The sequence below is a fragment of the uncultured Thalassospira sp. genome, from assembly GCF_963976115.1.
In the GTDB taxonomy this organism is placed as follows: Bacteria; Pseudomonadota; Alphaproteobacteria; order Rhodospirillales; family Thalassospiraceae; genus Thalassospira.
In genome coordinates this window covers 57,672-288,357 of sequence record NZ_CAXBJJ010000004.1, presented here as the reverse complement: position 1 = coordinate 288,357, position 230,686 = coordinate 57,672, and the positions used below count along the sequence as shown (strand labels likewise).

Annotated in this window: 183 protein-coding genes and 3 tRNA genes (2 of these 186 only partly in view); 101 read left to right on the top strand and 85 right to left on the bottom strand. The window is 54.5% G+C overall.

Features of this window, described 5'->3' with window-relative positions:
• Positions 1-1,397, bottom strand: the 5' portion of a protein-coding gene (locus tag AAC086_RS06540) for an EAL domain-containing protein (protein ID WP_339776751.1). 904 nt of this gene lie to the left of the window's left edge; 1,397 of the gene's 2,301 nt are visible here — the first part of the coding sequence; it begins with the start codon at positions 1,395-1,397; the stop codon falls past the left edge of the window.
• A 516-nt stretch (positions 1,398-1,913) separates the two neighbouring features.
• On the opposite strand from AAC086_RS06540, the gene fdxA reads away from it, so the two are divergent.
• From fdxA to AAC086_RS06525, 3 genes are all read left to right on the top strand, one after another.
• On the top strand, positions 1,914-2,249 hold the full coding sequence (gene fdxA, locus AAC086_RS06535; protein WP_339776748.1) for a ferredoxin FdxA: 336 nt from the start codon (positions 1,914-1,916) through the stop codon (positions 2,247-2,249).
• A gap of 298 nt (positions 2,250-2,547) precedes the next feature.
• Positions 2,548-3,048, top strand: coding sequence for a CarD family transcriptional regulator (locus AAC086_RS06530; RefSeq protein ID WP_339776746.1), 501 nt, complete (start codon positions 2,548-2,550; stop codon positions 3,046-3,048).
• An 89-nt stretch (positions 3,049-3,137) separates the two neighbouring features.
• The gene (locus AAC086_RS06525; protein ID WP_339776743.1) at positions 3,138-3,947 is read left to right on the top strand and encodes a hypothetical protein; all 810 of its coding nucleotides are present in this window, start codon (positions 3,138-3,140) and stop codon (positions 3,945-3,947) included.
• Between the two features lie 268 nt (positions 3,948-4,215).
• Here the strand turns inward: AAC086_RS06525 and AAC086_RS06520 are convergent, their stop codons facing one another.
• Complete coding sequence (locus AAC086_RS06520; protein WP_339776741.1) at positions 4,216-5,700, bottom strand: M48 family metalloprotease; 1,485 nt, start codon at positions 5,698-5,700, stop codon at positions 4,216-4,218.
• A 187-nt stretch (positions 5,701-5,887) separates the two neighbouring features.
• On the opposite strand from AAC086_RS06520, the gene AAC086_RS06515 reads away from it, so the two are divergent.
• The 4 genes from AAC086_RS06515 (at position 5,888) to AAC086_RS06500 (ending at position 8,927) form a co-directional block, all read left to right on the top strand.
• Positions 5,888-7,078: a hypothetical protein gene (locus AAC086_RS06515; RefSeq protein WP_339776739.1), complete on the top strand. Its 1,191-nt coding sequence runs from the start codon at positions 5,888-5,890 to the stop codon at positions 7,076-7,078.
• A gap of 60 nt (positions 7,079-7,138) precedes the next feature.
• Positions 7,139-8,095 carry a prolyl aminopeptidase gene (gene pip / locus AAC086_RS06510; RefSeq protein ID WP_339776735.1) on the top strand — a complete coding sequence of 319 codons (957 nt, stop codon included), beginning with the start codon at positions 7,139-7,141 and terminating at the stop codon, positions 8,093-8,095.
• Between the two features lie 82 nt (positions 8,096-8,177).
• Positions 8,178-8,702, top strand: coding sequence for an acyloxyacyl hydrolase (locus AAC086_RS06505; RefSeq protein WP_339776732.1), 525 nt, complete (start codon positions 8,178-8,180; stop codon positions 8,700-8,702).
• 148 nt (positions 8,703-8,850) lie between these two features.
• Positions 8,851-8,927 (top strand) — tRNA-Arg (locus AAC086_RS06500).
• Positions 8,928-9,235: 308 nt separating this feature from the next.
• On the opposite strand, the gene AAC086_RS06495 is transcribed toward AAC086_RS06500, so the two are convergent.
• The gene (locus tag AAC086_RS06495) at positions 9,236-10,081 is read right to left on the bottom strand and encodes a helix-turn-helix transcriptional regulator (protein WP_339776730.1); all 846 of its coding nucleotides are present in this window, start codon (positions 10,079-10,081) and stop codon (positions 9,236-9,238) included.
• A 115-nt stretch (positions 10,082-10,196) separates the two neighbouring features.
• Here AAC086_RS06495 and AAC086_RS06490 point away from each other — a divergent pair, with 115 nt between their 5' ends.
• Positions 10,197-11,414 (top strand): NAD(P)/FAD-dependent oxidoreductase, encoded by a 1,218-nt coding sequence (locus tag AAC086_RS06490; RefSeq protein WP_339776729.1) that lies wholly within the window; start codon positions 10,197-10,199, stop codon positions 11,412-11,414.
• A gap of 197 nt (positions 11,415-11,611) precedes the next feature.
• Positions 11,612-11,965 (top strand): hypothetical protein, encoded by a 354-nt coding sequence (locus tag AAC086_RS06485; protein ID WP_339776726.1) that lies wholly within the window; start codon positions 11,612-11,614, stop codon positions 11,963-11,965.
• Positions 11,966-12,260: 295 nt separating this feature from the next.
• Here the strand turns inward: AAC086_RS06485 and AAC086_RS06480 are convergent, their stop codons facing one another.
• Together AAC086_RS06480 and AAC086_RS06475 are read right to left on the bottom strand one after the other, a co-directional pair.
• A complete protein-coding gene (locus AAC086_RS06480) occupies positions 12,261-12,656 on the bottom strand; it encodes a VOC family protein (protein ID WP_339776724.1) in 396 nt (131 codons plus the stop codon).
• A gap of 62 nt (positions 12,657-12,718) precedes the next feature.
• Complete coding sequence (locus tag AAC086_RS06475; protein ID WP_339776721.1) at positions 12,719-13,153, bottom strand: hypothetical protein; 435 nt, start codon at positions 13,151-13,153, stop codon at positions 12,719-12,721.
• Between the two features lie 119 nt (positions 13,154-13,272).
• Between AAC086_RS06475 and AAC086_RS06470 the strand changes: the two genes are divergently transcribed.
• From AAC086_RS06470 to AAC086_RS06460, 3 genes are all read left to right on the top strand, one after another.
• Entirely contained in the window at positions 13,273-13,863 is a 591-nt protein-coding gene (locus AAC086_RS06470) for a TetR/AcrR family transcriptional regulator (protein ID WP_339776720.1), read from the top strand.
• Between the two features lie 405 nt (positions 13,864-14,268).
• The gene (locus tag AAC086_RS06465; RefSeq protein WP_339776718.1) at positions 14,269-15,435 is read left to right on the top strand and encodes a hypothetical protein; all 1,167 of its coding nucleotides are present in this window, start codon (positions 14,269-14,271) and stop codon (positions 15,433-15,435) included.
• Positions 15,432-16,865, top strand: coding sequence for a hypothetical protein (locus tag AAC086_RS06460; protein WP_339776716.1), 1,434 nt, complete (start codon positions 15,432-15,434; stop codon positions 16,863-16,865). Before AAC086_RS06465 ends, AAC086_RS06460 begins: the two co-directional genes overlap by 4 nt.
• 58 nt (positions 16,866-16,923) lie before the next feature.
• On the opposite strand, the gene gcvA is transcribed toward AAC086_RS06460, so the two are convergent.
• The gene (gene gcvA, locus AAC086_RS06455) at positions 16,924-17,844 is read right to left on the bottom strand and encodes a transcriptional regulator GcvA (protein WP_339776713.1); all 921 of its coding nucleotides are present in this window, start codon (positions 17,842-17,844) and stop codon (positions 16,924-16,926) included.
• Between the two features lie 200 nt (positions 17,845-18,044).
• On the opposite strand from gcvA, the gene AAC086_RS06450 reads away from it, so the two are divergent.
• Together AAC086_RS06450 and AAC086_RS06445 are read left to right on the top strand one after the other, a co-directional pair.
• Positions 18,045-19,229, top strand: coding sequence for an acyl-CoA dehydrogenase (locus tag AAC086_RS06450; protein ID WP_339776710.1), 1,185 nt, complete (start codon positions 18,045-18,047; stop codon positions 19,227-19,229).
• A gap of 118 nt (positions 19,230-19,347) precedes the next feature.
• Positions 19,348-20,571 (top strand): CaiB/BaiF CoA-transferase family protein, encoded by a 1,224-nt coding sequence (locus AAC086_RS06445; RefSeq protein WP_339776707.1) that lies wholly within the window; start codon positions 19,348-19,350, stop codon positions 20,569-20,571.
• 50 nt (positions 20,572-20,621) lie between these two features.
• Here the strand turns inward: AAC086_RS06445 and AAC086_RS06440 are convergent, their stop codons facing one another.
• Entirely contained in the window at positions 20,622-21,476 is an 855-nt protein-coding gene (locus AAC086_RS06440) for a DMT family transporter (protein WP_339776704.1), read from the bottom strand.
• Positions 21,477-21,790: 314 nt separating this feature from the next.
• Here AAC086_RS06440 and AAC086_RS06435 point away from each other — a divergent pair, with 314 nt between their 5' ends.
• The 3 genes from AAC086_RS06435 (at position 21,791) to AAC086_RS06425 (ending at position 24,098) form a co-directional block, all read left to right on the top strand.
• Positions 21,791-22,087 (top strand): DUF6506 family protein, encoded by a 297-nt coding sequence (locus tag AAC086_RS06435; protein WP_339776701.1) that lies wholly within the window; start codon positions 21,791-21,793, stop codon positions 22,085-22,087.
• Positions 22,088-22,358: 271 nt separating this feature from the next.
• Positions 22,359-23,267 carry a 2-dehydropantoate 2-reductase gene (locus AAC086_RS06430; RefSeq protein ID WP_339776699.1) on the top strand — a complete coding sequence of 303 codons (909 nt, stop codon included), beginning with the start codon at positions 22,359-22,361 and terminating at the stop codon, positions 23,265-23,267.
• Positions 23,268-23,471: 204 nt separating this feature from the next.
• Positions 23,472-24,098 carry a DUF4347 domain-containing protein gene (locus AAC086_RS06425; RefSeq protein ID WP_339776697.1) on the top strand — a complete coding sequence of 209 codons (627 nt, stop codon included), beginning with the start codon at positions 23,472-23,474 and terminating at the stop codon, positions 24,096-24,098.
• 102 nt (positions 24,099-24,200) lie between these two features.
• Here the strand turns inward: AAC086_RS06425 and AAC086_RS06420 are convergent, their stop codons facing one another.
• Positions 24,201-24,431: a hypothetical protein gene (locus AAC086_RS06420; RefSeq protein ID WP_339776694.1), complete on the bottom strand. Its 231-nt coding sequence runs from the start codon at positions 24,429-24,431 to the stop codon at positions 24,201-24,203.
• A gap of 322 nt (positions 24,432-24,753) precedes the next feature.
• Here AAC086_RS06420 and AAC086_RS06415 point away from each other — a divergent pair, with 322 nt between their 5' ends.
• Positions 24,754-25,317 carry a hypothetical protein gene (locus tag AAC086_RS06415; RefSeq protein ID WP_339776692.1) on the top strand — a complete coding sequence of 188 codons (564 nt, stop codon included), beginning with the start codon at positions 24,754-24,756 and terminating at the stop codon, positions 25,315-25,317.
• Between the two features lie 12 nt (positions 25,318-25,329).
• Here AAC086_RS06415 and AAC086_RS06410 read toward each other — a convergent pair whose 3' ends face one another.
• A complete protein-coding gene (locus tag AAC086_RS06410) occupies positions 25,330-26,121 on the bottom strand; it encodes a helix-turn-helix transcriptional regulator (protein WP_339776690.1) in 792 nt (263 codons plus the stop codon).
• A gap of 147 nt (positions 26,122-26,268) precedes the next feature.
• Here AAC086_RS06410 and AAC086_RS06405 point away from each other — a divergent pair, with 147 nt between their 5' ends.
• Entirely contained in the window at positions 26,269-27,612 is a 1,344-nt protein-coding gene (locus tag AAC086_RS06405; RefSeq protein ID WP_339776688.1) for an MFS transporter, read from the top strand.
• A 295-nt stretch (positions 27,613-27,907) separates the two neighbouring features.
• Positions 27,908-29,866, top strand: coding sequence for a bifunctional 2',3'-cyclic-nucleotide 2'-phosphodiesterase/3'-nucleotidase (locus tag AAC086_RS06400; RefSeq protein WP_339776687.1), 1,959 nt, complete (start codon positions 27,908-27,910; stop codon positions 29,864-29,866).
• Positions 29,867-30,118: 252 nt separating this feature from the next.
• On the opposite strand, the gene AAC086_RS06395 is transcribed toward AAC086_RS06400, so the two are convergent.
• Positions 30,119-30,544, bottom strand: coding sequence for a GcrA family cell cycle regulator (locus tag AAC086_RS06395; RefSeq protein WP_339776685.1), 426 nt, complete (start codon positions 30,542-30,544; stop codon positions 30,119-30,121).
• Positions 30,545-30,736: 192 nt separating this feature from the next.
• Between AAC086_RS06395 and AAC086_RS06390 the strand changes: the two genes are divergently transcribed.
• The 3 genes from AAC086_RS06390 to AAC086_RS06380 all read left to right on the top strand — a co-directional run bounded on the left by AAC086_RS06390 (position 30,737) and on the right by AAC086_RS06380 (position 32,783).
• Entirely contained in the window at positions 30,737-31,390 is a 654-nt protein-coding gene (locus AAC086_RS06390) for an NnrU family protein (protein WP_339776682.1), read from the top strand.
• A 149-nt stretch (positions 31,391-31,539) separates the two neighbouring features.
• On the top strand, positions 31,540-32,013 hold the full coding sequence (locus tag AAC086_RS06385) for a methylmalonyl-CoA mutase (RefSeq protein WP_339776680.1): 474 nt from the start codon (positions 31,540-31,542) through the stop codon (positions 32,011-32,013).
• Positions 32,014-32,180: 167 nt separating this feature from the next.
• The gene (locus AAC086_RS06380; RefSeq protein WP_339776678.1) at positions 32,181-32,783 is read left to right on the top strand and encodes a hypothetical protein; all 603 of its coding nucleotides are present in this window, start codon (positions 32,181-32,183) and stop codon (positions 32,781-32,783) included.
• A gap of 49 nt (positions 32,784-32,832) precedes the next feature.
• Here AAC086_RS06380 and AAC086_RS06375 read toward each other — a convergent pair whose 3' ends face one another.
• Both AAC086_RS06375 and AAC086_RS06370 read right to left on the bottom strand, forming a co-directional pair.
• Positions 32,833-33,702, bottom strand: coding sequence for a DUF4743 domain-containing protein (locus AAC086_RS06375; protein WP_339776676.1), 870 nt, complete (start codon positions 33,700-33,702; stop codon positions 32,833-32,835).
• A 238-nt stretch (positions 33,703-33,940) separates the two neighbouring features.
• On the bottom strand, positions 33,941-34,267 hold the full coding sequence (locus AAC086_RS06370; protein ID WP_339776673.1) for a hypothetical protein: 327 nt from the start codon (positions 34,265-34,267) through the stop codon (positions 33,941-33,943).
• A 90-nt stretch (positions 34,268-34,357) separates the two neighbouring features.
• On the opposite strand from AAC086_RS06370, the gene AAC086_RS06365 reads away from it, so the two are divergent.
• On the top strand, positions 34,358-34,948 hold the full coding sequence (locus AAC086_RS06365) for a hypothetical protein (RefSeq protein WP_339776670.1): 591 nt from the start codon (positions 34,358-34,360) through the stop codon (positions 34,946-34,948).
• A 27-nt stretch (positions 34,949-34,975) separates the two neighbouring features.
• Here AAC086_RS06365 and AAC086_RS06360 read toward each other — a convergent pair whose 3' ends face one another.
• A complete protein-coding gene (locus AAC086_RS06360; protein ID WP_339776668.1) occupies positions 34,976-36,004 on the bottom strand; it encodes a M23 family metallopeptidase in 1,029 nt (342 codons plus the stop codon).
• A gap of 203 nt (positions 36,005-36,207) precedes the next feature.
• Between AAC086_RS06360 and AAC086_RS06355 the strand changes: the two genes are divergently transcribed.
• Positions 36,208-37,038: a sterol desaturase family protein gene (locus AAC086_RS06355; protein ID WP_339776666.1), complete on the top strand. Its 831-nt coding sequence runs from the start codon at positions 36,208-36,210 to the stop codon at positions 37,036-37,038.
• Positions 37,039-37,085: 47 nt separating this feature from the next.
• Here the strand turns inward: AAC086_RS06355 and AAC086_RS06350 are convergent, their stop codons facing one another.
• Positions 37,086-37,874, bottom strand: coding sequence for a methyltransferase domain-containing protein (locus AAC086_RS06350; RefSeq protein ID WP_339776664.1), 789 nt, complete (start codon positions 37,872-37,874; stop codon positions 37,086-37,088).
• A 337-nt stretch (positions 37,875-38,211) separates the two neighbouring features.
• Here AAC086_RS06350 and AAC086_RS06345 point away from each other — a divergent pair, with 337 nt between their 5' ends.
• The 7 genes from AAC086_RS06345 to AAC086_RS06315 all read left to right on the top strand — a co-directional run bounded on the left by AAC086_RS06345 (position 38,212) and on the right by AAC086_RS06315 (position 47,286).
• Positions 38,212-38,676, top strand: coding sequence for a MaoC family dehydratase (locus tag AAC086_RS06345; RefSeq protein WP_339776661.1), 465 nt, complete (start codon positions 38,212-38,214; stop codon positions 38,674-38,676).
• Positions 38,677-38,887: 211 nt separating this feature from the next.
• Positions 38,888-39,907: a bifunctional riboflavin kinase/FAD synthetase gene (locus AAC086_RS06340; RefSeq protein WP_339776659.1), complete on the top strand. Its 1,020-nt coding sequence runs from the start codon at positions 38,888-38,890 to the stop codon at positions 39,905-39,907.
• Positions 39,908-40,008: 101 nt separating this feature from the next.
• Entirely contained in the window at positions 40,009-42,846 is a 2,838-nt protein-coding gene (gene ileS / locus AAC086_RS06335) for an isoleucine--tRNA ligase (protein ID WP_339776657.1), read from the top strand.
• Positions 42,847-42,962: 116 nt separating this feature from the next.
• Entirely contained in the window at positions 42,963-43,436 is a 474-nt protein-coding gene (gene lspA / locus AAC086_RS06330; protein WP_339776656.1) for a signal peptidase II, read from the top strand.
• 49 nt (positions 43,437-43,485) lie between these two features.
• Positions 43,486-44,058 (top strand): DUF3035 domain-containing protein, encoded by a 573-nt coding sequence (locus AAC086_RS06325; RefSeq protein WP_339776655.1) that lies wholly within the window; start codon positions 43,486-43,488, stop codon positions 44,056-44,058.
• Positions 44,059-44,518: 460 nt separating this feature from the next.
• Positions 44,519-45,934 carry a pitrilysin family protein gene (locus AAC086_RS06320; protein ID WP_339776653.1) on the top strand — a complete coding sequence of 472 codons (1,416 nt, stop codon included), beginning with the start codon at positions 44,519-44,521 and terminating at the stop codon, positions 45,932-45,934.
• 2 nt (positions 45,935-45,936) lie between these two features.
• Positions 45,937-47,286, top strand: a complete 1,350-nt coding sequence (locus AAC086_RS06315) for a pitrilysin family protein (RefSeq protein ID WP_339776650.1) — start codon at positions 45,937-45,939, stop codon at positions 47,284-47,286.
• Positions 47,287-47,377: 91 nt separating this feature from the next.
• On the opposite strand, the gene AAC086_RS06310 is transcribed toward AAC086_RS06315, so the two are convergent.
• Positions 47,378-47,959, bottom strand: coding sequence for a hypothetical protein (locus tag AAC086_RS06310; protein WP_339776648.1), 582 nt, complete (start codon positions 47,957-47,959; stop codon positions 47,378-47,380).
• Between the two features lie 109 nt (positions 47,960-48,068).
• On the opposite strand from AAC086_RS06310, the gene AAC086_RS06305 reads away from it, so the two are divergent.
• Positions 48,069-48,983: a LysR family transcriptional regulator gene (locus tag AAC086_RS06305; RefSeq protein WP_339776645.1), complete on the top strand. Its 915-nt coding sequence runs from the start codon at positions 48,069-48,071 to the stop codon at positions 48,981-48,983.
• Positions 48,984-49,034: 51 nt separating this feature from the next.
• On the opposite strand, the gene AAC086_RS06300 is transcribed toward AAC086_RS06305, so the two are convergent.
• Positions 49,035-49,664 (bottom strand): GntR family transcriptional regulator, encoded by a 630-nt coding sequence (locus AAC086_RS06300; protein ID WP_339776643.1) that lies wholly within the window; start codon positions 49,662-49,664, stop codon positions 49,035-49,037.
• A gap of 255 nt (positions 49,665-49,919) precedes the next feature.
• Here AAC086_RS06300 and AAC086_RS06295 point away from each other — a divergent pair, with 255 nt between their 5' ends.
• From AAC086_RS06295 to mutL, 6 genes are all read left to right on the top strand, one after another.
• Positions 49,920-51,323, top strand: coding sequence for a M20 family metallopeptidase (locus AAC086_RS06295; protein WP_339776919.1), 1,404 nt, complete (start codon positions 49,920-49,922; stop codon positions 51,321-51,323).
• A 73-nt stretch (positions 51,324-51,396) separates the two neighbouring features.
• Entirely contained in the window at positions 51,397-52,119 is a 723-nt protein-coding gene (locus AAC086_RS06290) for an ABC transporter permease subunit (RefSeq protein ID WP_339776641.1), read from the top strand.
• The gene (locus AAC086_RS06285; RefSeq protein ID WP_339776639.1) at positions 52,116-52,841 is read left to right on the top strand and encodes an ABC transporter permease; all 726 of its coding nucleotides are present in this window, start codon (positions 52,116-52,118) and stop codon (positions 52,839-52,841) included. The genes AAC086_RS06290 and AAC086_RS06285 overlap by 4 nt, the downstream gene beginning before the upstream one ends.
• A 1-nt stretch (position 52,842) precedes the next feature.
• Entirely contained in the window at positions 52,843-53,697 is an 855-nt protein-coding gene (locus AAC086_RS06280) for an ATP-binding cassette domain-containing protein (protein ID WP_339776637.1), read from the top strand.
• Positions 53,698-53,743: 46 nt separating this feature from the next.
• Positions 53,744-54,586, top strand: coding sequence for a transporter substrate-binding domain-containing protein (locus AAC086_RS06275; RefSeq protein ID WP_339776634.1), 843 nt, complete (start codon positions 53,744-53,746; stop codon positions 54,584-54,586).
• 138 nt (positions 54,587-54,724) lie between these two features.
• Entirely contained in the window at positions 54,725-56,689 is a 1,965-nt protein-coding gene (mutL, locus tag AAC086_RS06270; RefSeq protein WP_339776631.1) for a DNA mismatch repair endonuclease MutL, read from the top strand.
• An 11-nt stretch (positions 56,690-56,700) separates the two neighbouring features.
• On the opposite strand, the gene AAC086_RS06265 is transcribed toward mutL, so the two are convergent.
• From AAC086_RS06265 to AAC086_RS06250, 4 genes are all read right to left on the bottom strand, one after another.
• A complete protein-coding gene (locus AAC086_RS06265) occupies positions 56,701-58,152 on the bottom strand; it encodes a pentapeptide repeat-containing protein (RefSeq protein WP_339776628.1) in 1,452 nt (483 codons plus the stop codon).
• Between the two features lie 205 nt (positions 58,153-58,357).
• On the bottom strand, positions 58,358-59,293 hold the full coding sequence (locus AAC086_RS06260) for an OmpA family protein (RefSeq protein ID WP_339776626.1): 936 nt from the start codon (positions 59,291-59,293) through the stop codon (positions 58,358-58,360).
• A gap of 56 nt (positions 59,294-59,349) precedes the next feature.
• Positions 59,350-60,123: a MotA/TolQ/ExbB proton channel family protein gene (locus AAC086_RS06255; RefSeq protein WP_339776624.1), complete on the bottom strand. Its 774-nt coding sequence runs from the start codon at positions 60,121-60,123 to the stop codon at positions 59,350-59,352.
• Positions 60,124-60,352: 229 nt separating this feature from the next.
• Positions 60,353-61,219 (bottom strand): GNAT family N-acetyltransferase, encoded by an 867-nt coding sequence (locus AAC086_RS06250; protein WP_339776621.1) that lies wholly within the window; start codon positions 61,217-61,219, stop codon positions 60,353-60,355.
• Positions 61,220-61,387: 168 nt separating this feature from the next.
• On the opposite strand from AAC086_RS06250, the gene AAC086_RS06245 reads away from it, so the two are divergent.
• Entirely contained in the window at positions 61,388-62,572 is a 1,185-nt protein-coding gene (locus tag AAC086_RS06245; protein ID WP_339776619.1) for a siderophore-interacting protein, read from the top strand.
• A 101-nt stretch (positions 62,573-62,673) separates the two neighbouring features.
• The gene (gene mntR, locus AAC086_RS06240; RefSeq protein ID WP_339776616.1) at positions 62,674-63,117 is read left to right on the top strand and encodes a manganese-binding transcriptional regulator MntR; all 444 of its coding nucleotides are present in this window, start codon (positions 62,674-62,676) and stop codon (positions 63,115-63,117) included.
• A 116-nt stretch (positions 63,118-63,233) separates the two neighbouring features.
• On the opposite strand, the gene AAC086_RS06235 is transcribed toward mntR, so the two are convergent.
• Genes AAC086_RS06235 through AAC086_RS06225 form a run of 3 tightly spaced genes read right to left on the bottom strand, consistent with a single transcriptional unit; the run spans position 63,234 to position 65,340 of the window.
• A complete protein-coding gene (locus tag AAC086_RS06235; RefSeq protein ID WP_339776613.1) occupies positions 63,234-63,953 on the bottom strand; it encodes a tail fiber protein in 720 nt (239 codons plus the stop codon).
• Positions 63,954-64,011: 58 nt separating this feature from the next.
• Positions 64,012-64,686, bottom strand: a complete 675-nt coding sequence (locus AAC086_RS06230) for a tail fiber protein (protein WP_339776610.1) — start codon at positions 64,684-64,686, stop codon at positions 64,012-64,014.
• Positions 64,687-64,737: 51 nt separating this feature from the next.
• Complete coding sequence (locus AAC086_RS06225; RefSeq protein ID WP_339776608.1) at positions 64,738-65,340, bottom strand: tail fiber protein; 603 nt, start codon at positions 65,338-65,340, stop codon at positions 64,738-64,740.
• 522 nt (positions 65,341-65,862) lie between these two features.
• Between AAC086_RS06225 and AAC086_RS06220 the strand changes: the two genes are divergently transcribed.
• The gene (locus AAC086_RS06220) at positions 65,863-66,009 is read left to right on the top strand and encodes a hypothetical protein (protein ID WP_339776605.1); all 147 of its coding nucleotides are present in this window, start codon (positions 65,863-65,865) and stop codon (positions 66,007-66,009) included.
• Between the two features lie 163 nt (positions 66,010-66,172).
• Here the strand turns inward: AAC086_RS06220 and AAC086_RS06215 are convergent, their stop codons facing one another.
• Genes AAC086_RS06215 through AAC086_RS06205 form a run of 3 tightly spaced genes read right to left on the bottom strand, consistent with a single transcriptional unit; the run spans position 66,173 to position 68,587 of the window.
• Positions 66,173-66,895 (bottom strand): tail fiber protein, encoded by a 723-nt coding sequence (locus tag AAC086_RS06215; RefSeq protein ID WP_339776603.1) that lies wholly within the window; start codon positions 66,893-66,895, stop codon positions 66,173-66,175.
• A gap of 54 nt (positions 66,896-66,949) precedes the next feature.
• Positions 66,950-67,627, bottom strand: a complete 678-nt coding sequence (locus tag AAC086_RS06210; RefSeq protein WP_339776601.1) for a tail fiber protein — start codon at positions 67,625-67,627, stop codon at positions 66,950-66,952.
• Positions 67,628-67,675: 48 nt separating this feature from the next.
• Entirely contained in the window at positions 67,676-68,587 is a 912-nt protein-coding gene (locus tag AAC086_RS06205; RefSeq protein WP_339776599.1) for a hypothetical protein, read from the bottom strand.
• Positions 68,588-68,748: 161 nt separating this feature from the next.
• Between AAC086_RS06205 and AAC086_RS06200 the strand changes: the two genes are divergently transcribed.
• The 7 genes from AAC086_RS06200 (at position 68,749) to AAC086_RS06170 (ending at position 86,732) form a co-directional block, all read left to right on the top strand.
• Positions 68,749-68,961, top strand: coding sequence for a hypothetical protein (locus AAC086_RS06200; RefSeq protein WP_339776597.1), 213 nt, complete (start codon positions 68,749-68,751; stop codon positions 68,959-68,961).
• 311 nt (positions 68,962-69,272) lie between these two features.
• Entirely contained in the window at positions 69,273-70,151 is an 879-nt protein-coding gene (locus AAC086_RS06195) for a sulfotransferase (RefSeq protein ID WP_339776596.1), read from the top strand.
• Between the two features lie 199 nt (positions 70,152-70,350).
• Positions 70,351-80,379 (top strand): DUF4347 domain-containing protein, encoded by a 10,029-nt coding sequence (locus tag AAC086_RS06190; protein WP_339776593.1) that lies wholly within the window; start codon positions 70,351-70,353, stop codon positions 80,377-80,379.
• A gap of 87 nt (positions 80,380-80,466) precedes the next feature.
• Positions 80,467-82,083: a TolC family protein gene (locus AAC086_RS06185; protein WP_339776591.1), complete on the top strand. Its 1,617-nt coding sequence runs from the start codon at positions 80,467-80,469 to the stop codon at positions 82,081-82,083.
• Positions 82,080-83,021, top strand: a complete 942-nt coding sequence (locus AAC086_RS06180) for an efflux RND transporter periplasmic adaptor subunit (protein WP_339776590.1) — start codon at positions 82,080-82,082, stop codon at positions 83,019-83,021. Before AAC086_RS06185 ends, AAC086_RS06180 begins: the two co-directional genes overlap by 4 nt.
• A 154-nt stretch (positions 83,022-83,175) precedes the next feature.
• Positions 83,176-84,525: an HlyD family efflux transporter periplasmic adaptor subunit gene (locus AAC086_RS06175; protein WP_339776589.1), complete on the top strand. Its 1,350-nt coding sequence runs from the start codon at positions 83,176-83,178 to the stop codon at positions 84,523-84,525.
• 5 nt (positions 84,526-84,530) lie between these two features.
• Positions 84,531-86,732: a site-2 protease family protein gene (locus AAC086_RS06170; RefSeq protein WP_339776587.1), complete on the top strand. Its 2,202-nt coding sequence runs from the start codon at positions 84,531-84,533 to the stop codon at positions 86,730-86,732.
• 12 nt (positions 86,733-86,744) lie between these two features.
• On the opposite strand, the gene AAC086_RS06165 is transcribed toward AAC086_RS06170, so the two are convergent.
• The 3 genes from AAC086_RS06165 to AAC086_RS06155 are packed head-to-tail and all read right to left on the bottom strand — an operon-like array spanning position 86,745 to position 89,204.
• Positions 86,745-87,803: a 4-oxalomesaconate tautomerase gene (locus AAC086_RS06165; RefSeq protein ID WP_339776584.1), complete on the bottom strand. Its 1,059-nt coding sequence runs from the start codon at positions 87,801-87,803 to the stop codon at positions 86,745-86,747.
• Positions 87,796-88,467, bottom strand: coding sequence for a 4-carboxy-4-hydroxy-2-oxoadipate aldolase/oxaloacetate decarboxylase (locus AAC086_RS06160; RefSeq protein ID WP_339776583.1), 672 nt, complete (start codon positions 88,465-88,467; stop codon positions 87,796-87,798). The genes AAC086_RS06165 and AAC086_RS06160 overlap by 8 nt, the downstream gene beginning before the upstream one ends.
• The gene (locus AAC086_RS06155) at positions 88,467-89,204 is read right to left on the bottom strand and encodes a PIG-L deacetylase family protein (RefSeq protein WP_339776580.1); all 738 of its coding nucleotides are present in this window, start codon (positions 89,202-89,204) and stop codon (positions 88,467-88,469) included. Before AAC086_RS06155 ends, AAC086_RS06160 begins: the two co-directional genes overlap by 1 nt.
• Positions 89,205-89,347: 143 nt before the next feature.
• On the opposite strand from AAC086_RS06155, the gene AAC086_RS06150 reads away from it, so the two are divergent.
• Positions 89,348-90,568 (top strand): LysR family transcriptional regulator, encoded by a 1,221-nt coding sequence (locus tag AAC086_RS06150; RefSeq protein ID WP_339776578.1) that lies wholly within the window; start codon positions 89,348-89,350, stop codon positions 90,566-90,568.
• Positions 90,569-90,650: 82 nt separating this feature from the next.
• Here AAC086_RS06150 and AAC086_RS06145 read toward each other — a convergent pair whose 3' ends face one another.
• The 6 genes from AAC086_RS06145 to AAC086_RS06120 all read right to left on the bottom strand — a co-directional run bounded on the left by AAC086_RS06145 (position 90,651) and on the right by AAC086_RS06120 (position 98,302).
• Complete coding sequence (locus AAC086_RS06145) at positions 90,651-91,541, bottom strand: DUF1932 domain-containing protein (RefSeq protein ID WP_339776577.1); 891 nt, start codon at positions 91,539-91,541, stop codon at positions 90,651-90,653.
• A 101-nt stretch (positions 91,542-91,642) separates the two neighbouring features.
• Positions 91,643-92,071, bottom strand: coding sequence for a tripartite tricarboxylate transporter TctB family protein (locus tag AAC086_RS06140; RefSeq protein ID WP_339776575.1), 429 nt, complete (start codon positions 92,069-92,071; stop codon positions 91,643-91,645).
• 57 nt (positions 92,072-92,128) lie between these two features.
• The gene (locus tag AAC086_RS06135) at positions 92,129-93,091 is read right to left on the bottom strand and encodes a tripartite tricarboxylate transporter substrate binding protein (protein WP_339776573.1); all 963 of its coding nucleotides are present in this window, start codon (positions 93,089-93,091) and stop codon (positions 92,129-92,131) included.
• A gap of 50 nt (positions 93,092-93,141) precedes the next feature.
• A complete protein-coding gene (locus tag AAC086_RS06130; RefSeq protein WP_339776571.1) occupies positions 93,142-94,617 on the bottom strand; it encodes a tripartite tricarboxylate transporter permease in 1,476 nt (491 codons plus the stop codon).
• 898 nt (positions 94,618-95,515) lie between these two features.
• Positions 95,516-96,463 carry a D-2-hydroxyacid dehydrogenase family protein gene (locus AAC086_RS06125; RefSeq protein ID WP_339776569.1) on the bottom strand — a complete coding sequence of 316 codons (948 nt, stop codon included), beginning with the start codon at positions 96,461-96,463 and terminating at the stop codon, positions 95,516-95,518.
• 135 nt (positions 96,464-96,598) lie between these two features.
• Positions 96,599-98,302 (bottom strand): dihydroxyacetone kinase family protein, encoded by a 1,704-nt coding sequence (locus tag AAC086_RS06120; RefSeq protein ID WP_339776566.1) that lies wholly within the window; start codon positions 98,300-98,302, stop codon positions 96,599-96,601.
• Positions 98,303-98,541: 239 nt separating this feature from the next.
• Here AAC086_RS06120 and AAC086_RS06115 point away from each other — a divergent pair, with 239 nt between their 5' ends.
• The gene (locus AAC086_RS06115; RefSeq protein ID WP_339776563.1) at positions 98,542-99,048 is read left to right on the top strand and encodes a ClbS/DfsB family four-helix bundle protein; all 507 of its coding nucleotides are present in this window, start codon (positions 98,542-98,544) and stop codon (positions 99,046-99,048) included.
• 273 nt (positions 99,049-99,321) lie between these two features.
• A complete protein-coding gene (locus AAC086_RS06110; protein WP_339776561.1) occupies positions 99,322-99,567 on the top strand; it encodes a hypothetical protein in 246 nt (81 codons plus the stop codon).
• A gap of 367 nt (positions 99,568-99,934) precedes the next feature.
• Here the strand turns inward: AAC086_RS06110 and AAC086_RS06105 are convergent.
• Positions 99,935-100,024, bottom strand: a tRNA-Ser gene (locus AAC086_RS06105).
• Positions 100,025-100,569: 545 nt separating this feature from the next.
• Here AAC086_RS06105 and rplU point away from each other — a divergent pair.
• The 4 genes from rplU to proB all read left to right on the top strand — a co-directional run bounded on the left by rplU (position 100,570) and on the right by proB (position 103,485).
• Positions 100,570-100,881, top strand: coding sequence for a 50S ribosomal protein L21 (gene rplU / locus AAC086_RS06100; RefSeq protein WP_339776918.1), 312 nt, complete (start codon positions 100,570-100,572; stop codon positions 100,879-100,881).
• A 33-nt stretch (positions 100,882-100,914) separates the two neighbouring features.
• Positions 100,915-101,175, top strand: a complete 261-nt coding sequence (gene rpmA, locus AAC086_RS06095) for a 50S ribosomal protein L27 (RefSeq protein ID WP_085588136.1) — start codon at positions 100,915-100,917, stop codon at positions 101,173-101,175.
• 160 nt (positions 101,176-101,335) lie between these two features.
• Complete coding sequence (gene obgE, locus AAC086_RS06090; protein WP_339776558.1) at positions 101,336-102,373, top strand: GTPase ObgE; 1,038 nt, start codon at positions 101,336-101,338, stop codon at positions 102,371-102,373.
• A complete protein-coding gene (gene proB / locus AAC086_RS06085) occupies positions 102,370-103,485 on the top strand; it encodes a glutamate 5-kinase (protein ID WP_339776555.1) in 1,116 nt (371 codons plus the stop codon). Before obgE ends, proB begins: the two co-directional genes overlap by 4 nt.
• Before the next feature lie 64 nt (positions 103,486-103,549).
• Here proB and AAC086_RS06080 read toward each other — a convergent pair whose 3' ends face one another.
• Positions 103,550-104,182: a cysteine hydrolase family protein gene (locus tag AAC086_RS06080; RefSeq protein WP_339776552.1), complete on the bottom strand. Its 633-nt coding sequence runs from the start codon at positions 104,180-104,182 to the stop codon at positions 103,550-103,552.
• A gap of 113 nt (positions 104,183-104,295) precedes the next feature.
• Between AAC086_RS06080 and AAC086_RS06075 the strand changes: the two genes are divergently transcribed.
• Positions 104,296-105,153 carry a LysR family transcriptional regulator gene (locus AAC086_RS06075; protein ID WP_339776550.1) on the top strand — a complete coding sequence of 286 codons (858 nt, stop codon included), beginning with the start codon at positions 104,296-104,298 and terminating at the stop codon, positions 105,151-105,153.
• Between the two features lie 21 nt (positions 105,154-105,174).
• Here AAC086_RS06075 and AAC086_RS06070 read toward each other — a convergent pair whose 3' ends face one another.
• The 4 genes from AAC086_RS06070 to AAC086_RS06055 all read right to left on the bottom strand — a co-directional run bounded on the left by AAC086_RS06070 (position 105,175) and on the right by AAC086_RS06055 (position 108,911).
• Positions 105,175-105,828: a nucleoside triphosphate hydrolase gene (locus tag AAC086_RS06070; RefSeq protein WP_339776549.1), complete on the bottom strand. Its 654-nt coding sequence runs from the start codon at positions 105,826-105,828 to the stop codon at positions 105,175-105,177.
• A gap of 22 nt (positions 105,829-105,850) precedes the next feature.
• Positions 105,851-106,648, bottom strand: coding sequence for an ATP-binding cassette domain-containing protein (locus tag AAC086_RS06065; protein ID WP_339776547.1), 798 nt, complete (start codon positions 106,646-106,648; stop codon positions 105,851-105,853).
• On the bottom strand, positions 106,645-107,727 hold the full coding sequence (locus AAC086_RS06060; RefSeq protein WP_339776544.1) for an ABC transporter permease: 1,083 nt from the start codon (positions 107,725-107,727) through the stop codon (positions 106,645-106,647). Before AAC086_RS06060 ends, AAC086_RS06065 begins: the two co-directional genes overlap by 4 nt.
• Positions 107,728-107,879: 152 nt before the next feature.
• Positions 107,880-108,911 (bottom strand): sugar ABC transporter substrate-binding protein, encoded by a 1,032-nt coding sequence (locus AAC086_RS06055; RefSeq protein WP_339776541.1) that lies wholly within the window; start codon positions 108,909-108,911, stop codon positions 107,880-107,882.
• Positions 108,912-109,142: 231 nt separating this feature from the next.
• Between AAC086_RS06055 and AAC086_RS06050 the strand changes: the two genes are divergently transcribed.
• Positions 109,143-110,390 carry an ROK family transcriptional regulator gene (locus AAC086_RS06050; RefSeq protein WP_339776539.1) on the top strand — a complete coding sequence of 416 codons (1,248 nt, stop codon included), beginning with the start codon at positions 109,143-109,145 and terminating at the stop codon, positions 110,388-110,390.
• A 15-nt stretch (positions 110,391-110,405) separates the two neighbouring features.
• Here the strand turns inward: AAC086_RS06050 and gloB are convergent, their stop codons facing one another.
• Positions 110,406-111,176: a hydroxyacylglutathione hydrolase gene (gene gloB, locus AAC086_RS06045; protein ID WP_339776537.1), complete on the bottom strand. Its 771-nt coding sequence runs from the start codon at positions 111,174-111,176 to the stop codon at positions 110,406-110,408.
• A gap of 126 nt (positions 111,177-111,302) precedes the next feature.
• Here gloB and AAC086_RS06040 point away from each other — a divergent pair, with 126 nt between their 5' ends.
• Positions 111,303-112,151 carry a class I SAM-dependent methyltransferase gene (locus AAC086_RS06040; RefSeq protein ID WP_339776534.1) on the top strand — a complete coding sequence of 283 codons (849 nt, stop codon included), beginning with the start codon at positions 111,303-111,305 and terminating at the stop codon, positions 112,149-112,151.
• A 133-nt stretch (positions 112,152-112,284) separates the two neighbouring features.
• Entirely contained in the window at positions 112,285-113,112 is an 828-nt protein-coding gene (locus tag AAC086_RS06035) for a transporter substrate-binding domain-containing protein (protein ID WP_339776533.1), read from the top strand.
• A gap of 43 nt (positions 113,113-113,155) precedes the next feature.
• Here AAC086_RS06035 and AAC086_RS06030 read toward each other — a convergent pair whose 3' ends face one another.
• The 4 genes from AAC086_RS06030 to petA all read right to left on the bottom strand — a co-directional run bounded on the left by AAC086_RS06030 (position 113,156) and on the right by petA (position 116,565).
• The gene (locus AAC086_RS06030) at positions 113,156-113,782 is read right to left on the bottom strand and encodes a LysE family translocator (RefSeq protein ID WP_339776532.1); all 627 of its coding nucleotides are present in this window, start codon (positions 113,780-113,782) and stop codon (positions 113,156-113,158) included.
• A 191-nt stretch (positions 113,783-113,973) separates the two neighbouring features.
• Entirely contained in the window at positions 113,974-114,744 is a 771-nt protein-coding gene (locus AAC086_RS06025) for a cytochrome c1 (RefSeq protein ID WP_339776531.1), read from the bottom strand.
• The gene (locus AAC086_RS06020) at positions 114,737-116,005 is read right to left on the bottom strand and encodes a cytochrome b N-terminal domain-containing protein (RefSeq protein ID WP_339776529.1); all 1,269 of its coding nucleotides are present in this window, start codon (positions 116,003-116,005) and stop codon (positions 114,737-114,739) included. The genes AAC086_RS06025 and AAC086_RS06020 overlap by 8 nt, the downstream gene beginning before the upstream one ends.
• A gap of 11 nt (positions 116,006-116,016) precedes the next feature.
• Positions 116,017-116,565: a ubiquinol-cytochrome c reductase iron-sulfur subunit gene (gene petA, locus AAC086_RS06015; protein ID WP_339776526.1), complete on the bottom strand. Its 549-nt coding sequence runs from the start codon at positions 116,563-116,565 to the stop codon at positions 116,017-116,019.
• A gap of 395 nt (positions 116,566-116,960) precedes the next feature.
• Between petA and AAC086_RS06010 the strand changes: the two genes are divergently transcribed.
• On the top strand, positions 116,961-117,434 hold the full coding sequence (locus AAC086_RS06010) for a tRNA (cytidine(34)-2'-O)-methyltransferase (protein ID WP_339776523.1): 474 nt from the start codon (positions 116,961-116,963) through the stop codon (positions 117,432-117,434).
• Positions 117,431-118,294 (top strand): oxygen-dependent coproporphyrinogen oxidase, encoded by an 864-nt coding sequence (hemF, locus tag AAC086_RS06005; protein WP_339776522.1) that lies wholly within the window; start codon positions 117,431-117,433, stop codon positions 118,292-118,294. The genes AAC086_RS06010 and hemF overlap by 4 nt, the downstream gene beginning before the upstream one ends.
• An 85-nt stretch (positions 118,295-118,379) precedes the next feature.
• Here the strand turns inward: hemF and AAC086_RS06000 are convergent, their stop codons facing one another.
• Entirely contained in the window at positions 118,380-119,888 is a 1,509-nt protein-coding gene (locus AAC086_RS06000) for a CoA transferase (RefSeq protein ID WP_339776520.1), read from the bottom strand.
• Between the two features lie 104 nt (positions 119,889-119,992).
• On the opposite strand from AAC086_RS06000, the gene AAC086_RS05995 reads away from it, so the two are divergent.
• Positions 119,993-121,198 (top strand): citrate synthase family protein, encoded by a 1,206-nt coding sequence (locus AAC086_RS05995; RefSeq protein ID WP_339776518.1) that lies wholly within the window; start codon positions 119,993-119,995, stop codon positions 121,196-121,198.
• Positions 121,199-121,441: 243 nt separating this feature from the next.
• Here the strand turns inward: AAC086_RS05995 and AAC086_RS05990 are convergent, their stop codons facing one another.
• Positions 121,442-122,338, bottom strand: a complete 897-nt coding sequence (locus AAC086_RS05990) for a branched-chain amino acid aminotransferase (RefSeq protein ID WP_339776515.1) — start codon at positions 122,336-122,338, stop codon at positions 121,442-121,444.
• A gap of 113 nt (positions 122,339-122,451) precedes the next feature.
• On the opposite strand from AAC086_RS05990, the gene AAC086_RS05985 reads away from it, so the two are divergent.
• The 3 genes from AAC086_RS05985 (at position 122,452) to AAC086_RS05975 (ending at position 125,254) form a co-directional block, all read left to right on the top strand.
• Positions 122,452-122,970: a MarR family transcriptional regulator gene (locus tag AAC086_RS05985; RefSeq protein ID WP_339776513.1), complete on the top strand. Its 519-nt coding sequence runs from the start codon at positions 122,452-122,454 to the stop codon at positions 122,968-122,970.
• Positions 122,971-123,125: 155 nt separating this feature from the next.
• Entirely contained in the window at positions 123,126-123,851 is a 726-nt protein-coding gene (locus tag AAC086_RS05980; protein WP_339776511.1) for a response regulator, read from the top strand.
• 59 nt (positions 123,852-123,910) lie between these two features.
• Positions 123,911-125,254, top strand: coding sequence for an ATP-binding protein (locus AAC086_RS05975; RefSeq protein WP_339776509.1), 1,344 nt, complete (start codon positions 123,911-123,913; stop codon positions 125,252-125,254).
• Between the two features lie 39 nt (positions 125,255-125,293).
• On the opposite strand, the gene AAC086_RS05970 is transcribed toward AAC086_RS05975, so the two are convergent.
• Complete coding sequence (locus AAC086_RS05970; RefSeq protein WP_339776507.1) at positions 125,294-125,485, bottom strand: hypothetical protein; 192 nt, start codon at positions 125,483-125,485, stop codon at positions 125,294-125,296.
• Positions 125,486-125,795: 310 nt separating this feature from the next.
• On the opposite strand from AAC086_RS05970, the gene AAC086_RS05965 reads away from it, so the two are divergent.
• Both AAC086_RS05965 and AAC086_RS05960 read left to right on the top strand, forming a co-directional pair.
• The gene (locus tag AAC086_RS05965) at positions 125,796-126,572 is read left to right on the top strand and encodes a ferredoxin--NADP reductase (protein ID WP_339776504.1); all 777 of its coding nucleotides are present in this window, start codon (positions 125,796-125,798) and stop codon (positions 126,570-126,572) included.
• Between the two features lie 276 nt (positions 126,573-126,848).
• Positions 126,849-128,339 carry a PAS domain-containing methyl-accepting chemotaxis protein gene (locus AAC086_RS05960; RefSeq protein ID WP_339776501.1) on the top strand — a complete coding sequence of 497 codons (1,491 nt, stop codon included), beginning with the start codon at positions 126,849-126,851 and terminating at the stop codon, positions 128,337-128,339.
• Positions 128,340-128,411: 72 nt separating this feature from the next.
• On the opposite strand, the gene AAC086_RS05955 is transcribed toward AAC086_RS05960, so the two are convergent.
• From AAC086_RS05955 to AAC086_RS05930, 6 genes are all read right to left on the bottom strand, one after another.
• Complete coding sequence (locus AAC086_RS05955) at positions 128,412-128,756, bottom strand: tRNA-binding protein (RefSeq protein WP_339776499.1); 345 nt, start codon at positions 128,754-128,756, stop codon at positions 128,412-128,414.
• Positions 128,757-129,121: 365 nt separating this feature from the next.
• Complete coding sequence (phaP, locus tag AAC086_RS05950) at positions 129,122-129,577, bottom strand: TIGR01841 family phasin (RefSeq protein ID WP_339776497.1); 456 nt, start codon at positions 129,575-129,577, stop codon at positions 129,122-129,124.
• Positions 129,578-129,796: 219 nt separating this feature from the next.
• Positions 129,797-130,528 carry a TetR/AcrR family transcriptional regulator gene (locus tag AAC086_RS05945; RefSeq protein ID WP_339776494.1) on the bottom strand — a complete coding sequence of 244 codons (732 nt, stop codon included), beginning with the start codon at positions 130,526-130,528 and terminating at the stop codon, positions 129,797-129,799.
• Between the two features lie 271 nt (positions 130,529-130,799).
• Positions 130,800-131,615 carry a pyrroline-5-carboxylate reductase gene (gene proC, locus AAC086_RS05940; RefSeq protein ID WP_339776492.1) on the bottom strand — a complete coding sequence of 272 codons (816 nt, stop codon included), beginning with the start codon at positions 131,613-131,615 and terminating at the stop codon, positions 130,800-130,802.
• 425 nt (positions 131,616-132,040) lie between these two features.
• Complete coding sequence (locus AAC086_RS05935) at positions 132,041-132,547, bottom strand: YbjN domain-containing protein (RefSeq protein WP_339776490.1); 507 nt, start codon at positions 132,545-132,547, stop codon at positions 132,041-132,043.
• A 240-nt stretch (positions 132,548-132,787) separates the two neighbouring features.
• Positions 132,788-133,117 (bottom strand): accessory factor UbiK family protein, encoded by a 330-nt coding sequence (locus tag AAC086_RS05930; RefSeq protein ID WP_339776488.1) that lies wholly within the window; start codon positions 133,115-133,117, stop codon positions 132,788-132,790.
• Between the two features lie 215 nt (positions 133,118-133,332).
• Here AAC086_RS05930 and rfaD point away from each other — a divergent pair, with 215 nt between their 5' ends.
• The 11 genes from rfaD to AAC086_RS05875 all read left to right on the top strand — a co-directional run bounded on the left by rfaD (position 133,333) and on the right by AAC086_RS05875 (position 144,006).
• A complete protein-coding gene (gene rfaD / locus AAC086_RS05925) occupies positions 133,333-134,319 on the top strand; it encodes an ADP-glyceromanno-heptose 6-epimerase (RefSeq protein ID WP_339776487.1) in 987 nt (328 codons plus the stop codon).
• A 146-nt stretch (positions 134,320-134,465) separates the two neighbouring features.
• Positions 134,466-135,311, top strand: coding sequence for a prolipoprotein diacylglyceryl transferase (lgt, locus tag AAC086_RS05920; RefSeq protein ID WP_339776485.1), 846 nt, complete (start codon positions 134,466-134,468; stop codon positions 135,309-135,311).
• A gap of 4 nt (positions 135,312-135,315) precedes the next feature.
• A complete protein-coding gene (locus AAC086_RS05915) occupies positions 135,316-136,449 on the top strand; it encodes an SAM-dependent methyltransferase (RefSeq protein ID WP_339776484.1) in 1,134 nt (377 codons plus the stop codon).
• A 68-nt stretch (positions 136,450-136,517) separates the two neighbouring features.
• The gene (gene pgeF, locus AAC086_RS05910; protein ID WP_339776482.1) at positions 136,518-137,330 is read left to right on the top strand and encodes a peptidoglycan editing factor PgeF; all 813 of its coding nucleotides are present in this window, start codon (positions 136,518-136,520) and stop codon (positions 137,328-137,330) included.
• Between the two features lie 117 nt (positions 137,331-137,447).
• Positions 137,448-138,443 (top strand): hypothetical protein, encoded by a 996-nt coding sequence (locus AAC086_RS05905; RefSeq protein WP_339776481.1) that lies wholly within the window; start codon positions 137,448-137,450, stop codon positions 138,441-138,443.
• Between the two features lie 177 nt (positions 138,444-138,620).
• Positions 138,621-139,553 carry a ribose-phosphate pyrophosphokinase gene (locus AAC086_RS05900; protein WP_339776479.1) on the top strand — a complete coding sequence of 311 codons (933 nt, stop codon included), beginning with the start codon at positions 138,621-138,623 and terminating at the stop codon, positions 139,551-139,553.
• Positions 139,554-139,676: 123 nt separating this feature from the next.
• Complete coding sequence (locus AAC086_RS05895; RefSeq protein WP_339776477.1) at positions 139,677-140,291, top strand: 50S ribosomal protein L25/general stress protein Ctc; 615 nt, start codon at positions 139,677-139,679, stop codon at positions 140,289-140,291.
• Positions 140,292-140,306: 15 nt separating this feature from the next.
• Positions 140,307-141,122, top strand: coding sequence for an aminoacyl-tRNA hydrolase (pth, locus tag AAC086_RS05890; protein WP_339776475.1), 816 nt, complete (start codon positions 140,307-140,309; stop codon positions 141,120-141,122).
• A 93-nt stretch (positions 141,123-141,215) separates the two neighbouring features.
• Positions 141,216-142,319 (top strand): redox-regulated ATPase YchF, encoded by a 1,104-nt coding sequence (gene ychF, locus AAC086_RS05885; protein ID WP_339776473.1) that lies wholly within the window; start codon positions 141,216-141,218, stop codon positions 142,317-142,319.
• A gap of 301 nt (positions 142,320-142,620) precedes the next feature.
• Complete coding sequence (locus tag AAC086_RS05880; protein WP_339776471.1) at positions 142,621-143,361, top strand: GMP synthase; 741 nt, start codon at positions 142,621-142,623, stop codon at positions 143,359-143,361.
• 96 nt (positions 143,362-143,457) lie between these two features.
• Positions 143,458-144,006: an invasion associated locus B family protein gene (locus AAC086_RS05875; RefSeq protein ID WP_339776468.1), complete on the top strand. Its 549-nt coding sequence runs from the start codon at positions 143,458-143,460 to the stop codon at positions 144,004-144,006.
• A 119-nt stretch (positions 144,007-144,125) separates the two neighbouring features.
• Here AAC086_RS05875 and AAC086_RS05870 read toward each other — a convergent pair whose 3' ends face one another.
• The 3 genes from AAC086_RS05870 to AAC086_RS05860 all read right to left on the bottom strand — a co-directional run bounded on the left by AAC086_RS05870 (position 144,126) and on the right by AAC086_RS05860 (position 147,528).
• The gene (locus AAC086_RS05870) at positions 144,126-145,166 is read right to left on the bottom strand and encodes a zinc-dependent alcohol dehydrogenase family protein (RefSeq protein ID WP_339776466.1); all 1,041 of its coding nucleotides are present in this window, start codon (positions 145,164-145,166) and stop codon (positions 144,126-144,128) included.
• A gap of 175 nt (positions 145,167-145,341) precedes the next feature.
• The gene (locus AAC086_RS05865; RefSeq protein WP_339776464.1) at positions 145,342-146,481 is read right to left on the bottom strand and encodes a rhomboid family intramembrane serine protease; all 1,140 of its coding nucleotides are present in this window, start codon (positions 146,479-146,481) and stop codon (positions 145,342-145,344) included.
• 123 nt (positions 146,482-146,604) lie between these two features.
• Positions 146,605-147,528: a LysR substrate-binding domain-containing protein gene (locus AAC086_RS05860; protein WP_339776462.1), complete on the bottom strand. Its 924-nt coding sequence runs from the start codon at positions 147,526-147,528 to the stop codon at positions 146,605-146,607.
• Between the two features lie 164 nt (positions 147,529-147,692).
• On the opposite strand from AAC086_RS05860, the gene AAC086_RS05855 reads away from it, so the two are divergent.
• On the top strand, positions 147,693-148,220 hold the full coding sequence (locus AAC086_RS05855) for a peroxiredoxin (protein ID WP_339776460.1): 528 nt from the start codon (positions 147,693-147,695) through the stop codon (positions 148,218-148,220).
• A 192-nt stretch (positions 148,221-148,412) separates the two neighbouring features.
• Positions 148,413-148,946 (top strand): carboxymuconolactone decarboxylase family protein, encoded by a 534-nt coding sequence (locus tag AAC086_RS05850; RefSeq protein WP_339776458.1) that lies wholly within the window; start codon positions 148,413-148,415, stop codon positions 148,944-148,946.
• A gap of 143 nt (positions 148,947-149,089) precedes the next feature.
• Here the strand turns inward: AAC086_RS05850 and AAC086_RS05845 are convergent, their stop codons facing one another.
• The 3 genes from AAC086_RS05845 to AAC086_RS05835 form a co-directional block, all read right to left on the bottom strand.
• Positions 149,090-149,935, bottom strand: a complete 846-nt coding sequence (locus AAC086_RS05845; protein ID WP_339776456.1) for an alpha/beta hydrolase — start codon at positions 149,933-149,935, stop codon at positions 149,090-149,092.
• Positions 149,936-150,050: 115 nt separating this feature from the next.
• Positions 150,051-151,253, bottom strand: a complete 1,203-nt coding sequence (locus tag AAC086_RS05840; protein ID WP_339776454.1) for an aspartate transaminase — start codon at positions 151,251-151,253, stop codon at positions 150,051-150,053.
• Between the two features lie 322 nt (positions 151,254-151,575).
• Positions 151,576-152,517: a LysR substrate-binding domain-containing protein gene (locus AAC086_RS05835; protein ID WP_339776452.1), complete on the bottom strand. Its 942-nt coding sequence runs from the start codon at positions 152,515-152,517 to the stop codon at positions 151,576-151,578.
• A gap of 125 nt (positions 152,518-152,642) precedes the next feature.
• Here AAC086_RS05835 and AAC086_RS05830 point away from each other — a divergent pair, with 125 nt between their 5' ends.
• The 7 genes from AAC086_RS05830 to uvrB all read left to right on the top strand — a co-directional run bounded on the left by AAC086_RS05830 (position 152,643) and on the right by uvrB (position 160,982).
• Complete coding sequence (locus tag AAC086_RS05830) at positions 152,643-154,457, top strand: CocE/NonD family hydrolase (RefSeq protein ID WP_339776451.1); 1,815 nt, start codon at positions 152,643-152,645, stop codon at positions 154,455-154,457.
• A complete protein-coding gene (locus AAC086_RS05825; RefSeq protein ID WP_339776448.1) occupies positions 154,454-154,900 on the top strand; it encodes a GAF domain-containing protein in 447 nt (148 codons plus the stop codon). The genes AAC086_RS05830 and AAC086_RS05825 overlap by 4 nt, the downstream gene beginning before the upstream one ends.
• Positions 154,900-155,700, top strand: coding sequence for an ABC transporter permease (locus AAC086_RS05820; RefSeq protein ID WP_339776446.1), 801 nt, complete (start codon positions 154,900-154,902; stop codon positions 155,698-155,700). The genes AAC086_RS05825 and AAC086_RS05820 overlap by 1 nt, the downstream gene beginning before the upstream one ends.
• A gap of 17 nt (positions 155,701-155,717) precedes the next feature.
• A complete protein-coding gene (locus AAC086_RS05815) occupies positions 155,718-156,761 on the top strand; it encodes an ABC transporter ATP-binding protein (RefSeq protein ID WP_339776445.1) in 1,044 nt (347 codons plus the stop codon).
• 46 nt (positions 156,762-156,807) lie between these two features.
• A complete protein-coding gene (locus tag AAC086_RS05810) occupies positions 156,808-157,845 on the top strand; it encodes an extracellular solute-binding protein (RefSeq protein WP_339776443.1) in 1,038 nt (345 codons plus the stop codon).
• A gap of 4 nt (positions 157,846-157,849) precedes the next feature.
• Complete coding sequence (locus AAC086_RS05805) at positions 157,850-158,680, top strand: ABC transporter permease (protein ID WP_339776441.1); 831 nt, start codon at positions 157,850-157,852, stop codon at positions 158,678-158,680.
• A gap of 154 nt (positions 158,681-158,834) precedes the next feature.
• A complete protein-coding gene (gene uvrB, locus AAC086_RS05800) occupies positions 158,835-160,982 on the top strand; it encodes an excinuclease ABC subunit UvrB (protein ID WP_339776438.1) in 2,148 nt (715 codons plus the stop codon).
• Positions 160,983-161,108: 126 nt separating this feature from the next.
• On the opposite strand, the gene AAC086_RS05795 is transcribed toward uvrB, so the two are convergent.
• Positions 161,109-161,468 (bottom strand): cupin domain-containing protein, encoded by a 360-nt coding sequence (locus AAC086_RS05795; protein ID WP_339776435.1) that lies wholly within the window; start codon positions 161,466-161,468, stop codon positions 161,109-161,111.
• A gap of 113 nt (positions 161,469-161,581) precedes the next feature.
• Positions 161,582-162,553: a protein-methionine-sulfoxide reductase catalytic subunit MsrP gene (gene msrP, locus AAC086_RS05790; protein ID WP_339776432.1), complete on the bottom strand. Its 972-nt coding sequence runs from the start codon at positions 162,551-162,553 to the stop codon at positions 161,582-161,584.
• Between the two features lie 234 nt (positions 162,554-162,787).
• Here msrP and AAC086_RS05785 point away from each other — a divergent pair, with 234 nt between their 5' ends.
• The 7 genes from AAC086_RS05785 (at position 162,788) to AAC086_RS05755 (ending at position 169,732) form a co-directional block, all read left to right on the top strand.
• The gene (locus AAC086_RS05785; protein WP_339776429.1) at positions 162,788-163,681 is read left to right on the top strand and encodes a LysR family transcriptional regulator; all 894 of its coding nucleotides are present in this window, start codon (positions 162,788-162,790) and stop codon (positions 163,679-163,681) included.
• 146 nt (positions 163,682-163,827) lie between these two features.
• Positions 163,828-164,622, top strand: coding sequence for a putative hydro-lyase (locus AAC086_RS05780; protein WP_339776427.1), 795 nt, complete (start codon positions 163,828-163,830; stop codon positions 164,620-164,622).
• A 39-nt stretch (positions 164,623-164,661) separates the two neighbouring features.
• A complete protein-coding gene (locus AAC086_RS05775) occupies positions 164,662-165,714 on the top strand; it encodes a TRAP transporter substrate-binding protein (protein ID WP_339776424.1) in 1,053 nt (350 codons plus the stop codon).
• Positions 165,715-165,742: 28 nt separating this feature from the next.
• Complete coding sequence (locus tag AAC086_RS05770) at positions 165,743-166,312, top strand: TRAP transporter small permease (RefSeq protein ID WP_339776422.1); 570 nt, start codon at positions 165,743-165,745, stop codon at positions 166,310-166,312.
• Positions 166,309-167,589, top strand: coding sequence for a TRAP transporter large permease (locus AAC086_RS05765; RefSeq protein ID WP_339776421.1), 1,281 nt, complete (start codon positions 166,309-166,311; stop codon positions 167,587-167,589). The genes AAC086_RS05770 and AAC086_RS05765 overlap by 4 nt, the downstream gene beginning before the upstream one ends.
• A 137-nt stretch (positions 167,590-167,726) precedes the next feature.
• The gene (locus AAC086_RS05760) at positions 167,727-168,410 is read left to right on the top strand and encodes a DUF2848 domain-containing protein (RefSeq protein ID WP_339776418.1); all 684 of its coding nucleotides are present in this window, start codon (positions 167,727-167,729) and stop codon (positions 168,408-168,410) included.
• 41 nt (positions 168,411-168,451) lie between these two features.
• Positions 168,452-169,732, top strand: a complete 1,281-nt coding sequence (locus AAC086_RS05755; protein WP_339776415.1) for an amidase family protein — start codon at positions 168,452-168,454, stop codon at positions 169,730-169,732.
• An 85-nt stretch (positions 169,733-169,817) separates the two neighbouring features.
• Here AAC086_RS05755 and AAC086_RS05750 read toward each other — a convergent pair whose 3' ends face one another.
• From AAC086_RS05750 to trxB, 7 genes are all read right to left on the bottom strand, one after another.
• Positions 169,818-170,288: a Dps family protein gene (locus tag AAC086_RS05750; RefSeq protein WP_339776412.1), complete on the bottom strand. Its 471-nt coding sequence runs from the start codon at positions 170,286-170,288 to the stop codon at positions 169,818-169,820.
• 199 nt (positions 170,289-170,487) lie between these two features.
• The gene (locus tag AAC086_RS05745; protein WP_339776409.1) at positions 170,488-172,581 is read right to left on the bottom strand and encodes an elongation factor G; all 2,094 of its coding nucleotides are present in this window, start codon (positions 172,579-172,581) and stop codon (positions 170,488-170,490) included.
• A gap of 1,326 nt (positions 172,582-173,907) precedes the next feature.
• Positions 173,908-174,231 carry a hypothetical protein gene (locus AAC086_RS05740; protein WP_339776406.1) on the bottom strand — a complete coding sequence of 108 codons (324 nt, stop codon included), beginning with the start codon at positions 174,229-174,231 and terminating at the stop codon, positions 173,908-173,910.
• A gap of 195 nt (positions 174,232-174,426) precedes the next feature.
• Positions 174,427-175,875 (bottom strand): adenylate/guanylate cyclase domain-containing protein, encoded by a 1,449-nt coding sequence (locus AAC086_RS05735; RefSeq protein ID WP_339776403.1) that lies wholly within the window; start codon positions 175,873-175,875, stop codon positions 174,427-174,429.
• A gap of 196 nt (positions 175,876-176,071) precedes the next feature.
• Positions 176,072-177,451: an adenylate/guanylate cyclase domain-containing protein gene (locus AAC086_RS05730; protein ID WP_339776401.1), complete on the bottom strand. Its 1,380-nt coding sequence runs from the start codon at positions 177,449-177,451 to the stop codon at positions 176,072-176,074.
• A 1,286-nt stretch (positions 177,452-178,737) separates the two neighbouring features.
• Positions 178,738-179,646 carry a LysR family transcriptional regulator gene (locus AAC086_RS05725; protein WP_339776399.1) on the bottom strand — a complete coding sequence of 303 codons (909 nt, stop codon included), beginning with the start codon at positions 179,644-179,646 and terminating at the stop codon, positions 178,738-178,740.
• Between the two features lie 389 nt (positions 179,647-180,035).
• Entirely contained in the window at positions 180,036-180,986 is a 951-nt protein-coding gene (trxB, locus tag AAC086_RS05720) for a thioredoxin-disulfide reductase (protein ID WP_339776397.1), read from the bottom strand.
• 334 nt (positions 180,987-181,320) lie between these two features.
• Here trxB and AAC086_RS05715 point away from each other — a divergent pair, with 334 nt between their 5' ends.
• Complete coding sequence (locus AAC086_RS05715) at positions 181,321-181,809, top strand: Lrp/AsnC family transcriptional regulator (protein WP_339776394.1); 489 nt, start codon at positions 181,321-181,323, stop codon at positions 181,807-181,809.
• An 80-nt stretch (positions 181,810-181,889) separates the two neighbouring features.
• On the opposite strand, the gene AAC086_RS05710 is transcribed toward AAC086_RS05715, so the two are convergent.
• From AAC086_RS05710 to carA, 5 genes are all read right to left on the bottom strand, one after another.
• The gene (locus AAC086_RS05710; RefSeq protein ID WP_339776391.1) at positions 181,890-182,402 is read right to left on the bottom strand and encodes a GNAT family N-acetyltransferase; all 513 of its coding nucleotides are present in this window, start codon (positions 182,400-182,402) and stop codon (positions 181,890-181,892) included.
• A gap of 215 nt (positions 182,403-182,617) precedes the next feature.
• Positions 182,618-183,439, bottom strand: a complete 822-nt coding sequence (locus tag AAC086_RS05705) for an FkbM family methyltransferase (RefSeq protein ID WP_085587998.1) — start codon at positions 183,437-183,439, stop codon at positions 182,618-182,620.
• Positions 183,440-183,545: 106 nt separating this feature from the next.
• Positions 183,546-184,019 carry a transcription elongation factor GreA gene (greA, locus tag AAC086_RS05700; protein WP_339776388.1) on the bottom strand — a complete coding sequence of 158 codons (474 nt, stop codon included), beginning with the start codon at positions 184,017-184,019 and terminating at the stop codon, positions 183,546-183,548.
• Between the two features lie 104 nt (positions 184,020-184,123).
• Complete coding sequence (gene carB / locus AAC086_RS05695) at positions 184,124-187,366, bottom strand: carbamoyl-phosphate synthase large subunit (RefSeq protein WP_339776386.1); 3,243 nt, start codon at positions 187,364-187,366, stop codon at positions 184,124-184,126.
• A gap of 79 nt (positions 187,367-187,445) precedes the next feature.
• Positions 187,446-188,612, bottom strand: a complete 1,167-nt coding sequence (gene carA, locus AAC086_RS05690) for a glutamine-hydrolyzing carbamoyl-phosphate synthase small subunit (RefSeq protein ID WP_339776384.1) — start codon at positions 188,610-188,612, stop codon at positions 187,446-187,448.
• A gap of 366 nt (positions 188,613-188,978) precedes the next feature.
• Between carA and AAC086_RS05685 the strand changes: the two genes are divergently transcribed.
• From AAC086_RS05685 to AAC086_RS05670, 4 genes are all read left to right on the top strand, one after another.
• Positions 188,979-189,434: a GatB/YqeY domain-containing protein gene (locus tag AAC086_RS05685; protein WP_339776382.1), complete on the top strand. Its 456-nt coding sequence runs from the start codon at positions 188,979-188,981 to the stop codon at positions 189,432-189,434.
• 125 nt (positions 189,435-189,559) lie between these two features.
• Positions 189,560-191,455 (top strand): DNA primase, encoded by a 1,896-nt coding sequence (dnaG, locus tag AAC086_RS05680; RefSeq protein ID WP_339776380.1) that lies wholly within the window; start codon positions 189,560-189,562, stop codon positions 191,453-191,455.
• A 111-nt stretch (positions 191,456-191,566) separates the two neighbouring features.
• Positions 191,567-193,690 carry an RNA polymerase sigma factor RpoD gene (gene rpoD, locus AAC086_RS05675; RefSeq protein WP_339776378.1) on the top strand — a complete coding sequence of 708 codons (2,124 nt, stop codon included), beginning with the start codon at positions 191,567-191,569 and terminating at the stop codon, positions 193,688-193,690.
• A gap of 106 nt (positions 193,691-193,796) precedes the next feature.
• Positions 193,797-193,873, top strand: a tRNA-Ile gene (locus AAC086_RS05670).
• A gap of 439 nt (positions 193,874-194,312) precedes the next feature.
• Here the strand turns inward: AAC086_RS05670 and AAC086_RS05665 are convergent.
• From AAC086_RS05665 to AAC086_RS05640, 6 genes are all read right to left on the bottom strand, one after another.
• Positions 194,313-194,990 carry a hypothetical protein gene (locus tag AAC086_RS05665; RefSeq protein WP_339776376.1) on the bottom strand — a complete coding sequence of 226 codons (678 nt, stop codon included), beginning with the start codon at positions 194,988-194,990 and terminating at the stop codon, positions 194,313-194,315.
• Positions 194,991-195,401: 411 nt separating this feature from the next.
• Positions 195,402-195,872, bottom strand: a complete 471-nt coding sequence (locus AAC086_RS05660) for a nuclear transport factor 2 family protein (RefSeq protein ID WP_339776374.1) — start codon at positions 195,870-195,872, stop codon at positions 195,402-195,404.
• Between the two features lie 109 nt (positions 195,873-195,981).
• Complete coding sequence (locus tag AAC086_RS05655) at positions 195,982-196,308, bottom strand: nuclear transport factor 2 family protein (protein ID WP_339776372.1); 327 nt, start codon at positions 196,306-196,308, stop codon at positions 195,982-195,984.
• 10 nt (positions 196,309-196,318) lie between these two features.
• A complete protein-coding gene (locus tag AAC086_RS05650) occupies positions 196,319-197,302 on the bottom strand; it encodes a saccharopine dehydrogenase NADP-binding domain-containing protein (protein WP_339776370.1) in 984 nt (327 codons plus the stop codon).
• 1 nt (position 197,303) lies between these two features.
• A complete protein-coding gene (locus tag AAC086_RS05645) occupies positions 197,304-197,699 on the bottom strand; it encodes a VOC family protein (protein WP_339776369.1) in 396 nt (131 codons plus the stop codon).
• Between the two features lie 15 nt (positions 197,700-197,714).
• Positions 197,715-198,458 (bottom strand): SDR family oxidoreductase, encoded by a 744-nt coding sequence (locus AAC086_RS05640; RefSeq protein ID WP_339776367.1) that lies wholly within the window; start codon positions 198,456-198,458, stop codon positions 197,715-197,717.
• Between the two features lie 137 nt (positions 198,459-198,595).
• Between AAC086_RS05640 and AAC086_RS05635 the strand changes: the two genes are divergently transcribed.
• Positions 198,596-199,477, top strand: coding sequence for an AraC family transcriptional regulator (locus AAC086_RS05635; RefSeq protein ID WP_339776365.1), 882 nt, complete (start codon positions 198,596-198,598; stop codon positions 199,475-199,477).
• Between the two features lie 165 nt (positions 199,478-199,642).
• Here AAC086_RS05635 and AAC086_RS05630 read toward each other — a convergent pair whose 3' ends face one another.
• From AAC086_RS05630 to AAC086_RS05615, 4 genes are all read right to left on the bottom strand, one after another.
• Entirely contained in the window at positions 199,643-208,087 is an 8,445-nt protein-coding gene (locus AAC086_RS05630; protein WP_339776362.1) for an amino acid adenylation domain-containing protein, read from the bottom strand.
• Entirely contained in the window at positions 208,084-217,989 is a 9,906-nt protein-coding gene (locus AAC086_RS05625) for an amino acid adenylation domain-containing protein (protein WP_339776359.1), read from the bottom strand. The genes AAC086_RS05630 and AAC086_RS05625 overlap by 4 nt, the downstream gene beginning before the upstream one ends.
• A gap of 90 nt (positions 217,990-218,079) precedes the next feature.
• Positions 218,080-222,708, bottom strand: a complete 4,629-nt coding sequence (locus AAC086_RS05620) for an SDR family NAD(P)-dependent oxidoreductase (protein ID WP_339776356.1) — start codon at positions 222,706-222,708, stop codon at positions 218,080-218,082.
• Positions 222,705-230,686, bottom strand: partial view of an amino acid adenylation domain-containing protein gene (locus tag AAC086_RS05615; RefSeq protein ID WP_339776355.1) — the 3' portion only. It continues 4,069 nt past the right edge of the window; the window shows 7,982 of its 12,051 coding nt (coding positions 4,070-12,051); its start codon lies off the right edge, out of view — the gene reads right to left on this strand; its stop codon occupies positions 222,705-222,707. Before AAC086_RS05615 ends, AAC086_RS05620 begins: the two co-directional genes overlap by 4 nt.

The window sequence follows — 230,686 nt, the reverse complement described above, 5'->3', positions numbered from 1 at the left end:
AAGGCAATGCCGATCGACGGCGAGACAAATAATTGCCGTCCCCGGATTTCAAAGGCAGGCGAAAAGGCGTTCAGCACCGTCTGGCCGAGATCGGCGGCTTCCTGGGTTTCGTTCAGGTGTGGAATAATGATCAGGAATTCGTCGCCGCCCAGCCGCCCCAGCGTGTCGCTGCGACGAATGATGCCGCGCAGGCGGTTCGCCACTTCTTTTAGCAACAGGTCGCCAAAATCGTGGCCAAGGCTGTCATTGACCAGCTTGAAACGATCCAGATCTATAAACAGCAGGGCGGTTGCCGTGAGGCGGGCAACGTCTTCGGGGGCGGTGATGATCTCACCTTGCTTGTCAAAATCGGTCAGGGCATCGCGCAGGTTCAGTTCCAGCATCGACCGGTTGGGAAGGTCGGTCAGCGAGTCGTGATTGGCCATATAGACCAGGCGTTCTTCATATCGCCGCTGGGCCGTTACATCGTGAAAGACCACGGTATAAAGCAGGCTGTCTTCATATTGCATCGGGCGGAAAACCGCCGCGACCCTGATTTTGTTGCCATCGGCGCACCGCAGAACCAGTTCGATGGACCGGTCCAGAACCGGGCGGAATGTATCGTCGTCTACGACGGTTTGTTTTAGGACCTGCGAGAGGTTGAGGCGGGATGCATCGACGATATAGTCATACAGGTTTCGTCCGACCAGTTCGGTGTTTTCGGGCAGACGCAGCAATTGCAGGCAGGCCGGATTGCATTGCAAGATACAACAGTCTTTATCCACGCTTAAAATGCCGTCGGCCACATTTTGCATGATACTGCGCAGGCGGCTTTCGCGTTCACGCAGTCCCTGTTCTGCTTCGCGCAGGCGCCACAGATTTTCATCTATTTCCATCAGCAGGCCGTTGGCCGACTGGGCCAGCAAACCCAGTTCATCGGCGGCATGATTGTCGGGAACATCGATTTTGGTGGTTGCCGGGCTGGCCGGGTCCACCTGCCGCATTGAATGTACCAGTCGCAAGAGCGGTTTGGTCAGGGCGATATAGAAAAATACCGTAAGGGCAATACCAAGCAGGAAATTGCGAACCAGCCCTGATGCCAGGATCAAGGCGGAACGGTTGATGAAACCCGCCGCGATCAGGCCGGTATCAACATCAATTTCCAGATATCCAACCAGATCGGCAGAGTCCCCGATCGTCAGGGGAATTTCATAATGCTGATTGTCGCCAAACATCCAGGTGGTCAGCCAGCGCAGGTTGGAGCTTGATTGCTGGCGATGCTGTCTGGCAAGGATATTGCCAAAATCGTCGCGCAGGCGGGCCCGATATATCGGTTCGTATTCAAACAGGCCTGATACCACCCGTTCGGCCAGGGTTTCGTCAAGACCATAGGCCGCCTGGGTCGCAGATTCCCGCACTGTCGCGAGAACCTGATTTACGGTCCGATCAATCTGGTGGCGTTCTCCGTGCAGGTCCCAGAGAATCTGGAGTGCACTGAAACCAACGCCAATCAGCAAAGTTATGATAACAGCGGCTCGCGCCTGTTTGAAAGACAGGCGATTCTGCCACCGAAGCCCCGCGTTTATCAGGCCAGCCTCCGCTATCCACGCCCTAAAAGATGGTTCTGCGGCCATTCAATGATGCAAACAGTATGTTAAGGGCAGCAGAATTGCAATTGTTGCAAGGCTCTATCGCCACCGGTTCGGGAAATATATTTTATAAGGGCGTGTTGGATTTTGACAATAATTACAAAATGATGTCGGAAATTGATTGATATTTGGTGCGTTGCAACACCGTCAAATACTACTGCAAAAAGTAGTGTTTTAATGCAGTTGCACACAGCACCCCTGCGTGATAACCAATGGCCGAGAGAGAAAGTAGGCCGACGGTGGGCGCAGCCGCCACAGGCCCCGCAACCTGTACGGAGTTACACCATGACCTATGTGGTGACAGAAAACTGCATCAAGTGTAAGTATCAGGACTGCGTCGAGGTTTGCCCCGTCGATTGCTTCTATGAAGGTGAAAACTTTTTGGTTATTCATCCTGATGAATGCATTGATTGCGGTGTCTGCGAACCCGAATGTCCTGCTGAAGCGATTATTCCAGATACTGAACCGAATTTGGATAACTGGCTGGAAATTAACCGCAAGTTTGCTGAAGTCTGGCCGAATATTACCCGTAAGGGTGATGCACCGGCAGATGCCGCCGAATGGGATGGCAAACCTGGCAAGGCCGATCTGTTGTCCGAGGCCCCTGGCTCCGGTGATTGATTGATATTGTTGACCTTCGCGGTGCGACAAACCTTTAAAACAGCGCAGAAATTATTTCTGCGCATGGCAGCATTGAACCGGCCGCACAGAAAAGTTCTGTGATCGGCCGGTCAGTTGTGTTATGGTTGGTCTTCGCGTTGAGGGCTCGGCAGGCTCTATTCCGCACTGTCGGATTTCCGTTTTATTACCTGTCTGTTACCGCGACTACGCCAAAAGCATGGTCGTACGGTGCCCTTCGCGTCGTTGGGACCAAGGTGTTTTAAATGACCAGGCTCTTGTGGGCCGGAAGGAAGCTTTGATGTCGGATAAGTTGCCCTTTACTGTTGGCGATTTTGTTGTCTACCCTGCGCATGGTGTTGGCTGTGTTGATGGCCTTGAAACCCAGGCAATTGCAGGTCAGGAACTGCGCCTTTATGTGATTTCTTTTGACTCCAGCCGTATGACACTTCGCGTGCCGGTCAACAAGGTGGGTAACTCTGGTCTGCGCAAGCTGTCCTCTAAAAAGCAGATGGATTCAGCCCTGATCACGCTTAAGGGCCGCGCGCGCGTTAAACGCACCATGTGGTCGCGTCGCGCCCAGGAATACGAAGCAAAAATCAATTCGGGTGACCCTGTTTCAATTGCCGAAGTCGTGCGCGATTTGCACCGTTCTGCGACCCAGCCCGAACAATCTTTTTCCGAACGCCAGATTTACGAAGCCGCCTTCGAGCGCCTGGTAGATGAACTGGCCGCGATCGAAAAAATCGACAAGGACAAGGCATCGGGGCGGCTGGAAAAGCTGTTGCAAAAAGCTGCCTGATCCGCAATTGCGGTTATATCATCAGATACACTTTCTTAAAGCCGGTCCGGGTATTATTCTTGGGCCGGTTTTTTCATCAGGAGCATGTCATGGCGCAAGCAGCAGCCGTTCTGGCGTCGTTAAAGCCTGCCGATCATATTTGGGTCGTCGGGGCCATTAATGGCGATATCGGGGCATTGCAGGCAGTGCACGCCAAGCTGGCACGCAAAATTCGTGCGGGTGACCGGCTGGTTTATACCGGCAATTACTGGGGCGATGGCCCGGGTGAAAATGTGGTTGCCGCCGTTAATGAAGTTTTGCTGTTCCGCCGGTTTTTCATCGCCCAGGATGGCGTTGATCTGGCCGATATCGTTTTTCTGCGCGGTGCCGCCGAAGAAATGCTGACCAAATTGCAGCAATTGCAGTTTGCCCCCAATCCTGGCGAAGTTTTTGAATGGATGTTGTCACGCGGGGCGGCGGGCATTGTCCGGGCTTATGGCTTTAACCCGGCCACGGTGCAGGCAACCATGCGCCAGGGCGCACATTTGATTGCGCAATGGACCGGGCATCTTAGCGATGCTTTACGCCGTCATGACGGCCACGGGGCATTGATGGCGGACCTTAAACATGCCGCTTACGTCAATGACGGCTCGCTGATTTTTGTTCATGCCGGGCTGGATTCCTCGCGCGCCTTAACCGCGCAAACCGATACTTTCTGGTGGGGGGCGTCGATGTTCGAGGCGATTACCGAACGTTATTATGACTGCACCCGCATTATTCGCGGCGCATCGAACAATAAGCCGGGCATTTCCGAACGCGAATATACCTTGTCCCTTGATGGGGGTGCGGGGCGCGGCGGCAAGCTGGTGGCGGCCGCCATTGGCAGCAATGGCCAGATTGTTGATCGTATTGAAAGTTAAGCCAGCACGGCTTGTTTGAGGGCGGGCTGGGGTCATAACCGGGCCTGTCATTTTTCGATATCAAAATGAAAACCCCGTCAGTTCACTATAAGCTGACGGGGTTTCGTTTGTTTGGGGCGATGTATTGTTGCCGGTTTGGTTGACCAAAAGCGATTTACACAGCGTTTGCCCAACGGTTATAGATCGGAACCGGTCAAGGAGCCCCTCAATCGGCGGGCGGGCTCAACGAAGCCCTTGCCAATCGCTTCTGTGGTCGCGCGACGGAATATTATTCGTCGATCACTTTCACCAGCGACCCTTCCGGGGGAAGCTGACCGTTTTCAATACCGTTTAGCACATCAAATGTTTCTTCGGGGCGGCGGTCAACCGCCATTGATTTTACAAAGGTATCAACGGTATAGCCGGGATTAACCGCGCGAACCCGGATGGAAAGGGCGTGATATTGCTTTTTCTCGGCCTTGGTTAAGGACCGGAAGCTGTATGTGGTGCGGCGCAGGTCGAGATTATAGCTGTCTGCCCGGTCGAGCGGGGACAGGAACAGAAACTGGAAGGCCGATGTGCCATGGACGATGGCGACCACGCGTAAGCGGGCCTTTGTCCCGGATTTAAGCGATATATCGGCCGAGCCTGTTGCGGCCTTTTGGCCGTTGACATCAATCGCCTGAATATCGCGCAGTTGCACCGATTTGGAAAATCCGCGTTGCAGATACGCACGGGGGCCGCTTTGGACCACAGCCGCAGGCGCGCCTTCAAAAATGATGGTTGCGCCCTGATTATCCTTGGCAACCACTGCATCGGGCTGATTGATCATGGAAAAACCGTCGGGGACTTCAAAATAGAAATCCAGCGGCACATGCACAAATTTGCGTCCCCGGACAAAGCCGTTTTCCGGGCCGTCGCCATACATGATGCCGTCAATTTCGGTCATGTATTTCACCGTTTCCAGGCGCGGGGTGCCAGATACCGGCGTATTGGCGGCCGCCCGAGCCTGTTCGATACGGTCCACCGTGCGCGGGTGGGTTGCCATAATGTCGAACTGGTCAACATCATCGGGCGAGCGTCCGGCAAGTTCGGCCTGCAATCGCGAATGGGCGCGCAGTTTTTTAAGGAAGCTGGCCATTGCCGCCGGGTCATATCCGGCGCGCGAGAGGTAGCGCACACCGAGCTTGTCAGCCTCAAATTCATGTTCGCGCGAAAAGGACTGCATATAGGCATTCGCCCCCATGCCAATCACCTCGCCCGCCCCGTTGCCAATGGCTGCCGATAGCCCACCGGCCAAAACCTGGGTTAACACCCCCCGGCTGTATCGCTGGGCCGAATGGCGGGCGACAACATGGCCGATTTCATGGGCCAGCACCCCGGCCAGTTCAGCTTCGTTTGATGCCAGTGCCAACAGGCCGCGGGTGACATAAACATACCCGCCGGGCAGGGCAAAGGCATTGACGATGGGCGAATCGAGAACCGTGAAGGTAAATTTCTGATCGGGGGTTTCGGTTACAGCCCCCAGTTTGTTGCCAATTTCGGAAACATAGGTCGGCAGGTCTTTAGCATCGTAACTGCCGCCAAATTCCTTGAGGATTTTCGGATGTTCTTTTGCGCCAACCTCGGCTTCCTGTGCCGGGGGCATAAAGGCGGTAAAGGTATCGTGGCCAGTGGCGGGGTTTGTTGAACAGCCCGCCAGTCCGCTCATCAATCCAAGGGCAATCCATAGGGATGCTGTTCGTGCTTTGCGCTTGTTTTGCCAACCTGTCACTATCTTAGCCTCCGCTTTTTGCCCGCTATTGGTGCTGCTGTCTTCAACAGGGAAAAGATAGGGGCCCTGTTGTGGTTTTTGTTGTGCATCATTTTGCCTGCATGCTTGTGCCATGTGCAGGCAATCTTTAGTTTCCTAGCGCGTGTCGCGACGGGGATCAATCTTCCAAAAGGAGAGACTGCATTATATGGCCCGTGCTGGCAAAAATGCTGGAAATTTATCGCAATTGTCGATGCGACGCTGTTGCGCCCTTGTTTTGATTGTGGGCATCGGATGGGCGATGCGGGCCAATGCCAAGACGGATTTTGGCAAAAGTTCAGTTATGCCTGGCATATCGATAAAAAACAGTTCGTTGCAGCGGGGCGATGGGGCAAACGATGCGACGGGGTATCAATGCGGTGTTGCGACAAACCTGCAGGCAACCAGCCTTTCCCCTTATCAATCTGTGAGACTTTTACAGCCAGGTCATATTGACGATATTTTTGCCACCGGCCTGGTCGATTTGCGGCAAAGTGGCCCGTTGCGGTTGGCTGATATTGCGATTGTTCCAACGATGCGCGATGCTGTATTGGCTTATATGCAACAAAATTACCGCGATGTTGTTGCTGTCGTGCCCCTTGATGGACGCGAAGAACTGGCACCAGACCGGGTGCCGCCCGCCGGGAAGGACCCAAGGCGCCCCGTGTATTTTGCCACATCTGATGGGGCTTTGTGGCAGGAAAAACTGGTGTTGGCCGGGTTGGCAATGGTTTTGCCCCGCCAAACCGACAATAAAAATGCCGAAATATCGTGGCTTATGCCGTTGCCTTCATCTTCGCCTTCGCCTTCGCCTTCGTCATTAGGGACAGGATCGGAGCAGGATGAGCGGCGTGGGGTCATAGCGGGCAATGCCAGTGCTGCCATGCCGGTAAAAACGGTGAAAATGCAGCGGGGAGAATTCCTTTCGCGGCTGACCGGTCTGGAGGAAGCAGCGCGCCACGCCAAACGCGGGATGTGGGGACAGACAAGCCAGAGTGGCCGCGAAAAAGGACCGCTTTATTCTTTTGCGGCAAACCAGGAGGCTGAAACGGCCTGGGCCATGCCGTTTGTCGAGGCCGGTATTGGCCAGTTTGCGGTGGTGCAGGGGCGGTTGGCGTCGGTTGAGGTGCAGCAATATCGCAGTTATCTGAATTTTGGTTTGGACTGGCGGCGTGATTTTACCATTGCCCTGGACAGCAAACAGGTTGCAGTCTTGGCCGGGGCGGGCATTGCGCTGGAAGACTGGATCGGTCGTTCTGTTTTGGTCCGGGGAATGATTGAAAATCGCGGCGGGCCTTATATTGCCCTCACCGATTTATCGTCGTTGTGTATCGGCTTGGCCCGATCTGATAGGAACTGACGCGGTGCCTGTTTGTGCCGTGCCAGCTTTGTAATGTTTGAATGAATTTAGGGGTAAGCCTTGTTGTATCCAGAAATAGACCCGCGAGATTCCGGCTGGCTGACGCGCCCTGATGGGCATGAAATTTACTGGGAAGAAACCGGGAATCCGGACGGAATTTCAGTTATTTTCCTGCATGGTGGCCCCGGTGCCGGAATTTCACCGAGCCATCGACGTTATTTCAATCCCGAGAAATACCGGGTGATTTTGTTTGATCAACGGGGGGCGGGTAAATCGCGGCCATTTGGGTCGCTTGAAAACAATACGACCCAGGGCCTGATTGGCGACATTGAAGCCCTGCGCGCCGCGCGCAATGTTGAAAAATGGCTGGTTTTTGGCGGCTCGTGGGGGTCGACGCTGGCGCTGGCCTATGGGCAGGCCTATCCGGAAAGGGCGTTGGGTTTTGTGTTGCGCGGGATCTTTTTATGTCGGCCATCGGAAATTGACTGGTTCATGACGGGCATGGGCAATTTTCTGCCTGATGCGCAACAGCAGTTTCTTGCCGCGGTGGGGGAAACCAAAAACCCCGGCGCGCAGGCCTTGCTGGATTTGTATGGGGCGTATTTTGCGGGCAAACACGGGCAAGACGCCGCAAATCAGGCGGCACGCGCCTGGAGCGGATATGAAGCAAGATGTTGCACCCTGTTGCCCGATGAAGGCCTGGTTGACAGTTTTGAAGGCGATGAAATTGCCCTGGCGCTGGCGCGGCTGGAACATCATTATTTTGTTAATCTGGGGTTCTTTTCGGAAAATCAGTTGCTGGCGAATGTTGATCGGATACGCCATTTGCCCGCTACCATCATTCAGGGGCGCTATGACCTGGTGTGTCCGCCGATAAATGCGTTTGATCTGGCCGCAGCCTGGCCGGAAGCCAACATGGTGATTGTTGACGATGCCGGACATGCCGCCAGCGAGCCGGGTACGATCCGCGAACTTGTCCGGGCGACAGATTTGTTTGCCGCCAAATATCCGAAATAGCGGCCGGTCTTCGCATTTGAAATATTGCCTTGGTGGCTTGCTTTGATAAGATTAAGTTAGATAGATGTGCGGGGAACACTAAATGCGCGTAAATTTTTGGGGTGTACTGGCAGGATTGGCAGCTTTTTGTGTGGCTGATGCATGTCAGGCGCAGGAATTTTCAAGCAGCAGCAACGATGTTGCGCAAATTGGGTTTTCTACCGGGATATTTAACGTTGGTGACGGCGATAATGCTGCCGAGATGCGGCTTGATTATCGCGATGATCACGCCTTTTTCGGTGTTTTAAGGCCGATTGGTGGTGTGATGGTGACGTCAGATCATGCGGTTCATGGATATGGTGGTCTGATGGCCGATGTTTTATGGGGCGAACATTTTGCCACATCGTTTTACAGTTCCGTCGGGGCCTATCACGAGGGCGATGGCGAGGACCTTGGATATTGGATCGAGTTTCGATCCGGTATTGAAGTGGCCTATCGTTTTGATAACAAAGCGCGCGTCGGGCTGGGGTTCGCTCATATTTCCAATGCTGATATTGGCGATATCAATCCTGGTGCCGAAGTGATTTCGTTGACATATACGGTGCCGGTTTCGGCAATTTTTAACTGACACATGCGGTTTTGCTACATGATTGGCGTATCGGCCCTGCCGAATGCACTTTCATGGGTTTGTGTTTTGAAAAGTTGGTTGGCACGGTATCGAATAATTGATCCGTGGGGATGAACCTGCTAAGTCAGATCACCCTTTATCGGAGTATGCGCCCGTAGCTCAGCAGGATAGAGCACCAGATTCCTAATCTGGGGGCCACAGGTTCGAATCCTGTCGGGCGCACCATTTTCCGCCGATTCTCCTCTTTGGCAGGCGATCCCTGCCGAAACGATACTGACGTGATATAGCGGCGCGCGATTTTTTGCACAGTTTGGCAACATATTCTGCATAACGGCACTTCGCAAAATTGTTGCTCTTTTTCGACTGGCAGTCCCTCGCCAAGAGGGCTGTACTGTCCTTAGCCCAACCCAGCAAAGGACAGAAATATGACCGCTTCATACAAAGCCGCAATCGCCGCCAACATCAGCGCAATTGAATAAGGCAGCTTTTTTAGCCCTGCGGGCTGCCCTTCCTCCGTTCGACATTGCACGTGGTCACCGCACATTACCGAGCCGAGTCGCTAGCGGCCGATGAGGCGTGCGGCCGAAATAACGCGCGGGCGAGGCACCAAAAGCTTTCTTGAACATCGCAATGAAATTGCTAGGCGACGCATAGCCCAATTCGTCGGACACCTCTGCCACAGAGATTCCTCGCGCGAGCATATCCAGACCATGTGTCAGCTGGGCCTGTTGACGCCATTGCCTAAAGTTCAGGCTTGTTTCTGCCACGATCAGGCGGCGCAAGGTCCGGGGCGACATCGCTGCGAACGAAGCCCAGTCTTCAAGCGTGCGGGTGCTGCCGGGGGTTTCGAGAAGCGCGTGCGCAATCTTTTTCAGGCGCGCGTCCGATGGCATCGGCAGGTACAGCGCCTCATGTCGCGCCTGGCGGATTTCATCGCGGATCACTGCGGCAATGCGCTCTTGTTCCGGGGCGAGTAAGACATCCTTGTTCCATTCAACGGCCCTGGACGCGAGGACACGAAGCACTTCGCTGATGCCGATGACGCAGGGCTGTTTCTTAAAATCGTTGCACACCTGCGGCGCGAGAAAAAGCGTCCAGCCACTTAAGGCTCCGCTGACGCGAACTTTGTGCGGCACACCGGGCGGAATCCATCCAGCGCGATGCGGCGGAAGCAGCCATGTGCCGTTCATCGTCGTCACATGAATCAGGCCCGCTTCGACACAGAAGACCTGACCGCGCAGATGATGATGCCAATCATACTCGCGTGTCCCGAGACGATACTCATTTCCCGGAAGGTCGTCTCCCCGGATCGCGATGAGCGAGGGTCCCTCGCTCCAATCGCTATACCCATCCGAAGGGCTTTTCACCGTCGCATTCATTTTGGCCTAAAATCACTATTTTCTGTCCATATACCATTATCATCCCGGTCCATTTTCGTGCAACTCTGATGAAGAGATCGGCAAAGCCGAGAAATAACGACGACAGGAGAGCAGCATGAGTGAGTTTCGCGTTGCCATTATCGGTGCAGGGCTTGGGGGGCTGGTCTTGGCGCAAGGCCTCAACCGCGCGGGGATAGCCTTCGATGTCTACGAGCGTGACCCTGCACCCGACAGCCGCATACAGGGGTACCGGATCAGGATCGATGCCGATGGGCAGCACGCTTTGGCGGCGGTGTTGCCCTCCGACCTTTACGCGCTGTTCCGGCAGACGGCTTCGACCGCCGCCACGGAGGGTCGCTTCATCACGCCCCAGATGGAAGAAGCGACGGGACGAGTGCCTGAAAGCTGGCGCACCGGATCATCGGGGCATGGCCCAAACGAAAGCCCCGACCTGAGCGTCAACCGTCAGACGTTGCGTGAAATCCTGATGTGCGGGATCAAGGAGAACATTCATTTTGGGCACGACTTCGAAAATTTCCGCATATTGGAGGATGGCCGGGTCGAACTTGTTTTCGATGCTGCCGATCCGGTCGTATCCAGTCTGGCGGTCGGTGCCGACGGCGTGAATTCCCGAGTCAGGACGCAACTGGTGCCCCATGCCACACCGAGCGATACGGGCGCCGTTTGCATTTACGGTAAATCCGCGCTGAACCGGCTGGGCGAGACGACGGATGCCTATGCCGGAACGAGCGTTGTATTTGCAGATGGTTACAGCGCCATCATCGACGAGATGCGCTTTGAGGACGATTTGTCAGCCATCGCCCGGTCGATTGCTCCTGGCTGCAAGCTTACGGATGTCGACGACTACCGCTATTGGGCTGTTATCGGCTCCCGCGACCGTCTCGGACTAGCCATGACGGATGCTCCCGCCGCCGGGTCGGCTCTCGGTGACATCCTTTCGTCATTGACCAAAGACTGGCATCCCGCGCTTCAGCAAATCATGGACCGAACCGATCTTTCGGCGGTGGCGATGCTACCGGTGAGAAGCGGCCGACCCGAGGTCGAATGGCGATCGGGTCCCGTGACCTTGCTCGGCGATGCCGTTCACGCGATGAGCCCCGCAGGTGGTGTTGGAGCCAATACAGCTCTGAGAGATGCCCTGGCGCTTGCCGACGCCTTGAGCAACGCTGAAATGCCGCAACACAATCTCGTCCAGATTGTTGCCGGGTACGAGCGCGTCATGCGCGATTGGGCATCGAAGGCTGTGACCATATCCAACCGGGGAGCCGCGAAGCTCTTCGGAGTTTCCGGTACAGCGCCTGAAATAAGTTAGCTGCCCGGATCATTATCATCTTGGAAAGCTATTGATTGAAGCAGCTGAATTGGCCGCGGGGAGTCGTTGATGTCAGATTGCGATAGAAACTTTGAATTGCACAACATAGCGCAGTTTCCGATCGTCCAAGCCAGTGATCTGGAAAAAATGCCGGGAACGGCTGACCAGTGGCAGTGGGAAATGGAGACGCTAAATGTTTGGTCCCGGCATTTTTAATCGCCCGCGGCGAGGCTTTCGTTATCATTTTCCCGTCGGATTTCAACGAGGGCGACGCCCCGCAGACTGGCGAACCGAGAAGACGAGCCCAGGAAGGGAGAAGACTTCGGGCGCGATGGCTGAAAGAAAATCGCCGAGCCTTGGCAGCGGTTTGCAAAGGGCTGATTAGCATCGAAGAAAGTAGCCTCAAGCGCGCATTTCAGGTGACCAAATCCGCCATGCTCGAAAAGGCTTTCGGTGTTCCGGTCAAGATGGCTGGCTCCATGCCGGAGGCCGAACAACTCGGTCGCGCGCTCGTCGCCTCACCTCATCGCGACGTGGCGTTGGCCCCGTGATCATCCCCCGTGGTGACGGCTTGCTAAGAGAATTGAGGAGATGGGGGCCGGATTCCAGATCGAGCTAAAGGAGGGCTATAGCGTAGACATAGTTCTCATCTTCACTCGGCGCGGTGCACCAAATTTCATGATTTTTTCGCGATGGCCGATAGCTCCGGGGATTTCGGCATCATGCCATGCGTAATAGGGAACTGCAGATTTCGCGCTATTGCCATATATGCAGCCGGTGGTCTCGTTCCATTTTCAAAGTTCGAAGAAGGGGTTCACGGTGCCTGAGCTGTTGACGGCAGAGTACCTAAACAATGCAGTCCAGCATCCACTGGACTCCGAATTTGTCGGTCAGCTTGCCGTAATAACTTCCCCAGGGCTGCATCGCCAGAGGTGTGGTCACACGTCCTCCTTTTGCCAGCCTGTCAAACAAGTTTAGCGTCTTGCTGCGGTCTTTCATAAGGAGGATGTGGGAGGAGCCGCGCATTGGCTCTGCATCATGGTTGTCGGACGCAAAAAACAGGATACCTGGCCCCTCGAAGCGGGCGTGCATCACTTTGCCTGCCATCGCAGCGTCCTCAACCGGGATATCCAGATCGCCATGGCGCAGCAGGACGCTCACCTGTCCCAGCCCGCAAGCGGTGTAAAAGGAAAGAGCTTCTTCGCATTGGGTTGTGAAAAACAAATAATTGGCAAGCTGCATAATGTCCTCTTCCTGTTCAATCCGGGCCAGACTTTTCAGGTCCGGCCCGGGGTGGATCTCGTTCAGGCGTTATTTATCTCAGCGGATCTGGCGATGGCGTCGCCCAGATCGGCATTCGCATAGCTCCGCCCCGCAATACCCCACGCTCCTTCGGGTGCGTACACAATGTTCGACCAGATATGCTCGCGTTTGATCTTGCCGTTGGCCGCTTTTTCCACCACATCTGTTGCTCTTTCGATGAAAGCGCGTTTTGCTTCCGGTGTCGCCACGGCGATTTCAGGCAGTTTCAATTCGATGAATGCGGCATTAACCGGCTTGCCACCGGCAAGGATACGGCCTGCCGACAGTGTATGGATCGAGCCCACGATATTGGCCATCATGAAGGCATTTCCACTGAGATCGCAAACCTCCAGGAGCACGTCGGTCAATTTGGCAAAGGTTTCGGTCTGAACGGCAGGCGACAAGAGCCCTTCCGGGATCGTGAGTGTTATGGGCATGGTCTTCTCCTTGTTTGAAAAGGTGCTGTAAGGCATATATATCGAACACTCTCTATTAATAAACACCATTCACTCTCTATGTAAATAATAAAGAGTGAATGCTCTTAAAGGAGGTTGATATGCGCTATAGCGCCGAGCACAAGAAGCAAACGCGGGCGAAGGTCGTCATTGCTGCCGGACAGGTATTTCGTAAAGAAGGCTATGGTGGTGCAGGTATCGATGCGCTGACGAAGGCGGCGGGCGTTACCAATGGGGCGTTCTATGGTCATTTCAAGACCAAGAGTGAGGCCTTTCGCACCTCCATTCTGGCAGGTATGGAAGAACTGCGCCAAGGAATCGCAGCGTTGAAAACCGAACAGGCTGGGGGGTGGCTGAAGGTCTTTGTTAGTTTCTATCTCGGCTATAAGCGAACCTGCGACCTTGGAGATAGCTGCACCTTGCCGACACTCTCTGCCGACGTCATGCGGTCAGATGAGGATACCCGGCTTGCATATACCAGGGAGCTGGAACGTCTGGTCAGCGAAATTGCCGCTGGCTTGCCGGAAGATGCGCCGCGCTATGCAAAGGGCACTTCGCCAGAAGACCGGGCACTTTTGTTGCTTGCCTTGCTCACGGGAGGCGTCACGCTTGCGCGCGCCGTGAATGATCCCGGGTTGTCCGAGCGAATTGCGCAGCTGGTGGTGTCTGAAGCAGTGCGTAACGTCGAGTGAAGTCTGTCTATCGGGGTGCGCACCAGTTTTTAAAAAGACCCGGATATGTTGCATCCGGGTCTTTTTTTGTTTGATCGCTATCACCACGTAAAGGAAAATAAAAACACCTGTGGTTGATAATTGCTGTGTTCGGCTTCGAGATTTTAACTAACTTTTCGGCTCGAAAAATCAGCTTTGCGTTGGGGGGTCTTCAGAATTGAGGCGTTATTTGCAAAAACATGACATTTATGATGTCAAATTTGCAAAATATGACGGCGACCATAGGTTTTCCGCGGCAATGGGGTTGTCGGGACGGGTTCTTTTATGAAATATGGTCTCCGGGATAGAGTGTAATCTTCTTGAGAAGGATGGATTATACTTGTGGGTGGGGTTTCCCGTTTAAAGAAAGGCTGATCGATAGGCAGGATGACCAGACAACAACATCTGCAACAGGGTCCACAGGGCCGGGATGGCAGTCTTTCGGGGAAGCCAAATCCGCTGTCTGCGTTACCCAAAACGTTTGAGGGGCGTGGGGTCAGAACACCGTTTACAACGCGCCCGTTGCGGTTTGCCCGCGTTGTTCGTGATCCCTATAACAAGCTGGTGATCAATCTGCCGGGTCTTTCAGGGGGCTTGGGGACCTATGAAATGCCGTTGGAGACCATGCGCCAGATTTTTGATCTGTCAGTGCATGATCGTATGCTGTTTGAAGAACTGGCCGTGGTTTCGAAGCCCAATCCTGCAATTTTACGCCGTATTTCTCGCAAGATTGCCCGCACCGGCGTTGGTGGTATTCGCCTGGCCCGCGAGGCCGACTTGCTTGACCAACAGGAAAAAGTCCATCGCGATACCGGCCAGTTGACCCTGGTTTACCAGGCCTTGCGCAAGCTTGGCGGCGACGGCGTGCAGGATATGAAAATAACCGATCTGGCAACGCTTGAGGGACAAAAGCGTGCCCGCACGGCGCTGGACCGGTTTGCCCGCGATGCCGGTGCGGCCAATCAGTCCGTGATCGACAGTCTTGAGCAGTGGAGCATTCTGACCAGCCCGGTCGGGCTGGCAACCGATGGGTGTTCTGGCCCGTTGCGTGATCTGGTCAATGGGCTTCGCCGGTTGTCGAGCGAGCTTGAGGAATGGTCAATGTCGGAAATGTCCAATATCCGGTTCATGGCGACCCATGTAATAAACGGTGCCGGGGCCACCTATGACCATGCGGTACGCTGGCTGCGTATTATTGATCGCTGGAGCAACGATATGGGGGCCGTTTTGGTCGACTGGCCCAAGGCGCAGCGTGAAATTGACCGCAGCATTGACCGGCTATGGTGGTTGTTAGACGGCTGGGAAGAACTGATTGGGCGGTGGCGGATGGCCATGCAGCTTAACCGGACAGAACAGCGCGATGCCCTTGAGGAACTGGCCAGTTTTTTGCCGGTGATCCCGATTGCCGAACTGGAACCCGAAGAATATCAATTCTGGACCGATATTCGGGTTAATCAGATGATGTGGGCGGCGGAATTGCGCAAACTGGGATCTGACGAAGTGGATGCCGATATGGTCACGCGGCTGGATCGTTTTCGGGAGGCATCTGTATGAAGGCAACCGGGGGCGCAGGCCCATCCATTTCGCAGCTTGAGCAATTGTTTGACTCGTTAAGTACTGCTGAAATTACCAAATTTACCCGTGCGATCGAAAGCGACCGCAATGCGCCGCGTTTGCCACTGCCCCACGATCAGATTTTACAAATTTTGCGTCCCCGGCTGGCATCGCTAAAGCCGGAGCGTTATCCCACCCCGATGCGGCAGTTTTGTACCCCGTTCGAGGATCTGTTGACGTCGGGGCTGCCCGGGGAAACCAGCATACGTATCGGTCGCCCGTCATTGGTGCCGATCTGGAATGTGGTCTGCGAAAGTGCATCTGCCGAATTTCACAAGGCATGCAAGGACCTGGAAGAAGCGGCGGAAGCCAATGACAAGTCCCGCATCCATAGTTCAGAAAGGCGGCTGTGGAAGGAGGCTGCAATCTGCATTGAACAGCAGGTTGCGATATCCGAACAGGGGGTCAAGCATGAACGTGCCCTGGCAACGCGACTGGGCGCGCGGGTGCATTTAAAGCCCTTTGCCGCCATTGCCCGGATGTTACGGGTTGCCGAACCGATTGTTGATATGCGCAACCGGTTTCCATCGGCCCCGATCCGCAGTTTAAGCAATTCCGATCTGGTGTGGTTGCGCGAAAAATTCATCGAGGTATCGCAGGAAAAAACCGGGTACGAAACCCAGTTTATGTCGTCCATTCTGATGCGGTTGTTGCGCCCCAGTGAGTTGTTCAAGGTGATCCGGGTGCTGTCGACCAAGGCCGACGACCGGTCGCTGGGCAGTACCAACCTTGCCAGTGCGGGCGACATGGTTATTGATATGCTGACGGAAATCGTTGTTGAGATCGAACAGGGGGTTGGATCTGGCAAGAACGAACATCAGATTTTACAGCTTGCGCGCTGGTATGCGTCTGAGTTTGTGCGCATTACCCGCGAACTTGGCATTCGCAAGGATGGCCCGTGGGGCGAACGGCTGTTGGGAACGCGCCGACGCGTGAGTCAGGCCATTGCCAACACCCTGTTTGGTGCCAGCCCCGAGCGTGTGACCGAAGCCCTGCCGCAGTCCCCCCGGGGCCCGCTGCCGCGCGGGGGCGTGGTGACACCGTTATTTGCCCTGCCGTTTGATGCTGAAAAACTGCTGGCAGCCGAACTTTCGGCCGAGGCAATTGCCGAAACGGCCCGAATTTCGCATATTCTGGCAGCGCAAAGTTCCGCCACCAAGGCGGTGGTCGAGATAAAAAAGAGGCTGAACCTTGCAGGCCGGGCCGGGGTTGATGGTATATCACGCCTGACAATGGCGGATCACGCGACGGCTCAGCGTCATTTGATGGCGGTTGTGCGGTTGCTGGAAATTATTGACGGGCCCGAAGATGCTGATTTGTTGCGTCGCCGGGGTATGTCGGCCCTGCGCGCCCTTGAAGAGCGCGGGTAAGGCCGCCATGCGGTGGTTTGTTTTTCTGTGTCCTGTGCTTCTGGCTTAAGGTGTTCTTTTATTCCGTTTTAAAACTGGTTTTGCGACCTTGGGTTTGTTCGCGTTCGGCCAGCCATTTCATGAAGGCGCGTATTTTGGGTGTACGCACCCGGCTTTGCGGGCAGGTGGCAAAATAATGCAGCGGGCTGGCACGTGGCGGGCCAAAGGGCGCAATGATTTTGCCGTTTGCCATTTCATCGCCAATGGCAAAGGTGGGCAGCAACGCCACCCCCAGCCCGGCAATTGCGGCCTGCATCGCCATGGTGAAATGCTCGAATTTCGGGCCGTTTTCGCCGTCAATACCGGTTAAATGGGCCGCTGTCAGCCAGTCACGCCATCCATGCGGGCGGGTGGCAATGTGCAGCAGGGAAAACTGGCGTAAATCATCGGGTTGTGGGGGGTGATCCATATTGGCGATCAGGCCGGGGCTGCAAATGGGCACCATGTCTTCGCCTTCCAGGCGCCGGGCTTCCAGCCCGTTCCAGTCGCCATTACCAAAGACAACGGCGATATCAATTTGTTCGCGGTCAAAATCGGGCATGCCGATGCGCGAAATAAAATTGATCACGATATCGGGGTGGCGGGCGCGAAAATCGGGCAAAAACGGGATCAGGCGGCGGCTGCCAAAGGTGGGCGGGGCGGCAATGGTCAGAACCCCGCCGTCACTGCCGCCTGATAACAGTTTTAAGGTGGCGGTTTCAAGCTGGTCCAGGGCAGGGCGAATGGCCTGTAAATAGTCCTCGCCCTGGGATGTCAGGATCAACCGTTGCTTTTTTCGCATAAACAATTTGCAGCCCAGCCAGCTTTCAAGCCCTTGTAACTGGCGGCTAACCGCACTTTGGGTCAGGTATAGTTCCTCTGCCGCGCGTGAGACACTGCTATGTCTGGCGATTTGTTCAAAGCAGGACAGGGCCTTTAACCCCGGAATACGCCGTGCCATGTGATCTGCCTTTGTTGCCAAAGTTTATGATTTTTTTGCATGAAGTTGAACAGATTTATCATTTGCGAAATCATCTGCCAATGCCTAGCTTGATATCAGAAACCGACCTTCAAACTTTCGGAAATGCCGCCGTCTCGCCCACGGGGCCTTGTGGCCCGTAGCGGCCTTTCCGATTTTGCATTTATCAAGGGATGAAACACATGGCTGGCCGCGCACATTTTCACTGGGAAGATCCGCTGGGGCTTGATGCCCAGCTAAGCGAAGAAGAACGCATGATCCGTGATGCGGCGCATGATTATTGCCAGGAACGCCTGATGCCGCGTGTGTTGGAAGCCAACCGTCACGAGATTTTCCACCGCGAAATCATGAGCGAAATGGGCGAACTTGGCCTGCTTGGCCCGACCATTCCCGAGGAATATGGCGGACCGGGTGTGAACCATGTGGCCTATGGCCTGGTGGCGCGGGAAGTGGAGCGGGTCGATAGTGGCTATCGTTCGGCGATGTCGGTGCAAAGCTCGCTGGTGATGCACCCGATTTTTGCCTATGGCAGCGAAGATCAGCGTAAAAAATACCTGCCGAAACTGGCAACTGGCGAATGGGTTGGCTGTTTTGGGTTGACCGAACCCGATCACGGGTCCGACCCCGGCAGCATGATCACCCGTGCCCGCAAGGTCGATGGCGGCTTTAGCCTGACCGGGGCCAAAATGTGGATCACCAACAGCCCGATTGCCGATGTGTTTATCGTTTGGGGTAAGGATGACGACGGTGTTATTCGCGGTTTCATCCTTGAAAAAGGCATGAAAGGCCTGAGCGCGCCCAAGATTGAAGGCAAGTTTTCGCTGCGTGCGTCGATCACCGGTGAAATTGTGATGGATAACGTGTTTGTGCCGGCCGAAAACATGCTGCCCGATGCCAAAGGTTTGGGCGGGCCGTTTGGTTGCCTGAACAAGGCACGGTATGGCATTGCCTGGGGGTCGATCGGGGCGGCTGAATTTTGCTGGCATGCCGCACGCCAATATACGTTAGATCGCAAGCAGTTTGGGCGTCCGCTGGCGGCAAACCAGTTGATCCAGTTAAAGCTGGCCAATATGCAAACCGAAATTGCCCTTGGTTTGCAAGGGGCTTTGCAATTGGGCCGGATGCTTGACGCGGGCACCGCGGCACCGGAATCAATTTCGCTGATGAAACGCAATAACTGCGGCAAGTCGCTGGATATTGCCCGCGTCTCGCGCGACATGCATGGCGGCAACGGCATTGCCGATGAATATCATGTCATTCGCCATGTGATGAACCTTGAAGCGGTCAATACCTATGAAGGGACGCATGATGTGCATGCCCTTATTCTGGGCCGCGCGCAAACCGGTATTCAGGCTTTTACGGCCTGATTTAACTGTATTGCAAAACGGGTTGCCTTGCCGGTGAGGCGGGCGGCCCGTTTTCATAAAGGCCGGGTTTTTTCGTTTCTTTTCGCCTTAAAATTCTCCGTCAAAGGATAATATCAGCATGACCGGCGCCCTGAGTGGTATTCGTGTTCTGGATCTTTCGCGTGTTCTGGCCGGGCCATGGGCCAGCCAGACCCTGGCCGACCTTGGGGCCGAAGTGATCAAGATCGAACGCCCCGGTAACGGCGATGATACGCGGGGCTGGGGCCCGCCCTATGCCAAAAATGCCCAGGGCGAGGATAGCAGCGAGGCGGCTTATTTTCTGTCGGCCAATCGCGGTAAAAAATCGCTGACGGTGGATATGACAACCGCTGAGGGGCAGCAGATTATTCGGGATCTGGCGGCAAAATCCGACGTGGTGATTGAAAATTTCAAGGTCGGCGGGCTTGCCAAATACGGGTTGGACTATGCGTCGTTAAGGGCGGTCAATGACCGGCTGGTTTATTGTTCGATTACCGGTTTCGGGCAGGATGGCCCTTATGCCAGGCGGGCCGGATATGATTTTATGATACAGGCGATGGGCGGGCTGATGAGCCTGACCGGCGCGCCCGACCATGAACCGGGCGGTCAGCCGATAAAGGTCGGTGTGGCCGTGGCCGATATTTTTACCGGCCTTTATGCCTCCATTGGCATTTTGGCCGCCTTGCGCCATCGAGATCAAAGCGGCGTCGGGCAATATATTGATCTGGCGTTGTTGGATGTGCAAACCGCCATCCTTGCCAATCAGGCGATGAATTATCTCACAACCGGCACCGCACCGGGCCGTTTGGGCAATGCGCACCCCAATATTGTACCTTACGAAGCCTTCCCTACGGCGGATGGCTATATCATTCTTGCGGTTGGCAATGACAGCCAGTTTGCCAGTTTTTGCACGGTTGCCGGGTTGGCTGGCGTGGCAGACGATGCGCGCTTTACCACCAACCGGGCCCGGGTTGCCAACCGAACCGACCTGGTGCCGCTGGTGCGACGGGCCATGGTGATGAAAACCACCGATGAATGGATTGATATTTTAGAGACGGCGAATGTGCCGTGCGGGCCGATTAACACACTGGACCGGGTGTTTGAGAACCCGCAGGTTAAGCATCGCGGGATGGTGAAATATCTGGATCATCCATTGGTCGGAAAGGTGCCCACGGTTCGCAATCCGCTAAAAATGTCGCAAACACCGATTGTCGATGAAACTGCACCGCCAACATTGGGTCAGCATAGCGAAGAATTGCTGCGCAGCATTGGCGGCTTAAGTGATGACCAGATTGCGCGGTTGCGTGCGGCAGGTGTTATTTAACCTGTGTCTTTTCCGATATCGGGCAAGGTGCGGACAAGCGCGTTTCGCTGCTATGTTGGCCGGGCCAACCTGCGCCGGATTTGCCATTGGCGACCGTAGGAGCCAAAAACGGCAATCATGATCAGCACCCCGCCGATGAGGGTGTGGGCGGTTGGGCGTTCGCTAAAAAACAGGATGCCCCAAATCACGGCCAAGGGGGTTTCAAGCGCACTGATCAGGGCCGTTTCGGCCGGGGGTAACTGTTTGGCCCCGGCCGATAGCAAAATGAAGGCAATGGCAAAGCTGATGCCAAAGCCGATCAGGATTAAAAATTCCGATAATGCAATTGTACCGGGCGTGCCAAAACCGGCCACAATCGGGCTTAACAAAATAGCCGATGCCGCGCCGGGCAGGGTGGTTGGTGTTTCGGGCCAGCGCCGGTAAATAAGGGTGATGCCAGCCATGACCACGGTCATCCACCCCGCCAGGATATTGCCCAGTAAATCCCCCTGTGTTGATGTGCCGCCAAAAATAAGCATCACACCGGCCAGGGCGGCAAGGCTGCCGGAAAATATTGTGATGGATGGACGCTCGCGCAGAAATATCCAGCCCAGCAAGGCCGCCAAAAACGGGGCTGCGGCATAAATCAGCGCGACATTGGCCATGGTTGTCAGTTTGAAGGCAGGGACAAAGGCCGCTGTGCCACTGGCCATTAACAAAGTTGCCCAAATGGCCGGTCCGCGAAATTGACGGATTTCGCGCGCCAGTTCTCCGCGGAGCAGCAATAAAACCAGGGCAAACAGGGCGGCAACCAAGCCGCGCCAGAAAATGATGCTCCAGGCATCAACGGCAACGCCCTTGGTGAAAACACCCGCCGTGCTAAACAGCACGGCCGAGAAACAGACCAACTGGAAGCCGCTTGTCATATGGTGATTGCTTGGCCGTTTTGGTGATAAAGGCATTGTTTCCCCGGTTTTTAATGAAACCAGACTTTACGCCATGCGTGGTGACAGCTGTGTGTCAGCAGTGTTTGCGGCGAGGCAGTGCGCAGTTTGCAGGGTTTTATGATCGCCAGATGAAATTTTGTTTGGCGGAATCTTGATCGTTCACGGAGTGTTTTTCGTTTAATTTCAAATATTTAATTAAAATAACCGATGGAAAATGGTGTTCGGGGTTGTGCGTTGCAGCGTCGCCTGTCAGTGTGGGAAATACGACAGGCCCGATCAAGAAAGGACCCCGTATGGTATTGCGAAAATACGCATTTCTGATCAAGGCAAAGGGGTATCCGCCCGGCGGTTTGCGAACAACACTTCCGGGCGATGGTTTTAGCAGCACAATTTTTGCCAGTGGCGATATTGATGCACTGGTGGCCGAAGCCTTGGCGCTGGTGGCTGAAGGCATACAATTGATCGAACTGGGGGGCGGATTTTCCGACGAAGATTTCGCCCGCCTGCAAGATGCCGTTGCCGGGGCCGTGCCTGTGGGGCGTGTCGGGTTTGATGACAAAAATGCGGCCTTGTTAAAACGGTTTCGTTAGGAAAATATCCTGTATTTTATCGTAAAGGCCGGGGGTAATCCGGCCTTTATTGTGTCTGGGGGGTGGTTTTATGTCGGGTGGGCCGTGGCGTTTGTTGCGTTAGTGGACTGTTGGTGCATCTGGGGGAGCAAACCTTAGGGTGCCGTCCTTTTGGCGATGCCAGATATGGTTTCCCAGGCAACGGGTTTAAGGACTTCTGATCTGCTTTGCACAATGGCCTCTGCGCGCTATGGTCTGATCCATAGAGTTGCAGATAAGACAGGAGTTCAAGATGAAAATTGCGGTGATGGGGGCCGGTGCGGTTGGCTGTTATTATGGGGCCAAACTGGCACAGCATGGCCATGACGTTGTTTTGATCGGGCGGCCACAGCATGTGCGCGCCATCAACAAAAACGGTCTTCATTTTGAAAGTGGGGGTCTTGGCACCATGGTCGCCCTGGCTGCCAGCATTGATCCCTCTGCCGTGGCAGGGGCCGATATTGTGCTGTTTTGTGTGAAATCAACCGATACCGCCAGTGCCGGTGCGGCGATTGCCCCGCATCTGGGGGAAAATACCGTGGTAATGAGTTTGCAAAACGGGGTGGATAACGCCGAACGGCTGAGCGCGATTATTGAACGGCCTGTGGTGCCCACGGTGGTTTATGTGGGGGCGGGCATGGCGGGCGACGGGCATGTTGCCCATTTTGGCCGCGGCGATCTGGTTATTGGCCCCGACGATGCCAGCGACATGATCGCCCAAACCATGCGCCCGGCTGGCATCCCGGTGGATGTGTCGGAAAATGTGCAAGGGGCCCTGTGGGCTAAAATGATTTTAAACTGCGCCTATAACGCGTTGTCGGCTGTTTCGCGCCTGCCTTACGGCACGCTGGCAAAGGGCGATGGTGTGATGACGGTGATTGAAAATGTGGTGGCCGAATGCCTGTCCATCGCAGGCGCGCAGGGCGTTGCGGTGCCCGGCAATGTTGGCGAGGCCGTTGCGGGTATTATTAAAACCATGCCAGCACAATATTCCTCTACCGCGCAGGATTTGATGCGCGGCAAGCCCAGTGAAATTGATTATCTGAATGGCTATATCGTGCGCAAAGGCGGTGAGCTGGGGCTGCCAACGCCAGCCAACCAGGTTTTATATACCATGGTAAAATTGCTCGAAATGCGGGCAAACCAGCAAATCGACGCGTGATTTTGCGGCTGTGCCAAATCGTTCACAAAGTCACTTCCGGGTTGAAAAGCAGGGGGCATTTTCGCCCTAACTTATTAGAACTGGACGAGTCGTATAGTTTGCGGTACAGATACACGTATAGGTAAAATAACAGTCGCCTAATGAAATGTGCGACGACATGGGACATTATTCACAACGCAGGATGACCGCAGGTAGGGGGCATCTATGAATAACGGGAATTATTCCCTTAATCAGCTGGCGTCTTTCCCGCTCGGGAAATTGTCAGAAACGGTTCGCAAAGCGGGTTTCGGGGCACGTCAGGGGCGGGCAGGTTGCCTTGTTTTCATTGATCAGTCTCTGGGGGATATCGAAACCATTGTCTGGCGCTATGCCGGGATTGCTGAAATTTTCCTGATCGGTGCTGGCCAGGATGGCCTTTTGGTGATCGGAAATGTGTTATCGCAACGTCAGAATGTTCAAACGGTGCATGTCTTTGGCCGTGCCTGTAACGATGGCCTGATGCTGGGCATGGCGATGCTTGATACCGCCTGCTTGCGTCGCCATCCGCAAAGATTCCGCAATTGGCGGCGCGGACTGGCCAATGACGCATTTTTCTTTTTTCACGGCTGTGCGGTGACCGATCCTGCCTTTGACCGGGTGCTAAGTGCGTCGCTTGAGGCCTTTACCGGTGCGCTGGTTAATGTTGGCAAGGACCGGCAGCAAGGCATGCGTTCGCATTCGATCACAATTGACGACGATGATGACAGTGCGGAGCGATATTCATCTGCTATGTCGAACATTGACCGGCGTTCTGGTATCGACCGCCGGTCTGACGGGCGTCGTCGGTCCTGAGGGTCATAGCGCGATGTTTCATGCTTGAGCGGTGAAACGTCTGCGCTCGACTGGCAGGAATAGTGGCACACTCGGGGGAGGTAGAGCTGCATTTTGTGCCAGTCACAAAGCCGGAGGCCATGCGGTGGTCTCCGGCTTTTTGTTAAGCAAGGGACAAAACGAATATTGTGCCGCAATCAGGGGGGCGTCGGGGGCGTCGGGGGAACCCATATCTGTTTTGCGGCCAAATTCAACCAGATGACCGGGATGGATGGCAGCCAGACAACGATATTCAGTGCCATTTGCTATTTCTTGCAAATGGCACTGCCCGATCCACGCTTTAAATTCTGTCATGGTTCCGTTTGCAGAAGGTGAAAGTTTGCGATCTGGAAATGATGAAAATGCGCGCAAAAAAAACACCGGTTCGACAAAATATTGTCACCCTGCATCCTTGTCTGTTCCCTGTCTCAATCAACCGTTTGTCGGTTTGAGAGTGCTTTATCAGTTCGTAAGTCTTGGCTATATGCCTGCAAGTGACGTGGGGTGGTATCGTGAATCTCTGTGTATCAATTATGCGTAAAACTTGTTATTCTTGGTGATCTTATAGGTAGTAAGAACAATCCTGTTTCGGGACGTGCCTGAAACATAAGGTATTGCGGCTTCTCAGGAGGAGAAAATGCATACGGTCGGTGATCAGAATCCCACCCGTAGAAAGGGCGAGGCGAATTATCGTGGACCCAATGCCACACGCTTTGTCATTAATCCGGGCCGCAGACGCGGTGAGCCGAACCATCAGGTATGGACCAAGTTCAAGGTTTTGAACCTTGTTGCCGATACTGCGGATGTGACAGACCAGGATTGTTGTGCCAGTGCCCGTAATGACCAAAGCCCGCAACCTTTGTCTGAAAATGCGCGTGTGACGCCGGGCGCACTTTCCAATAGCCTTGCCACCCTTCATTCCGTGATTGAGGCGCTGCCGGATCTGGCACGTCTTTTAAGCCTTTTGGCGGAAGAAAACGGCGGCAGTGGTTTTGGTGCCGATCATCCCGGTCGGCGCAAAGGGGACAGGGTGCGAAGCTGGACCATCGACGATGCCGTTGAAATCCACAATTTGTGTTCAGAAACACGCCGCACGGGGCGCAACGGGCCGCAGGCAACTTCGCGCTATCAGAACGGCCTGAAACCGGACGATAACAACATCCTGCCGCCGACATATCCGTTCAGGCCCGGCAACGATTAGAGGCGGGTATCTTTAGTGCGGCGCGTTGAAATAAGTTCCCGGTGTTTTGCCGGTTGCCTTGCGGAACATGGCGATAAAGGCCGATGTATTTTCATAGCCAAGATCAAGAGCGATTTGGGTGACAGGCCGGTGATGGGCCAGTTTTTCCAGCGCATATAACAGGCGAAGTTTCTGGCGCCATTCGCGGAACGGCATGCCGGTTTCACGCAGAAACAACCGTGCTAGCGTGCGCGACGACGCCCCGCAATCATGTGACCATGCTTCAAGTGTGCGGTTGTCGGCGGGGTCTGCTTGCAAATGTTCGCATATTCGCGACAGGCGGGCATCCTTGGGGGCGGGAAGATGCAGGTTGGTGGTATGCGCCGATGCGGCCAGCTGGTCGAGCAAAACGCGGATCAAGCGGCCTTCTTTGCCATCTTCGTCATATTCGACCGGTATTTGGGTGGCTGCGCGGACAAGTTCGCGCAAAAGCGGGCTTACTTCGATCACCATGCAGCTTTCAGGCAGGTCCGCCGGGGCATTGCGATCAATATAGATGTGGCGGGCGCGACAGAATGTTGAATGGGCAACCGCATGATCAATGCCCGGCGGCACCCATACGGCGCGCTGCGGCGGAACAACCCATATGCCTGCTTGTGTTGTGACGGTCATCGTTCCTTCGCTGGAATAGATCAACTGATACCAGTCATGGTGATGCGTGCCCACACAGTGCCCGGCCGCCACATCGCTGATCCGCACATAAATGGGACGCGGCAAAATATCGGGCCGGGGGCGGGGTGGGGGCGATTTTTCAGGATGAAGCATTGAGAATGTCCTGTTTGCCATATTCAATGGCAGATTACCGTGAGACAGACGATCCTGACAAGGTTAGTTTGGAGGAAATCCAGGTAACACGGGGCGACGCCCCGGCCCGCACCCACCGGGCCTTTGTCTGATCAGGAACTGTTTTAAATGCCAACGCCGTACCCAACACCCAAATCAACCGAGATGCCGTCCGCCCATAATCCGACCGAGCCCGATGCCCATGCACCGGACAATCTGGCGGCGTCAGCACCCGACAAGACGGCCTTTGTGCCGTTAACGGCAAATGGCCAGAGCGGATGGCGGGGCAACCCGGAAGTGCTGTTGATATTGATGGCCGCAGCGATGCCGCTATCCTTTTCAACATGGATGGCGCTTTTGAACAATTTTTCAATCGAGATGGCCGATTTTACCGGCCGCGAAATTGGTATTTTGCAGTCGCTGCGCGAAATTCCCGGGTTTTTGGCCTTTAGCGCCATTTTTGCCCTGCTGATTTTTCGCGAGCAAACATTTGCCCTGATTTCGCTTTTGATTCTGGGTGTTGGCGTGGCGATAAGCGGCTATTTCCCCACCATTGTCGGGCTTTATTGCACCACGGTTCTGATGTCGATCGGGTTTCATTATTTTGAAACCATGCAGCAGGCGTTGTCTTTGCAATGGGTGGCCAAGAACCGCACCGCCATGGTGATGGGGCGGCAATTATCGGCCAAATCGATTGCCTCGTTGCTGATGTTTGGCGGCGTTTGGGTGATGATGGAAATATTCAACATGCCTTATCGCGGGGTTTATGTGGCGGGCGGGGCACTGACCATTATTGTGGCGATCATTGCCTGGATGGTGTTTCCAAAATTTACCGATGCCCATCCGCAAACCCGCAAACTGATTTTGCGTCGCCGATACTGGCTTTATTACGCCCTGACCTTTATGGCCGGGGCGCGCCGCCAGATTTTTACCGTGTTTGCCGGGTTTTTGATGGTGGAAAAGTTTGGCTATGATGTTGGGACCATTACCATTTTATATTTGCTAAACCATGCTGTTAACATGGTGCTTGCCCCGCAAATTGGTCGGCTGATTGGCAAATGGGGGGAACGCAAGGCACTGATTTTTGAATATTGCGGGCTGTTTATCGTGTTTACGTCCTATGCCTTTGTACAGAATGCGCACCTGGCTGCCGGGTTGTATGTGATTGACCATCTGTTTTTTGCCATGGCGATTGCGATGAAAACCTATTTTCAAAAAATTGCCGATCCGCGCGATATTTCATCAACTGCCGGTGTCAGTTTTACCATTAACCATATCGCGGCTGTATTTTTGCCTGCTGCCTTCGGGTTGTTATGGCTGGTCTCGCCCAGTGCCGTTTTCCTGACCGGTGCTGTGTTGGCACTGGGGTCGCTGATTTTGTCTTTGAATGTGCCAAACGACCCGCGACCGGGCAACGAAGTTGTTTTTGGCAGCACCCGTGACGTGGGGGCCGTGGGCCAGGCGGCCCGGTAATTTTTCGTAATATCAAATTGTGTTGATCGAAACCGATCAACACGGCGCTTGGTCGGCAGGCGGGCTCGACAAAGCCCTTGCCAATCGCTCACAGGCCGCGCGGCGCGGTTGCGCCCAACCCGTTCGTGTCGCTCGATTTTTTGTCGCAAACATTCAAACAACAAAAACGCCTGTTGGCAAAAGCAGGCGTTTTTGTTTGCGTGTGCCGCACTATTTTCGCAAAATCTTCAAAACCTGACCATCCGAACAGGAATATAGTCGTCATACTGACCATTCATTTTCAGGGGTGCATTACATGACTTTCTTTCGTCCACTGACGCGCGCTGTTATCGGCCTGTCGGTTAGCCTGATGGCAGGCACAGCATTTGCCGACAGTTCGGTATCGCTACGGATACTTGAAACCACCGATATTCACGCGCATCTGGTCAATTATGATTATTACCGCGATGCTGCATCGCAGACCGTTGGCCTGGCAAAAGATGCCACCCTGATCAAAAAAGCCCGCGAAGAAGCCGACAATGCCATTCTGATCGACAATGGCGACCTTATTCAGGGCAACCCGCTGGGCGATTATATGGCCAAGCGCCACGGCCTGAAGAAAGGCGAAATTCATCCGGTTTACAAGGCAATGAACCTGATGGATTACGATGTCGGCAATGTTGGGAATCACGAATTCAATTATGGGCTGGCGTTTCTGGGCAATGCGGTTGCCGGGGCGAATTTCCCCTATGTGAATGCCAATATCTTTGTCGATGATGGGGATAACAACCCCGATAACGACAAGCCCTATTTTGAGCCCTATCAGTTGCTGAAACGCGAATTGCTGGACAAGGACGGCAAAAAGCACCCCATCACCATTGGCGTGATCGGTTTTGCCCCGCCCCAGATCATGCAGTGGGACAAGGCCAATCTTGAAGGACATGTCATTACCAAAGATATTGTTGATATGGCTGAAAAATACGTGCCGGAAATGCGCGAAAAGGGGGCCGATATTGTGGTCGCTGTTGCCCATTCCGGCATGAGCACGCAAACCCGCCACGGGATGGACGAAAACGCCACCTATTACCTGTCCAAGGTAAAGGGGATCGATGCCATTTTGTTTGGTCATGCCCACAGCGTATTTCCGTCTGAAACTTTTGCCGATATTGAGGGTGTTGACCTGACCAAGGGCACGATCAATGGCGTTGCTGCTGTGATGCCCGGTTTTTGGGGCAGCCATGTGGGCGTGATCGATCTGAGCCTGTCGGTTAAGGAGGATGGCACCTGGGATGTTACCGACTCTTTTTCCGAGGCCGAGCCGATTTATCACCGCGAGGGCCGCGATGTTGTGCCGCTGGTTGATGCCGACCCGGAAATTTTAAAAGCGGTCGAAACCGAGCACGAAGCAACCATCGCCTATATGCGCGAAGGCGTGGGGACGACGGAATCTGCGATCAACAGTTTCTTTGCCCTGGTGGCCGATGATCCTTCGATCCAGATCGTGACCAATGCCCAGACCTGGTATTTGAAAAAGATTCTGGCGGGTACGGAATATGACGGTTTGCCTATCCTGTCGGCCGGGGCGCCGTTCAAGGCTGGCGGTCGTGGCGGGCCGGATTATTACACCGATATTCCGGCGGGCAAGATTGCCCTGAAAAACGTCGCGGATCTGTATGTTTATCCCAATACGGTGCGCGCAGTTTTGCTGACCGGGGATCAGGTGCGCGAATGGCTGGAAATGTCGGCCGGGCAATTTAACCAGATTGATCCGAACAGCCGCGATGAACAGATGCTGATCAACACGGATTTTCCGACTTATAATTTCGACGTGATTGACGGCGTGACCTATGAAATCGATGTGACAAAACCTGCGCGCTATAACAAGGAAGGCGAGGTTGTGAACAAGGATGCCCATCGTATTGCCAATCTGCAATTTGGTGGAAAACCGATTGATGGCGATCAGAAATTTGTTGTTGCCACCAACAATTACCGTGCCAGTGGCGGCGGGAATTTCCCCGGCCTGGATGGATCAACGATTATTGTTGATGCCCCGGATGAAAACCGCACTGTGCTGGCAAATTACATCATGGATGAAAAAACCATCGACCCCAAAGCCGATGGCAACTGGCACCTGGCCCCGGTGGGTAATGCCAGCAAGGTGACCTTTGTCACCAGCCCCAAGGCATCAAGTGCGATTAATGCTCCGTCCAATATCAGCTTTGTCGGCGAAACCACCGATGGTTTTGCCCGCTATGTTCTGACATCGATTAAATAAGCCGCGAGAACAATGCATACCCGCCGGTACGACGGGACGACGTGAACGAGATACCCCCGCCATTTTGGATCTGGCGGGGGTATGTTGTATTGTATTGTTGCTGCAAGGGCCACGTCGTCGAGCCCGCCCGCCGATTGACGATCTTGTTGATCGGTTTGGATCAACAAGATCTGGCATCAGATTATGAAACGACAAAAGCCGCCCATGGGGCGGCTTTGGCCTATTGGCAAAGCGGTGCTTTACCAAACGGGATTAGCGTTTGTTGTTTGGGCCGCCGTGGCTGTGGTTGCGCGGGTTGTCTTCGCGCGGGCTTTTGCCATTGAGATAGGCCGCGGCGCAATGTTCGTCGCAATAGGGCTTGCCGTGGATGTTTTTCTTGCCACAGAAATGGAAGTCGTCATCGCCCGGGTCGCCAAAGGGCCAGCGGCACATGCCCGGTCCCAGGTCATAGATGCTGATGCCTTTGGACAGAACCTTGGGCGCGGGGGCCTTTTTGGGTTCTGAGGAATCGTCAGCGCGACGCTGGATCGGGGACGGACGTTTGGGCAGGCCCAGGCGGTGTGCCTTGCCAACAACGGCGTTCTTGCCCACACCCAGCTCTTCACCGATGCGTGCCGTGGTCCAACCCTGATTCCAGAGCGAAGTCAGCAATTCAATCTTTTCCGGTGTCCAGCTCATTTCGAGTATATTCCGTGTTCCGATGTTTGGGATGAACCCAGCTTTATTGCGTAAAGTCAATTAGGGATAAAGAGGTATCCGCTAAAGTCGCGCGGCGCAAGGGGCGAAGCCAACAGGCTGCCAGTCCGGGGCGCGCGAAACGTGGTGGGCAATTTGCATGTTGCGCCGTCAAAGTAAAGAGGTGATCGTATTTTGACGTGGTTTTTCATTTCCATTTTTGCGTTTCTGGCGGGCCATATGGTGCCGGGATTGTTTCGTCGTGCGTTGGTCGCACGTTTGGGAACGCCCCTTTATGTATTGTTTTTTTCGCTGGTTTCAACGGGTCTTCTGGTATGGGTCGTGGCGGCGGAATTGCAGGCGGACTATATTCTCCTTTGGCCTTATGACCCGCGCGCACACTGGGTTCCAATCATTGCGATGCTGCCGGTTTGCATTCTTTGGGTGGCCGCAGTGCGCCAGCCGTGCCCGTTATCGATTGGTCACGCGCGCGGCTATAACCCGGATCATCCCGGGATCAACCTTTTGACCCGGCATCCGCTGTTGCTCGGTGTTGTGATTTGGGGGCTGGCCCATATGGCGCCCAATGGTCATTTGGCGGCAGTAATATTTTTTGGCGGCAGCGCGCTTTTTGCCCTGTTGGGGATGGGCCGGATGGAGAAAATGCGCCTTCGCCAGCTTGGTGCCAGCGAATTTAACCGGCTTTGTACCGGGACTCGGCGGTTTAACTGGCGTGGGTTGTTAAATGGCGCGCTGGACTGGCGCGATGTAACAGGCGGCATCATATTGTATGGCATGATCATATGGTTGCATCCTATTGTCCTTGGTCGTGATCCGTTGGCCTTTTAACCAGGCAGGTTGCTTAAATTATCTGCACCGTCCTTGCCCTGACCCGGGCGGGATGTGATAGGCTATGCCCTGCGAACAGAACGGTACCCGTTGCTGTTTGTTTCAGATTTTGCCGGCCGTTTGCCGGTCAGATTATTTTGCGAGGTGCCATGACCTCTATCGAACTTGCATCCATGTTATCGCGGTTTGCCGAAATTGAAGGGCGCCATCCCCGCATTTTGATTGCGGCGGCATCGCACGATGAAGAACGGCTGTTAAAATCGGTGGCGAGCCTGTTTGCCGATGGCGGATTTGATGTTGATATTTCGCCGCCGGTCTCGGACGAAACATCAATTGCCCGGCAGGTGATTGATTGCGACGCCGATATTTTGGCCCTTATTCGCCTGAAAGCCGAAGGGGAAGACCGGGTGCGTGTGGCCGACCTTATTTCGTCGATTGATGCGCAAGGTGCGCAACATGTGCAATTTGGCATTATCGGCAATCCCGAAGATCCGGCCCGCGATACAGTGGATTTTGTGTTTGATGCAGCCCATTTTGCCACCGGCGACATCGGCGGATTGATGCGGTTTTTGTTGCTGCTTGAAGAAAGCCGGATGGGGGCAGCGGCACCCCCGCAGGGCTGACCAAGGGGTGATAAGCTGCTTTCTGTTGATTGATGTATAAACGCCGATGATTTTTTGCCGGTATTGCGGCATTATGGTGATCCGGGATGCACATTGTGTGCGCTTTTTACAGAACCAGTATGGATCAGCCCCGGTTGGCGTCAGGTAGATGTGCGAAGGGAATTGCAATGGGAATGCTTAAGGAAACGCTGTTGCGCGTTTTTGTTGGCAAAAGCGGGCGTGAAGCGCTGCGTGCCTATCAGGATGCGCAGGCACTGCCGGTTGATCCATTGTCGGTTCCGCCCGGATCAGCCCCGGCAAAGGGGGCGGTTCATGGTGCAGATGGCATGGCCAACCGGAATGCTGCCAGTGCCGCCTATGGGGGCGGTGCTGCCCCGCAAGGTGCGCGGGCGCAGACCCCCGTTGCACAGGCCCAGCAAGCCCGGCAGGCAAGGCGCATTGCCGATCGCGCCCTGGCCCACGAAGCCGAAGGCATGGATGTTGACGAGGCCCGCGCCCAGGCCCTGGCCGAAACATTGCTGGAATCGCAAAATCCATCGACCGAGGTTTTGGCAGCATTAAGTGCGGCAGATAACAAACTGGGCCAGGAAAAAGGCCGTTATGCCAAGGCCGGACAGGCGCCCGGGCGTGAAAAGCTGATTTTGGATGCCCTCAATACCATGCGCAGCAAGCAGGCCGATCTTGATGCCCTGGACCCTGATGCGCGCATGAAACTTACCCTGATGGCGCTGAGTGCCTTTGGCATGGGCAACGACAAGGCCGGGCATTAAAGCACTTTTCCTTTAAATTTAAAGGAAAGATGCTTTAATTTCGGGGTGTTTACCGGGCTATATCGCGATGCAGGCCCATGGTCAGTTCGGCGTAATCGGGTTCGTTATCGGGGGTGATAGCCCCGTGGCGGATCAGAAAATCAATGATCACCAGTGCGCAATTGAATTTAAAGTCAAACCCGGTGCGGACCCTTTCGGCGACATCGGCCAGGGGCAGCAGTTCAAAATGACTGACTTCGCCGTCAACGGGGCGGGGCACAAAATCGGCCGGTAATTCCAGATCATAATTGACCATGACATCGGGTTTGATGCCCTTTTCCGTTTCATGGACATAGGAAACCGTGCCCACGGCCTTCATGGTGGTGGTCAGACTTTCGGGAATGTTGGCTTCTTCGGCGCATTCCTTGACCATGTTCTGACGAAAGCTGTAGCCGGTGGGCTGGCCGCCTGCGACCATGTTGTCAAGCTGGCCGGGATAGGTGGGTTTGGATTTTGACCGGTGGGCGATCCACATGTAAATGCCCCCGTTCTTGCGAACGTAACCGTTCAAATGAACCCCCCAGGATCGAAACCCGAAATAGGACATGGCGGACCGGTCCATCACGCATAGAGGTGCATCGTTCAGGGTGGGGCGCACATCGAATTTTTCGCCGTGCAGGCTCTTGATGATGCCGTCGCGGTGCAAATCGGCAATCAGGGCGGCAAACGCCTGGCTGCGGGCATCCGGTGTGGCAACGACGCGCGCAAGGTGAAGGCTGCCATCAGCCCCCTTGCGCACGACATGCTTTGAAGGGTGATCGATCAGGGCGTTGGCAAAAGCCGGGCGGGTGCCGCCGATGACGCGGCCATCTATGCAAAAGGGAATATAGTCTTGCGGTTTTGCACTGTTACAGGCGTGAATATGGTCGATAAAAGCCATCAGGGCTGCTCCGCGTAAAAGGCAAACCGGCATTGTTCATGCACCATCGGGGTACAATGTCAGTGTTAGCGCAGATTGTTTTGGTGGTGCAATGCTTAACCGGCGCATCTGCCCGTCCCAAACATCCGGCCCATAGCTATGCCATGGGCCGGGTCCGGCGGGCGGGCAGGTTTGTGGCAGGCGGGTGTCTGAAATGCAGGGAAGAAATGATACGGATTAAAGGAAAAGTGCTTTATGGTCAGGCCCGAATTGCCGAATTGGAATAGCCCTTTTCCGATGTCAGCACTGTTTGCACATTTGCGATCTGGCGCAGACAACGGGCGATATGTTCGGCAACGCGGGTTTCCAACTGCTGGATCTGGATGTCGATTTGAAGCTCTTCATGGCCGTCGCGGTCGCTGGCAACAATGGAATGCCAACTGGTGGGGATCAGGTTGCGTTTGGCAAACAGTTCCAGCACGCGGGGCATAACATCGGGTTCAGCAACCGCATGAACGGCAAAACAGTAAACAGATTTAAAGGCCTGAGCAGGCGCATCTTGCACCAGAAGGGCATGATTGGTCATGACGATTCACACACATTCACTTTGATCCAGAAAAAACGACTAACGTCCCGGGGTCCTTAGACCGCCGGGCGAATAATTCGCGTAATCTGAATGAAAGAAATGTGGTGTCTGGTCATGCTTGTTCAAAAATGCACTGCAATCGGCAGTGCCGAAGGCAGAGAAGCTGGGGAAAATTCCCCGGTCATGATGAAGCGATCAATCCGTCAAAGGATGAGGAGCGAAGCGATCAAGGCGACAATGGTTCCGGCAAACAGGATTTCCATTGAACGGGCGATTTGCTGGTCGCGCGCAATGGCAACAGCAGCGGCTTTGCGTTTATTCATCATTTTTCTCCGTCTTCGTGACAGGTCGTATGCACTGTTTAGCGCACAACAGAAATATAGGCAGGCATCGGTACTGGTTACAAGTGCTGTGCGGTTAAAAACGTCAAAAAACCTTCAACTGGGTGGAATAGATAAGGTTTTCTGCGGGTTTGCCGGGCGAAATTTATTGACCCCAAACCCGGTGAAACACATTTGGGACTATTTTGTTAAGATTTCAAATGGGGATTCGCAGCGGATTTTGCAACTTTGGGTCAGATTAATGACGCGCGAAACCTTGTTTGCGGGCGATTCCCGGTCTGCGAAAGGCCGGCGCTTTTTCACGCTCGTGCTGCCTGAGGGTGTCGTTGACCGGTTTTGATCCACAAACCCTCAGGCAGAGATGTGATTAAGGGACGTGCAGTTCGGTAGAGCCAATTTCGACAGGTGATTTGCCATCCCGTGAAAACAGGATGCGGCCCTGATAGGTGCCGCTGCGCCATTGGTCGCCGGGGCGGTCGGCATTGACATAAAACCATTTGGCGCGCGGGCCATTGTCGTTAGGCAGTTTGATGGTGAAATCGCGGCTGCCGTTAAAACCCCGTGGCCCCGCGACATTCAGCGTGATGATATCGCCATCATTCACCCCGATCAGATAGCCCCAGAAATACAGAGCCGGGCTGGTGGCCGGCAGGGTATCGCCGCGATCATAGCCGCGTTTGATGTCGGTGGCATTGGGGCGACCCGATGAAAAGCCCAGCGCATAAAGATGCACGGGGCGATAGGTCATTTGCGCACTGGCTTGCGGTGTCCATAAAACCGACTGGTTGGCAGCACAATTATCGGTCCCGGGATCGGCCATGTCGGTGCCGCTAAACGGGTCGATCAATTTGTCGTTCTGGCGCAGGTTGAAATGCAAATGCGGGAACGTCGCCTGGCCCGACATGCCGATCAGGCCAATGGTTTGCCCCCGGCTGACGCGATCGCCCTTGCGTACGGCAATGGAGCCGCGCCGCAGGTGGCAATACTGGCTTTGCCAGCCATCATCATGATCAATCAGGATGCCGTTGCCGCATTCAATGCCGGAAAGGGCATCTTTGTTCAGGCGTCCGGCGTCAATATCCTCGACACCGTCGCGGGTGGCGCTAACGACACCATCGGCAACAGAAAGTGCCGCAACACCATTTATCATGGCTTCTTCGTCGGGAATGGCAAAATCGGTGCCGCGGTGGCCGTCATAGGTGCTGGTGCCACACGCAAAATCGCGAATACCCGGCCCGGCATCGTGGTCAACATAATGGACGATGTCGCATTCGCCGTAAGGGCAATCAACCGGCAAGTCGAAAGGCGGCCCGTCTGCGCGCGCCGGTACCGCATACAGCGCCCCCGCCAGAATGCCGATGGCACACATTGCGGAACACACTATTTTGTGACCCATAAAGGTCTCCTTGCTGATTGCCTTGTCACGGGGAAACAATATTGTGGCTGCAACACCCCAATGAGCAGCCTGACGGCATCGTTTTTAAAACCTGTGCAAAACAGGTAAAAATACGGTGTCACCCATTATAGCCTGATCTGTCATATGTATACGGGCCGTTATGACAGTTCAAACCCATTTTACACAGGAATTTCATCAGGGTCATGGATCAAACTGTGCTTTTTCGTTTGACGGTTTTTGCCGTGCTGTTGCTGGTGATGGCCGGGTGGGAGTTTTTACAGCCCTATCGCAAGGGGGCCGGGCAAAGCCGGGGCGGGCGCTGGGTGACCAGTTTTTCCCTGATGATATGCGGGGCCGCACTGAGCCGTTTTACCATCGGGGCGGGCATGATCATTGCCGCATCCTATGCGCAGGGGCGCGGCTGGGGGCTGTTGCCGATGCTGGGTTTGCCGGCACCTGTGGCGGTTTTACTGGCGGTTATCGGCCTTGATTGTGCCGTTTACTGGCAACATCGTTTTACCCACATGTTTCATGTGCTATGGCGCTTTCACCGGGTGCATCATATCGATCCGGGGTTTGATGTTTCAACTGCGGTGCGGTTCCACCCCCTCGAAATTGCGGTATCGGCGGCCTATAAGGCGGGTTTTGTCGTTGTTTTGGGGGCTGATGCCTGGGCGGTGGTAATTTACGAAACCTTGTTAAGCAGTTTTGCCCTGTTTAATCATGGTAATGTGCATTTGCCCCGCTGGATGGATCACATCTTGCGCGGGCTGTTTGTCACGCCTGACATGCACCGTATTCATCATTCGGCCGTGATGGTGGAAACCAACAGCAATTATGGAAATATCCTGTCGGTCTGGGACCGGATATTTGCCAGTTATATTGATCAGGCCCAACAAGATGACCGCGCCATGCGGATTGGCCTGAACGAATTTCGCGATCCGCAAAGCCAGTCGCTGGTCGGCAGTTTATGGCTGCCCTTTCGCCATGATCCGGTCAGTACCCGTCAAAAAAATAACAACCGGCAAGGGTGATCCGTGCCGGTTGCTGGTCTGGTTTGCGTGGAAAGAATGTTTCCGGGTTACCTCGCAATGCCCCGAACCGCCAGGGCCGATGCCACCAGCGAGCGCCGCCCATCATTGCCACTGCCGATATAAGACCGGCGAACGGCGTCTTGCAGGCTGTGGGCGGCCTTTGCATCCAGGGATGTGAAAAAATCGCGGATCAGGCTGTGGCTGCCCAAAAGCGGTTGCCAGTAATCGTTGAAATCGAGAAAATCCATACGGATCGACAGGGTGGCGGTGCCAATTTCGGTCAGTCCGGCATCGGCCCATAAATCAAGCAGGGCATCTTCGTCTTTAAAGGCGACGTTGAAAATACGGGCGCGCAGGGCTTCGCCCTCGCCATCAAACAGGATGGCTGCGGCATCAAGAAACAGCCGCAAAACCGCCAAGCCCCCGGCGCGGTCCCATACCATTGCGGCAATAACGCCGCCGGGCCGTGTGACGCGCTGCATTTCGGACAAAGCTTTTTCCGGTTCGGCCAGGTCGTTTAAGACCAGTTGCGAAAAGGCCGCGTCAAAGCTGGCATTTTCATAAGGCAGGGCACTGGCATCGCCGGGCTGAAATTTAACGTTGGGGGCGGCATTCAACAGGGCCTCGCCCAGATAATCGGGCAAAAGGTCGATGCCGGTAATATGGGCTGACGGGTAACGGGTGGCGGCGGCCAAGGTTAGACTGCCTGTACCACAGCCCACATCAAGCAATGTACCGCAGGCGGGCGCATCGACGAAGGCCAGAAAGGTGCGCGCCAGGCGGCGGCTCCATCGTCCCATGGCGATTTCATAGATGTCGGCGGCTGATGTGGTCATGGTTGTGTTCCGCAAGTGATAAGGCACCCTGCCCGCAGGGCGTATTTTTAAGGGCAATACCGGGCCGGGGACCGGTATTGTGGTGTTGTTTCAAGTGCTAATATTGATTGCGCCGCCTGCCAAAGCAATGGACATTCGATCGCGGCGATGGCGGGGATCGGGATTTGCCGGGGAAGGGGCACGGGCCACGGCCATTGTGCAAAGCACCTAAAAATCGGTAAAATTTCGGGGGGATTCCTGTGACAGTTCGTCGAAATTTTTAAATTGCCATTGCTAAACCACAGTTTGATGATGATAGTTTACGCATATTGCACCGCACAAACATAACAGGCAGGGAATGGATACGATGACAAAACGTGATGGTCTTGAAGGCTACTTTTTGGAAGATCTGGAAGTTGGCATGGAAGGCAGCTATGCCAAAACCGTGACCGAAACCGATATTATCCTGTTTGCGGGTGTGTCGGGCGATTGCAACCCGGTGCATTTAAACGATGAATTTGCCAAAACCACCATGTTTGAAGGGCGTATTGCCCATGGTATGTTGTCTGCCGGGTTTATTTCAACCGCTCTGGGAACCCGTTTGCCGGGACCTGGTACCATTTATCTGTCGCAGAATTTGCAGTTTCGCGCCCCGGTCCGCATTGGCGATACCGTGACTGCCACGGTTAAGGTGCGCGAAATTATTGCCGCGAAAAAGCGCGTTGTGCTTGATACTGTCTGCACGGTTGGCGATCGGGTGGTTATTTCGGGCGAGGCAATTGTGATGGTGCCATCGCGCGGCCAGGCTGGTTTGCCCGGTTAAGCCAATAAGTTAAATGTGTGCAAGGTTGCCGGGCTTCATGGCTTGGTGCCTGCATACATATTGGGCTGTTTGGATGGGGCATCATAGGCCGTGTTGCGGAAATAATGCAACAGCATGGCTGTTTTGCAGCGTTATAATCAGGAAAAGGCTTTACGCTTTGGCCTTGGGCGATTTATAGCTGCCTGCCGGGTTTTGCACACAGCAGCCCGGAATGGTATTTCATTTGGCGAGCAACACAGAGAGACTGGCATTGATGCGCGTTTTTCGATCCTTTGAAAATTTGCCCATCGATGCGCGTGGCGCGGTTGTTGCCATTGGCAATTTCGACGGGCTGCATCTGGGGCATCAAACGATTTTGAGCCACGCCCGCAAAATGGCTGCCACGCTAAATGCCCCTCTGGCGATCCTGACGTTTGAGCCGCATCCGCGCATGATTTTTCGCGCGGGAGAACCGCCGTTTCGTCTGACATCGGCACAGGATCGCGTTGCGGCCGCCGCCGAACTTGATGTTGATCTGTTTTATGAAATTGAATTTGACCGTGCATTTTCAGCCCTGACTGCCGAAGAATTTATCAAAAAGGTTCTGGTCGATGGGCTGGGGGTGCGCCATGTGGTTGTCGGATGGGATTTTTGCTTTGGCAAGGGGCGGTCCGGCAATGTTGATACCCTGCGCAAAAATGGCGAGAAAGACGGTTTTGGTGTGAGTGCGGTTGATGCGGTAACTCATGATAATGGTGTTGTTTATTCATCGACCGCCATTCGTCAGGCCCTGCGCGAGGGGCGGCCCGAAGATGCGCGCACCTTGCTGGGACGGCCGTGGGAAATTGGCGGAATTGTCATTCATGGCGATGCCCGCGGGCGGACCATCGGCTTTCCGACCGCCAATGTGGCGCTGGGGCTGCATTTGCGGCCTAAATTCGGGGTATATGCGGTTCGGCTGGGGCTTGTGGCGCAAGACGGCTCGCATCATGTCGAAGGCTGGATCGACGGAGTCGCCAATATTGGCATCCGCCCCAGCTTTGGCGGCGATGCACAAGCCGGGCTTGAGGCCCATCTTTTTGATTTTGACCGTGACATATATGGTCGCACCGTTCGGGTTCGCCTGATCGGCTTTATTCGTGGCGAACAGAAGTTCGATGGGCTTGATGCCCTAAAGGCCCAGATTGGCCGTGATGTGAATACGGCCCGTGAAATTCTGGTGGCAAACCCGCCGGTCAATCCCGGGATTTGAAATTGGTTGCGAACCCGCTATGATCCGCAGCCCCCTTTGGAGGGGCAGCCCGGATCGGGGTTTGCCTGTGAAATAAAGTGCAAGACGACAGGACTGTCACGATGAGCGTCGAATATAAAAAGACCGTTATCCTGCCCCAAACCGATTTTCCGATGCGGGCGGGTTTGCCGAAGATGGAACCGACATTGCTGGAGCAATGGCAGAATGACGATCTTTACGACACCATTCGCGGGATTTCCAAAGGCCGTGAAAAATTCGTTCTGCATGATGGCCCGCCCTATGCCAACGGCCATCTTCACATTGGCCATGCGCTCAACAAGATTTTAAAAGACGTGATCACCCGGTCGCAACAGATGATGGGCAAGGACGCCGTCTATGTTCCCGGTTGGGATTGCCACGGTTTGCCGATCGAATGGAAGATCGAGGAACAGTACCGTGCGAAGGGCAAAAACAAGGACGAAGTTCCTATTGCCGAATTTCGCAAGGAATGCCGTGAATTTGCCCAGAAATGGGTGGATATCCAGCGCGAGGAATTCAAACGTCTGGGCGTGATGGGCGATTGGGATAATCCCTATATCACCATGGATTACCGCGCCGAGGCCGCCATTGCCCGCGAGTTGGGCAAGTTTTTGATGAACGGGTCGCTTTATCGCGGGTCCAAGCCCGTGATGTGGTCGGTTGTTGAAAAAACCGCCCTGGCCGAAGCCGAAATTGAATATCACGACCATACCAGCAAGACCATTCATGTGCGTTTCCCGGTGGTGACATCACCGGTGACCGCACTTGACGATGCCAGTATCGTGATCTGGACGACCACGCCCTGGACCATTCCGGGCAACCGCGCCATTTCGTATGGCGAGGATATTGATTATGTCGTGATCGAAGTGACCGAAACCGCCGAGGAATGCTGGGCCAAGGTTGGTGAAAAGCTGGCGGTTTGTGCCGATCTGGTTGAAGACATGTGCAAAAATGGCCGTATCCTGGGGCACAAGGTTGTTGGCACTTTCAAAGGACGTGATCTTGAAGGCGGCATTGCCGCCCATCCGTTCCGCGGGCAGGGCTATGATTTTGATGTGCCGTTGTTAGCGGCTGATTATGTCACGACCGATACCGGTACCGGCTTTGTTCATACCGCCCCGACCCATGGCCCCGACGACTATGTCACCGGCCTGAAACACGGGTTGGAAGTACCCGAAATGATCGATGCCGAAGGCAAATATTACGACCATGTGCCGCTGTTTGCGGGTCGGTTTGTTTATGATGCCAACGGCAAGGAAGGCGATGCCAACGAAACCGTTATCGCCAAACTGATCGAGGATGGGGCGCTGTTGTCGCGCGGGCGGATGAAGCATAGCTATCCGCATTCCTGGCGGTCCAAAGCGCCGATCATTTATCGGACCACGCCGCAATGGTTTATTTCCATGTCGGAAAATGGCCTGCGGGAAACCGCGCTTAAGGCAATTGACGATACCCGCTTTGTCCCCGAAACCGGGCGCAACCGTTTGCATTCGATGATTGCCAACCGGCCGGACTGGTGCGTTTCGCGCCAGCGTGCCTGGGGTGTGCCGATTACGGTGTTTGTCAACAAGAAAACCCGCGAACCGCTGCGGGATCAGGCGGTGCTGGATCGTGTTTATCAGGCCTTCCGCGAAGAAGGTGCCGATGTGTGGTTTACCTGGGATGCGCAGCGTTTTCTTGGCAATGACTATAATGCCGATGATTACGAACAGGTGATGGACGTTCTTGATGTGTGGTTCGATTCGGGATCGACGCACAGCTTTGTTCTGGAAGAACGCCCGGATTTGAAATGGCCGGCCGATCTGTATCTTGAAGGGTCGGACCAGCATCGTGGCTGGTTCCATTCATCGCTGCTGGAATCGTGCGGAACGCGGGGGCGTGCCCCTTATGATGCCGTTTTGACGCACGGCTTTGTTCTTGATGGCAAGGGCTATAAAATGTCCAAGTCGCTGAACAATGTGGTTGCCCCGCAAGACATGATTAAAAAGTTCGGCGCGGACATTTTGCGTTTGTGGGTTGTCAGTTCCGATTATCATGATGATTTGCGCATTTCGGACGAAATCATCCAGCGCCATTCCGACATTTATCGTCGTTTGCGCAATACCCTGCGGTTCCTTTTGGGTAATCTGGCGGGCTTTGACGCGGCCGAAAAGGTTGCTGATAGTGAATTGCCGGAACTTGAACGCTGGGTTTTGCACCGGTTAAGCAAACTTGACGATCTGGTGCGCGAAACAACCGACGCGTTTGATTTTCATCAGTTGTTCATTGAACTGCATAATTTCTGTTCGCAGGATCTGTCGGCGTTCTTTCTTGATATTCGCAAGGACGCGCTTTATTGCGACGCGCCGAGCAGCTTGCGCCGCCGGGCTGCCCGGACGGTGATGGATCGGGTTTTTGACAGCCTGGTGCGCTGGTTGGCACCGGTTCTTTGTTTTACCGCCGACGAAGCCTGGCGGGCACGTTATGGCAATGACAGTTCGGTTCACGCCCAGACCTATAACGCTGTTTCCGATGGCCGGAAAAACGACGAACTGGCCGCGAAATGGGAAAAAATTCGCAAATTGCGCCGGGTCGTGACCGGGGCGCTGGAAGTGGAACGGGCCGAAAAACGTATTGGCGGCAGCCTGGATGCCGCCCCCAAAGTTTACGCCAGTGCCGATTATGTCGAGGCCCTGAACGGCCTTGATCTGGCGGAAATTGCCATTACATCGGACATCGAACTGATTGCCGGTGATGCGCCCGAAGGGGCCTATTGCCTGGACGACGTGGCGGGTGTTGGTGTGGTGCCAGGCTTGGCCAAAGGGGAGAAATGCGAGCGTTGCTGGCAGATTTTGCCCGAAGTTGGATCACACCCCGAACACAAGACGATTTGCCATCGTTGTGCCGACGCCGTTGATGAAATGGGCGTTGCCACCGCGTAGGCCGATTTAAACGAGAAACTGGGTCGGGCGAGATGCCCGCCCACCGACGGAGGGCGGCATTGACCGGTTTCGATCAATGCAGTTTGGTATTATATGGGCAGACGGAAAGAAAATTGATGAAACATCGCGCCTTTGCTTTTGGCCTGCCGGTGCTGGTAATTGTTTTTATCATTGACCAGTGGACCAAACAGATTGCGATTGATGCGCTGTCCTACCCGACACGCTATATCACCGTGACTCCGTTCATGAATTTTGTGCTGGCCTGGAACCCCGGTGTGTCGTTTGGCCTGTTTCAGGGGCAGGCCCCGTGGGTGATGATTGCGGGTACGACCGCGATCACCATCGGGTTTCTGATCTGGATGTGGCGGACACGGGACCGGGTTTTGGGAATCGCACTGGCAATGGTTGTTGGCGGTGCGGTCGGTAATCTGGTAGACCGGTTACGTCACGGGGCAGTTACGGACTTTATCGATTTGCACGTTGCAGGCTATCATTGGCCGGTATTTAATATTGCCGATACCGGAATCACAATGGGAGCCGCGTTACTGTTGATCGATTCCCTGTTTGGCGGTAAAAAAACTTCGCGATAATTTTGGTCGGGCCGCAGGTGGCCTGATGACAGACTTGCAAGAGGCGTGAATGACCCGGAAATCTCATCTGATCAGGATTGTGGCGCTAACCGGGTTGGCGTTTGCCGTTACCGGTTGTGAATCGACAAAAGAAACCTTTGGTCTGAATAAACAGTCCCCTGATGAATTTCAGGTGGTTTCGCGGGCTCCGCTTAGCCTGCCGCCGGAATATAATCTGCGTGCACCGGAACCTGGTATTGCGCGGCCGCAAACTGGTACAACGACCGAACAGGCCCGCCGTATTCTGACCGGCGAAACACCGAACCCGGTGGCGCGTGACCTTAACACTGCGGATCGCAGCAGCGGTGAAGTTGTGTTGCTCGAAAAGAGCGGGGCACAATATGCCGATCCGAATATCCGGACCGAAGTGGACCGTGAAACCTCGATCCTGGTCAAGGAAAACGCGAGCGTTATCGACAGGCTGGTCTTCTGGCAGGAAAAACCTGCCTTTGGCAGCGAAGTTGATGCCGAAAAAGAAGCAAAGCGTATTCGTGACCAGCAAGCACTTGGCAACCCGGTTACCGAAGGCGACACGCCGACGATTGAACGCCGTAAAAAAGGCATTCTCGAAGACATTTTCTAGAATTTTCCAATCGGGCAGTGGCAAAAATGCCGGATCGCCAAATTGTGATCACATTTCCAAGGGCGCGGATCTTCCGCGCCCTTGTTCTGTCATAATCGGTTCTTAATTAAAGCATGTTTCCTTTAATATGACCCATTTTGTTTGATTTTGGCGTGTCGTTTGGCAAGGCACAGCGCGCTGCGCGATGCGGCGCATCGGGCGAGCGGTGTAACGCCGCCAAACACCGCCAAAATCAAACCCTGTGGGCCAGCGCAGTCTGCCGCCTGGCTGCGTCGAAATCCTTGTCCGTAAACCCATTACGCCCTGCGGATTTCTCCTTGCCAGGCGGCAGACTGAGCTGGCAAAATGTGTCATATTAAAGGAAATATGCTTTAGAACACCCCGCACCATTTACAAAAAATGGGCGGGTCATAAAAAAACAATTCGCTAAATTCCCGGACAGACTCCCAAGGAAGACAGCATGAAATTTTTGTCCCAACGTATTTGGCACCGCGTCCCGGTCGTGCTTCCGGTTTTGATGATGGTGTTGGTTTTGCTTGCCCCGGTTGCACGGGCAAGTGTGTTTAATCCTGAAACAACGACCCTTTCCAACGGGATGCAGGTGGTGCTGGTGGAAAACCACCGGGCGCCGGTTGTCACCCATATGGTGTGGTACAAGGCAGGGGCCGCCGATGAAGTGCCTGGAACTTCGGGTATTGCCCATTTTCTGGAACATCTGATGTTCAAGGGGACCAAAACAATTGCGCCTGGCGAATTTTCCAAAATTGTTGCGCGCAATGGCGGGCAGGACAATGCCTTTACCTCGTGGGATTATACCGCCTATTTCCAGAACATTGCCCGCGACCGTCTGGGGATGGTGATGGAAATGGAAGCGGACCGGATGCAAAACCTGCAACTGACCGACAAGGTGGTTTTGCCTGAACGCGACGTCATTGTCGAAGAACGCCGGATGCGTATCGACAATAACCCCAGTGCCCTGCTGGGCGAGCAGATGCGCAATGCCCTGTTCATGCAGCATCCCTATGGGCGGCCCATTATTGGCTGGTTGCATGAAATGCAGCAACTGACCACCAGGGATGCGATGGACTGGTACAAAAAATGGTACACGCCCAATAACGCTATTCTGGTTGTTGCCGGCGATATCACCATGGCCGACTTAAAACCGATGGCCGAAAAATATTACGGCAGCATCAAGGGCCATGACGTGCCCAAACGCGTGCGGGTTAAAGAACCCGTCCAACATGCGCCGCGCAAGGTGACGTTAACCGATGCCCGTGTCGGGCAACCGTCAATGTCGCGCTATTATCTGGCACCGTCCTATAATACCGAACATGCCGATGAAGCCGCCCCGCTGGAAGTGTTTAGCGAAATTCTGGGGTCTGGCACCACCAGCCGCCTGTACAAGTCGCTGGTGGTTGACCAGAAGCTGGCAACGTCGGCGGGCAGTTTTTACGACCCGGTGGCGATGGATTTATCGACTTTTGGTTTTTATGCCGTCCCGCGTGACGGGGTGGAAATGGCCGATCTCGAAGCCGCCCTTGATGGTGAAATTGCCAAAACCCTGAAAGACGGGATTACGCAAAAGGAACTTGATGAAGCCCGGCAACGCTTGCTCGACAGTGCGGTTTTTGCCCGTGATTCGCTGTCGGCGGGCGCGCGCACCCTGGGTGAAGCACTGGCCGTTGGTTTGACCGTAGACCAGGTTGAAAGCTGGCCCGACCGGATCAAGGCTGTGACCGTTGAGCAGGTTAATGATGCTGCCCGTGCGGTGCTGGACGATAAACGCTCGGTGACCGGGTGGTTGTTGCGGCCCAAAGGGGCCAAGGGCCCGGGCATGCCCACCGCCCCGGTAACCGGCGAAACGGAGACGCATTGATCATGGCATTTTCATTGAAAACAAAATCGCGCCACTTTGCCGCCGGTTTGATGGCGCTGGTGGGCGTTGCCAGTTTTGGCCTGGGATCGGCACAGGCGGTTGAAGTGCAAGAAGTGGTCAGCAAGGGCGGCATCAAGGCCTGGCTGATCGAAGATCATTTAAACCCGCTTTTGACCGTTGATTTTTCCTTTAAGGGGGCGGGTGCCGCAACCGATCCTGATGGCAAGCTGGGCCGGGCCAATATGGTTTCAGGCCTGATTGACGAAGGCGCTGGCGATATGGACAGCCAGACCTTTCGCGGGTTGATGGAAAACAAATCGATCAGCCTGTCCTATGATGCGGGGCGCGATGATTTTACCGGATCACTGGTGACATTGACGCGGGAACGCGAAACGGCGGTAAAGCTGCTTGAATTGTCGTTGACCAAGCCCCGGTTCGATGATGAAGCGGTTGAACGCATTCGCTCGCAGATTGTCGCCGGGTTGAAACAGCAAGAAACCGACCCCGGTTCGATGGCGCAGCGGGCTTTTTTCAAGGGTGTATTTGGCGATCATCCCTATGCCCGCCCGGTTGAAGGAACCTTTGAGACGGTGAATGGCCTTAAGGTTGCCGATCTGCGCGACTTTGTAAAACAGTCGCTGGCGCGCGATAACCTGGTTATCGGTGTTGCAGGCGACATTACCGCCAAGGAACTGGGCCCGTTGCTGGATGCGGCCTTTGGCGGGTTGCCCCAACATAGCAAACTGCCCGAAATTTCTTCTGTGACGCCCAGATTTGGCGGCGATGTGCAGGTTATTTCACAAGACAACCCGCAAAGCCAGGCGATATGGGGCCAACAGGGCATGGCGCGCAAGGACAAGGATTTTTACGCCGCCTATATCATGAACTATGTTCTTGGCGGCGGTGGCTTTTCGTCACGCCTGACCGAGGAAGTGCGTGAAAAACGCGGCCTTGCCTATGGCGTTTATAGCTACCTTGCCAATCTGGATCACGCCAATATCATGATGGGCGGGGTTGCAACGCGCAATGATGCGATTGGCAAAAGCCTGTCGGTTATTCGTGATGAATGGCAAAAAATGAAGGAAAAAGGCATTAGCCAGGCCGAACTGGACAATGCCAAATCCTATCTGACCGGCGCATTTCCGTTGCGTTTTACCAGCCTTGGCAATTTGTCGGGAATGCTGGTGGGGATGCAAAGCGAGGATTTGGGAATTGATTTCCTTGATAAGCGAAATGATTACGTTAATGCCGTGACACTTGATGACGTGAACAGGGTGGCAGGCAAATTGCTGGACCCTGATCACGTGAGCGCAATTGTGGTCGGCAAGCCGGAAGGCAAGCTGAGCTTTTAGCAAGCCGTAATCAGCGCTATCGCGTTTAAAACAGCTGCGCCAGGGCCTGCATCATATGCGGCCCTGGTTTTTTTATAGCTGTTTATGCGTGTCAGGCCGTGGCGGTAAAGTTCCGGCGGATGAAAGGTCGGGCGAATGTCAGCGCGATGGCAAGGCCACCTGCCAGGCAAAGCAGATAAACCAGCATGAAATTTTGATAGGACATAAAGGGGGCAACTTTGCGCGCCACGCCAAAAAGTGACGCAAAGAGCCACGAAACCGAACTGATGGCACCAGACGCACTGCAAACAAGGATTTGAAAACCGGTGATTTTACCGCGAGATCCGGCAAAAAACGGGAAGGCGTAAAAATGCAGGAACAGGCCGTTCAGTGTCAGGATGGCAACGACGGTGACTTTGGCAAAAACTTTGCCATTGGCCATGATCGCGCTGGCGTTAAACCCAATTCCCATGCCAATCAGGGCCAAACCCGAAATCCATAACAAAGCCAGCCAGAAGGCGGTGTTTCGGGCATCTCTGGCCAGGTTTCGCCGCCCTGTGTGATACGCGCCGCTTAACATTGCCAGGTCCGCCTTGGCGACAAGAACAATGGCAAAGGCGAAGGAAAACAGATGGGCGATCAGCACCGCCTGATAAACAAGGGCCTGAAGAAAGCCGGGGGTAACAACTGTCATTTACTGCAACCTTGATAAAATTTTGTTCGCTATTGCAAAAATGGTAACGACAGTCTTGTTCAATAAAAATTCTATTGTTCTGCTTATCATGTTCGAATAAATTGAATGAATGGCAGAAATTACCCTTGATCAACTTAAGGTTTTTGTGTGCATTGCAGAACTGGGAAGTTTTGCGGCGGCGGCGCGTCATTTAAATCGGGCGCAGTCGGCGATCACTTATGCCGTTCAAAAACTGGAGCAGCAAACCGGCCTTCTGCTGTTTGATCGCGACATGTATCGACCAACCCTGACTCGGGCCGGGCATCTTTTGTTGCCTTATGCGCAAAAGGTACTGGGGGATGTATCGGAATATTGGCGCAAGGCGGCGGGAATTTCGCGCGGCCTGGAAGCCTCGATTACGATTGCGATTAGCCAGTTTGTGTCACCAGACCCGATCATTGAAACGCTGGTTGCATTTCAGGGCCAGTTTCCAACCGTCCGGGTGGAGTTGATCACGCAGACGATCCAGCGTGCAGAAGTGCTTGATAATGGCAGTGCGGACATTGCCATCATGCCGGAATTTGTACCGCTCGGCAGCAGCTATATGCGGTATTCCTGCGGAACCGAACGTATGGTTGCGGTAGCGGCCCCCCGCCATCCGCTTGCCAGCCAGAAAACGGCATTACATCCGACGGAAATGCAGCAACATTTGCAAATCATGATTTCCGGGCGGGTCGAGGGGCGCGATAAGCGCAATTATGCCTTGCAGGCACCTGATTTCTGGAAAACCGACGACATGGACATGAAAAAACGCATGATCCTGCGCGGGGCCGGATGGGGGGCATTGCCCGAATATATGGTGCGCGCCGACATTGACGCAGGCCGCCTTGTGGAATTGTCGCCGGTGGAATGGGATGGCCTTGATCAGCTGCCGGAACTCAAGATTGTCGTTGCCTATTGCCGCGACAAGGTGCTGGGCCCGGCGGGTTTGTGGTTTGCAAAGGCTTTGTCCGGGCTGTGGCGGCCCGGTAAAAGTATCGACTGATGTTTTGAAGGGGCTGCTTTGGGCACCCCGATATGTCGCGGGATTGTAGGATTACAGGCTTTGCTGGATGTGACGCCGGATGGCATCTTCCAGGGCTTTTGCATCGCGGTTGCGCACAGCGGTGACCATTTCAAAATGCTCGATGCTTGATTGTTTGGCGCGTTGACGGGTTTTCCATTGTCCGGCGGGGGCAGACGGAATGCGACGACGTAAATCGTCGATGGTCGCCACGATTTCCGGGTTGCCAGACATGCTTAACAATTGGCGGTGAAAGATCTGATTGGCTTCGTGTTGCTGAACAATGCTGCCGGTATCGATCAGGTCTGCAAAGGTTTGCGCCATATTTTCCAACTGGTCGCATTCGGGCCGGGTGCTGTGGCGCACGATGCGGGCGGCGGCGGCACATTCGATCATGGCGCGCACTTCGAGCAGGTTGCGAACCTCGTCGTTATCGGCTTCATAGACATAATAACCACGGTTGAGCTCGTGGCGGATCAGCTGTTTTTGTGCCAGCCGGTCCAGTGCCAGCCGGATCATGGGGCGTGATGTTTTGTAACGTTGTTGCAACTCGATCTGTTTTAGCCACGATCCCGGCGCATAGGCCCCCGCCTGAATATCGGTGGCAATCTGGTCCATCAGATCGGTTTCTGTGTTGGTGTGTGCTGGTGTTAACGTTTCCACAGGTTGCTCTTTTAATGAGTTTGGTGCTTTTGGGTTGAATATGTCTTTATAGCCAACTGGCAAAAACATACCAGATACATTGAATTGTATAAACAATACGCATTTTTACGTAGTGCATATTTTTCGTCCATAAAAAGGGATTGTTCTTTACAAAAAAGAAATATTCGCCAAAATTGGCACCAATTTATGAATGATGAATACGAATACAAGGAAAATCACATGGCTGCCACGTCGAATGCGGACGCGATCTGGACAATGGTTGAGGGGCACAGCCCCGATTTGTGCGCTATGAGTGACGAGATTTGGGAAACGCCGGAGCTGAATTATCAGGAAGTCAAAAGCGTTGCACGGCATAAAGACATGCTGGCGCAAAAAGGATTTCGGATAAGCGAGAATGTGGGGGGTATTCCCACTGCTGTGATGGGAGAAGCGGGCGACGGCGGCCCGGTGATTGCCATTCTGGGCGAATATGACGCGCTGCCGGGCTTAAGCCAGGAAGCCGGTATTGCCGAGCAAAAACCGCGTAATGACAGTGGCAACGGGCATGGCTGCGGGCACAACCTGCTTGGTTCTGGTGCGATGTTGGCCGCGATTGCGGTACGTGATTTTTTAGAACGTAACAACCTGCCTGGCCGGGTGCGCTATTATGGCTGCCCTGCCGAAGAAGGCGGATCGGCCAAGGGCTTTATGGTGCGCGCGGGCGCGTTTGACGATGTTGACGTTGCCATTTCCTGGCATCCGGCCCCGTTTGCCGGGGTGAACAACCCGATTTCGCTGGCGTGCAACGAACTGGAATTTCATTTCAAGGGTCGGGCGTCGCATGCGTCAGCCTCGCCGGAACTGGGGCGCAGTGCGCTTGACGCGGTCGAGCTGATGAATGTGGGGGCGAATTACATGCGCGAACACATGCCCAGCACGGCGCGCCTGCATTATGCCCTGATCGATGCCGGTGGCGTTGCCCCCAACGTGGTACAGGCCAATGCCACCGTGCGCTATCTGATCCGTGCGCGTGAACTTGATGAACTGATCGAACTGGTTGAACGGGTGAAGAAAATTGCCCAGGGTGCTGCATTGATGACCGAAACCAGTGTCGAACATGTGGTGGTTAGCGGGGATGCCAATCTGATTGGCAATACGCCGCTTGAACAACTGATGTATCGCAAGCTCGAAGCTTTGGGCCCACCTGAATTTGATGATGCTGATCGCGATTTTGCCCGCAAAATTCAGGCAACCTTGAGCGAGAAGGATATTCGTGCGGCTTATGCCCGCTTTGGCCTGAAGCCGCGCCTGGATGTGCCGCTATGCGACACGATTTTTCCGCCTGAAAGTGGCGATGGCCGCCATGTCGGATCGACAGATGTGGGCACGGTTAGCTGGGTGGTTCCCACCGTGCAGATGCGTGGTGCGACCTATGCCATTGGTACGCCGGGCCATAGCTGGCAGTTGGTGGCACAGGGCAAAACGCCTGCCGCCCACAAGGGCATGGTTCATGCTGCCAAGGTTATGGCGGCAACGGCATCGGAACTGTTTGCCGATCCGTCACTGGTTGTCGCAGCCAAGGCCGATTTTGCCGAACGCCGCGAAGGGCGACCGTTCATCAACCCGATCCCCGAAGATGTGAACCCGCCGATCCCCGGTTATGGCAAGGCAGCGGAATAATGACCCGACCAGTCTGTTTTGCCATGTCATACCGGCTGGTTGAGCCTGCCCAACACCATGAAAGGATGCGCTGATGTCGCATGCCAGTTTCTGGGAATTGATGAATTTTGGCCCCGATGGCTGGGGCTGGTCGATGGTGCGTGCCGCGGGCATGACCGTGATGGTCGCGCTGGCTGGTTTTATGCTGGGCGGGGTTATCGGCAGTTTTGGCGCGTGGGCCAAAATTGCCGGAAATCGCCCGGTGCGGATTGCGGCAGATGCCTATACGACTATTTTGCGCGGCCTCCCCGACCTTTTGGTGATTTTCCTGTTTTACTTCGGCGGCAGTCTTGCGCTGTCAGCGGTTTATCGTGCCTTTGGCGGCGAGGGGTTTGTGGATTTTCCCGGTTTTGCCGCCGGGGCCATGGCGATCGGTTTGACATCGGGCGCGCAACATACCGAAGTCCTCCGGGGGGCCTATTACGCCATTCATGATGGTGAACTTGAGGCGGCAAAGGCGGCGGGCATGACCCGAATGCTGATGCTGCGCCGGATCACGATGCCGTTATTGTTGCGCCATGCCTTGCCGGGCCTGGGAAATGTCTGGCAGGTGGTGCTCAAAGAATCGGCTCTTGTATCGGTTACCGGTATGATCGAACTGGCCCGTCAAGCGCAGATCGGGGCCGGGTCCACCCGCCAGCCTTTCTATTTCTTTATGGCTGCGGCTATCTTGTTTTTAGCAATCACGTTTGTCTCTAACCGGGTTTTTCGTTTCTCCGAGGCGCATTTCTCACGCGGTATACGAGGGGCAAGATGATCGATTTTCCATTTATGTATGAGGCGCTGATGCGCCTTTTGCCCGGCATTCCCATGACCTTGCAACTGGCATTTATTGCCTCGGTCTTTGGGGTATTTTTTGCCCTTGCCGCGGCCCTTATGCAGCTTTCGGGCAATGTTGTTTTGCGCTCGATGGCCGATTTTTATGTGTTTTGCATTCGCGGCACCCCGCTTTTGATTCAGTTGTTTCTGATCTATTATGGCATCGGTCAGTTTGATTTTATCCGCCACAGCTTTATGTGGCCGATCCTGCGCGAACCCTATTGGTGTGCGATTTTTGCCCTGATGGTGAATACCGGTGCCTATGGCAGCCAGATTGTGCGCGGGGGCCTGTTATCGGTGCCACAAGGGCAAATTGAAGCTGCGCGCAGCTGTGGCATGTCGCGGGTGATGATTTATCGCCGTATTATTTTGCCGCTTGCCATTCGTCAGGCCCTGCCAGCTTACGGCAATGAAGTCATCCTGCTTTTAAAGGCAACCTCGCTGGCATCGATCATTACTCTGATGGAAATTACCGGTTTGGCGGCCAAGATGATTTCGGAAACATATCGCGTGGTCGAGGTGTTTTTGGTCGCAGGCAGCCTTTATTTGCTGATCAATTTCATTTTGTCACGCGGGGTGGCGGTGTTGGAAAAACGGCTGATGCGCCATACCGCTGCCGAACGCCCGTCGTCACGAGTTGCCGCGCGGGGGGCGGCATAACATGTCACCGTCACGCATGATGCCAGCGGCGCAAAGCACGCTAAATAGCGGCTTTTCGCCAGCACCCGTTGATGCCCGGATCGCCGGTCAAAACACTGCGATCAGCATTCGAAACCTGCATAAAAACTTTGGCGAGGTCGAAGTTTTAAAGGGCCTTGATCTTGATGTGCCCGAAGGGCAGGTGGTGTCGATTTTGGGGTTATCGGGGTCGGGTAAATCGACCTTGCTGCGCTGTGTTAATTTTCTGGAAGCCCCGACCCAGGGTGAAATCACCATCGCCGGTGAAACCGTGCGGACCCGTCAGGGGCGTAATGGCGACCTTGAAGCCGCCGATATCGGGCAATTGAACCGGTTGCGCACCAATGTTGGCATGGTGTTTCAAAGTTTTAATCTGTGGTCGCACAAAACCGTTTTGGAAAATGTCATGGAAGCGCCGGTGTTTGTGCAAAAGCGCCCGCAGGCCGAATGTCATGACGAAGCCTGCGCCTATCTTGAAAAAGTGGGCATTTATGACAAGCGGTTTTCCTACCCGTCACGCCTGTCGGGGGGGCAGCAGCAACGGGCGGCCATTGCCCGGTCTTTGGCCATGCATCCCAAAGTCATGTTGTTTGATGAACCTACATCGGCCCTGGACCCCGAACTGGTGGGCGAGGTGTTGCGCGTGATGCGTGCCTTGGCCGACGAAGGCCGGACCATGCTGGTGGTGACACATGAAATGGGGTTCGCCCGGGAGGTTTCCAACCGGGTGATTTTTCTTGAACAGGGGTGGATCGAGGAAGACGGCACACCGCAAACAGTGTTTGGAGCCAGCCGCTCGGCCCGGTTCCGGCAATTTATCGCGGCCCAGCCGCATTAACAGATATGGCGCAAAAACGCCAAAATCAATCATCACGGAGGTCTAAATGAAAATTGGAAAGTTGGTACTGGCCGTTTGCATGGGGCTTGCAATGCTGGGCCAGGCAGAAGCCAAGGAATGGACGCAAGTTACACTGGCCACCGAAGGTGCATTTCCCCCGTGGAACTCTACCAAACCCGATGGCACGCTTGAAGGGTATGAAATTGATTTGTACAAGGATTTGTGCCGCCGCATGAATGTGGAATGCACCATGGTGACCCAGGCATGGGATGGTATTATCCCGGCCCTGCTGGCGGGCAAGTTTGATGCCATTATGTCGGGCATGTCGGCGACGGCAAAACGCGAAAAGGTCATCAGCTTTTCGGAATCCTATGGCACCACCGGCCAGACCTTTGCCGTAGCGCGCGGCAGCGACCTTGAAAAAATGCCGCATTTTGGTGAAGTTTTCTCGCTTGAAACTGAATTGCCGCAGGCTGAAAAGGCCGTTGAAGACATCAAGCCGTTCCTTAAAGGCAAAATCGTTGGTGTACAGACCGCGTCCATCGCGTCGGTATTTCTTGATAAATACCTGAAAGACACCGTTGAAATCCGCGAATACAAAGCAACCGAACAGCATGATCTTGACCTGCTGGCGGGGCGTGTTGATCTGATCATGGCATCGATGGCTTATCTGTCGACCGCTGCTGCCAAGGAAGGCAATGGCGACATGGTTGTGGCCGGTCCGCGTTTCCAGCGCGGTATTCTGGGCCGGGGCAGCTCGATCGGGTTGCGCAAGGAAGATACCGATCTGCGTGACATGTTTAGCAAAGCGATTGCAGAAGCCAAGGCCGATGGCACGATCAAGAAGCTGTCGGACAAATGGTTTGGTTTTGACGTAACGCCGCATTGATTTTAAATCGGGATAGCTCAACCTTCCCGGTTTGAAACCAACGCCAGACAGGAGCGGCGAAAGGGATTTCGCCGCTCCTGTTGCTTTTGGGGTGTGTGCCCTTCTATATAGGGTATCGAACAACACAGGCTTTTGTTTATGTCGCTGCGCATCTTGCCCCAGAACCTGATCAACCAGATTGCCGCCGGTGAGGTGGTTGAACGCCCGGCTGCGGCGTTAAAGGAACTGGTGGAAAATGCCCTGGATGCCGGGGCGCAAAAGGTGGATGTGGCCCTGCGCGAAGGCGGGCGCACCTTATTATCGGTTACCGATGACGGGCGCGGCATGTTGCCCGAGGAACTCGCCCTGGCGGTTGAACGCCATGCGACATCGAAATTGCCCGATGATGATTTGTTCAATATTGCTTTTATGGGGTTTCGCGGTGAAGCGCTGCCGTCCATCGGGTCGGTATCGCGAATGCGATTGACCAGCCGGACCAAGGATGCCCCAAACGCCTGGAGCCTGAGTGTTGAAGGGGGCAGCAAAAGCGAACCCGAACCCGCCGCCCATCCGTTTGGTACCCGGGTTGAAGTGCGCGATTTGTTTTATGCGACCCCGGCGCGGTTGAAATTTTTAAAAACCGCCCGCACCGAACAGATGTATGCCCGCGAAATTATGGAACGCCTGGCGATGGCGCGGCCCGATGTCGGCTTTAGCTTAAGCGGGGATAACAATAAATCGATCCTGAATTACCCGGCCTGTAGCGGCGATTTGTTTAATGCGCGCCTGAAACGCCTGGGCGCAGTGATGGGCCGCGAATTTCAGGATAACGCGTTGCAAATCGAGGCCGAACGCGAAGGCATTCGCCTGACCGGTTATGCCGGGGTGCCAACCCTGAACCGGGGCAATGCCCAGATGCAGTTTCTGTTTGTCAATGGCCGTCCGGTAAAGGACCGGTTGTTACAAGGGGCGGTGCGCGGGGCCTATCAGGATTTTCTTGCCCGTGATCGGCATCCGTTACTCGCCTTGTTTTTAGAAGTTGAACCGCGCGACGTGGACGTAAACGTGCATCCTGGCAAAACCGAAGTGCGCTTTCGCGACCCGGGGCTGGTGCGCGGGCTGATTGTGGGGGCGTTAAAACATGCGCTGGCCGGGGCCGGGCACCGGACATCGACCACGGTTGCCAATATGGCGATGGGGGCGGTGCGCCGCGAAGGCGAAGATGGCGAGGGCGTGCCCTATGGCGCACTTGGCAGTGCATCGGGCCGAATGGCCGGTTTTGGCGGGTATAATCGCAATCCCAATGCTTATCCCGGTCATCAGGCGATTGAACGCAATTATGCCGCGCAGGCCCCGTTTGATAATGGTGCTGGTGGCCCAGCCATTGGCGGGTTGTTCGACCGGCCACGCGATTTTGGCGGCCATCCATCGGCCGGGCACGACGGTGGTTTTGCCGGGGCGGCGGCGGCGGCCCTTGCGGGCGGCTATGCCAGTGCATCGCCCTCGGCCCGGATTGATGCCACCGATGATACCCGCTTTGTCGATCACCCCCTGGGGGCGGCACGCGGGCAGGTTCATGCCAATTACATCATTGCGCAAACCCGCGACGGGCTGGTGATCGTGGACCAGCACGCGGCCCATGAACGCATTGTTTATGAACGGATGAAGGCCGACCTGGCGCAAACCGGGGTGAAGCGGCAGGGATTGCTCTTGCCCGAGGTGGTTGAGCTTGACGAATCGGGTGCTGACCGGGTGGCTGAACGGGCCGAAGAATTTGCCGAACTGGGGCTGGTGATTGAACCCTTTGGCCCCGGGGCGATTGTGGTGCGCGAAGTGCCCGCCATGCTGGGTAAAGTCGATGTTGCGGCCCTTGTGCGCGACCTCGCCGACGAACTGGCCGAATTGGGGCAGGGCATGGCGCTGAAAGACCGGCTGATGTATGTGTGCGCGACCATGGCCTGCCATGGGTCGGTGCGTTCTGGCCGCAAGCTGAATGCCGATGAAATGAATGCCTTGTTGCGCCAGATGGAGGCAACCCCGCATTCCGGGCAGTGCAACCATGGGCGCCCGACCTATGTCGAGCTGAAATTACACGACATTGAGAAGATGTTTGGCCGACGTTAGCGAATTGAAGGTCACACCGTTTTCAGCTTTAAATCAACGGGCAGGCGCGTATTGATATTCAGGCGCGCCCGTTGAATTTGTTCGGAAAACAATCCTTTGGCCGAGGATAAATCGGCATCGCGCAGGTCGGTTTTGGCGAGGTTGCAACCGCTGAGATCGCACCCAAGCAGCTTTGCGCCGCGCAAATTGGCATGGCTCAGATCCGCCCCGAGAAAAACAGTTCCCGACAAGCGGGCATCCTTGAAATCGGCCCCGGTCAGGCGGCTGGCGGCCAATATGGTGTTTTTCAAATTGGCCCCGCTGAAATTGGCGGTGGTAAGATCGCAACGCCGTAAAATAGCATCCTCGCAATTGGCGTTGTGCAACGAGGCTTGTGGCAAAACACAGCGGGTCAGATCAATGCCTTCGAGGTCTTCGTTACGCAGATCGGCATGGGCAAACGAAATCATTTTGCCTTCCTTGCCGCCGGTATCGACCCACATTTTATGAACCCGCAAGGCTGCGCGAATATCAATGTCGATCAGGTCTTCATCTTCTGCCTTTGTTTGATCGTCGTCGTTGGTGTCATCATTGGTGGCATCCGCACGACACGGGGCTGGCTGACCCGGTTTTGCCGTTGCGACGGGCGGGGTGTTTGCGGCTGGGGCACGGAGGCCAATTAATTTTTCTGCGCCACGGTTGGTGGGCAAAAGATCTGTTGGATCGAGGGTTTTGGGCCCGGCCTGCGTGCCTGTGGGTGTGACCGGCAGATCGTCATCGGGCACGGCCAGACGGTCGGATTTTGTGGTTTTGGCTGCTGGACGGGGCAGGGGGGCTGCTGCCATCGTGCGCGGACGCCCCACCATCGGCCGGCTTGTGCTGGCCGTTATCCGGGCCGGACGCAAAATAACCCCGGCATTGGAGGTGCGTGATTTTTCGCGCAGAATCTGCGGGTCGCTGTGCCCGTTTTCATCGGCCAGAGCGGCGGAATTTTCAGCATCTTGTTGAGATGCGTTTGCCGGATCGGACGGGGTATCCTTGTCGCGCGACGGGCCGAAATAATCGCCTTCCAGGACAAACCGGCGCGGAGATTTGATCACGGTATGAATAATGCGGTGCAACCGGTCCGGGTTCAGGGGCTGGCGAAAAACACCGTTAATGCCAACCTTAACCGCATGGCGCATGGCATCGCGGGTAAGGGATTTGGCGCCAAGCAATACCGGCACCTGTTGAAAATAGAGATCATCGTGTTGCGCCATGTCGCGCAAATGACCGATGGTTTTGATGCCTTGATATCCCTCAAGCTGATGGCTGACCATCACCAGAGCCGGCCGGTACTGATTTGCCAGCGCAAGGGTTTCTTCCTCGGTGTCGCAGGAATAGAAAGAAACAATATTAAGCGGTCGCAATGCGTCATGCACAAGGCTGGCGGCCTTGGTGCTGTAATCGGCATATAAAACGGACAGACCAGACATCGAAGCCATTGCGAAACAGTTCATCCTGATTAAAAATCTATACGAATGCATATGGTGTATAGGTGAGGTTTTTGCAGTGGCAAGGATTATTTAATGCAAACAAAATTTGGTTGGCTGTTTATGCCATCTTCAGAGGGCGCGGCATGACGGCCATGCTCTCCAGAAAGATGCTTTAGCGGCGAGTGACGGGGAAAAGACCGACAGATTTTTGCGGTTACGGACGGGATTGACGGATAAATCCGGTGCCGGTGCGGTCGGTTTCTGCTGGTGTATCGGCTGCCGGGCCTGTGTTGCTGCCATTGGGGGCAGTAGCGGGGCCGTTGGTGTTGCTGCTGCTGCCGCTGTCGTTGCCGTTGCCGGGTTTTATCCCACCTTGCGGGTCTTCTAAAATGATGGTGAGTTCCACGCGCCGGTTTTTGGACCGGCCATCGGGCGTGTCGTTGCTGGCAATCGGGCGGCTGTCGCCATAGCCCTGCAGGATCATCCGGTTCGGGTTCATGTCGTTTTCATTGATCATCCAGTGCAGCACCGAAGTGGCGCGCGAGGCGGACAGATCCCAGTTCGATTGAAACAGCGAACTTTGTGAAACCGGAATGTTATCGGTGTGACCGGCAACAATGACGGTGCCGTCGGTTTGTTTGATCACCGGTAAAACGCGATTGAGGATGGCGCCAAACTCTTCGTTGATTTGCGAGGAGCCAGACGGAAAGGCAATGTCATCGGGGAAGCGCACAACAACTTCGTCGCCTTTGCGTTCAATGCCGATCTGATCGCTCAGCCCCATGCGGTGCAACACCGTTTCAAGGGTGTTTTGAAGTTTTTCGGCCTGTTTTTGCCCGCTATCGTTTTTCTCGATTTCGACCTTTGGCACTTCCACCGGTGGAAGTTCGGAGACAACGCGCGGTGTATCGGGCGACGGGTTTTTCAGGGCTTTGCCCAGAAGGGACCCGTCCATTTCGATCACGCCGGAAAGCTTGTCATCCTTGGCAAAGCCGAATGCCGATTTGACCGACCCGGCAATCGCCTTGTATTTCACCACATCCATTTCGGCAAAGGTCAGCAATAGCACAAACAGAACCAGCAACAGCGACATCAAGTCGGCAAATGTTGCTATCCATGCGGGCGCGCCTGCTGCGGGTTTTTTTGCCATAGAGCGAGATTATCCGGATTGAGGAAAAACAAGGGTATCGCGAGTAGGGGCGCGCGTCATGCACTGCCTTCATCATCCGTATCTGCCGGGATGCCGCCCGGAAGATAGGGGCCAAGGATTTCTTTCATCACCAGCGGGCTTTGGCTGGCCTGAATTTGCACAACGGATTCAACAATCAGTTCCTTGGTATTGCGCAGCTGTTCCACCTTCAGGGCCAGTTTATCGGCAATGGGCAAAGCGATCAGGTTGGCCAGAACCGCACCATAGAAGGTTGTCAGCATGGCAATGGCCATTGCCGGGCCGATGGCATCGGGGTCTGACAGGTTGGCAAGCATTTGCACCAGACCGACCAGGGTGCCGATCATGCCAAAGGCAGGGGCGGTGTCGCCGATGCCACGAAACATCACTTCGCCCAGTTCGTCGCGCTGGATCGATTTTGCCACTTCGCTGGAAATTGAACTGCGGATGACGTCACTATTATGTCCATCCACACACATGCGGATGCCGCGTTTCATGACCTCGTTTTCAATTTCAACACTTTCGAGGCCCAATAACCCGTTTTTACGTACCAGCGCCGATAGCTCCATTGCTTTGTCGTAAATCGATTGCGGGTCTTCCTTGGGGTTTTTAAAGGCAATGCTGATGCCGGTTTTCAGTGATTTCATCACATCGCGCATTGGAAATTTGATCAGCGTTGCCGCCGTTGTACCGCCAAACACAACCATGATCGACGGCACATCAACAAACGCACCAAGGTTGCCGCCCATAACGATGGCGCCAACAATAACGCCCATCCCGGCAATAATTCCAATGAGTGTTGCGATATCCATTGTATTTGACTGCTACCTGTTGTGGTTTCGGGCGGGTTCAAGGTGACGGCACACAGTGCCAATATAAACAGATTGGGGCTAACCATCCGATTTCCATAGCGAAACGGATTTTATTCCTTGATTGCATTTTGCGCGCAGTTTGAATGCTTGTGCATCCTCAAATGGGGAGCAATCAACAATGCCGATTGTTTGTGCAAAGAGCCTGCTTTAGTGTGTCGCCGGTGGCAACCTACCCCAATTCGAAACTGGAAATACCAAAGGTTTTTGCAAGGTCAAGGTCTGGTGTCGATCCACGATACATGCGCGCGGTTTCAAATACCGGTTCCATGCCGTATTTGCGCGCCAGGCTTGCGGCGGCCTGGTTGGGTTCGGGAATATCGAGGAATACCGGGCGATCCTGATCGCCTTCGCGCCGTGCCAGCAAGGCCCCAAACAGGCAATCGGCGTCATCAGGGGTTTGCGCAAATAGCGGGCCAATTTTATAGCCATCCTGGCAGGGGCGGATCACACCATATCCACGCACGCCCATCGGGCCATAAAGGGCCAGGGCGGTATGTTTTTCGCTGCCGATCCAGCCTTTGAGAAACGATAACCGCGACTCGGCAAAAAGATGCAGGCTTTGCTCAAACGCATCCACAATCGCGATGTCGTCTGTTTTCAGTTCGTACAAATCGGCGGGTGCCTTAAAGGATGCCGGCGTTTCAACGGTTCCGGCCATGCGGATGTTGCGATGGGCAAAGCAAAAGCCGGATTTCGCATAATTGTCTTGCTGTGCCACCACGCCATCCAGGCCGATGGTGTGCGAGACAGGCCCGCCAAGCACGCTATTCCAAAGCCGCAGGCCTAATCCCTGACCCCGGCGGTCGGGGCGGCACATGTAAAAGCCGACAAAGGCAAAATCGGCACTATAGGTGACACAGGACATAACGCAGGCCAGCCCCTTTTTGTCGAACGCGCCCCAAAAGCCCTCCGGGTCGCTGTTCCAGAATGCCAACAGGTCATCCTGGCCGGGGTTCCATCCTTCATTGGCTGCCCATTGCAGCATTGTCGAAAGGTCGTTTTCGCGCAAGCGTCGGATTTTTTCAGGATTGGCCATTATTCTTCCGTAAGGAAATCGTGTGTAGCTCTATGTTTTAGCGCATTTTTGCATTCAAAAAAAAGAATATCACGGTTATCTGTAATAAAAAATTGAGAATGATTTTCATTTGTAATATCAGATCTGGTAATTTGTTTCTGTTTTGCACGCATTACGGGCTTTGACATTATGACTTCTAAAATCGTTCGGGCGCATACACAGGTAACCGTGCCAGACCCAAAGGCGGCAGTGCAGGCTTTGGCGACTTTTTACCGCGACAATGATTGCAGTGTTGCGATGGCGGGGGATGACCACGTTATTTCAATATCAATCGGGACGGTGCGGGTTGGTGCCCGTGATCACACCCTTGGCATCGAGGTTACGGCGGCGAATGACACGGCAATTACCCAGCTTAAAACCGGCGTCATCACAATGGTGGACCAACTTGTGCCCGGGGCCGACCTTGATTGCCGCTGGCACGGGGCAGGGCAACCCGGTGCAAAAGGCGGGAAACTGCCCAATTTTCGTGAATTAACGGTGGGGGCTATTCGCGATTTGGGGCCAGACATGCGCCGTCTTCGGTTACATGGCGATGATTTAACCCCCTATCTGGGGGCGGCAATACATGTGCGCCTGATCATTGCGCCGCACGGTGTGGCGAACCCTGAATGGCCGACGATGGGGGAAAACAGCCTGCCGGTATGGCCCCAGGGCGCGGATAAAGTTGAACCCCGTGTTTATACGATTCGTCGGATCAATGCCGATGAAGGCTGGATGGATATTGATTTTGTGGTCCACGGAGATAACGGACCGGGATCGCGCTTTGCCAATCATGCAATGCCAGGCCAGCTTGTGGGTGTGACCGGGCCAATTGGCAGCGATTTGCCACCGGCAGACTGGTATTTGTTTGCTGCCGATGAAACCGGTATTCCGGCAATTTCCCGGTATCTGGAAGAATTGCCCGCAAACAAAACCGGCCATGTTATTTTCGAGGTTTCCAGCCCGATCGCCAAACTTGATGTCCCGCATCATCCGGGGTTTGATCTGAACTGGGTGTTTCGCGATGGCAGTCGGCCCGAATTGGCAACCGGATTGGCGGTATCCGATGCGAGTGACCAAAGATTATCGCAGGGGGCTAACCCTGGTGCGATAAAAGCCGGGCATGCGCGCAAAGCGCAGCATGACAGCGATATATCGCCATTCACCGCCGCAATTTGTGACATTGAAGTCCCCACGGACCAGAAACGTGTTTTTTGCTGGACCGCGACCGAACAGAAAGTTTATCGCCAGTTGCATACGCATTTTCGCAAGGAGTTGAAGCTCGCGCGCGAGCAATGCCTTGTGATGACGTTCTGGCGGGCTGATCGGCATTAAGGGCGACGGTTTTGGGGATGGCTGAAAGTTAGCCGATGCTAAATTGATTTTTGCGTTTGAAATTGGTATGACAAATAATTACGCAAAAGCAGGAGACAGGAATGGCCGGCGGGTCGGCGCTTCCCCCCAAGGAAAATCACGCGGAAACCTTTGCCCGCCTTCGCGACGCCCATGCGCGCGAGGTGACGGAAGATTACGTGGAAATGATTGCCGACCTGATTGTCGAAGAGGGCGAGGCGCGGGCGGTTTCGCTTGCGGCGCGCTTTGGTGTGACACCAGCCACGGTCAATAATACAATCAAACGGCTTGAGCGGGACGGTTTTGTCTCAAGCCGTCCTTACCGCTCGATCTTTCTGACCGATGCAGGGCAGACTCTGGCCGACAAATGCCGGGAACGGCATAAAATTGTGTATGACTTCCTGATCGCCCTGGGCCTGGATGTTCAGATCGCCGAATTTGATGCCGAAGGCATCGAACATCATGTGAGTGCTGAAACCCTGGACGTTTTTCGCAAATTTACCCGGGAATGGAAGCACAAGAGCTGATACAGGATGCTATACAAACATATACATCCCTGATCCTGCGATGCAGATCCCCAAAAAGGAACCCGCCATATGGGCATTCCTTTTTGGGGTTGTTTACATTTCGCCGATTTTACGGGTTATTTTGGAGGAACCGGAAACACACCTATTGTCATAATGCAAGCCAGAAGGGGCTGCTGAGGAGGGCGTATAGGGATTGCTTTCGGGCTTGTTTGTCCGGTTTTCTCTGTTCTGCTTGTCGCAGGATTGGTGGAAACGGTGGCGGCACCACTGTTCAGGCTCGCATTCGTCGATGTGCCGTAAAGGGGCATTTTTTTCGGATTTGGGCCGGTTGACGGTCTTGCTGCGGGGACACGATTATCGGGGGACGTCGAATTGCCTTCTGTGGCGGTCCCTTTTAAGGTGCCGGTGATTTGGCCCGGACCAAGGGTCCAGTTATGGGTATGGGCGGGTAGATTGGCGGCTGTAAGAGTTACTGTTTCTTTGCCGTAGGATTGGCCTGAGGCAACCGGAGGAATGTTTTCTCCCTGTCCCGCTCCGGCAATCGTGCGTCCTTGCACATTAGGCAGGGCAAAAGTTGATACCCCGTTGCCGCCAAATCGGGTACCAATTAAGGAGTACAAAGCTTGATTTGAAATAATCTCAAGCACAAGGCCGTTTGCACGCGCAAAATTTGGCGGGCAATAAGTCGCCGCGGTCCAGCAGACAGAGCCGATATAGCCATCTTGTGAACATTCTGATGCCTTGGCGTCATTGGGAACGCTCGCAACAGCCAGCGTAAATACCGTAAGAGCAGATAAGCATCCTGCCCGACCAATTTGTTTAAGGGATATTTTCATTTTTGATTTCCTTGCCAGCCAGCTTTTCTGTGCAGCATTGAACAAATCCTCGCACCAACTATCCTCTTGGAGGAAAGTTGCCCTTGATCGCGATACAGGCGGTCAGGCCAAGACGGGGAGCCGTAATATTGATCGGGGTGGCCGCGCCTGTTGCTGTTGTCACACCCGATTTCCCTGTTAAATTGCCGGTTACAATACTGTTCTTCATATTCACAGTTGGGCTGTTGTCAGAGTAGGCCTGTGTCGCACCGACCGAAGCGACACCAGGGTAGCCGTCAGCCGGGCTGTTGGACGTGGCACCCGATATGTTGGCCTTAAGCGTGCCCGATAATTCGAATTTGGATGGGTCAATCGAATGTGTGTGGGGGAGCATATTTTGCATCGTCATGGTCGTGGTGGCGGCACCACGCTTGTTACCTCGGTTTATCTGGCCTCCCCAGTAATAATTTATGGCGACGACACTTCGCCCCCGAAGGTCGGGAAGCTTAAAGAACTCATCTGTACCGCCATATGTCGTTTGAAGAAGAGCATAAAGCGCCTGGTTGTTTGCTCTTGGTAACGCTTGCCCGTCTGCCTTCGCATAATTTTCGGGGCAATAGTCGGTGGCCATCCAGCATATCCCGCCGATCATGGGCTCGGTTGAGCAACTGGCACTTGCCTGCTTTGGCGCGACAAGCAGCGACGACGAGGCTGCAACAACAGCAGCCAGAACAATTTTCTTGAAATGGGTCATTGGTTTTTTCCTGGACGAAACATCAAAACAGGATCGGGTCTGGGATGCCGGTTAATCTTTGGTTGGATATAGGCCAGCGTAATTAATGCAGGCAAGCATCCCAAGTTGCGGACCAACGATCGAAATCTCTGTCTTAGCACCAGTTGGGGTTGCGCTGCTTGTAACCGTTTGTCCGGCAATGTTTGCGGTTACAACGCCTGGTGCCATTTCACCATCTGCCGTGTTGGAATACAGTGAGGTAGTGGATGCTTGCGGTGCCGCAAGAACATTTCCTGCCGGGGTTCTTTCGCTGCCTGCACCTGCCTGAACTTTAACATCAACACCTGAGGCGACCGTAATGGCGACGCCGTGGTCATGCGCAGGAAGCTGATCTGGATATATGTATGTTTCTGACGCACCAACAGGGTGTCCGGCCATCATCTGCGTCAGACCCGGTTCTGTCCCGGTGCCGACGGGTTCGCGCCCTCTCATGTCGGGCAGATTAAACGTACCACGGCGATAATCAGCGCCATATGTATTTAAGATCACAGCGTGCAGGGCCGGATATTGGTTTATGGAAACACTTGTTCCATCGGCAAGAAAATATCCGTAGGGACAATAAGAGATGGCGGTCCAGCAAATGCTGCCAATATAGCCATCGGCATTACATGCCATGGCCGGGGCAGATCGCAATGTCAGGGCTGTTATCGCCGCTGTCCCCGCAACGATACAGCCAAAAATGTTAAGTCGCATTTGTTCCCTTCTCCTGTGTCATATTGATTTTCACGCTAGAATTTTGACGCAAAGCAGAATTTTAAACTTGGACAACTTATCTGCTTAAGGTTGCTTTTCTCGTTCGTGCCAAAAGGCATTGTGCTTTTGCCGGGGGCTTGTTCTATTGACGTGTTAAAAGGGGGAGGTGTGAAATTTTTTGCGGTATTGTTCTGTGAGCGGGAAGCTGCGGGTGCTCATGGCAAAGTGGCCGTGCTAAAGGCCGCGATGCAGCCAGCAGGAATGGTTATGCAGAAACCTGTGCCAGGCAGAACGGTGCTCGTGCGCGTTGGGGCCCCGAAAATTATATGGAAATAATTGCCGATTTGATCGGTCAGGTCGGGGCATATGATGCCGCTGGCCGCGTGTTTTATGTGACCTTGGCGACGGTGATTAAGATCATCACAAGACTGACAGGGGACGATTGTGTTTCCTGACCAAGCGGGTCGGGTACTGGCCGGTAAATGTTATGAATGTGGCAAAATCGTTTCCGATTTTCTGATCTTGAAAGGTCTGGATGCCCGGGTTGCCGGACCTGTGCTCGGAACGGCCAGGTATCGTGATCGTGCCTAAAGCCAGAGGGTTCTCCGCAAATTTGTCAGGCAACAGAAGAGCGAATGTCAATCCGGGCGAATGTACAAACCAATGCAGCCTTGATCTGCCGGGCAGGTCCCCAACAGAAAAGGACCTGCCAAATATGTATTCTTTTAGATGGGGGGTAAGCCGGTTTTACAAATTACTCGCGGCGCGGATAGTTCAGCCCATTTATGTTGATGCAAGCCATAAGGCCGACCTGATCGACACGCAGGGGCATAGGAGCCTGGGACTGTTGACCGGCTTTCTCTGTACGGTTTATTTCAGGGTCGCTGCGAACGGTACCAATGTGTGCCGCGAAACTGCCATTTGGTGATTTGCTGTAAATGGGCGTTTTTTTTACATTAAGACCATTTAATGGCCTTGCTGCGGGAATGCGGTTCTCTGGCGAGACAGAATTGCCCTCTTTCGTTGTTGCCAGTAATGTTCCTGTGATTTTGGCCGTTTCGAGCGAGAACTTATGGGAATGGGAGGGTAGGTTCTCCGTCTTCAGCATTACACTTTCTTTGCCGTATGTTTGGCCTATGTAATTCGGGTTGGTGTCGCCCGGTCTTTCGCCAGTTCCAACAATGCTACGCCCCCGCAAGTCAGGTAAGGCAAAAGTCGTAATCCCGTCGCCACCAAAGCGATTGCCAATTAAGGTATATAATCTTTGGTTATTATTAAGGAACAGCAAAGTACCATTTGCGGGATAATAATCTCTTGGACAAAAGGTCGCCGCAGTCCAGCAGACAGTGCCGAGATATCCGTCTTCGCTGCAATCCGAAGCCTTTGCGCCATTCTGAAGGCTTGCAAAGGCCAACATGAATATTACAAGAGCAGATAGGCATCCTGCCCCGCCCGTCCGTTTGAGAGGCACTATCATTTTTAATTTTCCTGTCAGTCAGCGTCTATTTGCAACATGAAGCAAATGTGCTTGTTAACGTTCTGGGAATATCCCCTTAAAGGCAATACAGGTGGTCAGGGCAATGCGGGGGGAGAGGATGTTTATGGGGGTTCCAGAGCCTGTTTTTTCTGTTACACCTTCAAATCCGGTTAAATCGCCGGTGACCATATCCTCCTTCATCCTCGTATTTGGGGATTGATCAGAGTATGCCTGGAGCGCAGGTTTTGACGCGATGCCAGGATAATGATTTATCGGGCTGTCGCTGTATGCAGAACCATACGTACTGGCAGCCACGGTGCCGGATAAATGAAATTTTTTTGGGTCAATCTCATGGCCGTGTCGGGGTATTTGATCTTGCGATAGGGTGATTGTATTGCTCCCTCTTGCTTCTCCCTGTCTTACGGAAAGGGGGGAGTGATCTGAAGATCCTGTGACACTGCGCCCCCGAAGATCGGGAATCCTGAATTGCCCTTCTGGTGCGCTGCCATAGGTATTTCCAAGAAGAATAGAAAGAAGCTCAAATTCATCGGATGGTAATGTTCTTCCATCTGCGATCATATATTCTGTCGGGCAATAATCCGCCGCCATCCAGCATATGCCGCCAAGATAGGGATCAGGGGAGCAAGAAGCACGTGCCTGATATGGCATGGCAAGCAGAAACGGGCAGGCTGTAACTGCGGCTGCAAAAATCATTTTCTTGAAATGGATCATTGAATTCATCCTGCATAAGACCTAAAAAGACAATTTTGGTGAAATGTTTCACGGTGTGGTTCCCCCCTGAGGGGTCGGCTTTTTGTCTTCAGTCGCGGGTATGGGCGGGAAGTTACCCCCAACATTAATGCAGGCAAGCATCCCAAGTTGCGGAGGAACGATGTGAACGGGCTCTGAGCTGGGTAGGTAACGCTTTGAGGAAGTGGCTTCATCACTTCCCGAGGAATAAGTTGTTGTTTCTTCCCCGATAATATTTGCGATTATAAAATCTGAAGCCATGTGCCCATTTGCCGGGTAGGTATAAATCTCGTAATCTGGATTTTCCAGCTTGGCAAATACGTTGCCCGTCGGGACTCTTTCCGTAGCTTGGTTTTCGCTCACTGCGATATCAACCGGAGATTCAAATTTGACGCCATGATCGTGCTCGGGAAGCGTTGTTGTTCTTAACGTAAATCCCTTGCCTGAATTACTGTTTATCGGACCGGCGGATATTGGTGTAAGTCCCCATCCGGTTCCGGTGCCAACGGGTTCGTGTCCTCGTAAATCGGGTATGGAATAAATTTCATATTCATGAATTGTCGAAATGATAAGCTCTAGTTCATTGTGCTCATTGCCGTATTTATCTTTATACCACTTGATGTTCCACTCATGTTCTATTCGTTCCCAATCTTTGGGAACATCTTTGTACTTTCGTGTCTCATATGTTCCGATTTTCGTACCATATGCGTGGCCGATCAGAAGTTCCAGTTTGCGAATATTGTCATTAGTCGGCTTCCTGTGATCGAAAAGCCAACTGCCATCAGCGGGCAGATATCCCTCGGGACAATAGGGGATGGCGGTCCAGCAAATGCTGCCAACATAGCCGTTCGGGTTGCAGGCCCTGGCCGGACCTGGCTGATATGTCAGGGTGGTTATCGCCGCTGTCCCTGCAATGATGCCACCAAAAATGGTAAATCGCATTTGTTCCCCCCCCGGTGCGATGCTATTGCTTCCATACGAAATATGGCTGCGAAAAATTTCGGACATAATATTTGCATGATGGTGTGTATTTTTTTAATTTAGTCAATCCTGAATGTCACTAACAAGCGCTGGAAGACACACTTTGCGTTCAGGAAGAGCGTGTGGTCGCGGGCGACAACACAGTGCGTTACAAGAAGCGCATCCTGCAGATCCCCCAAAACCGGCACCGCTATCATTACGTCAAGGCCAGCGTCCGGGTGTATGAATATCCCAACGGACATCTTGCGATCTTTCACGGCCCCCGCCGACTGGCCCTTTACACCAGTGACGGAAGCCTGATCGATGCCGACAAGGCAAAGAAAATGGCCGCGTGACCCGCCTCGACGCGCGCCAACCCTTGTGGACAAGCCTCCGGGCGCTACGCGCCCTCCACCTTGTCCACAAGGGACAACAACAGAAGCGGTCAATTCGCTTGTTTCATAAACCGGTCATTTCAGTTTGTTCTTGACATCCTGAATTTAAAATTCCAATGCAATATTTTATGTTTATTTTTATGGTTAAGATTTGTAGGATTTAAAATGACCATTGGGATTTTAAAGTTGTTCATGTTTTATAAATAGCCTTGAGGAAAGTTTTCCGAATGATTGTGCTGTTCGTCTGATGTCGTAAATCCAGGTGTTTTATATTGCCCCAGAAATTGCATTTTATTTCGGGTTTGCCCCGCTCCGGTTCCACGCTGCTTGCGGCCCTGCTGCGCCAGAACCCGCGTTTCCACGCGGCAATGTCAAGTGCCCTGGCGCCGTTAGTGGCCGCCAATCTGAATGTCATGAGCGCGGGGAACGAAGCATCCCTGTTAATGGAACCCCGCCAGCGCCCGGAAATTTTGCGCGCCGTTGCCGATGCTTTTTGCCGCACCACCACCGATCGCGAGGTGTTTTTTGATACCAACCGGTCGTGGTGCGCAAAAATGCCCCTGATTGCCGATCTTTTCCCAAGCGCCAAAACCATTGCCTGCGTGCGGGACCTGCCGTGGATACTCGACAGTCTTGAACGGCTGTTTCGCCGCAATCCCTATGAAAATACCCGGCTTTTTGGTGGTGATGACGAGCGAGGATCGGTTTACAGCCGAACCGATAGTCTTGCCCGTCATAACCGGCTGGTCGGCTATCCCTGGACGGCGCTGAAAGAAGCATTTTATGGCGAGCAAGCGGGAAATCTTCTGGTTGTGGATTATGAAATTCTGGCCAAATCACCGGAAAAAGCCCTGCGGCTGATTTATCAGTTCATCGACGAGCCCTGGTATGACGGGCATGATTTTGACAATGTCGAATATGATGCGCCAAAGTTTGACGACGCACTTGGGGTTGCCGGGCTGCACAAGGTGCGCCCCAAGGTGTCGTTCGAGACCCGAAAAACAATTTTGCCGCCGGATCTTTTTAAAAAGTTCGAGGATATGGACTTTTGGCGCGACAGCAGCGGCAGTGCGGCACATGTGATTGTTGCCAAAGCGACAAAGCTGGATACCGCGGCGCTGGCAAACAAATTGGCGCACCTGAAATCATAATTCTGACAAATTCAGACATTTCCTGTGGTTGTTTCTATCTAAGTCATTGTTGTTATTTATTCTTTGCGAAATCCATTGTGCGCAAAGGTGCAACTTGTGTTTGAATTGTTTGTTATTTTGGTGTTATTTTTTGTTAATGTCGTTATAGGTATACTATCGGGAAGTATATAGACGCTGCTGTAGCAAAGGGGTTTTTGCCATGAATGTCACGACGCAGCCGGCAAAAAAAAGCCATGCGGGGGAAGGTTTTTCTTCCATCACGCCGATCGCGCTTGAACCCCGCTTTATGTTTGATGCCGCCGGTGCCGCAACCGGTGCCGATGCCGCCAGTGACGCGCAAGCCCAGGCCGAAGCCGCGCATGCGCAAGACAGCACCGAAAATCATAGCGATTCCAGCCAGACAGACACCAGCCCTGCCGATGCCCCTGCCGCAGGCAGCACAGAACCCGCCGGGCGCAAGGAAGTGATGGTTGTCGATACCTCGGTTTCCGGCTGGCAGGACCTGATCAGCGATCTGGCGCCGGGCACGGAAACAATCCTGATCGATGGTTCACAGAGCGGGATCGCCCAGCTTGTTGCTGCACTGGATGGCAAAACCGGAATTGATGCCCTTCATATTCTCTCGCATGGGGATAAGGGTACCATCCTGCTTGGCACCGATGTGTTAAATGCCGATACGCTGGCGACCTATAACGATGCGCTGGCATCAATCGGCCAGGCCCTGTCTGATCAGGGTGATATTCTGTTATATGGCTGCCAGGTGGGCGAGGGCGGCGATGGCCAGGCCTTTATTGATGCCCTGGCCACCGTAACCGGTGCCGATATTGCCGCATCGGATGATTTGACCGGCGCCAGTGACCAGGGCGGCGACTGGGATCTTGAAATTGCCACCGGCGATATCGAGGCCCAGGTGCCATTATCCTCCCGCGCGATGAACGATTTTTCAGGGATTCTTGCGACCGGGATTACTTTTGATTTCTCTCCCGATTCTGTTTCGGGGGAAGGGACCGATGATGGAGCCGTTAAACAAACAATTGACGGTACTACGCTTGTTGTCGCTGGCAAGACCGTGGATGTAAGTTTGACTACCTTCGAACAAACGGTGTACGGTTATACGTATATGCCGCATGATGGCAGTACTGGTTCTGATACCGAAATCACAATCAGCCTGTCAGAGAATCAGGCATTTGATATTACGTCACTTACAGCTTTTAACTTGCTTGGTGACGGGGCTCAGTCATTTACGTTCACATCCGATACGGGAAAAGAAATTACGGTGAATGTGGACGGTGATGGTAGTTATGATACTATTGATTTTTCGGATTTTACCGGAATAAACAAACTCACCATTACGTCTTCTGCAGGCGACGGAACATTTTCTATAAGCTTGGATGACATTGTGATCAGCAATGTTCAGGCAGGCTCGTCAAATGCGGCCCCCGTCGCGACCGCGTCTGGCGGGACAACATCCTATACCGAAAACGGTACCGGAATGGTCATTGATGGTGATTTTACGGTTACCGATTCCGACAATTCGACATTTGCCAGTGCAACCATTTCCATCACCGGTAATTTTGAAAGCGGACAGGATGTCCTTGCTTTCACAAACGGCGGATCGTTCGGAAATATTAGCGGCAGCTACGATAGTTCCACCGGTGTTCTGACGCTGACTTCTGCCGGAAGTACGGCAACCAGCGCCGAATGGCAGTCAGCCGTCCGCTCTGTAACCTATGCCAACAGCTCTGATGCCCCTGGCGAAGCGACCCGCACTATTTCCATTACGGTCAATGATGGTACGGACGATAGCAACACGGTAACCAAAGACGTTTCGGTAACGGCTGTGAATGACGACCCGACATCGGTAAGTGCGACCGACTCAAATGAAACCGGCTTCCCGATTAATTTGACATTTACCGAAGATACGTCGGCACCGCTTGATCTGAGATCCATCAACCTTGTTGATGTCGATAGTGGGTCGGGTAACCTCACCCTGGTTTTAACGGCCAGTTCGGGAAGGTTCTCGTTGGCTGGCGGTACGCCCAGCAGTATTTCAGGGAATGGCACAGGCACGATTACCCTTGTTGGCACGCTGGCTCAACTCGAGGCATATATCAACCAGCCGACCAATATCTATTATACGGGGGCCGCGAATACCAACGGCACCGGCGAAAAGATTACCGTTACCCTCAATGACGGGGGCAATAGTGGCACGGGCGGCGGTACGACTGTTACCCTTGGGGACATTAACCTGACTATTACTGCGGTAGATGACGCCTCAACCGCGTCGGGTGTTCCGAGCGATATAACAGTTTATACCAATATCGAAAGCAACCTTGACCTGTCGGCGATTACTTTTGCCGATATTGACAGCACATCGCTGACCGTGACCCTGACCCTGTCTGCCGGAACATTTTCCAGCCCGGCCAGTGGTACAGGGGTTGGTAGCGGCGTGACCGCCACTTTGGTGAGCGGGACCGTAATCACCCTTACGGGCAGCATCGCCGATATTAACAGTTACCTCGATACCGCCAGCAATATTAAATATACCACGGCATCAGGTGCACAGGGCGACAATGTTGCGACAATAACGGTGAAAGCCAACGACGGCACAACAGATGCCGATGTCGGCACGATTAATATTGATGCCGAGGACCCCAATGATGCACCCGTGATCGACGGTTCTACAACAGTATCTCTATTTGGGGCCAACGAAGATTCTGCAACGGGTGCGAGGTCTGTTTCAAGTTTTTTGGGGTCATCTGGACTGAATTACAGCGACGCTGATTCCGGTGCGCTTTCGGGTATTGCCATTACCGGCACGACCGGCATGGGGGAATGGCAATATTCAACCGATGGCGAAACCTGGAAAGCAATCGGATCTGCTTCGGGTAACGCTGCGGTCTTGCTTGGATCCACCAGTTATGTACGGTATGTGGGGGATGGTAAAAATGGTGAAGATGGTGATAATAGTGGCGTGCCAACATTATTCGTTAAAGGATGGGACCAGACGACGGGAAGTGCGTCGACAAATGAGAAGGTAAATACAGCAAATACAGTACCATCGGGTGGGACATCGGCGTTTTCTACTGCTACGGGGCAGATAACTACAGCCACATCTGATGTCAATGATGCGCCTGTGTTAAGCGCCGCCTCGCCGACATTCACCGGCATTACCGAAGATGCGACAACGAATGGCGGCCAGACGGTTGCCAGCATTCTGGGCACATCCGTGGCGGATGTTGATACCGGGGCACTGGAAGGGATCGCGCTTTACGGCCTGACCAGTGGCACTGGCACCTGGCAATATTCGCTCAATGACGGCACAAGCTGGACGGATGTGGGCGATGTTTCGCAAGATCAGGCCCTGTTGTTGCGAGCAAGTGACAAGGTGCGCTTTGTGCCCAATGGCGAAAATGGCACCACGGCCTCGATCAGCTATCACGCCTGGGATCAGACCGGTGGGGATAGCGCGGGCGACAAGGTTTCGGTTGCGTCCACGGGTGCCGATACCGCTTTTTCAACCGCAACGGATACGGCGTCTATAACGGTAACCGCTGTAAATGATGCGCCGACGGTTGCAGGTGTGCCCGCCACAGTGACGGTAACCGAGGACAGCGCCAGCGGCCTTGACCTTTCGGCGATTACCTTTACCGATCTTGATAATGGCGCGACCCTCACCGTGACCTTCACGGCCGGGGCCGGAACGCTTGCTGCAACGGATGGAACCGGTGTTACAGTTGGCGGGACCAGTACGGCGCTGACCCTGACGGGCACGGTTGCGGCCATCAATACTTATCTAGATACGGTCGGTGCCATTAAATACACCTCTGCTGCGGATGCGACAGGAACGGGTGTTACCACCATTGGTGTGAAAGCAAATGACAGTGCCGGATCAGGTGATGTCGATTTTGGCAATATGTCGGTTGATGTCACCGGTGTGAATGATGCGCCGACGGTTTCGGGTGTGCCCGCCACAGTGACGGTAACCGAGGACAGTGCCAGCGGCCTTGACCTGTCGGCGATTACCTTTACCGATGTTGACAGCAGCGGTAATATCACCGTGACCTTTAGTGCAGGGGCCGGAACACTGGCCGCAACAGATGGAACCGGTGTTACGGTTGGTGGTACGGGGACTGCCACATTGACGCTGACGGGCACGGTATCGGCGATCAATACCTATCTTGATACCTCTGGTGCGATCAAATACACCTCTGCTGCCAACGCAACAGGCACGGGTGTTACGAGCATTGGTGTTACGGCGAATGATGGTGCCGGATCGGGGGATGTCAGCCTTGGCAGCATGTCTGTCAATGTGACCGGGGTGAATGATGCACCCGTTCTAACCCCGGCATCGCCGACCTTGACGGGCATTACCGAAGATGCAACGACAAATAGCGGTCAGACGGTGGGCAGTTTTCTGACCGGTGTCACCGATGCCGATGCAAGCCCGGTATCGGGCATTGCGATTTCCGGGTTAGCCAGTGGCAACGGGACATGGCAATATTCGGTTGATTCCGGCTCGAACTGGGTTGATGTCGGCACGGTGTCGGCAAGCAGCGCGCTGTTGTTAAAATCAACCGATAAGGTCCGGTTTGTGCCCAATGGTGAAAACGCGACCACAGCCTCTATTAGCTACCATGCCTGGGATCAGACCGGTTCCGGTTCTGCTGGCAGCAAGGTTTCTGTTGCATCGACGGGTGCCGATACCGCTTTTTCAACCGCAACGGATACGGCGTCTATAACGGTAACCGCTGTAAATGATGCGCCGACGGTTGCAGGTGTGCCCGCCACAGTGACGGTAACCGAGGACAGCGCCAGCGGCCTTGACCTTTCGGCAATTACATTTACCGATCTTGATAATGGCGCGACCCTTACTGTGACCTTTACGGCCGGGGCCGGAACACTGGCCGCAACAGATGGAACCGGTGTTACGGTTGGTGGTACGGGGACTGCCACATTGACGCTGACGGGCACGGTATCGGCGATCAATACCTATCTTGATACCTCTGGTGCGATCAAATACACCTCTGCTGCCAACGCAACAGGCACGGGTGTTACGAGCATTGGTGTTACGGCGAATGATGGTGCCGGATCGGGGGATGTCAGCCTTGGCAGCATGTCTGTCAATGTGACCGGGGTGAATGATGCACCCGTTCTAACCCCGGCATCGCCGACCTTGACGGGCATTACCGAAGATGCAACGACAAATAGCGGTCAGACGGTGGGCAGTTTTCTGACCGGTGTCACCGATGCCGATGCAAGCCCGGTATCGGGCATTGCGATTTCCGGGTTAGCCAGTGGCAACGGGACATGGCAATATTCGGTTGATTCCGGCTCGAACTGGGTTGATGTCGGCACGGTGTCGGCAAGCAGCGCGCTGTTGTTAAAATCAACCGATAAGGTCCGGTTTGTGCCCAATGGTGAAAACGCGACCACAGCCTCTATTAGCTACCATGCCTGGGATCAGACCGGTTCCGGTTCTGCTGGCAGCAAGGTTTCTGTTGCATCGACGGGTGCCGATACCGCTTTTTCAACCGCAACGGATACGGCGTCTATAACGGTAACCGCTGTAAATGATGCGCCGACGGTTGCAGGTGTGCCCGCCACAGTGACGGTAACCGAGGACAGCGCCAGCGGCCTTGACCTTTCGGCAATTACATTTACCGATCTTGATAATGGCGCGACCCTTACTGTGACCTTTACGGCCGGGGCCGGAACACTGGCCGCAACAGATGGAACCGGTGTTACGGTTGGTGGTACGGGGACTGCCACATTGACGCTGACGGGCACGGTATCGGCGATCAATACCTATCTTGATACCTCTGGTGCGATCAAATACACCTCTGCTGCCAACGCAACAGGCACGGGTGTTACGAGCATTGGTGTTACGGCGAATGATGGTGCCGGATCGGGGGATGTCAGCCTTGGCAGCATGTCTGTCAATGTGACCGGGGTGAATGATGCACCCGTTCTAACCCCGGCATCGCCGACCTTGACGGGCATTACCGAAGATGCAACGACAAATAGCGGTCAGACGGTGGGCAGTTTTCTGACCGGTGTCACCGATGCCGATGCAAGCCCGGTATCGGGCATTGCGATTTCCGGGTTAGCCAGTGGCAACGGGACATGGCAATATTCGGTTGATTCCGGCTCGAACTGGGTTGATGTCGGCACGGTGTCGGCAAGCAGCGCGCTGTTGTTAAAATCAACCGATAAGGTCCGGTTTGTGCCCAATGGTGAAAACGCGACCACAGCCTCTATTAGCTACCATGCCTGGGATCAGACCGGTTCCGGTTCTGCTGGCAGCAAGGTTTCGGTTGCATCGACAGGTGCCGATACCGCTTTTTCAACCGCAACGGATACGGCATCCATTACCGTAACCGCTGTCAATGACGCGCCGACGGTGACCAGTGGATCGACGGTTACGTTAACCGGGACGGATGAAGTAACAACCTCGTCGGGGACCGTTGTTTCAGCGATGTTGACCTCTGCGGGTTATGGTGATGTCGATAGCGGGGCATCGTCTGGTATTGCGATTACCGGCCTGACGGGCAATGGCACATGGCAATATTCAACCGACGGCACGACCTGGAAGGCGATCAGTTCGGCATCATCTGGCGCGGCTGTTTTGCTCGGCGCGTCCAGTCAGGTGCGTTATGTGCCTGATGGTGATAATGGCGAAACGGCAACATTGTCGTTCAAGGCGTGGGATACCACCAGTGGCACGGCATCAACGAATACAACGGTCAATACCGCCGATACATCGACCTCGGGCGGCACTTCTGCCTTTTCCAGCGATGCGGCCTCGGCCAGTATTGTGGTCAGCGGGATCAATGATGCGCCGACGATTACCGATGCTGCCACGGTAACCCTGACCGGCACGAACGAAGATACAACATCGACAGGCAAGGCGGTCAGCGACATTCTGACCTCTGCCGGATATGCCGATGCCGATAGCGGGGCTTCTTCGGGTATTGCCATTACCGGCCTGACGGGCAACGGAACCTGGCAATATTCAGCCGATGGTACGAATTGGAGCAATGTGGGTGCCGCGTCGGGTACGGCGGCTGTTTTGCTCAGTTCATCGAGCCAGATACGCTATGTGCCCGATGGGGATAATGGCGAAACGGCAACATTGTCGTTTAAGGCATGGGATGCCACCAGTGGCACGGCCTCGACAAATTCGGTTATAAATACCGCTGACACCTCAACCTCCGGGGGAACTTCGGCGTTTTCCAGCGGCTCGGCATCGGCCAGCATTGTTGTGAGTGATCTCAATGACGCGCCGACGGTGACCAGTGGATCGACGGTTACGTTAACCGGGACGGATGAAGTAACAACCTCGTCGGGGACCGTTGTTTCAGCGATGTTGACCTCTGCGGGTTATGGTGATGTCGATAGCGGGGCATCGTCTGGTATTGCGATTACCGGCCTGACGGGCAATGGCACATGGCAATATTCAACCGACGGCACGACCTGGAAGGCGATCAGTTCGGCATCATCTGGCGCGGCTGTTTTGCTCGGCGCGTCCAGTCAGGTGCGTTATGTGCCTGATGGTGATAATGGCGAAACGGCAACATTGTCGTTCAAGGCGTGGGATACCACCAGTGGCACGGCATCAACGAATACAACGGTCAATACCGCCGATACATCGACCTCGGGCGGCACTTCTGCCTTTTCCAGCGATGCGGCCTCGGCCAGTATTGTGGTCAGCGGGATCAATGATGCGCCGACGATTACCGATGCTGCCACGGTAACCCTGACCGGCACGAACGAAGATACAACATCGACAGGCAAGGCGGTCAGCGACATTCTGACCTCTGCCGGATATGCCGATGCCGATAGCGGGGCTTCTTCGGGTATTGCCATTACCGGCCTGACGGGCAACGGAACCTGGCAATATTCAGCCGATGGTACGAATTGGAGCAATGTGGGTGCCGCGTCGGGTACGGCGGCTGTTTTGCTCAGTTCATCGAGCCAGATACGCTATGTGCCCGATGGGGATAATGGCGAAACGGCAACATTGTCGTTTAAGGCATGGGATGCCACCAGTGGCACGGCCTCGACAAATTCGGTTATAAATACCGCTGACACCTCAACCTCCGGGGGAACTTCGGCGTTTTCCAGCGGCTCGGCATCGGCCAGCATTGTTGTGAGTGATCTCAATGACGCGCCGACGGTGACCAGTGGATCGACGGTTACGTTAACCGGGACGGATGAAGTAACAACCTCGTCGGGGACCGTTGTTTCAGCGATGTTGACCTCTGCGGGTTATGGTGATGTCGATAGCGGGGCATCGTCTGGTATTGCGATTACCGGCCTGACGGGCAATGGCACATGGCAATATTCAACCGACGGCACGACCTGGAAGGCGATCAGTTCGGCATCATCTGGCGCGGCTGTTTTGCTCGGCGCGTCCAGTCAGGTGCGTTATGTGCCTGATGGTGATAATGGCGAAACGGCAACATTGTCGTTCAAGGCGTGGGATACCACCAGTGGCACGGCATCAACGAATACAACGGTCAATACCGCCGATACATCGACCTCGGGCGGCACTTCTGCCTTTTCCAGCGATGCGGCCTCGGCCAGTATTGTGGTCAGCGGGATCAATGATGCGCCGACGATTACCGATGCTGCCACGGTAACCCTGACCGGCACGAACGAAGATACAACATCGACAGGCAAGGCGGTCAGCGACATTCTGACCTCTGCCGGATATGCCGATGCCGATAGCGGGGCTTCTTCGGGTATTGCCATTACCGGCCTGACGGGCAACGGAACCTGGCAATATTCAGCCGATGGTACGAATTGGAGCAATGTGGGTGCCGCGTCGGGTACGGCGGCTGTTTTGCTCAGTTCATCGAGCCAGATACGCTATGTGCCCGATGGGGATAATGGCGAAACGGCAACATTGTCGTTTAAGGCATGGGATGCCACCAGTGGCACGGCCTCGACAAATTCGGTTATAAATACCGCTGACACCTCAACCTCCGGGGGAACTTCGGCGTTTTCCAGCGGCTCGGCATCGGCCAGCATTGTTGTGAGTGATCTCAATGACGCGCCGACGGCACCCGGGAGCTTGCCCGGTGTGAGTGTGGAAAATGGTGGTCCGTTGACCCATACGGTATCGGTGGCTGGTTTTGGCGATGTTGACGGGGATAACCTTGCCTTCACTGCCACATTGGCCGATGGATCACCGCTGCCATCGTGGCTTCGTTATAGTGTCACGGGCACAAATGTTACCTTTAGCGGAGAGGTTCCCGGAAGCTTTATCGGTGATCTTGCGGTGCGGATTGTTGCGACCGAAGATGCTTCGGCGCATTTGACGGCTAGCAGCGATTTTAATATTCGCGTTGAGCAGAGGCCGATTGTTGTGACACCTCCGGTGCCAGAAACGGCCCCCGAGGAGCCAGACACGCCGACGCAAACGGAAACAGGTGACGAGGAAGATAACGGAACGCCTGTTCGCAATGCTAATAATTTTAGTGGCAGCAATGGCGGTGAGATTAAGCAGGTGGTCACCGGCCAAAAGGGCAGTTTAAGTCCGATTGATTCACAGACACCGGTTCTGGCCGGTCTGGAGGTCTCAAACCTTGGCGGCAGATCTGTGACGGGTAGTCTTTCTGGTACGGGAGGCATCTTGCTTGCCGGCGGGGGCATCGGAGGTGGCGCGGGCAGTGGTCTTGGTGGCGGTACCGGGTTCACGGGTGGTTTTGGCGGGGGCGCATCCATTGGTGGTCCTGGCGGTGCCGGTGGCTTTGGCGCAGCCGGTGCTGGTTTCGTCGGGACGTCGGGCGGTGGCTTTGATGTTGGAGGTGGCGTCGGCGTCGGCGCCGGCCCGAATGTGAATAATGGCGGCGGCAATGAAAACTTGAATGACAGCGGGAATGTTGGTTCCGCTGCTGCCCCCGGATTACCACCGGCAGAAGGCGGGCCAACCGGTTCGGAGGCAGGAGGTAATCCGGCAGATGTGCCGTTGGGGGCATCGGGCCAGAATGCTACGCCGGATAATGCGGGTGAAGAGGGGACAGGCGATGTGCCTGCGTCTGCTCCGGCCGATATACAGGGCAACCTGATGTCGCCGGATGTATCGCCCTTTGGTGACGTACCTGTTGATCTGGCCAACGTTGATTTTGGCGACCAACTGGTTGGGGCTGGCGGTGCGGTTGACCGCCAGGCCAGCGTGTTGGCAAGGGCATTGGCATATTTTGATGGGGCTGCGGCCTGAGCGGCAGATACGATAACGACATTATGACGATTGGTTTTGGGGCTGTCCGTTGCACCAGGAGCGGGCAGAAATAAGGGGAGATCGGAATTGTTTAACAATTCTGCGCGTTTAAGCGGGTTACGTTTGCGGAAGGGTTTTGTTCCTGCCGCCGTTTTGGGGACACTTCTTTTGGCGGGCTGTGCGGTAACGCCGGAGCCCTTGACGCAGGCTGAAAACGACAGTCGTGTGCAGGCTGATTTAAGCCGGTTGTTTGCTAATCAGGAAAAGATAGACGGTCCGTTATCACTGGATGACGCGATTGCCCGGGCATTGAAATATAATCTTGACCATCGCTTGAAGCTGATGGAAGAAGCGGTTTCGATGGGTCAGCTTGATGTTGCCAATGTAAACCTTCTGCCCGATGTGGTCGCGAAAACCGGCTGGACCACGCGAAATAATCGCGACAGTACGTTTAACGAGCAACAGACATCAACCTCTGTCAGTTCGGACCGCAGCATTCGCAAATCCGACCTTTCGGTAAGCTGGAATGTGCTGGATTTTGCCATTGGTTATATGCGTGCCCATCAGCAGGCCGATATGGCCCTGATTGTGAGCGAACGTCGCCGTCAGGTGATCCATAGTGTGGTCAATGAAACCCGTGGTGCCTATTGGCGGGCCGTCGCGGCCGATCGTGCGCTCAAGGATTTTGACCCGGTTCTGGACCGGGTTCGCGGGGCCCTTGGCCGGTCGCAAAAGCAGGTCGACGAAGGCCTTGGCGGGCAGTTGGATGCGTTAAGCTATCAGGAAGACCTGCTTGTCACCCTGCGCGAGCTGGAAACCCGCCGACGTCAACTGGTGGAAGCGCGCACCGAACTGGCTGTTTTGATGAATATTCATCCTGACAGCAAATTTACCCTGCTTGATAGCAGCACCGATAGCCATCCTTTGCCGTTCATCGCCATGACGTCGGATCAGCTTGAACTCGAAGCGCTGCATAACCGTTCTGAATTGCGCTCCGAGGCGTATCAGTTGCGGATCAATCAGCGGGATTCAAAAATTGCCCTGATCCAGATGGTGCCGGGCCTGAATTTTTCAGCCGGGATCAATCATACGACCGATAGCTATAAGGTGAATTCGCGCTGGTATGACGGGGCGTTAAACCTGTCGTGGAATCTGATGCAGATTGTTAAAGCACCTGCAAACATGAAGCTGGCCGATACGCAAATTGAACTGTCAAAAGTACGTAGTCTTGCGCTGAGCATGGCCGTGATCAGCCAGGTGAATATCGCGCAATTGCGCTTTAACCATGCACTGGACGATTTCAAGCTGGCAGACCGGATTTCAAACGTGCAGGGCCGTATTGTCAACAGCATGCAGGCGCAAAGATCGGCCAATACGGTGGGGGAAAGTGATGAAATTCGCGCGCAGGTGCGTTCCTTGCTTTCCGGGCTGCAACGCGACATGGCCTATGCTGATTTGCAGGCGGCCTATGGTCAGGTTTTTTCCTCCATTGGTGTTGATCCGCTGCCGGGCGATGTTGCCGATGACTCGCTTGACACTATTGCCGACGGGATTCAGACCGTGATGACCCAGTGGCAAAATGGCCAGTTTGATGCCCGTGGTGTTGTTGCCACGGATGATGTTGTCACAGACCCCGACGGGAAAGCCGTGACGGACGGACATGATACCGCGATGATCGAAAACCACGCGCAGGCACAGCAATGACAGCAGGTGCCCTGAAGGATGGTCAGGTGTGTCGATTTGCACATGCCCATGCGGTGTGTTTGGGTTTGTTGATACTGGTGGGCGGCTTTATGCTGCCCATCACTGTATTTGCACAATCGGTTGCTCCTGCAACCGGGCCTGTCGCAACGCGCCCGTCGGGTGCTTATAATAACGCACCGGGCATGACGACGCCGATGCCTGACGATCGTGCCGATATTGGGCGTCGCCCTGTTTATGGCAATGTGGACCTAACACCGGCGGCGGAGACGATGAGCGAAGCCCGCGCCCTGGTGACAACGCGCAGCCGGGCGTTGTTATCGGCCGAAATTCCTGCGCGTATTGCCGATATGCCCAAACGACCCGGCACACGGTTTGCCAAAGGGGATGTTTTGGTGGTGTTTGATTGTGCGGCCTATCGGGCACAGCGGGCCGCCGTTGCCGCCGATTTACGCCAGGCCGACGCCCAATATAAAGCCCAGCAACGTTTGGCTGAATTGCGTACGGTGGGCGAACTTGACGTGGTCATGGCACAGGCCGCCGTTGAGCGTGCCAAGGCGCAATTGCAGCTTCAGGATGTTTATTTAAGCCGCTGCAAAATAACCGCCCCTTATGCCGGTGCGGTCGTGGAATGGCACAGTCAGCCTTATCAAACCGCCAATCCTGGCGATCAGTTGATTGAAATTGTCGGGTCTGGCGACCTTGAACTGGAATTGATTGTGCCGTCGCAATGGCTTGTCTGGTTAAAGGTGGGACAGGCGATTATAGTCCATATTGATGAAACCGACGGCGATGTTCGGGCCAAGGTGGCGCGCATTGGGGCGCGGATTGACCCGGTGAGCCAGACGGTGAAAATCTATGCAGCACTTGGCAATGATACAAAAACCTTGCTGCCCGGCATGAGCGGACGTGCTGTTGTTGATGGTCATGTTTCCCCATAACCGAGGTTGGCATAGTAGAGCCTTAACCCCGATAGCGGCCTTTAATTTGCTGCCAGATTAAGGGTCGTTGCGTTTCTGATTGCTATTTTTTCGGTCGTTTTTCTAACCCGGCACCCCGTTTTTATCCCCCCTTACAACAGGCGACGATCCCTTTATGGCGCAAGAAAACTCGATAGGTGACACCCCCTGGGCGCTGCTGATGGGGATCGAGCGATCGATCCGTCATGCCGCTGATTTAACGGCATTCCGGTTTGCCGTGGTCAGCGAACCAAGGCGGTTGATAGCCTATCAGCAAGCGGTGCTGGTTGCCAAAACCGGGGCGGCAAAATACCGTGCCCTTTCGGTGTCAAATGTGCCGACACTGGATCGCAATGCCCCCTATATCCGGTTTATCGAACGCTTGCTGAAAACACTTGGCGCGACAGGCGGGTTAGGCAAACCCGGCCTGTTGGCACGAGAAGCAGTACCGGAAAAATTGCAGGCGGAATGGCAGGAGTTTTTGCCCGCCCATGTGTTTTGGCAACCCCTGAACGCCCCGGATGGCGGCGAAATTGGCGGCTTGATTTTAATCCGTACGGCACCGTGGCAAGATGCTGAACGGGTATTGCTAGACCAGCTTGCCGATTCAATCGGTCATGCCTGGAATTCGCTTTTAAAGCCGTCCGCCCGGTTGCGCAAATCACGGCCGGGCGCAAAAAAATTTGTTGGCATTGGTGTTGCGGTTGCCCTGCTGGCGGCTTTGGCGTTGCCCGTGCATCAAAGTGTGATTGCCCCGGCCGATGTGATTGCCCATGACCCGGTGCCCGTGGCCGCCCCGATTAACGGTGTTATTCGCGACATCAATGTCCGCCCCAATGCCGAGGTAAAGGCCGGGGATGTGTTGTTTTCGTTCGAGGATGCCGAACTGCGCGCCAATTATGAAGTGGCGTTGCGATCGGTTGACGAGGCCGATGCCGAGCTGCGCCGTGCGGCCCAACAGGCCTTTGGCGATGCCAAGGGCCGGGCCGAGGTGGCACTTCGCAAGGCGCGGTTGGCCTTGCGCCAGGAACAGGCACAATATGCCAGCTATCAATTATCGCAGGTCAATGTGATTGCGCCGGTGGACGGCATTGCCGTGTTTGGCGACCCCAATCGCTGGCGCGGGCGCCCGGTTGCGACGGGCGAACAGGTGATGTCGCTGGCCCGGGCCGATCAGGCGGAACTGGCAATTTACATTCCGGTCTCGGATGCGATTAACCTGGAGCCCGGTGCCGATGTGCGGTTGTTTTTAGATGTGGACCCGTTGCATTCGGTTTCGGCAACATTGGAACTTTCATCCTATCAGCCGGTGAGAACACCTGAAGGGGTGCTGGCCTATCGCGCCGTTGCCCGTTTTGGTGCCGACACCCCGCCGCCGCGTATTGGCCTTAAAGGATCGGCCAAACTGCTGGGTGATGAAGTGCCATTGGTGCTGTTTTTATTGCGTCGGCCGATTGTGGCCCTGCGCCAGAAAATCGGGATGTAACGGCAATGGTAACGGTGGCAAACATGGCGGGGCAGAGCGAGGACATTCCCTTGCCCCCGCTGCGCCAGGATTTGCGCCTGCTGCCTGCCGAGAATGACGAATATGGCGCACCTTGCTGGACTATTCACGACCCGGTGCGAAACCGGTATTTCCGCATTGGCTATGCCGCCTTTGAAATGCTGCATCGCTGGTCGTTGGGCAAGGCATCGCTTTTGTTAGATCGTATAGCGCACGAAACCGTTTTAACCCCGACCCCGACCGATATTCGCAACCTGATAACGTTTTTGCACGGAAGTGGCCTGTTAATGCGCGTCGGCCAGGATGCCGTAGCGGAATTTTCGCGCATTGCCAATGCAGGCAAGCCCCCTTTGTGGAAATGGCTGATCCATAATTACCTGTTCATTCGCGTGCCCTTGTTCCGGCCGGATCGTTTTTTGGCGCAAACCCAATGGCTGGCCGATTTTTTCGCGTCCGCTTTTATCAAATGGCTGGTCATAGCCATCGGTGCGATTGGCATCGTTATGACGCTGCGCCAATGGGATGCATTTTTGGCAACCTTTATGGGTTTTGCCAATTTTCAGGGCATCGTCTGGATGGCGATAACACTAACGGCGGTTAAAATCCTGCATGAACTGGGCCATGCCTATACCGCACGGCGCTATGGCTGCCGGGTGCCGACCATGGGGGTGGCGTTTTTAGTGATGTATCCGGTGCTTTATACCGATACATCCGATGCCTGGCGGCTGACCAAACGCCATGAAAAGCTCCGTGTTGCGGCGGCAGGCATCCGGGTGGAGCTGATGTTGGCGCTGGTGGCGACTTTTTTATGGCATGTGGTGCCGAACGGCCCGGCGCGCAGTGCGGTTTTTTTAATGGCATCGGCAACCTGGATTACCACGCTTTTGATCAATCTAAGCCCGCTGATGCGTTTTGATGGCTATTATTTGCTGTCGGATTATTGGCGGATACCGAATTTGCAAAACCGCGCCTTTGCCATGACCAAATGGTCTTTGCGGCAGTTTTTGTTTGCCTTGAATGTGCCGCCGCCCGAACCGGCCAGTGCGCACCGAAAGCGCGTTCTGATTGCCTATTCGGTGGCCGTGTGGGTTTACCGGTTCTTTTTGTTTTTGGGCATTGCGCTGGTTGTGTATCACCTGTTTTTCAAGGTGTTGGGCATTGTCCTGTTCGGGGTGGAAATTCTGTGGTTCATCTTGCTGCCGATTATCAATGAAATAAGGATGTGGTGGAAAATGCGGAACCACGCCCATTGGACAATTGCCAATATTACCGTGCTGGTTCTTTTTCTGGCCGGAATTGCCATTCTGATCGTGCCATGGCGCACCACCATTTCGGCCAGTGCGCAATTGCAGGCGGCAGGGGATGCCGAAATTATCAGCCCGGCGGCGGGTGTAATTGAAGATGTGCTGGTCGAGGAAGGCAGCGAGGTAAAGGCGGGCGATGTTTTGCTGCGTATGCAATCGCCAGAGCTGACCAGTCAGCGTCGCAGTATGGCCTTGCAATTGCGCGAAGCCGAAATAACGCTCGCCCAGTCCCGCAGCAGCAACCAGTTTCGGGACGATGTGGCAAGCCAGATGCAGGAGGTTTTGCGGTTTCGTGCCAGTTTGGCCGGGCTGGATGCCCGCCAGGTGCAGCTTATGGTACGCGCCCCCATGGATGGCGTGGTGCGTGATGTTACCGACATTGTCCATCGGCAAAGCTGGATTGGCAGCCGTAAGAACCTGATGCGGATTGTGGACCAGTATGGCACGCAGCGTTTGATCGGTTATGTGTCGCAAGGGGATGTCATGCGCTTGCCGCCAACGGCAACTGCGCGTTTTTACCCCGACCAGATCACCCGCCCGGTTCTGGCAGTGCAAATCGACCGGGTTGACCGGTTTAATTCCCCCATACTGGAAGCCCCGGCATTAAGTTCGACCAATGGCGGGCCGTTGGCCGCGCGGCCTAATAATAATGGTGGTTTTGTTCCGGTTGATGCGGTTTATCGGGTATCGGGATATGTGGTGGCCCAACCAGATATCCGACCAGGCACCCCAAGCTCCGCCGCTACGCCGCCGCGAGATAGCAAAGGCCGCAAGCTGGAAACCATTTTGCGTGGTACGCTTGAAATTGATGCCCCGGCCCGCAGTCTGGCGGTGCGGATGTATCAGGCGGTGGCCGCCGCCGTCATCCGGGAAATGTCGTTTTAAAGGAAATATACGTTAATCGATAAAGACCTGCCCATCGAACAGCTTGCGTGCCGTGCGCAATGTTCCGGCCTGGGTGACGGTGCCGGTCTCATCCAGGTTCAGGATCACATCCATCTGTCCGGTTGGATGTTCCACCGACAGCGACAGATGTTGCCCCTTTTCAAAGGTGGCAACCTTGTTGGCCGGGCTGTTTGGCAACAGGCAGGCGGTGGCGACACTGACCGCGCCCAAAACCCCGATCGAGGCATGGCAACGATGGGGAATGAAGGTGCGGGTGGAAATGGTGCCGCCGTTGACGGCCGGGGATACCATCGACATTTTGGGAACCGATGCCGTGGTGACATCGCCCAAATTCATCATCGGGCCAGCCACCAGACGGATTTTTTCCAGCCGGGTGCGCAGGGTTTCGTTGGCTTCAAGGTCTGCGCGGGTTTCCTGGCCGGTAATGCCCAGATCGGACGCCGCCAAAACCACGCAGGGCATACCATTATCAATCAGGGTAACGGCGATACCGTCGATAATATCGACCGCGTTGCCGGTGGGCAGCAAAGCGCCGCAGGTGGACCCTGCCGTTTTGGTAAATAGCAGCGGGATGCCCGCCGCCGTGCCCGGCACCCCGTCAATGCGGGCCGGGCCGCGATAATCGGGCTGGCCATTGGGGGTTTGAACGGTGGCAATGGCGGTTTGACCGGTATTTTCCATGTAAATGCTGACCTCGGTTTCGCCATTTTGCCCGGTCACAAGGCCCCGCTCGATGGCAAAGGGGCCAACCCCGGCCAGCATGTTGCCGCAGTTTTGCTTGTCGGTGACAACGGCCTGATCCACGAAGACCTGCAAAAACAGGTAATCAACATCGACACCGGGCCGGGTGGATTTTTTGACAATTGCAACCTTCGATGTCAGCGGGTCGGCCCCGCCCATGCCGTCAATCTGGCGCAGGTCGGGCGAGCCCATGACGCGCAGCAAAATTTCGTCACGCCTGTTTGCGTCGGCGGGCAGGTCATCGGCCAGAAAATATCCGCCCTTTGACGTGCCGCCGCGCATCCACATGCAGCGAATGCCGTTAGACATATTTCAGCCCCTTGGCAGCCAGTTTTTCGCGCATGTCGTAAATATCCAGGCCGAGTTCACCCTTCATCAGGCGGGCGCGGGTGCGGGCTTCCTTGTCTTCGCGGGCCAATGATTTTTCCAGTGTTTCGGCGGCATTTTTGTGCGTCACAACACAGACACCATCGTCATCGGCAACAATGACGTCGCCCGGATTGACGATGGCCCCGGCGATGCTGATCGGTACATTGACCGACCCGATGGTTTCCTTGACCGTGCCCTGTGCCGAAACGGCCTTTGACCACACCGGAAAGTCAATTTCGGTTAAATCGCGCACGTCGCGCACACCCGCTTCGATAATCAGGCCGCGGACTTTGCGAAACATTAACGATCGCGCCAGCAATTCGCCGAAATAGCCGGTGTCGCAAGGCGATGTCGGCGCAACTACCAGAATGTCGCCTTCCTGGCATTGCTCGACTGCGACATGCAACATCCAGTTATCGGCGGGGGCGATGGAAACCGTTACCGCGTTGCCAGCCACGCGCGCACCCGGGTAAATCGGGCGCATATGCGATTGTAAAAGACCGGTGCGGCCCTGTGCCTCGTGTACGGTGGCAACACCGCATTTTCCCAAACCGTCGACAATTGCCAGATCGGTTCTTGAAATGTTTTGGACAACTTTACCCATCAGAGTTCATCCACTGTGCGCGGATAGACCGACTGGAAGCCTTCGGCGTATTTTGCCGCCCGGCCACCGGCCTGTCCGCCAGAATTGCGCCGGAAATGGTTGGCGCGGTTTTCGGCAACATTTTCATAATAATGCCAAAGATGTTCCTGCCCCTCCATGCACGCGATAGCCGCCCATTTTTTATGCCAAACATCGGTGATGTCTAAAAACAGGTCGGGTTTCCATTCCATCTGTTCGGTCTGGTGGGGTTCAAACAGGTAAAGCTGTGGCGCGCCCAAAACCTTTTCGCCGGGATTATGACCCCAGGCTTGTGCGATCATGCGACATTCAATGGCAACCCGGGTCGCCAGGGAATGGTCGGTATTGTAATTATCGACAAAGCTGTGGCTGAGCATGAATTTGGGTTGAACCTTGCGGATGATGTCGACCAGTTTAAGTTTGGCATCGCGGCCCACTTCCAGCGGGTAATCGCCCAGATCCATAAATTCGATATCATGCACATCCAAGGCGCGGGCGGCGTTTTCGGCTTCACGCTTGCGTTCAGTTTTGACATGCTCAAGCGTGCAGCCTTCTTTCTTCCACAGCTTGGCAGACTCGCCGCGTTCCCCGTAGGACAGGCAAACAACGCTGACATTATACCCCTTGGCCGCATGCAGGGCGATGGCACCGCCGCAACGCCAGACAAAGTCGGCTGAATGGGCACTGATCACGAGTGCTGTCGGCTTGGTATCGCTCACGTTTCTAAACTCCCTTTCGGATCTTTGATTTTGTGGGTCTGAACCTATGCGGGATCGTTGGTTTGAGGAAATAGAACCCGTGACAATGGCTATAATTTTTTTCTATAGTTTGTTTGCGATGCGTTAAACACGAAAGTGAATAGATGGCCGTGGTTATTCCCAATCTTAAGCATTTACGCGCCTGTGAGGCGGTTTTGCGGACGGGCAGTTTTAGTGCTGCGGCCAATGAAGTATTCATGTCGCAACCAGCGGTGACACAGGCAGTGGCAAAGCTGGAGGCCGTTTTGAGCAGTGTTTTGTTCGACCGACGGCCCGAAGGCGTGTTTCCCACCGATATTGGTCATATGTTTGTGAACCGCGTGGTGCGGATGCAGTATTATCTGGCAACGGGCATGGCAGAGATTATGCGCAGTGCGCGCCGCCAGCACGGGCAAACGGCAAAATTACATCATCTGGTGACCAGTGTGCAATTGCGCGCCCTTGTTGCCATCGCCGAAGCGGGAAATTTCAGTTTGGCGGCACGGTCGATCGGGGTGTCGCAGCCCTCGCTGCACCGTGCGGCCCGCGATCTGGAACATCTGTGCGGGGTGCCTTTGTTTGAAAAAGCCAGCAGTGGCATTTTGCTGACCAAGCTGGCCGAAATTCTGGTGATGAATACCAAACTGGCGCTGATGGAACTGGACCAGGCCTATGATGAAATTGAAGCCTGGAAAGGCGGGCGTGGCGGACGCGTTGCCATTGGCAGTATGCCGTTGGCCCGCAGTGCGATTTTACCGGCTGCCGTCAACGATTTGTTGGGGCAGTTCCCCGATACCCGGATCAGCATTATTGACGGGCCGTACCGTGAATTGCTGTTTGCCCTGCGGCATGGCGATATTGATATTCTGATCGGCGCATTGCGCGACCCGGTACCGGTCGAGGATGTGGTGCAGACCCCACTGTTTAACGATCCGCTGGCAATTGTAGCGCGGGTTAATCATCCTTTGATGCGCAAGGAAACCATTACCATTGATGACCTGGCGGCCTGTGCCTGGGTGGTGCCGCGCCTGGGCGCGCCAACCCGTGAATATTTTGAAACCATGTTCCCCGAGGGCGGGCTGCGCCCGCAAAGCGTGATTGTAACCGGATCGCTGATTTTGATTCGCCGGTTGTTATCAACCAGCAACCAGCTGACCATTATTTCGCGCCACCAAATTGCCCAGGAAGAAAAATATGGCGAGTTGCGCCGCCTGCCATTTGCCTTATCAGACACCGAACGCCCAATCGGCATTACCACGCGCAAAGGATGGTCGCCAACCGCGATTCAAAGCGATTTTCTTGCCCGTTTAACCGATATTGGTCGCCGTGCGAACGAGATCTGGTAGGGCGATGGCGGAGCAGATAATGAAAAAAGGGCAGCGTATAAGATCGCTACCCTTTGATTGGTTCTCGTTGCCCGGTGTTAAATCAGTCTTCGAGTGCCTTGAGGATCATGTCGGCGCGGTCCTGATATTCCAGCTCGCCCGCATCAAGTTTCAAGGTGCCAATGCGGCGCTGCCATTGAACGGTGGCACTGGCCATGTCATTGGCAAGGCCCAGTTCGTGCACGGTCAAGGCCACTTCTTCCATTTCGGCAGCCCGACGAATGCCGTGGGTCATGGAACGTTCCAGCATGTAACCAGCCTTGGCAGGGAAATCGAAACCGGGATAGGTTTTATCGAGCGATGCCAGAACGGCCTCTTCGACGCCTGCCTTGCGACCGGCCAAAACACATTCGGCAAACAGGGCTTCCATGCCCTTCATCATGATCGAGCGGATCATTTTGATCGATGAACCTGCACCGATGTCACCTTCGACAATGGCCGGGGCCATATCAAGGGCCGCAAGATAGGCAAGGCCCGCTTCGGCATGGGGACCTGACAGCAAAAGCGGGGTTTTGTGCAGTTTCGGGTAAACCGGCGCCATGACGGCAACATCAACATAACGCCCGCCTGCAGCCTCGATGATGTCGGCATTGCGGCGTTTGGTGCCCGGCGCACAGGAATTGCAATCAAAGAAAAAAGCGCCTTTGGGGAACGAAGTGGCGGCATTTTGGGCTACCAAAGCCGCCTGATCGGCGGTGACAAGCGAAAACACGGCACGGGTATCGGCCATGGCAACAGCGGCACTTACCGCCCCTAAAACAGTCAGTTTCTGGTAATCGGCATTTTTGGCATCGCGAATGGCAACGTCGGGGTCGTTTGTTTTGATGTCAAACGCCTTAATGCTGGCGGGGCGGTTTGCACCCCAGCCTTTGATAAAGGCCATCGCGGCTTCGCCAAAACCCAAAAAGGCAACAGCCTGTTGGTCAATCGTCATATTCGTGTGTCCTTCTTGCGGGGCGGGGGCGATCCCCGTCAAATCGTGGTGTTTTTCTTTGGGGCAAGGTAATTATTGTGTGTTTAAAAGGATTTGGCATATCAGGGCAGGGGTAAATCCAAAAGCCAGCTAAACCCGACAAACCCGATGATAAACATGCATGCGCCGGTAATCAGCGCGCCGCGCCATGCGGTCATGCCGTCAAGCAACACAACACCAATGGCGGCAAACAGCGCCAGGGTCAGCGCCATGCCAATGAAGGGCGACAAAACCGATGCCAGCACCGTTAACCCGACAAAAACCAGAAGTTTTGGCGAGATGCCGTCTTTCGTTTCGCCCTGTTTTCGCCAGGACTGGATCAGGTAAAGAACGGCCAGAACCAGCCCGAACAAGGCAATGGCCACGGGCAATTGTGCCGGTCCAACATCGTCTGCCAGCGGGCTTTTGGGCAGGGCCAGCGCCAGATACAGATAGACGGCGTTAAAAACAAGAAAACCGGCTGCGACGAGGATTTCATAAAATCGGGTCATGACAGTACCAGGGGTTGGCTGCGGCCATAAGGCCGCAGCACACGGACAAAACAGATATTATTGAAAGCCGGCTTCTTTGAGGAAGGCGGACTGGGTTTTAAGCTGCTTTTCAGCCATTGCAGTGAAATCACCATCCTTGATGGCGATATCGTCCTGTTTTTGCTGCGTCATAAAGGTTTTCCATTCGTCGCTGGCCTGAACCTTGTCCAGGGCGGCCTGAATGCTGGCAACCACATCATCGGGTGTGCCTGCCTTAACCGAAACACCGCGCCAGACCATGCCTTCCAGGTCAATGCCCTGTTCCTTAAAGGTCGGAACATCGGGGAAATAACGCGAGCGTTCGTCGGTGGAAATACCCAGCAGGCGAATATCGCCGCTTTCAACCTGTGACAGGCCGCTTGATGGCGTCATCATGGCGGCGTCCAAATGATCGCCCATCAGGGCGAGGGCGACTTTGCCCGAGGCATCATAGGGAATCCAGCCTGCTTTGAAGTCTTCGGCATTCATGAACTGATACAGCATATACTGGTGGAACCCACCGGTGCCATAGCCGCCCACGCGCAGGCCTTCGGGGTCTTTTTTCATCGCATCGACAAAATCCCTGGCCGAATGCAGATCGGCATTCTTGCGCACGGCCAGGGCCGAGGGTTCACCCTGCATGGCGCGGACAAAACGCAGATCATCAAGCTTATAGGGCATCAGGTTGCGCGCGATGCTAAAGGTCAGGGTGCTGGTATGAACCAGAATGTTATAACCATCGGCGGGCTGGTTTAACACATAGGACATCCCGACTGACCCGCTGCCACCCGGACGGTTGACAACCTTGGTTTGCCAGCCCGCCTGTTCGTCGAGCAATTTGGACAATTCGCGGCCATAGGTATCGAGCGCACCGCCAGCACCCGCCCAAACCACCAGGTTTACCCGGTGTTGTGGGAAATCGGCGGCATGAGCAATGCCTGCGGTACCCAGCAATGCGCCAAAGACGGCGGTGGAGATGAATTTTGACAGTTTCGAAGACATAGTCTCTTCCTCCCGGGATTTTTGTTTTAAGTGGTTTGGTTGGTCGCGTTTTAGCGACGCGATTTCAGCTTGCTCCAGATCGGCAACAGCAAGCTCAGCACGCTCAGCACAAGGAACAGCAGGCTAAGCGGGGATGTTACGAAGATGGCGTAATCGCCGTGCGAGGTGACAAGGGCGGTGCGGTAGTTGGTTTCGATCAGGTATCCCAGCACCATCGACAGAATGATCGGTGCCATCGGGATGTTAAGTTTTTTCAGAATGTAGCCGAGAATACCGAAGGCCAGCGTCATATAGACATCGAACATCAGGTTGCGCAGGGCAAACGCGCCCAGCATCGCCATGCAGCCAATGCCAACCGCAATGACGGAATTTGACAGGCGCAAAACCCAGCCCCATACCGGCAACAGCAGGGAGCCGACAAAAAACAGCACAATCGATGTCATGGCCAGGCCCCACAGGACGGTATTGACCAGAACAGGTTCGCTGGCAAACAGTTCGGGGCCGGGGCGCAAGCCGTGCAAGATAAGTGCGCCGACCAGAACCGCCGTGGTCGGCGACCCCGGAACGCCAAGCGCCATAAGCGGGATCATTGCGCCGCCAACGGTTGCGTTGTTGGCCGATTCCGGTGCGGCGACACCGGCCGGTTCGCCTTTGCCAAAGTCTTCGGGGTTTTTCGACCGGCGACGTGAAAAGTCATAGGAAACCCAGCAGGCAATATTGCCGCCAACCCCGGGCAGAATACCCAGCAATGTGCCAATTACGGACCCCGAAACAATGGTGCTGCCCAGCTTGCGCCATTGCCCCAGCGATAGCAGGGCAAACTGTACTTTTGGCGCCATACTGTGGGTTTCGGTTTTGCGTCCTTCGGCCAGACTGAAGGCTTCGGACAGGGCAAACAGGCCGATCAGCGCTGTTAAAAAGGGAATGCCTTCAAACAGTTCGGGCACACCAAAGGTAAAGCGCGGCACGCCTGAAATCGGGTCAATGCCAATGGTGGCAATGGCCAAGCCAAATGCACCTGCCAATAACCCCTTGACCAGCGATCCGCTCGACAGTGATGCCACGGATGTCAGGCCAAAAAGACCCACCGAAAAATAGGCCGCCGGGCCAAATTCCAGTGCGACCGATGCCAAGGGTTTTGCCAGCAACAGCAAGGCAAACGCGCCGATCAGGCCACCGACACAGGACGCGTTGAGCGACACGGCAAGGGCTTCGTTGGCGCGACCGTTGCGGGTCATGGCATAGCCGTCAATCGTGGTTGCCGCGGCGGCGGCGGTGCCAGGCGTTGATAGCAAAATCGCACTGACCGACCCGCCATATTCCGCCGCCATATAAAGGGCAATCAGCAACAACATGCTGAGTTCTGGCGGCATGTTATAGGTAAAGGGAATAAGCAGGGTAATGCCGATGGACGGCCCCAGCCCGGGCAACGCACCGACCACCACGCCAACGGCTGTACCGATCACAAGGCAGGCCAGCCCGGAAAAACTGAAAATAACGGCAAAGGCATCCATAATGCTGCTCATGAATGGCTCCGGCTTTTCAGGTTTGCCCGGCAGGCGGGAAGGCGGGCTGGTAAAAACGGTGCGGGGGGTAAAAATCGGCGTGTGACCGCAGGTGCTGAAAAAATCATGCCTGTAACGGCGAATTCGGTCATTACCTTGTTCCTGATTGGGAACCTATGCCAGTGACCACAAGGGGCATTCAGGCATAAGTTTTTCGTTTCCATCGGGCAGCTGTTTTTAATTGCAATGGCGAAGGTCAAATTGCAGCACCTGTTTCAACCAGGCGATACCTTCTGTATTGCAGCTTGTTTACTGCCATTTTTTCGTTTGTTTGTGTCTCCGGTTTGCCCGATTTGGTACCAAACTGCTAATAGAATGTATGATGAACAGTATAAGAAAATTCTAAGTGTGTTGTGATTTTGCGGTGGCTTCGGCGGCGTATCAAGGCAGGAAAACCGACGGCCAGAACCGGTCCTGGCAGGTAACAGGACCATGTTACGCCCATTGTGTGGATTGCTTTTGAGGAAAAACATCAACAAGGCCGGGTATCTGGAAGGTGGGGAGATTTACCGGAAAAAAAAGAAAAGGCAGAAGGTCGGGGTGGGATCGACCTTCTGCCTGCTCCTGGTTTGCGCCAGTAAAGGCAGCATATCAAATGTCAATCGGCAGGCCGGGTGTCATCGTTGACGGGGCAGGTTTCGATGTTCGGCGTTGGCACCTAACCGGGCGAAGGTCAGGCGTAACGGGCATAAACAGAATGCCGAAACCCCGTATGTGAACACAGGCCGGTTGCCGTTTGACGCGGCGGAACATAGCAAGGTCCTAATATGTCGGCTATGCGTGTTTGGCGTTCCCCCTGTTCTTGATTGGAGAACGCATCGCCAAGTCTATGGAATAAAAGTGTTATTTGTACTTTGTGTCAGCTTATAATTCGGATGGGGGCGTTGTCCATCCAGGCCAGAACAGCCTTAACCGTCTGGCCGTAAAACACTTTCCAGGTTTCACGCGTGACATAACCCAGATGCGGGGTCAGCAACAGGCGATTGCTGTGGCGCAGCGGATGATCTGACGGTAGGGGTTCGGTGTCATAAACATCAATCCCGGCTCCGGCGATGATGCCCTTATTGACCGCATCTAGCAGGTCATCGACATTTACAATCGGCCCGCGCGATGTGTTGATCAAAAAGGCGGATGGTTTCATTTTTTCGAAATCGACCCGGCTGATCAGGTTTATGGTGCGCTCGGACAGGCGCTGATGGATGGTGATGAAATCGCTGTTGGCGAGAAGCTCGTCCTTGCGGGCCAATTGCACGCCCAGTTCGGCGCACCGTTGTGCTGTCAGGTTTTCCGACCATGCCATCACATTCATATCAAACGCTTTGGCAATTTGCGCGATCTTGCCGCCCAATCGGCCCAGGCCGATGATGCCAAGTGTGGACCCTGCCAAATCCTGCCCCAGCCCGACTTGCCAGCCGCCCTGGCGCATCGATGCATTTTCCGGCACGATGCCGCGTGCCAGGCCCAATATCAGGGCAAAAGTCAGCTCTGGCGTGGCTGTGGACGGGGATTCGGTGCCGCAAACGACAATGCCGTGCTGCCTGGCGGCCTGCATATCAATGGCGTCGTTGCGCTTGCCGGTGGTGACAATCAGTTTCAGGTTGGGCAGACGCGCCATAAGATCGCTGCCAATCGGGGTGCGTTCGCGCATGATGCATAAAACGTCAAACGGGCTTAACCGGGCAACAAGAGCGTCAAGATCGCTCAGTGTGTCGTGAAAGACTGTGATCTCGGCGCGGGTTTCAACCGGCGACCAGTCTGCCGAGGTGCGGGCCAGATTTTGATAGTCATCAAGAATTGCGATTTTCATGAAGGGTCCGTTTTTGTTGGGCGTTCCTGATTCTATGAACCGACGAAAAGAAAGATTTGTCACGAAAATTCGATGCGTTAACCGCGCAAGATAGCGCGGGCCGGTTTAGTGTGTGGTTTTCAGTTGCCGGGGTTTTTACAAGCTATCGGCAATTTCCTGCATCCAGATGGCAACGGCAACCGCGCCGCCATCGGGGACCCCCACGGCCCGGTCACCCAGATAACTGGCGCGGCCCAGTTCCGGCGTCATTTCGGCGGTTTTATCGGCCCCGTTGCGTGCGGCGTCGCAGGCGGCCTGCCATGCGTCTTTGCCGGTTTTGTCTTTGGCAACGGCATCGCGAAAGGCCTTGGCGGCGGGCAACAAGGCATCAAGCATGGTGCGGTCGCCCTGTTTGGCCCCGCCCAGTTCAGCAATGGCGTTGGCCGCAATTTCAAAGGCTTCGGCCCATTGCGCGGGGGATGGCGAAGGCGATGCGGCATCTTGCAAATGGCGGCCCGCCCGGATCAGGGCGTTGGCGTAAAACGGGCCGGAACTGCCTGCAATTGCCTTGCGCAGCGCATTGCCCGTGGCAATAAGCGCGGTTGCCGGTGTGGCCCATGCCTTGTGCGGTAATGCTAAAATGGCGTCCGCCCCGCGTTCCAGGCTGGCCCCCAAATCGCCGTCGCCAGCTTTGGTGTCCAGATCGGTCAGGTGCGGTTCTTCGGCTTTCAGTTTTTTGGCAACGGCCTGGCCAATACCCTCGATCTTATCCGCCAGCGGCCCGCGCTCGGGATAGGTAATGTCATCGCTGCTACCTGCCGGGTCTTTGATTTCCTGGCGTTTGGCGGCAATTGTGCCGCTGCCCGGCCATGCCCGGGCGGTGGTGGTGGCATCAAGCAGGTGGGTTCGGGTGTCGTCCAGTTTTAACAGTGATAACGAACAACCCGGCATGTCAATCGCACTTAACAAGGTGCCGGGCCATACGCGCGCGACATCAATGCTCTGCGCGCGCAGATAGGCGATGGCATGGCGGGTCATAATCGCCAGTTCCATGCTTGATGTGCCGCCAAGGCCATTGACCAGCAAGGCAACCTTGTCGCCTTTGCCAATTTTGCGGTCATCAATGATGGTTTTCAGGATAATTTCGGCCAGTTCATCCGCCGTGCTGATCTTTCGCCGCTCTACCCCTTTTTCACCGTGAATGCCAAGGCCCAGCTCAATCTCGTCATCTTTCAGGGTAAAGCCGGGCTTGTTGGCACCCGGCAGGGTGCAGGCACCCAGCGCAACCCCCATCGAGCCAAGATCGCGCGCTGCATTCCGGGCAATATCGGCAATTTCGGCCAGCGATTTTCCGGCTGCGGCGGCAGCACCGGCAATTTTATGGATCAAAACCGTTCCGGCAATGCCGCGCCTGCGATCTTCGCTGACGGTTTGATGCAGCGATACATCATCGGCAACCACGACAATTTCAACCGGTATTCCCTCGGTTTGCACCAGTTCGGCTGCCAAACCGAAATTCAGTCGGTCGCCGGTATAGTTTTTGACCACCAAAACCGCCCCGGCAGGCCCGGCACAGGCGCGAATGGCATGTAAAACCGCATCGGTCGAGGGGGATGTAAAAACATCACCCGCCACAGCCCCGGTTAACATGCCTTTGCCGACATATCCGGCATGGGCCGGTTCGTGGCCGCTGCCGCCCCCCGAAATTATCGCAACCGGGCGTTCGTCCGGGGCGGGCAGGCCAGCTTGCAAAACAACATTGTCGTGTTCAAGCAATGCCAGTTCGTCCGAACCATCCACCACCCCTTCGAGCATCTCGCGAACAACATTTTTGGGATTGTTGATTAGTTTTTTTGACATGATTTCTCACCTGCCTGTCCTGGAGTTTCCTTGATTTTGGATTTCTTTTTAACAAGTTAATCCAAAAAGGGATAAATGCCAGCTTTGTGGGGAAATCCAGATACTTTCGATCCAGGATTGTTTAAAATCAAACGGCGGATTTGGCGTGGTTAGACCGACCAAGGGATGTTTAAGCCCTTGGCGGCTTTGGGAATGCTAAAGCAAAGACGCGACAGATGATTACGAAAGAGACCTGCATAATGGCCATTCCAGCCTCTCGTGAAGAATTGCTATTTGCCATCACGACAACGTTTGACAGATTGATGGCGGATTTGGCAAAGGTCCCACCCAGCCGTGCGCGCGAAGCCACGCTTAAAGGACATGCCGCGGGGACGCTGATGAGTCCGTCGGATCTGGTGGCCTATTTGATCGGATGGAATGAGCTGGTTCTGAAATGGTTGGACCGCGATGACCGGGGTGAGCCTGTTGATTTTCCTGCGACGGGTTTCAAATGGAACCAGCTTGGTCTCCTGGCGCAGAAATTCTACGCTGATCTAAATGCACAGGAATGGCCCGAATTACTTCACCGCTTTGCGGCAGCCAAGGCGCAGTTGATCGCAACGGTTAAGGCCCGGTCGGATGACGAACTTTATGGTAAGCCATGGTATGGCAAATGGACCAAAGGCCGGATGATCCAGTTCAATACATCCTCTCCCTACGCCAATGCGCGCATTCGTATCCGCAAGTGGCTAAAGGCGCAGGAATAAAAATACACCCTATTTCCGCCTTGGGCTTTTAGGCCCTGAAAGGGGCGGCCCGAGAACAGGGACGTTTCTGGGGCCGGGGTCAGGTATTAAACCGATGCCGGGACGACGGTTATCCTGTGTGTCGTCTTTTCGAAACTGGCGCTAAGTGGCTATTCTAGTACCCAACAATACATACAGGCTTACCAGCTGCGATCTGCTGATACATATCTGCGTTGCAGAATAAAAATTATGCATTTTTTTGAGATCAGATCATAACGCGCGTAGCTGATACGCATGAAAGTCTTTAATATGGATTGGTTCCCTATCGTCTTCGGTACGTTTAAGGTTGTTGCGCTTGTCGTGGCCATGTTCTTCGCCATCAAATGGCATTACGATCAGGGCAAGAAGAAGGGGATGGACAAGCGGGCGGTGCTGCGTTCGGCTGCCAAGATGGCCGCAGTCCTAGTGCTGGCGGCACTCGTCGTGGGACTTGTCAGCTTCGTCCTTGTCACGACGCTCGGTTTGGATATGAGCTACTGATGATGGCATCATACATGCAGGGGCACCAGGAGGGGCGACGACGCTTTCGCTGTCATTCCTTGATCTTTAATGACAAGGATTCTTGCGCCCCCGGTGGGCAAGAGTCTTATGTGATTTTACGCGATCACTAAGTGCTCGGCGTGACCGGATCGTAAACGAGCGATCTGTCTTGCAGATGTGGTCGAGATCACTTCTGCGGGATTCTGCTCGGTGTTCGTCTGAGTCGAGGGTGAAGATCGCCGGGGACCGATATCTGGAAGCGGACGCCGTTTTTTCGATAGGTGGGATACATAACTCGCCAAGTATTGCCGCAGGGGAAATACTTCTAAAACGTCAAAGTTTATTTTAAAAATATTGACTAAGAAAATGGCGGAGAGGGTGGGATTCGAACCCACGGTACTATTGCTAGTACAACGGTTTTCGAGACCGCCCCGTTCGACCACTCCGGCACCTCTCCGCATGTGTGGTCTGGCGTTCGAGGCGCTGTTTAACGGTCTGTGCGCCAGATTGCAAGAGGGAAAAAACAAAACGTTTGGTTTCGATGCTGAAATTGTTGTTTGGGAGCGGTTCGTCGCGGATTTGGCAGGGGCGGGATGGGGGGTGTTGTGTCAGCTGTTTGGTATCACCCTATTATTAAGGTAACGCTCAGACAGGGCCGGAATGGCAGGTTACGGTGTCGGGGCCCGGGACGGATTGGGCCGTTTGGGCATTTTGAGAGTGAATGTGCGTTCGTTTGCCGGGAAAGCAGGAGTCGGCGTGTCGGGTGCCAGGCATGACAATGGTGGAAGCAGGTTTTGATGCGGTGTCGCGCCGATGTTGAACAATGCAGGCTTGCCATGCGTGCCAAACAGGGCCGTATGGCGCGGATTGCCCGCTTTGGAGTTGACATTTAAGGGGGGAAACGGTAATTCACCCGTCTCTCGCAGCGGTCCGGTCTCAGTTTGCAGCGACACCGGTCTGCGCGTTTGCGTTTCCGAAGTCTTTTATTCAGGAACTTATTCGATGTATGCAATCATCAAAACTGGTGGCAAGCAATATAAGGTTGCCGCCAACGACGTTATCAAGGTCGAAAAGATCGCTGCCCAAGCTGGTGAAACCGTGACCCTGGATCAGGTTCTCATGGTGGCTGGCGACGGTGCACCGCAGGTTGGTGCTCCGTTGGTCGCTGGTGCTTCTGTTGTTGCAGAAGTTCTGGAACAGGCCAAGGGCGACAAAGTGATCGTTTTCAAGAAAAAGCGCCGGCACAATTACCGTCGCAAAAATGGTCATCGCCAGAACCTGACCGTTCTGCGCATCACGGGCATCAACGTCTGATTTTCAGACGGATGCAGGTTTTAGGAGGGTTTCATGGCTCATAAAAAAGCTGGTGGTAGCTCCCGTAACGGTCGCGACTCCGAAGGTCGGCGCCTCGGCGTTAAGAAATTCGGCGGCCAAGCGGTTGTTGCAGGTAACATTCTCGTACGTCAGCGTGGCACAAAATTCCATGCGGGCGAAAATGTTGGCCTCGCCAAAGACCATACCTTGTTTGCAACTGCGGGCGGTAGCGTTCAGTTCAAGTCAGGTTTCAAAGGTCGTACCTATGTGAACATCATTCCGGCAGAGGCGTAAGCCTCCCGTTCCGGACACGATGTGTCAAGAATTTGCAGGGGAGGAATGAGCAATCATTCCTCCCCTGTTTTATATGTTTCAGGCAAGATAATGCAGGGCGCGGCAGATTGCGCGGCATTGGGGAAATACCCCCGGACGAATTGATCCCAAAGGACTGGTTATGAAGTTTCTCGACGAGGCAAAAATTCATGTGCAAAGCGGTCGCGGTGGCGCCGGGTCGGTGAGTTTCCGGCGGGAGAAATTCATTGAATATGGCGGTCCCGATGGCGGCGATGGCGGACGGGGCGGCGACATTATTGTTGAGGCCGTTGAAAACCTGAACACCCTGATCGATTTTCGCTATCAGCAGCATTTCAAGGCCCAGATCGGCATGCATGGCATGGGCCGCAACCGAACCGGCCCGGCGGGCAAGTCGGTGACCATCAAGGTGCCGGTGGGCACTCAGATTTTGGCAGAAGACCGCGAAACCGTTATCCTTGACATGATCAAACCCGGGCAAAGCATTGTGCTGTGCCGGGGCGGTGACGGGGGCCGGGGCAATACCCATTTTAAATCATCGACCAACCAGGCCCCAAGGCGCGCCGAAGAAGGCTGGCCGAACGAAGAAATGTCGGTTTGGCTGCGCCTGAAGCTGATTGCCGATGCCGGGCTGGTCGGTTTGCCCAATGCCGGGAAGTCGACTTTTCTGGCGGCATCATCCGCGGCACGGCCCAAAATTGCCGATTATCCCTTTACCACCCTGCATCCGCAGTTAGGTGTGGTCGAGGTTGATGACAATGAATTTGTGCTGGCTGATATTCCCGGCCTGATCGAAGGCGCATCGGAAGGCAAGGGCATTGGTACGCGCTTTTTGGGCCATATCGAACGTTGCGAAGTGTTGTTGCACCTGATTGATTGTGCCGAGGAAGACCCGGTTGCGATCTATCGCACCGTGCGCGAGGAACTTGATAACTACGCCGATATTCTGGTTGATAAACCAGAAGTCGTTGCCCTGTCCAAGGCCGATACGCTGCTGCCTGAAATGGTGGAAGAACAACGCGAGATTTTGGAAAAAGGGATCGGCAAGAAGGTTTATATCGTTTCCGGTGCCACCCAGCAGGGGGTAAAGGAAGTGCATCGTCAGTTGCGCCGCCACATTGTTGAAGAACGCGAACGCCGGGCGCTTGAAAGCAACGAGGATAGAGGGTTCCAGCCTTGAGCCTTGGCGATGCAAAACGGCTGATTGTCAAGGTTGGCTCGGCTTTGCTGGTGGATGAAACCACCGGCAAGCTGCGCCGTGCCTGGCTGGAAGCCCTGGCCGACGATATTGCCGCCCTGCGTGAACGCGGCACGGAAGTGATTATTGTCTCAAGCGGGGCCATTGCCATGGGCCGCCGCCTGTTGGGGCTGGATCATCGCACCATCAGCCTGGCCGATAAACAGGCCGCCGCCGCAACCGGGCAGATTTCGCTGTCTCAGGTCTGGCAGGAGGCCCTGCACCGCAACGGGCTGATCATGGCGCAGGTGCTGGTCACGCTGGAAGATATGGAATCGCGCCAGCGTTATTTAAATGCGCGCGGCACGCTTAATGCGTTGCTGGGCCATGGTGCCGTGCCGCTGATCAATGAAAACGATACCGTCGCCACGGCTGAAATTCGCTTTGGCGATAATGACCGGCTGGCGGCCAAGGTCGCACATATGATTTCGGCGGATATGCTGGTATTGCTGTCTGATATTGACGGGCTTTATAGCGCTGATCCGCGCAAAAACCCAGATGCCGTGCTGATCCCCGAAGTGTGTGAACTGACCCCGGAAATCATGAATATGGCCGGGGCGGCACCGACCATGTATAGCTCTGGCGGGATGGTCACCAAATTGATGGCGGCCGAAATTGCCATGAAATCGGGCTGCCGGATGATGATTGCGCGCGGTACCATCTATCATCCGTTAAAGGCACAGCTTGAGGGTGGCTTGCATACCTTGTTTCAGCCCTCGGAAACACCGCTGGCCGCGCGCCGTCACTGGATTGCGACATCGCTTTCCGCACGCGGTGCGATTGTGATTGATGCCGGGGCCGTCAAGGCGCTGCGCGCGGGCAAAAACCTGTTGGCACCGGGCATTACCACCTTGCAGGGCAGTTTCAAGCAAGGCGATGCGGTGCGGGTGTTAGCCAGTGACGGCAGCGAAGTGGCGCGCGGGCTTTCGGCCTATTCGGCAGAAGAAACCCGTCAGCTCATCGGCCATAACAGCCATGATATCGAGCCGATTTTGGGCTATAGCCGTGGCAATGCGATTATCCATTCCGATGATCTGGTGCTGGCGCAAAGCTGAATTTCAGGCGTTTTTGTCGATTTGAGCTGCGATAACGAGGTGATTATGGGTGAAGGACGGTTTTTCAACCGGCATCGGTAATTTGAGCGGTGCTGGCGATTGTGGCAAAAATATCGGCCAGCATGGCAAGTTCGGCCCGATGCAGGATATTGGTGGGAATAACGCCGGATGTATCTGTTGGGGTATCGGGGCCAATCGCGGCGGGAACCGGAAGGTCGCGCGTGGCGCAGGCATCGCTGGCAACAGTTACGCCGTATCCGGCCTGATGGGCCATACGGGCGGTTGTTGAAATGCAAAGATGCGTCATGAAACCCGCCAGAACCACGTTTTTAAGGCTGTTGCTTTGCAGGGTTTCGTGCAGGTTGGTGTTGCCAAATGCATTTGGCACATGTTTGACGATGGTGGCTTCGTTTGCCATCGGCGCAACTTCGGGCATGATCTCGACATAGCGGTCGTCGGGGTTGAAAATGGCAGCGCCCGCCGGGCTATGATGCACAATATGAATGACAGGGCCTTTATGACGGCGCCAGTGGGCCAGCAAGTGGGCGACGTTTTTTAGGGCCGCGTCAAGCCCGTGTAATTTCAGCGCCCCGCTGCGATATTCTTCCTGGGCATCAATGATAATCAGGGCGGCATTATCGACATTGCCAATGGCTGGGGTAACGCCAGAAAGCGATAATAGTGTTTGGGCCGTCATGGCTTGTTTCCTTTACAAATATGATCTGGCAATTATGGCTCTGCAAATTTGCCATTCATACAGGCATTTTTGCGGTTATAATCTGCATTTACGCAGAATATGCCGGAGCGACAATGCAGATACCAGACTGGGAAGGCCTAAAGACATTTGTGGTGCTTTGCCGGGCGGGCAATATGAGTGCGGCTGCGCGCGAGTTGGGCGTGAACCAGACCACGGTCAGCCGCCGTATTGCCCGGTTGGAAACCATATTGGGCTATCCGGTTTTGCGGCGCGGCGATGGCGAACTGGTGCCCACCAGCCAGGCCAAACCGTTATTGGCGACGGCGCAGGAAATGGAGGCGAATATTGCCGCTGTTTTGGCGGCAACGCCCAAGGCCGGGGATGGCGCACCGGATTTGACCGGAACCGTGCGTGTCACGGCGGTAGATGCCATTCTTGATGGGGTGCTGCTGCCCGCCTTTGGTGATTTTCATCATCGCTATCCCGGCGTGCAGCTTGATTTGATCGGCGGCAACCGCAACCTTAATATTGCCCGGCGCGAGACGGATTTGGCATTGCGGATGGCGATGCCGGAGAGCGGGGCTTTTCGGGCGCGGCGTCTTGGCGACATGCAATTTGCCGTGTATGGCCCCCACAGGGACATGGACCTGCAACAGGCCGACTGGATTGATCTGGTTGATGATTTTGCCGATAAGCCCGAGCAGCTATGGTTACAGCACACCTTTCCTAAACGCCGGGTATTGGCGCGTGCCAATAATGCGGCATTTATGGCGCGGCTGGCATTGCAATGTCGGGGGTGCTGTTTGTTGCCCCGTTGTGTGGGCGACCGGGTTAAGGACCTTTACCGGCAGGATCAATATCAGGTAAGTGCGGGGCGCGAGGTCTGGTTGCTGGTGCATCAGGATATGGCCCATGTGCCGCGTGTGCGCGCAGTGATAGATTGGGTCAGTGCGGTGATGCGGGCGGTATAATCGGCATCAACAGGGTGTTTTTCACCCCTCCGTGCCCTTTAAAGTATCCGTCTTGATGGTATGGTCGGCCAGTCGGCTGTGGCTTTGCACGGTGCGGGCATTGGGAATGTCGTTGTCCAATGCGCGGCGGGTGGCGGTTTCGGTATCGAACCCGTATGTGCGCCAGCGTTTGATTAATCGTTTTTCCAATACCTTTATTGGTACATCAAGAAAAAGGGTAAGATCAAACAGCGATGACAGCCCGTTCCAGGGGGCCTGATCAAGCAACAGATAGTTTCCCTCGATCAGGATGATGCGCTGGTTTTGTGAAATACAGCGCGCCGATCCCCGAGACAGCTCCAGATTGCGGTCAAAGACCGGTACATATATGTCGTCGTCATCGCGCCGAAGGGCAGCAAGACAGCGGGCGAAGCCGCCAACATCAAAGGTGTGCGGTGCGCCTTTGCGGGCCAGATGGTTGCGGGCGGCAAGGATGGTATCATCGAAATGAAAGCCGTCCATCGGCACGATGGCCACCCCGGCTTCATCACCCCCCAGATGGTGATGAAGCCGTTCGGACAGGGTTGATTTGCCCGAAGCGGGGGCGCCAGCGATTGCCACCATTAGCCGGGTATGACCGGACTGACGGCTGGCAATGAGGGAAGCGATAGGATCAAGATCAGGATATTTTTGCATTTAAGGCGGCCCTGATCCTGTTTTAGGCGGTGGCGGCAATTTCAGGGGCCTCAAGGGCACCGGTCATAAAGGCGACGGCATCAGACATGGTATAGTCAGAGGGTTTGATGGTGCAAAGCCGTTTGCCCAGCCGATGGATGTGGATGCGGTCGGCGACCTCGAACACATGGGGCATATTGTGCGATATAAGCACAATTGGCATTCCGCGCGATCGTACATCCTGTATCAATTCCAGCACCCGTCGGCTTTCTTTAACCCCAAGGGCGGCGGTTGGTTCATCCATAATCACGACCTTGGAACCAAATGCAGCCGCACGGGCCACCGCCACCCCCTGACGTTGCCCGCCAGACAGGGTTTCAACCGCCTGATTGATGTTTTGAATGGTCATCAGGCCCAGTTCATTGAGTTTGGCGCGCGCGACACGCTGCATTTCCGGGTGATCCAGCATTTTGAAAAACGTGCCGGCAAAACCGGACCGGCGAATTTCGCGGCCCATAAACATGTTATCGGCAATAGACAGGGCCGGGGACAGGGCCAGGTTTTGGTATACCGTTTCAATGCCAACTTCGCGGGCGTCCATCGGCGATGAAAACGAAACCGGTTTGCCATCAAGCCGTATTTCACCTTCATCCAGGGAAACAGCCCCGGACAATGCCTTGACCAGCGAGGATTTTCCGGCCCCGTTATCGCCGATAATCGCAAGGATTTCGCCGGGATAAAGGTCGAAATCGGCATGATCAAGGGCGGTGACACGGCCATAGCGTTTGACCAGGCCACGCCCGGAAAGAACAGGTTGAAGGGGGGATGATGTGGCATTCATGACGATACCTTTCTGATCCACTGGTCAATCGCAACGGCAATGATGGTCAGCCAGCCAATGGCAAACAGTTGCCACAGCACATCAACGCCAATCATGCGCAAACCGGAATTGAACACGCCGACAATCAGGGCGCCAATCAGGGGGCCGATAATGGACCCGCGCCCGCCAAACAGCGAAATGCCCCCAATGACGACAGCGGTAATGGATTGAAGGTTGGCTTCCTGAAAACTTTGCGGCGACACCGAGCCAACACGACCGATAGAGGCCCATGCCCCGATGGCACATACCAACCCGGCCAGCCCGTAAACCGTGATCAGGGTGCGGTTGGTGCGGATACCGGAAAGTTCGGCAGCGTCCTTGTCATCGCCAATGGCATAAACATGGCGGCCCCATGCGGTATGGTTCAGCACAAACCACAGTACTGCGAAAATCAGCAGCATCAGAACCGAACCATAGGTGATCCGCGCCCCGTTAAACGAAATGGTTTCACCAAAGAACTTTAACAGCGGGGCAATTTCGTCAAGCGTCTGGCTGCGGATCGACTGCGCACCTGATAACCACAAATTCAGGGCGAAAAAGATATTCCAGGTTCCCAGTGTAACGATAAAGGGCGGCAGTTTGATGCGGGTCACCAGAAACCCGTTCATCATCCCGGCACCAATCCCGCCGATACAGCCAATCAGAATGGCAATCGGGGCGGGGACGCCAAGGGTGACCGCAAGCTGCCCCATGATCACGGACATCAGCACCATGATCGCCCCGACCGACAGGTCAATCCCGGCGGTGAGAATAACCAGGCTTTGTGCCGCCGCAAGAATGCCAATAATGGAAACCTGCTGAATAATCAGCGACAGATTAAAGGGCGAAAAAAATTTGGGCCCGGCAATCAAGCCAAAAATAGTGATAGACGTTAGCAGGACAATAACCGGCACCATCGTCGGGTTGCCGTGCAAAAAATGCTGAATGCGGGCAAAAGGCGTGTGCTTTGCGGTGTTAAACTGGGCGACGCTTTTGTCACTGGCATCCAGTGCCTGCTCAAAGTCCTGTTTTTTGTGAGACGTGCGAACAGGATCGCTCATCACTTCCTCCCGGTTTTATCAGGACGCTTTGTTTTCTGGTGGTAAAACCAGCACGCCTTTTTCTGATTTATGGAATTAAGGGGCAGATTTTATGCGTCATCGTGGCCAAAGAGCGCGCAATCGCGCTCTTTGGCACAGATGGTTGGGGAGGATTACCCCCAGCAGCGGTTCATGCCCTCTTCGACACTGATAGAGGGAACGCCGTCGACCGGTTTGTCGGTGACGAGGTTAACGCCGGTATCGTAAAAATTCAGCCCTGCCGAATTTTTGGGTTTTTCGCCAGTTTTTGCCCAATTGGCAATCGCCTCGATTCCTTTATAGGCCATATCAAGCGGATATTGCTGTGATGTCGCCCCAATAACCCCGTCCTTGACGTTCAAAATACCAGGGCAGCCGCCATCAACCGATACGATCAGCACATTCTTTTCCAGACCAAACGATTTAAGGGCCTCATAGGCCCCGGCCGCCGCAGGTTCGTTAATGGTATAAACAACATTGATGCCTGAATCGCGCTGCAACAGGTTTTCCATTGCTTTGCGGCCGCCTTCTTCGTTGCCGCTGGTAATGTCGTGGCCGACAATGCGGCTGTCATCTTCATCGCCGATCTTGTTTGGGTCTTTGATGTCGATGCCAAAGCCTTTCATGAAGCCCTGATCGCGCAGAACATCAACAGACGGTGCCGAGGCCGACAGGTCAAGAAACGCAATTTTGGCATCATCCGCCTTGTCACCGAGTTGGCTTGCGGCCCATTTGCCAATCATTTCGCCTGCTTTGAAATTGTCTGTGGCGAAGGTGGCGTCGGCGGAGTCAATCGGTTCAAGGGGGGTATCAAGGGCGATGACAAGTAACCCGGCATCACGGGCTTTTTTGAGTGCCGGGACGATGGCTTTTGTATCGGACGCGGCAATCAGAATGCCTTTTGCGCCAGCGGCAATGCATGATTCAACAGCCTGTACCTGTGTTTCATTGTCACCATCAATCTTGCCGGCATAGGTTGAAAGATCGACATTGTGTGCGAATGAAGCTGCTGTTGCGCCTTCTTTCATTTTGACAAAAAACGGATTGATATCGGTTTTTGTGATGAGACAGGCCCCCATTTCATCGGCTTTGGCCTGGTGAACCGGCAGGGCGGCAATCGAAAGAGCAAGCGCACCAAGAGTTGCGCCAAGAAGTGTTTTTTTCATCTGTTTCCTCCCAGGGATTTCCCTGATTTCAAAGGCATTTTGCCAGTTATTTACCTAGAAAACGTCCGCGACAGTTGTTCTTTGCAACCTTGATATGGGGACGATCTGGCATATAAACCACACTAAATTTGAAGATCTGTCAATTAATAAATCCGTTTGATTTATTAATTAGAATTAGTCATCTTGTGATGATAACAAAAAACGGCGATGCCGTATGGGAGGACTAGGAATATGCCCGCAAGTCAAACCACAAGCGGAGATTTTCCGGGCGTTTCACCGCTTCATTCCGGATCAAATGGCGGCGGTGGCGCCAACCAGATCCGGGTGCGCGCCTATAACGAACGTTTGCTTTTGTCACTTGTGCGGCGTACGGCGGGCCTGTCAAAGGCCGACATCGCCCGGTTGTCGGGGTTATCGGCGCAAACTGCATCTGTCATTATTCGTGCGCTGGAACGCGACGGACTTTTGATGCGCGGCGAACCAGTGCGGGGCAAGGTTGGCAAGCCGTCAATCCCGATGGCCCTTAATCCGGACGGCGCATATTCGCTCGGCCTGAAAATTGGTCGGCGCAGCGCGGATCTGGTGTTGATGGATTTTGTTGGCACGGTGCGCGAACGCCGTATTGAAACCTACAAATATCCGACGCCCGAAAACATTCGTCAGTTCGTATGCACCGCGATTGACAGTTTGATTGCCAATCTGACCCCGGCCCAGCGCACCCGCATTGCCGGGCTGGGTATTGCCGCGCCGTTTGAATTGTGGAACTGGGTCGATGAAATGGGGGCGCCAGAACAGGATATGAACGCCTGGCGTGATATTGATCTGGTCGAGGATATTGGTGAAATTGTTTCTTTTCCGGTGTTTTTACAAAACGATGCCACGGCGGCCTGTGGTGCTGAACTGGTGTTTGGCCAGGGTGCCAATTACACCGATTTTGCCTATTTCTTTATTGGGTCCTTCATTGGCGGTGGTGTGGTTTTAAACCAGGCTGTTTATGCCGGGCGGACCGGCAATGCCGGGGCGTTCGGGTCGATGCCGGTGGTGGACCGGGCAGGGAAACCGTCGCAGTTGATCGATCAGGCGTCTTTGTTTGTTTTGGAAGAAATGCTGAAACATGAGGGTATCGATCCCGATCGACTATGGCGCGACCCGGAAAGCTGGGGCGATATAGGGCGGCCGCTGGATTGCTGGATTGCGCAGGCGGCGCGCAGCCTGGCTTTGGCAATCACGTCGGTTTGTTCTGTGATTGATTTTGAAACCGTGATTGTCGATGGCGGCTTCCCGCCCTTTGTGCGTGACTGCGTGGTGGGGGCCATTCGCGATGCCATTACCGAACTGGACCTGCAAGGCATTGCCATGCCCCGGGTTGAACCCGGGGTGGTTGGCAATGGCGCGCGTGCCATCGGCGCGGCCAGCTTGCCGCTGTTTTCACGCTACCTGCTTGATCAGAATGTGTTGTTCATGCAGGTTGAAGGGTGATCTCTGCACGTGTCGTCAGAAGTTATCCTTGCGGTGGCGAATTTCGGTAAAGACGATTTCGGCGGGGGCCCCTGACATGCCCATCGCCGCGCCGACGCGCGGCACATCGGCGCGTAAAAACGGGTTGGTCTCTATTTCCTCGCCCAGGGTGGAGGGGATGGTGGGGCGGTTGGCCTTGCGCAGGGTTTCAATTGCGCGCGCGCGAGACTGAAGGGCTGTGTTGTCTGGCTCAATCGTCAGGGCAAAGCGGGCATTGGCAAGGGTGTATTCATGGCCGCAATAAAGCCGGGTTTCGACCGGCAAGGTGCGGAACTTGATCAGCGAATGCCACATTTGTTCTGCGGTGCCTTCAAACAGGCGTCCACAGCCAAGAGCAAACAGGCTGTCGCCCGAAAACAGGGCTGAAACGGCGGGGAAATAAAAGGCAATATGCCCGGCGGTATGGCCCGGGACATCGTAAACGCTGGCGATAAGTGCGCCAACTTTTACTGTGTCGCCCTCGGCCACGGTTTCATCCAGCCCGTCGATTTTATCGGCTTCGGCCGCAGGGCCGATCAGCTTCGCGCCGAACTTTTCCTTAAGTTCGGCATTGCCACCGACATGATCATTATGATGGTGGGTGTTTAAAATAACATCCACCTGCCAGCCGCGTTTGGCCAGTTCTTCAATCACCGGGGCGGCATCGCCGGGGTCGACCACGGCGGTCACGCCACTTTGGGTACAATGAAGCAGATAGATGTAATTGTCTGACCGGTTCGGGATCAGGATGATGTCACCTGCCGACATTTTTGGCCTCATTTGTTTGAAAATATATTAATCAGTCTACACCCTGAGCCTAACAGGGTGACGACGGGGAAACAATTGCGCTGCAATTTGTTTCGCGCACCGCCCGGACAATGATAGGGTTTGCACATGCGTCAGGATGTTGTCGATTTACACCGGTTTTATGCCACCAGCCTGGGTCAGGCCGCCCGGCGGCTTATTCGCCGTCGCTTGCGCCTGATGTGGTCAGACGTGCGCGGGATGCGCGTGCTTGGCTTTGGCTATGCCACACCCTATTTGCGGCCTTTTCTGGGGGAAGCCGAACGGGTTATGGCCTTTATGCCTGCCCCGCAGGGATGCGTTCATTGGCCCGCAGGCGAAGCCAACCGGGTTGCCCTGATCGAAGAAACCATGCTGCCGCTGCCAGACAGTTCGGTAGATCGGATTTTGCTGGTGCATCTGGTGGAACATTCCGACTCGCAGCGTCGTTTGATGCGTGAATGCTGGCGGGTGTTAACACCAAACGGTCGTATTGTGGTGCTAACCCCCAACCGCAGTTCGTTATGGAGCTGGTCGGAAAATACCCCGTTTGGCTTTGGTCATCCTTACACGGTAAGTCAGTTGCAAAACCTGATGCGGGAAAACATGTTTTTGCCGGTGCAACATAGCCGCGCCCTGTTTTTACCGCCGACCAATAACCGCTTTTTGCTGCGTTCGGCACAGGGCATTGAAAATGTCGGTTCTCGTCTGTTTAAGGCCTTTGCCGGGGTGAGTATTGTTGAAGCAGGCAAGCAGCTTTATGCCAGCACCGGAACCCCGCAGCATAAAAGACGGCTGGTGCATATTCCAGTCGCCGTTCCGCCGATGCGACCGGTTGACGGTAATCAGATTGGGAACAATAACGATACACACGAAGATCCGAAAGATCGGCAGGAAAGCACGACTTTATCGGCTGACAGCGTTGCGCAGGCAAGCCGAACCGGGGCCGATGTTTCTTAAAGGAAATATGCTTTATCCCTATGGTTGTGCATGTCTTGGTTTCATCTATCGCAATGGTCATTGCGCGGAGATGCTGTTATTTCAGGTCCTGTTTCCCCCACTTTCAGTGTTGCTCATTTTTCCGGTTATTGTCATGTCGATGCGCTTTGCGCTTGTTTCTTTCCTGCTTGCCGTCATCCTTTTTGCCCAAATTGGGCCGGTATCTGCCCAGACTCAGAACGCGAATGGCGGGCCGCGCCAGCATATTGTTTTATATGGCGAGGACAATAGCCCGCCTTATGCGTATTTTAACGGGGCGGTTATGGCAGGGGCCTATACCGATATTCTGAAACATGCCGCGGCGCGCTTGCCGCAATATGATATCGAATTTTCCGGTGTGCCGTTTAAACGCGGAATTGAACTGTTGCAGCGTGGCGAGATCATGGCCTTTTATCCGCCCTATCTTGATCCCGAACGGAACTGGGTTAGCCGGTATTCGGTGCCGCTCATCGAACAGACCGTTATGGTGATGTGCACGCAAAAATTTGCCCGCGATCGTGTTTTGGTGAACTACCCGGTTGATTATATAGGGGCGCGATTTGGCAATACAGCGGGGTACCGGCTGGTCGGCGAAAAACTGTTCGAGATGGCGCGCCAGCATGAAGTGACGCTCGAGGAAGCCCACAGCACCGAGATCAATTTACGCCGGCTGCTGGCCGGTCGCATTGATTGTTATGTCAATGATCGGCTGGCGGTGGAAACGGCACTGGCCGAGCTTGGCGTTGATCGCGCCGCAAGTGCACGTAAAATAATGGAAACTGCTGTTTTAGGCAGTCATCAGGGGGCGATTGCCTATGCCCCGGACGATCCAGGAAAATGGCCTTATCGCGATGAGTTTGCCACGGCATTGGACGCGGTATTAAGGCAAATGTATGAAGACGGCGAAATTGAGCAGATATTGCACCGTTACATGATGTTTTGACCGGTTACCTGGATCTGGGTCGGTATGCCAAAGGTGGTTGGCGCTAGCGATGGCTGGCGGCCAATGCCAGGCCAAAGCTGATAAAAATGCCGCCTGCCACCCGGTCAAACCATCTGCGGGCTGATCCGAGAAGGACGTTTTTGCTGCGTGCCGCCAGGAATGAGTAGCCCATGATAGAGGCAAAAGACAGTAGAACAAAGGTCGAGTCGAGCACGGCAAACTGGGTCATCAACGGGGCTTCGGGATCAAGGAACATCGGGAACAGTGCGGTAAAAAACGCAATTGATTTAGGATTGCTGGCCGAAATGAGAAAACCCCGCAGATAACAACGTCCATAACCGGGATGCGGCATGGATTGTTCAGACATCACATCCACCGGGGGTTTGCCACTGGCCCGCCACATCTTGATGCCCAGCCAGATCAAATAGGCCGCCCCGGCAAAGCGGATAAGATCAAACAGGATCGCCGATGCCATGATCATGGCCCCCAACCCCATTGCCGATAAAGCCCCCATCAGCCCGGTTGCGCTTACACAGCCCAGGGCGCCAATAAAGGATGTCGTTGTGTTATGGCGAATGCTGTTGGTGATGCCCAGCATCACAGCCGGGCCAGGTGTAAGAACAGCGATCAGAACGGCAACAAGATACAGGCCATATTGGTCCAGCGACATAAACGGTATCCTTCGGCACGTGGTGTATCTGACCGGGGCAAAGAGCGGCGATGCCGTGGTCGATACGGCGTTTGCGGCACTCTTGTGCGGGTATTTGATATTTTCTACCACGCAACCGATGAATTTGCCGCATATAAAAAGGCCGCCGAAAGCATTCGGCGGCCTTTGGTAACGGGTTGGTACCAAACAGATTAATGTTCGATTTTGGCCCAGATTTTACGTTTTACAGCATAGAGCATCGCAGTTAACACGATCAGGAACAACAGCACTTTCATGCCCATTGCCTTGCGGGTTTCAAGTTCCGGTTCGGCAATCCAGTTCAGAAACGCCGTAACGTCCTGAGATTCCTGTTCAATGGTCGCTTTCGTGCCATCAGTATATTCAACATCGTCACCATAAAGGGGCGGCGGCATCGAAATCTGATGGCCGGGGAAGTAATGGTTGTAATACTTGCCTTCGGCCATTTCGACACCGGCTGGTGCCTCTTCTTCATAACCGGTCAGCAGGGCATGGACATAATCCGGGCCATGCGGACGGGCCTTGGCCATCAGCGACAGATCAGGCGGTGTTGCCCCGCCATTGGCTGCCGCCGCAGCCTTGTCATTGGGGAACGGTGACGGAAAACGATCGGCCGGTTTGCCCGAACGGGTGAACATTTCACCCTCTTCATTGGGGCCGTCCTGTACGTCATATTCCGCAGCAATCGCCTTGATCTGGTCGTCGTTAAAACCAATACCTTCAAGATTGCGAAATGCCAGATAATGCATGCTGTGGCAGCTTGCACAGACATTTTTGAATACCTGAAAACCACGTTGCACTTGTGCGCGGTCATAGGTGCCAAAAAGGCCCTCCCAGCTCCAGTTCATATCAGGCGGAACCGTGCCTTCTGCAGCTTTCGATGCGTTGGCAAAAGCGGTCAGCGCGAATGCTGCAGCAATTGTGGTGAGAGCAAATTTACGCATTTGCACCTCCCTTGAGGACAGATTCGCTGATACTTGCCGGAAGCGGTTTAGGACGTTCAAGCTTGCCAACCACGGGCATCACAACCAGGAAATGCAGGAAGTAATACAATGTCGCCAATTGGCCAACAACAATAACCGGAAGCCCGGCCAGCCCCATGAATGGATCGGACGGCGCCTTGGCACCGCAATAGCCCAGAACGAAGCAGTCAATTATCAGGATGACAAAAAACCATTTGTAAACCGGGCGGAAACGCGAGCTGCGAACCTTTGATGTATCCAGCCAGGGAATGACAAACAGAACAATGATCGCGGCAAACATTGCCAGCACACCCAGCAGCTTTGCCGGCATGCCAAGGAAACTGAAATCGATCGAACGCAGGATCGCATAGAATGGCAGGAAGTACCATTCCGGCACGATATGTGCGGGCGTCGATAACGGGTTTGCCATGATGTAGTTGTCCGGCTCGCCAAAGAAGTTTGGCGCGAAGAACACGAAATACAGATAGATGATCAAAAACACGCCCATCCCGAACAGATCCTTGATCGTGTAATAGGGATGGAAAGGAATGCTGTCCTGCGGGGTTTTGATTTCAACACCGGTCGGGTTGTTGGACCGCACCGCATGCAGTGCCCAGACATGCAGAACCACAAGGCCCAGAATGACAAACGGCAGCAGGTAATGCAGCGAGAAGAAGCGGTTCAGCGTCGGATTGCCAACCGAGAAGCCACCCCAAAGCCAGGTTACCAGCGGGTCACCAACAATCGGGAAGGCTGAAAACAGGTTGGTAATAACCGTTGCACCCCAGAACGACATCTGGCCCCACGGCAGCACATAGCCCATAAAGGCTGTTGCCATCATGGCCAGCAAGATCAGGATGCCAATCCACCACAGAACTTCACGCGGGGCTTTGTATGACCCGTAATAAAGACCACGGAAAATATGGATATAGACGGCGATGAAGAACATTGATGCGCCATTGACGTGCAGATAGCGGATCAGCCAGCCGTAATTCACGTCACGCATGATGCGCTCAACGGAATCAAATGCCATATCGGCATGTGGCGTATAGTTCATCGCCAGAAAGATCCCCGAAAGGATCATGGTCACCAGAACAAACCCGGCCAGAGAACCGAAGTTCCACATATAGGACAGGTTTTTCGGTGTCGGATATTCATAAGCGGCATGATGCACCATCGATATGATCGGAAGACGATCATCGACCCATTTTACCACTTTGTTATTCCATACAGGCGCGCTCATCTTACACTCCCTTAGCCGATCTTGACCGACGTGTCGGTGAGGAAGGTATAGGTCGGCACAACCAGATTCAGTGGTGCCGGACCCTTGCGGATACGACCTGAACTGTCATAGTGCGACCCGTGACACGGGCAATACCAGCCGTCGAAGTCCCCGCGTGGTTCCCCGGTTGCGGTCCCCATCGGGATGCAGCCCAAATGGGTGCAAACGCCGACGACAATCAGCCATTCTTTTTTCTTCACACGGGCATCGTCGGTCTCGGGATCGACCAACTGGTTCAATGCCACGTCTTCAGCTTCTTTGATTTCCCGCTCGGTACGGTGACGGATGAACACGGGTTTACCGCGCCACATGACCTTGATGGCCTGACCGACAGGTATATTGGACAGGTTAACTTCGACCGAGGCCAGCGCCAGAACGTCCTTGGACGGGTTCATGCTGTCCACGAACGGCCACAGCGCCATGCCGGTGCCAACGACACCGACAGCTGTGGTCGCAAGGGTCAGGAAATCCCTGCGGTTCTCGTCCGGGGTATCCCCGGATGATTGCACCGTTTGCGACATGATGTATTCCTCTTTCTGCCCCCAAAACAGGCATGCGGAATGCCTGAAATTACCGTGGGGATCATTGACTTATTTCAAATTGGAAAAAAGTTTTTGTCCCCATGGCCTTCAGGCCTGAATCGAATTTCGTATACTAACAATAATGGCCTTTGTTAAGGATAACTTGGCGGGAAAGGTACGTATTAATAAACGCTGTGGTTCTGGAAACACTCTAAAAACCCTACTGTGAACAAGGCTTTTCCTAGCGCTGGTACCGGTTTCAGATACCCGCTATAACAAGCTACTTACGTTAAAGACCACTCCCGAAAGCGGGAAACTCCTGTCGTGCTATGAAACTTTTGGTAACATTTTTTCGGTCGAATTCACACAAAATTGCGCGAGTCTGTTGATCAATCATGAGAATTTGCCTGTTTGAGCCTGATATTCCCCAAAATACCGGCACCATTCTTCGGATGACAGCCTGTCTGGGGGTCGGCGTTGACATTATCGAACCCTGCGGATTTCTGCTGACATCGGCCAGCCTGAAACGGGCGGGGATGGATTACCTTGATGCTGCTGATTATCAGCGACATGCCGATTGGCGTGCCTTTGATGATGCCCGTAAAACCGGGGCATTGCCGGGACGTCTGGTTTTGATGACAACAAAGGGCGCTGTTCCTTATTGTGATTTTGATTTTCGCGCCGACGATATTTTGATGCTGGGCGCGGAAAGCCGGGGTGTGCCCGATCAGGTGCATGATACGGCCGATGCCAGGGTTGTTATTCCGTTACGCCCGGGGATGCGATCCTTGAATGTCGCCATGGCGGCAGCTATGACCTTGGGCGAAGCCATGCGCCAAACCAACAGTTTTCCGGGAACCCCTGAATGACCGACGATACCGCACGCCAGACCGAAATTCGTAAAACTCGGGCCGCCGACTGGTTTACATCCCTGCGCAATCAGATTTGCGCCCGGTTTGAACAGCTTGAAGACAATTATACCGGCCCGTTGTCTGACCGGCCGGCCGGGCGATTCGAGCGGACCCGCTGGGACCGGGGCGAGCACGAAGGTGGCGGTGAAATGTCGGTGATGCGCGGGCGGGTATTTGAAAAGGTTGGCGTTAATATTTCGACGGTGCATGGTGAATTTTCGGAAAAATTCCGCAAGGAAATTCCGGGGGCGGATGTAAATCCCAACTTTTGGGCCGCCGGGATTTCGCTGGTGGCGCATCCCTGTTCGCCGCTGGTACCTGCTGTTCATATGAATACCCGCCATATTGTGACGTCAAAGGCGTGGTTTGGCGGTGGGGCGGACCTGACACCGGTTTTTCCCGACGATGCCGATACCGGTGATTTCCATGGGGCGTTCAAGGCTGCCTGTGATGCGCATGGAGACGATTATTACGACCGTTTCAAAAAATGGTGCGACGAATATTTCTGGCTGCCGCACCGCAACGAATCGCGCGGGGTTGGCGGCATTTTTTACGATTATCTGGAAGAGGACTGGGAGGCTGATTTCGCCTTTACCCAGGATGTGGGAAAGGCTTTTCTGGATGTTTATCCTCGCCTTGTCGAACGGCACTATAACTGCGACTGGACGATGGATCAGCGCGAGGCCCAATTGATCAAGCGCGGGCGCTATGTTGAATTTAATCTGCTCCATGATCGCGGAACGCGCTTTGGCCTGATGACCGGGGGCAATACTGAGGCCATCCTGATGTCGCTGCCGCCGATGGCAAACTGGCCCTAGGCTGTGGGCATTTTGATCGGTTTAAAATGATGACAAAAGGCCTGTGTGATGCAGGTCTTTTGTACGTGTGATGTGGGGCGGTATTTTACCATTTTGGCGGGCTTGTGCCCAAATGCCCCGCCGGGATGGACCAGCGCATGGGGATGCCAACAATTTCAAGCGGCGGGCGTAATCGCTGCACATCTCCGCTGCCTGATGGTTCGATGGCTGGCATATAGTCGCATTCTGCAAGGTCGGCGAATGACGGGGGCGATGAACCGTCCGTGGAAGCAGGGCGATATTGGCATAACAATGCCGCCACCCGTGCCAGTGAAGTACGATAGCATTTGCCGTGTCCGGTTTGATGGCGTTCGACCAGGCCACGAATGGCGCTGGTGGCAAGAATATAACCAGCGGCATGATCCAGTGCCTGTACCGGCAAGGGTTTGGGTTTTTCGGATTGGTAACTTTTCATCTCGTGATCGGCGATGCCGCTGCTCATTTGAACCAGACTGTCAAAACCACGTCGAAACTGCCACGGGCCGGACCAGCCATAGGCATTGAGAGCCACATCAATTAAACCGGGGTTAAGGGCGCGGCGGGCCTCGGCCCCCAGGCCCAGGCGTTCAAGGGCATCGGCGCGATAGCCATGCACCAGAATGTCGGCTTCTGCCAGAAGTGCACGAAACGTGTCACGGTCATGATCCCTGCGCAAATCAAGCCGGGCACAGCGTTTGCCCAGGGTAATGTCGGGTAAAATCGAGGGTTCATCCCAGCCGTGCGGATCAATGCGCAACACATCGGCACCAAAACCTGCGAGAAACCGGGTGCCGACCGGTCCGGCCAGAATGCGCGTTAAATCAAGCACCCGCACCCCGGCAAGCGGACGTTCAATCGAACCGGTAAGGTGGAAATGCGATTTTGCGTGGCTTTCCGGGGCGGGCACGGGGCTGGTGCCAACGTGAACCAGCGGTTCGGTGGCAACAGCCTGGCCCTGGGGATGCTGTTGCCATGCCGTGATGGAACGCATGGCCGCGGCACAGCCCTTCTTTTCGACAATGGCAGTTTCCAGGGCATTGATCGGCCAGTTTGCCACCGTTTCGGCAACGGTTTGCCGGGTGGCATCGTCCGGTGCGATGCCCAGCACAGCAAGGGCGGCGCGGCGATGATGCGGGGCATTGGTATGCAGGCGGACCCAGCCATCCTGCCCCTGATAGTCCCCGGCAATGGCATCCCACTTGGGCGCGGGTGCCCAGCCGACAGGCCGATAGCTTGATGCAAACCAGGCCGAGGCCAACCACCGGTCAACATTTATGGGCGGGATAGGGGCGGCATTCGGGCCCTGATTGCGAATCAGGCCCGCAAGTTCGACAATCGCCAAACCGGCACAGGCAACCGAGGACGCGGCCAGATCTGTCACAGCAAAGACCGATGGCAGGGCACCGGTACCGGTTTGCGAAATGGCTGGAATAAAGCCCGGATCACCGCCAACCGCCGTCCATATTTCGCGAACAAAACCGTCGAAGGGCGACAGATTATTCGATGCGCCCCCGGATGCGGATGAGGGGTCGGATTGGGATAGGCTGGTGGGAGACGGGGTGTTGGCGCGTGTCATGGTGGCTTCCTTGGCGGTCGGTGTTGCCTGATGAACAGGTCTATACAGCACGCCAGTTGCAATATATCGTCAATATTGATTATATAAATCAACATATATTGGTCATGACAAAACAACATTTCGACAAGTCCCGTTTTATCAGCGCCGAACAGGCCGCCGAACAGTTGGGGGTGTCGCGGGCGACGCTCTATGCCTATGTCAGCCGCGGGCTTTTGCGTGCGCATCCGGCAGAGGGGGACAGCCGACGTCATTGTTATGCCCGTGACGATGTGGCCGAACTGGCGGGGAAACGGCGACGGGGTCGTAAACCGGTTGATATTGCCAAATCAACACTGGATTGGGGGATGCCGGTGCTCGAATCGGGGATCACGCTGATCTGTGACGGGCAGCTCTATTATCGTGGCAAAAGGGCTGTTGAGCTTTCGGAACGGGCCAGTCTGGAGGAGGTCGCAAGCCTGCTTTGGGATTTGCCGGACTTTGGCCGTTTCGATATTTCAGGGCCGGTTCTGCCTGACGGCTGGTCGCAATTAAAAAACCATTATGCAAAGGTCCCGGTGATCGAGGCGCTGCTGCCCCTGTTTGCGATTGTCTCGGAAGATGGTGAAACCGGGATTTGGCAGCAGGATGAAACGCGCCTTGCCGCCGGTGCGGCCCGGTTACTGGCGGCCTTGTTTGCCTGTGTTACCGGGCAGGATGCGGATCATCATCCGTTGCATATGCAATTGGCACGGGCGTGGGGGCTTGATGCGGTCGGGGCCGATCTGGTGCGCCGCGCACTTGTGCTGTGTGCGGATCATGAACTGAATGCGTCGAGCTTTACCGCCAGATGTGTCGCCTCGACCGAGGCCAGCCTGCGCATGGCGATTATTGGCGGTCTGGCGGCCTTAAGCGGAGGGTTGCATGGCGGCATGACCGAACGGATTGAAACGGCCTGGCAGGCCGTTGATTGGCGTGACATGACGCAATATATGCGTCGCCAACTGGCAGCCGGGGCGGAATTTCCCGGTTTTGGGCATCCGCTTTATCCGGCGGGGGATGTGCGGGCCAAGGCCCTGCTGACATTGATTCTGCCTGAATTTCATGTGGCCGATGACATTGCCGAAACCATGACATTACTGACCGGCAAAGCCCCCGGGATCGATTTTGCCCTGGTGGCGATGCGGCGCTATCTCGGCTTGCCGGAAGGGGCGGCATTTTGTGTTTTTGCGCTGGGCCGGGCGGTGGGCTGGATCGCCCATGCCCTTGAACAGCGACGCCAGGGTCAGTTAATCCGCCCGCGTGCGGTGTATGTTGGCCGTGACCCCGGGTAGCGGAGGATATGTTTGAACTTTGTGTTGGTTTGACGCGTGGTAAGATGCTGTTTGCGGCTTTAAAACACGTTTCCTTTAATATGCTTTAGATCAATTCCATCGTGGTCCGGCTTTGCTGTCCGGGGGATTGATATTTGCAAGATAATAGCGGGAAAGATGATAACGACCAATAAACAAAAGTCCGGCACAAGTGAAGTGCGCCGGACCTGGTTGCGTGGAATTTGGCTGGCAATAAGGGCTGATTTATTCGGCGGCGACGGCTTCTTTTTCGCCGGTCACCAATGCCATATAGTCTTCCATCAGGGTTTTGGAAATCTGGCCAGGTGTGAACTTATACGGACCGATTTCGGAAACGGGAGTGACTTCGGCAGCGGTACCGGTCAGGAAGCATTCTTCAAATTCGGCCATTTCTTCTGGCAGAATGGTACGTTCGATGACTTCAATACCGCGGGCCTTGGCAAGAGCGACAACAGTACGGCGGGTAATACCGTTCAGGAAACAATCCGGGGTTGGTGTGTGCAGTTTGCCGTCTTTGACAAAGAACACATTGGCCCCGGTGGCTTCGGCAACATGGCCGCGATAATCAAGCAGCATGGCATCGGCATAGCCCTTGCGCTCGGCTTCATGTTTGGACAGGGTGCAAATCATGTAAAGGCCGGCAGCCTTGGCATGGATCGGTGCGGTGTTCGGTGCCGGGCGGGCCCATTTCGACAGGTCCAGACGAATGCCTTTCAGGCGTTCTTCGGGTTTGAAATAGCTGGGCCACTGCCATGTGGCGATGGCGACATTGATTTTGGTGGTCTGGGCGGCAACACCCATCATTTCGCTTCCGCGCCAGGCGATGCGGCGCACATAGCCATCAACAATGTTGTTGGCTTTCAGCGTTTCCATCACCGCGTCGTCAAGCTCGGTCGAGCTATAGGGAATGGTCATGTCGAGGATTTTGCCCGAATTGATCAGGCGTTCGCCGTGCTCGGCCAGTTTGAAAACTTTACCGTTATAAGCACGTTCCCCTTCAAACACAGCACTGGCATAATGCAATGCATGGCTCAGCACATGTGTTGTGCTTTCGCGCCAGGGTTTGAGTGCGCCATTAAACCATATAAAACCGTCGCGGTCATCAAAGGTAGGAGTCGTCATTTGCCAAATTCCATTTAAAAGGGTCGCAAGAACGTAACTTTATGTCCCTAAACATGTAGCCGAAGTAACATTCATAGATTAATATGTCAATATAACTGACATAACGGAACAGCATGGCAGATATCTCGACACGCAAGGTCAATCCGCTTTTCCTGCGCGAGGAAGAGCTTCGTCAGGGCATGGAACTGTTGTTTTATGCCTATCGTGATTTCACGGCCGAAGCCGACTTGTTATTGGAGCAATATAATTTCGGCAGGGCGCATCATCGGGTCATTCATTTCGTCAGCCGTAATCCTGGCATCAATGTCAGCGATCTTTTGGCGATCCTGCAAATCACCAAACAGTCGCTATCACGCGTGCTGGGCCAGTTGGTGCGCGAAGGTTTTATCGAGCAGAAAACCGGGATTCAGGACCGTCGCCAGCGTCTTTTGACGGTGACGGAAAAAGGCGAGGAACTTGAGCGTAAATTGTCGGAAAACCAGCGTACCCTGATTGCCAATGCCTATCGCGAAGCCGGGGCAGAAGCTGTTGAAGGGTTTCGCAAGGTGATGCTGGGGATGCTGGGCGCGGGTGATCGTGCCCGGTTTGAAGACGAGCTGTTGCCCAACGGGTTGCGGCGGCGCCAGGGTTAAACAGGTGCGACAGTAACCCGGAATGACGGTATGTGTTAAGCCATGCCATGCCCCTTTGCGTGGCCGGGGTGCCAGATTATATTGTGGCCGGTGCGGCAGTAATCGGCACAGCATTTTGATGCGATGACTGAATGAGTATATATAAGGTGGATTGAATGGTCGAAATCGGGTCGCCGCATATTCTGGTGGTGGATGACGATGACAGATTGCGCGATTTGCTAAAGCGCTATCTGGGCGAAAACGGGTTTATGGTTACCGTTGCCCGTGATGCTGCCGAGGCCCGCGCCCGCCTTGAGGGGCTGGAATTTGATTTGCTGGTGATCGATGTGTTGATGCCGGGCGAACGCGGCGTTGACCTTGCAAGATCATTGCGTGAGGGCGGCATGACCGTGCCGATCATGATGTTGACGGCACTGTCGGAAACCGAGGACCGCATTTCCGGGCTGGAAGCCGGGGCCGATGATTATCTCGCCAAACCGTTCGAACCGCGCGAGCTTGTTTTGCGCATCGAGGCAATCTTGCGACGATACAGTGTTCGGCCTGAAACAGAAGACTCCCGGGAAAAAGAAATCCCGGAGGTTGCCTTTGGCGATTTCCGGTTTGACATGGAGCGCATGGTTTTACAGCGTAACGGCGAACATATTTATCTGACCACGGCCGAGCAGGACCTGCTGATTGCCCTGGCGCGCCGTACCGGGCAGACAACCTCGCGCGAACAGCTTTTTGATTTGATCGGGGGCACTGGCAGCGGCGATCCTGCGGCATCTCGCAGCATTGATGTGCAGGTCACACGGTTGCGTCGCAAACTCGAAGATGATCCCAAACAGCCAAGATACTTGCAGACAGTACGCGGTCGGGGATATGTCCTTTATACAGATTGAACTGCTGCAATGCAGTGGACGCGATTAATGGTCGATCAAATCGATAAAGGGTGATGGTTTTGGGCAACGTTTATTCCGGATGGATCAAATCTTTGCTGCCAAAGGGCCTGCTTGGACGTTCCTTGCTGATCCTGATGACGCCAATGGTTTTGTTGCAGATCGTCACGGTTCTGATTTTTTTCGAGCGGCACTGGGATACCATTGCCCGCCAGCTGAGCCGGGGCCTAGCTGGCGATGTGGCTTATGTGGTGGATTATATCGGTCAATATCCCGATCCCGAACATTTTAATCAGATGGTTGATAATGTGCGTCGGCGGATGCAGCTTGATGTTGTTTTTGAACCAGATGCCATTCTGGAAAAACAAATCACCGCGCCACCATATGGGCTGGTGTCCGAGGAATTGTATGTCGCCCTTAAGGAACGCCTCGACCGGCCATTTTATTTTGATATGGAAATTGATGACCGCTTGCTGGAAATTCGCGTGCAGTTGCGCGACGGGGTGTTGTCAATTGTTGCCCCGCGCAAGCGTCTTTACACATCGACCACCTATATCTTCTTTATGTGGATCGCGGGCACGACCCTTATTCTTTACGGTGTTGCTGTGCTGTTCATGCGCAACCAGGTGCGCCCGATCCGCCGTCTTGCCAAGGCGTCAGATCAGTTCGGGCGCGGGGTGAGTGTGGATGATTTCAAACCCGAAGGTGCATCCGAGGTGCGCCTTGCGGCGGCGTCCTTTATTGCTATGCGCGATCGTATCCAGCGCCATCTGTCGCAACGCACCGCCCTGCTTGCCGGGGTGTCGCATGATTTGCGCACACCGTTGACGCGCATGAAGCTGGAATTGGCCATGCAGGGCATGTCGCCTGGCGTAGAAGCGTTAAAGCAGGATGTGCTTGATATGGAACGGATGGTGGATGCCTATCTGGCATTTGCCCGCGGGGAAGAAGGCGAGCAGGCCGTTGAAACCGACATTGGCAAATTGCTAACCGATCTGGTGGGCGAGGCATTGCGTGATGGACAGCAGATTGATCTGCATATTGAAGACAACCAGATGATGGAACTGCGCCGTCAATCGGTTCGCCGTTGTGTCGCCAATATTATTGGCAATGCCGGGCGTTATGCTGCCAATCTGTCGATCCGGGCGGGGCGGCGCGGTAACGATTTCGAAGTCATTTTTGATGACGATGGCCCGGGTATCCCCGTAGAAAAGCGTGAAGACGTTTTCAAGCCGTTTTTCCGGTTGGAGGAATCGCGCAATCAGGCCACCGGCGGCGTTGGGCTGGGCATGACCATTGCGCGCGATTCCGCCCGTGGTCATGGCGGCGAAGTGCTGCTGGAAGATGCGCCGAGTGGCGGTCTGCGGGTAAGACTGGTTTTGCCGATCGGCCATCCTTCGACTTAACGCTCAGGGCTGTTTTGCATGAAGCTGCAAGGTTAAATTTCAGGCATGATCCGTTGCGGCGGATCGTGCCATTTTTTTTGGCATTGGGGCCTTGTAAAAAGTCGTGCATTTGGCAGCGGCCTTTTCCTCGCGCCGTGTCATCGGGCATGAAACCGCCGCCTGTCGTGCAACGTGGCGGGTCATGGTCTGGAAAATGTAATGAACCACAGTGCCGTTGTTCTGTGCGGGCACTGGTGTTTTTCCAATCAACAGGGCTAAACATGCCCGGTTTGGCTTGCCTTTGGGGGATGTGGGCCACATATTGCGCAGCGGGTTGGCGGATAATCATAACAATATCGTCTGTCAGTATTTTACACAAATTTGATATAGATCAAGGTGTGGATCGATAAAAATACACCTTTGTTGAATGTTTTCTTGCGATATACGGTAGATTGATGTTAAATCGCGCCAACTTGGCATCCATACTGTGTCGGGAACCGTGAATTTCTTTCCCGCCACGGTCTGATTGAAAGCTTCTGTCGAAACGGATTGATTCAGCGCTATGGCTAGCAACTTTAACGAAGAAACCGTCACATATGTCCACCATTGGACGGACACCCTGTTCACATTTAAAACCACGCGGGATCCGGGTTTTCGGTTTCTAAATGGTCAGTTCGCGATGATTGGACTGGAAGTCGAAGGCAAGCCACTGTTGCGCGCCTATTCGATGGTCAGTGCCAATTATGATGAAGAACTGGAATTTTTCTCGATCAAGGTCCCCAACGGGCCTTTGACCTCGCGGTTGCAGCACATCAAGATTGGCGACAAAATTCTGGTTGGGCGCAAACCAACCGGAACCCTGATCCATGATAATCTGTTGCCGGGCAAAAACCTGTGGCTGTTATCGACAGGGACCGGTTTGGCCCCGTTCATGAGCGTGATTCGCGATTATGAAACCTATGAACGCTATGAAAAAGTCATTCTGGTTCATGGGTGCCGCGAAGTGCGCGAACTGGCCTATCAGGAATTCATTCATAATGAATTGCCGCATAACGAGTTTTTCGGCGAGGAAGTGCAGCAAAAACTGCTGTATTACCCGACCGTGACCCGCGAAGAATTTACCCATCAGGGCCGGATTACCGAACTGATGGCGTCCGGCAAGATTTATGAAGATCTGGGTCTGGAAAAACCGAGCCTGGAAAATGACCGCTTTATGCTGTGTGGTAATCCGGAAATGATTGCCGATACCCGCAAGATGCTGACCGAATGGGGGGGCATCGAAGGCAATATGAATGAACCCGGGCACTTCGTGATCGAAAAGGCCTTTGTCGAAAAATAGGGCGACAAACCTGATCCGGCGTCGTTTAAAGATCCTGAAGGGCATCGTTTTGCGACGATGCCCTTTTTTATTGGGCAATTTTCATTTTCGCGTTTTCGTTAGGAATTTGAAATTAATACATATTCTTGGTCGGTGGGATTTTTTAGGGGGTGAATGATTCATTATCCCTATATGGGGGTATGGTGATCTATACAATGGTATTAGTTTGACCCTTGGAAAATCAGCCAGATGCGAAACGGGTTCGGATATCTGGCACGGCAACGGATGGGGTCTGTCATGTCTTTGTTTAATTTCTTTTCGCACAAAAAACGCAACCTGGCCGAAGGTACCCTGACGGCCCTTGAAAAATCGCAGGCTGTGATCGAGTTTGACATTGATGGTAAAATTCTGCGGGCCAATGACAATTTTCTGGATTTGTTGGGGTACCGTCTTGATGAAATTCAGGGCAAACATCATTCCATTTTTGTTGCGAGCGAAATGGCCAGGTCACCTGTGTATCAGAAATTCTGGTCGGATTTGCGTGCTGGTGAATTTAAACGGGAAGCCTTTGCGCGTATTGCCAAAAGCGGTCAGCGGATTTGGATTGAGGCTACCTACAACCCTGTTCTGGATCGATCGGGCAAGGTGGTAAAAATTGTTAAATTTGCCACTGACATTACCGCCCGTCAGGAACATTTGTTTGAGCAGGATGGCAAGGTCAACGCCATTGGCCGCAGTCAGGCCGTGATTGAATTTGACCTTAAGGGCAAGATTCTTGACGCCAATGAAAACTTTCTGTCCGTTTTGGGGTATTCGCTGAACGAACTTAAAGGACGCCATCACAGTATGCTGGTTGATCCCGAATATGCGAAAAGTGCTGAATATCAGCAATTCTGGCGTGAACTGGCGCAGGGTAACTTTATTGCCCGCCAATTCAAACGAATTGCAAAGGGCGGTCGCGAGGTCTGGATCGAGGCATCTTATAACCCGATTTTTGATCCTGACGGCAATCCGTACAAGGTTGTGAAATACGCAACCGATATCACCGCGCAGATCAGTTTGCTGATAGATCTAAAAGCGATGATTGATACCAATTTTGCCGAAATTGACAAAAGCCTGTATCAGCTTGACGAGCGCTCGGGATTTGCATTTTCGACCTCGGAAGAAACGTCTCTTAATGTTCAAGCCGTTGCTGCCGGTGCCGAACAGCTGGTGGCTTCTATTAACGAGATTTCGCGCAGCATGTCGGCGGCACGCAGTTCGACCGATCAGGTTTTTGAAAAGGCCGTCAGTGCAGGGGCCTCGACCGAAAAGATGAATGATGTGGTTTCATCGATGGGTAATATCATTGAGGTGATCCAGAACATTGCCAGTCAGATTAACCTGTTAGCATTGAATGCGACAATCGAGTCGGCACGGGCCGGTGAGGCGGGTAAAGGGTTTGCCGTGGTGGCCAACGAGGTGAAAAACCTTGCCAAACAGGCGGCGCGGGCCACAGAACAGATTTCCGCCGAGATTGGCGGTGTTCAGTCTATTGCGAGCGAGGTTGCCGGGGTTTTGGGATCAATCCGCAGTGATATGGAGGGTGTTCGAAACAACGTCACAAGCATTTCTTCGGCTGTTGAAGAGCAAAGTGCGGTTACCAGCGAAGTATCGGTCAATATGCAGTCGATGGCGACATCTGTTGAGTGTTTCTCGGGCACGATTGATCAAATCAGGACCGCCTCGACGATGGTTTCTGGCACCGTCGGGCGCACACGCGAAGCCGCGATGGTTCTGGCGCGCTAAAATTTAATAAAACAGGCTGGTATGAGTGCACGCACTCAATTCCGGCCTGTTTTGTTTTAAAGGAAACATACTTTAGCAAAGGCGTTCACCATTGGGGACGCCCTGATCGGGCCGGACCAGAACAATGCCCTTGTCCCTGGTGCCATCCGGCAAGCCCAGACATAGAAATTCAGACATGAACGGGCCGATTTGGCGTGGTGGAAAATTGACGACACCAACCACCTGGGCACCGATCAGTTTTTCTGGTGTGTAATATTTGCTGATTTGGGCCGATGTTTTTTTCACCCCGACCTCTTCACCGAAATCGACCCACATTTTGATGGCCGGGCGGCGTGCTTCGGGGAACGGTTGGGCATCAATCACTGTACCAACCCGAATATCGACTTTCAGGAAATCATCAAAACTGATTTCGCTCATGGGAACCTCCTGTTGCTCTGCGGGCAAAATAACGTGATCGCCGGGTTTGTGCAAAGTTCACAAAGCGGGATGTCCGTTAAAGCATGTTTCCTTTAATATGACCCATTTTGTTTGTTTTTGGCGGTGTTTGGCAGCGTTACATCGCTTGCCCGATGCGCCGCATCGCGCCGCGCGCTGTACCTTGCCAAACGACACGCCAAAATCAAACAAAATGGGTCATATTAAAGGAAATATGCTTTAAACAGGAGTTTGGGCAAAGAAGTTCGGCGCGGGTGCATGACGGTAAGACAGGTGTATGTACAAAGAAAAACGGCAGGGCCAAGAAGGCCCTGCCGGAAGTTTGATAACGGGAAGTTATCAGAAACTTACTTCGCTGCGGTTTCGGTCTTTTCGATCGCAACTTTCAATTCGTCGAGCGATTCGGTGAAGCGCGTCTGCAACAGGCCAAGGGCTTCTTCCTGGGATTTGCTAATGATCCCGGAAAGTTCTTTGGCATTTGCCAGCGCTTCTTCATAGGCGGTTTTCGCAGCAGCGGTCTGTTTGGCAGCAGCGGCCATCGGGGTTTCGCCCGAAGTGGCTGAGAAATCTTTACCCTGAGTGGTTGCTTTTTCCATCATGGTCTTGAAGATTTCGCCCTGGCGCTGTGCAACAGCCTGAAAGCCATCAAAAGCAATTTTGTTTGCTTTGGTCAGGACTTCCATGTTCTTGCGCTGAAAGGCCATCATTTCGTTGATATCAACGCCCGGCATTTTGAAGTCGGTTGTGAATTTGGTGAAGTCAACGTCGAAGAACGGGTTGGTAGCTTTTTTTGCGGCGGTCATTGAGTGGCACTCCATTTTCAATGCGGCAGGTATCTAATGAGGCGCTATTGTGCGCCGCACAATTTCAACTACAATTTGCCTGAATGCTGCGCTTGGGTCAAGGATTATTTTGCACTGCACAAAAAATCTTGGGTTATGTTTTTGTGTCAGGCCGTAACCACAGGATGCGAAAGCATTTTGTTGAAATCGGCTTTTCCGGGATACCGGCCGGGGATGAATTCAGGCGGGTGACGATGATGCCCCGGTTCCGGAATCGGTCCGGGAGGCGGGGGTGGCAGCAGGTGTGCTGGCATCGGGTGTATCATCGGTATGATCTGTGGCCGTTTTGGGGCAACATTGCCGTATCGGGTTTCCCATCCGTGCCAGACGATCAAAGCCTTGGCCCAATTGCTGGTCCCAGCCGCCAGCCCGCACAAGGCTGCGATCAAGGGTTGCCATTGTTGGCCCATAGTCGGGGGTATCGTCATTTAGCCATTGGCGAAAACAGCGGGCGTAAATCGCGGTCATACCTGCGACCCGCAAACTGCCGCGAAGACCACCGGTTTCAAAACCGGCGGCTTCCAGCATCCAGCGCATTGATGCAAAAATGCTTTTTGCTGCACGTGCGCTATCGACCGGGCCCATATCCCCGCCGGTGCGCAAAATTGATCGCAGGGCGGCACGGTGCGGTGCCAGGGCATCAAACCGTGCCATGATCACATCGATCAGCCGGTCGTGCCGGGGTTGGTCAAAATCGCTACTGTCAAGGTCGGCCAAAACCTGTTGGTCAATCTGGCGGGTAAAGCTGCGCAGAATATCGCTGCGGTTTTTGAAATGCAGATAAAGATCATGCAGCGACAGGCCCGCCCGCCCGGCAATGTCGATCAGGGTAACCTGATGCCAGCTTTTTTCGGCGGCAAGGTCCAGTGCTGCCGTGATCACGGTCGTTTTCGGATCTTTTTTGGCGGGCATCGGGGCCTCCTTTGATGCGATAACCTGATTGCGCGAATATATAATACCAGACTTCTATGAGAATGACTCATGGAGGTCTGGTTCGGCGCGACGGCGCCGCGCGGCCAGTGCCGCGAAAGGCAAGGGCTTTAGCGAAGCCCGCCCGCCGATTGAGGGGCTCGTTGATCCGTTTCGATCAACGAGCTTTAGTATAACAGGTAATAACCGGTGCCCTTAAGGGCAACCTATAGACACCTGATTGGGCTTGATGGCGACATGCCCGGCGGATGCTTTAACCGGCCAGTTCGACAGACCGTTTCCGTGCGGCTTCAACCGCCTTTGCGAACAGGGCGGGCATTCCGTCTTGCGGGTTCATCAGAACATCAAGGGCGGCAGCGGTGGTGCCGCCGGGGCTGGTCACGTTTTTGCGCAAAGTTTCTGCGCTTTCCGGGCTGCTATCTAGCAGGAAGCCTGCGCCGACAACTGTTTGACGTGCCAGAAGCATTGCCTGTTCGTCAGGCAGGCCTGCGGCAACGCCTGCCTGCGCCAGGGCTTCGACCATGTGAAAAACATAGGCAGGGCCGCTGCCGGAAACGGCGGTTACCGCGTCCATCAGGTTTTCATCGGTAATCCAGGAGACTTTGCCAACGGCCTCTAACAAGGTTTCACACATGTTGCGCTGGGCAACACTGACATAATCGGTCGGGAACATCACCGTCATACCGCGCGATACCGATGCGGGCGTGTTGGGCATGGCGCGAACAATGCGGGCGGTGTCGCCCAGATGAGAACTGAAAAACCCGGTGGTTCGCCCGGCCGCGACCGACAGGAAAACCGTTTCTGCCCGGACCAGCGGTTTGTACAGATCAATAATGTCGGGTAATATCTGCGGCTTTACGGCGAAAAGAACCACCTGCGGGACAAAGCTGTCGGGCATGTCGGCAAGGTCGGTGATGCCATGCACGCCGAGCCGTTTTTCCAGAGCCTCTGCGGCGCTGGCCTGCTCGATGACATATACATTGTCGGCATTCAGGCCACGTGCCAGCCAGCCTTCCAGCATGGCGCTGCCCATTTTCCCGCAGCCTACCAGCAACAACCGTGTCTTCATGTCTTGTCTTGCTCCGTTACAATGCCGCCTGTCTGGCGCAAATTTGAAGAATTCCCGATTATATTATACCAGACCTCTATGAGAAGGCCTCATGGAGGTCTGGTTAGGCGCGACGGCGCCGCCGCGACGAGTGCCGCGAAAGGCAAGGGCTTTTGCGAAGCCCGCCCGCCGATTGAGGGGCGCGTTGATCGGTTTCAATCAACGCGTTTTGGTATTACGTTCCAAAAGCCGTAGCGTTGTTATGAAGGTGGGTCAAGTCGCCCGGATCACAAGTTGATCGCAAGGTCTCGACAATCGGCACATGTTTTTTGGATTAAAACCGGTCTGCACGGCCCATGATTTACCGCCAGGGCGCGCATCAGCCAACGCAAAACACCCCGCGACCGCGAGGTATTTTATCGGTATTGCGGCTAAAAACAGTGGGTTCAGGCCTGTCCGACGGGCTCCAGCATGGAACTGGCAAGGGCCTCGTCCGGGCTTTTGCCTTCGGCAAGAACAAAGTTGAAGGCGGGGAAAAATCGTTCGCATTCGGAAATGGCGATTTCAATCAGTTCTTCAAATTGTTCGGTCGCAGGCGGTACATCGCCGCCAAACAGCAAGGTGTGGCGAAACAGCGGCATGTTTTCATCCAGCCACAAGCCGAAATGGCCAATCCACAATTGCTCATTGCACTTGGCGAGCAATTCATACACACGCGGGCGGATGGGATCGGGCACAAACAGGTCAAAGCAGCAGGCAATGTGCAACGCTTCGGCATCATCGCGCCACGTAAAATAAACAAGATAGGTGCACCAGTGACCCGGGATTTCGACAACGATTTCGTCAGCGCTGCGTCGTTCCAGATTCCATTGGTTGGTCTGGGCGATATCCTCGACAAGCAACAGCGGATTGTCGTCGTCTATTTCGCCGTTATCCTGCATCAGGTCGTTCATATAAATTCAATCAGTTTGTAGCGCCAAAGGGCGCGCACTATAGGGCGCTCGCCGTTCGCTTGCAACCACTGTGGATACAGGGGCAAACGGCATTTGTCATTACGCATGACCAAGCCCGCCGGTTGAATTGTGGGGTGCTTCAGCTAACACCCGATGGCGACAGGACCTTTTTTACGGCGGGACATAAAATTTTTGTTGCCACCTGCCACCTGCCACCTGCCATCTGTCGCTATTTGGGGCTTAACTTTCGGGGGCTGATGTATCCTTGGTGGTTTTAGGCGCTTTACTGGCGGCTTTTGGGGCCGGTGTTGCTGCCGCTTCAAGTTTGGCAAGGCGGTCTTCAAGGCTGGAAACCTGTGTTTCCAGGGTTTCTGCGCGCTGGGTTGCTTTGGTCGCAATATCGCGTACCACGTCAAATTCCTCGCGCGTGACCAGATCCATATTGATCAGGATCTTTTCAAATTGCTGGCGCACAAGGGCGTCAACCTCGCCTTTGATCCCGGTCATGGTGCCCAAGGCACTGTTGGTTACGCGGGTAAGGTCATCAAGAAGGCGGTTGTTGATCTGCATTTTATGCTCCGGCTGGTAAATCGGTTTTAAATCCTGTGTCTTATAATATGGCGCTATGGCCGCTCGGGGCAAGCGGCGAACACATATAGCTGTTTTGTGATATGCAGTTACCTTGCCCTGTGGCGTTGGTATGCCTATAAATGCGACCAGCAAAACAGTTGATCGCATGCGCAAGGCTGATGGCCTGACGGGTGCCGCAAAAGCAGGAGAACACGATGCTTATCGTTACGGGCGGAGCCGGGTTTATCGGGTCCAACATTGTTGCTGCCCTGCAGGAACGCGGTGAAACCGATATTGTTATTGTGGATCGTCTGCGCGACGGCATTAAATGGCGCAATATTGCCAAACGCGAATTGCGCGACATTATCCACCCCGATGAACTTCCCGCCTTTCTGGAAGTCCATCCCAACGATATCGACACGGTTTTTCATATGGGCGCCATTTCGGCGACCACCGAACGCGATGCCGACAAGATTGTTGCCAATAATTTCAAACTGACGACTTTTTTGTGGGAATGGTGCTCGCGCCACAGTGCACGACTGATTTATGCGTCCTCTGCCGCCACTTATGGCGATGGCAAGCAGGGCTTTGCCGATATGTTCGAACAGGATGAACTGGCAAAATTGCAGCCGCTAAACGCCTATGGCTGGTCCAAACATGCAACGGACCGGCGGTTTCGCCGCATTCTGGATCAAAACGGATTTCGTCCCAAACAATGGGCCGGGTTGAAGTTTTTCAATGTTTATGGCCCCAATGAATATCACAAGGGTGGTATGCGATCTGTTGTGTCGCAAATGCATGACAAACTGGCGGCAGGTGAACAGGCAACGCTGTTTGAATCGCACCATCCCGACTATGAAGATGGCGGGCAGTTGCGCGATTTTGTCTGGGTGGGCGATGTTGTTAACATTATTTTGTGGCTGTATGACCACCCCGATGTTTCCGACCTGTTTAATGTCGGCACGGGCAAGGCGCGCAGTTTCAAGGATTTGGCACTGGCGGTATTTGCCGCGATGGGCAAGGAACCGGACATTAAATTTGTGCCCACACCCGAAGCCATTCGCGATAAATATCAGTATTTCACCGAGGCAGATATGTCCAAGCTGCGTGCCCGTGGCTATGACGCGCCGATGACGCCGCTGGAAGAAGGGGTTCGCCAATATGTGCAGGGCTTCCTTGCGACGGAAGATCCGTTTCGCTAAATCCTGATAGGATTAAATTTAAATAATGTCACGTCTGGTCAGGACATTTTCTGGCATGGTGGCGTGACAGTGCCATGTTCCTGCCGCCTTGTGCTGATTGATCAGGGCGCTAACGCAAATTTGCCATCCGAACGGAGTTCGCCCCGATGCTCAGTCTTGCCTTTCCGGCAATCGATCCTATCGCCATTGCCATTGGCCCGATTGCGATCCGCTGGTACGCCCTGGCCTATATTGCCGGGCTGATTATCGGGTGGCGCTATACCCTGGCCTATATCAACAAACCGCCCTATGTCATGACCCGCAACCAGGTTGATGATTTGCTGTTCTGGGCAACCCTTGGGGTTATTCTGGGCGGGCGGACAGGCTATGTCCTGTTTTACAATCTGGATTTTTATCTGGCGAACCCGTCGCATATCCTTAAGGTATGGGAAGGCGGCATGTCATTTCATGGCGGGATGCTGGGGGTTATTCTTGCGGTTTTCTTTTTTGCCCGGCACCGCGGCATTTCGTTTTTGGGGGTTGTCGATGCGGTGGCGGCAGCCGCCCCGATTGGCCTGTTTTTTGGCCGGATTGCCAATTTCATCAATGGCGAACTGTTTGGCCGCACCACCGATGTGCCCTGGGGCATGGTGTTTCCGCGCGGCGGGCCTGAACCGCGCCACCCCAGCCAGCTTTACGAAGCCGGGCTGGAAGGCATTGCCCTGTTTTGTATTTTGTTTGCCCTGGCGCGCAGTGAAAAAATGCGCGCGCACCCCGGTGTTGTGGGCGGCACATTCCTGGCGGGCTATGGCATTTGCCGGATCATTGTCGAATTTTTCCGCCAACCAGACCAGCAACTTGGCTATCTGATGTTTGGTGCAACAATGGGGCAGCTTTTGTCGGTGCCGATGGTTCTGGTGGGGGCCGGGGTTGCCCTTTATGGCCTGCGCCGCCCGCCGCTTGTCGGCACCAAACCCGTAGATGATAGCAAAACCAAAACGGCAAAATCCTGATATTATGACCGACCAAGACAAAGCCGTCAGCCCGCTTCTGGACCATTTGAAACGCCGCATTGCGATTGCCGGGCCGATAACCGTGGCCGATTACATGGCCGATGCCCTGGCCCATCCGCAATGGGGATATTACCGCAAGCAGGACCCGTTTGGTTCGGCGGGCGATTTTGTCACCGCCCCTGAAATCAGCCAGATGTTTGGCGAACTGATTGGCCTGTGGGCCGCTGTGACCTGGCAGCAAATGGGCAGCCCGTCGCGGTTGCATCTGGTGGAAATGGGGCCGGGACGCGGCACCCTGATGGCCGATGCCTTGCGTGCGGTGCGTAATGTGCCGGGCTTTGCCGATGCGGTAACAGTACGGTTTGTGGAAACCAGCCCGGTGTTGCGGACCCGCCAGCAAGCCGCGATTATGGAATATGGTATTCCTGCCGTTTGGCATGACAGTTTTGATCAAATTCCCGATACGCAAAACGCGCCGGTTATTGTGATTGCCAACGAATTTTTTGATGCCCTGCCGGTGCGCCAGTTTCAATTTACCAAGGATGGCTGGCGCGAACGGCTGGTTGCCATTGCCAGTGACACCGATGATTTGTGTTTTGTTGCCGGAGGGGTGGCCCCGATGACCGATGCGCTGGTGCCGGTAACCTTGCGCGGTACGGCCAAGGTAAATGATGTTTTTGAAACATCAATGCAGGCCATTTCAATTGCCGATCAGATTGCACGCCGTATTAACCGCGATGGCGGGGCGGCGTTGGTGATCGACTATGGCCACGCCCATAGCGGCTTTGGCGATACTTTACAGGCCTTGCGCCAGCATAAATTTCACCCGGTATTGTCCAACCCCGGCGATGCCGATTTGACCACCCATGTCGATTTTGGGGCGTTGTCGCGCACTTTTGACCAGGCCGATGCCCGCACCGGGGCTGTTTTGGGGCAGGGCACATTTTTAAAAATGCTGGGCATTGAGGCGCGTGCCGATCTTTTAAAACAATCCGCCACCCCGGATCAGGCAACGGCCATTGATGCCGCGTTGAAACGTTTGGTCGATGCCGATCAGATGGGAACACTTTTTAAAGTGTTGATCGCCTATGGTCGGGAAACCGCACCGCCCCCGTGCGTAAGCGGGGTCGAAGGTTAGGTTGGTTGGTTCGATTGTGCGTTGTTATGGTCTGTTTATAACCGGGTGCTGCCGGGCGGAGGATGCTGATGTCTGATCATGTGAGTGTGACCCAACCCGATGACGAAAACGTTCTGTTTCTGGAATCCAAAAGCCTTGGTGGGATTGAGGGCCTGAAACACGGTTTTTTCACCCGAAAGGGGGGATGCAGTAACGGTATTCATGCCGGGTTGAATGTGGGTTTTGGATCTGATGACGATCATGATGTTGTGGCGGAAAACCGCAAACGGGCGGCTGCGGCATTTGGCACCAGTGATGACCGGTTGACCACGGTTTACCAGGTGCATGGCATTGATGTCGCCCATCTTGAACGGCCCTTGACGCGCAAAGAAACCCCGCGTGCCGATGCCATGGTGACGGACCGTGAAAATGTGATGCTGGGCATTTTGACCGCCGATTGCACCCCGGTTTTGTTTTATGACCCGGTCAAGCGTGTTATCGGGGCGGCTCATTCGGGCTGGCGTGGGTCGTTTGCCGGTATTTCCGAAAGCACTGTTTGTGCAATGGAGAAATTAGGGGCGACACGCGCCAACATTGTTGCCGCGATTGGCCCCTGCATTGGCCGGGCGTCCTACGAAGTTGATAGCGGGTTTCGCGATAAAATTCTAACCGGCCCGCGCGGCGATGACGATCTGTTTGATCTCTCGATACGTGATGGGCATTATATGTTCGATTTGCCGCAATATGTTTACCGGCGGACCTGCGATACCGGCATTGGTATTGTTGAATTGCTCGCGCGCGATACCTTGGCCGAAGAAAACCTGTTTTACAGTTATCGTCGTACCACATTGCGCGGCGAACCGGACTATGGACGCCAGCTTTCGGCGATTATGTTAACGTGATTTGATCCCCGATGGCAGGAGGTTTTTACGCGTGCCCCATATGATCATGTTGTTTGCCTTCATCATCCTTGCGACGATGGTGGGCTGTGTGGCGATGATATGACCCGGCATAAAATAATGACTGTGCGTTTGTTAACCGCACTGGTGCTGGTGCTTGCGATTGGTGCCTGTGGCAAATTGCCGCGCCCGTTTGAGGGGGCCGGGCGCGAGGGGGACCCGCAATTGCTGGTCGTGCCCGATGCCGAAACCATCAAGGTTGACATCGCCAGGGACCTGCCCGAAGGGGCGGCGCGCCATTTGGCCCGTGCCATGGTTCGTGCGCTTCGGGCCGATGATCTTGCCGCCTATTCCGAAGACCCGTCGCCTGGCACCTATGTTTTGCATCCCAACGTTATTGCACGGCTTGATGATGCGCATCAGGCGCATGTGGATGTAACCTGGGTGCTTTATAACAAACAGGGACTGGCAATTGATTCGACGGCACATACCGGGCAGATCACAGCCCAAAGCTGGTTTGCCGATGCCCCGAAATCGCCGGAAGACGGTGCGATGAATGTGCCGCCCGATGTGGCCCGTAAACTCCAAATTCTGTCACCCGACGGACTGCGCCAAAGCCCGGCCGAAAAAGAATTTGATCAACTGGTTAGCGGGCCTGCCAACTGGGTTGTTTCGAAAATTACCGGCGACCGCCAAACAATGGTGATGGCAAAACCGTTAAAGGTGGCCCTTGTCGATTTTGCCGGCGCACCGGGCGATGGTAATGAGGCCCTGCAACGCTCGGCCAAGGCTTTTTTGCAGTCCAAGGGGATTGCGATAAGTAAAGACATCGACCCCGATAGCATCGTTCTGTCTGCCTCGATCATGGTTCAGCCGATAAAAAAAGGAACCGGTACCCCCGAGCAAGACCGTGTATCGATTGACTGGGTACTGCTTGACGCCAGCGGCCACGAACTGGGGCAGATGACGCAAAATAACGCGGTGCCGCATGGCAAGCTTGATAAACGCTGGGGCAGCATTGCATCCCTTGCCGCACAGGCCGCTGTTGATGCGCTGGAAGGGGCTTTGGGCCAGATTGCCCGCGACAAGGGGCTTTTGCTGCGCGCCGATAAATAGCGGGATCAGCACATCGCGGCGGCGACGCATATCTTTCATGCGTGAAAAGACCGGCCTGTTAGCCATAGCGACCATTTACAGACTGTTAAGGGCTCGGTATAAAGCCGCCGCGGTCCCTATGGGGGGCTGCGTAGGCATTTTTTCGCTTTCCCGGCACCCATAAACCGAGGCCCCACAATGAAAATCCTCGCCTGTAACAGTAATCTGCCCCTGGCCGAATCGATTGCGGACCATTTAAACCTGCCATTGACCCGTGCAGATGTGAAACGGTTCTCCGATCAGGAAATCTGGTGTGAAATTCAGGAAAACGTCCGCGGTGAGGACGTTTTTGTGATTCAGAGCACATCTTTCCCCGCCAACGACAACCTGATGGAACTGTTGGTGATGCTTGATGCGCTGCGCCGTGGTTCGGCACGTCGCATCACTGCGGTCATGCCTTATTTCGGGTATGCCCGCCAGGATCGTAAATCCGGCCCCCGCACGCCGATTTCGGCCAAGCTGGTTGCCAACCTGATTACGGTTGCCGGTGCTGACCGGGTTCTGACCATGGATTTGCATGCCGGTCAGATCCAGGGCTTTTTTGATATTCCGCTTGATAACCTGTTTGCATCGCCGGTTTTGACCAGCGACATTCGCGCCAAGTTTGAAGGCCAGAAACTGGTTGTCGTCAGCCCTGACGTTGGCGGTGTGGCCCGTGCGCGTTCGGTGGCAAAACGCCTTGATGCCGAACTGGCGATTATCGACAAACGTCGCCCCAAAGCCGGTATTTCCGAAGTCATGCACGTGATTGGCGATGTCAAGGATGCGGTCTGTATTCTGGTTGACGATATTGTCGATTCGGCTGGCACCCTGTGCAACGCCGCCACGGCCTTGAAAGAACGCGGCGCGTCATCGGTTGCGGCTTATGTCAGCCATGGTGTTTTGTCTGGTCCGGCGGTGGAGCGTATTGCCAATTCACCGATGAGCGAAGTTGTCACCACCGACTCGATCAAGGCATCGGATGCGGTGCGCGGATGCAGTAAAATTCGCCAGTTGCCGGTGGCCCCGTTGATGGCAGAGGCGATTCGCCGGATTTCTGAAGAAAAATCTGTTTCCGTTCTTTTCGATTGAGGGTATAACGCCCTCGCAGCGCTGGCACCCCTGGAGGCCAGCGCGCTTGTTTTCGTGGGCTTTCAGTGGTGAATCACACCGACCTGCGGAAACGATACTGTCTTAGTTCAAGGAGCTTTTCCGATGGCAAATGCCACTCTTACTGCGGAAATCCGTGAACGGGCTGGAAAGGGGGCCGCCCGTGCCGTGCGTCGTGCCGGTATGGTCCCTGGTGTCATCTATGGTGCAAAACAGGATCCTGTTATGTTCCAGATTGACCCGCGTCCGCTCGTGAAACTGCTGCACAAGCCGGGTTTCTTCTCGCACGTGTTGACCATTGATGTTGCTGGCACGTCTTACGACGTTCTGCCGCGCGATGTTCAGTTTGACAAAGTGACCGACGAACCGTTGCATGTTGACCTTCTGCGTTTCGCAAAAGATCACAAGCTGACGGTTGAAGTTCCGGTTCGCTTTATCAATGAAGAAAAATCTCCGGGCCTGAAACGCGGTGGCGTTTTGAACATCGTTCGTCACGATGTTGAACTCAACTGCGATCCGAAGGCAATTCCGGAAGAGCTGGTCTTCGATTTGACCGGTTTCGAAGTTGGCGACTCGGTCCACATTTCGGCAACGACCTTGCCTGCTGGTGCTGAGCCGACCATTACCGACCGTGACTTCACCGTTGCGACCATTGCTGCGCCGTCATCTTTGAAATCCGAAGATAATGCCGCTGGCGATGAAGAAGCAACCGAAGAATAAAATCGGGGACTTGCGATGTTTTTGGTGGTTGGACTGGGAAACCCGGGTTCGGGATATGCCGGCAATCGTCACAATATCGGCTTTATGGCGGCGGACGAAATCGTCCGCCGCCATTCTTTTGGTCCGTGGCGGCGCAAGTTTCAGGGGCAGGTGGCCGAAGGCGAGATTGCGGGTAGCAAGGTATTGGTGCTTAAGCCCGAAACCTTTATGAACCTGTCCGGGCAATCGGTCGGCGAGGTGCTGCGATTTTATAAAATTCCGATTGAAGACGTGATCGTTCTGCATGACGAGCTTGATTTGCCACCGGGCAAATTGCGGGTCAAACGGGCAGGCGGGCATGGCGGCCATAATGGCCTGCGATCCATCGATGCCCATTGCGGCAAGGAATACCGCCGGATAAGGTTGGGGATCGGCCATCCGGGCGACAAGGCACGGGTCCATGGGCATGTGCTGGGGGATTTTTCGAAATCCGAACAGACCGGCTGGTTATCGGTCCTGATTGACGGGATTGCGCAGGAATTGCCGCGCCTGATTGTGGGCGATGACAGCGCGTTTATGAGCAAAGTTGCCAATCTGGTAACCCCGCCCAAGCCAAGGGTCCCTAAAACGCCCAAGGCCGAAAAGGCAGGCAAAGCGACCAGCGCCGGAAAGAACAAGGGCGATGCAACATTGCCTGGGGCGGCGGGTGCGGATGCCAGCGCGGCAATAGATGATATTGGCACTGGTGGTGGTGTCGGGCGTGCCGAAATGGTGGCCCCGGACGATAAACAAAACGGTGCATCCTCGACGATGGCCCAGGCCCTTGCCAAGGCTTTTGGCCTGAAGAAATAAGAATTAGACGATAAGATTATAAGTGCCCGGGATTGGTCGCAATGTGGCACCCCTGGTGATATGTGAAATTCAGATGTGACGGAGCCCGGAAAGATGGGATTCAAATGTGGTATCGTTGGTTTGCCCAATGTTGGCAAATCGACCCTGTTTAACGCCCTGACACAGACGGCAGCCGCCGAAGCGGCCAATTTTCCGTTCTGCACGATTGAACCCAATACGGGCCGTGTCAGCGTGCCTGATGATCGCCTTGACAAGATCGTCGCCATTTCCAAATCGGCAACCATTATTCCGACCCAGTTGGAATTTGTTGATATTGCCGGTCTGGTGCGCGGTGCGTCAAAGGGCGAAGGGCTGGGCAACCAGTTTTTGGCCAATATTCGTGAAACCGATGCCATCGTGCATGTTTTGCGTTGCTTTGAAGATGGCGACATCACCCATGTTGAAGGCTCGGTTGACCCGGTTCGCGATGCGGAAACCATTGAAACCGAACTGATGCTGGCTGATATGGAAAGCCTGGAAAAGCGCGTGACGGGTTTGCAAAAGCGCGCCAAAGGCAATGACAAGGACGCCAAGCTGAGCCTTGAAATGGTGGAACGCACCCTGGCAGTTTTGCGCGAAGGCAAACCGGCCCGCATTGTTGAGATTAACAACGAAGACGAAGCCAAGTCGTTTCGTATGTTGCAGCTTTTGACCAGCAAGCCGGTTCTGTATGCCTGCAATGTTGACGAAGACAGTGCAGCACAAGGCAATGAATTGTCGGCCAAGGTTGCGGAAATGGCGGCATCGCAGGGCGCACGGTCGGTTGTGGTTTCGGCCGCGATTGAAGCCGAAGTTGCCCTGCTGGAAAGTGCCGAAGAAAAGCAGGAATTTCTCGAAAGCCTGGGTCTTGAAGAAACCGGCCTGACCCGCGTTATTCGCGAGGGTTATAAATTGCTCGACCTTTTGACCTTTTTTACCGTTGGTCCGAAAGAAGCCCGCGCATGGACCGTGTTTAACGGGGCAACGGCGCCCAATGCCGCAGGTGTGATTCATACCGATTTTGAACGCGGCTTTATCAAGGCCGAAACCATGGCCTATGATGATTTCATCGCCTGCAATGGTGAATCGGGTGCGCGTGACGCGGGCAAGCTGCGTCAGGAAGGCAAAGGCTATATCGTTAAGGATGGCGATATTTTTCACTTTAAATTCAATGTCTGAGCCCTGTTGCGGGTGAAAATAGTACGGGCCGCCTCGTTTATGTGAGGCGGCCTTTTTTGTCGTTTGCACACAAAAACGGCTTCAAACGGCTATTTTTTCCCATTCCTTGCTTGCGTTTGTGCGATCCACCCGTCACCCTGAGCCTATCTGGAATGATGCAAACCTGTAAGCTGGCGCAAAGCCGGTTACGGCGCACGAACCGGCAAGGATCAGACCCTAATGTTCGCTTCCTGGGTAATGTTTTTGCTTTGCCCGGTCTGTATCACACATCCACAGGACGGACGAGGATAAGGACTTAGCGGTGAATTGTATTTCGGGGCTGGCAAAGGTTCTTCTGGTTTTTAATTCTGCCCATGGCAGGCCGGGCCGGGTCGGTCGGGTTTTGGGCGAACTTGGATACGAGTTTGATATTCGCCGCCCGGGCGAGGGCGACGCCCTGCCAACGGACCTGTCACCTTATCAGGGGGTGATCGTGTTTGGTGGCCCGATGAGTGCCAATGACGATCATGAACCCAATGTGGCGCGCATTATGGCGTGGCTGGCAAATGTGGTGCAAGCGAATACCTGGTATCTGGGGATTTGCCTGGGGGCGCAAATGATGGCGCGTCATCTCGGCGCCGTTGTTCGGCCCCATGAGGGTGAAAAAACCGAGATTGGATATTACCCGGCCTATGCCACCGATGCCGGACGTGATCTTTTTCCTGCCAATATGATGGTCTACCATTGGCACAATGAAGGATTTGATGTGCCACCTGGCGGTGAATTGCTGATGACGGGCGATGTGTTTCCCAATCAGGCCTATCATGTTGATCGTCGGATTTGGGGGATTCAGTTTCACCCCGAAGTTGACGACGATATTCATGAAAGCTGGCTGGAGCGCGCAGCGGAGAAAACCAACCGGCCCAACGCCCAGAACCCGGATCAGCAGCGCGCCGGACGACAGGCGTTTGATGCGGCGTTTGGGGAATGGTTTGCCGGTTTTGCCCGCAAGGTTCTTTCACCTTGTGGTGTGGTATCAAGCCTCTCGACACAGGATCGTTAGTTGGTTAGACCATGGGATAGTCTCAAGGGCGCAAGGCGTGGGGTCTCCATACCTTTCATCTCAATGCGCCGTTTTCATGATAGCGGGAGAATAGGAATGCTGTTTGGCAAGGCGACAATGGTGCGTTGTGCGTTTGCGGCTGTTGGCGCGTTTATGGCCGTTGCGGCGGGGACAGCCCCGGCAATGGCACAGGATGCAAATAATGGACCTTTGTGGAAAAAAGAATGCGACGATAAAAACCCGGGCCGTTGCCAGATTGGTCAGCAGGTTTTTCTGCAAAAGGATGTTGAAGGCAAAAAGCAAACGGTTGGTCGCATTTTGGCTGTAACCGTGCAAAAGGCGGTTAACCCGAAAACCAAGGCAGAAGTGGCGATCCTGACCATGCAATTGCCGCTTGGCGTTGATTTGCGCCCCGGTATCGTGATCAAGGTCGATCAAGGCCCGGAAATGAAGGTCATTTACGGCAAATGCACCAATGCAGGCTGTGATGCGGCGTTGGTGATGTCCGATGAGCTGTTAGCGTCGATGAAGGCCGGGGCGGAATTGCTTGTTGGCTTCCGCGCCTGGGGCAATGAACAGACCCAGGTGATCAAGGCATCGTTGACCGGCTTTACCGCCGCTCTTGGTTCGATCAAACCCAGCTAGGGTTTAAAACCCGCCGGGGACGATTTGGCCCCCAAGCGTTAATCCGGGCAAGGGGAATGCCGAATACCGTTATTGTGCGGTATTCGGCATTCTGCGTTTAAAACCGCCCGTATATGCGATTAAAACCGGTCAATAACCGTAACGCCGGTGCCAACAAAGCTGTCCATATTCATAAGGGCGGTCGCCCCTTCGGCCAGGGTGATGCGATCGCCAATCAGTTTTTGCGGGGCGATTTTACCCGTCGCCACCATGTCAAGCATAGCGTCATAGCGAAATGCCTGCATCCCGTGGCTTCCCAGAACTTCCAGTTCATGGGCGACAACCCGATCCATCGGGATTTTGGCATGGGCGTGATCACCGGTCATCAGGCCGATCTGAATATGTTTGCCGCGCTTGCGCAGGCAGGAAACCGAATTAAAGCAGGTGAGCGCACTGCCCAGCCCGTCGACCGAAACATGCGCGCCCCCGTGCGACAGATCGCGAATGGCGGCAGGCACATCGCCGACCTTGGTGGCATTAATCATATGGCTGGCCCCAATGGTTTGAGCAAAAGCCAGTTTTTCATCGTCAATATCAATGGCAATGACATTGGCCCCGGCCGCCTGCGCAATCATGATGGCCGACAAACCAACCCCGCCACAGCCATGAACCGCCACCCATTGCCCGGCACGGACCTGGCCCTGGTCAATCACCCCGCGAAAACTGGTGGCAAAACGGCAACCAAGGCTGGCCGCTGTAACATAGTCCATAGTATCGGGCAGGGTTACCAGGTTGCCATCGGCATAATCAATGGCGACATATTGGGCAAAGCTGCCCCAGGCGGTAAAGCCGGGCTGGAATTGCTGGTCGCAAATTTGCTGGTTGCCGCTATGGCATTGTGGGCAGTGACCGCAGCCCGATACAAACGGCACCGTGACCCGGTCGCCAATTTTAAAGCGCTGAATGTGTTTGCCCGTTGCAACAATTTTGCCCGCAAATTCGTGGCCCGGTACGTGGGGCAAATGAACATCCGAATCGTGGCCCATCCAGCCGTGCCAGTCACTGCGGCACAGCCCGGTTGCGCCAACTTCGATGACAACGCCGTTGTCACCCGGTTCGGGATCGGGCAGCTTCAGGATCTCGATTGGGCCCTGAAATTCTTCAAAACAGGCTGCAAGCATCGGGCGTCTCCACAAGGACAGATACAAACCGGAACATTTTTATCCGGGCAAATCACGCGATTTCAATATCGTAATGCGAATTTTTCATCACGCAAACCACCGATTGGCAACTTTTTCACCCCGTGGTTTTGCGCGAAATGGCGATGGCCCTTGCCAGGGGCGTTCTGGTGCCTGTTTACCTGTCACCGTTTTTCGGGTGGTCGCGCGCTACACCGGGCACGCCAATACCTGGCCGTCTGGTTTTGGCATCGTGTGCGGGGGTGTCGCCTTTCGAACCGGGGGTGTTTTGCGATGGTGGCACCCCCCACGGCTGGGCCGGGCGGCGCGGTGATGGGGGGGCATCATGCCGGTCGTCTGATTGCGGGTCATTGTTTGTTGCATTGTCAGGCTGGCTATAATCCTGTCCATAGATGGTGCTGCCAGGTTGCCAGGTCCAGGTTTCGGTTTGGCTGTTTTGGGTGCTTTGTGATGCATCGGTATTGAAGCCGCGCCGGGCATTTCGCTTTGCTGCTTTTTCACGTTCATAGGCGGCGGCCCAGGGCGGGGCATTAAAACTGAATTCCGGTGTTGATCCATCTGCATTCCGGCGCGGGCGACCGGGGCGATAGACGCCAAATACCGGCTGTTGTTTTGGGCCGCCCTGCCATAACGGCACATGGCGATATTTGAAAAACGGGATCAATACCAGGCCGGCGGCAAAACCGGCGACATGGGCCGCCCATGCCACCCCGTCATTGACCCCGGTTGTCAGGTTGACCACCTGCATACCGATCCAGAAACCCAGCACGACAACGGCGGGAACATAAAAGATAAGCACCCAGAAAAACCACACCAGTACCCGTGCCTTGGGATAAAGCAGGAAATAGGCGCCTAAAACCCCGGCCAGTGCGCCCGAAGCCCCGATCATGGGGATTTGCGATGTGGTATCGGCCACGGCATGACCAAGGGCGGCCGCCACCCCACATAGCAGGTAAAAGGCCAAAAACCGCCAATGCCCCATCGCATCTTCGACATTATTACCAAAAACCCACAAATACAACATGTTACCGGCAATATGCATCCAGCTTCCATGCATGAACATGGCGCTAAAGATGGACAGAAATTCGTATCCGGGTGGGAAAACCGAAAGTTCGGGAGGCAGCTGGACATTGCCAAACAGCACGGCGGGAATGGCACCAAATTCAATATTGGCGCGTATGAAGCCGCGATGCCCCAGCGACAGGGTCATCACAAAAACCACAATATTAACTGCAATCAACCCCCATGTGACCCAGGGTGTCAGGGTGGTGGGGTTGTTATCCTTGATTGGCAGCATCGGCGTCTGATTCCGTTGTGGTTCCTGTTATCGGTGCGGTTTGGCGGTGAAATTATGACACTGTCAGTTGGGGAAAGCTGTTTTTATCTGCGATTATCGGTGTTTATCGCGGCCCGGGGGCTTTTATGCCACGTCAGCAGCCCGGCACGGGTTTAACGTGCCGCGCAAATACGCCCCCAGTTTGCGATATTCGGCCTTGCGTGCCGAACTGCGCCGCCACACCAGACCAATCCGCCGGACCGGAACCGGGTTTTCAAACGGCAGAATGGCAATCGAGTCGCGACGGCGTGCTTCGACCTCCAGCGCCATTTCCGGCAGCAGGGTTGAACCAATGCCCGCCACCACCATTTGCACCAGTGTTGACAGGCTGTTGGCCTGAAAATCGGCCGATTTGCTCCATCCGGCGCGCTGGCAAATTTCCAGCGCCTGATCGCGCAGGCAATGCCCGTCTTCCAGCAACAGCAGCTTTTCGTTCTTGATATCGTCGATATTGATTTTCTTTTTTGTCGTTAACGGATTATCCGGGCTGCAGGCAAACACAAACCGGTCTTCAAACAGGTCCATTTCCTCAAGGCCGTTTTCCTCGATCGGCAGGGCAATCAGGGCCAGGTCCAGCTTGCCCGCCAATAGCAGATCCACAAGCTTGGCGGTCTGGTCTTCACGCAGGAAAGGCTGCATTTTGGGAAAACCGCTGCGCAGGCGCGCCATGACATCGGGCAACAGATAGGGGCCGATGGTGGGAATAACGCCGATATTGATCGGGCCGACCAGCGGCTGGTTGGCGGCATGGGCGACAATGGCCAGTTCATCGACCTCGCGCAAAATATGCCGCGCCCGCGAAACAACTTCCTGGCCCAGTGCCGTAATCAGTACCTGGCGCTTGTTGCGTTCCACAAGTTGTGCACCCAGCAGGTTTTCCAGCTCGCTGATTGCGGCAGACAGGCTGGGCTGGGTGATAAAGCAGGCTTCGGCTGCGCGACCGAAATGGCCGGTTTCCGCCAGCGCGACCAGGTATTTTAGTTGTTTGATGCTGGGTTGGGCGGCCATAAATTTTTCCTATCGAAAAACCAGATTTATTTTATTGGTCATAGGTAATGCAATTATCTACAAATCGCCACCAGCGATGTTGCTTTTTGCACATGCGAACTAAATTAAGGAGGCCCATCGGGGGCCTTACGGGATTTTAGAAAACAATCGTCAGGAGTACAGACATGCTTACCGTTGGTGATACCCTTCCTGAGTTCAATCTTACCGGTGTTTCGGGCAAAACCGAAGCCAGCTTTGCGCCGGTTAGCGATAAATCCTATGAAGGAAAATGGAAGATCCTGTTTTTCTGGCCGAAAGACTTTACCTTCATTTGCCCGACCGAAATCGTTGGTTATGGCGAACTGAACGGCGATTTTGAAGATCGTGATGCCGTTCTGCTCGGCTGCTCGACCGATACCGATTTCGTTCACGCTGCATGGCGCACCCACCACGAAGACCTGGGCGAAAGCCCGTTCGTGTGGCTGGCCGACGAAAAGAAAGAACTGGCTAATGCACTTGGCGTGATCGCCAAAGGCGAAGGCGTTGCCCTGCGCGCGACCTTCATCGTCGATCCGGAAGGCATCATTCGCCACGTTCAGGTGAACGATCTTTCGGTGGGTCGTAACCCGCAGGAAACCCTGCGTATTCTTGATGCACTGCAGACAGACGAGCTTTGCCCGTGCAACTGGAACAAGGGTGAAGCCACCCTCTAAGCCTTTTGGTTTGGACCTGGCTTGAAACCTGGACCGGGCAAATCGCCCGGTCCATCCCTGATCCGCACGAATTGATCGTGCCAGCCTGCTTGAGGGCCGGGTCAATGCGCTGCCTGTTCGCAGGTTGCGCCGGTTCGCCCAAAGCGTGCCGGAAAGTAGCGTTAATTTCTCACAAAATTCAGGATGTTTTCGATGTCTATCGCTGAAATTAAAGATAGCTTGCCGGCCTATGCCAAGGACTTGAAGCTGAATCTCGGTACCCTTTTCAGTAACCCCGGCATGACCGACCAGCAGGTATATGGCACGGCTCTGGCCTGTGCCTATGCGTCGCGCAATGCAAAATTGCTGCGTGCTGTGGCCGCCGAAGCCGACGGAAAATTGTCCGCCGAGGCGATCGAAGCCTCCAAGGGGGCAGCCGCGATCATGGGCATGAACAATATCTATTACCGCTTCACCCATCTGGTGTCGGAAAAAGAATATGCCACCATGCCTGCCCGTTTGCGCATGAACATCATTGGCAAGCCGGGCATCGACAAGGCCGATTTTGAACTGTTCTCGCTGGCCGTTTCCGCCATTAATGGCTGCGGCATGTGCATCGACAGCCACGAAAAAATTCTCAAGCAGGCAGGTCTGAACAAGGAAGTTGTTCAAAATGCCGTGCGTATTGCATCGGTGATCCATGCCGTTGCCGCCGTGCTTGATGCTGAAGACGCACTTGCAGACTAACACGTAACGCGCCTGTCTTTTCCCTTAACAAGACCGACAGGATGATGGTTGACGACGACCATTATCCTTTAACCTCAAACCCGATGATCTCTCCCCGGTCATCGGGTTTTTTGTATTTTCAGGGTGTTTTCAAGGGGGGTATTTCATGCGCTGGACGGATGCTCTGGCGCTAAAAAAGTGTCCAGAAAGTGACGAACCGACTCGAGAACTTTATCGGGTACCTCAAGATGGGGGATATGGCCGCAGCCCTTGATAATGCAGGCTTTTACCGGCCCGCTGACATGGTCGCCAATCGTTATGACCTGTGCCTCGCTGCCAAACGGGTCATCGTCCCCTTGCAAGATCAGGGCGGGGCAGATGATGGCGGGCAGTTCGTCAATCATGTGCCAGTCGCGGAAGGCGGGTTGGCGCCATGTATCGACCCAGGCCCGAAAGACGGTGTCGGTCTGATCAAAATGGTGGCGTTCCAGCCTGCTTTTCCAGTCGGTGCTGGCATAGGTTTGCGCCGCAGTTTCAATGCCATCGATGGTCACATCCTCGACAAATACATGGGCGGCCAGGCTGATCACGGCGCGCGGAATAGCGGGAAAACGGGCGGCATATTTAAGGGCAATGGTCGCCCCGTCGCTATGGCCAAACAGGATCGGGTTTTTAAGGTTCAGATGCGTGATCAGGCCCTGTAAAAAACGGTCGGTTTCCTCGTTATGAAAATCGACCGGGCGGGGCACAATGGGGTGCGGGTCCGATGTGCCATGCCCGCGCCGTTCATAAATCAGGCAGGAACACCCGGTTTCATTGGCCAGCTTTTGTGGAAAATCGCGCCACATGCGAATGGTGCCTAGGGCTTCATGGAGCATGACAATGGTGGGGGCGTCACCAGTCGGCCAGATTACAGGCCGCCGGGTGGCTGGCGTGGGTGATTGTGGTGTGACGGATTGGCAGGCAAGGCGAACCCCGTTGATAGAGACACTAAAATCCTGAACCGGCATGGTTTTCCTGATTTATCGGTTATTTCGTACTGATTTATGGGGTTTAGCATGCGCCAAAAAACAAAGCCCGGCAAGACTGCCGGGCTTTGATCTGTCATTCGTAAAGGTGTGAAGCCTATTTCAAGGCGGCACAGGCGCGTTTGATGCGCTTGCAGGCTTCTTCAAGGGCTTCGGTCGATGTGGCATAGGAGATGCGGAAATACGGTGCCAGACCAAAGGCTGTACCCTGAACCGCAGCAACACCTTCAGCTTCAAGAAGGTAGGTCACGAAATCGGTATCGGTTTCGATCTTTTTGCCATCCGGCGTGGTTTTGCCGATGGCGCCAGCGCAAGACGGATAGACGTAAAATGCGCCTTCCGGGGTTTTGCAGGACAGGCCTTCACATTCGTTGATAGCCTTGACGACAAGATCGCGACGGGTCTTAAAGACTTCGGCGCGTTCTTTGAGGAAATCCTGCGGGCCGTTCAGGGCTTCGACCGAGGCCGCCTGACTGATCGACGATGTATGGGTGCTGCTTTGCGACTGCACCTTGTTGATGGCCTTGATCAGTTCAACCGGGCCAGCGGCATAGCCCAAACGCCAGCCGGTCATGGCATAGGATTTGGAAACACCGTTACAGGTCAGGGTGCGGGCCTTTAATTTCGGTTCGATCTGGGCGATGGTGGTGAATTCAAACCCGTCATAGACCAGGTGCTCATACATGTCGTCAGTCATGATATAAACATGGTCGTGTTTCAGCAAAACATCAGCCAGGGCGCGCAGTTCGGCACGTGAATAGGCCGCACCGGTCGGGTTCGACGGCGAGTTGATCACCACCCATTTGGTTTTCGGCGTAATCGCGGCTTCAAGTTCTGCGGCCGTGATTTTGAAGTCGTTTTCTTCCTGGCATTCGACAATAACCGGGGTGCCTTCGGCCATCAGCGTCATATCGGGGTAGGAAACCCAATAAGGAGCGGGAATGACAACTTCGTCGCCCGGGTTGAGCGTTGCAAACAGGGCGTTAAACAAAGTCTGCTTGCCACCACAGCCGACGGTGATTTCGTCGATGGTGTATTCCAGGTCATTTTCGCGTTTGAACTTGGCGACAATGGCTTTGCGCAGCGCCGGTGTGCCAGCGACCGGGGTGTATTTGGTCTGGCCAGCATCAATGGCAGCTTTCGCAGCTTCTTTAATGTTGTCGGGGGTATCGAAATCCGGTTCGCCTGCACCAAGGCCGATCACATCAACGCCGGCAGCTTTAAGTTCTGCGGCCTTGGTGGTGACAGCAATGGTAGGAGAAGGTTTGATACGGCTCAAACGATCGGCAATAAACGCCATTGGTCTGTTTCCCTGGAATGAAAAAGGAGTGAAAAGAATCGCATTCTTTCGGTTCGGACCCTACGCCCGGTTTTAACGCAATTCAAGGTGGTTTAGGGGCCTTTGCGGGTTCTTTGGGATGTTTTCCGACATCAATCATTTGGTTTTGTGATGATATCGCGTGTTTAACGCCGCCCAGTGTTCCCTGTTCCGTAAAAGTTTAAATGGCCTTTAGCATGGATATATTTTGATGGACGATGTGTCGTTCATCCATATCTCGATTCTTCTTGATCATTGAGAAGGAAAAGTTCCCGCCGCGCGTTAATCAGGGCGGCAGTTACGGCTAAAGACGCAAAGATAGTCTGACATCATCATCGAAAATATGTCGGGAGAGTTCGGTTGTTCTGCGCCGTATTTCGCCGGCGACTTCGTCGACGATTGCGGTTCGACTTCGCCCGGCAGGATAGAGAAAGCCATATTTCAAAATGCCGCCAGGTTCGAAGCGGCGGATCACCAAATCCTCAACGCCGCTGGATAAGGCGACGAAAGGGTCCGCAAGACAGCAGCCAAGATTTAGACCCGCCATTTGACAGGCGATAACCCCGTTGCGCGCCTCCACGCGGACATTGAGACGTTTTCCCGTTCTTTTAACCAGTGACTGGAGGTGCTGTCCGAGGAGAGAGCGGGCATGAGTCGCAATGATTTGATGACTGGAAAAATCATCGAAGGTGACGACTTTTTGGGCTGCAAGAGGGTGAGACGGGTTCATAACCGCGACCATTGGCAGTTCCAGAAAGGGTTCGATGTTAAAAACGCCTTCTTTAATCGGCAGGGGGGCAATGCCGAGATCAAAGGTTTCCTCTGTCACCCAGACGTCAATATCAAGGCGCACACGAGAGTCGATCTGTGCTGTCATATCGGGGCGGCGCATCATGATCTGCGCCAGTGTCTGGTTAATGACCGCATGTGAAATAAACGGTGCCGCAAGGATACGAATATGCTCGGTTTTGCCCCGCCGGATTTGATCTGCGCGCAAGTTCAGATCATCATGGCAAAGCATAAGTCTTTCTACTTCTTGATAAAATTCTTTTCCCTCTTTGGTGAGCCGCAACCGCCGTCCGCGCCGTGACAACACGGGGAAACCAACCTCCTCCTCAAGTGCGGAAAGCAGACGGCTTACCTGTGGGGCGGTTCTGAAAAGGCGGTCCGACGCCCCGCTGACAGAGCCGGTTTCGACAAAGGCGCGCAGGGCCTCCAGGGATTTGTGATTGACCGGCATCAGCATCCTTCCATCTGTCGAAACGCCCAATGGTTGCGTAAAACGCAACTAAAGTGAAGAATAATTCACTTTACGCAAGTAAATTTATTCGCTTGTCTAATTATAAGAATAACAAACACGGACGCATTTTGATGACCTCTTTACCTGACTTGCAAAGCCGCGTCGCCGCCTATGAGGCCGAGCGCCCTGTGCCCTACACTTTGCCCGACGTGCCTGTTTCCAGGTATGTGACGATGCGCGATGGATGCCGACTTGCCGTCGATGTCTATCTGCCGCAAGGGGCGGATCCAGAGGTGCAATTTCCGGCATTGATGTTGTTCACACCGTATTTTCGCCGTTTTAAACTTACCCCTGGTTCCACCACGATCCCGAACCCGAACACTGGCAAATTCAGCGATTATTTTGTGCCACGCGGATATGCCGTCATCGTGATCGATGTGCGCGGTACCGGTGCCAGTTTTGGAACAAGAGACGGGTTTCGCTCCCCCTCTGAGCGCCTTGATAGCGCCGAGGTTGCCGATTGGGTGATCGGTCAAAAATGGTCCAATGGTGTTATCGGTGCGACGGGTATTTCCTATCTTGGCGCGGCTTCGGACTTTCTGGCATCCACGGGCCATCGGGCGGTAAAGGCCATCGCACCGTTGTTTTCTGTCTGGGATACGTACTCGGACAACTATTTTCCAGGTGGCATGCAGTGCGCCTCGCTGACCCGGATTTATGATAACCTGATGAAAGGTCTCGATCTGGATCAGCGGGCCTATCTCAAGGATTATAAATACTATGCAAGCCCGGACTATCTTGGTCCGCAGCCGGTAGACGAAGATCCGTCCGGTGCGCTGGTCGCGGCTGCGGTGGCAGAGCATCAGGCTAATTTCCGCCAGACTGATTTTATGGCTGACTTGTGCTATCGCGAGCAGGGGCTTCCTTATGATCCGGACTATTCCAGCGCCTCGATCAGCCCTTATTCATATTGTGATGGCGTCAAAGAGGACGTGGCAATTCTGTCCATGTCTGGCTGGATGGATGGTGCAGGCTATGCCAACGGTGCAATTTCGCGGTTTCTGACGCTTGATAAAAACCCGCACTACCTTTTGCTTGGCCCGTGGGACCATGGTGCGCGCATTGATGTTTCGCCCTGGCGTGCTTTTGAAACCCCAACGTTTTCGATGCTGGGCGCCGTTTTGCGGTTTTTTGATACCTATTTGATGGACATGAATACCGGATTGCGCACCGAACCGCCCGTTGCCTATTTTAAAATGCACGAAGAAGCATGGGGCGAGGCGGAAACCTGGCCGCCCAAACCAGCCCAGCTTGTTTTGCACCCCGATCAGGCTGGCGGGTTAGGCACACAAAGCGTAACGGGGACGATAGACTATCAATGTGTGCCCGAAACTGGCACCGGGTTTGAAACACGTTATGAGCGGATCGCCGGGATGGATTCGCGAAATTATTACTGTGATTGGCAAGGCCGAACCGATCTTATGCTTTCGTTTGACAGTGCGCCGATGACAGAAGATACGACGATCTCAGGGCATGCCTTGCTTGATATGGCAGCCCGTTTCGATGCACCGGATGCCGGGCTTTTCATTTATTTGACCGAAATTGAAGCCGACGGGACGGAGCGTTACATCACCGAAGGTATTTTGCGAGCGCTTTTCCGGGATGAAGAATCCGCACCGGCGAATATCCGCATCAACTGGCCGTTCCGAAGCTATCGTCGTGAGAGTGCGCGCCCCTTGCCGCTCAACGAAGTACAGCGCATTCGTATTCCCCTGTTACCAACGGCCTGGACATTGGCGAAAGGCAGTAAGCTGCGCCTTTCGATTTCGGGCGCGGACAAGGATCACTTTAAAAAAGTGCCCCATGGCAAAATGGCCAACATCACGCTTGAATTGTCGGAAACCCGTCTTGTGTTGCCACTGGACCAGGAGAGATCCGCGATATGAGTGCCACGGCAAAGGGGATCGATATCATACTTGGCAAGATGCGGGATGTAACAGAGATCATCGCAGCAACTGCCCTGCGCTATCACCCGGATGGCGGCGAACGGATTTATTCGACCCACCCGGATCGTTTTCCCGATGCCGGTTTCAAGCGATTTGAAGATGCACCGACGATGGCGCGTGTGCGTGACGCCAATGCCGCAGTGTTGACCAATGGGGCCGAGGCGCTTCGTGCAGGCTTTCCGGACTGGCAGAGAATTCTTGATGGCGGTTGTGACGCTATCGTCAATATCCCGGTACGGGGGCCGTCTGGTGAAGTGCTGGGACAACTCAATTTGATGGCGCGGGCAGGACGTTTCCCCACGGAAAGCCTTGCCCGCTTGCAAGTCATCGCAGATCAAAATGCTTCATGTTTTTTGGATCAGACTTCAAAGGAGATACTCTGATGCGGTTGACACGCCTGACCTACCGGGGCGTGATTTTTCTCGCCTATCTTGTCATGCTGCTTCCGGTGTTGTTGCTGGTTGTGACATCCTTTTTTAAAGATACCATCATTACGTTTCCACCTTCGGGATTATCACTTGAATGGTATGCGAATGCGATTGATCGCGAAGAATTCCTGAGCGGATTCATCGTCAGTTTCAAAGTGGCGGCATTGGCAACCCTTATCGGTGTGCCGTTGGGGATGGCGGCAGCGCTCGCACTTACACGCAGTGCGATCCGGGGTAAGCAGGCAATCACGACCTTTCTTTTGGGGCCGATCATTGTGCCGGGGATTGTGGCGGGCACGGCCCTTTATCTTACTTTCCTTGTGGCTCAAAACCAGTTGGATATGGATATTGTTGGCACTTTGCCGGGCCTGGTTGCGGCGCATATTTTGTTGACGATACCCTGGACAGTGCGTGTTGCAACCGCAGGCTTACAGGGCTTGGACAAAAGTGTTGAGGAGGCAGCCGCCAATCTTGGTGCACGTCCCTGGACTGTATTTATACGGGTGACCCTGCCCATGATGCGCCCGGCGATTGTCGCCGCCTCGATGTTTTCCTTTATCCAGAGTTTTGAAAACCTTGAGCTGACCCTGCTTCTGGTTGGTCCGGGAATGAGCACTCTGCCAATCGCGATGCTGAACTATCTTGAGTTTCAGATCGACCCGACGCTTGCTGCGGTTGCGACGATTCAGGTCGTTGCTATTGCCGCGATGATGTTGATCACGGACCGTTACGTAAAACTCTCGCGCATCGTCTGACATTGGAGACAGAACCTATGAAATCTCTAGAACTTGAAAACGTCTGCAAGAAATTTGGCGAAGCGGTGGCAGTAACCGACATGAGCATGCATATCCTGACGGGCGAGCTTGTATCGCTTCTTGGGCCATCTGGATGTGGCAAGACAACGACCTTACGCATGGTTGCGGGATTTGTTGAGCCCACCTCGGGCTCCATACGGATCAACGGTCGAGACGTTACAAAACTGGCCCCCTATGAGCGCAATACCGCATTGGTTTTCCAATCCTATGCGCTTTTTCCGCACATGACAGTTGCGCAGAATGTTGGTTTTGGCCTGGAAATGCGAAAGGTTGGCAAGGCGGAGCGCGAAGAGAAAAGTATCGAAGCACTTAAGCGTGTCAGGCTCGATCATTTATCGGATCGTTACCCGCGTCAGCTTTCAGGGGGGCAGCAACAGCGGGCAGCTTTGGCGCGCGGGCTGGTTTTGAACCCGGATATATTCTTGCTAGATGAACCCCTTTCCAACCTTGATGCCAAGTTGCGCGGAGAAGTGCGCAGCGAAATTCGCGGACTTCAGCAATCTTTGGAACTCACCACCCTGATGGTTACCCATGACCAAGAAGAAGCGCTGACCATGTCTGACAAACTGGTGTTGATGGACGCAGGCAGCGTGCGGCAATCAGGCACGGCACAAGACCTTTACGAGCAGCCAGCCGATGCCTTTGTCGCAGATTTTGTCGGGCGTTCGAATGTGATCAAGGGCCGTATCGAGGACGGAAAGTTCCGAACCACAGATGGCACCTTTATGCCGACACTGCCAGGGGCGGTGGAGGATGCGCAATATTACACGTTGCGGCCCGAAAAGATCAGCTTGTCGCGCGAAGGCGAGGGGGTCGAAGGCACCCTGCTTGAGTGCCTCTATCTCGGTGCGCAGACCGAATACACGGTTAGGGTCGGTGAAACTTCTGTCTCTGTCGTCACAGCAACTCCCGGACCTGACGACATGCGTGCTGGTCTGCGTGTCGGGGATGCGGTTCGGCTTGCGTGGGATGTCGCGTCTGTACGGCTTCTTAATAACTAACAATAAAAAACACCAAAATATCAAATACATATATCAGGAGAGACTTATGCCTAATTTAACCCGTCGTTCTTTTCTTGCTACGGCAGTTGCACTGTCGGCTGTTTCAGTTTTTCCCAAGAACCTGATGGCGCAAACAAACGATGTTGTTGTCGGTACATGGGGCGGGACCTTTGGTGATTTGCTTAAGGTAAATGTCGACGAAGCCGTTATGCAGCCTGCGGGCTATAATATCCTTCAGGAAATATCTGGTCCGGTACCGCGCCGCACCAAGCTGATTTCCGAACGGATGCAGCGTCGTGGCAGCATGGATGCCGCCTTGTTGGCCGATTTTGACATGTATGCTGCGGCCAAAGTTGGCGCAGTTGAGAAGCTTGATGCTGCGAATGTTCCCAATTACGACAACATTCTTCCGTTTCTAAAAAAGGCACACTCGGTACCTTTGATTTATTCCGCACATACGATTGTTTATCGCAAGGATCTGATTACGACCCCGCCTCAGTCCATCGCGGAACTTTGGAATCCGAAATATAAGGGAAAGATCGGGCTGAGCGATTTTCTCTATACCTCCAATATGGCGTATGCGGCGATCCACAATGGCGGCACGCTGTCGGACTTTGACGGCAGTGAAAAGGGTGTTGCCGCCTGGAAAGAGCTTGATGCGAAACTTTTGCCGTCGACAGAGGCCGTCGGTCAGGCGTTGGCATCTGGTGACATCTGGATAACAATTATTTCTGCCGCACGCGGTTACAGCTGGTCCAAATCCGGAATTGATCTGGGATGGGTTGTGCCCGAAGAAGGCGCTTTCCCTGCCGTTTACGAGGCTGCTGTGCCGAAGAATGCCCGCAACCCGGAGGGCGGAATGGCCTATATGAATGCGCTGCTTGAGCCTTCAGTCCAAAAGGCCTTTGCCGAAAAGATGGGCTATTTGCCCACCGTAAAGAACGGCCATATCAGCCCGGAACTTGAAGAGAAAATCGGCTTTTCCAAAGCAGAACAAAATCGCCTTTGGCAACCGGATTTCGACTTTATTCTGGAAAATCAGGCCAAGCTTCTCGATACCTGGAACCGTGTGCTCAAAGGCTAATAAAATGGCAAAACTTGTTCTTCCGGCGGGACTTCTCGTTCTTCTTCTTTTGGGTGGCCCCATGCTTTTGATGTTGCGGTATTCGTTTAACGAATATGATCCGCTTTATATCATGCAGCAGGCCTTCACATTCGAGAATTACGCCAAAGCTGTTGTCGATCCGTACTATCAAAAAATCCTGATGACGACGATCACGGTAGCCCTGACATGTACGGTGTTAACGACACTTCTTGCCTATGGCCCTGCCTATTGGCTGGCAAGAATGGAAAGCCGCTGGAAGAGCAAGCTGACTATTCTAACAATGTTTCCTTTGCTTGTGGGCGGGGTGGTGCGTTCGGCAGGGTATCTTGCGCTTTTAAGTACAACCGGGCTGATCAATGCAACGCTTTTGGGGCTTGGCATTATCTCCGCGCCTTTAACGTTGCTTTATACGCCCGGCGCGGTGATCTTTGCGACAGTTGGCATCGTGCTGCCCTATATGATCTTAACGCTTGCATCGGTGATCGAAAGTATTCCCCGCCAGGTCGAAGATGCTGCTGCCAATCTGGGGGCACGTCCGGCAACGGCGTTCTTTCGGGTGCTTGTTCCGCTTTCATTGCCGGGTGTTTTGGCCGGGGCTTCATTGGTGTTCATCCTGTGTATGAACGCCTATGCAACGCCTTTGTTGCTTGGGGGGCCGCAATTCCAAATGATGGCACCTGCCGTTTATGAACAGTTTGCAAAGGCATCAAACTGGCCTTTTGGTGCGGCACTGGCCTTTATCTTGCTGATGGTCACGGTCATTCTTACGACAGTGGGCAGTTCTGTTATCGCCAAACGATATAAGGCGGGTTGAACACTTTATATCCCCGAAAGTGACCTGTGCCACTTTCGGGGATGCCTGATTCTTCAACATAATGACAAAACCTGTCAGGAACTGTCAGGAGCAGGGCTTGCGATTGGGCATATCTACCTTATAACTAGGGGAGGATATAACAGGGGTCTGCCCGATGAATGCGCTACCGGAAATGTTGTTAAAACGCCGCCCGCCGGTCGAAGGATCGCGCAAGTTCAAGCTGGTGACGGAGTACGAACCCTCTGGCGACCAGCCCCATGCGATTGCCGAGCTTTATGACGGGATCGAACAGGGCGAACGCGACCAGGTTTTGCTGGGCGTTACCGGTTCGGGCAAGACATTTACCATTGCCAACCTGATAGCCAAAACCCAGCGCCCGGCACTTGTGCTGGCACCCAATAAAACCCTGGCCGCCCAGCTTTATTCCGAGATGAAAAGTTTCTTCCCGGAAAATGCGGTGGAATATTTCGTTTCCTATTACGACTATTACCAGCCCGAAGCCTATGTCGCGCGGACCGACACCTATATTGAAAAAGACAGTTCGATCAATGAACAGATCGACCGGATGCGCCATGCCGCCACCCGCGCCATTCTGGAGCGTAATGATTGTATTATCGTGGCGTCTGTGTCGTGCATTTACGGTATTGGTGCGGTGGAAACCTATCTGGAAATGACGCAGCGCATTTCGGTGGGCGATGAAGTTGACCGCAACGACATTATGAAACGCCTGGTCGAACTGCAATATACCCGCAATGATGCCGCCTTTACCCGTGGGACGTTTCGGGTGCGCGGCGACGTACTTGAAATTTTCCCGGCCCACTCCGAAGACCGGGGCTGGCGGGTGTCGATGTTTGGTGACGAGGTCGAGGAACTGACCGAGTTTGACCCATTGACCGGGCATAAATATGCCAATATGGATTCAGTTACCGTTTATGCCAATTCTCACCACGTCACCCCGCGCCCGACCCTGGTGCAGGCGATGTACGGGATTAAGCAGGAACTGAAAGACCGGCTGGCACAGTTTCAAAATGAAGGTAAATTGCTGGCGGCTGAACGGATTGAACAGCGTACAACTTTTGATCTTGAGATGATGGAAACGGTAGGCCACTGCAAGGGGATTGAAAACTATTCCCGCTGGCTGTCGGGCCGCAATCCCGGCGAACCGCCCCCGACATTGTTTGAATATCTGCCTGAAAATGCCCTGTTATTTGTCGATGAAAGCCACGTTGCCGTGCCGCAAATTGGTGGCATGTTCAAGGGTGACTATAATCGCAAATTTACCCTGGCCGAACATGGTTTTCGCCTGCCCAGTTGTGTCGATAACCGCCCTTTGAAGTTTGACGAATGGGAAGCCATGCGTCCGCAAAGCGTGTTTGTGTCGGCCACCCCCGGTCCGTGGGAAATTAACAAAACAGGTGGCACATTTGTCGAACAGGTGATCCGCCCGACCGGCCTGATCGACCCGGTATGTATTATTCGCCCGGTGGAAACCCAGGTTGATGATCTGCTGGCCGAGGCCAAGGATTGCGCCCAGAAAAGCCAGCGCGTGCTGGTCACAACCCTGACCAAGCGCATGGCCGAGGATCTGACCGAATATTTGCACGAAAACGGTGTGCGGGTGCGCTATTTGCATTCCGATATTGATACGTTAGAGCGGATCGAGATCATTCGTGACTTGCGCCTGGGTGTGTTTGACGTTTTGGTCGGTATTAACCTGCTGCGCGAAGGGCTTGATATCCCCGAATGTGCGCTGGTGGCGATTCTGGATGCCGACAAGGAAGGCTTTTTACGATCCAAAACGTCACTGGTGCAAACAATTGGCCGTGCTGCGCGTAACCTTGATGGCCGGGTGATTTTATATGCCGATAAAATGACCGATAGCCTGGATTATGCGATTGGCGAAACCAATCGCCGTCGCGAAAAGCAGGTCGCCTATAACGAGGCCCATGGCATTACCCCGGCCTCGATCCGCAGCCGTATTCACGATGTGATCGAAAGCGTTGCCGAACACGATTATGTTACCGTCGATACCGGCGTTTCGGGTGATGTGATGATTGGGCACAATCTGCGCGCCCATATCGAAGACCTTGAAAAACGGATGCGTCAGGCGGCTGGCGATCTGGAATTTGAGGAAGCCGCAAGGTTGCGCGACGAAGTTAAACGGCTGGAAAGCCAGGAACTGGGCCTGTCGCAGGCCGGACCCATGGCGCGTGACATTACACCCAAAGATGGCTCTGCCGGGCCCGGTTCCAAATCGGCCAACAAACCGAAATACAAAGGCCGCCGCCGCAAAGGTGCCTGATCGTCGCAGGCAGAAGCAATTTCGCGCCCATCCGTTTTAACGGATATGGCGTGATCTTTGTCGGTGCGCGGGAATGGCAAGGTGGAGTTTGGCAGGGCAGAGCGTGTTGTTATTGTCGTGTGTGCCTCAGGTGGTTGAGTAATGCACACCACGACCATCAAAAAACACGGCCAGCCACACGGTTTCGGCGTTTTTTTCGGTCCAGACCACGCGATGGCGGCATTGCGGGGGGATGTATAAATGGTCGCCCGGTTTTAAAACCCGGCCTTTGTCTTCGCCTTCGAACAGAATTTCGGCACTGCCAGTTAGCAATATCACCCATTCTGCCGGTTGCTGGTCATACCAGCCGGTTTCGGGGGACGATTGGCCGTGTGAGACAATCCGTTCGATCCGCAAGCACGGGGATCGCAGAATTTCGTCGAAAACTTCGCCGTTTGTTGCGTCGGGAAGGTTGGCAAACAGGTTGGCAAGTGTTGCGTCGGGCAAAGTGAAACCCTCCGTTCCGGTTGGGTGAATGGCACGCAACATAAACCAAAAAGAAGGGCCGGCACAAAGCCGACCCTGACAAAGCAGCCATGCGTTTTAAACGCAAATGGCGATTACATGTAGAGTTTTTCGCCGTCCATGCCTTTGTAAATGTCAGCCACATAGTCGGCATAACCGTTAAACAACCGGGTTGGAACTTCTTCGCCGTTCGACAGCAAACGTTCCTGTGCCTGGCTCCAGCGGGGGTGGGGGACCTTGGGGTTTACATTGGCCCAAAAGCCATATTCGTTGTCCGCCAGTTTTTCCCAATAGCCCACCGGGCGTTTGTCGGTAAAGGTGAAACGAACAATGGATTTGATGTTTTTAAAGCCGTATTTCCAAGGCGTTACCAGCCGCAACGGGGCGCCGTTCTGCTTGGGTAGCGGTGCGCCGTAAAGGCCGGTGGCAATCATGGTCAGTTCGTTTGTGGCCTCGGCCATGGTCAGACCTTCAATATAAGGCCACGGATACCAGAACTGTTTCAGGCCGGGCATGGTGTCTTTTTGTTCGGCGGTTTGCATTTCAATGTATTTGGCCCCCGATGTCGGTTTGGCAAAATCGACCAGAGCCTTCATCGGAAAACCGGTCCAGGGCACGGTCATTGCCCATGCTTCAACACAGCGGAACCGGTAAACCCGTTCTTCAAGTGGCATTTTACGTACCAGATCGTCAAAATCCATTTCCATCGGCTTTTCAACCATACCGTCGATCTTGACGGTCCAGGGCGAAATTTTCATCGCCTGGGCGGCATCGGAAATGAATTTGTGGGTGCCAAATTCGTAGAAGTTATTATAGGTCGTTACCTTGCCCTTGGGTGTAATCGCCCGATCCACCGTATAGGCATCGTTATGTTTGGCCGGGTACAGGTCGGCATTGGGGCCAGTTGCCTGGGCAAAGGCGCGTGACATCGGAAGCGTTGCAGCGGCAGCAGCGCCAAGGGTGCCTGCCGCAATGCCTTTGATGAAATTGCGGCGGTTGCGATAAATCTGCTCTGGTGTGGTTTCTCTTTCGGGAATTTCCCATCCCTTCTGGCGGCGTATCAGCATATGACCCTCCAATATGACATGCCGCGATTTCACGGGAAAAACCTGTTTAGAGCAAATCAAACCTGGGTGAAGTGGCGGTGATAGCGGGGGATCGCGGCTTTAATAATTGTATCTGTGTGACAAGCCCAGACGGATTGATCGTGTCAGGCGATTGGTTTGCCGTTAAACTGATCGTAAAATGGCTGTGTCCTCGTTGGGTTGTTTACCTGCTGTGTAAATTCTGAAAGCGAAGAAATGTTTGAATTCAAAGATATTGAAATCTTGCAAGATATTGTAAAAGCAGGTGGTTTTCGGGCAGCGGCCCAGAAATACAATTTGTCGCAATCGGCCATTTCATCGCGGGTTTCGGCCCTGGAAAAGAAACTGGGCATGATGTTGTTTGATCGCAGCAACCGCCAGGTGCGTTTAACGGCGGCGGGGCGTCGTTTTTTAGAAGAGGCCCAGCGATTATCGCGCGCACGCGACCGGATCTGGCAGGAATTTACCCATCCCGAACATCTTAGCGGCACGGTCAGAATTGGGGTTGCTGAAACCATCGTACATACAATTCTGACGGGAATGCTCAACAAACTGAAAAATGATTATCCCGATGTGCGGTTTGAACTGTCTGTTGATACATCGGGGCAACTTGCCACGGCATTGGCGGATGACGCGCTTGATGTGGCCATTTTGCTGCGTGAATCGCTGCCCCAGGGGGCGGTGGCGGCAGCCTTGAAGCCGGTTCGTCTGGGCTGGTTTTGTGCCGAGTCGATGACATTGCCAGATGACCCGCTGTCCGTTGCGGATTTGGCAGGGCATGCGATTGTGACTTTTCCCAAGGGAACGCCCCCCTTTCGCGAAATCGAAGGGATATTTTCGGCACCGGATATTTCGCCGCCCGCCCTGCATGGATCGGCCTCGCTTTCCACGGTCAAACATCTGGTTGGGGACGGGTTCGGCATTGGTGTTTTGCCGACATTGATGGTCAAAAATTCCGTTTGGAAAGAACATATTAAGGTTATCTCTGTTCAGCCGGAGGCGGCGTTAAGCGACCTTCATTTTGTCATTGGTTTTTACCCGGAACGAAACCGTGAAATTGGTGAGGCGGTAATCGAAGCTGCAAGGCTGTTTGATCATTATGATCTATAAAAACGATCAATTATTCATTTAAATGATTTCTTGACAAGATCGGTTCTGTTTCTCAAAGTTATGTCCGAGGCTGAGAACAGGACAAACAAATGAATGCATCAAAAAGCGCATCCTGTTCCTCGAGGCACGTAACGGGGTCTGCATCAATGATGTCGCCGCTGGCATTGCGGCACGCTATCCGTTCCGGGCAGCATCGGGGGACGACAACAGGGTATTCTTCGGGATATTTACAGGGAAATCTTGCGATTATCCCGGCGCAACACGCGCATGACTTTCTGGCATTTTGCCTGAAAAACCCCAAATCATGCCCGCTGATTGGCATGTCCGAACCGGGATCGCCCTATATCCCGGAACTGGGTTTGGATCTTGATATTCGCACCGATTTGGCCGGCTATCGGGTTTTTCGCGGCAGTGACAATTATCAAACCGTAACCGACCTTCATGCCGTCTGGCGTGATGATCTGGTGACGTTTGTGCTGGGCTGTTCGTTCTCGTTCGAAGCGGCGATAACATCGGCGGGGGTTCCCGTCCGTCATATTGAGGCCAACCGCAATGTGCCGATGTATGTGACCAATATTGCAACGACACCGGCGGGCGTTTTTCACGGGCCGCTTGTTGTGTCGATGCGGTCTTTTACGCCATCCGACGCCATTCGCGCCATTTTGTATTCAGACCGCTATCGTCTGGCCCACGGTGCGCCGGTGCATTTGGGCGATCCGTCTGCCATCGGGATTGCCGATATTATGACACCCGATTTCGGGGATGCCCCGATCATGGCCGACGGCGACATTCCGGTTTTTTGGGCCTGCGGAGTTACACCGCAAATGGCAATCCGCAATGCACGGCCCGACCTTGCCATCACGCATGAACCCGGCCTGATGCTGGTGACCGATATGCTTGCCGAAGCTGCCGAATTTTCCGTGCATACCCAAGCTGCCTGAATCCACCAATAAACTTATATATCAGATGAGGATAATCTTATGAAAAAGACTGTTTCTTCCCTGCTTCTTGCGTCTGCGATGGGCGTTGGTGCCTTTGCATCGCCCGCCTTTGCCGAAGAATTGTCCGTTGTTGGCAGTTGGAGCAGCCTGCCGTTGGACAAACAGTTTGAAGTGCCGTTCTGGACCCAGGAATTGCCCAAGGCGTCAAACGGCCAGTTGACCGTGCAGATGACCACCCATGACCAGATGGGCATTTCTGGCGGCGATGTGTTTCGTATCCTCAATGACGGCGTTTTTGATGTTGGCATGACGGTTGGCGATTATGCTGTTGGCGACGCCCCGGAACTTGAAGGGTTGGACGTGCCGCTGGTGGCAACGACGGCCGCCGAGGCCGAAGCCATGGTTGATGCCGCCCGACCGATGGTTGATGACATTTTCAAAGACCGCTTTAATGCCAAGGTTCTTGCCATAGCACCTTATCCGCCGCAGGTGGTTTTTTGCAAAGGCCCGGTAACGTCATTGGCGGACCTGAAAGGCAAAAAAGTACGCGGTTCAGGCCGTATGACCACCAAGTTTCTTGAAGCCCTGGGGGCAAATGGCGTCAATGTGGCGTTTTCCGAGGTTCCCGGCGCGCTGGAACGTGGTGTGATTGACTGTGCTGTGACCGGTGCCGGTTCCGGGTACAGTGCGGGCTGGTGGGAAGTGTCGGATCATTTGTTCACCATTCCGTTGGGTGGATGGGACCCGGTGGTCACCGCAATGAACATGGATAAATGGAACAGCCTGTCGCCCGACTTGCAAAATCTTTTGACCACCGAAGTCAAAACCAGGTTTGAAGCACCGGCCTGGGCCGCGGCCGCAGGTGCGTTTGAAACCGACATAGCCTGCCTGACCGGCAACGGCGAGTGTTCTTTGGGGAAAGCCGCCAGCATGACCCTGGTTGAACCGTCTGATGCCGACCTTGCCAAGGCCAAAGAAATTTTGACCACGGTTGTGTTGCCTGAATGGGGTGAACGCGCGGGTGCAAGCTGGGTTAAACGCTGGAATGATACTGTTGGCAAAACCGTCGGCGTGACCGTACCGGTAAGCTAAACACAGGCGTTCGCAGGAGCTTGCCGCTGTGACACAGGAACCTTCAGCCGTGATACCCTTATTGATTGCGCGTATTCGCCGTATCAACAATCTGATTGCAATTGCCGCCGGACTTGTTCTGGTTGCCTGCGTGATCCTGATCCTTTTAGACATTGTCCTGCGTGAGGTTGGAATTTCATTTGGCGGTGCCGAAGAAATTTCGGGCTACGTTATGGCCGGTGTTGCCAGTTGGGGCATGTCTTATGCCCTAACCGAGCTTGCCCATGTGCGGATTGATTTAATCCGTCTGCGATTGCGACAGCGCGGCAGGGCGATGCTGGATCTGATTGCGATTGTTGCCCTGGCGCTCACATCGGTTGTGATTGCAGTGCAATGCTGGCCGGTTCTGGCCAAAACCATCGAACGGGGATCAAGTGCCAATACGGCCCTTGAAACACCGTTATGGATTCCGCAGTCAATCTGGTTGTCCGGCTGGATATGGTTTTCGGTGTGCAGCTGTCTTTTAGTGATCCTGACATTGGTCTTGCTGGTGAAAGGTAAGTTTGAGGATGCCGATGCGCTGGTCGGTGCCCGGTCTGAAGTGGAGCTGGAATCATGATTTTCGCGGTGACAGCTTCACTTCTGGGTTTTCTCGCCCTGTCCATTCCTGTTGGCATTGTTCTGTTTCTTTTGGGGTTCGGTGTTGATCAGTTCTTTTCCCCGTTTCCGCTGATTCGCGGGCTGGGGCAGGTGGTTTGGTCGTCATCGAATTCCTCAACCCTGATTGCGATCCCGTTTTTTGTGCTGCTGGGCGAAATTCTGGTGCGCGGTGGTATTGCTGAACGAACCTACGAAGCCCTGGATAAATGGTTTTCATGGCTGCCCGGTGGGTTGATCCACGCAAATATTGGTACCGCCACCATGTTTTCAGCGACATCGGGGTCATCGGTTGCCACGGCGGCCACGGTGGCAACGGTTGCCATGCCCCAGGCTGAAAAGCTGGGCTATGATCCCAGGCTGTTTTCCGGGGCCATTGCTGCGGGCGGCACGCTTGGTATCATGATCCCGCCATCGATCAATCTGATTGTTTATGGCTTTCTGACCGAAACATCGATCCCGCGTTTGTTTTTGGCCGGGTTGCTGCCGGGCCTGATGATGGCCATTGCTTTCATGATGGTCACCGCCATTCTGTGCAAGATCAAGCCAACACTTGGCGGTACCAGCCGGTCTTTTGGCTGGGGCGAACGGTTTGCCAGCCTGCGCCATTTGCTGCCGATCATTGTGCTGTTTTTTGTTGTGATCGGATCGATCTATGCGGGGTGGGCAACACCAACGGAATCGGCGGCTGTGGGTGTGGCGATTGCCTTTTTGATTGCGGCATTTAACCGCGGTGTTTCAAAGGAAATGATCCATATGTGCCTGCATGGCACAGTAAGGATCACCGCCATGATCATGCTGGTGATTATTGGGGCCTATTTCCTGAATTTTACCTTAACTGCGGCGGGCCTTGGCCGCGAGCTTAAGGAAATGCTGGTCGGGTTGAACCTGTCGCCGATGGGAACCTTGATGGTCGTTATCGGACTTTACATCGTGTTGGGCTTTTTTATTGAAACCCTGTCGCTGATGGTGGCAACCATTCCGATCATTGTGCCGATTATGACCGGCATGGGGTTTGACAAGGTATGGTTTGGCATTTTGCTGATTGTACTGATTGAAATGGCCCTGATTACGCCGCCGGTCGGCTTGAACCTTTATGTTGTGCAAAGTGCGCGTAAATCGGGCCGCCTGTCCGAAGTTATGGTCGGGACCATTCCTTTTGTTCTGGTGATGGTTGCCATGATTGTTCTGCTGGTGGCAGTGCCGTCGGTTGCGTTGTTCCTGCCCGATAATTTTTAACCCGGTATGTGCCGGTTAAGTGTCTTTTTTTCATCCTGAAACAAGGCTGATGCGCCCTGGCAGCGGACCGGATTATCCGGCCCGCGATCACGAGGCTTGCGCAAAATCGCCAGAATAACCAAAGTTGGAACGCCAGAATGCTGATAAATTTTACGATTGATGATGCCGTTGAAAGTTTTGATATTGGCCATTGCACCGTTGCCGGATGGACCGGGCGTGATGCGGGTGCGATCGCGCATCATATCGAGGAACTGGCCGCCATAGGTGTTAAACCGCCGTCATCGGTGCCGCTTTATTATCGTACGGCATCGGCCATGCTGACCCGCGACGCACGTATTGAAGTTGTTGGCGCAGGTACCTCGGGCGAGGTTGAGCCACTGATTGTTGCCCAAAACGGCGTTTTGTATCTTGGTTTGGCATCGGATCATACCGATCGCGATCTTGAAGCCCATTCTGTTGCCCTTTCCAAACAGATTTGCCCCAAGCCAGTTGCCGGTATTTTGTGGCGGTATGACGATGTGGCCGACCATATTGAAAAAATGGAACTGTCATCATGGATCAGGGAAGGCGATAGCGACGACTGGGTGCTGTATCAGCAAGGAACGATTGCTGCCATTCGCCCACTGGCTGATCTGATTGACGGGGCCGGGCTGGTTGCAGCGGCATCGCAGGATCAGGCAGCCGCAATGTTATGTGGCACATTCGGGGCAAAAGGCGGGGTTCGCCCGGCGCGGTCTTTTAAAATGTCCATGTATGATCCGATATTGAAACGCACAATCGCGCATATTTACGATATTGTTGAACTGCCTGAAATTGCGTAAAGAATCGAACGGTTATTTAAAAGCATAAGGGAGGCCGCCAGATGGGTGCGATTATTGAAAAAGCGCAATCGGCAATCCAAAAGGTTGACCAGCTTGGTGATCTGGCGGGCAAGATCTTTACCGATTTTGACCGGGATCGCATTTTGCGCGATGCTGCGCACGCCGAGGATCTGGTTGCCAATGCGTCCGCCCCGTTACCGCTGGCCGGTATGCTGGTGTCGGTCAAGGATCTGTATGATGAAGCCGGAAAAACAACCTCGGCGGCATCCTTGTTGTTAAAGGATCGTGCCCCCGCTGCGCGCGATTGTACGATCATCGCCCGGATCAAGGCGGCAGGCGTCGTGCCCTTTGGCCGGACGTCAATGAGCGAGTTTGCCTATTCCGGTGTTGGGCTTAACCCGCATTACGGTACCCCGGGCAATGTTTTTGACCCCGACGGCATTCCCGGCGGGTCTACATCCGGTGGCGGGCTGAGCGTTGCCTTGGGGCTGGTTGATATTGCGTTGGGAACGGACACTGGCGGTTCGGTGCGTATCCCTTCGGCGATTAACGGGCTTTACGGGTTTAAGGCCAGCCGCATGTTGATGCCGGGCGATGGCATTCACCCGCTGGCAAAAAGTTTTGATACGGCAGGCCCGCTGGCACGGGATCTTGAAACCGTGATCACGGCGTTTGAGGTCATGGCCGGGGTTATGGTGCCGGGCATGTCCTCGCATAGCGGACCTTTGCGCATTGGTGTGCCAATACATGCCTTTACCAATGACCTTGATGATCGTGTCCGGGCGGATTTTGATGCCGTCTGCGCAAAACTTCGCGCCGCAGGCCATGACCTGATCGAGATCGACCTTGGTTTTTTTGCCGAAAATGCCATTCTTAACAAGATTTTGGTCGCCGCCGAGGCCCATAAAATTTATGCCGGTGATTTTGCCAGGCTTGAAACCTGTGGTGACCCACGGGTTCTAAGCCGGATGCGCTTTGCCGATACGTTAAGCGCGCAGGATTTGTCCGATGCCTATGCCAAACGAACAGATGTGATAGCCCTGTTTAATTCGGCAATGGCAAATGTGGATGTGATGATCGCACCGACCCTGCCGATGATGGCCCCCAAGATCGCCGAGGTTGAAGCCGATTTTGATCGGCTTAATGCCATGATGTTGCGCAATACATCCTATTTGAATCTGGTTGATGCCTGCGCCATTTCGATCCCGGTTCCGGTTGCCGGGGCGGATGCGCCAGGTGCCTTGATGGTGGCTGCATCGCACGGCCATGATTTTGCCGTGCTGGATGCCACCCGGAAAATTAATGCGCTTTTGCATTGGTAACACCTGCCTAATTGCCCAAACGACAAAGCCGCCCTTGCAAAAACAGGGCGGCTTTTTTATTCGGTCAGTTCAGGCAAGCCTGCGATCAGCCTTCGAGCAAGGAACGCAGCATCCATGCGGTTTTTTCGTGGATCTGAATACGCTGGGTCAGAAGGTCGGCGGTGGCGTCGTCATCGGCTTCATCACATAACGGATAAAGGGCACGCGCGGTTTTAATCACGGTTTCATGACCTTCAACCAGTTGCTTGATCATGTCCTTGGCGGCGGGAACGCCTTTTTCCTCGGGAATGGAGCTTAGCTCGGAATAAACCGAAAAGCTGGCCGGGGCAAAGGCACCCAGTGAACGAATACGTTCAGCCAGTTCATCAACCGCTGCTGCCAGTTCGGTGTATTGCTGTTCAAACATGGTGTGCAGGGTCTGAAACATCGGCCCGGTCACATTCCAGTGGAAGTTGTGCGTTTTCAAATACAGCGCATAGGAATCAGCCAAAACGCGACCAAGACCCGTTGCGATGTCTGTGCGGTTCTTTTTGTTAATACCAATATCAATCTGCATTATGCTCTCCTGGCACTGAAAATCGGGCTTGCGCCACAATGTTGTCTGTTCATGAAGGCATTATCCTTCGGAATAAAAGAGAATGCCAATCAATAGTTTATTGTTTCAGCATAGATCAAATCTATGACAGCATGGTGATGGTTTAGATCAAATTTCATTGAATAAAACCGGTTGCCGAAATCCTGCGGCAACGGACAGGTCAGCTCTTTAAGGCCATTTCTGCGGCTTTGCCGGAAAGTTCCTGCATATGCGAAAACTGCCGGGTGAAAAAACCGGTTCCAAGGCTGACAGATCGTAATTCCAGCACCATGTCGCGGGTTTCACTGCGGGGCATGCGGGCCTGAATTTCGTCCCATCCCTGCCAGCCGTCCCGGGCGTTAAAGCCTAAAATCTGGCCCCGGCGTGTGCTGATCAGGCGCTGGGTTTTTGATGTGCAGTCGCTTGGGACGATAAAAGTAACCTCGTCAACCGGTTCAAGCAGCACGGTGCCCGCCTGTTTTAAGCCATCGCTCATCGCAATGCGCCCGGCGATGATAAAGGCCTGATCGGAACTGTCCACCTCGTGAAAGGCACCGTCGGTAAGGGTGACGTGTATATCGGTCACGGGAAAACCCAGCGGGCCGGTATGCAATCCATCCTGAATGCCTTTTTGCACTGCACCGATATAGTGTCGCGGAATGGCACCGCCAATAATGGCATCGGTAAATTCAAACCCGGCCCCACGTGCAAGGGGTTGGGCCGTAATTTGAACATCGCCAAACTGGCCGCGTCCGCCGCTTTGTTTTCGATAGCGCCCGTGGGCATTGAAACTGGACCGGATTGTTTCTTCATAGCTGGTGGCAACGGCGGTGGTGCCAATATCAAGATGATATCGGTCGCCCAGTTGCTCTAACACCATTTGCAAATGGATATTGCCTTGCCCTTGCAAAATGATCTGGCGGGTGCGGGCATGATGCTCAACCGACAATGACCGATCCTGTTCGCATAAATAACGCAGGGCTTCGGTCAGTTTTACATCGTCCCCCGGTTTGTTCACCAGCAGGGCCAACTGGTATAAGGGCGGCAGCGGGGCAGGCCATAAATCGGGCAAGGTGTTGTTCTGGTTGCCAAGCAGCATGCCGGTGCGGGCATGGTTCATACGGGGCAGGCCGATAACGGTGCCAGTCGGGGCAAGATCGGTTTTGTCGTGGCGGGTACCAAACAGGGTGCATATGCCATTGGCATTTTCACAGTCTAACGAATCGCCATTTTTGATGCTGCCCGATAAAACCCGGCCCACGCAAAAACGCCCCTCATGGGGCAGGTGGAATGTCTTGAAAATCTGGATGGCGGGTATATCGGCAGCCGGGTCAATGCCCAGGCGATAGGCGGCGATGTCGGGGGCAGGGGCTTCGTGGCGCAGGGCCTTTAACAGGCGCCTTATCCCCCGGTCGCGTTCGGCAGAGCCAAAAAATACAGGAACGATCAGGTCATGGGCCAAATCGCGGCCCAGATTGGCATAAATTTCGTCGGTTGCCGGGCTTTGGTCTTCCAGAATTTGTTCCAGCAAGGTGTCGTCAAAATCGGAAAGCTGTTCTAGCAAGGTGTCGCGGGCGTCGTTTTCGTCGGTTTTGTTTGGCCCGGGCAGTGCGATCAGCCGCGACGGGTTGCCATCGTCCAGATATTCATAGGCACGTTGAGATACCAGATCGACAAAGCCGGTGATCGTATCGCTGCCAGCAGTTTTGCGGATTGGTATTTCGCGCAAGACCAGCGGGCGTGTCGTCAGGGTTTGCAGGGCGCTTAAACTGTTGCGAATACGACTGTTGGCGGTGTCTGTTTTGTTGACGAAAATCAGGTGCGGGATGCGGTTATAATCGAGAAATTGCAGGATAGGGGCCGCTGTGATCATTTTTTCCGGGTCGGCCTCGACGACGACAATCGCAACATCGCACACCATAACCGCATCGCGGCCATCCTGGGCGAAATCAACCGAGCCGGGACAATCGATAAAGTGCCATTCTTCCCCCAGGTAGGTTGCTTTAACGATGGTGGGTTCCGTGCTCATTTGGTGGCGACGGGCTTCGGGGCTGCTATCGGCCAGGGTGGTGCCATCGCGAACGGAGCCTTTGCGATGTATGGTCCCTGATGCGGCGAGCAAACTTTCCAGCAGGCTGCTTTTGCCCGACGCATAAGGGCCGACAATCGCCGCACATCGGGGGGGAGTGGTTTTAAGGGATGCGGTATCAACCGCTGAGGAAGGGGCGTTGGCCGCCATATCGGGACGGGTATTTGCATTGGCTGATGGGGGCACGGTCTTCTCCTTGTTGCGGGGGGCGCATCAGGTGATTTCTGTTTCATGCCGAAAGGTAGTCAGGGCCGCGATCATTAGGGACATCGTCGCGGGTGCCCCTAGGCCCTGATATATGTTCTGGTCATCGGTTGCCGGGTATAAAACGGGCAACAAAGCGGAAAAATAGCGGCGATCAGGGCTGGTTTGACAATGTTGGTGGCCAAGGGCCTTTTAATCACCTGTTTTGATATGCTATGATAATACAAATACGATAGAACTTCCATTTTTAGCTTTAAATGCCGTTATGCATATTTTTGACATAATTTGCCTCTGAATTGCCATAAAAGGCCTGTTTTCCAGCCTTATTCATCAGGCATGTTGAGAACTGTCAGCGGCAGATGGTCGGAACATTCAATCCCCCTCAATCGCTTCCGGCTCGCTCTCTTCGTCCCCCCGTACGAGAGCTTATGTGCCAAAAGCTGACCAGGTCTCCCCAAGACCATTAGACCCCAAAATGGGGGCGGGCATTTCCCGCCCTCTTTTTTTTGGGGAGAGGCAAAGCACGGGTTTCATAACAATCTGAATTTTGTTCATACTGCCTTGATTTGCCCCAAAATTGCCTTATGCGACTGGTTTTCATGCCGTATTTTGGGGGCATATTCATAACTGTCGAACACAGCATCAATTGGCGATGCGCCCCTCCCTCGTTATCGCCAAGGCCTGATACCGTTGTCCCCAACAGCGCTCTGCACCCCACAGGCCCATGCATTTGTGTTCGACTGGTCTCCCCAAGACCATCTGTCCCCCAAGAAAAAGCGAGCCAGGTTCCCCCGATCTGGCCCGTTTTTTGGTGTTTGGCTGGTTTGATCCGGGCTTGCTGTCGGCCACAATTCTGCCTTGAATTGACACGAAATGGCCTTGAGAGACCGAATTTCCTGCCGCAATCTGTCGGCATATTCTTATTTGTCGGACGTGATGACAGCCGGTGCGGTGCCTCCCTCACCAACCACCGGCGGCCTGATCGTTGTTCCCCCAACAACATCACCCCAAGGTCAAAAATTCCGCGTTCGACTGGTCTCCCCAAGGCCATCTGTCCCCCCAAAAAAAGCGAGCCAGGTTCCCCCAACCTGTCTCGTTTTTTGGTATTTGGCCGGTTTGATAAAGGGTGTGATATGGGTCACAATTTTGCCTTGAATTGACATGAAATGGCCTTGAGAGACCGGATTTTCTGCCGCAATCACGTGGCATATTCTTACTTGTCGGACGCGATGACATCCGGTGCGGTGCCTCCCTCACCAACCACCGGCGACCTGATTGTTGTTTCCCCAAGCAACATCTTTCCCAAGGTCAAAAATTCCGCGTTCGCATGGTCTCCCCAAGACCATCTGTCCCCAAGAAAAGGCGAAGCAGGTTCCCCCACCTGCTTCGCTTTTCTTTTTGTGCATCTGGCAACCGATACAAGGCAATCTTTCTGGTGTTGACCCGGGGCTGGCGCAGGGGACGGATGTGCCGGTTTTTACCTGCCAGGACATTTTTAATGTTGATTGAAACTAAAATCATATCCTTAGGAATAGTTGCGATCAGGGAATTGTTAAAAGGGGCATAAATTTGCCTTAAAACGGCACGAAATGGCCTAAAGCGCCCGGTTTTCTTGCCGTATTCGGACGGCATATTCATCCTTACCGAACAGGATGTACCGGTGCGGTGCCCTCCCTCACCAACCACCGGGACCGGATTGCCGTTCTCCCCTGATGGTAATCATCCCCCCACGGTCTATTCCGTGTTCGGTCGGTCTCCCCAAGACCATCTGTCCCCGAACGGGGTGGGTTCCCCCGACCCACCCCGTTTTTTTGTCTGGTGGATGTTTTAGCGAACGGTTTTTGACGGTGTGGGCAGGCTGTTTAGCGGTATGTTGGTGTGCTCCGAGATCAGCACTTGCGGTGCCGTTATGCCCGGCTGGTCGGGGTTTGAACTTTCCGCATGTTCGCGGTAATCGGTGCTGAAAATGGGGGTGGGCTGGCTGCGGCCCCGCACCGTAACGTCGCCGCGCTGTGTCCAGCCTGTGCTGGCAAGGGGGCCATCGCACTGGGCGCGTGTCGCCTCGGCGACAAGGATATAGGTTCCAAACTGTTTGTTTAAGGGTTCCAGCCGGGCGGCGATATTAACCGTGTCGCCGTGAACCGTGAATGTCAGCCGGTTTTCCGATCCGATGGCACCGACAATAATATCGCCGGTATTGATGCCACAGCGGGTTTTGAGTTTGCCGCCGTGGCAAAAGGTCGTGGTTTCGCACAAATGTTGAATTTCAAGGGCGGTGCGAACGGCATTTTCCCCGTGATTCGGGTCTGGTTTGACGGCGTTAAAGGTAATCAGCATGGCATCGCCCTGAAACTGGGTAATAACGCCGCCAAATTTTTCAATTACCGCACTGGTCGCGCAAAAATATTCATTGAGCATCTGTGCCAGTTCTGTCGGGCTTAAGGTTTCCGATACCGTTGAAAAGCCTTCGATGTCGGTAAACATCACGGTGGCATTGACCGCTTCGCCGTCACCAGGGCGAATTTGCTGGTCGGCATGGGTAATGCGATGTGCGACCTCACGCGAGACAAAGCGCGACAGGTCCTGAGCCGCTATTTCCTCGGCCACGGCGCGCCGGAATGAACGTTGGGCCCGTAAAACGGCAATCGCCAATACCCCCGATACCATGACGATTGAAATGATTTTATCGACCTCGGCCCCGATCAGAATGGAATTGGAGGTCAGATAGGTGACGTAATCACGCGTGATCATGTTTTGGCCGCCGTCATTTTGCAGTGCATAGAGCAGCAGCACCAGCCAGCCAATGGCTGCACTTGCACCGGCCAGCAAAATATAGCGCGGATCAAACCGCAGGGCGCGCAACGCGATAAAGATGAACACATACATTATCGTCGGTGCCTTCAGATAAAAGCTGGCAGGCTGCGCATTCTGGATATGGGAACTCCAGATCAGCACCATTAACAGGCTGATATCGGCGATTACGGACAGGGTCAGAACCGCGGCGGGCAACCGAATGCGATAAGACAGGACAAGACGGGTAAAGGTGAACAGAAAATATAGTGCCAGCGCCCATAGCAGTGGGTGGAAGCCCTCATTCATGGCTGTTTTGGGAGCAAGCGCATAGAGAGTGCCAAATATGGTGACCAGCAATAACTGCACCCAGCCAATCAACTGTTCGCTGTCGCTTTGCTGGCGGGCTATCGCAGTGCTGACCCGTTCGGGCAGACTCTTATTTGATGCTTTGCCAAACAGAAATTCGGCGATCTTGTACGTCATGGTATATGCCCCATCCTACCGAAGTATCAGGGCATAGTGAACGGTCTTATACCTTGTGCCAAGTCTGCCATTGACACAAAGGCCCTTGGTTATACGTCGCACCGGTGCATAGCGCAGGATGTATTGGAAAATCGAAGGGGTTATAGAGGGGGCGATGACGCACCAGAGTTTGCCCGGGTCTTTTGGCACATCGGGTTTATGATGTGGTGATGCCAGTCAGGTTTGGGGCAAAAACGTCATCATGTTTGCGGTAATCGGTGCTGAAAATGGGGGTGGGCTGGCTGCGGCCCCGCACTGTAACGTCGCCGCGCTGTGTCCAGCCTGTGCTGGCCAGGGGGCCATCGCACTGGGCGCGTGTTGTCTCGGCGACAAGGATATAGGTTCCAAACTGCTTGTTTAAGGGTTCCAGCCGGGCGGCGATATTAACCGTGTCGCCGTGAACCGTAAATGTCAGCCGGTTTTCCGATCCGATGGCACCGACAATAATATCGCCGGTATTGATGCCACAGCGGGTTTTGAGTTTGCCGCCGTGGCAAAAGGTCGTGGTTTCGCACAAATGTTGAATTTCAAGGGCGGTGCGAACGGCATTTTCCCCGTGATTCGGGTCTGGTTTGACGGCGTTAAAGGTAATCAGCATGGCATCGCCCTGAAACTGGGTAATAACGCCGCCAAATTTTTCAATTACCGCACTGGTCGCGCAAAAATATTCATTGAGCATCTGTGCCAGTTCTGTCGGGCTTAAGGTTTCCGATACCGTTGAAAAGCCTTCGATGTCGGTAAACATCACGGTGGCATTGACCGCTTCGCCGTCACCAGGGCGAATTTGCTGGTCGGCATGGGTAATGCGATGTGCGACCTCACGCGAGACAAAGCGCGACAGGTCCTGAGCCGCTATTTCCTCGGCCACGGCGCGCCGGAATGAACGTTGGGCCCGTAAAACGGCAATCGCCAATACCCCCGATACCATGACGATTGAAATGATTTTATCGACCTCGGCCCCGATCAGAATGGAATTGGAGGTCAGATAGGTGACGTAATTGCGCGTGATCATGCTGTGGCCGCCTTCGCTCCAGAGCACATAGAGCACCAGCACCAGCCAGCCAATGGCTGCACTGGCCCCGGCCAGCAAAATATAGCGTGGATCAAACCGCAGGGCGCGTAACGAGATGAAGATGAAGACATACATCATCGTCGGCGCTTTCAGGTAAAAGCTGGCGGGCTGCATATACTGGATATGAAAGCTCCAGATCAGCACCATTAACAGGCTGATATCGGCAATGACCGACAGGGTCAGAACCGGGGCAGGCAAGTTGATGCGATAGGACAGGGCAAGACGGCTGAAGGTGAATAGAAAATATAACGCCAGCGCCCAGGGGACCGGGTGAAAGCCCTCATTCATAGCTGTTTTTGGGGCAATCGCATAAAGGGTGCCAAATATGGTGACCAGCAATAACTGCACCCAGCCAATCAGCTGTTCACTGTTGCTTTGCTGGCGGGTAATGGCATCGCTGACCCGTTCGGGAAGGCTGGTTTGTGGTGCCCTGCCAAACAGGAATTCGCCGACGTTATGTTTCATCTAAAGTATGTTTCCTTTAATATGATCCATTTTGTTTGTTTTTGGCGTGTCGTTTGGCAAGGCACAGCGCGCTGCGCGATGCGGCGCATCGGGCGAGCGGTGTAACGCCGCCAAACACCGCCAAAATCAAACCCTGTGGGCCAGCGCAGTCTGCCGCCTGGCCGCGTCGAAATCCTTGTCCGTAAACCCATTACGCCCTGCGGACTTCTCCTTACCAGGCGGCAGACTGAGCTGGCAAAATGGATCATATTAAAGGAAATATGCTTTATGTGCCTTGTCGATGTGCAAGGGCATAGTGATCGGTCTTGCCTGTCCTGCCAAGTCAGACATTAACACGGATGATCACAGTCTGGTGTCGGGGCCGTGGGATGGCATTGTATGGCGGAGGCAGTGGCAAGGGGAAAATCAGGACAAAAAAAAGCCGGGCATTAAAATGCCCGGCAAGTTTATCAGGGAGGCTTCACGTCTGGGAGACGTAGGACCCCTCTCGGGGCCCTGGGTAAGCCGGGCAGGGCGCCCGGCTAAGACCGAAAAACGGTCAGGGAGAAAACTCTGTACCGCGATGCGGTGTTCACCGCTGCGGTTCGAGTGACAAAATAGCGATTTGGCGGCTGAATACCACTGTCAAATTGCTCTTTCTGCCATGCGTAAAACGCATATTTCTTGTATAGGTTCCTGGAATGCATCAAAGCATTGAAAATAAAGAAAACTGATAGATATTCTGTTGGTCTGTAACGCGGGGTTCCTGAAGTTCCAGTGGCATCACGCATTTGTGTCCTGCACCAGAACAAAAAAAACGGCAGTCCTTTCGGTCTGCCGTGAGTCTCAACAGGGAGGCTTTTACGTCTGGGAGACGCGGAATCACTTGGACTCCAAGCCAAATAACGTTTTGGCCAGACGCCCCGAAACCGGGGTCGAAAAAGATAGATAAGATCTTTGATGTCGTGATTAATAACAACCATAGATGCAGATATATGGGGCTGATCTTTTGTTTAAAAATAGAAAAGATACAATTCAACCATGCGCAAAGCGCATGGCAAAAAAGTGTCCGTAAAATGAAGACATTATGACAGGGGCGGTGATGGTTTTGTGCGGTGCAGTTAAATATGCAGATACAAATCCGGGGTATCGGGGCTTGCTGCGGGGGGGGGGCTGTGGATTGCTTGAAATCGGGACTCGCCGATAAACTGGTGCCACTTGGTGGCCGATAAAAGAACCCCCGCCAAACCTGGTTGGCGAGGGTTACAGGAAATGTACGGTGCTTAAAAGGGGCAGGTAGCAGAACCTCAGGCGTTAGCTGCCAGTCTTGCTTTCACTTCGCTGATTTTGTCGATCAGGAAGTCGCGGAAAACACCGATTCGTTTGCTGTGCCGCAATTCTTCGGGATAGACGAAATAGGCATCGAAACTGGGGCCTTCGAGTTCAGGCAGAATACGGACCAGTTTGCTATCCGCCGGAACCAGATAATCTGGCAGGGCGGAAATACCCAAACCCGATTCGGTGGCGCGGTAAATGCCGTAAATATTGTTCAGCTTCAGGATCGGCCGCATGTCAGGCTTGAATTGCAACGCGGCATTCATCATCCAGTTTACATTGGAAACCGGCGGCCTTGCATCTTCGCCATAAATGATCAAACGGTGATCTTTCAGGTCTTCGGGTTTTTTGGGCATGCCGTGCGCCTTGATATATTCCGGCGAGGCAAAAATATGATAGCGCAGCGTCATGAGCTGGCGTTGAACCAGGTCGGCCTGGCGGGGCGGCTGCATACGAATGGCAACGTCGGCCTCGCGCATGGCAAGGTCGAGTTCTTCGTCATTGAGCACCATCGACAATTCAATTTCAGGATAACGTTCCAGAAATTCATTGATGCGCGGTGTCAGCCAGATCGAGCCAAAGGCAACCGTGGTGGTAATTTTTAGTGGTCCTGACGGGCGTTCTTTCGATTCGCGAATGCGGGCTTCGGCCATCGAAAGTTTCGCAAACACATCATGTGCTGTGCGATACAGCAATTCACCCTGTTCCGTCAGAATAAGACCGCGTGCGTGGCGGTGAAAAAGCGGTACTTTCACACTTTCTTCAAGCGCACTGATCTGCCTGCTAACCGCAGACTGGCTCAGATTCAGGTTTTCACCTGCGTGTGTAAAACTTCCTGCTTCGGCCACAGCGTGAAAGACACGCAGTTTATCCCAATCCATTGACCTGCTCCTTTGTCACCATCGTTTGGTCGGCACGATGGTCCCCTGATTGCATTCCGTTTTTAAAAGCATTTGGTTTCCAGCTGGTTAACCGAAACTGTTTGTTGCTTTTATAAGGCCGTCATCAAAGTAATATGAGGGCTTGTGTAGGGAGTGCAAGCAACCATTCACGTTTCCAGCATTTTATCGCAGGAAGCCTGGATGAAAAATTCGTGATATTTGCGATCGGGTCTGGCGCAAAGGGGCGGTTTCTATCGGTTTTCACCGCAAGAGCGCGTTGCAACGCAAAAAAGGCCAAAGACACATAACGGTCTTTGGCCTTTTGTGGAAAAACCGGGCGATGGATGAGAAACAGATAATTGTGATTCTGTTCACACCATCGCGTTTTTTCAGGCATCCTGCGTTGCCAGAAATTTTTCTGCTTCAAGGGCGGCCATGCAGCCCATACCGGCAGCAGTTACTGCCTGACGATAAATTTTGTCGGTGACATCGCCGGCGGCAAACACACCAGCGACATTGGTGCGCGTGGTGCCCGGTTCGACCAGAACATAGTTTTCGTCATCCATATTGATCTGGCCCTGGAAAACCTTTGTTGCCGGGTCATGGCCAATAGCAACAAAAAAGCCGTCACAGGGGATGTCGATCGTTTCGTCTGATTTGGTGTTGCGGACCCGCACGGCTTCAACCCCGTCCATCGGGCCGTCGCCGCCCATGATGTCCTCAATCACGCTGTCCCAGACCACGTCGATCTTTTCGTGCTTGAACAGGCGGTCCTGCAACATTTTTTCGGCCCGCAATTCATCGCGGCGATGGATCAGGGTTACTTTGCTGCAAATACCCGCCAGATACAGGGCTTCTTCCACCGCTGTATTGCCGCCGCCAACAACCGTAACCGGTTTGTTGCGATAGAAAAAACCGTCGCAGGTGGCACAGGCCGAGACACCACGCCCGTTGAATTTTTCTTCGCCGGGAAGGCCCAGCCAGCGCGCCTGTGCGCCGGTCGAGATAATGATGCTTTGTGCGATATAGGTGGCACCCGAATCGCCTTTGCACACGAAGGGGCGTTTGGAGAAATCCACATCCGTGATCAGGTCATGCACCATGGTGGTACCAACATGTTCGGCCTGTGCTTTCATTTGGTCCATCAGCCACGGACCCTGAATGACATCGGCAAAACCGGGGTAGTTTTCAACATCGGTGGTAATGGTCAACTGGCCACCGGGCTGCAGGCCCATTACCATCATAGGGGCAAGATTTGCGCGTGCGGCATAGATTGCTGCGGTGTAACCGGCCGGGCCGGACCCGATGATAAGGACGTTAATGTGGTGTTCCTGGGCCATATGAGATTCGCCATTGCCAGATGTTGTGAAACGATAATCGGGACTGGGAAACGAACATATGGGTGAAGGCGGGCTTGTGCAACAGATGGAACGCGATAATGCGTCCTTTTTCGGTGCAGGAACGGATGGCAGACATGCATGTGGGGCGCGTCCTTTGCCGTTGATTGTGCGCCATCGCGGTTTTCGAGCAAAACGTTATTACTTTCGTGCGCAGCCGTTGCTTTACGTTTGCGGAAAGTTGCAAAATTGGTCCGAATATATTATTGCCAGCCATTGGCCCCGCTGTAATATTGTTTCGTTCGGGGTGGTATCAGCGCACAGAATCGAGGAATAGATGCAACGGGTCAAACTCGACAGGATCGACCGCAGAATTTTGCGCGATCTTCAGGAAGATGGCCGGATGACCAATGTCGAGCTGGCGCGCCGTGCCGGTATTTCGGCACCTCCCTGTTTACGTCGCGTTCGCGCGCTTGAGGAAGCCGGGTTCATCCAGGGTTACCACGCCGATGTCGATGCACAGGCGCTGGGCTATAACGTGACGGTGTTTGCTCTGGTCGGTTTGTCCAGCCAGGCGGAACATGATTTGCGCGCATTTGAAAAACGCGCCACCGACTGGCCCGAAGTACGCGAATGCCACATGGTGGCGGGCGATATGGATTTTCTGTTGAAAATCGTTTCGCACAGCTGGGACGAATATCAGAAATTTCTGACCACTGAATTGACCGTGGCCCAAAACGTTAATCACGTTAAGTCGGCCTTGTCGATTCGCACGGCAAAAAGCCAACCCGGTGTGCCGATTGATGTTGATGCCGAAGACCAATAAACGTGCGGCCTGAATTTAAATCAAAGCGCTGTAACCCCGTCGGGCAACTGACGGGGTTTTTTGTTGTTTATCGTTGTTTTTCAGGGGGCAACATTGACAGGTAGCTCTGGTCCGTTTCCACGGGCCAGTGCGGTCAGGATCTTGCCGTCGATTTCATATTGCACGGCACCGGAATTACGCGCCCCCAGGCGCTGATAAAACCGGCAGGCGGCTTCGTTGCTTTGCAAGACGCTCCACCAGATCGAAACATAGTTGCGATCCAGCGCCAGTTTCGCCAGTGCCACCATAAGCTGCTTTCCGACCTTGGCCGAGCGAAAGTCCGGCGCGACATACAGTTCGGTCATCCATAAACCCGGCACGGAATGGTCAGGGTTGTAGAAGGGCTGAAAAATGGCTTGTCCCGCCGGATGTTCCCCGTGAAAGGCGATCAGGCTTTCGATTAGCGGGCGGGGGCCAAACATCATTTGTTCGATGCTGTGGGGGCTGTGGGGCGGGTTGTCATAGTCGAGTTCGACATGCAGATTATTCGACATGTCGGCAACGCTGGCACAGTCCTTTAAAGCCGCCAGGCGGATATCAAACATTTCAGTCATGGCATTATCAGGCCTTGTAAAAGAAAAATGGCCCGATGCGGAACACCGGGCCATTCAGCTTTGATTTGTAAAAAATTGAAAAATCAAAATTTATCCTTCAATTCAGAACGCATATAGCTTGTCGTAGTTAAACGAATGAGGGTATCCATAGAAAGATGGTACACAAGCACCATTCAACCAAGAGAACTGCTAACGCCTCTTGTCTTCTCGGCATCTTAATCAAAACGACGGAACAGAATATTGCGCGTGTCACCGGGAGCTGAGAATTCCGGGTCGTGTTTCAAGCCAAGGGATTCGATATGGTTGGCCAGCATCTTTTCTCGTGCCGACAAATCGTTGCCTATGACCTCGATCAAGATGCTTTTAACATTTTCAGAGAGGGTTTTTTCCCCACCTTTGATGATTAGGTCTTCAATGCTGTCGACATCCAGTTTGATGTGATCGGGTTTGAGGATATCAAACGTTCGGATGAAATCGTCAATCGAATATCCGAGAACAGATTGTTTTATTGCATTTTCGATATGTCCCAAAGCATTTTCACTCGTGCCAAATGCATGCATGGAGTGTCCTGCCGCACTATTGGCCATATATAAATGATCAACACATGTGTGCTCTGAAAGGGCAATCGGAAAGGCCGAAACAAGATGGCCGCATTTATTCATTTCAATGTTACGCGCCAGAACTGCATAAGTTGCGGCATTAGGTTCGAAGGCCACGACATTCAATTTGCGTTCTACGGCGGCATAAATTGCATAAGTGCCGACATTGGCACCTATGTCCCATAAAACCTCGTCGCGAGGAATGGAATTTATCCATCGTATGGTTTCGGGCTCGCCATTAAATAAATGATCAGGATCGTGTGCCGCACGCGCTGTTGGGCAGCTAAAGTGGAGCGAGCTATTGGGGCAGTTGACGGTGAGGGTTGGATCAAGAAATTCCATCACCTTGCCATGGGTCATGACTTTGCGGGATGCCGTCATGAAAAATGTTGATCCACGTACGAGGTGCACCAAGAAGGATGCAATCGTTTTACTCATTAGACGTTCCCAATCGAAAGCAAAGTATCGGCCCGACACTAAGGACTCAAACTTAAAAGTTTCTGATGATCCAAGCGCCGGGCCCGATTTGGCTCAATAAAAGGTATCAGGCGAAATTGACCGCAAGGATTTCATAGGCTTTGGTGCCGCCGGGCACGCTGACTTCGACGGAATCACCGACAGCCTTGCCAATCAGCGCACGGCCAATCGGCGAGGTGGTTGAAATACGGCCTTTATTGATGTCAGCCTCAATCGGGCCAACAATCTGGTAGGTCGTTTCACCATCGGTGTCTTCGTCGACCAGCCTGACAGTTGCCCCGAATTTTACAATCGACCCGGCCAGTGACGGCACGTCGATGACTTCGGCGCGGCTTAAAACATCTTCAAGCTCGGCAATGCGCCCTTCGGAGAAGCTCTGGCGTTCACGTGCCGCATGATATTCGGCATTTTCCGACAAATCGCCATGTTCGCGCGCCTCGGCAATCGCCTTGATGATCTCAAGGCGTTCAACCGATTTACGGTGTCTCAGTTCTTCTTCGAGGCGCTGATGCCCTTGCGGGGTCATTGGTACTTTTTCCATCGCGCTCACAGCCTATTCTTAATTGCGGTCGATACTACAAAATCAACCGCCCGGCATTTACCGCCGGGCGGTCTAAACTCTTTGGTCGGATTCGGTTAAGAACCTCAGTACTTGTCCCCAAGATATTCCTGAAGCGCGCGAACATCAAGTGCTCCGCGTTTCAGGTTGTCGATGGCACGCAAAGTGGCGCGTGCACCGGCGACTGTGGTGTAGTACGGAATATCGTCAGTAAGAGCTGTGCGGCGGATCGAGAAACTGTCGACCACGGCCTGTTTGCTCTCTGTGGTGTTGAATACCAGGTTGATATCACCGTTCTTCATCATGTCGACAACATGAGGACGTCCTTCCTGTACCTTATTGACCGGGGTGACGTCCAGCCCTTCTTTTTCAAGAGCTTCTGCTGTGCCATGGGTGGCAACCACGCCAAAGCCAAGTGCAATCGCATCGCGTGCGAGTTGAACTGCAGCCGGTTTGTCATGGTTTTTGACTGAGATGAAAACGTTGCCTTTAAGTGGCAAGGTATGGCCCGCCGCCATTTGTGCCTTGGCAAAGGCACGGCCAAAATCAGTATCAAGGCCCATGACCTCGCCGGTCGAACGCATTTCCGGGCCAAGCAAGGTATCAACGCCCGGGAAGCGGTTGAACGGAAGGACCGCTTCCTTGACCGCGATGTGTTTGAACGGACCCGGATCAATGTCAAAGTCGCCGAGTTTTTCACCGGCCATGATCCGTGCGCCGATTTTGGCAATGGGGTTGCCGGTGGCCTTAGCAACGAACGGTACCGTACGCGATGCACGCGGATTGACTTCGATCAGATAAATCTCGTCATCCTTGATCGCGAACTGAACATTCATCAGGCCGACAACATCAAGCGCCTTGGCCAGTTGAACGGTCTGTGCTTTCAGGCGGTCGATCATGGCCTCATCAAGCGAATATGGCGGCAGGGAACAGGCCGAGTCACCCGAATGAATACCGGCTTCTTCGATGTGCTGCATGATCCCGGCAACAAAGACGTTTTCGCCGTCTGATACCGCGTCGGCATCAATTTCAATTGCATCTTGCAAGAAACTATCGATCAGAACCGGGCTTTTGCCCGATACCTGAACCGCTTCGTGCATGTAGCGCAGAAGGTCTTCGGTGGTGTGGACGATTTCCATCGCACGACCGCCCAGCACGTAAGACGGGCGGATCACAATCGGATAACCGATGCTTTCGGCAATTTTGACGGCTTCATCAACCGAACGGGCAATGCCGTTGGCCGGTTGTTTCAGGCCAAGTTTGTTGATCAGTTCCTGGAACCGGTCACGGTCTTCGGCAAGGTCGATGCTGTCCGGGCTGGTGCCCAAGATCGGGATGCCGGCTTTTTCAAGCGCAGCGGACAGTTTCAGCGGGGTCTGCCCGCCATATTGCACGATCACGCCCATCAGTTCGCCATTGGTTTGTTCCAACTGGCAAAGTTCGATCACGTCTTCGGCGGTCAGCGGTTCAAAATACAGGCGGTCCGATGTGTCATAGTCGGTTGAAACCGTTTCCGGGTTGCAGTTGACCATGATGGCTTCGATGCCAACTTCGCGCAGCGCATAGGCCGCGTGGACACAGCAATAATCAAATTCAATGCCCTGGCCGATGCGGTTGGGGCCACCGCCAAGGATGATCACTTTTTTGCGGTCGGTCACTTCGGCTTCGTTTTCGGCATCAAAGAAGCCGTCGCCTTCATACATCGAATACATATAGGACGTGCGCGACGGGAACTCGGCCGCACAGGTGTCGATCCGTTTGTAAACCGGGCGCAAATTCAGGCCGTGACGTACCGCGCGAACCTCATCTTCTTCCATCCCGGTCAATTCGGCCAGGCGGGCATCGGCAAAGCCCAGCTTTTTAAGGCGCAGCAATGCGTGTTTGTCACGCGGCAGGCCGTTTTTGCGAATTTGTTCTTCTTCATTCACCAGCATTTCGAGCTGGCGCAGATACCACGGGTCAAACTTGGTCGCCGCCTGGATTTCTTCCAGCGTCAGACCGTGGCGAAAGGCCTGTGCGGCGTAAAGAATGCGGAACGGGACCGGCTGGGTCAGTTTTGCCCGGATCGCAGCCTTGTCCGGTGCGCCATCGATTTTAACTTCGTTAAGCCCGGTCAGGTCGGTTTCCATCGACCGCAGGCCTTTTTGCAGGCTTTCGGCAAAGGAACCGCCAATCGACATGGCTTCGCCAACCGATTTCATTGCCGTGCCCAACAGCGCCTGTGCGCCGGGGAATTTTTCAAAGGTAAAGCGCGGGATTTTGGTAACCACATAATCGATGGTCGGCTCGAACGAGGCCGGGGTCACACCGGTAATGTCGTTATCAAGTTCATCAAGGGTATAGCCAACCGCCAGCTTGGCAGCGATTTTGGCAATCGGAAAACCGGTTGCCTTTGATGCCAGAGCCGAAGACCGCGACACACGCGGGTTCATTTCAATCACAATCAGGCGACCATCATCGGGGTTCACCGCGAACTGCACGTTCGACCCGCCGGTATCGACACCAATTTCACGCAGCACCGCAAGCGATGCGTCGCGCATGATTTGATATTCCTTGTCGGTCAGTGTCAGGGCCGGGGCGACGGTAATGGAATCGCCGGTGTGAATGCCCATCGGATCGACGTTTTCAATCGCGCAGATGATAATGCAGTTATCGGCATGGTCGCGGACAACTTCCATTTCATATTCTTTCCAGCCCAGAATGCTTTCTTCAATCAGCACTTCGTGGCTCGGTGAAATGGCCAGGCCGTTGCGGACGATCTGTTCAAATTCTTCGCGGTTATAGGCAATGCCGCCGCCTTCACCGCCCAGGGTATAGCTGGGGCGAATGATGGCGGGAAGGCCGGTGTGGCTTACGGCTTCAAGGGCTTCTTCATAGGTCCGCACCATGGCCGAGCGGGCACTTTCCAGGCCGATCTTGTCCATGGCATCGCGAAACAAAAGCCGGTCTTCGGCCTTGCGGATCACGTCCTTTTTGGCCCCGATCATTTCAACGCCGTATTTTTCCAGCGTGCCGTCATCCGACAGGGACAGGGCGGTGTTAAGGGCTGTTTGTCCGCCCATGGTCGGCAGCAAAACATCCGGGCGTTCTTTTTCAATGATCTTGGCGACCATTTCCGGGGTGATCGGTTCGATATAGGTGGCGTCGGCCAGGTTCGGATCGGTCATGATCGTTGCCGGGTTCGAATTGACCAGAATGACGCGGTAGCCTTCTTCCTTCAAAGCCTTGCAGGCCTGGGCCCCGGAATAGTCAAATTCGCAAGCCTGACCAATGACAATCGGACCGGCGCCGATGATGAGGATTGATTTGATGTCTGTACGTTTCGGCATGTCTTTTTCCGCTTTTGGCGTGGCGGCTGCACGTGGGCGTGCAGCCAGCATCATGAAGGGTCGCTGTTGCCAGCAATGATCAGGATTTCGCGTCTTCGATCAGGGCAACGAAACGTTTGAACAAATAATGGCTGTCATGCGGGCCGGGCGATGCTTCGGGGTGGTATTGCACCGCAAATACCGGTTTGTCCCTGACGCGCAAGCCCGCCAGCGACCCGTCAAACAACGAGAAATGCGTCGCTTCAACAGTGTCGGGCAGGGTGTCTTTATCCACGACAAAGCCGTGATTCTGGCTGGTGATTTCAACAATACCTGTCGTGACATCCTTGACCGGGTGGTTTGCACCGCGATGGCCGACTTCCATTTTGCGGGTTTTTGCCCCCAGGGCCAGCGCCATCATCTGATGACCCAGGCAAATGCCAAAAACAGGCTTGCCGCTATCGATCAGCTTTTTGATGGTCGGCACGGCATAGGTGCCGGTTGCTGCCGGGTCGCCCGGGCCGTTGGACAGGAAAACGCCATCGGGCTGCATCGCAAGGATTTCTTCGGCCGATGTGGTTGCAGGCACAACCGAAACCTTGCATTCCAGCGCTGCCAGATTGCGCAGGATGTTGCGTTTGATACCATAATCAATGGCGACAACATGGTGTTTGGCGTTGCCCAGTTTACCGTAACCGCCCTTGATCGACCACAGGGTTTCATCCCATTCATAGCCTTCGGTGCAGCTCAGTTCTTTCGCAAGGTCCATGCCTTCAAGGCCGGGCCATTCATTGGCCTTGGCAATCAGGGCATCAATGTCAAAATGACCATCAGGATTATGGCAGATCACCCCGTTGGGGGCACCTTCATCACGGATGCGTTTGGTCAGGCGTCGTGTATCGACCCCGGCAATGCCAACACGGCCATGTTTGGCCAGCCAATCGCCATAATGGCCGGTAGAACGGTAATTCGACGGCTCGGTAATGTCCTGGCGCAGGATGCAGCCAAGGGCCACCGGTGTGGTATTTTCGATGTCTTCATCATTGACACCGACATTGCCGATATGGGGAAAGGTAAATGTAATCATCTGACCGGCATAGGACGGGTCAGTCATGATTTCCTGATAACCGGTGATCGAGGTGTTGAAGCATACTTCACCAACCACCTCGCCTCGGGCGCCAATACCGCGTCCCCAGAAAACTGAACCATCGGCAAGAACCAGAACGGCAGTGGCACCAGGGGGCGGGGTGTGCGTGGGCGCTGACATTGGCGAATGTCCTTTCGATCTATCCACGGTGAGACACGGAGTCTTTATAATATATAAATTCATCGGCAAGCCGACAAAAACAGCCCAAACCGCCATCATGGCAGCCATGCAGACACGTGCAAAGACCCAGCACAAACGGTCCGGAACCAGGTTGGTATCGGCATTTTATACTGAAAGCAGGATTTGCACATATCCCGTCGGGCAAATTGGCGGATGTCTACGGGAAGGGGGTGTCGCTGTCAAGAACCGATCTAAACTTTTATTTATCTTTTGTTTTCAATAGGTTATTCGGATACGTTTTCTTTGCGCTCACTGTACTTTTGGGGTATGTTCACTCCTTTCTTCCACAGAATCAGAGATGCCGCCATGCTGCGACCGCAGCTTACAGATGCTTTGAAAAAAGCCGTCCTTGCAAAAGATACCGTTTCGGTCACCACGACCCGCCTGATCCTTGCTGCTTTGAAGGAGCGCGACATTGCGGCGCGCGGCGAAGGCAATACCGATGGTATTTCGGACGATGATATTCAGGGCCTGCTTCAGTCCATGGTAAAGCAGCGCCGCGAAAGCATCGAGATGTATTCCAAGGGTAATCGCCCGGAACTGGCCGCTCAGGAAGCCGCCGAGATCGTTGTGATTGAACGGTTTCTGCCCAGCCAGATGAGCGATGACGAAATTGAAGCGGCTGTTAAGGACACTGTTTCGGACATGGGGGCGACCTGCCTGAAAGATATGGGCCGAACAATGGCGACCCTGCGCGAGAAATACAGCGGCTGCATGGATTTTGGCAAAGCCGGTCTGGTCGCGAAAAAACTATTGGGTTAATTCCAGAACCCGACATGTTTAAAAGCCGGATGCCTTGCGTCCGGCTTTTGTCATGCTTAATCTTATATTCTGGTATCCTGGTCTAGATTGGCTTTCGAACTTCACATTTCACGGATGGGCACATTATGAGCTTTCCCCAGTCGTTTCTGGACGATCTGCGGGCACGCGTTGGTCTGGCAGATATTGTCGGATCATCGGTAAAGCTGATCAAACGCGGTCGGGAATATTCCGGGCTGTGCCCCTTTCATAGCGAGAAATCACCTTCCTTTACCGTGAACGAGCAAAAGGGTTTTTACCATTGCTTTGGCTGCGGCGCGCATGGTGACGTCATCAGTTTTCTGATGAATACCCGGGGGTTGACCTTTGTCGAGGCCGTCGAGGTGCTGGCAAACCAGGTTGGCATGGATGTGCCAAAACCCTCACGCGAAGCCCAGGAACGCGAAAAAAAGGCCAAGACCCTTTATGAAGTGATGGAAGCCGCGTGCGTGTTCTTCGAGCGTAACCTGCGCATGCCCGAAGGGCGCGAGGGGTTGGATTATTTTCATGCGCGCGGGCTTGATGACAAAACCATTGGCGATTTTCGTCTGGGATATGCATCGGACAATCGTGCGGCCCTTAAAGCTGCTTTGAAGCGCGAAGATATCGACGAACGCACCATGATCGAGGCAGGCTTGCTGATCGAGCCGGAAGATCAGAACCGGCAAAGTTATGACCGGTTTCGGGGCCGGGTGATGTTTCCCATTCTTGATCGGCGCGGGCGCGTGGTCGCCTTTGGCGGCCGCGTGATGGGCGATGGGAAGCCCAAATATTTAAACAGTCCCGATACCCCCCTGTTTCACAAGGGGCAGTTATTATATGGCCTGCCTCAGGCGCGCGAAGCCTCGCAGCATGGGGCCGAAATCATTGTGACCGAAGGCTATATGGACGTGATTGCCCTGCACCGCGCAGGGTATCGCGGGGCGGTTGCCCCGCTGGGTACGGCCGTGACCGAAGAACAAATTGGCGAATTGTGGAAAATGGCCAACGAGCCCATTTTGTGCCTTGATGGCGATGCGGCGGGCAAGCGTGCGGCGGTGCGTGCTGCCGAACGTGCCTTGCCCATCTTGCGTCCGGGAAAGTCATTGCTGTTTTCGATCCTGCCCGAAGGCGACGATCCGGACAGCCTGATCGCGTCCGGGGATGGCATGACGCGGTTTCGCAAAATTCTTGATCAGGCGGTGCCTTTGGCGGAGCTGGTCTGGCGGCTTGATACTGCGGGACGGGCAATCGATACTCCGGAGCGCCGAGCTGCCCTTGAGGCCGATATTCATGCGCGCATTGGTGCGATTGGCGACGAGGCCGTGCGCCATCAATATCAGGCCATGTTCAAAGACCGGATATGGAAGCTGTTTCGAGGGACTCGGAATGAAGAAACCCGCCCGGCGCGCAGCAATTGGCAAAAAGGAGGGGGCGGAAATAAAAAAAATGGTTCCTATGGCAAACGCGGAAATAAAAACCATATCTGGGAACCGGCAGGTAAAGCGGTGCCGGGTATGGCGCGGCCAGCGACGGGAAACCGTCGTCATATTCAGGATGGCATCCTGATTGCCACTTTGATCAATCATCCGGCCCTGCTTGACGATATCGGTGAAAGGCTCGGTGTTTATGTTTGTATGGACTCCGACCTTGACAATCTGCGGCGGGCAGTCTTAAAGCTGCTTGATAGTGATCCCGGACTTGACTCTGAAACACTTAAGGACCACTTGAAGCGCGACGGGCTGTCTGAAACAGTTTTGCGGGCGGTTGAGAGCGATGTTATGGCTCATGCCGCTTTCGCCAGGCCCGAAACGCCGCTTGTGCGGGCCCTTGCGGGTTGGGAACAGGTTTTTTCGATGGCTGTAAGCTCCCTGGCGGACGAAGAGGCGAAATATGCCGTCCGACAGTTGGCAGCAGATGTCAGCGATGAAGAATGGGAAAGATTTTCGCATCGACGCGATGATCTGGCCCGGCGCCGGGAAAATGTGTTCAAGCTCGACGACTGATCGTTGCGGTTTCGCAGGGTCAGTGTTCGGGCTATTTGTGATTTGCGTTACCACGTGTAACGTACGTGATAACATGGTGCTTTTTGTACCAAAGCGGGAAACGGGGAATAGATGTCGTCTAAGACTTCGAGCGCTGAAGAGAAAAAGACCTCTTCTGATAACGCAGACGGACCTCTTCTCGATACATATAAAACAGCGATCAAGAAGCTCATTGCCAAGGGCAAGGAACAAGGTCACATCACCGTTGACGAGCTCAATGCGGCCTTGCCGTCCGAGCATTTCTCCTCCGAGCAGATCGAGGACGTGATGACCAATCTCAATGAGATGGGCATCAATGTTGTCGAGAACGAGGAAGGGGACGACAACGAGTCTAATGATGATGCCGAAGCCGATCCCAAGGGCAATATTTCCGAAGATGACGTCGGACGTACCGATGACCCGGTGCGCATGTATCTTCGCGAAATGGGCAGTGTCGAGCTGTTGTCGCGCGAAGGCGAAATCGCCATTGCCAAGCGTATCGAGGCTGGCCGTGAAATGATGATTGGCGGGATTTGCGAAAGTCCGCTGACCATTCAGGCCATTGTCAACTGGCATGATCAGTTGCAGGAAGGCAAACTTCTGCTTCGCGATGTGATCGATCTTGAAACCACCTATGGTGGCGGCCCGGATGCGGCAGCCATTGGCGTCGAGGTGGATGAAAATGCGGAAGAAGAAGTGGACGGCGATTTGACGCCGCCAGTTGCTTCTGACGATGATGAAGATGACGAAAAAGAAGTTGAACCACCGGTTCAGCCCGTTGTTGCCGCCCCGGCGCGTGAACGCAGTGTCGATGCCGAAGACGGCGACGGTGACGCGGAAGAAGGCAAGGACGAAGACAAAAAAGAATCCGACGACGAAGATGAAGACGGAGAAGTTCGTCGCTCGAACGATGACGATGATGACGATGATGACGAGAACGAGCAGGTCAACGTTTCGCTTTCCAAAATGGAAGAGGAACTGACCGAGCAGGTTCTGGAAAAATTCGAAAAAATCGCCAAAACCTATGAGAAATTGCACAAGGCGCAAGAACAGCGCCTGGCCGCGATGAACAAGGGTGAATCCGTTCCGGCGGCCACTGAAAAACGTTACGGCAAGCTCAAGCAGGAAATGGTTGATCTGATGGAAGATGTTCATCTGAACAACTTCCGGATCGAAGAATTGCTTGACCACCTGACCGGCCTGAACAACCGTTTGCTCGGCCTTGAAGGTAAATTGTTGCGGTTTGCGGATCGTTGCAAAATTAAACGCCCCGATTTCGTCAAGCATTACCAGGGCAACGAACTTGATCCGAACTGGATGGAACGGGTTGGGGCTTTGTCGGGCAAGGGCTGGAAGCTGTTCATTGAACGTTATCCCGATGAAATTGCCCAGCTGCGTGAAAATATTGGCGGTGTTTCGGCCGAAGTTGGTTTGCCCATTGGCGAGTTCCGCCGTGTTTACGGTGTCGTCAACAAGGGTGAACGCGAAGCGGGCCGGGCTAAAAAAGAAATGATCGAGGCCAATTTGCGTCTCGTAATCTCGATTGCCAAAAAATATACCAACCGTGGTTTGCAGTTTCTCGACCTTATTCAGGAAGGCAATATTGGCCTGATGAAGGCCGTGGACAAGTTTGAATATCGTCGCGGTTACAAATTCTCCACCTACGCCACCTGGTGGATTCGTCAGGCAATTACCCGGTCTATTGCCGACCAGGCCCGGACCATCCGTATTCCGGTTCACATGATCGAAACCATCAACAAACTGGTTCGGACCTCACGTCAGATGTTGCATGAAATCGGCCGCGAACCGACCCCGGAAGAACTGGCCGAAAAACTGCAGATGCCGCTTGAAAAAGTGCGCAAGGTTCTCAAGATCGCCAAGGAACCGATCTCTCTTGAAACCCCGATCGGGGACGAGGAAGACAGCCACCTTGGGGACTTCATCGAGGACAAGAACGCTGTTCAGCCGCTTGACGCAGCGATCCAGGCCAATCTGCGTGAAACCACAACGCGGGTGCTGGCATCGCTGACACCGCGTGAAGAACGTGTGTTGCGCATGCGTTTTGGTATTGGCATGAATACCGACCATACGCTTGAAGAAGTCGGTCAGCAGTTCTCGGTGACCCGTGAACGTATCCGTCAGATTGAAGCCAAGGCCCTGCGCAAGCTCAAACATCCGTCACGTTCGCGCAAGTTGCGATCTTTCCTGGACTATTGAGAAAAATAGCCAGCCATGCGGCGATACGGGGCTTGACCTTTGCGCCAAAATCGCTAGTTTTCGGGACCGCGCCAAATATTGGCGCGGTCCTTTCTTTTCCCCTCGGGGGCCCGTAGCTCAATTGGTTAGAGCCGACCGCTCATAACGGTCTGGTTGGGGGTTCAAGTCCCTCCGGGCCTACCACTTTTCCAAATTATTATTTAATATCAATATGTTATATTGATTGTGTTCCGCGCCTGGACTGGGCGTGGGACAAATGCTGTTTTCATTTCTCATTTTGGATTGTGTGCGATGTGAGAGAGTTGTTGCTACGGTTGTGTGATCTGGGCGGAAGCTTGCTTTGCATTATTGCGATTGAGGTTTGAGATGAATTCGTGGGAAAAGATCAAAACGGAAAATTTCGACACTGCTGAAGGTTTTATAAATGCGCTTGTTGGCATTGCAGGAGAGCATTTTATTTTCCGCATCTTCACTGATTGCTATCATCATGACTACAATGTGATACTTGCAAAAATTTCGAATATTTTGAAACAAAAAATGATGCAACCCAGTCGGGATCAATAAATAAGCCCGTGCCTTTCGGGGCACGGGCAGACCATTTCTTGCTGCGCAAAATGCGGAACTACAACAAGCGCACTTCAAGAATTCGCTCTTTGTGCTTTTTCAGCGCATCCCTGAACTCCGCAACATCCCCCCTCAGAGTTTCGGCCTTCTCCGGAACCATGCTTTCGTCCGTGTCATAGACATTGTTCAATTCGACCAAACTATGCGTGGCATTCTGAAACGCATCGCGGGCACCCGATGGAACTTTATTCCGGTCGATCAACTCCTTGGCCATATCAATGATTGCAGAGACGGGTCTTTCTCCATTTCTTAGTTCAATTAAATGGACAACCGCTTTAGCGAGACCGGCTTCAACATCCCCACCCTCTTTGGCTTTAATCTTTTCAATTTCATCTATAAATTCCTGAAACCCTGCATAACAGAGGTCCGTTTCACTAAACTTGCTATTCAGGTCCGACAACAGAAAATCTCTTCTATGCTGGGCGGCGATACTCTCTGCTTGAGCCATCTGACGCCGTGTTGCGACAATAACGCACAGACCACCGGCAAGCCCCAAAAGCCCGGCAGTCAACGTTTCCCACTCAAGGGTTCGAACAGCGTTGGCAAAGGGATCAGCATCCCCCGCGAACCACACACTGCCCCATATACCGGCGATCACCACCACCACAGCAATTATCAAGACAATTACCACAAGGTGCCAGTGTCGCAACAAAGCCACAGCTCCGGCTTCCTTCATTCCGAATACCCCCAATGCATTGACCAGATATTCAGATTAATCTTAGTTTCCAGCAAAAAGAAAGCCCGCGCTTGGGTATGAACTGACCCCGTAAAGTTGGACGGCTTAAAGGCTGGGATCATGCTTGTGCCGGGCGGCGGGGCAGCGTCGCAATGCTCGGTAGCCTCGCCGGACACGCTGCCGCGACGGTCCGCGCCCCCGAAAAATCAGGATCGCGCGGCATGTCGCAGGTGGTCTCGCGCGCGGGTCGGCAATTCGTGCCATCGAAAATGTCCCCCCAGACCCTGGCTCGCGTCAGCGCTCCTGCCGAGGGCTGAGGGAATGATGCAAAGGTGCCGCAATCCTTGAATGCCATATGAACGGCGGCGGAAATGGGTCCCGCCGCCGCTTTGCTATCTGTTTTAAGCTACCCTAAATGGCGCCAAGTACGCCGATATCACCCGAGCGCCAGACATTGTCGACGGTATTGCGGGTGATGATCCAGTCATCGCCTGCCCGGATCAGTTCAACGTCGTAGCGGTTCTTCATGAGGTAGTGACGCGAGGGATCGCTGCGGGGAACGTGCTGAGCCTCCACGAGCACATCCATGCGCGCCGTGTCGCCGTCGATGGTCACACGCGGATTGCTGACGGAATGGGTCGTGTCTAGTATGCTGAGCGATGTCGACAGGGCCGCAACAATGACATCCCGGCCTTCGATGACCGGATATTCGAACCCGGCCTTGGCGGCGGCCGGCCGGAAGTCCGAGACCGCATTTTCTGCGAGTGAGGACGAGAGAAGCTCCTTGTCGCGAAGGTCGATACCAGCGGCGAAGCGATATAGCGCTTCGACGACAGCCAGCTTGTCGGCGGCTTCCCGGGTGGGAGAGGTCGAATTTGTCATGAATATATTCCTTTTCTGGTGCCAAGGGCTTGCGGGTGCAAGCCCTTTCCGGCATCTGCGCCTCAGGCGCGGATGTTCGTTGTCGTGATGAGACTGTGAGGTGGGCCTGTTACTCGAGATTGGCGTCGATGCGCTTGATCAGCCCCTCCAAACTGGTCGCGAACTTGAGGATGCCGATCTCGTGGCCGAAATCGCCGGTGAAATCGAGGCGGACGTTGGCGTTGAAGTCGTCCAGCGTCTCGATGGACAGCAGCCTGCTTGCGGTGTTGTAACCGACGAAGAACCGCTCGAAATAGAGCCGGACGCCGTCCCTGCCGACGAAGGCGTTGCCGACCGAAATATCGTTGATGACGGCATCGGCAGCAAACATGGATAGCGCGCCCTCGACGTCGAAGGCGTTTGTGGTCGCGATGAAGGAGCCGACGAGTTTCTGCATGGTGCGTTCCTCAGATATCGATGATCGTGGTGTCAGCGATGGTCTGAGCGAAGCCGCTTCCGAACAGAACGGCGGGCGTCTGGAAGCCGGGGCGGACGTCGCCAGCAAGCACACGGCGGCCAGCTTCGGCCGCAGCCATCGCGGTGAAGGTATAGCCGTTGACCGTGTCGAGATGCGAGCGGGTCACCTGGCCTTCTGCATCGGTGACTTCGACGGCCGCCTGATAGCGGTTCGCCAGACGATCCTCTTCACTTGGTCCATCCGGAAGCAGGGAGAGATCGCCCTGCGGAAAGCCGTCGCCTGTCACATACACAAAGGTCTCGACATCGGGGACGCCCGTCGACCGCCAGATCGTGATGAGATCGGGAAGCGTCACCGGAAAACAGTCGACGCCGCCCTTGCCAAAGTCGAACTTCCGGATGCCGTCAGCAGGAGCGTTGACGAGCTTGCCGCCGATACGCGCCAGGGTCCGGATGGTGACATTCTCCATGGCGCTAATTGCTGACCCGCGCGAGAGACCACCTGCGACATGCAGCGCGATCCTGATTTTTCGGGGGTCGCGGACCGTTGCGACAGCGTGTCCGGCGAGGCTGCCGAGCATTGCGACGCTGCCCCCGCCACCTGGCATCAGCATGATCCCGGCGGCCTTCGCCGCGTCGTCCAGGTCTTCGGCCAGATGGTAGCTGTCAAGCTCGGCTGCAGTGTCGAGATAGTGTATGCCGTTGCGGAGCGACGCCTGCATCAGGGCTTTGGCGGTTCGCAGGAAAGGCCCGGCGCAGTTCAGCAGGACCGAAATATCGGCAAGGCCTTTGTCGATCACCGCAGCGTCGTCGAGGCCGAACACCCGGTATTCAATGCCGAGTTCGGCGGCAAGCCTGGAGAGCGATTCCTCTGTGCGGCCCGCGAGAACGAGAGGCGTTCCCGCCGCCTTTGCATGTTTCGCTGCCATGCGGCCGGTATAGCCGGTCGCGCCATAGATCATTAGCTTTGTCATGTCAGTGCTGCCATTCCTTGTAAACGAATTCGAGGCTGTAGCCGTCGGGGTCGCGAACCTGCGCGGCGTAATAGCGTGGGTCATAGTGAAGCTGTGGGCCGGGCGGATGGATTTCGGTTGCGCCCGCAGTGATCGCTGCGTCATAGGCGGCATCGACTTGGGCGGTGCCTTTGGCGACGAAACCGATATGAACCGATCCGCCCTCGACGCCCTCTTTGCGAAGCCAGAAGAACACCCTGCCGTTCGCGCCAAAGCCTTTCAGGTCCGGATGGCCGGGAGGCCCGTCCTTTCCGTCGTAGTCATGGGCATGGATGATTCCGAGCGGTGCCAGCGCCGCCTCGTAGAAAGCGACCGAGTGGGTGATGTTGCTGACGGCGATGAAGACATGATCGAGCACGTTGCTCTCCTTTGGTCAGATGATGTAGCCGCCCGCGACTTCGATGTTCTGGGCGTTGATCCAGCGGTTCTCGCTTGACAGAAGGCTGGCCACGACACCGCCGATCTCTTCGGGTTCGCCGACGCGGCCAAGCGCAGTCTGGCCTGCAAGCATCGCTTCGAACGCGTCGTTCAGGCCACCGCCGAGTTCGGTGCGGATCGCACCAGGTGCAATCGAGTTCGCCCGAATTCCCCGTTCGCCGAATTCCTTGGCCATGTAGCGGGTCAGGACTTCGAGGCCACCTTTGAAGGATGCATAGGGCGCAACGCCTGCAGTCGCCACGCGCGATGTGGCGCTTGTAATGTTGATAATCTGGCCACCATCCGCCATTAGCGAAAGCAGGATCTGGGTCAGGAAAAATGGGCCTTTGAGATGAACGTTGAACAGTCCGTCGAACTGTTCTTCCGTCACTGTGGCGATCGGATTGAACAGGCCATATCCGGCGTTGTTGACGAGATAGTCGAAATCATCACGACCCCAGATGGCTTTTAGTTGATCGGCGACAGCATCACGGAACGCCGGAAAGCCACTGACCTTTCCGACGTCGAGCTTCAGGGCGACAGCCCTGCCGCCGTTCTGCACGATCATTTTCACGACCTCCTCGGCTTTTTCAGGATTGCGGTGGAAGGTGACGACAACGCCCATGCCGTTGCGGGCGCATTCGATAGCGGTGCTTGCTCCGAGGCCCCGGCTGCTGCCGGTGATGATGACGATTTTCATGGGGTTTTTCCTTCTGTGTTCGGTATGACCTGAAACTAAGCCTGCGCCGTCTCTCGCGCTCACCCATTTCTCTCTGAAACTTGCCTGTTTCTGCTTCACGCTTGCGGAGCCGGCCTCAGTCTGTCACCTTCGCGCTCATGGAAAACCAACTTCAGGAACTGCGCAGCCTGGCCTCGTCGGCCGAAAACCGCCGAACGGAAACGGGTATTCCCCGTGTTGCCATGGTGCAGGGCGAGATACCGGAACATCGGCTGTCGGCCGTCTATGAACCGATGATCAACCTGATCCTGACGGGCTCGAAGACGATGACAGTTGGCGAGCGGACCTTTGCCTACGATCCGGCCACTTATTTCGTCATGTCGGTCGATCTTCCGGCCGTGGGATCGGTGCATCCGTCGGCCTCCGGGGAGCCGTATCTCGCGGTCAGCCTGACGCTTCATCCTCCGACGGTCGCGTCGCTGATGAGCGATCTTCCCGTTCAGGTCTGCAGCAAGCTGTTTGGATCGGGCTTTTCGGTGGCGCCGGTCAATGACGAGTTTCTTGACGCCTGGGTGCGGATGCTTCGGCTGATGGACCGGCCGGACGAGGTTGCCGTGCTGGCACCTGTATACGAGCGTGAAATCCTGTTCCGGGTGCTGCAGGGGCCTCTGGGCTGGATGCTTCGGGGCATTGCAGCGCCAGATGCCGCCTTGTCGCGGATCGGTGTCGCGATCCAGTGGATTCGTGAGAACTTCGCAATGCCGCTGCGGGTCGATGCGCTCGCCGAAATGGCGTCCCTAAGCGTTTCGGCCTTCCATCGTCATTTCAAGGCGGTGACGGCGCTGAGCCCGATCCAGTACCAGAAGCAGGTCCGGCTGTTGCATGCGCGGACGCTTCTTTTGGCTGGAGAAGGAAATGCTACTTCGGTGGCGTTCGGTGTTGGTTACGAAAGCCCGAACCAGTTCAGTCGGGAATATGCCCGGCAGTTCGGTTTACCGCCATCCAAGGATGTTGTGCGGCTGCGGAGCCATGCCACGTGACAAGGCGGGGCTGCGACGCGTTTATCGCAAATGTTCGACGCCGCATCTGGCGCGAACCATAGCGTCCCGCTTTGTCCTTAATGATCCCGGATAGTCCCGCGTCCTCGGGAAAAGTGTCTCCTCACAGGAATTTTCAATTTTGGTTGTCAAGGGATTGCCGTTTGCTCACTCCTGCAGGTTTGCAGAAAAATGTTTCCATAGCTTAACGACTTCCTGAAGGTCCGGCTGTGTCAGAAGCCTGTCGTGGGTGCTATCAAGCTGTTTGATTTCCGGATTTTTGACAAAGCGATTCCAGCCTAGATCTTCACCGAACGTTTCAACCGCGATTCCGGATAATCCGTCATCGCGGCTGGCGGTGATCAAAAGGGTTGGAATGTCGCGCGGGCTGTTTTCTGGCCCGGTTTGGAACATCACCAGCGGCATGACGGCACTAAGCGCCTGTACCCTGCGATCAAGCTCTCCGTCTTCAAATCCGGCCTGATCTTCAAGTAAGCCGCCCGTTGTCGCAGACACCTTTTGGATCAAAAAATTACGCAGCATGTCTTCGGTTGGAATAGTGTCGTCCTCATAAAGGTTCTGATCCGGTGCCGCGCCGTCAAGCAGGCAGAGTGCTTTGACTTTTTCGCCTTCTGCGATCAATCGATTTGCCACAAGATAGGCAAGCTTGCATCCCAATGAGTGTCCGCCAATCCTATACGGACCTTCAGGCTGTATGCGGCGAATTGTCTCGGTAAATCGCAGCAAGGCAATGTCAACGTTATTGTCTGGCGGTGTGATTCCATCTGATCCGCGTGGATAAAGCGTATAGACTGGCCCGTCATCCGCAAGACGCGATGCCAGGGGTGCAAGGCTCATATTATGTGCGCCAAGGCCACCAAACCAGAAGAGCGGGTTTCCATTATCAGGCGATCCTGCAAGCGGAGCGTCACTTGCAACCGTGATACTCGCGGTCATTGCCGTGGTGTTCCGATGACTGTTCTTTTCAATCATCTTTGCCATTTCCTGGATGGTGGGATAGGCGAACAGGTCGGTGACCGACAGATCAATATCCATCGCTGACTGGATATTTCCGACAAGTTGCACCGCGAGCAGGGATGTCCCGCCTGCCTCAAAAAAACCGGTTTCGATGCTGACCATGTCAATACCGAGTGTATCGCGCCAGAGTTTCTGAAGCCGTGCTTCAAGTGCATTGCCAGGTGCTGTATTGTGCGGATTTTCGTAGTTTGTCGCAAGAGATGACAGGCTGCGCAGATCGATCTTGCCGGCAACGGTCAATGGAAACTCGTCCAGCGCAATAATGAGGCTTGGTAACATATGTTTGGGGAGAATGTCGGCAACATATCCTCGCAAGGTTGATCCATCGGGGGGGGCATCCCCTGTCATGAGGACATAGGCAAGAAGTCGGTCAGGATTATCGTACGGGAAGCCAACCACAGTTGCCTGAGCGACATTTGGATGTTTCAGAAGGCAATGTTCAATCTCTCCCGGTTCAACACGGAAACCACGAATCTCAAGTTGGTCATCCAGGCGTGACATAAAGACGATATCCGCTGTTTCACCGGAACCGTCAGGCAAAAACCGTGCGCGGTCACCGGTGGCATAAAGGCGATCATGAGCCCCGCGGGCAACCGGGTTTTTAACAAACCTTTCTTTGGTCAAATCAGAACGGCCCAGATAACCTAGCGCAAGGCCTGTGCCCCCCACATATAGTTCGCCAGCCGTACCGGGGGGCGCCGGATTGCCCTCAGGATCAAGAATATGAACCGAAAGGTGGGAAAGCGGCTTTCCGATATTAAATTTGCCTGCGGCGGTGTCACAAATGCCGATTGTCGCGCAAACAGTAACCTCTGTCGGGCCGTAGGCGTTGTAAAGCTTGCGCCCCTGTCCCCAGAGTTTGGCAAGTTTTGGCGGAAGTGTCGCACCCGCACAGATAAGGGTTTGTAAATCTGGCAGAGCTTGATGAGGTAATACAGACAATGCCGGGGGGGTGATTGTCAGGTGGGTAATGGCCTGTTCGTAAAGGAACCCGATCAGGTTTGGTCCGGCCTGAATTGCATCATCGCTTGCGGTGACAAGCGTTGCACCGGCACCAAGCGCCATTGAAACTTCCCAGATCCAGGCATCGAAACTTGGTGCGGCCAGTTGCAGTATGCGATCACCGGGTTTGGTCGCAAAAAGGTCACGTTGCGCCAGCGTCAGTGCACCCAGACCTTCATGACCAATCACGACCCCTTTGGGCTGTCCGGTCGAACCCGATGTATAGATGACATAGGCGATGTCGCTGTGCTCAGGCAGGTTGGCAAAGCTCGGGGTCCCTGATTTAAGGGGTTTGATACCGTCGGGGGTGATTTCTGCAACCGGGGCGGCATCCTTGCGGATCATTGCAAGCCGCTTTGCGGGCTGAGCCGGATCGAGTGGCAGATAAACTGCATTACAATCAAGAATGGCGAGGAAGGCAATTACCCGTTCCGGGCCGCGCGGCAGGGAAACGGCCACGATATCACGCGCGCGGACACCAAGTTTGCGCAAGGTGTTCGACTGGTTTTCGACCTGGGCCATCAGTTCGCCATAACTCCAGACCTGTGAACCAAATGTCAGGGCTGGGCTTTTGGGGGATCCACTGGCGTGTGTTCTGACCATGTCGGAAAGCGTCTCAGACGATATTCCTGGCTTCGGATCAAGGGCATTGCCCCATCGCAGAAGTTTTGCTTCTTCATCGCGGGTGATGAGCGAAATGTCCGAGATCCTGGTATCCGGCGTCTCGGCCACAATGGAGATCAGCCCGACAAAGCGGGCCAGGAATGTTTCAACCGTTCTTTTGTCGAACAGTTCGCAGCTATATTCGATATCAATGTGGATATTATTGGCAACTTCACTGACGGAACAGAGCAGGTCGTATTGGCTCGCACCGCTGCCCTGAGACATATATTCGATTTCCAAACCTTCGGGGGATTGCGGTTCAAATGGCATGTTTTGGACAACATAGCCAATTTGGGAAAGCGGATGCTGGCCGGGATGGCGGGGCGGATTAAGTGCCTCAACAATACGCTGTAGCGGCACATCGGAATTCGCAAAGGCATCAAGCGTGATTGCCCGAACCTCACGCACAAGATCGCGGAAAACCTGGTCGCCACGCGGTTGAGGGCGCAAAACCAGCATGGCAACAAACAGCCCTGCAATCTCTTCCTGCCAGCTTTCCGTGCGGTTGGCGCTGCTGGTGATAACAGGTTGATCGGAAACACCGGTCAAGCGTGACAGAAGGGCGGCAAAGGCGGCGAGCGTGACCATGAACAAGCTGGCCCCTTCTGCCTCGGTCAGATGGCGCAGCCGGGTTGCCGTTTCCCTGGGCAGCACACAGCCAACAATGCCCGCTGAAAACGTCCGATGATTGGGAAGGGGCCGGTCGGTTGGTAACGCATGGCGCGTTGGCATATTTGCCAGTTGTTTGCGCCAATATTCAAGCTGCCGGTCAATTTCGCCCGTATTGAGCTGATTGGCTTGCCAGTTTGCATATTGGCTGTAATGCCATGCGAGTTCTGGCAGGGATGGGGTTTTGCCTTGTTCGAAAGTTCTGTAAAGTGCGGACAGGTCCTTTAGCAAAAGGCCAACTGACCAGCCATCGGCGGTGATGTGATGGAGGACCATCACAAATACATGCTCGTCCCTGGATATCCTTAGAAGCTTGACATGAAAAAGCGGTGCCTTTGCCAGATCAAAATGAATCTGACTTTCCGTGGCAATGCGTTCTCCAAGCTCCTGAGGCGAGACATCCTCGACGGGCAGCTTGATCGTGTAAGGTTTGGCAAACCCCTGCATCATTACATCGTCATGCACATAACAAAACATCCGCAACGCTTCATGACGTTCGATCAGCGATGACACGGCGTTTTCCAGTGCAGGCACGGATAACGGCCCCCTAAAGCGCAGGACAATCGGAATGGTGTAAAGCCCGGTTCCGGTTTCGATGTTGTCGACCAGCCAGAGTTGCTTTTGTGCTTCGGTAAGCGGCGCGGGGCTGCCAGCGGATTGGCGGGGTGTTGCGCTATCAGAAGCCCTGGGCAAAACCGACCGGCCGACATCTTTATTAATCACGGATGCCAGACCGCGAATGGTTGGGGTATCAAACAGCGTTCTCATAGGCAGATTGGTGCCGAGGTGCTGGCGGATCTGGTCAAGCACACGGGTCGCCAATAGCGAATGACCCCCCAGATCAAAGAAGTTGTCATCCAGGCCGATTTTCGGGTGTCCAAGCAGGTGCTGCCAGATACCAGCAAGCTTTGCTTGCACATCCGTGATCGTCTCCGAAGCAACCTTGATGGTTTGGCTTTGCGGTTCTGACATCATTGATGCAGAAGAGACATATTTTGATACGGGCTTTGCCTGTCTGGGGCCAAGGTTGATCCATTGGGAAAGCCTGTCCTCAATATTGCCCGGAGTGACCAGGACCTGCGGACCATCCAGGTGTTTGAGGACGCGCAGGAACGCACTCATTCCTTCGTCCGGGCGCATTTCAAGACTGGCTAGTGTCCGGTTTTGCAAACCGGTTTCCTGTTCTTCCTGCCCGGCAGGTATCCAGCGGTCCCAGTTGATTGAAATCCAGCGTGTTGATGTTTTACCACTGTGTTTTGTGGCAACCGCATCCATATAGGCGCAGGCTGCACCATAGGCCGCAAAGCCAAGCCCGCCAAAAACAGCTGCCATTGAAGACATCAGGATCACGAAATCAGGGCGGCGGCAGGCAAGTAACTTTTCGAGAACATTGGTGCCCCGAACTTTGGCATTGAACTGGCTGCGGGCCTGTTGCGGGGAATATTGATCAAGTGCCCCATGAATTTGGAAACCGATATCACCAGCGGCATGGATCACGCCGTTGATCGGACCGAGCGATGTTTCTATCTCGTCAAAGGTATCGGCCATGGCGGACTGGTCTGCGCAATCAAGGGCAAAGGTTCGGATCTCTGCCCCGGCTTCTTCCATCGCGAGCAGGCGATCAATGATGTCGGCCTTGTCGGCACGTAAGGCATCATCGTTCCAGTCTTTGCGTTTGGGCAGCGGGCTTCGCGAGATCAGCCCAAGCTTCGCCTTGTATATCCGGGCGAAATGTTCGGCGATGGTCAGGCCCAGCCCCCCAAGCCCGCCGGAGATGACATACACCCCCCCTTCGCGGATGTGGCCCAAATCGGCGGATGTCTCGCCAAGCTGAACCGGGCTGTAGGCGGGCACCCATTGGTGACGTCCGCGCACAACACGAATTGGCTCACGGTCTTTTTGCCGGATCGCGTCTTCGATGTGCGCGGCATAAGCCGATACATCGCTTGCCGGATCAAGATCAAGAAGGTGCGTTCTGACATTGGGGCATTCCTGCGGGATGACCTTGAGCGGTCCCAGGGCCATATTGTTTGCAGGTGATAATTCCTCGGTGCCGGTAACATCAAAAACGCCCGTGGTAATTGTGATGATGTCAGTCTGCAGGTCTGAGCGCAACGTCAGCGCACGTCCCAAATGGCACAGGCTATGAAATGTATCGAAGCCGGGAATGTTATCCGTGTCGTCGGCGGCAGTTTGTTCTGATGCTGTTTGAATGATGATGGCGGGGGCGGTTGTTTCGATCAGTGCTTCGTAGTCGGTTGCACTGTCCCGTCGTATGGTTGCGGCGTTTCCGGCAATGTCAAAGGCATCACCTGTGGTGACCCGGATCAGTTGGCAGTCATCATTTTTCGCCAAACGCGTGGCGAGTTTGTCAACCAGCGCATCGTCGCCTGCATCAAGCCACAGCACCGTTCGTTTGCCCGGTATTTTGACCGATGCCACGGGACGGGGGGCCGATTTCCAACCTGGCACATGGAACCAGCGTTCCGGATCAGGTTGCCGGGTTGGCTGGCTGCGGGACCGGGTTTGTTCGTGTTCGGTCGTGCCGGGCGGATCTATCCAGCAGCGCTGGCGTTGTAACGGAAGTGTTGGCAAGGACACCAGATGATGGAGTTGGTCCTGACGATAGCTTTTCCAGTCAATGGCAACGCCGCAGGCCCAAAGCCTCCCGAGCGAGGCGGCGATAACCGCGTCATCATGTTCGTTTTTGTCCTGCGGTCTGGCCAGGGATTGCACACATATCGGCGCGGGCGCGCCCTTGGCACCTGCCGTGATCCGGGCAAAGGTTGAAAGCGCATTGCCCGGTCCGATTTCGACCAGTGCGATTTCAGGGTCGCTCACCAGATGACCCACGGCTTCGCCAAAGCGTACTGCCGTGCGCAGATGTTTGACCCAGTAATCAGCGGTGGCAATTTCATCCGGGTCGGCAGGCTTTCCGGTGACGCTTGAAATATACCGGGTTTCGGGAGCGCGATATCGGATTGTCTTTGCAATTTCGGCAAAGGCGGGCTGGATTGCTTCCATCGTTGGCGAATGAGCCGCCCGCGAAACATGCAGACGCCTGTAATCAACGTCGCGTTCTTCAAGCAAGGCAATGAAATCATTCAGATATTTTTCTTCACCTGAAACCACACACATGTCAGGCGCATTGATCACGCCAACCGACAGGTTACTACCAATGAAATGTTTGATTTCGTGTTCATCGTAATTGAGTGCGATCATGCCACCCGCGATACTGGTATCCATCAGTTGCCCGCGTGCCAACACCAGTTTCAAGCCGTCTTCGGCGCTAAAGATGCCGGCTTCGAAAGCAGCAGCAAATTCGCCACTGCTATGGCCGATGACGGTTTCGGGTGTAACACCCCATGATTTCCAGAGTGCACACAGGGCCAGCTGGATAACATACATCAATGGCTGGCTAACCATCATGCGATCAAGCTGTGACTGCGCCCAGCCCGGATCAGAGCTGGTTAAAACCGCATAAAGGTCGATATTGGTCCGGGTTTTGAGAACGGATGCAAGTTCGTCAAAGCGTTTGCGGAAAACCGGCTCCTGCGCAAGCAGGGCCCGGGTCATGGTGGTTGATTGGCTGCCGTGGCCGGTCATCATGAAAGCCACACGACGTTTTTCGGATGCCGCTGTCTGCGCTGTGGTTATTGTTGCATTTCGCAATGCTTTAACCACAGTTGCATGATCTTCCCCGTTGATCGTCAGGCGATAGGGCAGCGCCTTGCGCCCGGTTTGCAAGGTATGAGCAACGGCTCCCGGCGAGGGCGCATCGGGTTCGTCTAGAAACTCTGCCAGATTATTACAAGCCTGTTCGAGGGCTTCCGGGCTGTGGGCCGAAAGTGTCAGCAGGTTGGTTTTTCTTGCCGTTGCGGGCGCGGACTGCGGTGCAAAGCGGTTTTCGGCAAGGATAACATGGGCATTGGTGCCGCCGATGCCAAACGAACTGACACCGGCAATACGTTCGGGTTGCGTTTCCGAGATTTTCCACGGTGCGAACTGAGCGCTGATCTGGAATGGCGTTTTATCCAGATCCAGTTCCGGGTGGGGCCTGGTGAAATGAACGGTTCCTGGCAGGGCACCCTCGCGCACGGCAAGCACGGCTTTCATAAAACCGGCAACCCCGGCAGCCGCCCCGGTGTGGCCAAGGTTGCTTTTAACCGCACCAAGAACACAGCTTGAATCTGCCAGATGTTCTGAATGTGCGGTTCCTGCCCAGACGCGGACCAAGGCTGAAACTTCGATCGGGTCGCCAAGTGGTGTGGCCGTGCCGTGGGTTTCAACAAAGCCGATTTCGGTCGGGTCAACTTCGGCAATACGCTGTGCTTCGGAAATGGCGCGGACCTGGCCTTCAAGCCCTGGTGCGGTGTAGCCGACTTTTCTGGCGCCATCATTGTTGATCGCACTGCCCCGGATGATCGCATGGATTGTCGCCCCGGCGTCAATCGCATCAGCCAGCGGCTGAAGCAAAACCATGCCGCAGCCTGCCCCGTTGGTCGTGCCTGCGGCGTCTTCGCAAAATGGTCGGCAACTGCCATCAGGCGAATTGATCATGCCGGTTTGATAGAGATACCCCTGTGCTTCGGGTACGGTCAAATTAACCCCACCGGCAAGGGCCAGATCACACTCGCCGGTCAGCAGTGATTGGCAGGCGGTGTGAATTGCGACCAGGGATGTCGAACATGCGGTCTGTACCGTGATGGCAGGTCCGGTCAGGTTCAGTTTGTAGGATACAAGTGTGGTCAGATAATCCTTGTCGTTGGAAATCAGGGTTTGGAAAAAACCGAAATCTTCAAGAACCTTGGGATTGGTTGCCAGATTGTTGTGAAAATAGGTGTTCAGTGCCACGCCACCGAAAACGCCGATGTCGCGTTCGGGATCGTCATTGGCAAAGCCGCCATCTTCCAGTGCATGCCAGGCGGTTTCCAGAAACAAACGACATTGCGGATCAAGCAGGGCGGCTTCGCGGGGACTGAAACCAAAGAAGCCAGCATCAAAAAGATCAATATCACCCAGTGCCGCGCCACGGGGTACATAGTCGGGATGTTTGAAAAGCGTTTCGGGAATACCCGAAGCGCGTAATTGATCATCGCTGAATGTGGCGATGGTTTCCTTGCCCTCGACCAGAACAGCCCAAAGGTCCCTTGGTGTGCGAATGCCGGGGAAACGGCAGGCCATGCCGACAACTGCAATCTCGGTATCACGCGGCGGGATTTTGCAGGGTTGTTTGGTCATGACAGGTCGCTTTCACCTTTGGCCGATGTCCGCGACCGTGCCGCGCGACGGATGGATATTTTTCGCATGCGACTCTTTCTTTCCTCTGCACGGTGCCGCGATGGTGCGTCGGCAGGTCCCTGATCAATCAGGGTGGCAAGTGACGAAACCGTCGGGTGTTCGAACAGATTGACCATGGCGATATGGTTTGCATCCGGGAACTGTTGATGAATTTCGGCCAGAACACGCAGCATCAGGAAGGAATATCCCCCAAGATCAAAGAAGTTGTCATGCAAGCCAACGGTGCTGCATTCAAGAACCGATGACCAGATCGAGGCAAGCTTTTGTGCGGTTTCCGAGATTGGCAGATGCCTGGACGATGTTGCCTTGTTTGGCACCGAACTCCGGACGGGTGTTGGCAGGTCCTGCCGACTTATTTTGCCACTGGGCGTTTGCGGCAGGGCGTCAAGCTTGATCCAGACTGTAGGCACCATGTATTCCGGCAAAACCTTTGCAAGTTTTGTGCGCAGCTGGCGAGAGATTTCACTGTCATCATCCGTGGGTGAGCTGGCAACGTAATAGGCGACAAGGCGTTTTTCGCCGGTGGAATCCGACCATGCAATGACAGCGGCATCACGGATCTCGTCCAGCCCCGTTAAGGCCAGTTCGATTTCGGCAGGTTCGATCCGGTACCCGCGAATTTTCAGTTGCTGATCGACGCGTCCGAGATATTCATACCAGATGGTTTGATCATGCCCGATGCGCATACGGGCAAGGTCACCTGTGGCGTAAATTCGCCCGGTTTTGCCAAACGGGTCAGGACGGAACAGTTTTTCTGTCAGATCCGGTTGACCGGGGTAACCATTGCCGACGGCCTTGCCGCCAACCCAAAGTTGACCGGGCATGTTGGGTGGCAAAAGCTGCCCGTCATCATCAAGAACGTAAAGGGCTGTGTTGGCAACGGGACTGCCGATTGGCGGGAATTCCGGCCAGGTATCGCAGGTGCCTTGCAATGTGTGGGCGCTGACCACATGGGTTTCGGTCGGGCCATACTGGTTGGTTAGCGTGCATTTCGGCAATGCCTTAAACAACATTCGAATGGTCGGCGTAATGCGCAACTGCTCGCCAGCCGTGATGATTTCACGAAGTGCCTTTGGTTGTTTCGCGGCCAGTGGCCATGCTTCGGCAATTTGCTGTAACGCCGTAAAAGGCATGAACAGGCGTTCGACCTTGTTCTGTGCTGTATAGCTTAGAAGGCGCGGCATATCCTGGCGCAACTCGGCGGGCATCATCACAAGTGTTCCGCCGCCACAAAGCGTGGTGAAAATTTCCTGACTGGCGACGTCAAAGCCAAGGGTTGTGAATTGCAGGGTGCGTGCTGACGGGTAAAAGTTGGGATCGCCAAGCTGCCATTGCATCAGATTGACCAGTGCGCGGTGGGGCATTTGCACCCCCTTTGGCTTGCCGGTCGAACCCGATGTATAGAGCTGATAAACCGGATATTCCGCATCCATGACGAATGGGTGGAGTGGGGCATCCGACATTGTTTCGTCGTTTATGACCACAACCTTGCCTATGCCGGCATAGGCGGCCTCGCCATCCTGATCGCTGATCAGGATGCGCAGTTTCGCATCCGCGATGATGTTGGTAATCCGGCTTTTCGGGAGGGTCCGGTCGAGTGGCACATAGGCACAACCGGCCTTAAGGACGGCAAGCAGAGCTATGATCATTTCTGCAGATCGCCCGAGATCAATACCGATCATGTCACCGGGGAGCGCACCCCTGGTTTGGACTGTACGGGCAAGCGCGTTGGCGCGGTTATCAAGTTCGCGATAACTCATCCTGGTATCGCCTGCCTCAACCGCGATGACATCGGGGGACTTGTTGACCTGCTGTTCGACCAGCATATGCAGAAGGATATTGTTTGCGGCTGGTTCAAACGCTGGCTTGGCAACCGCGTCGATCAATCGATGGACATTTTTTGTTTGGGCTTCATCCATCAAGGCAAGTTTGCCGACGGGGGTGTCAGGTTCTGCGAGCACCTGATCAAACAGCATCTGATACTGATCTGCCATGCAGACAGCGGTGGCTGGATCAAACAGGTCTGTTGCGTATTCCCAATGGCCGTCAAGGCCCGCATCGGGTTTTTCGATCAGCGTAAGGTTAATGTCGAATTTTGCGGTGCCGGTATCAAATTCAAATTCTTCCAGACGCAGCCCCGGAACGACGAGATTTGTTGTTTCGTGATTTTGAAGATTGAACATCACCTGGAAGAGAGGGGAATGATCAAGGTGACGATCGGGGCTGAGATCCTCGACCAATTGTTCGAACGGTACTTCCTGATTGGCAAAGGCATTCAGAACGATATCGCGCATATCGGTAAGAAGTTCGCCAAATGGTTGCGCAAGATCAATCTTGCCGCGGGTCACCACGGTATTTACGAAATAGCCAATCAGCTTTTCCGTATCGGCATTGGGACGGTTGGCAACAGGGGTTCCGACAAGGATATCGTGCTGGCGCGACCAGCGGTTCAGCAGGACAAGGAACACCGCCAGACCAAGCATATAAAGCGTTATCGAGGAAGCTTCACCAAGTTTCCTGGCACGCTCAGTTTGTTTGGCGCTTAACTGAAAACGGTGGGTTGCACCCTTGAAACTTTGGCGTGCCGGGCGCGAGCGGTCTGCAAACAGGGAGAGGCTTTGCGGGGCGCCCTCAAGCGCATGGCGCCAATAAGTGCGTTTGTCCTGAAAATCGGTATCGCTTAAACGTTCTTGTTGCCAAAGCGCATAGTCGCCATATTGGAAGGGAAGTTCGGGCAGGGCAGCGCCCCTGGCGTTTTTGCCCTCCCGGAAGGCTTGATAGAGGGTGGCAAACTCGGTGATGAAAACGCCCTGTGACCAGCCGTCTGTCGCGATGTGATGCCAACACAATAAACCGAAATGCCGCCCGCTTGAAAGCGGCCAGAGTTCAAAACGAACCGGTAGATCTGTGCCAAGGTTAAACAGTTTCGCCGTTGCTATTTTGGCGGTCTGGCACAACTGATCTCGATCATCCTTCAGGGTTTCGGAATGGATGACGAAGGGGAAGGTCGCCTCGTTTGTTACAATCTGAACCGGTTCAATGGCAATTATACCAAACCGGGTTCTCAGTGTTTCGTGACGGGCCAGTATGGCGTTCAATGTCTCGGCAATAATAGCCGGATAAACATCGCCTTCGATCAGAAATGCGCTGATCGTGGTATATGCAGCTGATCCACCTTCGAGTTGATCAAGGAACCAAAGCGAACGTTGGGCGTAGGACACCGGGATGATCGCACTGCCATCAGCCGTGAAGTCATTGCGTCGATGGGCGGTCAGACTATTTTGATCGGGTGTATCCGCATTTTTTGTATTGCCAATGCGCTCGGCCAGTAACGAGATGGTCGCGCATTCGAAGATATCCTGAACCGAGACATTGGCGTTCAACCGGTTGCGAATGCGGGCCACTACCTGAACCGCGCGAAGGGACTGGCCGCCAACCGCAAAGAAATTGTCTGTGCGGCCAAAGCCGTCCTGACCGAGAACTTCTTTCCAGATGTCAAACAGTGTTTCTTCAACCAGCCCTTCCGGCGCGTCGAGCGGGTGTGTGTCCTGATGGCTTTGCGTGCGCTGATCAATGTGGCTGTTGGCAATCTGCTGGATGCGGCGCCGGTCGATCTTGCCACTCGACAGGCGTGGAATTGACCGGACCGCCACCAGATGGGTGATGGTAATCGATGCCGGAAGCCGTTCACGGATTTTGCTTAGGACGGCATCGGCGGTCAGAGGGGGCTGATCATTTGTCGATACATGGGTAATGATAGCGACAAGGTCATCATTCACCGTGGTAACGGCAGCATCCTGAATGGCCGGATGACCTGTCAGGGCCTGCTCAATCTCGTCGGCTTCGATCCTGATCCCGTTGACCTTAAGTTGCGCATCCATGCGGCCAAGATACTCAACGCCGTCTGGCCCCAACCGTGCCCTGTCACCTGTTTTATAGCGAAAGCCGGGTCGCACGGATTGTTCGGTTGGCTTGGTATCTTCGTCAGGCGGCAGGAAGCTTTGTGCCGTGCGGTCGGCATCATGGAGGTAGCCAAGGCTCATCCCCAGGCCGGTTATGACCAGTTCTCCGGGCATGCCATCGGGAACCGGTGTGCCAGCGGCATTTACAATCGTAATTGACGTGTTATCCACTGGCTGGCCAAGCGGCACGAGAGTGTTCTGGGAAGAACCTTTATATTCGTGGCAAAGCGCATCAATACAAGTTTCAGTCGGTCCATAGCAGTTAAGAATTCGCGCGCCTGGGAGTGCAGATTTTAGTGCATCGGCAAGCGATTTGGGCAGAGCCTCACCGCCAGAAAGCACCAGCCGTAGCGAACTTGCACTCGAAAGCAGGCCGTCAGAAAGCATCACCCGATACAGGGATGGCACTGCCTGCATCACGGTCACCTTGTGATTGGAAATTGCGTCACAAACAGCAAGGATGTCATCGTTGCGCTTTGTGACAGGCACGACCAACGTCGCCCCGGCAACAAAGGTTGTGAAAAGCTCGATCAGAGAGGCATCAAAGTCGAAGCTTGTGTTCAGGGCAATCGTGTCATTCGGCCCAAGCCCGGTGGTGTCGATAAACCAGTGTGCATGATTGCAGATCGCTCTGTGCGGGATGGTGACGCCCTTGGGAATGCCGGTTGATCCCGACGTGAACAGGATGACAGCCGGATCATCAGGGGCAACATTTTCGGAAACGATTTCTTGATCCGTATTTGCCAAACAGGCGCTGATCAAATCGGCGAGTTTGATCAGCATTTTGACGTTTAATGCGTCCGGGATTGTGCCGTCCGTGATGATGGCCGCAGGTTTGGCCGTTTGCATGACCAATGACAGGCGTTCGACCGGATGAGCCTGGTTAAGCGGGACATAGGCACAACCCGCCTTGAGAATTCCCAGAAGAATGATCGGCAGATTGATTGACCGGTGACAGTGAACACCAATGCAGTTGCCCGGTTTGATCCCGGCCTTGCGTATCTGATCGGCAACGACACCGGATCGGTATTCCAGCCCGGAATATGTGATTTTTTCGCTTTCATCACTGGTGATCAGTGCGGTGGCATCCGGTGAGCGCAATGTCTGTGCTCGAATCAATTGATGCAGGCCACCTTCAAACGGATGGTCAATCATGCGTCCGGTTAATTCGGAGGCCGCCGAGGTATCTCCGTTTCTTAGATCAAGCCTGGAAATCGGCATATCTGGCGACCTGGCGACAGCACCTGCCAAGGTTTCGAAATGGCGGGCAAGATTGGTCGCACTTTGTTCGGTGAAGATGTCGCTGTTATATTCAAGGTATCCGGCAAGCTGTTTTGTTTTTGGATCGGTCCGCAGATTGATGCCCAGATCATATTTCGCCCAAGGCAGGGCAAGGTCGATGGGGCTGGCTTGCAATCCTTCGACTGTCAGGTCGAAATCCATTCCATCATCAACAGTTAGGGTGACCTGAAACAGCGGGGTGATGTCCAGACGTCGATTTGGATTGACCGCATCGAGTAACCGGACAAATGGCAGGTCCTGATGATCAAATGCCGACAGAATACGTTGGCGCACCTTTGCAAGCAGTTCGGCAAAAGAGTTTTCAGAGTCAACCGGCGTACGGATAACGAGGTTATCAGCAAAGAAGCCAACGACATCCTCGACACCGGGATGATGGCGACCCGACACCGGGGTTCCGATGGCGAAATCATCCTGATTGGAATAGCGGTGTAGAAGGGCTGCAAAAATCGCGATGCAAACCATAAAGCTGGTTGCTTCAAAATCCTTACAAAACCGGTTAATGCCCTCTAACGGGATGCTGATCGGGACATGATCGCCCTGATTGCTGGGCACGGGCGGGCGCGGTCGATCAAGCGGCAAATCCAGAATCGGAACATCGGCCAGCTCGTTCTTCCAGAAGGCATTCAAAATATCCCGGTATTCGCCTGAAAGCTGTTCTTTTTGCCAGACCGTGAAATCGCCATAGCTGAGGCGCGGGGTATCAAGTTCCTTGCCAATATAAGCATCGGCAAGGTTGCGCAACAGGATGTCAACCGACCATCCGTCACAGATCAGATGATGAAGCACCATCATCAGGATATGTTCGTTCGGCCCGGTCTCAAGAAGATGAAACCGCATGAGGGGACCTTTGCACAGGTCGAACCGGATATTGGCAAGCTGGCGGAGGGTCGCATCAACATCCTTGTGCGCGACCGGTTCGGCAGTCAGGTTGATTTTGCTCGGTGGTAAAAGATGCTGAACAGCATTGCCGTCCTTTTCCTCAAAAACGGTTGAAAGGCCTGTATGCTTTTGCACAACGGCGTTGAGTGCTTTTTCAAGCCGAGTGACATCAAGCGGACCGGTCAGGCTATAGGCACCCGGAACGGAATAGGTCGTGCCCATATCCATCATGTTTTCCAAGGTCCAGACCCGTTCCTGTGCAAAGGAAAGCGGCTGATCCTGTGTCTGCAGGTTGATTGGTTTGGGCATCGCTGACGGCGGGGCGACCGGGACGCGACCCGTCATACGGTCAATTCTGGCGGCGAGATCGGATAAGACGGGCGCAGCAAAGACGTCCCCGATGGTAAGGCTCGCAGGCTTGTTTTTTGTGTGCCGTATGTCGCGATAGGACGCGACCAACCGGATTGCGCTTAGCGAGTTGCCGCCAACGGAAAAGAAACTGTCAGAGCGCGAGACATTTTCGAGACCAAACAGATCGGTCCAGACTTTTGCAAGTTCCTGTTCGGTTTCCGATGCGGGGGCTTCGAAATCAATGGTCCGATCAGCAAAGGAAGCAGGCAAGTTTTCAACCATATCGAGCAGCGCTTTGCGATCTACCTTGCCATTGGGGGTGAGCGGCAAAGTATCAAGCAACCCGATCCGCTCTGGCACCAGATAGGCCGGAAGTGTTTTGGCCAATGTCTGTTTGATCGATGCCTCGGTTGGTAAGGCGTCTTTATCGTTGGCCGGGATGCAAAATGCGATCAGGGATTTTTCACTGGCAGATGATGGATTGCTGACAATGACCGTTGCGCGGCCAATTGCCGCCAGTTTCTCCAGTGCGATTTCGATTTCGGCCAGTTCAACACGGAAGCCGCGAATTTTAACCTGATCATCGGCACGCCCGAGGATTTCAATCACAAGCCCGTCACCATTTGGATCATCAACCCAACGGGCAAGGTCACCGGTGCAATAAAGGCGTTCGGTAAATGATTTCGCGGCGTAAATGACTGTCTTGGTGACGAAATTTTTTGCGGTCAAACCGGGTTGATCAAGATAGCCATCTGCCAGACCATCTCCGCCAGTCCAGAGCGTGCCAGGCACGCCAGGAGGCGTGATGTGTCCGCGTGCATCAAGGATATGGGCGGTGGTGTTTGATATCGGCTTGCCAACAATTATCTTGTCAAGCGCGTTTGCATCAAGACGATGGCAACAGGTGAATGTCGTGTTTTCTGTGGGGCCATAGCCATTGATGAGCTGCGTGCTGGGCAGCGTTGCAAGCGCTCGTGCGACATGGGCCGGTGACAGGGCGTCACCTCCGGCAAGTAGATATTTAATCTTCCTGAGCGCAGCCGGGTTGCTATCGATCAGGGTCGAAAACAGCCCGGATGTCAGCCAAAGCACATCTACCTTGTTAGCGTCGATGATGTCGCCAAGCTGATCAAAGGCGTCTGTGCCCGGCGGCGGTAGAACCAGCTTCGCACCATGGAGCAAAGCGCCCCAGATCTCGAGCGTTGATGCGTCAAAGGAGGGGGAGGACAGTTGCAGGAAAACCCGTTCAGGCCCAAACGGGATAAAGCTTTGGCCCCTCACCAAACGCGTGATCCCGCGATGTGGAACAGCGACACCCTTTGGTCGTCCGGTTGAACCGGATGTATACATTATATAGGCTATCGCATCTGCGCCCGCATCGTGATCGGGAAGGGCGCTGGTGTCAGAGTTAACGTTATCTGACAGTTCAGATGAAAGCACGCAAATACCAGACGAGAACCCGGACCCCGATATCGTCGTCTCACGGATCACGATGGCGGGCTTTGCATCGTCGATCATAACGGCCAGCCGGTCTTCGGGGTAAGCCGGATCCAGCGGGATGAATGTGGCACCAAGGCGCAAAACGGCCAGTTGCGAAACAATCAGGTCAATAGAACGCGGTAAAAGCAGACCAATGCGATCCCCTTTCTGAACGCCCCTGGTTGCCAGGTGGACGGCAAGCTGTTCGGCCTGCTGGTGCAATTCGCGGTAGATCAGGCTGGTTGTGCCATCATCAAGGGCGATGCTTTCAGGGGTGGTTTTCGCTTGCAGATCAAACAGGCTCCAGACGGATTGGTCCTTCGGGTAGGCGACTGGTTCTGGCATAGCCTCAGCCGCGATCAGCATCGACAGCTTGTCAGGCAGCAATGTCAAATCAGCCAGCGGTGTTTGCGGGTTTTCCAGTGCATCGCAGGCAAAAGTGGTAAAACAGTCCGCCAGACATTCTATCGTCTGATGGTCAAACAATGCTGTTTGATAGTCCCAGTGCATCACAAGGTTGCCGGTACCGGCCTGATCGGGGATCAGGGTCAGCATTAACGGGTATTTGGCGGTTTCAACTGGTGCTTCACGATCTTCGAGGGTGATATCCCCCAGTTTCAGCGTGCCACCATCGACATTCTGAACCGCAATCATTGTCTGGAATACTGGAGGCTGCGGTTGTTTTCGGTCGATTGGCAAGTCACCGACCAGATGACCAAACGGCATGTCCTGATGGTCAAACGCCTCAAGCGCACGCGACCGGATTTGTTCTGACAGTGCGGTAAAACTCATATCCGACGAGGGATCGGTTCGAAGTGCAACCGTGTTGACGAAATATCCTGCGACGTCTTCGTATTTCGGTTCCAGTCGCCCCGCGACCGGGGTGCCGATAACGATGGTTTCCTGATTGGTGAGGCGGTGCAAAAAGGCCGACTGCAACGCACAGGCCACCATGAAGGGCGTCAGGTTCTGGACACGACAATAGATGGCCAGTGCCTGAAGGATCGAAGGTGCTGCCGTGTGGGTACTTCTGCCGCCGCGATAGTCGGGTTTGGCCGGATATGGCCGGTCATAGGGCAGGACCAGTTGGTCCGGAATACCTGCAAGCAGGTTGCGCCAATATGCGCTGTTCTCGGCATGGCGTGATGTATCTAGTGCCGCGCGTTGGGCTTTGGCATATTCGGCATAGCTTGAACGTAATACCGGAAGCTTTGGTGAGCGGTTACGCAAAATGGCGTCATAGCGCTCGGAGATCTCGTTGATCAGCAAGCCCGCCGACCAGCGGTCCGTGATCAGGTGATGCTGGCTCAGGATCAGTATGGACCGGGTTTCTGATTCAATAATTAACCCGATGCGAATAAGGGGTCCGTTTTCAAGATCAAAGCTGTGCCACGATAGCTGCCGAACCGTTTTTTCGATTTGTCTGGTATCGCCACCGATAAGGTCATGTTGTTCGATTTCAATACGGAGCTGGCGCGCAATGCCAAGTTTCAATCCGTCGGGCTCGGCAAGGAAACTTGTGCGCAAGGCATCATGACGGGAAATCGTCGCATTGATCGCACGTTCAAGCACATTGACGTCAATTTTGCCGTTCAGCGTGACCTGACGACTTTCGATATACAGACCCGGCCAGTCATTGGCCTGCTGGCATAGGGACCACAGCATTTCCTGCATCGGGGCCGCAGGAACGATTTCGGGTGCGGCATCCTGATTGTCAAGATAGGCGATGATATCCGCCTTTTGTGCAACCATTTGGTCGCGCAATTCCCCCTGAACGACCCCTTTGGGCGCAGAAAAGCGAAGCTGTCCATCTTCGAGCCATAGCCGGACAGAAAGTTCGCCAAGTTCTGCGATGAAAGACTGGATCATTGGGGGCCTCAACCAGAAATGTCTGTTTGCCGGCGTATTGATGCACCGGTCATGTTGTTTGATCGTGATATCTTATCTGTAAACAGCGGGTTACAGAACATCGCTTTCCCAATCTTCGCTATCTGTTTCGGTGGTTTCTGCGTCTGCAGCCGGTGCTGGGAATTCTGTAGAGCCATCTGGTTTCCGGCTGCCGGTGACCAGGTCAAGCAGGCCGTTGATCGTTGGTGTTGTAAAGAAATCCTTCATCGCGACCGTCACCCCGAAAGCATGCCGGATGCGCGATAGCAACCGGGTCGCGGCAAGTGAATTTCCGCCTTGATCGAAAAAGCTGGTGTCATTGTCAGGCGCGTTGGCACCAAGGATGCGCTGCCAAAGCTGGGCAAGGAAGGCCACCGGGTCGGATGGCAGGGTTTTGGCTGTGTCGGGCGTGTTTAAGGATACAGCACGGGGCATCGTGGCACTGCCGAAATCAGGCTTGAACGACTGACCGACAAGAATCTGCGGCACGATGCCCAGCGGCAAATGACGGAACACCTCTATCCCTTCCTCAGGTGAGATGCTGTCAGCGAGAAACGGATTGGCAACCTGATAGTCGTCCTCCGTTCCAAGAGCTGCCAGCAGGTCATCAACTGCCTGGCTGGCCTGTTCAACAGGTGCAAGGGTCAGGTCCGTGATCACCCCGACAAGGGCACCTTCCTCATCAAGCAATTGCAGATTCAGGCGCAGCACGTTGTCGGCATCTTGCTGCAGGCTTTCACAGACCGAGACAATGCAGTCGCCAAATGGTGCATACTGGCGGAATGCGCCATATCCCACCGGGATTTTGGGTTCTGAAAAGGCATGAATGCTGGCGACCATATCAAGCAATGCCGGATGGATGGTGACATCTTGCATATCGCCCTGATAGCTCTTTCCAAGACGCGCCATCGCGCGTTTCTTGCCATCATCATTTTTCAGCAAGGTCAGGCAGTTCCAGCGGTCACCCAATTTCAGGAAGTTGGTCGATGGCAAGGTGGGCAGGGGGGTTTCGGTGTCAGGTGTGAGATCAACAGAACGGATGGACATTTCCGGGATCGCTGCTGTTTTAATCACACCACGTGCGCATAGTGTGAATGACCCGTCTGCGTTTACGCCTTCAATGCGTGCCAGAACCCCGTCACCGCTATCCATCAGTGAAATGACAAATTGCTTGGTGGCACCCTGATCAAGTTGCAGCGCGGACAGGAATACCAGAGGTTCGATCGAAATGCCCTGTATGCTGTCGGCCTCCCCGACCAACTCGCGATGTGCGGTAAGCAAAAGGTCAATGACGGCAGTGCCGGGCAATGTGGGCAGGCCGTTCAGGATATGCTCGCGGACAACCCAGTGGCGTGATGCATCAAGGGTTCCAACATAGCGCACGGACCCGTTAGCCATATGCTGCTGCTTTTCAAGTATCGGGTGGTTCAGCCCGGTTTCCTGAACGGGCGTGATCCATATGTCATGGGCGACACCAATATCGCGCCAGGAACACCAGTTGACTGACATTATCGGGAACGGCGCGTCCTCTGTCTGGGCAATGGCATCCAGAACGGCGCAGTTGGCCGCGTGAACCACTTGTCCCCGGCCTGGTTTCTGGGCGGCAAGGCTGGAACAGAGGACAAGGAAATCAGGCGGATCGCTCCTAAGCAAAGATATCAGTTCGGGTACGGCAAAAACCTTGGCGGCCATGCCGGTCTGTTCTGATGTTGGTTCCAGGTCGCGGATCAGCTGTTCGTTGCGGTCATGTGTCGCATGGATAACGCCATGGATGTGGCCGAAATGTGCACGAGCCTCGGCAATTGCCATTGCCAATCGATCCTGGTCGGATATGTCCGCCGTAATGGGCAGGACTTCCGGGCTGAGTTCCTGCAAGCTGCGTAAACGTTCGGCAGCGCGGTTTGGCTTCGTATCATCCAGAGCAGGTATTGATCGGCCGATGATCACCAGTTTCGCATTCACTTGGCGGGCAAGGTATTTTGCAATGGTCCAGCCAACGCCGCCAAGACCGCCGATCACGACATAAACACCACCGGAAACCAGCTTGTTTTCCAGCACCGGTTCCAAAAGCGCGACGGGTCTTGTTTCGGGGCGCCAAAGTCGGTTGCCGCGTTTGGCGAGAAGGCCTTCGGGGGCCTTTCTCACGTCGTCTGCCAGCCTGTATGTTGCCGTCGGTGTCATCGCCCTGGCGTCAAGGTCAAGGCAGCGCAAGGTGATGTTGGGGTATTCCTGTTTGGCGGTCAGAACCACCGCGCCCAGTGTGGCACGGATCGGAATGATCGGCTCTCCACCGGAAACCTGCGCCATGCCGGTTGTCAGAAAATCGAGATCAAACGCGCGGTTCGGCCAGACAGCTTCAACAGCGCGCACCCAGCTGATCGGATCAAGGAAGGCTGTTTTAAGTCCTTCTTGCGGGGGGGTATTTGGACTGTCATTAAGCGGAAGGCAGCACAAAATTGCACTTGGTCCCCAAATTTTCAGGCGCGTCAGAAGTGCCTGGATTTGAATGTCGTCGGTCAGATCTGCGCAATAAAGTCCGTCGGCAAGGTTGGCGACTTTTCCACCGGGGGCGTGCTGAACAAGCAGCACGGTTTCGCCAGATTTTTCAAAAGGTTCAGCGAGCGCCGCACCAACGCCCTTTTCATCGAGAACGATAATCCGGCATGACGGGGTCGAACGGGTAACAGATGCGGTGACCGGTTGCCAGCCAGGAACGGCAGTAATCCGCGGGCAACCGTTGGCGCTTTTCGCTTCTGGCACCTCGTGTGTTTGTCGGACATTGTCCGTTAGTACAATTTGCTCAGCCGTGCTGCCCGGTTTGGCATCTAGCCAGTGGTGGCTGCGTTCAAACCGAACGGTGGGCAGGGCAATGCGCCTGGCATCGGTGGTTCCCGGCAGGGCAGACCAGTCACAATTGACACCGCGCAACCACAACTGACCCGTTAGCCAAAGCAGTTTATTTTCCCCAGACGCGCTGGTGGGGTCAATATAAGTATGATGGGGGGCTGAATCGGTTGTTTTATCGATGATAATGCAGGGCAGGTCTGCCCCCGGGCATTGATCGGCGGCATGAAGACCGAGTTTTGTCAGTTCCGATGTAAAGAAGCCTTCTTGGTCAAACACCACCGGATCGCGCAAGCAGGTCTCCTGGAAATCCGATGCGGCGTTCAGCCTGGTGATGGCATCATCAATGTCGTTGGCAATGATTGCAAGGCGGTGGTTGAAACCGTGACGACCGACCTGAAGGGTATGGGCGACATCGTCAAGGCGGATATCAGGATTTTTGGTTAAGTGATCGGCAAGGGTGGTGGCCGACGCCTTTAATGAGGAGGCTGTTCTGGCGGACAGTATCAGAAGCTGATGTGTGGAAACTGCAGACCTTTCGGGAATCCCCGGTGCCTCTTCAAGGATGACATGCACATTGGTGCCGCCATAGCCAAGCGAGTTTACACCCGCCCGTCGCGGTTCGTTTGACTCCGGCCAATCAGATGCGTTTTCGGCGACATAGAATGGGGAGGATGCGAAATCAATACGCGGGTTTGGTGTGTTGTAATTGATGAGTTTGGGGATTTTGCCGTGTTGCAGGGCAAGGGTGGCTTTAATCAGGCCGAAGACACCCGATGCGCGGTCAAGATGTCCCATATTGGGTTTCAGCGATCCAACCGCGCAATACCCGTTACGATGAGTGAACCGTCGATAGGCCTTGCCAAGGGCGGCAATTTCAATCGGATCACCGACCAGTGTTCCGGTGCCGTGGCATTCGACATAGCCAATGCTGTCGGCGGAAACTTCGGATTCTGCGATGGCGCGGGCAACGGCACGGGCCTGCCCGTCAATGCTGGGCGCGTTGTATCCAGCTTTGCTGCTGCCATCATTGTTTGCGGCTGATCCGCGAATGATTGAAAGGATTGGATCACCGTCTTCGATTGCGTCGCGAAGACGTTTGAGCAACACAACCCCGACACCGTTGCTAAACAACGTGCCATTGGCCCTGGCGTCAAAGGCGCGGACAACGCCATCGGGGGAAAATACGCTTTCGGGGACATAAGTATATCCCTGATGCTGGGGCGTGCGCACAGATGTTCCTCCTGCCAGAGCCATGTCGCATTCGCCTTCAAGCAATGACTGGCGCGCAATGTGAACCGCCAGCAAAGATGTCGAGCAAAATGACTGCACCGTCATGGCAGGTCCACGCAGGTTGAGCTTGTAGGCAACACCCGTCGCAAGGAAATCCGGGTTGGAATAAAACGATAATCCGGCGTCGGTATCATCGATATTTGGTGCAACAAAGGTCGGCCAGTAGGTGTCTGTGCTTTGTCCGACGAACAGGCCGGTGCGACCGCGTCCTTCGCGCGGGTTCTGCCCACCATTTTCCATGGCTTCCCAGGCGCATTCAAACAGCAACCTGTTTTGCGGTGGCAGGCAGTCGGCTTCGCGTGGTGTGAAGCCAAAAAAACCTGCATCAAACATCTCGATATCGTCAATAATCCCGGCCTTGGGCACATAGTCCGGATTTGCCATGGTGGCAGGCGATACGTTTGATGTTTTTTGCTCTTCCTTGGTAAAGGTCGAAATCGTGCAGGTTCCATCATTGATGATCTGCCACAGATCATCGGCGGTTTGTGCGCCGGCTGCGCGCAGGGACATGCCGATTACGGCAACCGCGTCATCATAGGATTCATCAAAACGGTAGATTGTCATGGCTGCGGTGTCTCGCTTCGTCGGGCGCGGCGGCGGCGTCGGCTGCTACGCACTTCAATATCCAGATCGTCGTCTTGTCGGGGGGACTGCGTTTGATTGCCGGTTCGGGACCCGGCGGAAAGGGTCGCAGCCATTGCCTGGATGGTCGATGTTTCATAAAGCTGGACGGGGGTCAGGTCTGCCGTCAGTTCGGCTTTCATACGCGCGATCAGTCGGCTACCGATCAGGGAATCCCCACCCAGATCGAAGAAGTTGTCGGCAACGCCAATGCCATTTACCCCCAGAATCTCTTCCCAGATTTTAAGGGTTGCGACTTCTTGCGGGGTGGAAGGGGCAATATAATCTACCGCAAGGTCCGGACGTTGATGGGGCGTTGCTCGTCGTGCTGATGATGTGTTTTCGTTCGGATGATCCAGGTGCGCGCTAAGCTGCTGATCAATGCGGTTGCGCATCGCGACCAGATCGCCACAGGCAACCAGAATATGGGGCAGGCCAATACATCCCGAGATGCGCTCAAATGCGCCAATCCCGTCATCCGCATCAAGTGCGGTGTCGTGCAATCGTTCATCCCGCCCTTGCTGCGGCTGCGCCGACATGCCGATGTTTTTCCAGCCATCCCAACCGATAGAGATCGTTGGGTACCCCTGGGCCGTTCGTTTGTGGGCCAGGCCATCAAGGAAGGCGTTGGCCGCGGCATAGTCAAGGATTCCACTATTGCCAAGAACCGCACTGGATGACGAGAAGAAGTACATCCCGTCAAGATCATGGTCGCGAAACAACTGATCAAGCACCAGTGCTCCGTCGCGTTTGGGCGCGATCAAGGCTGCGATGTTTTCATTGCTTTTGCCAAGGATCGGGCCTTGCTTCACCGCACCAGCAGCATGAATGACCGCAGTTGGTTTGCCAAACCGGGTCGTACAGGCGTTAATCGCGGTACGCATGGCGGCAAGGTCGGTAACATCGGCGGCAAAGTATGCGGCGCGCGCTCCCAGTTCCGCCAGCATGGTCTTTTGGTCAGGATTAATCTCGTTGGCGGCGGTGCGGCCAATCAGGAAGACGGAACTGCCATGGTTTGACATGACGTGACGGGCCAATGTCAGGCCGATGCCGCCCAAGCCACCGGTAATCACGATGACACCACCGGTGCGAAGAACCGATTGGCTGTTCGGGTCCAGTGTGATCGGCTCAAATTTCTGTACGCGTCGACGGCCCTTGCGCCAGACAACGATGGGTTCGTCATTATCAAGCTCGCGGTGCAGCGGCAGAAGTGCTGGATTGTCAAAGTCAATCAGGCGACAGCGAATATTGGGAACTTCCCTTGGCAGGCCCAGAACAAGCGGTGACAACATGGCGGCGTCCGGTGCAATTTCCCCGTCATCGGCATTAACAGCATGATGGCTTAGAATGACGAGGGTCACCTCATCACCAAGTTCGTCCAGTGTCCTGGCGGTTTGCAAAACCCGTTCGAAGGAAGGCGTGGTTAGGACAAGCGTTTTTCGTTTCGCCTCGGACGCGCGCAGGGCGTTTGTGATGTCTTCTGCGTTGCTATCGTCGGCAACGGTTCGGGTCGCCAAACCCTTTGCACCGAGCTGATCGGCGACCGCGCCCTTGGCAATAACAACAAGGTCATCTTGCGATCCGCTTTTGGCATGACCAGCGCCGAGCGGCACTGAGCGCCACTGCGGGGCGAAGTAATTTGGCCCTGATGACGCCTGTTGTGGTTTGTGAGGACGCGTCTGTTTTGATGCTGCGTTACCCTCGATCCAGTAGCGCTGCCGATCAAACGGATAAAGCGGAATTTCCAATCGGCGGCGTGCAGTGCTGCTGGCGATCGGCTCCCAGTTTACGCTAATTCCGGCCCGCCAGATATCGGCGACAACCGACGGGAAGTTTGAACTTTCCGGCAGGGTCTTGTCCGGTCCGGTGCGTGGGGCGGGGTCCGATGCCAGAATTTTTGCCGCTGTCGCGGCCGGGATTTGTCGCGCCCGGCTTGATAGCGCGCCCCCCGGTCCCATTTCCAGAACAAGGCCGGGGGCCTTTTCCATAATCGTCGTAAGTCCCTTGCCAAAGCAGACAGCACCACGAAGCTGGGCGACCCAATAGTTCGGATCAGTTGCCTGTGCGTCGCTGAGCCAATCGCCGGTCAGGCACGAAATCATCGGGCGCTGCGGACCTTTTAACGTGATGGTTGAAAGGATGTCGCGATAGGTATCAAGGATCGGGTCCATCATTGATGAATGGAAAGCGTGCGATGTCGGCAGGATCTGGCAGGACAGGTTTTCTGCTTCAAGCTTTGTCTTTATCGCGGCAATCGCATTTGCAGGGCCGGACAATACACATTGGCGCGGGCCGTTATCCCCGGCGATATCAACATCCGGGGTCACGTAAGGTTCGATTTTCTCGATCGAGGTGGCGACAGCAAGCATATCGCCTTCGGGCAGGCCTTGCATCAGGCGACCACGGGCAGCGATCAGCTTCACGCCATCTTCGAATGAGAAAACACCGGCCAAAGTGGCGGCGACATATTCGCCAACGCTGTGGCCGAGCATCGCACCTGGTATAACCCCCATGCGTTCATAAAGACGTGCAACGGCATATTCGATGATGAACAAGGCCGGTTGGGTGTTTTCCGTTCGAGCAAGGAATGCAGATGCCTCTCCAGTTACTTTGGTCTCGACCGGACCTTCAAGTGACGGGAACAGCATCGATTTCCAATGCACCAGCGATGAGACACTGTATTTAGCCAGATTAGAAAGCCCGCGATCAATATCGGCCCGGAAGGTTGAAACCGTCTGATATAGATCCAGCATCATGTCAGGATATTGCGCGCCCTGACCGGGGAACAATGCAACGATATCGGGTTTCGCATGGCACTGGTTCAGGGCATTTTTGGTAATCGCGTTGGCCAGGCCAGTTTGAAGTTCGGCTTGATCGGATGCCTTGATGACAGATCGCCAGCGATGCCCGTCACGCCCGCATTGCAGCGTATAGGCCAGATCGGCAAGGGATGCGTCGCCATGCGACTCAACCCAATCGCCAAGTTCTGAAAGGGCCGTTTCAAGTCCCTGGCGGCTGCCGGCGGAAACCGGGAAAATGGTGTTTAGTGGCAGGGATTTTTGATCGGACGCGGGTGATGGTTTTATTGCAGGGGGTTCAGCAACAACAATATGCACATTGGTACCGCCGATACCAAATGAACTGACTGCTGCCGTGCGGGGGCCGGATTTGTCGGGCCATTTCATTGAGGTTTCCGGCACGGCAAAGGGCAGGTCGGCGAACGGAATTTTCGGGTTTGCCAAACTGAACCCTGCAAGTGGCGGAATTTCAGCTTCGCGCACGGAAAGTGTGGCCTTGATCAGTCCGGTTACGCCTGCCGCCGCGCCAAGATGTCCTATATTGGCTTTTACAGCGCCAAGTGCACATTTGGCATCACCGGTACCAGGGATCGTTCCGCCGTTTTCGCGCCATGCCCGTGCGAGGGCCGCGATTTCGATTGGATCGCCAAGCGGCGTGCCAGTGCCATGTGTCTCGATATAGCCGATGTTATCGGGGGCTATTCCGGCATTCTGCCAGGCTTGGGAAATGGCGGCGGCCTGGGCAACTTCGCTGGGAGCTGTGTAACCAAGCTTGTGGTGGCCATCATTGTTGATGCCCCAGCCGCGCAATACGCCGTGAATGGTATCGCCATCGGCCATTGCGCGATCAAGTGGTTTCAAAAGCACCGCACCAACGCCATTGCCATTAACCGTACCGCTGGCATTGGCATCAAACGGATGACAGGCTCCGTCTTTGGAGGCGACCATTCCTTCCTGATAGAGATAGCCTTGCAACTGCGGCAATTGAATGGATACACCGCCGGCCAACGCCATTTCGCACTGTCCGTTGCGCAGGGCCTCGCAGGCCTGAACAACAGCGGTGAGCGACGTAGAGCAGGCCGTTTGCACCGTCATTGCCGGTCCGCGCAGATCAAGCGCATAGGAAACGCGTGTCGCAAGGAAGTCCTTGTCATTGGCAAGGGATAGCTCATAGCCGCCATTCATTTGCGACGGATCGATTAACCCGGCAAGATTGAACAGAAGATAGTTACTGATCTCTGATCCGGCAAAAACCCCAACCCGATCCTTGGGCGAACGGCGACCATATCCTGCATGTTCAAGGGTGTGCCATGCGCTTTCAAGGAACAGGCGGTGTTGGGGGTCAAGAAGTTCTGCCTCGCGCGGGCTATAGCCAAAGAAGCGGGCATCAAACAACTCGATATTTCCGAGTACCCCGTTCACTGGCACATAATTGGCATTATCAATCAGGGCATTTGGCACGCCAGCGCTGCGTAAGTCATCCTTGTCAAAGCGGATGATGCCGCTTTTACCTGCAAGGACCATTTCCCAGAACTGAAACAGGTTCTCTGCGCCCGGTGTTCGCAGGTTCATACCAATAATAGCGATATCCTGTATGCTGGCGGTTGACCGGGCCGCGGCAGGCATAGACGGTGATGCTTTTGCCCGTGCCGGTTCGGTGCGTGCGGTCGTCGTGCGCAGCAAGCTTGCCTGACTTTTGATTGTCGGGTTTCGGAAAAGATCGACGATCTCGACCTTACCCAGACGATATTCTTCGATTTTGCGTTGAAGCTGCGTCAGCATCAGGGACGAGCCGCCAAGATCAAAGAAATGTTGATCGGTCGGGATTTCACGGATGCAAAGAAGTTCGCGCCAGATGTCACGCAACCTTGCGTCAAAGGTTTCCCCGGCTTTGACGCCAGATGAGCGTGACGTGCTTGAATCATGCTGGTCGGTGATCAGGGCGGAAAGCTTCTCATCAAGGGCTTTGCCATCCAGCTTCCCATGGCTGGTGAGCGGCAGGGATGAAAGGCAAAGGAACTGTCGTGGAACAGCCGCACTGGCCAGGAATGTTGATGCATGTGCACGCAGTGCACTGATGTCGATTTGTTTTGCCGCATCATCAGCTACAAGGGCGGCCGCGACCATTTTTTCGCCCGACGGGGTGGTCAGAACACGGGCTATGGCGCTTTTGACTTCGGCATAATCGCACAGAACAGCTTCAACCTCGTCAAGTTCAATGCGGTTGCCGCGAATTTTTACCTGCCGGTCCTTGCGCCCGACGAAGCTTAGAACAAGTTTGCCCGATAAATCGCGGATGAAGCGGCCCAGATCGCCGGTTCGATAAAGCTTTGCACCTGACTTGTCGGGATTTTCGATAAAGGATTTGTCGTCTTCTTCCGGGCGGTTGAGATACCCAAGCGCAAGGCAGTCGCCGCCAATGGTGATCTCGCCTGTCATGCCCGGGGGAACAACACGGCCTTGATCATCCCGAATGGTGATATCGGTATTGGCAAGCGGGTAGCCGATGCGCACATCATCATTCGGGGTTGATGTTGCCGGTGTTGGCCAGCAGGTCACGTTTACGGTGGCCTCTGTCGGGCCATAGACATTAAACAGTTGTGCATTGGGTAGACGTTCGTGCGTGCGCTTAATCAGGCTTGCAGGCAGCACCTCGCCACCTGTGAACAGATATTTCAGGCTGCTGCCGTTCGCAAAATCGGGATGATCAAGCCAGGCTGCGATTTGCGATGGTACAGAATATATCAGGGTGACGTTGTGGTCCTTTACATACCGTGCAATGGCAGCGGGATCGTGGTGATCGTCAGGCCCTGTGATGACCAGTTTTGTTCCCGTGATTAACGGGACGAAAATTTGGGCAATTGCCGGGTCGAATGAAACCGGCGTTTGAAATAGAACCGCATCCTGTTTCTGATCAAGCGGCACGTATATCTGCATCGCATCGACGTAGGAACTCATTGCCCGATGTGGCAAGATAACGCCCTTGGGCCGCCCGGTCGTCCCGGACGTGTATAGGATATAGGCTGGATCATCGGGTGTGGTTTTGATCAAGGGCCCGGTTTCGGTCTCCTCAATGTTTTCGGGATCAAGGCAGAGCGTTGCGCATTTGTGTTGCTCTATCATCTTGCGATTTTCGGGAGTGGTCATCACATGGGTGATGTCAGCATCCCTGATAATGAAATCCAGACGGCCATCGGGCAGATCCGGGGGGAGGGGAATGAAGACTGTTCCTGCTTTCAAAGAGGCGAGTGCGGCAATGACCATATCTGCCGACCTGTCCATGAAAATTCCGACATGCCCCCCCTTGGCAACGCCCGCATCAATCAGCGATTTGGCAAGCGCATTGGCCCGCATATCAAGTTGCTTGCGCGAGAGTGTTTTGTCGTTTGCGATAATTGCCGTCTCGTTTGGCCCTTCCGCCATCATGCTTAATATGCGCTGATGGATGCATTCGCGGGCAGGAAGAAGGTTGTCCTTTTCGTTGGTATCAGGTGTGCCCGCCGGAAACGGACTAAGGCTGGCGATTGGATCACGCGCATGATCGACAAGCTGTCCAAGGAAGGCCTGATAGCATTCGGCAAGATGGGAAATGCGTTCTTCGTCCAGACAGGCCGTGTTGTATTTTAGCGCACAGTGCAGGTCATTGCCCAGTTTGAACCACTCGACCACCAGCGGGTATTGCCCTTCCTGCTGATCGATATAGAACGGTTCAAGGTTGATTGGGCCAAGTGTCATGTGCCCTTTGCGGCCTGGTACAAAGAACCCGGCAAGCGCTGGATCTTCGATCACGCGCAAGTGAAACAGGGTCTGGAACAGCGGGGAAAGTTCATTGCCGGTCGTGGCATCTGGTACGAGTGCCGCAATATCGCGGAACGGCAGATTCTGATGCGCCATCGCCGCGACAAGGTTGCGGCGTGTCTGATCTATCAGGCTGTCCCAATTTGCGGCCTCAGCCAGGTTCACGCGTAAGGGCAAGACATTGACAAAGAAGCCCAGTGTGTTGTCAAGATTGCCCTGACTGCGGCCCAGTGCAGGCGTGCCAAGCACGATGTCATTTCGCCCGGTCAGGCGATGTACAAGGGCAGCCCAACTGCTCATCAGGGTCGCAAACAGGGTTGCACCCTTTGACTTGCCAAATGCTTCGATTTTTTGCGCCAGCCTGGCATCAAGTGCGAAATGGTGAGTTTGCCCTTCGAAGCGGGTATTTCTGGTGTGGCCGTCCGCAAAGGGCGGTGCTTCTGCTTCTGGTGCACCGTTCAGGGTGTCGCGCCAGAAATCACGTAACGCATCGCCGTCGTTTCCGGAAAGATGCTTCTCGGTGTAAGCAACGTGATCTGCAAAGGTGACTTTTGGGGGGCTTACCTGTGGGGAGGCTCCTGCGACAAGCTGTGCGTAGTCTGTGCCTGCTTCCTGAAGCAGAAGCTCAAACGACCAGACATCCATGCTGATGTGATGGATCACGATCAGCAGTGTCCAGTCATCGGGGCCATGTTGCCAGACCGTTACCCGAAGGGGCAGTTCGCGGTCCAGCCGGAACGGCGCCTTATAGGCTGATATAACCTCGGCCTTCAGGGTTGGGGTATCCATGTTAGACGCCGGAATGACTTTAAGGTCAAATGCGTCCGGGCCACGGTACTGATTTACCGGCTCTGTTCCATCCCATGTGATGACGTTGCCAAGCAGTGCGTGACGTCGAATAGCGTTTTTGAATGCCTCGCTCAGGGCGTGGACATCAAGCTTGCTGTGCGACCGTGCCGTGAAACAGGTATGGAAGGCGACACTTTCAGGTGCCACCCGGTGCAGAAGCCAAAGCCCCTTTTGTCCTGCCGACAGGCGTTCGGGGTCTGCGATGGTGCTGGTGCTGGTGTCGGTTTCTTGCGGTGCGGTGACACTCGGGGATAAGCCAGGCGTCATCAGCACATCATGCAACTTCGAAATGGTTGGATGTTCAAACAGCAAAGTGGTTGGCAAGGCGGTCTCAAGGGCCACTTCGGCAGCATTGCGAATGCGCAAGGCCATCAGGGAATCAAGACCAAGCTCAAACAGGTCGCGGTCTTTGGGAATATCCGCTGGCGCGGCAAAGCCAAGTGCGGACGCGGCTTCAGCCAGAAGAATATTCATCA

Excerpts from the sequence above, each read along its gene's own strand:
- fdxA (WP_339776748.1), top strand. The coding sequence starts at position 1,914 with ATGACCTATGTGGTGACAGAAAACTGCATCAAGTGTAAGTATCAGGAC.
- AAC086_RS06530 (WP_339776746.1), top strand. The coding sequence starts at position 2,548 with ATGTCGGATAAGTTGCCCTTTACTGTTGGCGATTTTGTTGTCTACCCT.
- AAC086_RS06525 (WP_339776743.1), top strand. The coding sequence starts at position 3,138 with ATGGCGCAAGCAGCAGCCGTTCTGGCGTCGTTAAAGCCTGCCGATCAT.
- AAC086_RS06515 (WP_339776739.1), top strand. The coding sequence starts at position 5,888 with ATGGCCCGTGCTGGCAAAAATGCTGGAAATTTATCGCAATTGTCGATG.
- AAC086_RS06505 (WP_339776732.1), top strand. The coding sequence starts at position 8,178 with ATGCGCGTAAATTTTTGGGGTGTACTGGCAGGATTGGCAGCTTTTTGT.
- AAC086_RS06495 (WP_339776730.1), bottom strand. The coding sequence starts at position 10,081 with ATGAATGCGACGGTGAAAAGCCCTTCGGATGGGTATAGCGATTGGAGC.
- AAC086_RS06490 (WP_339776729.1), top strand. The coding sequence starts at position 10,197 with ATGAGTGAGTTTCGCGTTGCCATTATCGGTGCAGGGCTTGGGGGGCTG.
- AAC086_RS06480 (WP_339776724.1), bottom strand. The coding sequence starts at position 12,656 with ATGCAGCTTGCCAATTATTTGTTTTTCACAACCCAATGCGAAGAAGCT.
- AAC086_RS06475 (WP_339776721.1), bottom strand. The coding sequence starts at position 13,153 with ATGCCCATAACACTCACGATCCCGGAAGGGCTCTTGTCGCCTGCCGTT.
- AAC086_RS06470 (WP_339776720.1), top strand. The coding sequence starts at position 13,273 with ATGCGCTATAGCGCCGAGCACAAGAAGCAAACGCGGGCGAAGGTCGTC.
- AAC086_RS06465 (WP_339776718.1), top strand. The coding sequence starts at position 14,269 with ATGACCAGACAACAACATCTGCAACAGGGTCCACAGGGCCGGGATGGC.
- AAC086_RS06460 (WP_339776716.1), top strand. The coding sequence starts at position 15,432 with ATGAAGGCAACCGGGGGCGCAGGCCCATCCATTTCGCAGCTTGAGCAA.
- gcvA (WP_339776713.1), bottom strand. The coding sequence starts at position 17,844 with ATGGCACGGCGTATTCCGGGGTTAAAGGCCCTGTCCTGCTTTGAACAA.
- AAC086_RS06450 (WP_339776710.1), top strand. The coding sequence starts at position 18,045 with ATGGCTGGCCGCGCACATTTTCACTGGGAAGATCCGCTGGGGCTTGAT.
- AAC086_RS06445 (WP_339776707.1), top strand. The coding sequence starts at position 19,348 with ATGACCGGCGCCCTGAGTGGTATTCGTGTTCTGGATCTTTCGCGTGTT.
- AAC086_RS06440 (WP_339776704.1), bottom strand. The coding sequence starts at position 21,476 with ATGACAAGCGGCTTCCAGTTGGTCTGTTTCTCGGCCGTGCTGTTTAGC.
- AAC086_RS06435 (WP_339776701.1), top strand. The coding sequence starts at position 21,791 with ATGGTATTGCGAAAATACGCATTTCTGATCAAGGCAAAGGGGTATCCG.
- AAC086_RS06430 (WP_339776699.1), top strand. The coding sequence starts at position 22,359 with ATGAAAATTGCGGTGATGGGGGCCGGTGCGGTTGGCTGTTATTATGGG.
- AAC086_RS06425 (WP_339776697.1), top strand. The coding sequence starts at position 23,472 with ATGAATAACGGGAATTATTCCCTTAATCAGCTGGCGTCTTTCCCGCTC.
- AAC086_RS06420 (WP_339776694.1), bottom strand. The coding sequence starts at position 24,431 with ATGACAGAATTTAAAGCGTGGATCGGGCAGTGCCATTTGCAAGAAATA.
- AAC086_RS06415 (WP_339776692.1), top strand. The coding sequence starts at position 24,754 with ATGCATACGGTCGGTGATCAGAATCCCACCCGTAGAAAGGGCGAGGCG.
- AAC086_RS06410 (WP_339776690.1), bottom strand. The coding sequence starts at position 26,121 with ATGCTTCATCCTGAAAAATCGCCCCCACCCCGCCCCCGGCCCGATATT.
- AAC086_RS06405 (WP_339776688.1), top strand. The coding sequence starts at position 26,269 with ATGCCAACGCCGTACCCAACACCCAAATCAACCGAGATGCCGTCCGCC.
- AAC086_RS06400 (WP_339776687.1), top strand. The coding sequence starts at position 27,908 with ATGACTTTCTTTCGTCCACTGACGCGCGCTGTTATCGGCCTGTCGGTT.
- AAC086_RS06395 (WP_339776685.1), bottom strand. The coding sequence starts at position 30,544 with ATGAGCTGGACACCGGAAAAGATTGAATTGCTGACTTCGCTCTGGAAT.
- AAC086_RS06385 (WP_339776680.1), top strand. The coding sequence starts at position 31,540 with ATGACCTCTATCGAACTTGCATCCATGTTATCGCGGTTTGCCGAAATT.
- AAC086_RS06380 (WP_339776678.1), top strand. The coding sequence starts at position 32,181 with ATGGGAATGCTTAAGGAAACGCTGTTGCGCGTTTTTGTTGGCAAAAGC.
- AAC086_RS06375 (WP_339776676.1), bottom strand. The coding sequence starts at position 33,702 with ATGGCTTTTATCGACCATATTCACGCCTGTAACAGTGCAAAACCGCAA.
- AAC086_RS06370 (WP_339776673.1), bottom strand. The coding sequence starts at position 34,267 with ATGACCAATCATGCCCTTCTGGTGCAAGATGCGCCTGCTCAGGCCTTT.
- AAC086_RS06365 (WP_339776670.1), top strand. The coding sequence starts at position 34,358 with ATGAAAGAAATGTGGTGTCTGGTCATGCTTGTTCAAAAATGCACTGCA.
- AAC086_RS06360 (WP_339776668.1), bottom strand. The coding sequence starts at position 36,004 with ATGGGTCACAAAATAGTGTGTTCCGCAATGTGTGCCATCGGCATTCTG.
- AAC086_RS06355 (WP_339776666.1), top strand. The coding sequence starts at position 36,208 with ATGGATCAAACTGTGCTTTTTCGTTTGACGGTTTTTGCCGTGCTGTTG.
- AAC086_RS06350 (WP_339776664.1), bottom strand. The coding sequence starts at position 37,874 with ATGACCACATCAGCCGCCGACATCTATGAAATCGCCATGGGACGATGG.
- AAC086_RS06345 (WP_339776661.1), top strand. The coding sequence starts at position 38,212 with ATGGATACGATGACAAAACGTGATGGTCTTGAAGGCTACTTTTTGGAA.
- AAC086_RS06340 (WP_339776659.1), top strand. The coding sequence starts at position 38,888 with ATGGTATTTCATTTGGCGAGCAACACAGAGAGACTGGCATTGATGCGC.
- ileS (WP_339776657.1), top strand. The coding sequence starts at position 40,009 with ATGAGCGTCGAATATAAAAAGACCGTTATCCTGCCCCAAACCGATTTT.
- lspA (WP_339776656.1), top strand. The coding sequence starts at position 42,963 with ATGAAACATCGCGCCTTTGCTTTTGGCCTGCCGGTGCTGGTAATTGTT.
- AAC086_RS06325 (WP_339776655.1), top strand. The coding sequence starts at position 43,486 with ATGACCCGGAAATCTCATCTGATCAGGATTGTGGCGCTAACCGGGTTG.
- AAC086_RS06320 (WP_339776653.1), top strand. The coding sequence starts at position 44,519 with ATGAAATTTTTGTCCCAACGTATTTGGCACCGCGTCCCGGTCGTGCTT.
- AAC086_RS06315 (WP_339776650.1), top strand. The coding sequence starts at position 45,937 with ATGGCATTTTCATTGAAAACAAAATCGCGCCACTTTGCCGCCGGTTTG.
- AAC086_RS06310 (WP_339776648.1), bottom strand. The coding sequence starts at position 47,959 with ATGACAGTTGTTACCCCCGGCTTTCTTCAGGCCCTTGTTTATCAGGCG.
- AAC086_RS06305 (WP_339776645.1), top strand. The coding sequence starts at position 48,069 with ATGGCAGAAATTACCCTTGATCAACTTAAGGTTTTTGTGTGCATTGCA.
- AAC086_RS06295 (WP_339776919.1), top strand. The coding sequence starts at position 49,920 with ATGGTTGAGGGGCACAGCCCCGATTTGTGCGCTATGAGTGACGAGATT.
- AAC086_RS06290 (WP_339776641.1), top strand. The coding sequence starts at position 51,397 with ATGTCGCATGCCAGTTTCTGGGAATTGATGAATTTTGGCCCCGATGGC.
- AAC086_RS06285 (WP_339776639.1), top strand. The coding sequence starts at position 52,116 with ATGATCGATTTTCCATTTATGTATGAGGCGCTGATGCGCCTTTTGCCC.
- AAC086_RS06280 (WP_339776637.1), top strand. The coding sequence starts at position 52,843 with ATGTCACCGTCACGCATGATGCCAGCGGCGCAAAGCACGCTAAATAGC.
- AAC086_RS06275 (WP_339776634.1), top strand. The coding sequence starts at position 53,744 with ATGAAAATTGGAAAGTTGGTACTGGCCGTTTGCATGGGGCTTGCAATG.
- mutL (WP_339776631.1), top strand. The coding sequence starts at position 54,725 with ATGTCGCTGCGCATCTTGCCCCAGAACCTGATCAACCAGATTGCCGCC.
- AAC086_RS06265 (WP_339776628.1), bottom strand. The coding sequence starts at position 58,152 with ATGGCTTCGATGTCTGGTCTGTCCGTTTTATATGCCGATTACAGCACC.
- AAC086_RS06260 (WP_339776626.1), bottom strand. The coding sequence starts at position 59,293 with ATGGCAAAAAAACCCGCAGCAGGCGCGCCCGCATGGATAGCAACATTT.
- AAC086_RS06255 (WP_339776624.1), bottom strand. The coding sequence starts at position 60,123 with ATGGATATCGCAACACTCATTGGAATTATTGCCGGGATGGGCGTTATT.
- AAC086_RS06250 (WP_339776621.1), bottom strand. The coding sequence starts at position 61,219 with ATGGCCAATCCTGAAAAAATCCGACGCTTGCGCGAAAACGACCTTTCG.
- AAC086_RS06245 (WP_339776619.1), top strand. The coding sequence starts at position 61,388 with ATGACTTCTAAAATCGTTCGGGCGCATACACAGGTAACCGTGCCAGAC.
- mntR (WP_339776616.1), top strand. The coding sequence starts at position 62,674 with ATGGCCGGCGGGTCGGCGCTTCCCCCCAAGGAAAATCACGCGGAAACC.
- AAC086_RS06235 (WP_339776613.1), bottom strand. The coding sequence starts at position 63,953 with ATGAAAATATCCCTTAAACAAATTGGTCGGGCAGGATGCTTATCTGCT.
- AAC086_RS06230 (WP_339776610.1), bottom strand. The coding sequence starts at position 64,686 with ATGACCCATTTCAAGAAAATTGTTCTGGCTGCTGTTGTTGCAGCCTCG.
- AAC086_RS06225 (WP_339776608.1), bottom strand. The coding sequence starts at position 65,340 with ATGGCATGTAATGCCGATGGCTATATTGGCAGCATTTGCTGGACCGCC.
- AAC086_RS06215 (WP_339776603.1), bottom strand. The coding sequence starts at position 66,895 with ATGATAGTGCCTCTCAAACGGACGGGCGGGGCAGGATGCCTATCTGCT.
- AAC086_RS06210 (WP_339776601.1), bottom strand. The coding sequence starts at position 67,627 with ATGATCCATTTCAAGAAAATGATTTTTGCAGCCGCAGTTACAGCCTGC.
- AAC086_RS06205 (WP_339776599.1), bottom strand. The coding sequence starts at position 68,587 with ATGCGATTTACCATTTTTGGTGGCATCATTGCAGGGACAGCGGCGATA.
- AAC086_RS06190 (WP_339776593.1), top strand. The coding sequence starts at position 70,351 with ATGAATGTCACGACGCAGCCGGCAAAAAAAAGCCATGCGGGGGAAGGT.
- AAC086_RS06180 (WP_339776590.1), top strand. The coding sequence starts at position 82,080 with ATGACAGCAGGTGCCCTGAAGGATGGTCAGGTGTGTCGATTTGCACAT.
- AAC086_RS06175 (WP_339776589.1), top strand. The coding sequence starts at position 83,176 with ATGGCGCAAGAAAACTCGATAGGTGACACCCCCTGGGCGCTGCTGATG.
- AAC086_RS06170 (WP_339776587.1), top strand. The coding sequence starts at position 84,531 with ATGGTAACGGTGGCAAACATGGCGGGGCAGAGCGAGGACATTCCCTTG.
- AAC086_RS06165 (WP_339776584.1), bottom strand. The coding sequence starts at position 87,803 with ATGTCTAACGGCATTCGCTGCATGTGGATGCGCGGCGGCACGTCAAAG.
- AAC086_RS06160 (WP_339776583.1), bottom strand. The coding sequence starts at position 88,467 with ATGGGTAAAGTTGTCCAAAACATTTCAAGAACCGATCTGGCAATTGTC.
- AAC086_RS06150 (WP_339776578.1), top strand. The coding sequence starts at position 89,348 with ATGGCCGTGGTTATTCCCAATCTTAAGCATTTACGCGCCTGTGAGGCG.
- AAC086_RS06145 (WP_339776577.1), bottom strand. The coding sequence starts at position 91,541 with ATGACGATTGACCAACAGGCTGTTGCCTTTTTGGGTTTTGGCGAAGCC.
- AAC086_RS06140 (WP_339776575.1), bottom strand. The coding sequence starts at position 92,071 with ATGACCCGATTTTATGAAATCCTCGTCGCAGCCGGTTTTCTTGTTTTT.
- AAC086_RS06135 (WP_339776573.1), bottom strand. The coding sequence starts at position 93,091 with ATGTCTTCGAAACTGTCAAAATTCATCTCCACCGCCGTCTTTGGCGCA.
- AAC086_RS06130 (WP_339776571.1), bottom strand. The coding sequence starts at position 94,617 with ATGAGCAGCATTATGGATGCCTTTGCCGTTATTTTCAGTTTTTCCGGG.
- AAC086_RS06125 (WP_339776569.1), bottom strand. The coding sequence starts at position 96,463 with ATGAAAATCGCAATTCTTGATGACTATCAAAATCTGGCCCGCACCTCG.
- AAC086_RS06120 (WP_339776566.1), bottom strand. The coding sequence starts at position 98,302 with ATGTCAAAAAAACTAATCAACAATCCCAAAAATGTTGTTCGCGAGATG.
- AAC086_RS06115 (WP_339776563.1), top strand. The coding sequence starts at position 98,542 with ATGGCCATTCCAGCCTCTCGTGAAGAATTGCTATTTGCCATCACGACA.
- AAC086_RS06110 (WP_339776561.1), top strand. The coding sequence starts at position 99,322 with ATGAAAGTCTTTAATATGGATTGGTTCCCTATCGTCTTCGGTACGTTT.
- rplU (WP_339776918.1), top strand. The coding sequence starts at position 100,570 with ATGTATGCAATCATCAAAACTGGTGGCAAGCAATATAAGGTTGCCGCC.
- rpmA (WP_085588136.1), top strand. The coding sequence starts at position 100,915 with ATGGCTCATAAAAAAGCTGGTGGTAGCTCCCGTAACGGTCGCGACTCC.
- obgE (WP_339776558.1), top strand. The coding sequence starts at position 101,336 with ATGAAGTTTCTCGACGAGGCAAAAATTCATGTGCAAAGCGGTCGCGGT.
- AAC086_RS06080 (WP_339776552.1), bottom strand. The coding sequence starts at position 104,182 with ATGACGGCCCAAACACTATTATCGCTTTCTGGCGTTACCCCAGCCATT.
- AAC086_RS06075 (WP_339776550.1), top strand. The coding sequence starts at position 104,296 with ATGCAGATACCAGACTGGGAAGGCCTAAAGACATTTGTGGTGCTTTGC.
- AAC086_RS06070 (WP_339776549.1), bottom strand. The coding sequence starts at position 105,828 with ATGCAAAAATATCCTGATCTTGATCCTATCGCTTCCCTCATTGCCAGC.
- AAC086_RS06065 (WP_339776547.1), bottom strand. The coding sequence starts at position 106,648 with ATGAATGCCACATCATCCCCCCTTCAACCTGTTCTTTCCGGGCGTGGC.
- AAC086_RS06060 (WP_339776544.1), bottom strand. The coding sequence starts at position 107,727 with ATGAGCGATCCTGTTCGCACGTCTCACAAAAAACAGGACTTTGAGCAG.
- AAC086_RS06055 (WP_339776541.1), bottom strand. The coding sequence starts at position 108,911 with ATGAAAAAAACACTTCTTGGCGCAACTCTTGGTGCGCTTGCTCTTTCG.
- AAC086_RS06050 (WP_339776539.1), top strand. The coding sequence starts at position 109,143 with ATGCCCGCAAGTCAAACCACAAGCGGAGATTTTCCGGGCGTTTCACCG.
- gloB (WP_339776537.1), bottom strand. The coding sequence starts at position 111,176 with ATGTCGGCAGGTGACATCATCCTGATCCCGAACCGGTCAGACAATTAC.
- AAC086_RS06040 (WP_339776534.1), top strand. The coding sequence starts at position 111,303 with ATGCGTCAGGATGTTGTCGATTTACACCGGTTTTATGCCACCAGCCTG.
- AAC086_RS06035 (WP_339776533.1), top strand. The coding sequence starts at position 112,285 with ATGTCGATGCGCTTTGCGCTTGTTTCTTTCCTGCTTGCCGTCATCCTT.
- AAC086_RS06030 (WP_339776532.1), bottom strand. The coding sequence starts at position 113,782 with ATGTCGCTGGACCAATATGGCCTGTATCTTGTTGCCGTTCTGATCGCT.
- AAC086_RS06025 (WP_339776531.1), bottom strand. The coding sequence starts at position 114,744 with ATGCGTAAATTTGCTCTCACCACAATTGCTGCAGCATTCGCGCTGACC.
- AAC086_RS06020 (WP_339776529.1), bottom strand. The coding sequence starts at position 116,005 with ATGAGCGCGCCTGTATGGAATAACAAAGTGGTAAAATGGGTCGATGAT.
- petA (WP_339776526.1), bottom strand. The coding sequence starts at position 116,565 with ATGTCGCAAACGGTGCAATCATCCGGGGATACCCCGGACGAGAACCGC.
- AAC086_RS06010 (WP_339776523.1), top strand. The coding sequence starts at position 116,961 with ATGAGAATTTGCCTGTTTGAGCCTGATATTCCCCAAAATACCGGCACC.
- hemF (WP_339776522.1), top strand. The coding sequence starts at position 117,431 with ATGACCGACGATACCGCACGCCAGACCGAAATTCGTAAAACTCGGGCC.
- AAC086_RS06000 (WP_339776520.1), bottom strand. The coding sequence starts at position 119,888 with ATGACACGCGCCAACACCCCGTCTCCCACCAGCCTATCCCAATCCGAC.
- AAC086_RS05995 (WP_339776518.1), top strand. The coding sequence starts at position 119,993 with ATGACAAAACAACATTTCGACAAGTCCCGTTTTATCAGCGCCGAACAG.
- AAC086_RS05990 (WP_339776515.1), bottom strand. The coding sequence starts at position 122,338 with ATGACGACTCCTACCTTTGATGACCGCGACGGTTTTATATGGTTTAAT.
- AAC086_RS05985 (WP_339776513.1), top strand. The coding sequence starts at position 122,452 with ATGGCAGATATCTCGACACGCAAGGTCAATCCGCTTTTCCTGCGCGAG.
- AAC086_RS05980 (WP_339776511.1), top strand. The coding sequence starts at position 123,126 with ATGGTCGAAATCGGGTCGCCGCATATTCTGGTGGTGGATGACGATGAC.
- AAC086_RS05965 (WP_339776504.1), top strand. The coding sequence starts at position 125,796 with ATGGCTAGCAACTTTAACGAAGAAACCGTCACATATGTCCACCATTGG.
- AAC086_RS05960 (WP_339776501.1), top strand. The coding sequence starts at position 126,849 with ATGTCTTTGTTTAATTTCTTTTCGCACAAAAAACGCAACCTGGCCGAA.
- AAC086_RS05955 (WP_339776499.1), bottom strand. The coding sequence starts at position 128,756 with ATGAGCGAAATCAGTTTTGATGATTTCCTGAAAGTCGATATTCGGGTT.
- phaP (WP_339776497.1), bottom strand. The coding sequence starts at position 129,577 with ATGACCGCCGCAAAAAAAGCTACCAACCCGTTCTTCGACGTTGACTTC.
- AAC086_RS05945 (WP_339776494.1), bottom strand. The coding sequence starts at position 130,528 with ATGCCCGCCAAAAAAGATCCGAAAACGACCGTGATCACGGCAGCACTG.
- proC (WP_339776492.1), bottom strand. The coding sequence starts at position 131,615 with ATGAAGACACGGTTGTTGCTGGTAGGCTGCGGGAAAATGGGCAGCGCC.
- AAC086_RS05935 (WP_339776490.1), bottom strand. The coding sequence starts at position 132,547 with ATGAACGACCTGATGCAGGATAACGGCGAAATAGACGACGACAATCCG.
- AAC086_RS05930 (WP_339776488.1), bottom strand. The coding sequence starts at position 133,117 with ATGCAGATCAACAACCGCCTTCTTGATGACCTTACCCGCGTAACCAAC.
- rfaD (WP_339776487.1), top strand. The coding sequence starts at position 133,333 with ATGCTTATCGTTACGGGCGGAGCCGGGTTTATCGGGTCCAACATTGTT.
- lgt (WP_339776485.1), top strand. The coding sequence starts at position 134,466 with ATGCTCAGTCTTGCCTTTCCGGCAATCGATCCTATCGCCATTGCCATT.
- AAC086_RS05915 (WP_339776484.1), top strand. The coding sequence starts at position 135,316 with ATGACCGACCAAGACAAAGCCGTCAGCCCGCTTCTGGACCATTTGAAA.
- pgeF (WP_339776482.1), top strand. The coding sequence starts at position 136,518 with ATGTCTGATCATGTGAGTGTGACCCAACCCGATGACGAAAACGTTCTG.
- AAC086_RS05905 (WP_339776481.1), top strand. The coding sequence starts at position 137,448 with ATGACTGTGCGTTTGTTAACCGCACTGGTGCTGGTGCTTGCGATTGGT.
- AAC086_RS05900 (WP_339776479.1), top strand. The coding sequence starts at position 138,621 with ATGAAAATCCTCGCCTGTAACAGTAATCTGCCCCTGGCCGAATCGATT.
- AAC086_RS05895 (WP_339776477.1), top strand. The coding sequence starts at position 139,677 with ATGGCAAATGCCACTCTTACTGCGGAAATCCGTGAACGGGCTGGAAAG.
- pth (WP_339776475.1), top strand. The coding sequence starts at position 140,307 with ATGTTTTTGGTGGTTGGACTGGGAAACCCGGGTTCGGGATATGCCGGC.
- ychF (WP_339776473.1), top strand. The coding sequence starts at position 141,216 with ATGGGATTCAAATGTGGTATCGTTGGTTTGCCCAATGTTGGCAAATCG.
- AAC086_RS05875 (WP_339776468.1), top strand. The coding sequence starts at position 143,458 with ATGCTGTTTGGCAAGGCGACAATGGTGCGTTGTGCGTTTGCGGCTGTT.
- AAC086_RS05870 (WP_339776466.1), bottom strand. The coding sequence starts at position 145,166 with ATGCTTGCAGCCTGTTTTGAAGAATTTCAGGGCCCAATCGAGATCCTG.
- AAC086_RS05865 (WP_339776464.1), bottom strand. The coding sequence starts at position 146,481 with ATGCTGCCAATCAAGGATAACAACCCCACCACCCTGACACCCTGGGTC.
- AAC086_RS05860 (WP_339776462.1), bottom strand. The coding sequence starts at position 147,528 with ATGGCCGCCCAACCCAGCATCAAACAACTAAAATACCTGGTCGCGCTG.
- AAC086_RS05855 (WP_339776460.1), top strand. The coding sequence starts at position 147,693 with ATGCTTACCGTTGGTGATACCCTTCCTGAGTTCAATCTTACCGGTGTT.
- AAC086_RS05850 (WP_339776458.1), top strand. The coding sequence starts at position 148,413 with ATGTCTATCGCTGAAATTAAAGATAGCTTGCCGGCCTATGCCAAGGAC.
- AAC086_RS05845 (WP_339776456.1), bottom strand. The coding sequence starts at position 149,935 with ATGCCGGTTCAGGATTTTAGTGTCTCTATCAACGGGGTTCGCCTTGCC.
- AAC086_RS05840 (WP_339776454.1), bottom strand. The coding sequence starts at position 151,253 with ATGGCGTTTATTGCCGATCGTTTGAGCCGTATCAAACCTTCTCCTACC.
- AAC086_RS05835 (WP_339776452.1), bottom strand. The coding sequence starts at position 152,517 with ATGCTGATGCCGGTCAATCACAAATCCCTGGAGGCCCTGCGCGCCTTT.
- AAC086_RS05830 (WP_339776451.1), top strand. The coding sequence starts at position 152,643 with ATGACCTCTTTACCTGACTTGCAAAGCCGCGTCGCCGCCTATGAGGCC.
- AAC086_RS05825 (WP_339776448.1), top strand. The coding sequence starts at position 154,454 with ATGAGTGCCACGGCAAAGGGGATCGATATCATACTTGGCAAGATGCGG.
- AAC086_RS05820 (WP_339776446.1), top strand. The coding sequence starts at position 154,900 with ATGCGGTTGACACGCCTGACCTACCGGGGCGTGATTTTTCTCGCCTAT.
- AAC086_RS05815 (WP_339776445.1), top strand. The coding sequence starts at position 155,718 with ATGAAATCTCTAGAACTTGAAAACGTCTGCAAGAAATTTGGCGAAGCG.
- AAC086_RS05810 (WP_339776443.1), top strand. The coding sequence starts at position 156,808 with ATGCCTAATTTAACCCGTCGTTCTTTTCTTGCTACGGCAGTTGCACTG.
- AAC086_RS05805 (WP_339776441.1), top strand. The coding sequence starts at position 157,850 with ATGGCAAAACTTGTTCTTCCGGCGGGACTTCTCGTTCTTCTTCTTTTG.
- uvrB (WP_339776438.1), top strand. The coding sequence starts at position 158,835 with ATGAATGCGCTACCGGAAATGTTGTTAAAACGCCGCCCGCCGGTCGAA.
- msrP (WP_339776432.1), bottom strand. The coding sequence starts at position 162,553 with ATGCTGATACGCCGCCAGAAGGGATGGGAAATTCCCGAAAGAGAAACC.
- AAC086_RS05785 (WP_339776429.1), top strand. The coding sequence starts at position 162,788 with ATGTTTGAATTCAAAGATATTGAAATCTTGCAAGATATTGTAAAAGCA.
- AAC086_RS05780 (WP_339776427.1), top strand. The coding sequence starts at position 163,828 with ATGATGTCGCCGCTGGCATTGCGGCACGCTATCCGTTCCGGGCAGCAT.
- AAC086_RS05775 (WP_339776424.1), top strand. The coding sequence starts at position 164,662 with ATGAAAAAGACTGTTTCTTCCCTGCTTCTTGCGTCTGCGATGGGCGTT.
- AAC086_RS05765 (WP_339776421.1), top strand. The coding sequence starts at position 166,309 with ATGATTTTCGCGGTGACAGCTTCACTTCTGGGTTTTCTCGCCCTGTCC.
- AAC086_RS05760 (WP_339776418.1), top strand. The coding sequence starts at position 167,727 with ATGCTGATAAATTTTACGATTGATGATGCCGTTGAAAGTTTTGATATT.
- AAC086_RS05755 (WP_339776415.1), top strand. The coding sequence starts at position 168,452 with ATGGGTGCGATTATTGAAAAAGCGCAATCGGCAATCCAAAAGGTTGAC.
- AAC086_RS05750 (WP_339776412.1), bottom strand. The coding sequence starts at position 170,288 with ATGCAGATTGATATTGGTATTAACAAAAAGAACCGCACAGACATCGCA.
- AAC086_RS05740 (WP_339776406.1), bottom strand. The coding sequence starts at position 174,231 with ATGCCGTCCGAATACGGCAAGAAAACCGGGCGCTTTAGGCCATTTCGT.
- AAC086_RS05735 (WP_339776403.1), bottom strand. The coding sequence starts at position 175,875 with ATGACGTACAAGATCGCCGAATTTCTGTTTGGCAAAGCATCAAATAAG.
- AAC086_RS05730 (WP_339776401.1), bottom strand. The coding sequence starts at position 177,451 with ATGAAACATAACGTCGGCGAATTCCTGTTTGGCAGGGCACCACAAACC.
- AAC086_RS05725 (WP_339776399.1), bottom strand. The coding sequence starts at position 179,646 with ATGGATTGGGATAAACTGCGTGTCTTTCACGCTGTGGCCGAAGCAGGA.
- trxB (WP_339776397.1), bottom strand. The coding sequence starts at position 180,986 with ATGGCCCAGGAACACCACATTAACGTCCTTATCATCGGGTCCGGCCCG.
- AAC086_RS05715 (WP_339776394.1), top strand. The coding sequence starts at position 181,321 with ATGCAACGGGTCAAACTCGACAGGATCGACCGCAGAATTTTGCGCGAT.
- AAC086_RS05710 (WP_339776391.1), bottom strand. The coding sequence starts at position 182,402 with ATGACTGAAATGTTTGATATCCGCCTGGCGGCTTTAAAGGACTGTGCC.
- AAC086_RS05705 (WP_085587998.1), bottom strand. The coding sequence starts at position 183,439 with ATGAGTAAAACGATTGCATCCTTCTTGGTGCACCTCGTACGTGGATCA.
- greA (WP_339776388.1), bottom strand. The coding sequence starts at position 184,019 with ATGGAAAAAGTACCAATGACCCCGCAAGGGCATCAGCGCCTCGAAGAA.
- carB (WP_339776386.1), bottom strand. The coding sequence starts at position 187,366 with ATGCCGAAACGTACAGACATCAAATCAATCCTCATCATCGGCGCCGGT.
- carA (WP_339776384.1), bottom strand. The coding sequence starts at position 188,612 with ATGTCAGCGCCCACGCACACCCCGCCCCCTGGTGCCACTGCCGTTCTG.
- AAC086_RS05685 (WP_339776382.1), top strand. The coding sequence starts at position 188,979 with ATGCTGCGACCGCAGCTTACAGATGCTTTGAAAAAAGCCGTCCTTGCA.
- dnaG (WP_339776380.1), top strand. The coding sequence starts at position 189,560 with ATGAGCTTTCCCCAGTCGTTTCTGGACGATCTGCGGGCACGCGTTGGT.
- rpoD (WP_339776378.1), top strand. The coding sequence starts at position 191,567 with ATGTCGTCTAAGACTTCGAGCGCTGAAGAGAAAAAGACCTCTTCTGAT.
- AAC086_RS05665 (WP_339776376.1), bottom strand. The coding sequence starts at position 194,990 with ATGAAGGAAGCCGGAGCTGTGGCTTTGTTGCGACACTGGCACCTTGTG.
- AAC086_RS05660 (WP_339776374.1), bottom strand. The coding sequence starts at position 195,872 with ATGACAAATTCGACCTCTCCCACCCGGGAAGCCGCCGACAAGCTGGCT.
- AAC086_RS05655 (WP_339776372.1), bottom strand. The coding sequence starts at position 196,308 with ATGCAGAAACTCGTCGGCTCCTTCATCGCGACCACAAACGCCTTCGAC.
- AAC086_RS05650 (WP_339776370.1), bottom strand. The coding sequence starts at position 197,302 with ATGACAAAGCTAATGATCTATGGCGCGACCGGCTATACCGGCCGCATG.
- AAC086_RS05640 (WP_339776367.1), bottom strand. The coding sequence starts at position 198,458 with ATGAAAATCGTCATCATCACCGGCAGCAGCCGGGGCCTCGGAGCAAGC.
- AAC086_RS05635 (WP_339776365.1), top strand. The coding sequence starts at position 198,596 with ATGGAAAACCAACTTCAGGAACTGCGCAGCCTGGCCTCGTCGGCCGAA.
- AAC086_RS05630 (WP_339776362.1), bottom strand. The coding sequence starts at position 208,087 with ATGACCAAACAACCCTGCAAAATCCCGCCGCGTGATACCGAGATTGCA.
- AAC086_RS05625 (WP_339776359.1), bottom strand. The coding sequence starts at position 217,989 with ATGATCCAGTCTTTCATCGCAGAACTTGGCGAACTTTCTGTCCGGCTA.
- AAC086_RS05620 (WP_339776356.1), bottom strand. The coding sequence starts at position 222,708 with ATGACAATCTACCGTTTTGATGAATCCTATGATGACGCGGTTGCCGTA.